The sequence below is a fragment of the Labrys sp. HAY1-8F genome (genome assembly GCF_056754975.1).
In genome coordinates, this window is sequence record NZ_JBPGWZ010000001.1 from 1,743,052 (window position 1) to 1,917,249 (window position 174,198).

Genomic DNA, 174,198 nt, shown 5'->3' on the forward strand with positions numbered 1-174,198 from the left:
GGAAGGTGACATACATCGGATCCTGGCTGACGATGGTGGCGAGGGTTCCGGTGGTCGGCCCGACGATATTGCCGGTGGTGACGGCGTAGCGCCCGATCTTGCCGTCGATCGGCGAGGCGATGGTGGTGTAGTCGAGATTGATCTGCGAGGTGCGCAACTGGGCGTTGGCCCCCAGGATCTGGGCTTCGAGGGCCTGCTGCGAGGCGATCGCCGTGTCGACCGTCGATTGCTGGCCAGCAGGCGTCTTGAGCAGTGCCTGGGCGCGCTCGGTCGTCAGCTTCGCGTTGCGAAGCTGCGCCTCATATTGGGCGATCAGGGCCTTGTTGACGTCGAGGGCGGCCTGGTAGGGCGGCTGTTCCAGCCGGAAGAGAACCTCGCCCTTCTTGACCTCGCGTCCTTCGGTGAAGGGGGTTTCCTCGAGCTGGGCGGTGACGCGCGCCACCACGCTGACGCGATTGATCGCCTCGACGCGGCCGATGAATTGCTGTGTCTGGGTGATCGGCATCTTGGCGGCAACGATGAATCCCACAGCGGGAGGGCCCGCATTGGGCATCTGCGCCGCGGCCGGCGAGACGAGCACAGGCACCATGGCGGTCGAGCCAAGCAAAGCCGCGAGGGCGAATATTGGCAGCTGATGACGCTGGGCGACTCGATTGGAAGGAAGAAAACGCCGAATAATTGCTGCTATCATCACGCGCCCTATCGCAAGATGCCAGCCGCTGCGGCGCTTGGCATCCCCATCCGAGCGATGTGGCGCCACGAGACCAACTGGATCAAAATAAAAAAACAAAAACAATTTAGTAGAATGAACTGCCTTTTTGGAAGCTCCATTATGGCAGATCAATGGCCGCTGCGGCACAAACCGGTCAGCCAGTGCCGCTCCTGCCTGAAATGGGACATTTTTGCAACAGCACAGGCGCGCTTTCGAGGAGAATGCGTCCAAGCCCCAACGCTTCTTCGCTCCAGTTCCTTGGTTCGGGGCGTCTTCGCGATTCTTGAGGCCGACAAAATCGCAAAATGGCGAGAGCCTGGCGTGGCTTTCAAAAAACGGGACAGTGCGGCAGAATCTTCCTACAGACGCTCGACAACAGAAAAGGAAGCGTCAGTCCCGCAGGGGCCGACGACGCAAGGGGGAATGCATGAGTGACTTTGCCGGCAAGTCCGTGATCGTAACCGGTGGCAGTCTCGGCATGGGGCTGGCCTGCGCCACGCGCTTTGCGCAGGGTGGAGCCGACGTGCTCATCGTGGCCAATGACAAGGCATCCATCGAAGCGGCGCTCCCGGACCTCGGTTCAAAGGCCCGTGGCTTCACAGGCGATGTACGCAAGGCGGCGGACATGGAGGCAGCCGCGGCCGAGGCGGCCAGCGCCTTCGGCGGCGTCGACATCCTGGTGTGCTGCGCCGGCATCCAGCGCTACGGTACGGTGGTCGAGACGCCGGAGGAGATCTGGGACGACGTGCTCGATGTCAATCTGAAGGGCATCTATCTGGCAGCCAAATACGCCATTCCCGCAATGCGCCGGCGCGGTGGCGGCGCGATCGTGGCGATTTCTTCTGTACAGGCCTTCGCGTCGCAGACCTCCGTCGCCGCCTACACCGCCAGCAAAGGCGGCATCAACGCCCTGGTGCGGGCGATGGCGCTCGACCATGCTGGCGAGAACATCACCGTCAACAGCGTCTGTCCGGCTTCTGTCGACACGCCGATGCTGCGCTGGGCCGCCGATCTCCACAAGGGCGATTCGACCGCGGAAGCCACGCTTGCCGCCTGGGGCAAGGGTCACCCGATCGGACGCATCGGCCAGCCCTGGGAGATTGCCGAGGCCGTCGCATTCCTGGCCAGCGACAAGGCGCGCTTCATCACAGGCAGCGATTTCAAGATCGATGGCGGCGTGATGGCCAAGCTCGGCATTGTCTTGCCGGAATGAGGCGTGCGAGTGCGCGGGACCGGCGCACTCAACTCGCCGATTTATGGAGGTATCGGGATATTGAGGCCGAGGCCGGGTTATTTCACCACGGTCTCGCCGCCGGCCATCTTGGGCGCTGGTTCGCCGCTGGCGGCGCTCGGCATGGCGGGGCTCACGGCCACCAGGGGCGGAGCGGTCACCGGGGTGAATTTCGAATCCACGAATTCGAGGGCGTCCTCGATGGTCTTGCGCCACAGCGACCAGGTGTGGTCGCCATCGGTGACGCGGAATTCGATGTTGAGCTTGTCGGCCATCAGCGTCTCGTAGAGCGCCATGGATCCGCGCCAGAAATTGAGGCCGTCATGGTCACCGACGGTAAGGTAGATCGCCGGCAGTTCGCTACCGGCCTCGATCTGGCGGGCGAGCAAGGTGAAGACATTGGCGTCATTGAAGCGCCTGGCATCGAAGGGCGTACCGAAAGCGCCGCCGAAATGGGCGCCCTCCGGTGGCAGGTCGGGCCCGCCGACCACGGTCGCCTGATCGATGCGCTTGAAATAGCTGCCGCTCGCTCCCGGCCATGCCGTCATGGTCTGGGAGGTCGGAATGTTCTGCCACAGAGCCCCGGACAGGCTGGCGACCGCGACATAGCGATCCGGCCGCTTGAAGGCGAAGCGTAGCGCGCCGAAGCCGCCCATGGAAATGCCGGCAATGGCACGGGACTTGCGGGTGCAATGGGGCGCGAAGCGCTTCTCGAAAGCGGTCGGCAACTCGTTGAGGAGCGCGGTTTCGTAGTTGCCCGGGCCCTTCACATCGGCGGAATCGACATACCAGCTATTGCCGGCGGACGGCATCACGACCAGCATCGGGTTGATCCGCCCGCTTTTGATCAGGCGATCGAGCGTGGCCTTGATTGTGGCGAGAGAGGACCAGTCGCGATTGTTCGCATCGCGCCCATGGAGGAGATAGAGCACCGGCCAACCCGTTTCCGGGGCCGGCAGGTCCGGCCGATAGACCGACACCGTCAAAGGCCTGCCCAAGGCCTTGCTGGGAAAGGACATTTCCTCGAGCGTGCTGGCCTGTGCACCGTGACTGCCGCCCGCCAGTCCGGCCAGGAGGCCGAGGCAAAGCGCCGCGGCCAAGCGGAGTTTCCCGATACTGCCCATTCGCGGGCAGTATCGGGAAACTCCGCAAGCGTTTGAGATCCTGCGGAGAACAGAAAAAACACGTGCGGATTCCGGCCAAGCCATGCGCATTTCAAGCTCGTATTGTGTCCGTGCGACAAGCGAATTCGTCGAAAGCCGGCAATCGCTGGACACATCCGTTGCATCGTTGCCGTTGAAAGACGGGATCGATGCCGGAACACGCCGCGCGCTGAGGCTGCTTGACGGAGCGCTTATGCCGACAAGCTGTGTCACAAATTGGGAAACAATCACAAAATTCCAATCAAAAGCGGTTTGACGTCAATTTTGTCGACCGGCGTGGCGATGATGCAACACGCCAAGCAGCTTTTCTGGCAATTTTTCTGGCAACTTTTTTGCTCCCAGCTCGTTCATCCCTCGTACAGGATGAGACCGCCACTATGCCCCAAGCTCCAGGACTCAGTTGAGCGAGGCGCTGAAAGAAGGGTACCAAAGTGTTGGTGGCCGGTCGCGGCAATCCGAGCGCGTCGCGGCGAGACGACTTGATGGAAGTGGAAGGCGCGTGTCATGAACATTCAATCCAGCCCCTCCCAACTGGTGAAGACGATCCGCCCCTATCTGCTCACGGCCTTTCTGTTCGTGCCGTGTTATTTCCTGCAGGCCTATCTGGGCTGGCATAGCTATTCATATTTCGTGTTTCTACCTGCGGTTGTACTTGCTGAGATCTTGTTCGGCTTCGGGATCGGCCTGTTCGCCATCCTGCTGACGGCTACCGTCGTCACCTTCCTGTTCATCCAGCCCTTCTATACGTTGTGGCTGGCGCCCGCCCAGCTTCCGGCGCTGGCCTTGTTCGCCCTCACCGCAATCCTGATCTTCGGTGCCTGCGAGGCGGTGCGCCTGCTGATCGACTATGTCGCCGATCGCCGGCAAAACCCGCCGCGCCCGGTCGCTGCCAGCCCGGCGGTGAAGCCCAATCAGCGCGCCATCTCCGTCGATATGTGGCGCGGCTTCGTGCTGTGCACGATCTTCATCAACCACATGCCTGGCAACCTCTTCGAGGTCATCACCTCGCGTAATTTCGGCTTGTCTGATTCGGCTGAGGCCTTTGTCTTCATGTCCGGTGTCGCCATGGCGCTGGCCTATGGCCGCAAGTTCAACGCCGGCAAGGAGGCCGACGTCTCCCTGGCGCTCGGCAAGCGCGCCCTGAAGCTCTATGGCGTCCATGTCCTGATGACGCTGGCCGGCATCGCGATCTTCTCAGCCGGTGCGCTGCATTGGCGGATGCCCGATCTCATGGCGATGCATGGACGTGACCTCTATACCCAGGATGCCAGCACCTTCCTGCTCGGCACGCTCTCGCTTGGCCACCAGATCGGCTATTTCAACATCCTGCCGCTCTATATCGCCCTTATCGCCCTGGTGCCTGCTCTGTTCTATCTGGCGCGGCTGCATATCGGTGTGATGCTGGCCGCCTCGGCTGTGCTCTACGGCCTGGCCCGCTATTATGGCTGGAACCTGCCGTCCTGGCCGATCGCCGGTGGCTGGTTCTTCAATCCTTTCACCTGGCAGTTCATGATGGCGATTGGCATCGCCGTCGGCCTGCTGCTGCAGCAGGGCCGGCTTGCGATCTCCAAGCCGCTGTTCGCCCTTGGCGGCCTGATCGTCTTCGCAGGTGCCTTCGTGGTCACCAACGGCTTCGGCCTGTCTTTCGGCGTGCGTGAGGCTGTTTATGGCTGGCTTGACCTCGACAAGACCAATCTCGGCCTCGGCCGCCTCGTGCACTTCCTGGGCATGGCCAGCTTCATTTACGGATTGGGCATCTCGCCGAAACTCGCTTCATTGCGGGTGATGCAGCCTCTGATCATGCTGGGACGCCATAGCCTGCTGGTGTTCTTCCTGCTCTCGCTATTGGCCGGGGCCGGCCAGGTGGTGCTGATGACGGGCCACGATTCGCTGTGGATCCAGATCGCCCTCGTCTGCGGCGGCATCGCCTTCCTGTGCGCCGCCGCCAAGTTCAGCGAGGCCGAGAAGGCGGCCGGCGGCCCGGTGATGGTGCGGGGCTGAACCAGCCTCCACCTCAGCTCAGCAGGGGCAGGATGGCACGAACCCTGGCATCGCGCAGATAGAGGCCGCCCCACATCAGCACGCCGAGATAGACCCCAAACAGAAGGTGGCTGAAGATCGGCGTGCCCGCCCTGAGATTGGTGGCGATGGCGCCGCCGAGAAGCCCGGTCAGCAGTACCGCTCCCAGGATCGAGGTGCGCGGAATGGCGTAGAGCACCGTGGCGGCGAGGGTGATCACGCCGATGGTGCGGGCATGCTCGGGCGGATAGCCCAGGCCCTGCATGGTGTCGATCACCACCTGCAAGGGCGCCAGCTTGATGGCGCCGTCGAAAATGAGGAAAAGCACCACCAGGGTGCTGAGCACAATGCCCGTCCAATAGGCACCCCTGGAGATGGAGGCAGTCTGGCTCGACATGATCAGTCCTCTGTGTTGGCGGGGGCGGGATATCCGCCCGTTGCCACAAGGACGTCGATCAGAGCGGGGAGCCGACAAGACGGCCAAAAAATTTCAGAACGGGTGTTATGGGGCTTGTCCACGCTGGCCGGCAGGCAGCGGGTGATCGGCCGATTGGAACTCCATGACTTTTCCGTTGCATAAATCGGCTGCGAGAGTATGTGCCTGCGCTGAATTCTTGCGACGATGAGGCTTCGGACCGGCATGCGGTTATGGCGATTGGCGCGGCGCCCTTTCCTGGCTCTCGATGGCAGCGGCGCGGAGCGCCATGGCGCCCGTTGGACCTCCCCGGGCCGGCCCGTGGTCAATTTCGCTTCGGAGGCGGCCCTCGCGGTCCTCATCGTCTTGCGCTATCTGCCGCGTGATCTTGAAGGAATTGATCAGGATTATCTGCTGGGCTGGACCGAGACCGACGAAGAACCGGAGGCGATCCCCTCTACGCCGGATCCAATCGAAAAGCGGGCGAGAGGCGATGACTGGCTGTCCTCCAGCCGCTCCCTGCTTGCCTCGGTGCCATCAGCCGTCCTGCCGGAAGCCAGGCTGATCTTGATGAATCCGAGACATCCCAGGGCGAGTTCGATCGCGCCCTTGACCGTGCGCCCCTTCAGTTTCGAGCAATGCCTCAGCCTGCCTCCCTTGCCTGTGTAGCGCCAGTGGAACCCCCGTGACCGGGCCGCGAACCGTCATCCTCAGCTTTCTGCATCGAACTGCATGGCAGGGCCTGGGCAATGTTTCGGGCCATGTCCTAGAGTGCGCCCGGGCCGAACCAAGCGAGCAACCAGATGCGCCTCGGGCAATGCTGCAATTTTCACGACTTTCGTCGCCTGGCCAAGCAGCGTCTGCCGGGGCCGATCTTCGATTACATCGACGGCGGCGCCGATGACGAAGTGACCTATCGGCGCAATACGGCCGCCTTCGAAGCCTGCGACCTGGTGCCGAACGTGCTGCGCGGGGTGGCCGAGGTGGACATGTCGATCGAGGTCATGGGGCAGAAGCTGGCCATGCCGGTCTATTGTTCGCCGACTGCTCTCCAGCGCCTCTTTCACCACCAGGGCGAGCGGGCGGTCGCGGCCGCGGCGGGAAAATACGGTACGATGTTCGGGGTATCCTCGCTCGGCACGGTCAGCCTGGAAGAAGCGCGGCGGATCAGCGATGGGCCGCAAATCTATCAGTTCTATTTCCACAGGGACCGCGGCCTTAATCGCGATATGATGGCGCGCGCTAAAAGCGCCGGCGTGCAGGCGATGATGCTGACGGTCGACAGCATCACGGGCGGCAATCGGGAGCGCGACAAGCGGACGGGCTTTGCCATTCCCTTCAGGCTCACACTTGCCGGCATGCTGCAATTCGCGATCAAGCCGGCCTGGGCGGTCAACTACCTCACCCATGAACGCTTCCAGCTGCCTCAGCTGCAAGAGCACCTCAAGCTGGACGGCGGAGCGCTGTCGATCAGCCGTTATTTCACCGAGATGCTCGACCCCTCCATGTCCTGGGATGACGTCGCCGAGATGATCACGCATTGGAACGGGCCGTTCTGCCTGAAGGGCATCATGTCGGTCGAAGATGCCCGGCGCGCGGCCGAGATCGGTTGCAGCGCGATCGTGCTGTCCAATCATGGCGGGCGCCAGCTCGATGGCTCGCGCAGCGCCTTCGACCAGCTGGCGGAGATCGTCGATGCGGTGGGCGACCGGATCGACGTCATCATGGATGGCGGCGTGCAACGCGGGACGCATGTCCTCAAGGCCTTGTCTCTGGGAGCGAAGGCCGTCGGGCTGGGCCGCTACTACCTTTTCCCGCTTGCCGCCGGCGGGCAGCCCGCCGTCGAACGCGCCCTGGAGCTGATGCGGATCGAGATCGAGCGCGGCATGAAATTGATGGGCTGTACCTCCGTCGCACAGCTCACGCGCCAGAACATTCGCCTGCGTTCCTGAACCTGCCCCACGCGAAGGACTGCCCGACGCGTGTCGCCGCGGCCAGTTTCTCGCGCAGATCGTCGGGATTTTTCAAACCCACAATACGGTCCGGCAATCGCAACCTATGCCAGTCCGTCTCATAGTTTGAGCGTCACCCTGGTGTTCAGGAGTTGGCTGCGCCTGGCGCTCGAGCCCAGCTTGATCTCGAAGTCGCCGGCTTCCAGAACCGGCTGCAGGTCCTTGCCGGGGAAGGCGAGGTCCCTGGCTGCCAAGGTGATGGTGACGGTGCCGCTCTGGCCGGGATCGAGGCTGATCCTGGCGAAGCCCCTCAGCTCCAGCAACGGCCGGGACAGGCTCGCCACCAGGTCATGCGTGAACAGGAACACGGTCTCCCAGGCGGCGCGTTTGCCGGTGTTCGTAACCGTGGCGCTGACCTCGATGGTATCGTCGGGGCCGAATATCGTTTTGCTCACTTTCAGGCCGGACAGGCTGAAGGCGCCATAGGTGAGGCCATGGCCGAAGGGAAAGGCCGGCGCATTGGGGGCGTCGATATATTTGGAGGTGTAGTGGTCGTTCGGGTTGAAGGGGCGTCCGGTCGGATATTGCTCGTAGTAGAGCGGCGCCTGTCCGACCGTGTCGGGCCAACTTATCGGCAGGCGGCCGGAGGGCGATTCCTGCCCCATCAGGAGGTCGCCGATGGCCGGGCCTGCCTGCTCGCCGGGAAACCAGGCCATCAGCACGGCCGAGGCCTTGGGGAAGAGCCAGGGCAAGGTGAGCGGCCGGCCGGCGAAGAGCACGACGATCACCTTCTTGCCGAGCGCCAGGATGGCCTCGGCGAGTTCGCGCTGCTTGCCCGGAAGCTCCGGATGGGCGCGGCTGGCGGCTTCCCCGCTCATCGGTGCCGCCTCGCCCAGGCATAGCACCACGGTATCGGCGAGGCGCGCCGCCTCCACCGCGGTGGCGATGCCGGAGGTGTCGTCTGAGTTGATCTTCACGCCTTCGGCATGCACCACGACAGTGGCGACCTTGCCGAGGCTGGTGCGCAGGGTGATGCTGTCCTCGGCGACCGATGCGCCGCCCCAGGGGCCGCGCATATCGGCCTGGGCGTCGGTGAGGGGGCCGATCAGTGCGATGCGCTCGGTGCGCGTGAGCGGCAGCGCTTCGTTGTAATTGGTAAGCAGGACGCAGGATTTGCGCGCCGCGTCACGGGCGACTTCATGATGGTCGATCTTGCCGGCCATGGCGGCCAGTGGAGCCGTGCCGCGCCGATAAGGCTGATCGAACAGGCCGAGCCGCTCCTTGAGGCCGAGGACGCGCCGCACGCTGGCGTCGATCTCTTCCATGGTGATGAGGCCCGATGACAGCGCCTCGGGCAGGTGCTTGCGATAGGCGTTGGAGACCATGTCGATGTCGACACCCGCCCGCAGGGAGAGAGCAGCGGCCTCGGCCAGGTTGCCGGCCACACCATGGTTCATCAGTTCGGCCACGGCGTTGTAGTCGCTGATGATGACGCCGTCGAAGCCCAGCTTGTCGCGCAGCCAGCCCTTGAGCAGCGGCTCATGCGCCGTCATCGGCATGCCGGCCAGGCTGTTGAAGGCTGGCATGATTGCCGCAACGCCCGCCTTCACGGCGGCCACGAAGGGCGGCAGATAGATCTCGTGCAAGGCGCGGTCGGAAACATCGACCGAAGCATATTCACGCCCGGCCACCGGTGCGCCGTAGGCGCAGAAATGCTTGGCGGTGGCGGCGATCGAACCGACGGCCGAGAGATCCGAGCCTTGGAAACCCTTGATCTTGGCGATCGCCATTTCGGCGTTGAGCCAGGAATCCTCGCCTGCGCTTTCGACGATGCGGCCCCAGCGCAGGTCCCTGGAGACATCGATCATCGGAGCGAAGGTCAAGGCGAGGCCATCATTCCAGGCCTCCACCGCCGCGATGCGCGCCGTACGGGCCCAGGCGGCCTGATCGAACATGGCGGCCTCAGCCAGCGGCACCGGAAACGCCGTCTTGTGGCCGTGGATGACGTCGAAGCCGAGCAGCAGCGGAATGCCGAGGCGCGATTCCTCCACGGCGATGCGCTGGACCTCGTTGACGTGATCGACGCCGACCATGTTGAGAAGATTGCCGATATCGCCGGAGCGGATGGCATCGGGCGAGTCCCCACCGAGCAACGGGCCGGTCACCGCATAGCCCGAGGCAACCATATTGAGCTGGCCGAGTTTTTCTCGCAGCGTCATCTTGGACAGCAGGGTCTCGATGCGGCTCATCACAACTCCTCGTTCGGCAGGCTTTTGCTGATCGCGGGATCGGCGGGGCCGATGAGCAAATCAGCTTCTGCTCCTTGCTTAACGCCTCGCGGCTTCTGTTCAATCCCTACCTTGGTTAGCATCGCCAGAGATTTTGCGATTTGGCGGAAGCGCCAGGAACCGCAAAGACGATCTGGCCAATCGGTTGGATTGGCGTGGAAACAAAGAGTTGGAGCAAAATGCCGTTTCCGATTAACGCATTTTGCTCCGAGAATCGGAGAGAGCAGATGAGCGTGATCACGGACCTGGATCGCTGGATCGAGCGGCAATATCCCATTGCCGTCAGGAACATGCAGCTTGCAATCTCCGCCACGGCCACCGTGAAGGAACGGCCGGGCTTCGGCCAAAGCATCACGCCGAAAAGAGGGTCGGTGGTGGCATCGCCCGTGCCGGCCTCCTACGATCCGGATCCCGATTATTTCTTCCACTGGTATCGCGACTCGGCCGTGGTGATCGACGCGCTGCGACAGATCGACCCCCGCTGGCTCGACAGCGAGACGGCAGCGGCCCATTTCTGTGACTTCGTGGATTTCAGCCTGGGTCTCGACGATATCCGCACCGATCCGGGCCGGGCGCTGCAACCCGGCTGGCGCGACCGCGTCAGTCCGGATTTCGAGCAGTTCCTGCGCGACGACGCCGATCTCGCCGCGCATACGGTGCGGGGCGAGACGCGGGTCAATCCGGACGGCCGCCTCGACATTTCACGCTGGAACCGTCCGCAATATGACGGCATCGCAGCCCGAGTGCTGACGGTGCTGCGCTGGAGCAACCACCGTGGTTTCGGCGTTCGGCACGATGCGAACATCGCAACCTTGCTGGACGAGGATATCCGCTTCGTCCTCGCCCATTGGCGTGAGCCGAGCTACGACATCTGGGAGGAAGAAAAGGCGCATCACTACTACACGCTGCGCATCGAGGCGGCGGCACTGGAGGAGGGGGCCTCCTGGTTGGCGGCGCAGGGCGATGCCGGGGCCGCGCAGCGCGCCCGGGCGGATGCCGCCGAGATCCAGGGCCGTCTCCACCATTTCTGGCAACCCGAGGAGGGGTTCTACCGTTCGCGCCTGACCGAGGACGGCAAGCCGACACCGAAGGACCTCGATATCGCCGTCATCCTCGCTTCTATCCATGCCGGCGGTGCCCTGCCCACCCATTCGCCGCACGATGCCCGGATGGAAGCGACGCTGGATCGCCTCGATGCGATCTTCGAAGAGGAGTATGCGATCAACCGTGGCCGGCCGGAAGGGCGCGGCATTGCCCTCGGCCGTTACCAGGGCGACGAATATTACTCCGGCGGGGCCTACTATTTCTCGACGCAGGCGGCAGCCGAATTCTGCTATCTGCGCGCGGCCGCCCTGCGGGCGGAGGACCCACAAGCAGCCGATCGCCTGAAGGCGCGGGGAGATGCCTATCTGGAGACCATCCGTGCCTTCACGCCCGATGACGGCGAAATGTCCGAGCAGTTCGACCGGGTGACCGGCGAGCATACCTCGGCCAAGCATCTGGCCTGGAGCTATGCCGGCTTCATCACGGCGGTGGAGGCAAGGCGGAAGGCTGGGTGAGCGCTGGAGCAAATGCGATTTCCCTGAATCACATTTTGCTATAACTATTTGTTTTGACACGTTTTCTTAATCGAAAAGTCTATCAACTTTTCTGGAAAACGCTATATCCCAAATGAGACATGGCGCCGGCCCCGGCAGGGCCCCTACGATATCGGGCAGGCCGTTGAAGCGGCCTCGCATCGGAAGGGAACGCCTTGTCGAAAACGCTCACCACCACGCCCCGCCAGGATGGTTTCCGCGCGCCCGGCGAGTTCGAGCCGAAAGCCGGTTGCTGGTTGATCTGGCCCGAACGGCCCGACACCTGGCGGCTGGGGGCCAAGCCGGCGCAAAAGCTGTTCGTACGTGTCGCCGCGGCGATTGCTGCAAGCGAGCCCGTCACCGTGATCGTCTCGGCGCGGCAATGGCGCCATGCCCGAGCATGCCTGCCCGATGCGGTGCGGCTGGTCGAAATGTCGAGCAATGATTCCTGGCTACGCGACAGCGGCCCCAATTTCGTGGTCAACGACCAGGGCGAGGTGCGCGGTGTCGACTGGACCTTCAATGCCTATGGCGGGCTGAATGGCGGGCTCTATTTCCCCTGGGATCTCGATGACCAGCTCGCCCACAAGGTCCTCGAAATCGAGCGGATGGACCGTTACCGTTCCAGCCTGATCGCTGAGGGCGGGGGCCTGCAATGCGACGGGCAGGGCACGCTGGTCACCACCGCGCAATGCCTGCTCAATGCCAACCGCAACGGCCATCTTGGCCAGGCGGCGGTGGAACAGCAACTCGCCGACTATCTCGGCATCGACACCATCGTCTGGCTGCCGCGGGGTTTCGCCTTCGACGAGACCGACGGCCATGTCGACGACATCTGCTGTTTCGTGCGCCCCGGCGAGGTGGTGTTGAGCTGGACCGACGACAAGGACGATCCGCAATATGAGATCGTGCGCGAGGCCGAGGACGCGCTGCGCTCGGCGCGCGACGCCCGGGGCAGGGCTCTGAAAGTGTACAAGCTGCCCCATCCCTTGCCGATCGAGACCACGGCCGAGGAAAGCGAGGGGGTCGACCAGGTCGAATTGACCTGGGCGCGGCCGGCGGGCAACCGCATCGCGGCGAGCTACATCAACTACTATCCCGGTAACAGCGTGGTGGTCGTTCCCGAATTCGGCTGCGCCCTCGACCGCCCGGCCAAAGCCATCCTGGCCGAGCTTTTCCCCGGCCATGCCATCGTCGGAATCGAGAATTCGCGCGAGATCCTGCTCGGCGGCGGCAATGTCGCCTGCATCACGCTGCCTGTTTATGCCGGTCGTCGCGCCTAGAGAAGTGTATCGCAGCGTCGAACTGGGTCTATTCTGACAATTACCCCATGATTTCAAAGAGGTGAGCGGTTCTTGGTTCCATCGGACCGGAAGCGCTCCAGAGGTTGCAAAGGTGGTTTGCATGCATGCCCTGCTCCGTTCGGTTGCCCTCGCCACAGGTCTCGCCCTTATCGGCCTTGCTCCGGTCCGGGCGGAGGACGAGAAAGTCGTCAACATCTACAACTGGACCGATTACATCGCCCCCGACACAGTGGCGAAGTTCGAGAAGGAGACTGGGATCAAGGTCGTCTACGACAATTACGACGGCAACGAGATGCTGGAGACCAAACTGCTCGCGGGCCGCTCCGGCTATGACGTGGTTTATCCCTCCGCCTTTCCGTTCCTCAGGAACCAGATCAAGGCCGAGACATTGCAGCCTCTACGGCGCGAGGCGATGCCCAACGCCGCCAAGGTGGACCCGAAGGTGCTGGCCCTGATCGCGCAGGCCGATCCCGGCAACCAACATGCCATGCCCTATATGGGTGTGACGGACGGCATCGGCTACAATGTCGAGGCCATCAAGCGCCGGATGCCGGATGCGCCCGTCGACTCCTTCGCCATGATCTTCGACCCGGCGATCGTCCAGCGTTTCGCCGATTGTGGCGTTGCCATGATCGACGCGCCGACGGAGGTGATTCCCATGGCGCTGGCTTATCTCAAGCTCGATCCGCACTCCACCGCACCCGATGACCTCGCCAAGGCCGAGGCTCTGCTGAAGAAAGTGCGGCCCTCCATCCGCTATTTCCATTCCTCGCGCTACATCAATGACCTGGCCAATGGCGACATCTGCCTGGCGCTGGGCTGGTCCGGCGATATTCTGCAGGCCAAGACGCGTGGTACGGCGGCGGCCAAGCCGGTCACGGTGGCCTATGCCATTCCGCGAGAGGGCACGCTGGTGAATTTCGACACCATGGCCGTGCCCAAGGATGCGCCGCATCCCGACAATGCCATGCGCTGGATCGACTTCAATCTGCGGCCCGACATCGCGGCCGCCAATTCCAATTTCATATCCTATGCCAATGCGGTGCCCGAAGCGCGGCCACTGCTCAGCGAGGCGATTGCCAAGGACCCCGGCATCTATCCGCCGGAGGAGGTGAAGGCCCGGCTGTTCGTGGTGACCAATTCCGACGCGGCGGTGCTCCGCCGTCAAACCAGGGCGTGGACGCGGATCCTGACAGGGCAGTGAGCCTGGCCTGAGACGCCGCGTCAAAGCCTGCGTCTGTCGCCCCCGCCGGCGAGCAGTTCGACCTGGGAATGGACGCCCAGCTTGGCATAGACGCTCTTGATGTGATTGCGCACCGTGCCCGGCGATATGGCGAGCGTGCGGGCGATGGTCTTGGCGCAGCCGCCATCCATGAGGAGGTCGAGAATCTGGCCCTCCCGGGGACTGAGTTCGACGCGGTTGGCGGCTCCCCTGATCGAAGCGCCAGACTGCCAGAGCTGCCAAAGCCGCCCCAGCACGAGCCGGACAGCATCGCCGGCGCCTTCAGCGAGGGCAAGGTCGGCAGGGATGAAGCCGGGGCTGCCCATATGGCGGAAGAAGGTCACGTAGCCGGCGACGCCGGGGGAGAGATTGAACACGCCGGTGATCTCGTCGATGGTCTGCGACGGCAGGTAGAAGTCCCGATAATAGGGCGTCCTCTCGAAGTGGAACGCGTCGAAGCTGGACAGCGGCAGCAGGAAGTCGTCCTGCGTGGCGGCGAATTTCTGGAAGAAGGGATCTTCGCGAAAGAGGCCCCTGTCATATTGGCGGTTCCAGCGGTCGGGCCGCTCGCCGTCTATGGTCACGCAGGCGCCTTCCCGCAGATAGAGGCCGACATGGCAGCTGTCCGCAGCCGGCAGATCACGGGCAGTCGGCGCAAAGCGACCCGCAAGTTGCGTCGGGGACGTCGCGACGATCGCCTCGGCGAGGCCGCGGTTCCACTGCGCAAAGCGGGAGAAGGGGAGCCCTGATTCCATGGGATGGCCATCGCATGTTCTTCGAGTCTGCCAAGAACATGGCATAAAGTCCTGCGGGCTCAAATCGGTGCTGATGAGCCGGCTGGCCTCGGCAAGCCCTCACTCCATTGCCATGCTGTGGTCCATCTCCGGCGGCTTTGCTGCCTTTCTCAGGAAGAAAACCAGCGGCATCGCAGCCAGCGTCAGCAGCATCATCAGCTTGAAATCGTCGATATAGGCGATGATGGTCGCCTGATGGGTGACCATCACGTCGAGCATGGTCTGCCCTGCGGCGCTCATCGGATCGATCACCTTCGCCCGGGTCATGTCCTGCAGGGTCTGGTTGTAGGGGGTGATGTGGGCGACGATATCGGCGTGATTGGCCTGGGTTTTTTCGGTCAGCAGGGCGGCGGTCATGGAAATGCCGACGCTGGAGCCGATGTTGCGCGAAAGGTTGTAGAGGCCGGTGCCGTCGCCGCGCAGGCTGGCATCCAGGGTCTGGAAGGTCACTGTGGTGAGCGGCACGAACAGGAAGCCGAGGCCGGCGCCCTGGACGAAGCCGGTGACGATGATCTGCCATTGCGAGATATCGGGGGTCCAGCCGGTCATGTCGTAGAGCGACCAGGCGGTCAGGCCGAAGCCGATCAGCAACAGCACGCGCGTGTCGAGCTTTCCGACCAGGCGGCCGACGATGAACATGCAGACCATGGTGCCGATGCCGCGCGGCCCCATCACCAGGCCGGCGGTCACCACGGGATAGCCCATCAGTGATTGCAGATAGGGCGTCATCAGCGCCATGGCGGCGTAGTAGGTCAGGCCGACCGCCGAGATGAGCACTACCCCGACCGCAAAATTGCGGTCGACGAACAGGCGCGGCTTCACGAAGGGTTCCTTGCCCGTGAAGGTGTGGACCAGGAAGATGTAGAAGGTGCCGATGCAGATCAGGGCCTCGAGCTGAATCTCGCCCGAGGAGAACCAGTCGAGCTGTTCGCTGCGATCGAGCAGCACCTGCAGGGCCCCGATGGCGATGGACAGCATGCCGAAGCCGAGCCAGTCGAGCTTGACGGCCGTGCTGCTGCGGGTCTCGGTGACGAAGGCCATCACGCCGAGCATGGCGACGAGGCCGATCGGCAGGTTGATGTAGAAGATCCACCGCCAGGAAATGTGGTCGGTCAGCCAGCCGCCGATGACGGGGCCGAGTACCGGTCCCACCATCACGGCGACGCCGAACACGGCCATGGCCCCGCCGCGCTCCTCGGGCGTGTAGATGTCGAGCATGATAGCCTGGGCCAGCGGCACCAGGGCGGCGCCGAACACGCCCTGCATCAGGCGGAAACCGACGATCTGTATCAGGGACTGGGCCATGCCGCACAGCATGGAGGCGACCACGAAGCCGATGATGGAGACGAGCAGCAGGCGCTTGCGGCCGAAACGGGCTGCGAGGAAGCCGGAGGGCGGCGTCATGATCGCCGCCGCCACGATATAGGAGGTCAGCACCCAGTTGATCTGGTCCTGGCTGGCGGAAACACTGCCCTGGATATGCGGCAGGGCGATATTGGCGATGGTGGTGTCGAGCGCCTGCATGATCACTGCCAGGATGACGCAGGCGGTGATGGCGCCGCGATTGGCGACCGTGGGAGCCGGGCGGGCAGGGCTGGGTATCGGGCCGGCGCTCGCGGTGGCGGATGCGCTCATGGCGGGCCTCGTTCGCAACGATATGGGACTATGGTGATGAAATAATTAGGTGCTCAAAGGGCGGGCCGGCGCGCAGGAAGGCGCGGCGGCTCTGTCGTCAGCCGGCGCTCGGCTTGGCCTGGCCGAACCAGCTCGTCACGAAGCTGGGCAGTCCGCGGGCGTGGCCGGTGTCGACACCGACCACTACGCTCATGCCCAAACGCAGGCTTGGTTTGTCGGGCGCAGGATCGATGCTGATGCGCATGGGAATGCGCTGGACCACCTTCACCCAATTGCCGGAGCTGTTCTGTGCCGGCAGCAGGGAAAAGCTCGAGGCGGAGGCCGGGCTGATGGTCTCGACCTTGCCGGTCCAGGTCACGCCCGGATAGGTGTCCACCGAAATCTCGACCGGCTGGCCGGGTTTGACATAGGTGAGCTCGGTCTCCTTAGGGGTCGCATCCACCCAGACATTGGTGGTGGAGACCAGGTTGAAGGCGCGCTGGGAGGCGTTGAGATAGGCGCCGCGCTGCAGGGCGTCGACATTGGTGACGATGCCGTCGAAGGGAGCTCGCACCACGCTGTCGCCGAGATCGCGCTTGGCATTGTCGACGGCCGATTGGGCCTGGAGGTAGAAGGGGTTCTTTTCCACCGGCAGGGAAGCGTCGCCGCCGAGCTGGGCCAGCATGGCCTGGGCATTGGCCTCGGCCACGATGACCTTCTGGCGCGCCGCGTCGAGATCGTGCTTAGCCTGGTCGAAGGTCTGCTTGGAGGCAGCGCTTGAAGCCTGCAGATCCTGCTGGCGCTTGAACTGGGCTTCGTAGAAGGGAATGTCGGCCTTGGCCTGGACAATCTGGGCCTCGGCCTGGGCGTAGCTCGCCTGCAGGGTCAGAACCTGGTTGCGCACGGTGCCGAGCTGCGCTTCCGCCCCTTCCAGCGCCGTGCGGTAACTGTCGGGACGGATGCGGTAGAGCAGGTCTCCCTTCTTGACGGCCTGGCTCTCGACGACGTCGATCTCCACCACCGTGCCCGCGACATCGGTCGATATGCCGACCATCGCCGCCTGCACATAGGCATTGTCCGTCTCCATCACCTGCCCGCCGGTGACATAGAAGTAGCCGCCAGCCACGACGGCGATCGGCAGCAAGGCAAACAGCAGGGGACGGGTCAGCGAGCGCTTGCGCATCTTGGCCGGCTGCGGCGTGGATGTGCCCTGATTGGCCTTGTCGCCGGCGAGCCGGTCGATCTCGACAGGGCTTTCGAGTTTCTGGGCCTGGTTACTGCCATCAGCCATGATTTGCCTCCTTATCGTCGACCGGCTGGCGGCAGGCTTCGAGAAGGTTGGCCTTCATCTGCGTCAGGGTGTCGAGTAATTTCACGCGGTCTTCGTCCGGGATGGACGCCAGGGCCTCGGCCCGGGTCCTGTCGCCGACAGCGCGCATCTCGGCGAGAATGGGATGGGCGGCCGGCGTCAGGAAAAGCAGCCAGACCCGGCGGTCGGATGCATGTTGGCGCCGTTCGATCAGCCCGCGCGCTTCCAGCTTGTCGAGAATGCGCACCAGGGTGATCGGCTCGATCTCGAGCAGTTCGGCAAGCCCGCTCTGATGGATACCCTCGCTGCGGGAGAGAAAGGCGAGCGCCTGCCATTGCGAGCGCGTCAAGCCGATATCGCCGGCTTGCTGTTCGAAGCGTTTGCGCATCAGGCGGGCGACGTCATGCAGGATGAAGCCGAGGGTGGGCGGGTTGAGCATATCTAGAGCATGCCGTTCTAATTATAAGCTTGCTTATGTTTGTGTATGATTATAACAAGGATGCCTCAAATGCAATCGGGCAGATGGGTACGAACCGCAAAATGGCTGCTGATCACGCAAGATTTGATCGAAGCCGGGTACTGACAGGGGCTGGCCTGTTTTGCGCGGCCTTGCTTGCCCTGGCGCTTGGCACCGATCCGGCGGTTGCTGCCCCGCGCTTCGTCAGCTGCGGCGGCGCGGCCATGCTGGGAGGAGCGCTGCTCAATTGCTCTCACCTGGCGCCGACCAAGCCGGCGCAACTGTGCAATTTCAGCTGGAGCCTCCTGCAGGTCGGCAACGTCCCGCAGGTGGTGAGCGGATCCTTCCTCCTGCCGCCCGGCGCCAACAACGCCCAGGTCTATCAGGGCGCCGGCTATGTCGCCGCCCTGGCATCGCCGATCATCCTCTGCCAGGACCAAAACTAGCGCTCCCGGTCCGCTTTCGGGCGCTGGCCTCGCTATTGCCTCCACAACGCCCCAAAACAGCCCCCTTTGGTTCACACGCCATACAAGTCAGCCAAGCTATCGCTTAGGTTGTACTCACAGGCCATGAGCCGTTCGAGCTCGGCCCACGCCGGGTGGAAACCAAGAGGGCCAGATCAATGTCCGCGACATTCCGCAGCGCTTTTGCGCTCCTGCTCATTCTGCTTGCAGCGAGTTTGCCGCTGCAACCAGCCCGGGCACAAAGCCAGGGTGAAAAGCGCATTGCCCTGGTCATAGGCAATGCCGACTACAAGGCCGGGCCGTTGGCGACCAGCGCCAATGATGCGGGCCTGATCGCCCAGACCCTGCAGGCTGCCGGGTTCGACGTCACCGGCGCCCGCGATCTCGACCAGGATTCGCTGCGCAAGGCGTTCCGCGAGTTCCTCGACAAAGCCTCCGCATCGGGACCCGACACGGTGGCTTTCGTTTATCTCGCCGGTTATGGCCTGCAGTCGGAAGGGCAGAATTATTTCGTGCCCGTCGACTCCGCCATTCAGACGCCTGCTTCCATACCAGCCGAGGCGGTGCGGCTCTCCGATTTCATTCGGCCGCTTGGTGCCTTGCAGTTGAAGGCCAGTATCGTGGTGGTCGATGGTGCGCGTGCCAACCAATTTGCCCGCGGTGACCAGCCCCTCGCCGGTGGCCTGGCGCTCGTCGATGCCGAGCCCAATGCCCTGATCGCCTTCAACGCGGCCCCCGGCACGGCGGCGCCGCCCGAGCAGGGGCCGTATGGCGCCTATGCGCAGGCTCTCGCCGAAATGATGCGCACGGGGGGGCTGCCGATTAACGACGTATTCGACCGCACCCGGTTGCGGGTGAGCGAGAAGACCAACGGCGCGGTGCTGCCCTGGAGCGCGTCGAAGCTCGGCGCCCCCTTCAGTTTCTTCGACCGTGCGGCCGATGCACCGGCCCCGCAGGTTTCGCTTGAGGAAGACAGGGCGATGCAATCCAAGCGCATCGCCGATTTCGACGCGCGTGATGCCTATGTCGCCGCCGTCGACCGGGATACCATGCAGGGCTACCAGGACTTCCTGACCGCCTTTCCGCGTGATGCCATGACCAAGCGCGTGCGCGCCATCGTGGCGGCCCGGCGCGAAGCCATCACCTGGCATGAGACCTGGAAGCGCGATACGCCGAATGCCTATTGGTCCTATCTCAAGCGCTATCCGCGCGGCCCCCATGCCTGGGATGCCCGCCGCCGGCTGAGATATCTGTCCGCCGCGATCGAGCCGCCGCCGACCTTCGACGTGATCGAATATGACGTGCCGCCGCCGCCCGAGGTCGAGGTGGTCTATGTCGAACGGCCGGTGATCATCTTCTCCGACCCCGAATTCGATCTGCCGCCGCCTCCGCCGCCGCCGGTGATCTTCCTGCCGCCGCCGCCCCGCGATTTCGTGGAATTGCCGCCACCGCCCCCACCGATCGACGACTATGTGCTGCCGTCGCCGCGCTATGTGGCGATGCCCGAATGGGTACGGCCGCCGCGCTATGTCGAGCCACCGCCGCAGAATTTCATCTTCAACAACATCCACAATGCCACCATCATCAACGAGACGCTGGAGGCTCCGCCGGAGCGCATGCGGCCCCAAGAGGGCGAGGGTGGCCTGACGACCGGGGAGAAGGCAGCCGGTGCGGCGATCGCCATCGGTGCAGCGGCCGCCGCCGCTCGCGTTGCCCTGCCGCCCTTCCTGCGCAATCGTGGGGGACGGGGTGGGCAACCTGGGATGACGCAGCCAGTCGTGGCACCACAGCCGGGTGAGGTCGGCGTGCCGCCGGTACCAGGTGCACCGCAACAGCCTGGGCGCCTGCTGCCGGGCCAAGCTCTGCCAGGCCAGGTGCAGCCTGGACAAGTACTTCCCGGAAAGGGCCAGCCCGGCCAGTTCCTGCCAAGTCAGGCTCAGCCAGGTCAGGCTCAGCCAGGGCGGACTCAGCCAGGGCGGACTCAGCCAGGGCAAGCACTCCCAGGTCAGGCTCTCCCCGGAAAAGGCCAGCCTGGACAATTCCTGCCGGGCCAAGCCCAGCCGGGCCAGGCCGCACAGCCTGGAGAACTCAAGCCGGGGCAGACCCAACCTGGCCTCAAACCCGGCCAGGCTCAGCCTGGAAAGGCGCTGCCCGGCATGAACGGCGAGGCCCTGCCGCTCGACAACGGCAAGCCGCCGCTCGCTGGCAAGCCGCTGCCGGGCCGTCTGCAACCTGGCGGCAAGGCGGCCAAACCCGGCCAGTTGGGCCAGCCCTTGCCGGGCACCCAGCCCGAAGGACAGCCTGACCAGGCGCAGCCCGGCCAGCCTCTCCCCGGACAGAAGGGGCGCCTGCGTCCCGGCGGCCGGCAACAGCCTGATGGCACGGCCTTGCCCGCGGGACAGCCACCGGCCACCGATGAGAACCAGCTCGGCAAGCCTTTGCCGAAGGCAGGCAGTCAGCAGCAGCCGGGTCCCGGCCGCAAGAAGCCACAAGGGCGCCAGCCCCAGGATGGAGGCGCACCGGCGCCGCTACCTGGTGCCGCACCCGACGGGCAGGCCTTGCCCAATGCAGGCGGTGCGCCGCCGCAGCCGGCCGGCCGCAAGCGTCGTCCAGCGCAGGACGGTCAGGGTCTCGGCCAGCCGCTACCGCCCGCTGGCCAAGCCTTGCCGGATGGCAGCGGGCAGATGCAGCCGCTGCCGGGGCGTCGGCGTCCGCAGAACCGGCAACCCGATGCTGGTCCCGGCCAGCCGGATGCGCCGGTCCAGCCGGCCGGCCGCCGCCCGCGCCTTCAGGCCCAGCCGGATGGCGGGTCTGGTGACAATGGCGCGCCGCCACCGCGCCAGAAGCGCATGAATCCGGCACCCGCGACTGAAATGGCACCGGCCATGAATGCGCAGCCTCGCATGAACCGGCAGCCGCCTGCACCGCGCGCCCAGCCGGAATTCGGCGGGCAGGCCCCCCGGCCGATGCAACAGATGCGGCCGCCGCCGGGCGAACGCGGCCCGGCTCCCGCCGGCGGCGGGCGCCAGCGTCGGTGCGGCACGCCAGGGGCGCCGCCCTGTGAATGAAGCCTGACAAGCAAAACCGCCCGGCTCGCGCCGGGCGGTTTTGCTTCTGGCCAATGCGTCTTGCGATGCAGCCTTGTCATGCCAAGTCTCGAAGATACTGGTGCGCCCTGGCCTTGGACACCTGATGATTTTCGATACCAAATCAAAGATTTGCGAAAACCATCAGACGGAACCAAGGGTCATCGAACTCTTGGCATCAGAAGCCGCTGACGACATAGCCCCCATCGACCGGCAGCGTAGTAGCGGTCACGAAGATCGAGGCGGGCGAGGCAAAGAACAGGGCGGTGCCAACGAGATCGTCGACGGTGCCCCAGCGCTTGAGCGCCGCCTTATTGGCGATCTTTCCGGCCGGCACCGGGTCGGACCACAGGGGCTTGGTCATGTCGGTGCGGTGATAGCCGGGCGCAATCGCGTTGACTCGGATGCCTTCGGGCCCGAATTTGTGGGCGAGGGCCCGGGTGAGCCCCATGATGCCGGTCTTGCTGGCGCAATAGGCTGGCACGCTGTCATCGGCGAGATAGCTCAGCATCGAGGCGAAGTTGATGATGGACCCTTGTGATTTTACCAGCAGGGGGTGGGCCGCCATGGCGAGGCGCATGGCGCTGTTCATGTTGACGTCGATGACTTCGAGATAGGTTTCCTCGGTCCATTCGGCTTCGGGGCGGGCGATGCCCTGGGCATTGACCAGCACGTCGAGCGCCGGCAGGGCCGCAAAGAAGCGGTCGACCGCCGCCTTGTCGCGGACGTCGAGCTGTTCGAAACGAATGGAGCGGTCGCCATTGGCGGCTTTGGCCGCCGCCAGGCGCGCCTGCGTGGACCCCGTCGCGATGACATTGGCACCGAGGCCGGCAAAGCCCTGGGCGATGGCCAGGCCGATGCCGCTGGAGCCGCCGGAGACCACGACAGTCTTGCCTTCGAATAGGCCGGGACGGAAGGCGGAGAGCACGTCCTGCATGATTGTTTCCTTCAAGCCAGAGAGTTTTCCAGAAAAGTTGATCGACTTTTCGATTAAGAAAACGCGTCAAAACAAAGAGTTAGAGAAAAATGACGATTGGAGAAAAGTCATTTTGCTCTGGGGAGGGGGGGACCAGGCGGCGGTTCAACCTTGCTGCAGCCGGTCGAGATCGTCGTAGAGCGCCTGGGAATGGCGATAGAGGCGGTCGAACATCGGCTGCATGCGGGCATAGGTTTCCGCCCAGGCCGGGTCGGGCAGGACCTCGGCGCCATAGCGTACGAAATGGGCGACGGCGTCCTCGACCTTGCCGAAACGCCCGAGGGCGGTTGCCGCCATCGCGGCACAGCCGACGAGGCCGCATTCGGTTTCCTCGGGTACCAGGATCGGCACGTTATAGGCGCTCGCCTTGATCTTGAGCCAGAGTTCGGTCTTGGCACCGCCGCCGGAAGCGACCACGCGCTCGAGCTTCTGGCCGGTGGAGGCCTCCATCACGCGGATATGGCGGTTGACCGCGAAAGCCACACCTTCGAGCGTGGCGCGATGGAGATGGGCAAGGCCATGCTTGGCGCCGATGCCGAAAAACTGGGCGCGGGCATTGCGATGCGCGCCGAGCCGCTCGCCGGCGAGGAAGGGCAGGAAGAACAAGCCTTCGGCACCGGCCGGGGCCTCGGCTGCCTTGGCGACGATGTCGCTATAGGACAGGTTTTTCTCGTGGAAGGCGCGGCGGGCCCAACGCATGGCATCGCCGCCGGTCTCCAGCAGCGTGAAAGGGCCCCAATGACCCTCGACGGTGCGGACGTTGCAGATCTCTGGATCGAGCAGTGGCTCGCCCGTCACCAGGGTGATGATGGAGGAGGTGCCCATCACGTCCGATGCCGTACCCGGATGGACGACGCCCGAGCCGAGCACCGCCACGGGATAGTCGGCCCCGCCCACCAGGACAGGCGTTCCCTCGGCAAGGCCGGTCTCCAGGGCTGCGCCCGCGGTGACATGGCCGAGAATGTCGAGCGGCGAACGGATCGGCGGCAACTTGGCGGCGTCGAGGCCGAGGCGATCGATCATCGCGGTCGACCAGGTCCCGCTTGTCGGATTCATCAGGAAGCTGCAGGAGGCGTCGCCCTCGTCCATGGCGATTTCGCCAGTGAGCCGCAGATTGATGTAGTCCTTCGGCATCAGCACGGTGGCGGCCGCCCGATAGGCATCCGGATCGTTGTCGCGCAGCCAGGCAAGCTTGAAGCCGGGCCAAGCCGGCGTCGGTGGATTGCCGCTTTCGGAAAGATAGGAGGCGGGCGGGTTATCCCGCTCGAAGGCTGCCACCAGGCCTGCCGTGCGCTTGTCGTTCCACAAGGGCGCGGTGTCGCGGGTGAGGTTGCCGTGGTCGTCGACCAGCACGGTGCCATGCATCTGGCCGCAGGCGGCGACGGCCTGGATCCTGGCGGCGGCGCCAGCATGGCGATCGAGCACGGTGTGGATGGCGGAGACGGTGCCGGCCCACCAATCGGTGGGGCGCTGTTCGGCCCAGCCGAAAGCCGGTACGATCTGGTCATATTCGCTGGCGGCGATCTCCAGGATGGCACCATTGCCGGCCTCGACCAGGGCAGCCCGGGCACTGCCGGTTCCGACATCGATGGCCAGGATGAGATCCTGCGTCATGGGTGTGTCCTCGGCTCGCTTTTTAAAAGGGACGGGCGGGATATGGCGCGGCCATCGCCTGTGCATTTTTGGGAGTGATGCTACACGTTTTTCAGCGGGTCAACCGAAAATTCCGACAAATTCATGCTGCATCGCAGCAAAATGTCCCGAGTATCTTGCCGGGGCGGGATGAAATATGTAGCATTGCTACAAAATTGCCACTTATGCCGATATTGTCGGCAAGCCCTGAGGAGAGCGCAGACATGGCCATCAACCCCATTGAGCAGATCGAGGAGATCGGCGTGGTGCCGGTCATCGCGATCGACGATCCCGCCCATGCGGTTGCCTTGGCCGACGCCTTGACCGCTGGCGGCTTGCCGATCGCCGAGATCACCTTCCGCACCAGCGCCGCTGCAGAAGTGCTGGCCATCCTGCGCGACCAGAGGCCGGATTTCCTGGCCGGCGCCGGAACGGTGCTGGATCTGGAGTCGGTCCAGGCCTGCAAGGACAGTGGCGCGAGTTTCGCCCTGTCCCCCGGCTTCGATGCCGAGATCGTGGCTGCCGCCAAGGCCATCGGCCTGCCTTTCGCCCCCGGCATCATGACGCCGACGGATCTCACGCTGGCGACGCGCGCCGGCCTTCGCCTGTGCAAGTTCTTCCCGGCCGGTGTCGCGGGGGGGCCGAAGGCCTTGGAGGGGATCGCCGCTCCCTTCAATCATCTCGGCGTTCGCTTCATCCCGACTGGCGGCGTCACGCTGGAGACCATGAGCGACTGGCTCAAGCATCGCTTCGTCGCGGCCGTCGGCGGGACCTGGATCGCCAAGCCCGAAGACATCAATGGCGGCAAATTCGCGGAGATCACCGCCAAGGCAAAGGCTGCCGTCGAGCGTGTCAAAGCGATCCGGGCGGGTGCAGCATGAGCGGCTACCAGCCGGCGACGCAGCCGACGCTCTATTTCATTGGCGTGACCACGACCAAAAGCTCGATCATGCGCGTCTTCCCGGCCTGGGCAGAGCACCTGGGCCTGAAGGATGCCGTGATCAAGGGCATCGATTTTCCCCTTCATGCCGACCCGGCCGCCTATCGCGAAGCGGTCGCCTTCATCAAGGCCGATCCCCTCTCACTGGGGGCGCTGGTCACCACCCACAAGATAGACCTCTACAAAGCCTGCCGGGACCTGTTCGACGAAGTCGACGATTTTGCCTTGCGCATGGAGGAGACGAGCTGCCTGTCCAAGCGCAACGGGCGCCTGATCTGCCACGCCAAGGACCCGATCTCTTCCGGGCTTGCCCTCGACAATTTCATTCCCAAGGGACATTTCGAACGCACCGGCGCCGAACTCTTCTCGATGGGGGCGGGTGGCTCCACCATTGCCTTGACCTGGCACATGGTGCGTGAGGAGCGCGGCGCCGACCGGCCGTCGCGCATCGTGGTTTCCAATCGCAGCCAGCCGCGCCTCGACGAGATCCGGCGCATTCATGAAGAGATCGGCATGCCCGTGCCGGTCGACTATGTGCTCGCCCCCGATCCTGCTGACAATGATGCGGTCACCGCCGCGCTCAAGCCGGGCTCGGTGGTGATCAATGCCACCGGCCTTGGCAAGGACGCTCCCGGTTCGCCCCTTACCGATGCGGCGGTCTTTCCGGAGCGCGCCATCGTGTGGGATCTCAACTATCGCGGCGATCTCGTCTTCCTCGACCAGGCCCGGCGCCAGCAGGCGGCGCGGCATCTCCAGATCGAGGATGGCTGGACCTATTTCCTGCATGGCTGGACCCAGGTGATCGCCGAGGTCTTCGACATCGAGATCCCCACCTCCGGTCCCTCCTTCGAGCGGCTGGGCGAGATCGCCATCGCCGCTTCCAAGGGGTAGGGAGAAGAGCTGAAGATATGGAACGCATTCTGGTCACGCCGCGCTCGCTGACGTCGACGGCCCATCCCCTGGTCGAGCGCCTCAGGACCGAGGGCCATGAGATCGTCATGCCGGCGCCCGGCAAATTGCCCGACGAGGAGGATTTGCTCGCTCTGGTGCCCGGCGTGACCGGCTGGCTGGCGGGCGTGGAAAAGATCTCGCCGCGCGTCATCGCCGCGGCGGGCTCGCTCCGGGCGATCAGCCGCAACGGCACCGGAACCGACAATCTGCCGATCGACACGCTGCTCGCGCGCGAGATCGCCGTGCGCATCGCAGCCGGTGCGAATGCAGCCGGGGTGGCCGAGCTTGCCATCGGCCTGATCTTCGCAGCGCTCCGGCAGATCCCGCTTTGCTATGCCGGCATCAAGCAGGGAACCTGGCCGCGCCGGATCGGTGCCGAGATCCGCGGGCGCAGGGTGGGCGTGGTCGGCTGCGGAGCCATCGGTGCCGAGGTTGCGCGCTTGGCTGCCGCGCTCGGGGCCGAGATTCTCGCCTACGATCCGCAGCGCCCTGCCGTGAATGTCGAGGCGAACAGCCTGCGCTGGGTCGAGATATCGGAGATGCTGGCGGAGGCTGATGTCGTCACCCTCCACTGCCCGGCGCCGGCGGATGGCCGCCCGCTCCTCGGCGCCAGCGAATTCGCAGCGATGCGGCGTGGCGCGGTGCTGCTCAACACGGCCCGGTCGTCGCTGGTCGACGAGGCGGGCCTGCGCCAAGCGCTCGAAGACGGGCATATCGGCTGCTACGCCACCGATGTCTTCGAGGAAGAGCCGCCGGCAAACCTCGCTCTCGCCGGCCATCCCCGGGTGATTGCCACCAGCCATATCGGCGGCTTCACCCAGGAAAGCGTCGACAGGGCCACCGAGGTCGCCATCGCCAATTTGATGGACGCCTTGCAGGGGAGGGCATGAGGTGACGCTGGAAGTCCTGCCTTTTGCCGGCCCGCTGGCCGGAAAGCTTGCGAGCCGGCCTGAAACCGGTCTCTCGCTCTATTGGCTCGGGCAGGCCGGTTTCCTCCTCGACAGCGGCCGGCATCGCCTGTTGATCGATCCCTATCTCTCGGATTCCCTGGCCCAGAAATATCGCGATCGCGGCCCTTCACATGAACGCATGATGCCGGTGCCAATCGACATCGACGAGATGCCGCCGCTCGATTTCATCCTCTGCACGCATCATCACACCGATCACCTCGATGCGGCGACATTGGGTCCGCTTGCCCGGCGCTTTGCGCAACTGCGCCTGGTGGTGCCCAGGGCCTCGCTCGAACTGGCGCAGGACAGGACCGGCCTCGACCCGGAGCGTTTCATCGGCATGGACGCCGACGAGACCCTGATCCTCGACGATGCGATCGAAGTGCAGGCCGTGCGGGCCGCTCACGAAGATCTGCAGCGGGATGGGCAGGGGCATCATCTCTTCCTCGGCTATGGTCTTGGAGTGAACGGCATCCGCGTCTTCCACTCCGGTGACACCATCCCCTATGCTGGACAGGTTGAAGAGGTGCGGGCACTGGCCGCCGATCTGGCGCTGCTGCCGGTCAATGGCCGTTCACCAGCCCTGGCTGCGGCCGGCATTGCCGGCAATTTCACCCTGGATGAGGCCGTCGAACTGGCATCGTCCTGCGGTATCTCTGCCGTGCTCGCCCACCACTACGGCCTGTTTGCCTTCAACACGCTCGCACCTGAAACGATTGACGCCAGGGTCGCCGCGATGACGGGGCCGACCCGTCTGCTTCGGGCCGGGAAGGGAATCGAGTATAGGCTGGCAGGTCCGTCCGAGATGACGGTCTGAGCCCTCCGACCCGAAGAGAGAGCCAGAAAAGGGAAGCCGCCCATGACCTTGCCGGATCAGACCGCATCGCAGCCCGCGCCTCGGACCACGATCCAGAACGTGCTCGAGGTGATCCGGCTGACATTGGGCGAATTGCGCAAGTCCGACCGCAAGGTTGCCGACCTCATCCTGGCCGACCCCCAGCGTATCCTGAATGCGACGGTGGCGGAGACGGCGCTGGCCGCCGGCGTGAGTGAACCGACGGTCATCCGCTTTTGTGCCGCCATCGGCTGCACTGGCTTCCAGGATTTCAAGCTGCGCCTGGCCCAGAGCCTGGCGCTGGGCACCCCGGCCACCCATTCGGTGCTGCTCGATACCGATACGCCGGAAACCGTGGTCGAGAAGATCTTCGACTACACCATCACCAGCCTCGACTGGGCGCGCCATCACCTCGACAAGGCGGCCCTGGCCCGGGCGATCGACATTCTGGAAAAGGCGAAGGCCATCGAATTCTTCGGCCTGGGTGCTTCGGGCGTGGTGGCCCGTGACGCCCAGCAGAAATTCCCGCTGTTCGGCGTGCCCTGCGGGGCCCAGCACGACACTCACCAGCAGATCATGGTCGCCTCGATGATGAAGCCGGGCGATGTTGCGGTGGTGATCTCCCACACCGGGCGCAGCCGCTCGATCATCGAGGTGGCGCGTACCGCGCGCGAGAACGGGGCCAAGGTCATCGGCCTGACCGGATTCGAGACTTCCCTTGCCAGCCATTGCGACGTGGCCTTGCTGGTGGAGACGCTCGACAATACCAACATCTACACGCCCACCACCTCGCGCATTGCCGCTCTGGTGGTGATCGACGTGCTGTCGACCGCGGTCGCCCTGCGTCGCGACGAGGCCCATGTCCGGCGTTTCCAGGCGATGAAGCGCAAGCTCGCCGAATATCGCATCGGCGAGTAGTCGCCGTACCTGTGAGGCTGAACGCTCGGATATTCCAAGGCGGCATTACATAGCGGTTCGTCAGGAATGCCGAACGGCGACCGCCAGGTTGGGCACGAACTGGCACCGATGGGTAGAATCTCGGTGGCGGGTGATAAAAGTCACGATGTCACCAGGTTTCACCGCCATGCCGGATGGGACCAGCACAGATGGCGCAAAAGTTCTGCCTCTTGCGAAAACCCGCAGGCCGATACGCTTGAATTCGAAATATTTCGCCTGTGTTTGCAGATGCGAGGTTTCTTCCACGCCATGCAGGATCACGGAAGCAGCGTCTGGCGGCATCACGGCATCCACCAGGCCGGTTGCCCGCTTTCCCTCGACAGGAAGGGCCTCGAAGGATGCCGGGCAAGGGGGCGCGGACCGTTGCCTGTCCTGGGAGGCTGTAGGGGCCTTGTCGTTCGCGCCAACGGCCAAGGGAAGTGGGGTGGATGGCAAACGCTCCATTGCCGGTGCAACGGCATCGGCCCCATGGCGGCCTGCCGTTGCAAAGTACTCGTCGATCGTCAGCCTCTGTGTAGCAAGGCCGGTATCTGCGAGCTCCTTGCCAGTGAGAAAGCGTACCTGGTTGGAAGCCGCTTGATGCATGAGGCTGATCAACTCGTTGCTGATGCCCATCGCAGTCAGGTAGGATTCAGCCTTTACATAGGCGGCGGGCGGTGCAGCCTGCTGAAGGGCGTTGGCGACCGCATGCATTTGCGAACGAAAGCCGATGACCCGCCCGAATGAATCTTTGACGGGGGATCTCTCGATCCATACCGAAGTTCCAGTTTGAACGGTCTCATGTACGCCGATCTGTGCACCGAGAGGAGGCACGATGCGCTGGACTCCCCCCGACAGGACGTAGACGCACGCTGAGGCGCAGATCGCGTCGAAGCCCACGGCTGTGCCGCGACGCGCATCAGCGGATTGGCCGTTGCAGGCCTTGTCTCCTTCCGGACAGGCCTCCTTCACCGTCCTGCCCACTATAACGTCAAGCCCCCTGATGCGGATCATTTGTCCCACTGCAAAGGAAGCGCGAACCGACCCGCCGGGCGAGGAGATCACCACAGGCAGCTTGCGCTTTCCCAGAAGCGCCAAGGTCATACGAAACAGGAGCGGGGTGTCGTCGGTGATCATCCCCTCGGCCGAAATCCATTCGGCGCAATGATCGTCACAATTTGGCGTGCTGCTGTGGACGACCGTGATCTGCATCGGCTCCCTGCTGGGATGCGTGTCGAGCATGGGGGCCGGGTAGTCGATCAGATTGGCAAGGCCGGTCGATGTCCAGAACGAAGGCGGCTCGGCAGGAAGAAACGGAGGATCGGGCAGGGCATTCGGCAGTGTGAATGCCGGAAAGGCGGGTATCTCCGGTTCGAGACGCCAAGGATGGTTCGCGGCGGCGCTTGCCGAATACGGTATGGCAGCCAGAAGGCCGACGATGAGCAACAATGTCTTCATCGCACAAATTTTGTTGGAGAAAGCCCGCCCACGTTCATCCTTCCGTAGAGTGAGGACGAAAGCAAGAGTCACCCGGGCTGTACCGGAACGGATTTCAAACCCCACCGTGCCACGCATGTGGAAATCCCTGCTGAGGGGTGGGTGGGGGTTGTGAGCAGCCCCTCAGGGGCGCTATGGCTGGAGCGAAACCGGAATCACTGCTTGAGATGAAGATCGAAATCGAGATGGGCGTCGCGTCTGCCGCCGGCAGTGCGCCTGCAATGCTCGACATCGAGGAGTTGCTGGCCACGCGCCTGCTCGTGCAGGGCAATTCGGGTTCCGGCAAGTCGCATCTCCTGCGTCGGCTGCTCGAGCAGAGCGCGCCGCATGTGCAACAGGTCATCATCGATCCCGAGGGCGAGTTTGCCAGCCTGTCGGATCGCTACGGCCACGTCGTCATCGACGGCGAACGCAGCCTGGCCGAACTCGAACACATTGCCCAGCGCGTGCGACAGCACCGGGTCTCGGCCGTGCTGGTGCTGGAGAGCCTCGATGCCGAAATGCAGATGAAGGCGGCGGCGGCCTTCCTCAATGCCTTGTTCGATGCCGAGCGCGACCATTGGTTCCCGATGCTGGTGGTGGTCGACGAGGCCCAGCTCTTCGCGCCTGCCGCTTCCGGCGATGTCGGCGAAGAGGCGCGCAAGGTCTCGCTCGGGGCGATGACCAATCTGATGTGCCGCGGCCGCAAGCGCGGCCTCGCCGGCATCATCGCCACCCAGCGCCTGGCCAAGCTCGCCAAGAACGTCGCTGCCGAAGCGTCCAACTTCCTGATGGGGCGCACCTTCCTCGATATCGACATGGCCCGTGCCGCCGATTTACTCGGCCTCGACCGGCGCCAGGCCGAGACCTTCCGGGAATTGCAGCGCGGCCAGTTCGTGGCGCTGGGACCGGCCCTGTCGCGCCGCCCGCTGCCGATCAAGGTCGGCCCGGTGGAGACGCGGCCCAAGGTGGCAACGCCGAAGCTGACGCCGCTGCCGGAAGGGGGCGATGCCGCGCGCGATCTCATCCTGGCACCCGTGCCCGTGGCAGCGCCGCGTGCCCGTCCCGAGCGCCGCGTGGTGACGCCGCCGCCGATGTCGACCACGGAGATCCTCGAACAGCTCGTGCGCGACAGGCCAGCCGAGGCTGCCGGCGAGGAGGCCTTGCCCGCAATAGCGCCAGCCGAACTGCAGCAGGCTCATGCCCGTATCGCCTTTGCGATCATGGAGGAGCCGGATGCCAGTTTCCGCACCGATGCCGTGCTCTATCAGGACTTCATCGTGCGCTGCCGCATCGAGCGGCTGGGCGGTTCGCCGCCGGCCATGGCCGAGTTCAAGTTCCTGCTCAACGCCGCCCGGGCAGGTCTCGATCCCGATAGCGTCGACCAGGAACAGTGGCGGGGCGCGCTCGACCATGCCCGCCTGGTTCCCGCCGATCTCCAGGCCGTGTTCCTGATCCTTGCCGCTGCTGCGATGACGGGGCTGCCATGTCCGCCGGACGCCGAGATCGCCAGGCGCTGCGGCAGTCATTCGGCTGGGCGCGCCCGCAGCCAGATCCGTCATCTGCAGAATGCCGACTTCGTGATGACGCGCGTCGACATGCGCGGCGCCCGCATCGCGGTGATTCCGGACCTCGGCTGGGAAACGGCGCCGGGCGACCCCAATGGCCCGGTGCTGGACAGGGACGGCCTGGCTGCCGCGGAATGAGGATGGGCGCGGCATCAGCCGCAGGAGACCTCGCCCTATCCGGAAGCATTAGCGTTGCGGTGGCGATGCCCCCCTCTAAGAGAAGCGAAATAAACCAAAGCAGGCCTGAAAATCACCTGCCTCTGCCGGTATAATCGTGGCATAGAGCTATTCAGTCGATGGCTCCTCCAATTCAAATATGAGCGGATGATGTCTACCCAGATCGTTCCCCTGATCGTTTGCGGCGGCTCCGGAACGCGGTTGTGGCCGGCCTCGCGTGCCAGCCGGCCCAAGCAGTTCCTGCCTTTGTTCGGCGATCTCTCCACCTTCCAGGAAACGATGCGGCGCGTGAGTGGCGCCGAGCTGTTCGGTCGCCCCGTCATCGTCACCAACCAGGACCATCGCTTCCTGGTTGCCGACCAATTGCTGTCGATCGGCGTCGAGGCCGATATCGTGCTCGAACCCGAGGCGCGCGATTCCGGTCCGGCCATTGCGGCCGGTGCGGCCTTCATTGCCTCGCGGGACGGCGCCAGGACGCCGGTCCTCACCCTCGCTGCCGATCACCGCGTGCGGGATATCGAAGGTTTCCGGGCCGCCTGCGCGGCGGCGCGTCGCGGGGCAGCCAAGAAGAGCATCGTGACTTTCGGCGTGGTGCCCAACCAGCCCGCCACCGGCTATGGCTATATCGAGGCCGGAGAGCCCTTGGTCGAGGGCGTCATGAAGGTGCGCCGCTTCGTCGAAAAACCCGACGCCGAGACCGCCACGCGCTATGTGCGCGAAGGCTATCTGTGGAATTCCGGCAATTTCCTGTTCGAGGCCGGCTTCTTTCTCGCCGAATATGCCCGTTGCGATGCCGGAACGGTCGAGGCTGTGAACGAGGCGGTCGCCAAGGCCAAGCTCGATCTTGGCTTCCTGCGTCTTGATGCCGAAGCCTTTGCCCGTTGCGACAAGCGCTCGGTCGACTATGCCGTGATGGAAAAGACCCAGGCCGCCGCCGTGGTTCCGGCCAGCTTCGACTGGTCGGATGTCGGCTCCTGGGGGGCAGTGCGCGAGCTCTCGCCGCAAGACGAGGCCGGCAATGCCAAGCTCGGCGAGGCCCTGTTCGTCAATGCCCGCAACAATCTGGTGTCCTCGGAACGCCAACTCGTCTGTGTCGTCGGCCTGGACGACCTTGCCGTCATTACCACGGGCGACGCCGTGCTGGTGGCCCGCCGCGACGATGCGGCCGGCATCAAGGCGCTGGTCGAGAAACTCAAGCAGAGCCATAACGGGCTGACGCAGGACCACCTGCAGTCCTACAGGCCCTGGGGGCATTACAAATCGCTGGATCTCGGTGCGCGCCACCAGGTCAAGCGCATCGTGGTCAAGCCCGGCGGGCAGCTTTCGCTGCAAAAGCACCATCACCGCTCCGAGCACTGGATCGTGGTGCGCGGCGTCGCCAATGTCAGCATCAACGGCCAAATCAAGACGCTGCATGAGAACGAGTCGATCTACATTCCGATCGGCTCCACCCACCGGCTGGAGAATCCCGGCAAGATCGAGCTCGAACTGATCGAAGTGCAGACCGGCTCCTATCTCGGCGAGGACGACATCATCCGGATCGAGGACATCTACAACCGCGCCGCGTCTTGAGGCGCGAAAAACCTTCTCCCCTTGCGGGACCTGGCACTTCCAAGGGAAGTGCCTTGGGTGGTGCGCAGCGCCGGATGAGCGGTTGACGGAACCTCACAACTCTTGGTGGCCTCTCAGGAGGTAGCTCTGGGATGGGTCGTAAGACCCCTCATCCGTCCCTTCGGGACACCTTCTCCCGCAAGGGAGAAGGTTAAGGTCCGTCTTTGCGTGCTGCTCCTACCAGCAGGTGTAGCCGCCATCGACGACGACGATCGAGCCGGTCATCAGGCTCGCGGCGTCCGAAGCGAGGAACTGCACGGCGGAGGCGATTTCTTCCGGTTCGCCCATCCGCCCCTGCGGTGTCATCTCGAGCCAGGTCTTGAACATCGCCGTATTGGCCGGGTCCGTCGCGGCATAGGCGGTCAGCGGCGTGTTGATATAGGTGGGAGCGACGGAGTTCACCCGCACGCCGCGCAGGCCCCATTCGGCCGCCAGGGACTTGGTGAGGTGATGCACACCGGCCTTGGAAGCGTTGTAGTAGGACTGTTCCTGCGGCTTGTTGACGATGATGCCGGACATCGAGCCGATATTGATGATCGAGCCCTTCTTGGCCGCCAGCATATGCTTGCCGAAGGCGCGGCAGCACCAGAACACGCCGTTCAGGTTGACGTCGAGCACATTGAGCCAATGCTCGTCGGCGACGTCCTCGGCCGGCGTCATCGAGCGGGCGATGCCGGCATTGTTGACCAGGATCTCGACGGTGCGGCCCTTGGCGGCGAGTTCATCGGCGACCTGGGTCACCTGATCGGATTTGGTGACATCCATCTGCACCGTTTCGGCTTTGTAGCCCTTGGCCGCCAGGGCTGCCTGTCCTTCGGCCGCGACCTTCATGTCGAAATCGGCGATGACGACCTCGGCCCCGAATTCGGCCAATGCTTCGGCGCAGGCCAGGCCTATGCCGCGCCCCCCGCCCGTGACGAGGGCGTGGCGGCCCGTGAGATCGAGTTTCTTCTTGTACATCGCGGATCCTTTCATGCGTCGCTCCCGTTTGCTGCATCGATTTTGCAAACGGAACAAAAGCCCGTGCAGCTACGGTCAATCTAATGCGGCATGCTGATTCGACGAAGTCAATCCTGCATTCGCCCTACAATTGACGGGCATTTTTGCGGGAATTCGGACGCGACCGGCTGCACTGCAGGCGCCGGGCCGCGAGGCGGGTCCGGGGACCCGCCTCGCAGATGGCAGACCCATGCTCAGGCCAGGGACAAGCCCTTGTCGTCGAAGCGATGGAGGCGATCTGGCTGAGGCGTGAGATAGATGGTGTCGCCGGTGCTCAGGCTGAATTCGCCCGGTGCTCGCGCGGTGACCCGAGTGCCTTCGTCGAGATCGATGTAGAAGAAGGTGTCAGAGCCTAGGTGTTCGGAGATCGAGATCTTGCCCTTCCACTGTCCTTCGGTGGGAGACAGGTTGAGATGCTCGGGGCGGATGCCGATGGTGACGGCATTGTAGTTGGCCGCCGCCGCGTCCTTCAGGAAGTTCATCTTGGGCGAGCCGATGAAGCCGGCGACGAACAGGTTCCTGGGCTTGTTGTAGAGCTCGAGCGGCGAGCCGACCTGTTCGACATTGCCGGCATTGAGCACCACGATCTTGTCGGCCATGGTCATGGCCTCGACCTGATCGTGGGTGACGTAGATCATCGTGGTCTTCAGGTCCTTGTGGAGTTGGGAAATCTCGATGCGCATGTTGACGCGGAGCGCCGCGTCGAGGTTCGACAAGGGCTCGTCGAACAGGAAGGCCTTGGGCGAGCGCACGATGGCGCGGCCGATGGCGACGCGCTGGCGCTGGCCGCCCGAGAGCTGGCGCGGCTTGCGGTCGAGGTAATTGGTGAGGTTGAGCGAGGCGGCGGCCTTGGAGACCTTCTGGTCGATGACGTCCTTGCTTTCGCCCGCCATCTTGAGGGCGAAGGCGATATTGCTGCGCACGCTCATATGCGGGTAGAGCGCGTAGGACTGGAACACCATGGCCAGCCCCCGCTTGGAGGGCGGCGCCTGCGCCATGTCGACGCCGTCGATCTTGATCTCGCCGGAGGTGGTGTCCTCCAGGCCGGCGATCAGGCGCAGCAAAGTGGACTTGCCGCAGCCTGAAGGGCCGACGAAGACCACGAACTCGCCATCCTCGATGTCGAGGTCGAGATCGGGAATGATCACGACTTCACCGAAGGCCTTGCGCACATTGCGAAGATTGAAGCGCCCCATTTACGCAGCTCCCCATTCTGAAGTGTTTTGGCTCGTCATTTCACGGCGCCGAAGGTAAGGCCGCGCACGAGTTGCTTTTGCGAGAACCAGCCGAGCACCACGATCGGCAGGATGGCGAGGGTGGAAGCGGCCGACAGTGTCGCCCAGAACAGTCCCATCTTGGCCGAATAGCCCGCGATGAACTGCGGCAGCGGCGCGGCATCGAAAGTGGTCAGGTTCAGGGTCCAGAACGCCTCGTTCCAGGCCAGGATGGTGTTGAGCAAGAGCGTGGAGGCGATGCCGGGAATGGCCATCGGCGTCAGCACATAGACGATCTCGCGCCAGAGCGAAGCCCCGTCCATACGGGCCGCTTCCAGGATCTCGCCGGGGATCTCCTTGAAGTAGGTGTAGAGCATCCACACCACGATCGGGAGGTTGAGCAGGAACAAGACGACCATCACGCTCCAGCGGCTGTCGAGCAGGCCCCAGCGGTTGAAGAGCAGGAAAATCGGCATCAAGGCGCCGACAGCCGGCATCATCTTGGTGGAGAGCATCCACATCAACAGGTCCTTGGTGCGCTTGCCGGGTGCAAAGGCCATGGCCCAGGCTGCGGGAACCGCGAAGATCAGGCCGAGCAGGGTCGAGCCGACCGACAGGAAGATCGAGTTGAGCGCGGCCCTGCCATAATTGGATTGGGTGAAGATGTTGCGGTAATTCTCCAGCGTCCACTCGAAGAAGACGAATTTGGGAGGCAGAATGCCAGCCTCGCCCTCCGTCTTGAAGCTGGTGATCACCATCCACAGGATGGGGAAGAAGATCAGAAAGCCGACGATCCAGGCGGCGGTTGTAACGGCGACCTTGCGCCGGGTGGAAACTGCGCGTGCCATGGCTCAAGCCTCCAGGTTCTTGCCGATCATGCGGACGAGGAAGAAGGCGACGATATTGGCCAGCACCACGGCGACTAGTGCGCCGGCCGAGGCCGCTCCGATATCGTGGTCGCCCGCTTCGGTGAGATAGACCAGGAAGGGCAGGTTGGCGGTATTCAGGCTGCCATTGGTGGTGACCTTGATCTCGGCGAAGATGTTGAGGAGGAAGATGGTCTCGATCAGGATCACCACCGTGATGGCGCGCGAAAGATGCGGCAGCACGATGTAGAAGAAGAAGGAGAGCGGCTTGGCGCCGTCGAGCTGGGACGCTTCCTTCTGCTCCTCGTCCAGGGACTGGATGGCGGTGAGCAGGATCAGGGTGGCGAAGGGCAGCCATTGCCAGGCGACGATGATGATGATCGACAGGAGCGGCCAGTTGGTGAACCAGATGACCACCGGCAGATGCAGCGTCTGCGAGACCCAGGTCAGCAGGCCTGAATCGGCGTTCATGAACAGGTTCTTCCAGATCAGCGCAGCCACGGTCGGCATCACGAAGAAGGGCGCCAGCACCATCAGGCGCACGATGCCCTGGCCGGCGAAGGGCTGATCCATCAGAAGGGCGATCAGGATGCCGCCGACGATAGTGATGGCGAGCACTGAGCCGACGATCAGCAGCGAGACGCCCAGCGATTTGAAGAAGGTGGGGTCCGTCAGGAAATAGGTATAGTTCGCGAAGCTGTTCCAGTAGAAATTCGTCGGGTCGTCGAGCGTGTAGTTGTTCAATGAATAGTAGATCGTCAGGATGAGTGGAACGATCATCCAGATGAAGAGCATGATGACCGAGGGCGCGACAGCCACCCTGGCCAGCACGCGCGTCTGCTGCGTTGCCATCTTGAGGTCCTCCCCACAGACCAAATCTTGAATGTTCCTGAGCAAAGCGCGTTCAAGCCCGAACGCCTATTTGATCGGGTACTTTGCTGCGACGTCCCGGCGATTCTCGGCAATCCCGCAAGATCTTGGCAATCCCGCAAAACCTGGTGATCTCTTCGAATCGCAAGACGCTTCGTTCAAGTCTTGAAGGTGGCTGTCCCGGTGACGAAGAGCCGGGACAGCCAAGTTTCAGGAGGGGCGATGAGCCCCGTCCCGGGAGGAACGGGTCATTTGATATAGCCGGCCTTGGTCATGGTCCGGGTCACCAGTTTCTGGGCAGCGGCCAGGGCGTCGTCGATCGAGGTCGAGCCGGCCAGGGCGGAGGAGAATTGCTGACCCACCGAGGTGCCCATGCCCTGGAACTCGGGAATGGCGACGAACTGTACGCCGACATAGGGCACTGGCTTGACGGTGGGATGGGTCGGATCAGCCGACATGATCGAATCCAGCGTCAGCTTGGCGAAGGGCGCAGCCTTCTGGTAATCGGCATTGTTGTAAAGCGAGGCGCGGGTTCCGGGAGGTGCCGCGGCCCAATTGCCCTCGACCTTGGCGACCAGGGCCGAGTAGTCCTTGCTGGTCGCCCAGGCGATGAACTTCTCGGCGGCTTCCACCTTCTGCGAGCCGGCGGGGACAGCGAGCGACCAGGCCCACAGCCAGTTGGCATTCTTGCCCATGCCCGTATTGGGGGCGAGGGCGAAGGCGACCTTGTCGGACACGGTCGATTGCTTGGGATCGGTCACGAAGCCGGCCGCCACCGTGGCATCGATCCACATGGCGCATTTGCCCTGGTTGAACAGGGTCAGGTTCTCGTTGAAGCCGTTGGAGGAAGCGTCCGGCGGGCCGGCCTCCTTGAGCAGGTTCACATAGAAGGTGAGCGTCGCCTTCCATTCGGGCTGGTCGAACTGGGGTTTCCAGCTTTCATCGAACCAGCGGGCACCGAAGGAGTTGGACATGGCGGTGAGGAAGGCCATGTTCTCGCCCCAGCCGGCCTTGCCGCGGAGGCAGATGCCGTAGGTGTCGGCGGTCTTCAGCTTCTTGGCGGCATCGGCCACGAAGTCCCAGGTCGGGCTGTCGGGCATCTTCAGCCCGGCCTTCTCGAACAGATCCTTGCGATACATGATCATCGAGGATTCGCCGTAGAAGGGAGCGGCGTAGAGCTTGCCTTCATAGGTCAGGCCGTCGCGGATCGGCTTGATCAGGTCATGGGTGTCATAGCCGTCGCCGAGCTTGTCGAGCGCAACCAGCCAGCCCTTCTTGGCCCAGATCGGCACTTCATAGGTACCGATGGTGAGGACGTCGAACTGGCCCGCCTTGGTGGCGATGTCGGTCGTCACCTTCTCGCGCAGGGCATTCTCTTCGAGCGTGACCCAGTTCAGCGTGATGTCCGGATTGGCCTTGGTGAAATCCTCCGAAAGCTTCTGCATCCGAACCATGTCGCCATTGTTCACCGTGGCGATCGTCAACGTCTCGGCGGCCCCGGCCATTGGGGACCAGGCGAGGGAAACGCCGCAGGCCAGCGCGCCTGCAAGCGCAATCAGTGATTTTGCCGTTTGCACCAGAACCTCCCGTAAAAGTTGCGCGCCGCTTGTCACGGCTTGTGGGCGTGGGCAGACGCCCAATACGAGGGCATATTCTCAGCGACGCAGCTTAATGTCAAGCCGCCTCATGCGTCAGGATGGCACCCAGTGGGCAGACAGGTGCCAGCGGGCGCGGAAGCGTTCCGTGCGCTCGTGCTGTCGCTGGTGTTGGGTGGGAGCAGGGGGGCTGGCGATGTGCCGGAGTCGTCAAGAATCGTAAAGACGCTCGAGCCAATCCGTTGGCTTGGAAGCAGGGGTAGCGCGAAGAAGCCTTAAGCCTGAACGCGATTTGCTTTAGGACTGCTCGAGCAGGGCAGCCGCCGTCTGTTCATCGGTGATCAGGCCGGAAAGCAGGTCGCCGTTCAGGGCGGCGCGGATCGGGGCGATCTTGCGCTGGCCGGCGGCGACGCCGACCACCGGCACGAGGCGGGCGAGCCGGTCGGGACGGAAGCCGGGGAGGCGCTCGGTATAATCATTCTGCAAGATGCGGCCGTTACGATCGAAGGGCCAGGCGGCGATTTCGCCGATTGCGCCGTTCTCAAGCAGATAATGCATCTCCGATTCCAGGACGAAACCGTCCTGGTGAATCGGGGAGCCGTAGCTGACGTCGCTGACGCCGACATAGACGGCCCGTGCCGTCTCCACCAGTTCCTGCAGCAGAGTGTGTACCGGCTGGCTTCGCAGGGACTGGCAATGCTCGATGGTGTCGGCGAGCACCGGCATTTGCAGCGGGTAGCATTTGGCGTCGAGCTTGTCGGCTAGGCGCATGGCGATCTCGAAGGGGCTGACACAGCCATCACGGGCGGCGTTGCCGACGATAGACACCATCTTGAGATCGGGGCGCGGCTTGGCCGAGATCTCGCGGACCATGCGCAGCAGAGTACGGCCGGTCGAAAAGCCGAAAACACCCGAACCGCGCTGACCGAACTGGGTCTCGAGGATCTGCGCGGCGGCCAGGCCCACGGCCGCCAGGGGATCATGCAGGCCGTTCGGCACGACCTCGCAGATGGTCAGTCCGTAGCGTTCGCGCAATTGCTTGGCCAGGGCTGTGCATTCGGCGATGGGGCTCTGGATGCGGAACTCGATCACCCGTTCCGAGACCGCGAGCGCGACCAGACGCTGCACGCTCTGGCGCGAAATGTCGAATTGGGTAGCGATCTCGTCCTGGGTCGCTCCGTCGATATAATAGAGCCAGGCGGCGCGGGTGGCGAGGTCGAGCTTGCGGTTTTGCAGGTCTCCCAGGTCGCTCATGATGTCCCATACCTCCGAGTATTTGCCCAGGCTGGTTGCGAACGCCCAGTTTTATAACCTAGAATGCATTCATCGCCCACCAACGCAAGCTTGCTGTCGCTCAGAGGTACGATTTTGATTCCGGCGGCGATGGAAGCGAGCCTTGGCATGGGTGCGGGCAGTGTTGGCGGGCGGGCGGCGGTCTAGCGCAGTTTGCCCAGCAGGCCGAGCAGGGCGTCCCGCTCGGTTTCGCTCAAGGGTGCCAGGGTCTGGTCGGTTACCTTTGCTGCCCGGGCCACCAATTGGGCATAAAGGGCTTGCCCGGAGGCCGACAGGGAGACGACGAGGCGGCGGCGATCCTCGGCGTCGGGCCTCGTTTCAATCAGGCCGCGACGAGACAGCCGCTCCACCACCCCCTTGACGGTGGCGACATCCATGGCGGTGAGCCGGCCCAGGAGATTCTGGGAGGAGGTGCCGAGCTCGGCGAGCTTGGCCAGCACCGCCCATTGCATCGGCGTCAGATCCTCACCCAGACCATCGGAAAACAGAACGGCATGCCTCTGGTAGACTTGCCTCAGAATGAAGCCAATCTGATCGTCCAGTCTGTAATCGGTCATGGCATCCTGGCGGCGAATCGGGTGTCGGACGCCGAGCCTACTTGTCCACGAAGGCCTTTTCGATCACGAAATCGCCTGGCTCGCCATGATTGCCTTCGACAGCGCCGCGCTCCTCCAGCAGGACCTTGAGATCACGCAGCATTTCGGGGCTGCCGCAGATCATCACGCGATCCTGCTCGATGTCGAGCGGCGGCAAGCCGATATCCTCGAACAGCTTTTCGGACTTGATCAGGTCGGTGATGCGGCCGGTGTTGCGGAAGGCCTCGCGTGTCACCGTGGGGTAATAGATCAGTTGTTCGCGGACCGACTCGCCCAGGAATTCATGGGCGGGGAGCTCATGGGTGATGCGTTCGCCATAGGCCAGTTCCTGGACTTGGCGGCAACCATGGATCAGCACGATCTTCTCGAAACGGGAATAGGTCTCCGGATCCTTGATCAGGCTGAGGAAGGGAGCAAGGCCGGTGCCGGTGCCGACGAGATAGAGGTGGCGGCCGGGCTTGAGATTGTCGAGCAGCAGCGTGCCGGTGGCCTTGCGTCCGACGATGATGGCATCGCCTTCCTTGAGATGCTGCAGGCGGGAGGTGAGCGGCCCGTCCTGCACCTTGATGGAAAAGAATTCGAGCGTCTCTTCGTGATTGGCACTGACCAGGCTATAGGCGCGTAGCAGCGGGCGGCCATTGACCGGCAGGCCGATCATGGTGAACTGACCATTCTCGAAGCGGAAGCCCGGATCACGCGTCGTGGTAAAACTGAACAGCTTGTCGGTCCAGTGATGAACGCTCAGAACCCGTTCTTCGTTGAAATTGCTCATCCTGGCTGCCTCGCCGCTAAGCAGCTTCCTCCAGATCGGGCATGGCCGCGATCAGGAGGAGCTGCAAGGTATCAAACATCTGCAGAGTTTCCTGGCGAGGCCCATTCGGGGGCCTCGCCAGGAAACTCTGCCTAGGTCGTCACTCATTCTCACCGTGGAGATATCCGCAAATAATCTGGCAATCAAATAAATAAACAAGGAATTGCGTGAATTAGAACCGATCCACGGTGGAGGTGATAATTTTAGGGAAAATTCGTTAGTGTGCAAACGAATTTTCGACATGGATAAAATGATCGCCTGCAACAAGCTCTTGCCAAAATCTGGGAAGCAAGGCCAAGTATGGCGTTGTTGCAGGCACGCCTTCGAATTGCGGTCAGGCGTTGCCGCTCCTAGAGCAAGGGGCGTTTCGGCGGAAACGCTGGTTTGCCTTAGTTCTTTGCTTGAACGCATCTTTGCGATTCTTGGTGATTCCACCAAATCGCAAAACGCTACGGCCGGACGAGAACAGGAGGGGCAGCCCCGTTCCCGATCCGGGATCCACCAACCCCAGCATGGAGGCTCGGGCAGGCTCGTCTTGCCGGCTCGACCTCACGTCAGACGGCGCCGGGTCGCGGCAGCCGCCGCCATCATGGAGACGATCTTGAAGAAGCTTTCCTTGAAAACCCTTGGAAACCTCGGCGCTGCCATCGCCGTTCCCGGGTATGATCGTTCCGCCGTGCGCCCGGGTATCGTGCATTTCGGCCTCGGCAATTTCCATCGGGTCCACCAGGCCGTCTATGTCGATCGCTGCCTGCATCGGCCCGGCAATGAGGGCTGGGGCATCTGCGGCGTCGAGTTGATCGACGCCCCGGCCACCCGCGCCAAGGCCGAGGCCTATCGTGGCCAGGACTGCCTCTATACCGTCACCGAATATGCACCCGACGGTTCGGCGAACACTCGGGTTGTTGGAGCCATGGTGGATTATCTGCATGCGCCCGACGATCCCGAAGCGGTGCTGACGCGCCTCAGCCATGCCGATACCCGCATCGCCTCGCTGACGATCACGGAGGGCGGCTATAATCTCGACGAGACCACCGGTGTGTTCAAGCTCGATACCCCGGAGGTCGCCCTCGACCTGGCCGGTGGCGCCCCGTGCACGGCTTTCGGTTTCATCGTCGAGGCCTTGCGCCGCCGGCGAGAGCAGGGGACAGGACCTTTCACGGTGATGTCCTGCGACAATCTCCGGCACAATGGCGATACGGCGCGCAAGGCGATCGTTTCCTTCGCCCGCGCCCGTGATGCCGGACTCGCGGCCTGGATCGAGGCCGAGGTCGACTTCCCGAACTCGATGGTCGACCGCATCGCGCCCCAGATCCCGCCCGAGGTGAAGGATCGCCTCAACCAGCGCAGCGGTATCGACGACGCCGTGCCGGCCCTGGGTGAAACCTTCAGCCAATGGGTATTGGAGGACGACTTCCGCGCCGGACGCCCGCCTTTCGAGGAAGTCGGGGTGGAAATGCGCGACGACGTGCCGACCTTCGAATTCATGAAGGGGCGCATGCTCAACGCTTCGCACATCCTGCTCGCCATGCCCGGCATTCTCATGGGCTATCGCATCGTGCATGAGGCGCTGGGCGACAAGCGCCTCCATCGGTTGCTTGAGACTTTCCTCGACCGCGATGCCATTCCACGCATCGAGGGGCCGAAGGGCGTTTCGCTGGAGGACTACAAGAACGCGGTACTCGAGCGCTTCTCGAATCCAGCGATCAACGATCAGTTGCTGCGCATCGCTTTCGACACCACGGCCAAGATCCCGGTCTTCCACTCCAGGACGCTGGAGATGCTGCTGGCCGACGGCGGCGATCTCCGGCGCGAAGCCTTTTTCCTTGCCTGTTTCGGGGCCTATCTGACCGGCAAGGACGACAGGGGCGAGGCGTTCGATGTGGTGGAGCCGCGCCTTAGCGAGCAAGATTGGGAGCTCGTCCGCGGCGGCAATCCGCTCGACCTCCTGCGCACCAGCCCCTTCGCCAAGCTTGGCCTTGCCGAGCATATGGAATTCGCCAAGCTCTATGCCGGCTATGTCGCCTCCATCCAGGCGACGTCCGCCGGCCAGACCCTGGACGCGCTGCTGGTCGAGACGGCTTGAGAGTAAATTATGGCGTTCTCCTTCTCCCCTTGCGGGACCTGGCACTTCCAGCGGAAGTGCCTTGGATCCTGGCAAGGGGATGAGAGGGTGTCAGCTCGTCCTCTGCAAAGTGGTGTATCTCCCCTCATCCGCCCCTTCGGGGCACCCGGTCCACTCCAAGTGGAGTGGACGATACCCACAAGGGGAGAAGGCTGGTCCGCGCTCTATTCTTATAGGGCTCAATCCAGGTTGATCGTTTCGGCGCCCGGCCAGGTGACCTTGTAGCCGAAATTGATATCCTTGGTGGCACCAGCGGCGAGATCCACCGTCCATACCAGCACGCCGCGACGATTGTCGGCATCGCGCTGGGTCGGCGGCGTCGTCTGGGCTGAGGCCTCCACCTTGATGTCCTTGTTTTCGGCCACCGGCAGGGCTTCCTCGATCGAGAGCTTGATGGCGTTGGGGCGGCCATTGCGCAGGCTGATCTTGTAGTCGCGCCTTTCGCTGGTGGTGGGGCGGGTGATGCCGGTATTGCTTTCCACCTTGCGCGTCACGGCCCGTTCCACCTTGATGCGATCGTCGGCACCGAAACCGAGGCGGACGGGTTCTCCCTTGGTGGCGAGCGGCATGGCGGTCTGGCCGGCATAGAGGCCGTCACGATAGATCGAGACGGAACCCGGGAAGAGCGGCGTGTCCTCGCCGTTGCTGAAACTGGCTTCGAGGAAGGCCGTCTGCTGCAGGGAGGGCACGGCTCGCGCCACGATGTCCGGGGTGAGCTTGGCGGAGGCGAGACGCAGCGCCTTGGAGCCGGGGCCCGAGGGCACGCTGGCGCGGGCCGGAAGGGTCCACACGCTCTGGTAGCCGGCCGTGTTCAATTTCGCCTCGGTTTCCCGTCCCGGCCTCGGTTGGGCTTGCTTTGCCACGGCAGCCGGCGGCGCTGGGCGCGCCTCGCTCTCTTCAGCGCGGTTGCGGGCCAGGGCGTCGACCGGCAGTGCAAAATAGTCGGGTTGGAAATTGAGGACATAGCTGGCGAGTTTGGGAGGCGCGGCGCCCGAAGTGGCTCGGGCGGTCGAGATGGTGAGCGCAACGTCGCTCCAATCTTCGCCGGTCGCTTGCGTGACCTTGGCTCGCCTGACGAGTTCGAGCTCACCCTTCTCGCTGTCGAGCCGGGCATCGTAGAGCGGTGACCAGCCGGCATTGCCGATCAGATAGGAGACGGCGATGCGGCCTTTCGCGGCCTGCTCGGCATTGACTGAGAGGCGAAGTTGCGTGCGCTTCTGGCCCTCCGGGCGGCCGTCGCGCTGGCTCTGGAGCTTGGCGATCTCCTCGTCGAGGTCGCGGATCTTGACGGCATTCTGGCGCAGCGCCTCGTTGACCTCCGTCATATCGTCGCCGACCGCATTCCAGGCACCGCGCAGGGCGGTGACATTGCTGCCTTCCTTCGTGGCGTTGAAGGTGGCGCCATTGGCAAAACGCTCGATCAGGCCGCGCTTGGCCAGCAGAGCCTTGCCGATCCCGGCAAGGCCTTCGCGCTTGTCCTTGAGATCGCGCAGGGCCCCGGTGGCAGCGGCATCGGGAACGGGACCGTCAAGCAGAGCGTCGGCGAGATCGGTTCCCGAGAGCGAGACGCCGGCAGCCTCGCGCATGTCGACACGGATCGAGGCGGCATCGAGACCGACGGGCAGGTCCTTGGTAACCAGCACGGTTTCGCCTGCCGGAATGTCGAACTCGATGATGCGCGTCACCGTCGCGCCGTCGGGATAGACAGCCACGGCATCGATCTTCGACTGCACCCCCAGATCTCCCGCGAAGACCGGCGTGGTGCCCAGTAGCAGAAAGGCGGTAAGAGCGAGGCGAGGGACGGCGGACATGACGGATCTCCATTGCGGGACCGCCATGGGAAAGCAGGATTGCGGCGCGATGGCGGCCGCAACGTTAGGCTGTATCGACGGGAACAAGGGCGCCGGAAGCATGGTGTGCCGATCAGGAGATCGGCACACCAAAGTTGCATTGCGATCGGAGACACAGCACCGATCGAATGCGGCAATTTCAGGTCATCCGCGACCGCGCTCGGAAATCACCGGCTTCACGCGCAGCTCGATGAAGTTTTCGATCTCCCTCAGCCGGCGGCGGGCGTCGAGGATGTCGGGGCCGATGCCGTAGCGCCAGGAAATATCGGTGCGGCGCTTGTCGGAGACCAGCGCCTCCAGATCGGCCACCCAGCGATCAACAGCCTCGTCGTCGCGGAAGAAGCCCTCGGCGAGCAAGGTCGGCTTGTAGCGCCGCATGATCACCGTCAACTCGTTGAGCGAGAATTCGGGATGGTACTGAATGCCCCAGAAGCGGCCGCCGTCATGGCTGATGTCAACAGCCTGCACGTCGCTCACCGCATTGCTGGCGAGCACAATGGCGCCCTCGGGCAGGGCTTCGACTTCGTCGCCATGCACGCAGGGGCTGGTGAAAACAGGTGCCTTACCGGTGTAGAGAGGGTGGTCGCGTCCCTCGGCGGTCAGCGTGATGTCGCGCGCGATGCCGACCTCGCGACCCTTGGGATTGGCCCGCACCGAACCGCCGGCGGCGACGGTGGCGACCTGCAGGCCCCAGCAAGAGCCAAAGAAGGGCGTGCCGGATTTGTAGACCTCGCGGGCCAGTTCGACCTGGCGCATCGATTCCGGCTCGGCCTTCCAGATGTTGAGGCCGGAGCCGGTGATGACGACGCCGTCATAGCTTTCCAGGCCTGCCGCATCTGGCAGGTTGGTGCCTTCGTCGGCGGGCATCGCGATGTCGCAGACTGCATCCGGTGCGAGGCTCTTCAGCACTGCCGCATAGGATTCCGACGGCGTAAGGCCGTAGGTCGCGCGGTGACGTTCACGCGCTGCACGGACATTGCCTTCGACGACGAGGAGACGCATCGCTCACCTGTGATCACATTTTGCCGCGACCGGGTTTAGCAGTCCGCGGGCCGGCGGGAAAGAGTAATGATCCATACAAGATGGGGATTGGGGCGGCAAAATGAAGCGTTTGGTATGCGTGCCTCGAACATTTCTCGGCACGAACCCGCCTGAGCCGGGCTTCGCTCAGGGAAAGGAGTCGACGATTTCGATTCCACCGACGATGGCGGCATTGAAGGCGGGAAGATCCTCCGCCGGGATCCAGTATTCCTGATGATCCTTGCCGCCGGCATCCTGGATCGCATAGCGTTCAAGGAAGGTCTGGTCGACTTCAAAACGGGTCACGAAGCCGGACCCGCTGGCCGGCACATTCCAGTCTCGCGCTATTTTCACGGCATAGGCCCGCGCCGTTACCGGATAGAAAATGGGCTGATCGGGCAGGCGCGGAGGAAACGTCTTCATGCCGCTCGCTTGGATCAGCCCCAATTCCGCCGGACCGACGGGACGCCACAATGTTACCCCAGCCATGTCGTCCCCATCCTTGCCGGTGCCCCCGTTCAACACAGTGGGCACCGGCCGATCGTAGATGGCTATCGTAGCCTCAGAAGGTCAGCGCCTTCACCTGCACCACGTTCGGGATGGTGTTGATTTCCTTGAGCAGGGTTTCGCTCACCACCTGGTCGATACCGACCAGGGCGATGGCATTGCCGCCCTCGAAATCGCGCCCGAACTGCATATGGGCGATGTTGATGCCGTTCTCGCCGAGCAGCGTGCCGATGCGGCCGATGAAGCCGGGGCGATCATGGTTGGTGATGTAGAGCATGCGCGGCAGGAGGTCCGCCTCCACATTGATGCCCTTGATCTGCACGATGCGCGGCTTGGTGCCGGCGATGATGGTGCCGGCCACGGCTCGGGTCAGGTTCTCGGTCTCGACCTCGAGCGTGATCAGGCTGTCGTGGTCGCCCGTCTTTTCGCGCGTGGTTTCCTCGATGACGATACCGCGTTCGCGCGCCACGCTGGGAGCTGCCACGATGTTGATGTCGGCCAGAGCCGGACGCAGCAGACCCGCCACCGCGGCGGAGGTGAGCGCCTTGATCTTCATATGGGCGACATCGCCCTCATAGACGATGCGGATGGTCTTGATGTCGGTCTCGGTGAGCTGGCCGGCAAAGGAGCCGAGCTTTTCGGCAAGCGAGATATAGGGCTTCAGGCGCGGGGCCTCTTCCGCCGTGATCGAGGGGAAGTTGACGGCATTGGAGATGGCGCCGCGCAACAGATAGTCCGACATCTGTTCGGCGACCTGCAAGGCGACGTTCTCCTGGGCTTCCGAGGTGGAGGCGCCCAGATGCGGCGTGCAGATCACGTTGGGCAGACCGAACAGCGGGTTCGCCGTGGCCGGCTCCTCGATGAAGACATCGAAGGCAGCGCCACCGACATGACCCGATTTCAGGAGCTCGGCCAGCGCCTCCTCGTCGACCAGGCCGCCGCGGGCGCAATTGATGATGCGCACGCCCTTGCGCGTCTTGGCCAGCGCCTCGCGCGACAGGATGTTCCGGGTCTGCGGCGTCATCGGCGTGTGCAGAGTGATGATTTCAGCACGGGCGAGCAGGTCGTCGAGCTCGACCTTCTCGACGCCGAGCTCCAGCGCACGCTCGGCGCTCAGGAAGGGATCGAAGGCGATCACGCGCATCTTCAGGCCGACGGCGCGATCGGCGACGATCGAGCCGATATTGCCGCAGCCGATGATGCCGAGCACCTTGCCGGTGATCTCGACGCCCATGAAGCGGTTCTTCTCCCACTTGCCGGCCTGGGTGGAGGCGTCGGCGGCGGGAATCTCGCGGGCCAGCGCGAACATCATGGCGATGGCGTGCTCGGCGGTGGTGATGGAATTGCCGAAGGGGGTGTTCATCACGATCACGCCGCGGGCCGTGGCGGCCGGGATGTCGACATTGTCGACGCCGATGCCGGCGCGGCCGATCACCTTGAGATTGGTGGCCTTGGCGAGGATGGCGGCGGTGACCTTGGTGGCCGAGCGGATGGCGAGGCCGTCATAATTGCCGATGATCTCGGCGAGCTTGTCCTTGTCCTTGCCGAGGGCAGGCTGAAAATCGACCTCGATGCCGCGATCCTTGAAGATCTGGACGGCGGCGGGGGACAGGGCGTCGGAGATGAGAACCTTGGGGGCGGTCATGGGGAGGCTCCTGCGGAGCGCGGACATCTCAGCGACATGACCTCATGTCGTGATGTCCGCATTTTGAAACGGAGAGGGTCCAAGGAAGAGCGGATATCACGACATGAGGTCATGTCGCTGAGATGTCCGCGCTCCAGTATCAGCCGAGTGTGGCGATCGCCTTGTGGAACGACCAGTCGAGCCAGGGCATCAGGGCTTCGACGTCGGCGGTCTCCACCGTGGCGCCGCACCAGATGCGCAGGCCCGGAGGGGCGTCGCGATAGGAGCCGATGTCGAGCCCGGCCTTCTCCGCCTCGATGGCCGAAGAAAGCGCCTTGGCGAAGGCAGCCTGTCCGTCCGGAGCGAGCGCCGCCACCCTCTCGTCCACCACCTTCAGGCACACCGAGGTGTTGGAGCGGGTGGCCGGATCCTTGGCCAGGAAGTCGATCCAGGGCGTCTTCTCGACGAAGCGCTCGATGGCGGCGAGGTTGGCGTCGGCGCGGGCGATCAGCCCGTCGAGACTGCCCGTGGCCTTGGCCCAGTTCAGCGCGTCGAGGTAATCCTCAACGCAGAGCATCGACGGCGTGTTGATGGTCTCGCCCTTGAAGATGCCCTCGATCAGCTTGCCGCCCTTGGTCAGGCGGAAGATCTTGGGCAGCGGCCAGGCCGGTGTATAGCTCTCCAGCCGGGCGACGGCACGAGGGGAGAGGACGAGCATGCCATGGGCAGCCTCGCCGCCGAGGGCCTTCTGCCAGGAGAAGGTCGTAACGTCGAGCTTGGCCCAGTCGAGGCGCTGGGCGAAGGCGGCCGAGGTGGCGTCGCAGATGGTGAGGCCTTCACGGTCGGCCGGGATCCAGTCGGCGTTCGGTACGCGCACGCCGGAGGTGGTGCCGTTCCAGGTGAAGACGATGTCGCGATTCCTGGCGTCGATCTCGCCGAAGTCGACGATATCGCCATAACCGGCCTTGAAGATGCGGGCATCTTCAAGCTTCAGCTGCTTGACGACGTCGGTGACCCATTCGGCACCGAAGGACTCCCAGGCCACCACGTCGACGCCGCGTGCGCCGAGCAGCGACCACAGCGCCATCTCGACGGCACCCGTGTCGGAAGCCGGCACGATGCCGATGCGGTAGTCCGCCGGCACGCCGAGCACGTCACGGGTCAGTTCGATCGCCTGTTCGAGCTTGGTCTTGCCAAGCTTCGCACGATGCGAACGGCCGAGGGCGGCGGATTTGAGGGAGTCGGGGGTCCATCCGGGGCGCTTGGCGCAGGGGCCGGACGAAAAGTTAACTACAGCGGGCTTGGCCGCTGGCACTGGTAGTGTCATCGCGATGTCTCCATCCTCGCAGATGGGCGTTCCTCGTTGGGGAGGAATGTCCCGCAGCCCGTATGCGCTGCGGCGAGGATGGCGTCAAGAGACTTTTGATGGTCGGATACAGGAAACTTTGACGTAAGCCTTTCGATGGCGCGGCCGTGGCAGAAACGCCGCGGCCGCGCCTGGTATTGTCAGACCTGCACCACGAAATGCTTCAGCACGGGCTTGGTGATCTCCCACACGCCCTTGAAATCGGCCTCGATGACGAAGGCGTCGCCGGGACGGAGCGTGACCGCCTCGCCGCCGTCGGGCGTGATGATGATCTCGCCCTCGATGAGATGGACGAACTCATAGGCCGAATAGGTGGCGTGATAGGTGCCCGGTGTCGCCGCCCAGGTGCCCGAAATGATCTTTCCGTCCGCCGAGGTGTGCTGCACCCAGGTCTTCATCGTCGGCGAGCCGGCGCGCACGACCCAACCTTCGAGGTCGGTGGTCATCGGGTCGGCGCCGGGAGCGGGAAACTTGAAAACGGTGGGATGGGCCAAATCGATTACTCCTGTTGTGGATGGTCGGAAGCTACCAGACCACCGGTGACGCCCTTATCGCAAAGCGACGGATTTCGGCCGGGCACTGCCCGTCACTTCACCGAGCCGGCCGTTAGGCCCTTGACGATGTAGCGCTCCAGGAAGATGCCGATCAAAGCGAGCGGGGCGATCGCCGTGGTGGCGAGCGCGGCCATCGACCACCAGTTGATGCCCTGCGAGCCGGTCTGGCTCGCCACCATCACCGGCAGGGTCTTGGCATCCGAGGAGGTCAGCAAGGCCGCGAAGAAATATTCGTTCCAGGTCAGCACCAGCGCGAGGATGAAGGCCGCTACCATCCCGGGCAGAGCGATCGGCAGGATGATGTGCCAGAAGGCGCCCCAGAGCGACAGGCCGTCGACCAAAGCGGCTTCGTCGAGTTCGGTGGGAATAGTGTCGAACTGGTCGCGCATGATCCAGATCACGATCGGCAGCACGGTGAGGGTGTAGAGCAGGATCAAGCCGATGCGGGTGTCGAGCAAAGCGAGCTCGCGGTAGAGCACCAGGAAGGGCAGGGCCAGCACCACCGGCGGCAGGATCAGCTGAGACAGGAAGAAGAAGGAGATGTCGCGGTTGCGCATCCAGCCGAATTTGTACTGGAAGCGGCTGAGGCCATAGGCGGCCAAGGAGCCGATCACCACGGCGAGCAGCGAGGCGCCGAGCGAGGTGATCACGCTGTTCAAGAAGCGCGACAGGAATTCCGAGCGCACCGTCGAGGTCGAGCCGAGCGTATCGGGCGAAAGGCCGAGCGAGCGCCAGCCCTTCCAATCAGGCTGGAAGTCGAGCCAGGGAATGAGATGCCCCTGGGTGACATCAACAGCCGATTTCATCGAGGTGGTCAGCGTCCAGTAGATCGGAAACAGGCAGATGAAGGCCCAGGCGATCAGCGCGCCATAGATCAGCACGCGGCTGAGCACGGTGGTCAGGCGGAAGGCGGTGTCGCGGGGCGCTGCGGTCGGGATGGCTGTCGTCGTCATGTCGATCTCTTCCCGGTCAACTGCTGCGCTGTATGAAGCGGTTGGCAACGTTCAAAAGCAGGGTGACGACGACGATGATCGCCACCAGATAGAACATCGCCAGCATGGTGCCGTAGCCGACATTCGAGCGGTCCCGATACTCGCGGTAGATGAAGCTCGATACCGTGTCCGTTGCCCCGCCGGGCCCGCCGGAGGTAGTGTTGATCACGATATCGGCGAGCTTGAGCTTGAAGATGATGCGCAGCACGATCGCCGTGATCGAGACGGGCAGCATCAGGGGGAAGATCATCTCCTTGAACTGCTGCCAGCCGGAGGCGCCATCGATCTTGGAGGCTTCCATCACTTCCTTGGGCAGGGCCTGCAGGCCAGCCAGCAGCAGGATCATCAGGAAAGGAATCGAAACCCAGGCGTCCATCGCCTCGATCGAGAGGCGGGCGATCCAGGGATCGGTGAAGAAGGAGGGGCTCTTCCAGCCCAGTTCCCGCATCAGCTTGGCCACCGGCCCGTAGCGATATTCCATCATCGACTTGCCGACCATCCAGCTCACCGCCACGGGGCTGAGCATGAAAGGCAGGAGGAAGGCGACACGGAAGAATTTGCGGGCCTTGATCTCGGCGTTGAGCAGGAGGGCGAGGCCGAAGGCGATGGCATATTCCACCAGCACCATCAGCACGTAGAACACCATGTTGGCGAGGGCGTTCCAGAAATCGGCGTCGTGGAAGAGCGCGACGAGATTGTCGAGGCCGTTGAAGCGCTGGCCGGCGAAGGAGGAGAGGTTCCAGTCGGTCAGGGCGATGTAGAAGCCGAAAATGGTGGGGAAGATCACCATCGCCACGGTGAACAGCACGGCCGGCAGGATGAACAAAGCGCGCTCGCCCGCTTCCCCTCGCATCAGTACCTGCCCGACGCCGAGCGCCATCGACCACAGCACGAAGGCGTAGAGCACGGGCCGCCAATTGTCGAAGCCGAAAGCCAAGCCTTGTTTTTCATGCAGGAACTGCACCAGGGCGGCAACGATCAGGAGAACGGAGGCCAGGCCGATCAGCAGCCGGCCAAGCAGGATGCGGCTGCCTGAGATGGAGGAGGAGGCGCGCGTGGCGGTTGCAGACGAGGTCGGCGGCATCAGATCCCCAGGACGCGAAACGAGATTGAAAAGCGCGACTCCCACCTTCTACCCTTGTGGGAGAAGGTGGCGCGAAGCGCCGGATAAGGGGTGGCTGCTCCAGGCTCAGCATTGGTCGCAAGACCCCTCATCCCCCTGCCGGAACCCAAGGCACTTTCATGGAAAGTGCCAGGTCCCGCAAGGGGAGAAGGTACCTTATCGGCGTGGGGTGCTTAACCCTGCAGTCCCAGCGAGGCCTTGTAGAGCTTGATCTGCTTCTCGCGGCCGATCTGGTCGGTCAGCTTTTCCCAGGCCGCGGCGATCTGGTCGGCGCCTTCCTGGGCCTTGAGCTGGCCGGCATAGATCTTGGCGAGGATGTCCTCGGCCAGGCTGTAATATTGGAAGATGCCGGGGATGCGCGGCTCGATCGCTCCGTTGGGGTGGTTGTAGGAGTTGAACTGCGAGTCGAGATAGTTGGAGATGAAGGTCTTGTCGTAACCGGCCGCCACCCACTCCTCGATATTGTGCTGGCTGTTGCGGTAGCACTGGAAGCCGGAGGGATAGACCGCCGTCCACAGCGCCAGATCCTTGCCGCCGAGATGGGCGGCGGCGCTCCAGGCGGCCTTGTGCTTCTTTTCGTCCTTGTCGACGCGCGCCATCACATAGACGCCCCAGCCGAGATAGGCGAGGTTGGGTGCGAAGTTCGGGCCGCTTGCCAGCTTGTCCCACTTGCCGGTCTTGGCATTGTAGACATCGTCCGAGCCCGGCAGGATGTCGAAGCCGCATTTGTCGCCGATGACCGATGAATCATTGGTCTTGGCGTTGGAACCGATATCGCCCCACCACACGCACATCGAGCCGGTGCCGCCGAGGAACTGTTGGAAGCCGGTGGTGTTGGGGTCGGCGTTCAGCTGGTCGGCGGGCTCGGAGGGTAGGGCGTCGAGCACGTCCTGGATGGCGCGCACCCAGGCCGGGTTGTTGATGCGCGGCTTCATGGTGTCGATATCGAACAGCCAGGCCTTGTCGTCGGGGTGCTTGGCATAGGCGGTGGCGCGGCTGCCGAGGAAATAGAAGCCGAAGCCGCCCCATGCCTTGCAGGCGTCGAGATAGCCATAGGCATCCTGGCCGTCGACCTGCTTGCCCTTGAGGAATTTGGTCACCGCCTGCACCTGCTGCCAGGTGCGGGGCGCTGCCCATTCGGTGGTGTTGCCGGCTTCCTTCCAGGCTTTGGCCAGGGCCTCGTCCTTGAAGTAGTCGGTGCGGTAGTTGAAATTGTGGGTGTCGCCGTCAATGGTAACGCGATACTGCTTGCCGTCCCAGGTGCCGACGGGCGGCTTGAGGTAGGAGACGAGATCGTCCATGTCGATCTGCTTCTTCACCCAGTCAGGCATTTCCGAAGCAAGGCCCTTGCCGCAGACGTCGCCCTCGAAGGGCGCCCCCATCTCGAGCAGGTCGAAATCGACCGTGCCTGTCGCGATGGCTTGTTGCAGCCGAGGGTTGTAGTCGGCCTGGGCGAGATCGATCCAGTTGATCTTGGCGCCGGTATAGGCCTCCCAGGGCTTGAGGAAACCGCGGAACAGGAGGTTGTGCAGGTTCTGGTTGTTGAGCCCCATGAAGGAGAGCTCGACGCCCTTGAACTCGCCTTCCTTGATGGAGGCCTTGGTGGCGCTGAGGCAAAGTTCGCCGACCTTTTGCCAGTCCGCATCGGTGGGCGACCCCTTGCCGACCCCCGGGATTTGCAGGATCTTGGCGCGCAGGTCGCTGGCTTCGTCCGCCAGGGCCGGCTCGATGGCGGCGGTGACGCCCAGGCTGCCCATCGCAGCCAGAGCGCCGACGCTGGCGGCGCCCTTGAGCAGCCCGCGGCGGCTCGCCTGCAGGGCGAGGAGATTCTTGTAGTCTTCCGTTCTCACGTCGATTCTCCCGTTCTGAATGGCTTGTTTTATTCTTGGCTGTTTCGCAGCAGGGACGTTTCTTCGAACCGCTCCGACAACGGTTGGTTGTGGCGAAGTGTGCGGATGCTAGGAAGGCCTCGTTTGCTCGTCAACAAAAAGGTCAGACCATTCCGGGTGCACGGGCATCTTGCCCGTTCTTTTTCTGCAATGAGCGCGATCGCTCCAAGAACGGACGGGACGTCCGTGCACCCGGAAATCTCAGTTCAGCCTCAAACCGGTCTCGGCATCGAAAAGATGCACGGCGGCAAGATCGGGCTGGAGCGCCAGGATTTCGCCCGAGCCGGCCGTCACCCGCTCGCGGAAGACGCCGAGCACCCGCTGTTCGCCGAGCTGGGCGAAGACCTGGGTTTCGGCACCGGTGGGCTCCACCACGCTGATCCTGGCCTGCAGGCTGCCGCCGAGGGAAAAATGCTCGGGGCGGATGCCGTAGACGACACGCCGGCCCTCGCCCCCCGCCGGAACGGCTGATACGGGCAACTCCATGCCGTCATCGGTGACGAAGCGTGGCGTCGGGCTGGTTTCCAGCCGGCCCTTGATGAAATTCATGGCGGGCGAACCGATGAAGCCTGCGACGAACAGGTTTGCCGGCCGGTCATAGAGCTCGAGGGGTGAGCCGATCTGCTCGATGATGCCGTCATGCAGCACCACGATGCGATCGGCCATGGTCATGGCCTCGATCTGGTCGTGGGTGACATAGATGGTGGTGGTCTTCAAGCGCTGATGCAGTTCCTTGATCTCGGCGCGCATCTGCACGCGCAGTTTGGCGTCGAGATTGGAAAGCGGTTCATCGAACAGGAACACCTGGGGCGCGCGCACGATGGCACGGCCCATGGCAACGCGCTGGCGCTGGCCGCCGGAGAGCTGGCGTGGATAGCGCGCCAGATAGGGGCCGAGATCGAGGATCTCAGCCGCCCGTTTCACCCGTTCGTCGATCTCGGTCTTCGGCGTCTTCCGGATCTTGAGCGCGAAGCCCATGTTTTCGGCCACGGTCTTATGCGGGTAGAGCGCATAGCTCTGGAATACCATGGCGATATCACGATCACGCGGCGGCAGGTCGTTGACGAAGCGATCACCGATCTTGAGGCTTCCCTCGGTGATCGGCTCGAGGCCGGCGATCATGCGCAGCAGCGTGGACTTGCCGCAGCCGGAAGGCCCGACCAGGGTGACGAATTCGCCGTCCTCGATGCTGACAGACACGCCATGAATGACCTTCTGGGTGCCATAGGATTTCTTGACGTCGATGACATCAACGGAGGCCATGCGGCGGGGTTTCCTCTGCCTGGATTTGTCGGACGAAGATTGGTAGCCGAATGCTTCGCCATTCGGCAAGGTCGGTGCCATTCTTTCCCATGTGCGGGAGAGAATGGCACCATTCCCTGCGGGAGTTGCCTGGCTAATCCGCCACGACTGCCCCCTATTTGAACTCCTCTGCCCGATGAACTTCCTTGCCGCCGACCACCGTCAGCAGCACCTTGGTCTTGGAGACCTCCTCCGGCGCGATCTTGAGCGGATTGCGGTCGAGCACGATCAAATCGGCGAACTTGCCCGGCTCCAGCGAGCCTGTGACCTCATCCTGATGCAGCTCATAGGCGGCGTCGATGGTGGCCGCCCTGAGCGCCTGGCCGATGGTCAGGCCGGGATCGGCATTGAGCCGGCCCGGATTGCTGGGGTCGCTGCGGGTGACGGCGATCTGGAAGGCATACCATTCGTTGAGCGGATCGACCGGCCAGTCGCTGCCGAAAGCGACGCGGGCGCCCGCCTTGTAGATTTGCCCATAGGGTTCGACGAAGGGCAGGCGCTTCGGCCCGGCCTGTTCCTTGATCGAGGCCACCTGGTCGGGCGAAGCCGCGCCCCATTGGAAGGAGAGGACGGGAATGGCGCCGAGCTTGGCGAAACGCGGCAGGTCCGCCGGGTCGACCATTTCGTTATGCGCCAGCGCTGGCCGGATGTCCTTGCCGGGCACCTTGGCGCGCATCGCCTCGATCGCATTGAGCGTGACATGGACGGCGCCATCGCCATCGGTATGCAGATGAGGATCGATTCCCGCCTCGGCGAGCCCGATCAGCAAAGGCGAGAGGAGGTCGGGCGCGACATAGAGCGAGCCGCTCACCGTTCCCGGCTGCCAGTCCGGCTTGTCGGCGCTGCCCTTGTTGACGAAATAGGGAGCCAACGTATAGCCCGTCTGCGCCGGCGCCTGGATGACGCCGTCCATGAAGATCTTGGCGTTGCGCAGCGTGATACCCGGTTCTGGCCGCAGCGGTCCTTGATCGAAGCGAGCCGCGTAGTCGCTGACGGTCTTGACCAGGGCTTCGGCCGTCTGGTCGGTATCGGTAGCAATTTTCGGGGCCAGATGGGCACGCGCGGTCAGTTCGCCCCGCTTTTGCAAGGTGGCCCAGGCGTTCATCTCACCCGGCTCGGCCGCCGCTTCGAGGAAGCTGGTGATGCCACCCTTGCGCAGGGCGTCGAGGGCGGTGCGCCCGAAAGCGAGATTCTGCTCCGCCTCCTGTTCGGGCGAGAGCTTGGGCATCGCCGCCATCACCAGTGCGTCGCCGCCATCCTCCAGCATGCCCGTCGGCTCGCCGGCGGCGTCACGGACGATCTTGCCGTCCTTGGGATCCGGCGTGTCCTTGCTAACCTTGGCGAGCGACAGGGCCCGGCTGTTGGCGAGCTTGGAGTGATAGTCGAAATTGATCACCAGGATGGGACGCTTGGTCTTGAGCCTGTCGAGCTCGCCGCGGGCCATGTCGGTGCCTGCGGGCAGCATCTTCTGGCGGAACCAGTTGTTGACGATCAGGAAGTCATCGTCTCCCGCTTTGGTCTCCTGGTCGAGGCAGGCCTGGATGGCCGCCAGGGTCTGGTCCAGCGTGAGGGCGGCATAGGCGAGATTGCAGCCCGTCAGGCTCTTGCCGCCGCCGAGGGGATGCATGTGGCCGTCGATCAGGCCGGGCATGGCCATGCGGCCGCCGAGATCGATCACCTTGGTCTGTGGGCCGATATGGGGCTTGGCATCCCCGCCGCTGCCCACGAAGACGATGCGCCCTTCGCGCACGGCCAGGGCCCCGGCCACGCTGTCCTTGCTGTCCGCCGTATAGATCGTGCCGTTGAGATAAACCGTGTCGGCAGGGGCGCTCCCCTCGGCGCGGGCGCCCGCTGAGCCGAACACTGAAATCGCGGTGAAAGCCGCGCCGAACAAGCCTGCCTTCAGGCCATGGCTAACCATCTTCATTCCCCCTAAGACCCCTCCCACTCCGCACTATCTTTCAAGAAACATGGTTGCGCTTGGTTTGGAAAGGCGCCATTTCCCCGCAGGGAGGCACTCATGAAAGCCAACAATTCACCGTCCGCTGCGGACGTCATCGTCGCAGTGTCCGGCGTCAGCAAGACCTACAAGTCCGGCTTCCAGGCCCTGAAAAGGATCGATCTCGACCTGCGCCGCGGCGAGATCTTCGCTTTGCTCGGCCCGAACGGGGCGGGCAAGACCACGCTGATCTCGATCATCTGCGGCATCGTCAATCCCTCGGGCGGCACGATCCGTGCCGACGGGTACGACATCGTCAGAGATTACAGGGCCGCCCGCACCAAGATCGGCCTGGTGCCGCAGGAACTGTCGACCGATGCCTTCGAGACGGTGTGGGCGACGGTGAATTTCTCGCGCGGCCTGTTCGGCAAGCCACCCAACCCCGCCTTCCTGGAAAAGATCCTGCGCGACCTCTCGTTGTGGGAGAAGAAAGACAGCAAGATCATGGCATTGTCGGGCGGGATGAAGCGCCGCGTGATGATCGCCAAGGCGCTCTCGCACGAGCCGACCATCCTCTTCCTCGACGAGCCGACGGCGGGCGTCGACGTCGAGCTGCGCCGTGACATGTGGGAGATGGTGCGCGGGCTGCGCGAGAACGGCGTGACCATCATCCTCACCACCCACTATATCGAGGAAGCCGAGGAGATGGCCGATCGCATCGGCGTGATCAACAAGGGCGAGATCATCCTGGTGGAGGACAAGGCCGAGCTGATGCGCAAGCTCGGCAAGAAGCAGCTCACCCTCAGCCTGCAGCAGCCTCTCGATGCGGTGCCGGCTGATCTCGCCGCCTATCGCCTCGATATCGCCGACAACGGCAACCAGCTCATCTACACCTTCGATGCCAAGGACGATCCGGAAGTGCTCTCGCGCCTGCTCCACGACGTCGGCGAAGCCGGCATCGGCTTCAAGGACCTGCAGACCAGCCAGTCCTCGCTCGAGGACATCTTCGTCAGCCTGGTGGGGGCGCACTGATGAACATTCACGCCATTCGCGCGATCTACGTCTTCGAGATGTCGCGCACCTTCCGCACGCTTCTGCAGTCGATCGCCTCACCGGTGATCTCGACCTCGCTCTATTTCATCGTGTTCGGCTCGGCCATCGGCAGCCACATGCCCACGGTGGGCGGCGTGAATTACGGCGCCTTCATCGTGCCCGGCCTGGTCATGCTGGCGATCCTGACCGAGAGCATTTCCAACGCCTCCTTCGGCATCTACATGCCGAAATTCATCGGCACCATTTACGAGGTGCTGTCGGCCCCGGTCTCGGTGGTGGAGATCGTCATCGGCTATGTCGGCGCGGCGGCATCCAAATCCATCCTGCTGGGCTGCATCATCCTGATCACCGCCTGGCCCTTTTCGCATTATTCCATCCAGCACCCGTTCTGGATGCTGGCCTTTCTGGTGCTGACTTCGGTGACCTTCAGCCTGTTCGGCTTTCTCATCGGCATCTGGGCGGATGGCTGGGAAAAGCTGCAGATCGTGCCGACCCTGATCATCACGCCTCTGACCTTTCTGGGCGGCAGCTTCTATTCGATCAAGATGCTGCCTGACTTCTGGCAGGGGGTCAGCCATTCCAATCCGGTTCTTTATCTCGTCAGCGGTTTTCGCTGGAGTTTCTACGGTGTCTCGGATGTCGACTTCGGGCTCAGCCTCGGCATGACGCTGGTCTTCATGCTGCTGTGCCTGGTCGCGATCGCGGTGATCTTCCGTACCGGGTGGCGGATCAAGGTCTGATGGGTTTTCGGGCGCCGGTCGGCAGTGGCGTCACAGGGTGATTTCATAGAAGAGCGAGATTTTACGATGATTGAGACGCCGCGCCTGCTCTTGCGCAAGCCCGTTCTCGACGATTTCGAGCCCCATGCCGCCATGTGGGCCGAGCCGGAAGTCTACAGGCATATTTCGGGCAAGAAGCGCAGCCGGGAGGAAATGTGGCAGCGCTTTCTGCAGGCCCATGGCACCTGGCACTTCTTCGGCTTCGGCTATTTCTCGGTGATCGAAAAGGCAGACGGGCGCTATCTCGGCATGACCGGCTTCCAGGACGCCATGCGCGACATCGAGCCGAGCCTGGTGGGCTCGCTGGAGGCGGGCTGGGTGTTCGCCTCCCACGCCCATGGCCGGGGCATCGCCTTGGAGGCCAGCCGGGCGGCCTTCGACTGGGCGCGTAGCGTGCATCCGGGCCGGAGGGTGACGGCGATCATCGCGCCGGAGAACGCTGCTTCTATCAGGATCGCCCGCAGGCTCGGGCTCGAGGCCGGTCCCGACGTCCGCTATCATGATTCCATCGTCACGCTGTTCGAGGGTTGGCTGGGAGAGGTCGATGCGGAAGGCAGCAGCGAGGCAGAATCTGCGGGGTGACGAAGCCCGGGTTGCCGTGAGCTCCTGTCCTCGACATTCCCTCATTGGCGCAGTAGCAGGATGGCCAACCGTCGTAACCATGACGTGGCAAGGAGGTCTCAAATTTGAGACCACTGGGAATACCCACACGGAGCCAAACGATGCACATGATCGGAAGCTGTCGCTGCGAGCAGGTCCAGTTCGAGGTCACCGCGCCGCCCCTAATGACGATGGCGTGTCATTGCCGCGGCTGCCAGAAGATGAGCGGCAGCGCCTTTTCGCTGAGTGCGGCAATTCCCACGGAAGGGTTTCGCGTGACCCGCGGGGAGCCGGTGATCGGCGGACTCCACGGCCCGTCACGACATTATTTCTGTCCGCATTGCAAGAGCTGGCTGTTCACCAGGCCTGAGGACCTGGACTTCTTCGTCAACATCCGCCCGACCATGCTGGCCGAGGCGGTGTGGACCGAGCCCTTTATCGAAACCTGTACGGCCGAGAAGCTCGCATGGGCATCGACATCAGCCCGCCACAGCTATGCTGAATATCCGCCGCCGGAGATGTATCAGCCTCTGATGGCGGAATTTGCCGAGCAGGTTGCATCGTCACACGCGCAGGCAGGACAGCCTGCTTCGGACGGCTGAAACGGGCCAGAGCCGGCTCGCGGAGCCCGCGTCCATTCTCCTCCCGCCTATCGCACCTCAGGGCCCGGCTTTGCACGGGTCCGAATGACGGCCGCCGGCCATCCTGTCCATCCTCCCGGGAATGGTCCGGCGGGTCAGGCCTTAGAATAGGGCGTGCCGTCCTTGTGCAGGAAGCGACCGTCGGAACTCGGGCTCATCATGTCGATGTCGGAGCAATAGATCACGTCGGCAGGCGAGCGTGAGCCGATTTCGAGATAGACCGCCATGGCACCGGATCTGTTGATCATGTGATGGCCGTTGCCGGAGTCCTTGGGAAAGGCGGCGCAATCGCCGGCGCGCAGGATCGTTTCGCCGCCATCCTCGACGAGTATCAACTCGCCTTGCAGCACATAGACAAATTCGTCCTCGGCCGTATGCCAGTGACGTTGGCTCGACCAGTTCCCCGGCGGCAGACGCATGAGATTGATGCCGAAATCCTGGAGGCGGCCGGCATCGCCGAGGCGTTGCCGCACCCGTTCGGCGCAAGGAGCATCGAAGGGCGGCGGGTAGCCCGAGCCCTGGTGCTCGGGGACGGCGACGAGGTCGATCTTGGGCATGGCAGGCTCCCGGTTGTCATGACAGTCTGGGCGGCGGCGGCGGAAGAGCGATGATCATGTCCCTTCCGGCTTGGGAAACAAGGGCGAGCCCGTTTCGACCCGACGCCCCGCCAAGGGCGCCGGGCCGGGCAGTTCGGAGGGGACTAAGGGAATCCAGCTCATCGCCAAGAATCAGTGCAAACGCCTATACAGACTCGCCTCAGAACCTGATCGAAAAGTTGCCACCGGAGCCAAGAAAAGCCTCATTTTGTCATGCCCGGGTTTCGACCCGAGCATTCAGGCACCACTGCGCGTCGAGAGGGCAGCTCTGGATTTACACCGGACAACTTGTTCGGTGTGGGACAAACCCGATGGTGGCAAAAGTCGAGGTCTCCGCGGCTTTTTGATCAATTTCTCAAGCCAGTCGATACCATCGGCGGCGAGACAGGGAGGTCATTGCGGGACATGTCCGGTTCGAGTTCGAAGGATGTCGAGGAGACGCTGCGTTCCTATCTCGATGAAGTCGTCGCCGCGCTGAGGGGCGCGCTGGCAGACAGGCTCTCGGCCATCATCCTGCACGGTTCGCTGGCCATGGGCAGTTTCCGCATGCCCAAGAGCGACGTGGATCTTCTCGTCTTGGTGGAAGATCTGACGGTTGACGAGGCCGGCCTGCTCTATGCCGTTTTCGAACGCCTCCATCGCCGCAGGCCCTATGCCGGCGGCCTCGAGGTCAGCGTGATACGGGCTGATGACGCCAGATCACCGCAACATCCCTTGCCCTATCTGGTGCATTTCAGCGAGACCACCACCGCACCGCAATCGTGGTCCGGCGGCAGGCCGCCGACCGACGAAGATCTGATCGCGCATCTGACCGTCGCTAAATATCGCGGCGTCGGCCTGCATGGCCCACCTCCCTCGGAGGCGATCGGCGACCTCTCATGGGCCGACTATCTGGCCTCGGTATGGGGCGACATCGCCTGGATCCTGGAGGGGGAGAATATCCTCGCCTCGCCCTATTACGGCATTCTCAATCTCTGCCGCTGGGCGATGATGGCTGAGGCCGCGGATCACATCGTGCCGGGGAAGGAGGAAGCTGGCGAATGGGCTCTGACGCATTTGCCGGAGGAGCACAGGGCTGTGGTCGCCCAGGCTCTTGCCGCCTACCGGGCCTCCGATTGGCCGCGGACACAGCGCGAAAGGCAATTGTCGGGCGGCCCCTGGCACCGCGAACCGCTCATCGCTTTTCGCAACTATATGCAGTCCACCCATGTAGCCTGAGCGACAAAGGGAACGTAGGCGGGGGCCGCGGATCGATCACGGGCGGCATGGAGGCCGCCTATTCCAAGGCAGCCGATCCCGGTGGTTACTTGCGGCGAGTTACTTATGGCGCGTTACTTGCGGCTTGACGGACTCCGGCGCTCGGCGCACACTGAAACCGTCGATTTTGGCCGGTGACCTCGATCTTCAGTGGCCAATAAGCCCTTGAATCAAGCCAGCCTTCCACCGACGTGACTTGGCATAGTCCTCCACCTGGAAGGTGCGAAGGGAGTTCAAAAAGGGCACGATATGAGCACAGGTACTGTTAAGTGGTTCAACTCCACCAAGGGATATGGATTTATCCAGCCGGACGACGGAACACCCGACGTTTTCGTGCATGTGAGCGCTGTGGAGCGCGCTGGTCTGCGCGAGCTGGCTGAAGGTCAGAAGATCAGCTTCGAACTGGTTCGTGACCGCAAGACCGGCAAATCATCGGCCGGCGACCTCAGGGTGGGCTGACCCCGAAGCGTTTCGCGATGAGACGGAAACGCCTCCAATCGCAAAGACGCCCAAGCCGATCAAACGGATTGGCTTGGGAACAAGGAGCTAGAGCAACAAGCGTTCAGCCATGAATGTGCATTGCTCTAGGGGACGCCGCGGACGTTCGGTGGCATGGTCGTCTTCAACGACGGCTCATGATGCCGAGACTTCCGTGTGAGGCTTTCGCTCATCGACATTCGCGACGGGGAGTGCCGATCGGGTGAAAATTCTGCAACAAGGGCAGATACGATGCGGCGAGCCTCAAGCTCGTCCGCAAGCCTGCCTCCATCAAAGCTCAAGCATTTTCGTCTTCCAGATCTGCTTCGTTGAACGCTGAAATCCGATCCACGGGAGAATGGCGGCGGCAGTGCCACACCCATTCCAGAACACGATCGAATCATAGGGCAGAGGATGGGCATACATGTTTTTGGGATTGGCGATTTCGTCACCTTGAGGCTTGCTCCTGTCTGCGAGCAGGACAAGGCCTATGAAATCATCCGGCTTCTGCCTGCCGACGGCTTGGAGCCGGTTTATAGGATCAAGAGTCTCGGAGAGCCATTTGAGCGGACGGCTCGGCAGCGCGAACTGAACGCCATGAAGACGGCCGATCAGCTTAGTGTGTTGCCGTCTCACTGACGAGACGGCATGGAAAGGTCTTGTCGGCACTGGGCCTGCACGTGCGGGTTTTCATGCCCGCCTACAAGCCGGGTGCCTCATAAGTGCCGCCTATATCCAGGGGCCTGAGGGGGGCGGCCGCAACGAACGGGCCTGCCGGGACGTGACCCGGCAGCCCTTAATCAGCACCCCAATTTATCGTACACGCAGTTGCATATCTGATAGATGTCCTGCGCTGGTTGCAGGGATTCGCTCTCTCCCGGTGGGAACCGGCCAGGGGCGATGCGAACCACTGAGCCTCTGGTCGGAGCTCCCTTTCGTGCGAGACCAGCGCCTTTGTTGCGTTCCTTCCTTTTACAATGCCAAACGAACATCGGCCTGGATCCTGCGGAGCTCCGGCAACGGGGATCCGTCGTCGCGCCGGCTTGGACCTCGGTCAGCGCAGTCGAAAGAGCCCCGGTTGCCTATCGGCCTCCGAGGTGGCCGCCTGCGCTCAAATCTGTGCGGGTTTGGACGCTCAAGTCTGACCGATGCCATGGGTTACTGTTGCCGCATCGTTTTTTTTCGAAAACCGGTGCCCACTTTTCGGCGCGATGTTCACCCCCTGTGCGGTTGGGTCCTTGCCCGTCTTGGCTTCTTGCTGGATCGTAACGGTTTGACCACGGCGCCTACCTTGGGCTGAGAGGCTTCGCGCGCCAGCCGCAGGGCTTTGAGTCTGGCTATCTGTTCGTCGCGGGTGAGCGCGTCCGTATCAATCCTGAATCGGGCTGCCGTATCTATTGCCTCATGATTGGCAGCCCATTCATTCGGTCGCCCTTTGTCTTCACTCATAGCGTTTGCCTCCTTCCGTGAGGACATCAATTCCCCTCGCGAGGCTTTCGGAGAATGCGATCTTGACCATGTCTGATCCATATATCCGAGAGTCCTGGAGGGCATGGCAGACTCGCTCCCAGCCCTGCAACATGTGAAACGAGAACGGGTGACCGGAGTTCAATGCTCGATCATTGCGTCGCCTGCAACGTCGGGGCTCCCTGCCGATGAGCGAGAGATCCGCGAGGCGGGTGACGGCAATCGCAATCTCGGCATGCTCCACCCGACTTCGGTCGCGGCTTTCACCAAGAGGAGATAGAGCGGCTCAATCTCAGCCTCGCATCGAAGAATCCGCCTGGAAACGCCGACCGTGGCGCCGGGTCCATTCAGCTTTTGATCTCCAAAGGGCCCAGCAGTCATGTGGCGCTCCAGGCCATGTCGACTGCAAGCACGGCATTGGCGTGCATGAGTTTCAACTCGCCGGACACTCTCGCCTTGCCGAGGCGGTCATCGTTTCCATTAGACCAGCCATATCGATAGCTGGCGCTTCGATGTTTCAGTGAACGCGTCGGCTGTTTACCGCCGGCTTGCCATCCGTCCAGATAGCCCTGATTCTGTTCCCGCTCGAACTCCTCGGCATTGAAATGCACATTGTCGTTCGACATTTCGATCCTCCAGCAGTGTGGCGACCGCTCGTCTCGGCCAGCGAGATACAGAACAGGATGTAACGGAGAGAGCCAGCCACTCCTCAAGGGAGAAGGGCATCAATCCATGCTTGCAAGAATAGGGGCTGTCGCTCGAATGTCGCCGAGAGGTCGATCACGTAATAAAGGGTGATCGCTGCATGAATTGAACGGCGAAAATGGCAGCGTACAAAAATATGCAAAATTCAATGTTGATCACAGGCGTAACGATCAGAAGTCACGAGCCGAGAGATCAAATTGTCGAGAGGTATCATTCGCCAAGAACTGTAGCAGCTTTTGGGCGATGGACCTACGATTATATTTATAGACGTGACTTCTTGAGGGGCCGATCGGATCACGGATTTCTCAATCTGAAGTGCAAGATCTCTTAGATGCGTGCAGCCTATGTCATGTAAAATTGACTAGGGGAATGACGCCAAGAAGCGCATTATGTCAGACATCATCGACACAGGGGTACCCAACAGGCGTCGATGGCGGAGCGGCCTCAATCCTCTCGCCTGCAACGGAATCGTTTGAGGCGCGACATGACTATCAAAGGCAATAAAACCATCGATCGGATGGATGACTCCGAGCGAGGGGAAAGCATCATCCATTTTACAGGACTTCCGGCCGCGGATGTGTTGGATGATCATCGCCTGGTTGTTGAAGAAATCCTGTCAAATTTACGGTTTGAGCAAATTAGAGATGCGATGAAAGCCGCACATCAGGCTGGGTCAGCGCCACGGCGGTGAAATTTTTTCGCAAGTGGAAGCGAATGCGAGCATCATATTTCAGCACAACCTGCCCGGCCCAGGATCTGCGCCGCAGGGGGACCTTATCGTGAGCAATATCGACCAGGGCTCGTCGCTGGACGAAGCAGAACGCCAGGCCACGACGATCAATGCCTATTGGGCCGAGCGCGGACAATGCGCAGGAGCCCGGGCAGTGCCTGTCTATGACCACCGAGGTCGCTTTTTGTCTTATGGCGTTACCAGCGACCTGATTGTCTTTCCACGTAACCGCATCGAGGACAAGCGATAGTAGTTTCCAGGAAAGCTGATCGATTTTTGACTTAAGACATTAGGCAAAACAGGAAGTTAACGGAAAAGCGCGATTGGGAGAGATCGCACGGTGCTCCGGAAAGAAGGCAGCGAGGCCGGGCAGGGGGCAGCCGGGGCTTCCACAGGCGCAAATGAGCGCCGAGCGGGGCGACCTAAAGCCAAGCATGACGACAATTCCTTCAATCATTTCTCCAATAGAAATTAAACTCACGGCCACCTTGTTTCGAACATGTTTAAGATATATAGAGAAGTATCGATCTTGCTGATGAATTACCGGGCGATCTTTAAATCGCCTTTGACGATTCCCCCTGACAATTTCGGTAGAAATGTAGCGCCCATTGATATCAATGGGCAGGTTTATCTATGTCGATTGAAAGGAAATCGTCGTGAACACAGGTATCGTCAAGTGGTACAACTCCCAGAAGGGATATGGCTTCATCGCTCTTGAAGATGGCAACCGGGACGTCTTCGTCCACGTGAGCGCTGTCGAGCGAGCCGGCATGTCTGAACTTCGCGAAGGCCAGAAAGTCAGCTTTGACGTCGTCACGGATAGCCGTAGCGGTAAGGCCTCTGCCGAGAATCTGCAGACCGTATAGAATTAAAGCGTTTTGCGATTTGGCGGTGATGCCAAGAATCGCAAAGATGCTCCAGCCAATCCCATGGATTGGCTTGGAAACAAAGAGTTAGAGCAAACAGGCGTTCGATCATGAACGCACTTTGTTGCAGCGCCTGCAGTCTTTGACCACGGATGTACTGGCATAGTCTGCGGAGACGCTCGAAGGAGGTCGGGTTCGCGCCCTAATGCGGTTCACTTAAGGATGGGCTGCACGAAAAAGTAGGATTTACGAGGCAGGGTGGGATTTGTTTCCCACCCTGATTTTGTTTTGGAATGACGCACACGATTGGTCGCTATCCCGAGCTTTCGGCCTTATCGCGATCGCTTGATGTGGACTGGATAGCGCAGGCGCTTGCGCTGACGGGCAAGGCCAGCGTTCGCAAACGCAAGCTGCCGGCCGAGCAGGTTGTCTGGCTGGTTATCGCATTAGCGCTATACCGACATCAGTCCATTGCGGAAGTGGCCGCCCATCTTGATCTGGCGTTGCCGGATGCGATTAATCCGGACATAGCCAAGAGTGCGTTGACCCAGGCGCGCCAACGCTTGGGGCGAGCGCCTCTCGCCCAGTTGTTTGCAATGAGTGCCTCGTGCTGGGATGAGCGTCACCAGCCGGGAAAGGCTTGGCGCGGTCTTGCCCGCTATGCGCTGGATGGGAGCACGTTGCGTGCCAGCGACAGCGTGGAAAACCGCGCGCATTTTGGCGGCCAGGCTCATTCTGAGGGGTTGGTATCAAGCTATCCGCAGGTGCGCCTCCTCATCTTGACGGCCCTTGCCACTCATCTGGTTCGCGATGCGGTATTCGGGGTCTATGGCAAGAACGAAATGCTCTATGCCAAGGATCTGCTTGTCGGAGTACCGGACCGATCCCTGACGGTGTTCGACAAGGGCTTCTTCAGTGCCGGCCTGCTGCTGCAGCTTCAGATGACGGGGGAGCAGCGTCATTGGCTGATCCCGGCCAAGAGATCCCTGGTATGGGAGCGGCTGGATGCAAATCCCAACGATTACCGAGTGCGGATGAGCGTCTCCCCGCAAGCGCGCAAAGCCGCCCCGAGCTTGCCGGCCTTCTGGGAGGCACGGGCTATCGAGACAACCAACCGCCATGGCAAAAAGCGTATCCTCTTAACGTCCCTCATGGATACCAAAGCCTATCCAGCCCATGAGATCGTGCATCAATATGAAGAACGCTGGCGGATCGAAACGAGTTATCGCGAGATCAAGCAGGATATGCTTGGCAGCGAGTTGACCCTGCGCGGCGGTACACCCGAGACCGTCTATCAGGAAATCTGGGGCGCCTTATTGGCCTATAATCTGGTTCGGCTGGAGATGGCCGAAGTGGCGGGCGAGGCTGAGGTCAACCCCACCCAACTCAGCTTCACCACCGCACTCCACTATCTGCGCCATGAATGGGGTTGGATGGCGATCGAGGCCCCAGGCAAAATACCCGCCCACCTCGTTCGCCTACGCAACCGCCTCGGCGACCTGCTCCTGCAGCAAAAACGGGGGCGAACATACCCCCGTGCCGTGAAAAGCCGATCTCAAAAATATGCCACTCGGTTCGTCAAGGCTCTTAAGTGAACCGCATTAGGGTTCGCGCCCGGCCTTTTTTGCGTCCCGCCGGGCAAAATATCCGTCAACGTCCTCGGCGCCTCATTTGCCATCCGCTGCCGTTACTGGTTTGGTCATAGTCGACGCCAAACAGAATGTCGGCGACGGTCGTCTTGAGCTTAGCCGAGAGCCTTACCGCCATCTCGCGCGGTATCGGTTCGTGCCCCTTGATCCAGGCTTCAAGAACGGCCGGATCGACACCGACTCGCTTGGCAAGCCACGGCGGATCCATGCGCGCCCGTGTCATTGCGCGGGCAAGGCCATTAGATCGAGTGGCGATCATCTTTCCTCACCACGAGTCCGTTCGGCAACCAGTCTCCATCCTTCAGCGCCCAGAAGATCGCCATCGCTTCGTCACGATAGGATTCCCATATTGGCTTGCCGTCAAATGACGAGTCTTTCAACTGGCCGTGATGGCGGCAGAGGGCACGGCAAACACGCTCGATAGGGTCAACAGGCTTCGCCATCGCATTCCCTTGAGCGTTTTGCTCGACAGCATCAGACCCGGCTTCGGAAGCGGCATTGATGCGGCGTCTTGTTGTTATCGCATCGTTTTTGCCGAAAACCGGCGTCCGCCTTCCGGCCCAACGCCCCAGAGTGGAACGTGGAATAGCCATCCTTGCTTCGCGCGTCCAGACGATCCGATGAATGCGCAATGTCCCCTTGCGACGACGAAACGGTTCATCGCAAGGGGAGATCTCGAAGATGTCACAAAACCTTGGCGGGGCTCACCGGAAGAGGCGCGCGCCCTGGGCCGTTGCGCTTGGCGGCATTTTCCTGTTGCTTGGGACGCGGGAGAAGACCCTCGCGCTGGGCTTGTTTGCGCGCGAGTTTACGGGCACGGCGCACCGCCTCGGCCTTTTCCCGGGTTTTTCTTTCTGAAGGCTTCTCATAGGCCCTGCGGCGCTTCATCTCGCGGAAGAGACCTTCTCGCTGCAGCTTCTTTTTCAATACGCGTAAGGCCTGTTCGACATTGTTGTCCCGCACGAGCACTTGCAATGAGTCGTCTCCTTTTCGGTTGGTAAAATGGGAGCCATCCCGAACGTGGTCTGTTGCTCCAAAAGGCCGATATTTTTTGGAATCGAACCGATCTCAATCGGCCGACTGGAATCGAGCCGTCACGCGGGCGTTATTTCACGCTCTTTGACAGCACGCACATGCTGGTCGCTTTTGCTCTTGATGCGATAGGCTGGTTCCGCATGTTCGACGGGAAGGACCTTGACGACTTCGTAATAGCCGCTCTGACCCACCAAGCCCGGACGCAAATAGATGACGGTGTCGCCGATGTTGAACTTATGGCTTGTCGCTTGCGGGTTTCGAGAAGCCGAAGGCGCGCCGCCTTTGGCGCCACCTAGGACGGCATACCTTCCCTCGAGCGGATAGTCTTCGTTCTCATACAGAGAGCGAATGGCGGAACCTGTATATTCGCACGTATTCGTATGAATGGAGGTCCCGTTAAGATTGGCTCCATACTCGTCCATAGCAAATTTTACGGCCGAGGCGAGGCTGTCAAACCGTCGATATTTTAGAGAATTTCGAGTCCATCCGGCAGATTTTGATTTTACAAAAAGCTCAGAAGGAACAAAAAAATCTAGTTTTGACATATCTCAAACTATCATCAGGTTTCAGATTTGTCATGATATATTTGAAATTACGACGAAATCTCTGGAGGCTAAGTTTGATGCCGTCTTGGAGACATTGAGTAAGGCCGTATCTTAATACCGGTCATAATCGTTCTCGATGCATGGCCGCTATCCCCACCGGCGGTGGGCCCACATCCATTGTTCGGGATATTCGCGCACCCATTTTTCGAAGAGCCGGTGAGTCTGATGTGTTGCCGCGTCGACATCGGCATTTCGATCGTCGGTGTGGGGCACATCGAGGATCTCGGCCTCGATCCGAAAGCGCACGCCGCGCGTCCGGATGACTCGGGCCGCGACCAGCAGGGCATCGCTGCCTCGGGCAAGCAGGGCAGGAAAGGTGGTGGAGGGAGCTGGCCGGTCGAAAAACGGGACGGAGAGCCCGTTGCGGTCGCGCAAATCAGCCAGCAATGCGATAGCGCCGCCGCTGCGCACGATGCGCAGCAGTTTCTTGCCGACATTCGCACCCTTGACGAAGAGTCCGCGCGGATAGCGGTCTCGGCGCACGAGTGCGACGTAGTCATCGACCTTCGGATTCTTCATGCGCTGGTAGACGCCGGCAACCTTGATGCCGCTCGTCACCGTCGGAATAACGACGAGTTCCCAATTTCCGGTATGGAGCGAGACGAAAACGACGCCCTTGCCGGTGGCTTTCACCGCTTCGATTAGCGGACCGCTCGCGTCCTCGATCCGCCCTGCCTTGACGATGCGATCCACCATCAGGCTTTCGGCAAAAGTCCGCCCCAGATGCATCCACATCGTGCGCGCCAGTGCATCGATTTCGGTGGCATTCTTTGCAGGATAGGCCGCAGCCAGATGCTGCAATGCGCGTTCGTGGCGGCGTAATCGTGGCGCGGCCAGGCGCCACATGGAACCCATGGCCCAGGAGCCGAAGTCGAGCGGCAGGATGTGCAGAAGGCCGACGAGGCCGCGCAACAGGAGATATTCGGCGGCGTGTTTGCTGTTTCGCCAGCTGCGCCCTGTTTCCGACGGGATCACGTTAGATATATCCAACAAGTTGAGCATCATCGCAATGAAGCCACTGGCTCGACCAAATGTCACGGCGATGTACGAGAAGCGCGTACCAGGGCGTTGGGCGTGCGAGATGGAGGGAGTCGCCCGCCGGTCGATACCGGCATTCGCGTCCGACATATGTTTTTGCCAGCATCCGGCGAGATCCATCGCCGCTACCGCCATTGGGGGCACACATCACTGAACCTAACGCTGGGTCTTGGCCCGCTGCACGCGACGAGGCTTGGCGGCAGAGCCAGCCGGCTTATCGTGACTTTGGCCGTCTTCCGTTATTTTTGCTTCTTGCGCGAGTCTGAGCTCTCTCAGATGCGCGGTCTTCTTGTCGCGGTCCGAGACTTCGCGATCGATGATCTCCTGCGCGGCTGCTGTGAGAGCCGCGTATTTTTCCTCCCACGCCAGGTGGGAACTCTTGGTTTTCGTCATAGCCACCTTTCGCGAACCGGCACCGCTACCTCAGTGCAGAACGATCCGTCTGGTTACAACAAGGTCGTCGCTGATCTGATCGCCCTCGCGAAAGGCCCTCAGCATGTGGTGAGCCTGGCCTCGATGGGACTCTCACAGGGGGCTTGCCCTCAAAGGCGGCGGCATTGTCGGGGATCCCGTGATAACGACACCTCGCCCGACAGATCCGTTCCACGGAAGTGACGCCTTTGGGCAAGCTGTCTCTCCTTCTTCATCGAAAGGCGGCCAGATGCCCAATGGTTTGCAGCCGGCAAGGGCAATCACCCGGGGGCCTGCGTCCCCCCGTGTGACTATCTCAAGTCTGCCGGCGCGTCGGTCTGGTACGACTGGGACGCAGAGTACTCTCGGGTGAGTCCGCTACAGGGCTGATGCCTTGCCTGGAAGCGCGCAGTTCGTGTTCCTGAGCCACCCTTTCGCGGGAATCCGCCACACCCTTGAGCCTATAGGCGGGCTCGGGGCCGTCCGAGGGCATTTGTCGGGTTACTTGATATGTTCCTTCTTCGTGTCTTGAGATAGACGAATGAAGGATGACGATATCGCCGACCTGAAACGTATGCTTCGTCAATCACTCCTCCTTGGATGCATTGGAGGTGTCGGGACGGCGCTCGCCGTGTCACAAATTCCGCGAGCCTCGGGCGCACCGAAGGACGCTGGCCAGGCGATAATCACGTCTTGGCGGCAATCGGGGGGGCGCTTCTCGGCAGGGCTCCCCGTCCTCTCGACGGAACCTTGGGCTTGGGCGCGGGCAGCAGGCCCTCGCGCTGAGCTTGCTTGCGAGCGAGCTTACGGGCGCGACGAATAGCTTCCGCTTTCTCGCGCACCTTGCGCTCGGACGGCTTTTCATAAGCTCTGCGCAGCTTCAGTTCACGAAGGACGCCTTCGCGTGCCAATTTGCGCTTGAGAGCCTTGAGCGCCTGCTCAATGTTGTTCTCACGAACGAGTATCAGCATAAAATCTCCAAATACCAAAAACAAAAGGGCCGAACGCGGCGCCGGCCCAAAGATGAATCGTAACCGTCTTGCACCAATCAAATGCGCTGATCGGCCGGAGCTGAAGCGTTTTGTGGTTTCCTGGAAACACCAAGAATCGCAAAAACGCGTCGGAACAAGGTGCTAGAGCAAATAAGCATTCACGTTTGAACGCGCTTTGCTCTGGAGGAGGCAGGCACCTTTCAAATTGCCCACCACGGACTTAACCCGTCCCACGGCGCGCCGTGACAAAGCCGGGAGAAGAGCTGCAGTTTTCTGGAAAAATCGCAGCTTGCAGGCACGATGCCGTAAGAGCTTTGGTCAATCCGCCGATTGTGGAGCATGTCTCAACTAGGGCAGCGTCTCATACGCTGATTTCGCTCCATCTTCCGATGGTTGTACACCATTCACCCCGGGATAGCTAGGATCGGATAGCCGCATGCAGGGTGCCGAATTCGGAACCCGATAGCTGCATGGCCAGGGATACTTGCCGGCCGGCGTTCCTGGATTGATCCGTGCTTTGGAGATGGAGCCGGCCGTTTCGACCTCGTTGAATCGAGCATGGGGCCAGGAGGGAGGCAATCTCGAACGCTCCGAATCCCGCCATGCTTGTAACTCACGCCGCTCACCTGGCCTTCCTACAATCCCGGCATTGAACCAGACAACGGGAGGCAGCCATGACGGATAGCAGCTACACCACCAGTTTCACGGTCGACCAGACGCCGGCCCAGGCTTTCAGCGCCATCAATGATGTACGCGGCTGGTGGTCGGAAGAGATCGAGGGCCGGACAGCGCGGGTCGGCGAGAAGTTCAAATATCACTTCCAAGACCTCCATCGCTGCGAGATCCAGCTGCGCGAGATGATACCGAACCGCAAGGTCGTCTGGCATGTGCTCGACAATTATTTCAGCTTCACGCAGGACAGATCCGAGTGGAAAGGGACCGACATCGTCTTCGAGATTTCCAGGAAGGGGGGCCAGACCGAGGTCACCTTCACCCATCTGGGACTGGTGCCGGACTATGAATGCTACGATGCCTGCTCTGACGGCTGGCACGCCTACATCAATGGCAGCTTGCGGGATCTGATCGCCACCGGCAGGGGGCAGCCCAAGTCGGAGAAGCCATCACCGAAAGCGAACAATTGCTGATGCGCTGAGGTGGGATCTGATCGACCAAGTCCGGAGCAAAGCGCTTTCTCACCGGAATGCGCTTTGCTCCAACACGTTTTGCGGCACTGATGGAGCCGCACGGAATCGCAAAATCGCGTCGAAACAAGATGTTAGGGTGAAAAAGCATTCAGATGTGAACGCTTTTTGTCCTAGATGCGGCCGAGAAATTCGAGCACGCGCCGGGTGAGCAGGCTGGTTGCATCCGCGTCGAAGGATGGCAGCGAGCTGTCCGCGAAATAATGCTGGTCGCCCGAATATAGGAACAGTTCTGCGTCCTCGGCCGTCTCCACGATTTCGCGCGCTGCCTGGAAGTCACCCTCGTCGACGAAGATGGGATCGCGGTCCATGCCGTGGATCTGCACCGGAACGCCGCGCGGCCACGGTCCGAAGGCCCATTCGCCGCTGATCGGCAGGCAGGAATAGAAGAGCAGGGCGCCGCGTGCACCCGGGCGGGTCTGGGCAAGCCTTTGGGCCGGCACCACGCCGAAGGAGAAGCCGGCATAGACGAGGTCCGGCGGCAAGGTGTTTGCTGTGTGCTCGGCCCGCGCCCGCATGGCGTCGAAGCCGGTCTCGTTGATATGAGCGAGGCCTTCCTCGATGCTGGCGAAGATACGCCCGTCAAACAGGTCCGGCGTGTGGACGAGATGACCACCGGTCCGTAACGCCTCGGCAAACGCCTGCACGCCCGAGGTGAGCCCCTGAGCATGATGAAACAGCAAAATCTCAGCCATCATGGATCTCCGGCTGTCAGCGATACCGGCACCTCATACCAGCTTGCATAATGTTTGACCTGTGTATGCAAACTGGCCCCTGGATTCCCTTCCCCTCGCTGCCACTCACAAGCAATGCTTGTGAGGATACGGCCGGGAATGGCAGGTCAAACATTATGCAAGCTGGTATAACCACGCCGATGTTGCAAATTGAGGGTTAGGCTGAAAAACCCTGTCTCCTTGGCATTGAGTACGGCGAAACGGGGTGCCAAGCCAGCGGCAACAAGTCCAGGTGCTTTGTTTCGTCAGTCCAATTCACAGGACTGGTGCCCGCCTGGGTGGCGTTCTCGTCAGCTTCTGCAAGACTGAAGCAAAGTGCGATTTATCCGAATCGCACTTTTCCTCTGACTTCTTGTTCTGACGCATTTTCTCAGCCGAAAAGCCTGCCGACTTTTCTGGAAAATGCCTTAGGACCTCGCATTTGTTGCCCGGAGTGTTGCTCGATGAAATTGTTCTTTTCCGACAGGCAGATGGCGCATCGCCCGACCCAATACATGATCAATGGTCGAATTGGCAGTGCCCTCGAGAATCCCGAGCGCGCGCAAACCCTGGTCGGATCTCTCACGGCGCTCGGCTTGACTCTCGATGAGCCGAGGGATGCGGGCCGGGCGCCGATCGAGGCCGTCCATGCTGGCCATTACATCGACTTTCTGGAGACGGCCTATCGCCGCTTCCAGGAACTGCCCAATGCCGGCCCCGAGGTGCTGCCGGCAGTCAGCCCCTATCAGGGCGCGGATGCCGCCTTCCGCCCGCGTCCCGCCCCGCGCCCAAAGGGCATTCTCGGGCAGACGGGCTGGTACATCAACGGCCTGTCCAACGCGATGACGGAGCATAGCTTCGCCTCCGCCTATCTCTCCGCCCAGAGCGCCGTGGCGGCTGCCGACGATCTCATCGCCGGTGGCTTCGACAGCTTCGCCCTCTGCCGTCCCCCGGGGCATCATGCCTATGTCGATCGTGCCGCCGGCTTCTGCTTCTTCAACAATGCTGCCGTCGTCGCGGAGCGGCTACGCACGCGCTTTCAGCGTGTGGCCGTCATCGACTTCGATACCCACCATGGCGATGGTACGCAGGCGATCTTCTACAGCCGCGGCGATGTCTTCTTCGGTTCCACCCATACGGATCCGTCGAGCTATTATCCCCATTACACCGGCTATGCCGACGAGAAGGGCGAGGGGCCTGGCGAGGGCGCCAACCTTAATTTGCCCTTGGCCGAGGGTAGCGGCGATGAAGCGTTCATCGAGGCCAACCGGGCGCTGGCCGCTGCCGTGGCAGCTTTCGGAGCTGAGGCGCTGGTGGTATCAGCCGGCTGGGACGCGCATCGCGAGGATCCGCTCTCCAAGCTCGCGGTGACCACGGCCGCCTATGAGGCGATCGGCTCTGTCTGGGGTGCTCTGCCCCTTCCCATCGTGATCGTGCAGGAGGGCGGCTATTCGCTCAGCGCCGTGTCCGAAGCCGCGCCGCGCTTCGTCTCGGCCTTCCGCGCATCACGGCCGCCGCGCTGAACCATCGTAATAAGCGAGTGATACCATGACACAGACCGTGACTGCCGAGAGCCAGCAAACGCCTGAACGGCAGCCCATCCGTGCCGCGCTCGGCGCCTTCGTCGGCACCATGATCGAGTGGTATGATTTCTACGTCTACGGCACGGCGGCTGCCCTGGTGTTCGGAGACGTCTTCTTCAAGTCAGAAGACCGCTACATGGGCATCATCGCCTCGCTCGGCACCTTCGCCATCGGCTTCGTGGCTCGCCCGGTCGGGGCCTTGCTGTTCGGGCATTTCGGCGACAAGGTCGGGCGCAAGAACTCGCTGATCATCACATTGTTGCTGATGGGCGGAGCAACCGTGCTGATCGGTCTTCTGCCCGGCTATGATTCGATCGGCATCAGTGCCGCGATCCTGCTCATCCTTTTGCGTCTCATCCAGGGTGTTGCCGTCGGCGGCGAATGGGGCGGGGCGGTGTTGATCGCCGCCGAGCACGCGCCGCCGAAATGGAAGACCTTTCTTGCTTCGGCCCCGCAATATGGCAGTCCGATCGGCCTGATGCTGGCGGCGCTCGCCTTTCGAACGGTCTCGGATCTGCCGCGGGAGGATTTTCTCAACTGGGGCTGGCGCATTCCCTTCCTGGCCAGCGCGGTGCTGATCATCGTGGCCTTCGCCATCCGCGCCGGCATCAAGGAAAGCCCGGAACTGGTCAAGCGGCTACAGGAAGCACCGCAGGACGATATCGTGCCAGCCAGGGAGATCTTCCGCACGCGGCGTTACACACTCCTGCTCGGCATGGGCCTATGCCTGCTCGGCGTTGCCGGCTTCTACTTCCTGACCACGCTGATGACGACCTTCGCCACCGAGTCGCTCGGCATCTCCAGATCCGACATTCTGAACGTGATTTTCTGGGTCGGCGTGCTCGAACTGGTCGCCTTTCCGTTCGGTTCCTGGATCGCCACCCGGTTCAACGAGCGCATCCTGCTGGTGGCGATGTCGGCGGCCGCGTTTGTCTTCGCCATCCCCATGATGATGCTGATCGTGACCGGCGATCTCGGCAATATCCGTATCGGCATCCTGGGCGGTACCTTCTTCGTCGCCGCCCATTATGCCGTGATGGCGCCCTTCCTGACGCGCGCCTTTCCGGTGCATCTGCGCTACACCGGCATTTCCTTGAGCTCGTCGCTGAGCGGAGCCATCTTCAGCGGCCTCACGCCCGTGGTCGGGGTCTGGCTGGTGAAAACCTATGGTGTGCAATGGCTGCCGCTGTCGCTGCTCTTCATGGTGATCGCCGGGCTAACCTTGCTGTCGAGCCTCTTCCTGCCCATCGAAGAGGAGCAGGTCCGATCCTGAGGTCATGATGCGGCGGGCGGATCTCAAGATCCGCCTCCCATTCATGCGGCCTTGGTGATGGCGTCGATCACGTCGTCCACGGCGGTCTCGACACTCACGCGGTCGTCGCCTTCGGCCATGACGCGAATGACCGGCTCGGTGCCGGAGGGACGAATGACGAGGCGGCCGCCATCCCCGAGCTGCTTGCGCGCGCCCTCGATCGCCTTGGCGACCGTGGGATCATCCAGCACCTTGCCGCCACGCGTGCGCACATTCTTGAGGATCTGCGGCAGCGGATCGAAGCGATGGCAGACCTCGCTGACGGGGCGATCTGCCTTCTTTAGCACCGCCAGCACTTGCAGGGCGGCGACCAGACCATCGCCGGTGGTGGCGAAATCCGACAGGATGATGTGGCCCGACTGCTCGCCACCGACATTGTAGCCCCGCGCCCGCATGCGCTCGAGCACGTAGCGATCGCCCACCGCGGTGCGTTCGAGTTGCAGGCCAAGCCCGCCGAGATAGCGTTCCAGGCCGAGATTGGACATCACCGTGGCGACGATGCCGGGCTGGGTGAGCCTGCCCTCTTCCTTCCAATCCGCGGCGACCACCGCCATCAATTGGTCACCGTCGATGACATGACCCTTCTCGTCGACGATCGCAACCCGATCGGCGTCGCCGTCGAGGGCAATGCCGATATCGGCCCGCAACTCGCGGACCTTGTGCGAGAGCGCTTCGGGGGCGGTGGAGCCGACATCCTTGTTGATGTTGTAGCCATCCGGCTCCACGCCGATCGGAATGACGTCGGCCCCGAGCTCCCACAGCGCCTCGGGCGCGACCTTGTAGGCGGCGCCATTGGCGCAGTCGACCACCACCCTGAGGCCATCGAGCCGGAGCTGGCGCGGCAAGGTGCGCTTGGCGAATTCGATGTAGCGGGCGCGCACGTCGTCGATGCGCCGGGCGCGGCCGAGATCGCGCGAACCGGCCAGCCGCGACGACAGGTCGGTGTCGATCAAGGCCTCGATGGCGCGCTCGGTCTCGTCCGACAGCTTGAAGCCGTCGGGGCCGAACAGCTTGATGCCGTTGTCGTCATAGGGATTGTGCGAGGCCGAGATCATTACGCCGATGTCGCAACGCAGTGAATTGGTGAGCATCGCCACGGCGGGCGTCGGCATCGGGCCCAGGAGCATCACGTCGATGCCGACAGCCGTGAAACCGGCCACCAGGGCGTTCTCGATCATATAGCCCGACAGTCGGGTATCCTTGCCGATCACCACACGGTGGCGATGTTCGCCGCGCTGGAAGGCCAGGCCCGCCGCCATGCCGACCTTCATCGCCAGTTCCGGCGTAATGACACTATTGGCCCGGCCGCGAATGCCATCGGTGCCAAAATATTTGCGACTCATGCGACAACCCCAAAACTTTCTGGGGTGATTATGCCTGAATCTTCGGGCAATTTGCTTCAAAAAATGTGTTCAACCGTAACAGCCGGCTGCCTTTTCAGCGCCGCCATTCATAGTCGAAGGTCGGCAGGCCGGAGCCAGGATTGACGCCGCTGCCGCAGCGTTCGAACGCCTCACGCTCATAGAAGCGGATCGCCCTTTCGTTGAAGGCGTTGACGGTGAGGCGCAGGACGGAGCGGGCTTTCTGCTTGGCAAACAGCATCAGCAGATGGGCTATGCCGCTGCCATACTCGGCCGGCGGCAGCGCGATCTGTTCCAGCAGCAGGGCATCGTCCTCCTGCGGCGCCAGAACCAGCATGCCGACGATCGTGTCGTCGTCGGCGTCCTCGTCGCGCATGGCCACGAAGATCTCGGCTTCCAGTGCTTGCCAATGGCGCCACTGCCCCGGCCAGCGTGCCTCGTAGTCGAAGGCCGGATAGGTCGCCTGCCAGGCCCCGCACCACAGGGACCTCAGCGCCGGCTCGTCGGTAGCCTCCGCCGGCCGGAGGGTGACCGCGGCGATGCTCATCGCTCGGTCAGCTTCAGCTCGATGCGGCGGTTCTTCTTGCGCGCCTCGTCGGTGCCAGCCATGTCGATCGGCTGGAATTCGGCAAAACCTGCCGCGACCAGGCGCTGTGCCGGGATACCCTTGGACATCAGATACTGCACCACGGAAATGGCGCGGCTGGATGACAACTCCCAATTGCTCGGAAATTGCGGCGAGTTGATCGGCCGGTCGTCGGTATGGCCGTCGACGCGCAGCACCCAGGGAATATCGTTGGGGATCTTGTCCTGCAGGTCGAGGAGGGCGGCGGCCAGCTTGTCCATCTCGGCTTTGCCCTCGGGCTGGAGGGTGGCCTGGCCGGCCTGGAAGAACACTTCCGACTGGAAGACGAAGCGGTCACCGACGATGCGCACGTCGGGACGGTTGCCGAGCACTTCGCGCAGGCGGCCGAAGAAGTCGGAACGGAAGCGCGAAAGTTCCTGCACCCGCTGGGCCAGGGCCGCATTCAGGCGCGAGCCGAGATCGGCAATCTTGGTCTGGCTCTCTCGGTCCTTGGATTCGGAGGCATCGAGGGCCTGTTCCAACGCGGCGATCTGGCGGCGCAGGGCGGATATCTGCTGGTTGAGCAGTTCGACCTGTGCCATTGCCTGGTCGGAAATGCGCTTCTGGCTGTCGAGTTCACCCTGGATCTGCGCGACTTGGCTACCCTGGGCGCTGGCGGCTGCGGCGTCTTTCTGCGCGTCGTCGAGCAGGCCCTGCAGCCGCGCCTTATCGGTATTGGCCTTGTCGAGACCGCTGGTGAGCACCGAAAGCTGTTCCTGGGCGCTCCGCCCGTTGGTGCGCTCCAGGGCGAGCAGTTGCGACAATTCCGCGATCTGGGCATTGAGCCGGTTGAGTGCTTCGTCCTTGCCGGTGACTTCCTGGGACAGGAAGAACTGGCCGAGCACGAAGATCGACAGGATCATGATGATGGACAGCAGCAGGGTCGACAGGGCGTCGACGAAACCCGGCCAGTAATTAATGCCCTCGCTGCGGCGGCGGCTGCGTCCAAGGGGCATTATTCTGCCTCCGGCATCAGTTCTTCTCGCGCTCTTGCATCAGGCGCTCGAGCACGCTCTTGATGTCGCGCTGCTGCTCGGCCTGGCTTTCGACCCAGTCGCGGATCATCTGCTGCTCGGAGCGCATATGCTGCACCAGGCCCTGGATGCCCTCGGCGAGCTGGGCCATGGCGGCGGTGGCGTTGCGGCCAGAGCCGGCCTCGCGCGAGCCGTCGGCCATACGCTCGATCGCCGACTTGATCGCCGCCATCTCGCCGTCCGAGCCGCCGCGGGCCAGGCCCTCGGCCTCGATGTCGGTCACGGTGGCGGCGAGCCAGTCTTCCAGCTCGGTGTAGAAGCGGTTCTGGGCCTGGCCGGCCTGCAGGTCGAGGAAACCGAGGATGAGCGAACCGGCAAGACCGAACAGCGAGGACGAGAACGAGACGCCCATGCCCTTGAGCGGGGCGGCGAGGCCACTTTTCAGGCTCTCGAACACGGTGCTGGCGTCGCCGCCGCCGACCGACATGGAATTGATGACATTGCCGACCGAGCCCACCGTCTCGATCAGGCCCCAGAACGTGCCGAGCAGGCCGAGGAAGACCAGGAGGCCGGTGAGATAGCGTGAAACCTCGCGCTGCTCGTCGAGGCGCATGCCGATCGATTCGAGAATGGAGCGCAGGGTCGAGAGCGAGATCGAGCGCCGGCCGACCTTGTCGCCGAGCAGTGTGGCCATGGGCGCCAGCATCACCGGCTGGTCGCGAAGCTCGAGGCCGGGATCGCGCAGGCGATAGGCATTGACCCAGCGCACTTCCGGCAGCAGGCGGATCACCTGGCGGAAGCCGAAGACGATGCCGAGCAGCAGCGTGAAGATGATCAGGCCGTTGAGGCCGGGATTGGCCATGAAAGCGATATAGAGCTGGCGATAGAGCACGGCGGTGACGCAGGCTGCCAGCACCAGGAAGATCAACATGCGGATGAAGAAAATCCGGGGGGAAGACAGCTTGTAGGGATCTAGGTCTCTGGCCATCGCACCACGCCGTTGCAGCAATCTATACGCGAACCCTCGAAGGGAGGGCTCTCCTTTTCGACCAGAGCTTAGCTCAAAGCAAGGCCGGAACGCACGCCCTCAATGGTCGGCGAGGCGGTTCAGGCCGCTACCGTCTGGCTGCCATAGGCGAACACGGTCTGCGGCCGCGCACCACGGATGAAGCCGCCACCGAGGACTCGGGCCTGGCCATCGGCATGGTCATAGAACACGGCCGCCTGCCCCGGCGAAACGCCATCTTCAGCCTCGGTGAGTTCGATTGTTGGACCTTCCTGGCCGAAATGCAGCAAAGCCGGCTTGGGTGCGCGGGTCGAGCGCACGCGCACTGCGATCTCCAGACCCTCGGCAGGCAGGGCATCGAGAGCGCCGTCGCCGATCCAATTGACGTCGCGCAGGGCGACCTGCCGGGTCGCCAGCGCTTCGCGCGGGCCGACGATCACACGCGCCGCCTCGGCATCGAGGCGGATGACATGCAACGGCTCGCCGGTGGCAATGCCTAGCCCCTTGCGCTGGCCGATGGTGTAGTGAATGACACCCTGGTGCTGGCCGAGCACCCGGCCGTCGAGATGCACGATCTCGCCGGGGACGGCGGCGCCTGGCTTGAGCTTCTCGATCACCTGGGCGTAACGGCCTGATGGTACGAAGCAGATGTCCTGACTGTCGGGCTTGGCGGCGACCGACAGGCCGAAACGCTCGGCGGCCTGGCGGGTTTCCGGCTTGGTCATGTCGCCAAGTGGGAAGCGCAGGATGTCGAGCTGCTCCTTGGTGGTGGCGAACATGAAATAGCTTTGGTCGCGCTCGGCATCGCGCGGGCGGAACAGGCCGCGCCCGCCGGGCACGGCGCGACTCGCGACGTAATGACCGGTGGCGAGCACGTCAGCGCCGAGGTCACGCGCGGTGCCGAGCAGGTCACGGAACTTGACGCGCTGGTTGCATTCGACACAGGGGATCGGTGTTTCACCAGCCACATAGGAATCGGCGAAACGGTCGATCACCGCTTCCTTGAAGCGGCTTTCATAGTCGAGCACGTAATGAGGAATGCCGATACGGTCGGCGACTTCGCGCGCGTCGTGAATGTCCTGGCCGGCGCAGCAGGCGCCCTTGCGGTGAACGGCGGCACCATGGTCGTAGAGCTGAAGCGTCACCCCGATCACGTCATAGCCCTGCTCCTTGAGAAGAGCGGCACAAACGGACGAGTCGACGCCGCCCGACATGGCAACAACGACACGGGTATCCTGCGGCCGGCGCGGCAGGTCGAGTGAGTTCAACATGGCATCCTTCCGTCCATCAGAGGGTCAAGGTCTCTGCGACGGCGCTCCTTTACGCGATTTCGGCCGCGAGGGGAACGCCGATGTTCGAACGGAGGTTGCAGCACAGGGCATCGTCAACATTAACTCCTATATTACCTTGCGTAATACAGCTACGATGTTGGCGTCATTAACCATACTTGTTAAGTATATCCGTTATGGATTGCTCAATAAAAAAGCCAGTGTTGCATTTATGTCATAGGATTTCATGTAAAGGCGGTGCTATCAGGCGTTCGAGCGTAACAAGTGCCAAGTGCTGGGGTATTAAATGCAAATTCTTAGGAGTGCTCTGCTTGCGGGCGTCGTCGTTCTTGCGCCGGCAGCGGCATTCGCCGCCGACCTGGCGCCGCCGCCCGTCGAGCCTGTCGCGCCGGAAATCGTGCCGTCCTTCACCTGGACCGGATTCTATGCCGGTCTGAACGCTGGCTATGGCCGCGGCAATCTCGACACGGATCTGAAAGCGGTGCCGACCACGGGCGCCAATAACCTGCCCGCCGCGCTCGGTTTCGGCTTGAACGGTGGCCTCGCCCGCGTCAAGGATACCGCCAATGGCTTCATCGGCGGTGGCCAGATCGGCTACAACTACCAGTTCGATCCGCATTGGGTTGTTGGCGTCGAAGCCGACCTGCAATATGCAGGTCTCGATTCCAAGAAGACCTTCATCGGCGACCAGAACATTCCCGTCAGTGTGAAGACGCAACTGGACTGGTTTGGCACTGCCCGCCTGCGCGCCGGCTACGCCTTCGACAACGTGCTGATCTATGGCACTGGCGGTCTGGCCTATGGCCGCGTGAAGTCGACGGTGAGCGCGGGTACCTCGGTTCTGTCCGGATCGGAGACCAAATTCGGCTGGGCCCTGGGCGCCGGTGCCGAATATGCCTTGACGCAGAATTGGACGGTGCGAGCCGAATATCTCTATGTCGATCTCGGCAAAGCCGAGACGATCAAGCAGGCCGTCAGCGACATTGCCCAGGTCACCGCCAAGGCTGATGTCTCCGTACATACGGTGCGCGCCGGCGTGAACTACAAGTTCTGATCGCAATTTCGCTGCCGTTCCAATTCCCAGGGCTCCGCATAGCGGAGCCCTTTGCTTTGGTCGGCCAGTCTTGCGTCTACCCGCCTGTCGTTCTAGTCAGGGTTCCTTTCCTGGGGACCTCGAACCATGCCGGCTACGCCTGACGATCTTTTCGCTTTCCTCGACAAGCTCGGAATCGCCGTGACGACGATCGAGCATCCGCCTCTGTTCACGGTGGAGGATTCGAAGGCGCTGCGGGGCCAGATTGCCGGTGGGCACACCAAGAACCTGTTCCTGAAGGACCGCAAGGGCAGGCTGTTCCTGGTGGTTCTGGAAGAAGATGCCAGCGTCGATCTCAAGCGCATCCACGAAATCATCGGCGCCCAAGGCAAGGTGTCCTTCGGTTCGGCCGATTTGCTGACGCAGATCTGGGGTGTCTTGCCTGGCGCGGTCACGCCCTTCGGCGCCATCAACGATACCGAAGGGCAGGTTGTTGTCGTGCTCGACCAGGCGCTGCTCGAGAACGACAAGCTCAACCATCATCCGCTGGTCAATACGCAGACCACCACGATCGCCCGCGAAGACCTCATTGCCTTTCTACGGGCGACGGGCCACGAGCCCAAAATCCTTGCGGTATCGCAGCCTCAGCAGGCTGACGCCTGAGACCAGGCGCGGTTCCGGCAAAGCGCGCGCGCCCTGGCTCTAAAGTTCCCGATATTAGGAGCAAGTCTCGGAGATGCAGACGCATCCGAGACCCGAACATCTGTCGATATCAGACACCAAATCAAAGATTAGGTGAAAATCGAGAAGGAGAACCAGGAGCCATTTTCAATGCCTCCTGGTATCTGGCTTTATGCGGGGGGCACCGGTCAGGAAGCCTGTCGGATCGCTGACGGGCCCGATCTCGCTCAGTCGAGGCAGCCGCGGAAAATATCATATTTCATGCATTTGCGGCGAGGCGCATAGGCGGTTGGGGCAGCCGTGGCGCCGCCAGCATAACGCTGCGCCGGCTGCTGCACACCGGCTACGCCGGTCGATGGTGCGGCCCTGGGGCCGACCTGGCAGCGAATGCCTTCCGTCGCCAAGGCGCCGGCAACATCGGCGTCATAGCACAGCATCTGGGTGGCGGCCCTGCGATAGCCCATGGATTGTAGCGTGCGGGCAAAAAGGCGGATGTTGCAGCCCTGGTCGAGCTTCGTGGTACCGAAGCTGAAGCCGAAGCCGGCGCCCGAACCGCCAAGGCTGACACTGCCGAGGCAGGCCTCGATGCCTGCTGCCGCAAGGCCGGGGGCAAACGCCGCGGGAGCCTGGCGCCGATCGCGATTATTCAAAGTGGCGCCGCCGACATTGCCGGTGATGTTGCCGTTGCCGTTGCCGTTACCCGATCCGTCGCCTGAATTATTGCCGTTGCCTGTCCCGTTCTGTGCCTGCGCCAGCGAAGCGGCGGCAAGGAAGATGGCGACGGCGAAGAAATAGACAATACTCTTTGTAAGCGATTTCATATGCGTTCCCCCAAGCACAAACACTTTCACAAACTTTCGGCAAGTCTATGAGGTGTGTTGGAGGCTACGCTACAAATGGGATTCTCGCAATGAATACAATATTTTTTCGCTAAGGAACCTGACGGGGAGTAATGCCGCAGCGCTGAAGTTCTTCCATCATGCGCTTGTAGTCCCATCTATACATTGTGTCGTTATGGTTTTCGTTGTTATCGCTGGTGAAGCAGTTTCCGTTGCCATTGCCAGAATTAAAATTGCCGTTGTTGTTTCCCTGGTTGAAGTTTCCATTAAAGTTGCCGGTATTGCCATTACCGTTGTTGTTTCCTTGGCCAACATTGTATTGAACCAAGATAACATCATCTTTCCGTAGTATCTCGATTTGCGGCGTCCCTTGATGCCGCGCCGAAATGTGGCAGCGGGAAAGCGTCGGAACCTGCAGGGACGGCGAGGATTGCCAGCAGCCGATATCGAGGTCTGCGATCATGATTGCATTCCTTTGATCAGGAACAGCGTGGTTCAGTATAAAGCATAAAGGCCGGATCGACCCTTGGTGATCGATCCGGCCGAAGCTGCCTCGACAGCTTCCTATGGCCGCCCGTTCCCGTTGCCGTTGAACGAGCCGATATTGCCGTTGCCGTTGAACATGCCACCATTGTAGTTGCCGTTCGCGGCGCCGATGTTGTTGTTGCCGCTGGTGGAGCTGGTGTTTCCACGGCCGTTGAAGGCGCCGATATTGCCGGTCCCGCCATTGCCGTAACCGATGTTGCCATGGGCGTCCGGCGGGCCGTTGCCGTTGGCGTTGCCGTTCAGTGTGCCGGAATTGGCATTGCCGTTCAAATTACCGCTGCCAAGGCCGTAATTGCCATTGCCGTTGCCATTGCCGTTGGCCAGGCCGCTATTGGCGTTGCCATTGGCGTTGCCGTTGAAGCCGCCCCAATTGCCATTTCCGTTGCCGTTCCCGTTGGCGATGCCGGTATTGGCGTTACCATTGGCGTTGCCGTTACCGATGCCGACATTGCCGTTTCCGTTGCCATTGCCATTGCCGGAGCTGAAGGCATGAGCGGCGGAGATCGAGGTGCAGGCCAGTGCGGCGCACAGCGCCGCATGGAGCAGGGTCATTCTCATGGTTCTACCTTTCCTGGACTGGGTTCGGGAAAGGCAGAGCTTTCCCATTATGGTCTTCCGATCCCTTGACGGGGGCGAGGGCAGATGCACATGCGGCCCGCTCTTTCTGGAGGCGCTTCGCGCCGCGAGATCGATGCCTGGCGATTGCTGGATGATCGTGCGCCCCGAATGGGTGTTCGGTGCGCCTCCAAATCGGGAGGAGGCGCCCTGTTGGCTTTCATCTCAATGCGAGGTGCAGCCATTGTTGAGAATGTTGCAACCGTATCGCTCGGTTACCGCCCTTGCAGGGGGGACGTCGTTGCCGTGACCGATACGCCACCGGGTGTCGGGCCGCCGGGCCCGCCAATGCCGTAATTGCCGTTGCCGTTCATGTTGCCGTTACCGGTCCCGGTGTTGAAATTGCCATTGTAGTTGCCGTTCAACATGCCGGTGTTGCCGTTACCGTTCAGATTGCCGTTGGCGGTCCCGGTATTGCCGTTGCCGTTATAGTTGCCATTGTCGGTGCCGGTATTGCCATTGCCGTTCATATTGCCATTGTCGGTTCCGGTGTTTCCGTTGCCGTTCATGTTGCCATTGCCGGTGCCGGTATTGCCGTTGCCGTTCATATTGCCGTTGCCGGTTCCGGAGTTGTTATTGCCGTTTCCGTTGCCGTTGTTGGTACCGGAATTGCCGTTTCCGTTTCCGTTTCCGTTTCCGGTTCCGGTGTTGCCGTTGCCATTGCCGTTGCCATTGCCGGTTCCCGCATAGGCGCTGAGGACCGGGGTGCAAACCAGTGCCGCACTCAGCAGCAGCCGCGTGAGGAGGGTGCGCATAATACTGTCCTTTCTTGCGACTCGAAAAACAGCCTGACCCGAAGGCGGAGAGGCGTGTTCGATGATCGGGCGGTGCGGTCAGTCGCTGCCGCGGCCCGTCCATGATGCAATGTGACTAGGCCTGCACGCTCGGGCTGTTCGTTCCGTCAGGTCGAGCTACCTGGAGCTCGGCCAAAAGGCCTGGATGCAGGATCCTCTTCCGTCGGCCGTCCGTGGAACGCTACGCCGGAGCAGGGAGGGAAGCGAAATGCCGCATCCAGATTTCAGAATTCCAGGAGCGAATGCTGAACGCCAGGGGAAGTGGGAGCCGACTGGTGGCCGGGAGGAAGGCCAGGCCAGCTCCCTGAGAGCAGGCAAGACTTACTGGTTGCCGTTGCCGTTGCCGTTGCCGCTGAGGGCACCCCAGTTGTGGTTGCCGTTCAGGTTGCCGTTGCCGATGCCATAGTTGGCATTGCCGTTCACGTTGCCGTTGCCGAAGCCGAAGTTGTGGTTGCCGTTGGCATTGCCGTTGCCGAGGCCGGTGTTGCCGTTGCCATTCACGTTGCCGTTGCCGATGCCGGCGTTGCCGTTGCCGTTGCCGTTTCCGTTGACAGCGCCGCTATTCCCGTTGCCGTTCAGGTTGCCGTTGAGGGCGCCCCAGTTGCCGTTTCCGTTGCCGTTGCCATTGAAGGCGCCGGTATTGGCGTTGCCGTTGCCGTTGCCGTTGCCGAAGCCGACATTGCCGTTGCCGTTGCCGTTGCCACTGCCGACGCTGAAGGCCATCGCGGCGCTGGAGACGCTCAGGATCAGGGCGGATGCGATGAGAAGCGATTTCATAATTGTCTCTCCACTCGGTCTGTCTTGTGAGGTGCTTAAGGCTGTAATCAGCAGAAGCGTGTGCTTTAAGCCCGCGGTGATTACAGTTTTAATCTTATTGTTTTTTCAGTGTAGGGAAACTTGTCTATTGGAATTAGTACAAAGGGGTATTAATTCAATGGCGATATACTAAAAATTGATTTGGGAACGACAAATATTGCCGCGTGACGACGCTGATGCGTGCCATGCAGCTCAAAGGCCCCGGATTGTTCAAGAGGGAAGATATTCAAAGTGTGGAACGGCTGGATCAGAGTTCCCCAACACACCCAGCCCGGTCCATCGGACGTCTTACGTCGTGGTCGTCAATAGGCGATGGCTGGAACGGCCATTTGGCTGTCCTCGCAATCGGGCCCGATCATCATGGTGGTGCCGGGCGCTCGCATCTGGCTGCCGCACATCAGGGCCACTTCGGTCCGGTTGCGCAGGTGGAATTTGCGCATGATGTTGCGAATATGAACCTTTGCGGTGCTCTCGGAAATGTTGAGGGCATGCGCAATGATTTTGTTCTGCTTGCCCTTCTGAAGCAGGCTCAGGACATCCATCTCGCGGTCTGTCAGGTTGAGGTGGATATCGGAACGCAGACGACGCTCGGGCTGCGGTTTGGGCGTATTCAATGGCTGCTCCGCCAACAGGGCGGTTGCGTTCGAATAGGCGGTAGGCCGAGCAGGCGTTTCATGGCGCGGTGGCAGCGACAGGACCTGCCGGATCGCGCTTACCATGGCATTGAAGCCCATCGAGGCGGTGATCCAGCTGTGGACGCCGGCCTCGTCCATCAATCTGCCAATCGAAGGATCGCTGTTGTCGGTGACCACCAGCAAAGGCAGCTTGCCGATGCGGGCTTGTAATTGCTGGATGACAAAGGCGATGAAGAGCGGATCGGTGCTGCGCTGTACCAGGCTCAGTATGGCGAGCGAGGCTTGCGGGCCACCTTCTCCGGGAGAGCCCATGATGCGGACGTCGATATCGTCGGCAGCTTCTTTGAGGGCATGTGAAAAGATCTCGCCCAGCAGGGGGCGACTCTCGATCAGCAGGACGACTTTGCGGTCTGCAACAGTCAGAACGCTTGGTTCCGTTTGTCTGTGATCATGGCAGTCCAGCATGTCATTGCAGGTGACGTGATGACTCATGATTTGGCCTCTTGAAAATTCTGGCGTTACTTCCTCTGCAAGTCTTCTTGTGAGTTGGGCTTTCATCCTAATACGTCGTTAGGATGCGAGCCATTACACTTGTATGGCTGTTCTGCGTGACAGGCCTGAACGGCCTGTTGTCTCACACATCCAGCTTCGTCGTCCGCCACGAACTTCTTTGCCGCGGAGTCCGAAAAGTAAAACGATTCACGAATAATAGGATGCCAGAATATTGATCATCGCGATGTGTCATTTATCTCACAGAAACGACTATTCGCGAAAGTCTTTTGGGATTAATCCGAAAGGGACCTTCCCTATCGTCAGCCCAAAAAGGTATCATATTGAGGCATAAGGCGATTTCCGCCTTCCCGGTTCGTGTAGGCAGGTTATATTGAGGGTGGCGTGAATTCGCCGTGATTTGAGTGAAGTTTCCGAATACGATGAAGAAACTTTAATCTTCGAAAATATCCTCTCAGTTCTGTATGTATAGGCGAATATGTTTTCTTTCTATACGAGGCACCAGGCGACGCTCTTCGATATGTCACTCGGTCGTTTTGCTGGTGGTTGACTACCGCTATTACCCCTTTCGAGCCTTGTTGGCGAAAAATAGGTATGGAGTTCCATTCGTTCCATTCTCGCAACAAGCAAGACGAAATCTATTGTTTCGTACGGCAATGACATGCGTGACGGTTGCCTTCGCGGCGATTTGCCCCCATCTAACCGCAGACGAAGCTTTCCAAGCGGGTAGGAATGATGAGCAACGATGCTGCCGGGACCAACGGCCTGATCAAGGATACCACCACTCAGACCTTCATGGCCGACGTGATTCAGGAATCGATGAAGCAGCCGGTGCTGGTCGATTTCTGGGCTGAATGGTGCGGTCCGTGCAAGCAATTGGGGCCCATTCTCGAGAAGACGGTGCTAGCGGCCAAGGGCAAGGTCAAACTGGTGAAGATGGATATCGATAAATATCCGCAAATCGCCGGGCAATTGGGGGTGCAGTCGATTCCCGCCGTCTTCGCCTTCTCCAAGGGCCAGCCCGTCGACGGCTTCATGGGCGCTATTCCAGAAAGCCAGATCAAGGAATTCATCACGAAGATTGCGGGCCCGGGCGGCGATCCGGACACGGAGGCCATGCTGGCCGAGGCCGAGGCCTTGCTGAACGAGGGCGAGGGTGCGGCGGCTGCCCAACTCTTTGCGCAAATTTTCGAACAGGATGCCGAGAATCTAAAGGCAATCGCTGGCCTGGCGCGCTGCGCGCTTGCCGCCGGGGAATTGGAACAGGCCAAAGCCACACTTTCGCTTACCCCCAAGGGCAAGGAGAATGATCCCCTCATCGCCAGCGCCCGGGCTGCGTTGGAGCTCGCCGAACAGGCCAGCGATGTCGGCGATCTGCAAGGGCTGGCCCGCCAGGTGGAAGCCGATCCGAAGAATTTTCAGGCCAGATTCGACTATGCCCTGGCTTTGGTTGCCGCCAATCGGCGTGAGGACGCCGTCGACCAACTGCTCGACATTGCCCGGCGCGACCGCAAGTGGAACGATGACGGCGCGCGCAAACAGCTTGTGCAGTTCTTCGAGGCCTGGGGCCCGACGGATGAGAACACCATCTATGGCCGTCGCCGGCTGTCGTCGATCCTGTTCTCATAAATAGTGACGCGCCCCGCCAGCAGGCCGTAAGATATTGTTGGGGGATCGCAGTCGCGGCCTCTTGAGCAAAAAAGCGTTCAAGCATGAACGCTCGTTTGCTCTAACTTTTTGTCTCGACGCGTTTTTGCGATTCTGGGTAGTCCCGTCAAATCGCAAAATGCTTTTGGTCGTTTGAGGAATGGCAGCCGATGCATCCCTTGTTCAAGACGGAGGCGGATCTGCCTCCCGTCATTCCGGTCTTTCCCCTGGCAGGTGCGCTGTTGCTGCCTCGGGGGCAACTGCCGCTGAACATCTTCGAGCCGCGCTATCTCGCCATGATCGATGATGTGCTGAAGGGGCCGCGCCTGATCGGCATGATTCAGCCCGAGGACGAGGATAACGAGACCATGCCGCGCCTGTTCCAGGTCGGCTGCATCGGACGCCTCACTCAATTTGCCGAGACAGGCGATGGGCGCTACCTCATCCAGCTCACCGGCATCTCGCGCTTCAAGGTCTTGTCGGAAGAGACGGTCCCGACGGCCTATCGGCAATGCCGCGTCACAGCCGAACCTTTCGCCGTCGATTTCACGCCGCGTGCGGGCGAGGAAGAGGTCGATCGCAAGAGCCTGATCGATACGCTGCGCGCCTATCTGGCCGTCAACCGCTTCCAGGTCGACTGGAACGACATCCACGAGGCCTCCAACGAGGCGCTGGTCAATGCCCTGTCGATGATGAGCCCGTTCGGGCGGCGTGAGAAACAGGCGCTGCTCGAAGCCTCGTGCCTGCGCGAGCGCGCCGAGATCCTGATCGCCATCACCCAGATCGAACTGGCCAAGAGCGGCGACGGCTCCGATACGCCGCTGCAGTGAGAGTGAGTGCCGATGGCCACGCCGACGCCGCATCGCCCGCCGCCGCTGACCGACCCGAAGCTTTTGGAGCTTTTGGTCTGTCCTCTGACCAAGACGACGCTGGAATATGATGCGGAAAAGCAGGAGCTGATATCGCGCGCGGCCAAGCTCGCCTATCCCATCCGTGAGGGTTTCCCTATCATGTTGCCCGAGGAGGCAAGAATTATCGAGTAAGGACGGGTTACCGAAAGGATCGGGCCGGTCTCTCGAGCCATCTTGCCCGCTAGAGCAAAGCGCGATTTCTGCGAATCGCACTTTTTCTCTAACTCTTTGTTCCGACGCGTCTTTGCGATTCTAGGTGACTCGGTCAAATCACAAAACGCTTTAGCCGAAAGGAAGACGCAGAGAATGTATGACAGCCGCCTGCCGGAGCTCCAAGAATCGACACAGGAACCGACCCTTCTCGGTGCCGCCTCCATCCCACGTGAGGATTGGGATCGTGCACCATGGAACCGCTGGTCGTTCCAGCATGTGCGGGAGCTGGTGCCGACGGCGCAGGTCTGGCGCGGGACTGGCCCGGCGACTCCGCTGCCGCCTGCCTTGCAGGACATAGACGGGATCGCCTTCGAGAGCGACGGTCAGCCGGCGACGGTCGGAAGCTTCTTCGAAGCGAATTACGCCGACGGTCTCCTGGTGCTGCATCGCGGCAAGGTCGTGGCCGAACGCTATTTCAACGGCATGACCGGCCATAGCCAGCATCTGTCGCAATCGGTCGCCAAATCCGTGGTTGCCACGGTCGCCGGCATTCTGATCGGGCGGGGCCTGCTCGATCCGGCCGCGCCGGTCACCTATTATCTGCCGGAGCTGGAGGCCACGGCCTATCGTGGCGCCACCGTGCAGCAAGTGCTCGACATGACGACCGGCGTCGTATTCGACGAAACCTATACGGCGCTCGATTCTCACATCGCCAAGATGGACGTGGCCAGTGGTTGGAAAGCACGCAAGGACCCGAGCTGGCCTGCTCATGTCTTCGAGCTGATCCTGCAGCTCCAGGCCAGTCAAAACGTTCATGGTGCCATATTCAACTACCGCTCAGTCGAGACGGATGTGCTGGCCTTCATCCTGCAGAGCGCTTCCGGCCTCAAGCTGCCCGAACTGGTGAGCCGAGAGCTATGGGCGCCGATGGGTGCCGAGGAGGACGCCTATTTCACCGTGGATTCCGCCGGCTACGGTCTGGCTGACGGCGGCTTCAACGCCACCTTGCGGGATTATGCGCGCTTTGCACTGCTCCATCTCGGGGGCGGGGAGATCGCTGGCCGGCGTCTTCTGCCTTCCGCCTGGCTTGAGGACACCCGCTTCGGCGCCCGGCCCGATCTGTTCCAGGGCGTCTATCGCGACATCCTTCCGAGCGGTGCTTATCACAACCAGTTCTGGATCGAGGATGTCGAGCGCGGCGCCTATATGGCGCGCGGCGTGTTCGGGCAGTTAATCTATATCGATCCCGTCGGCGAATTCGCGGCCGTGGTGCTGTCGAGCTGGCCGGAATTCCTGCACGCACCGCGGACGCGCGCCAGCCTGGCCGCCGTCCGGGCGATTCGCGAGGCCTTGGCGTAAGCGGCATGGACCATGCGGCTGGAATCACGTTGCGCCCGGCCCGCGCAGGTGACGGGGCCGCACTGTTTGAGGTAACCCGTCGATCGGTGCTGGGATTGGCGGGGAGCCATTATTCGGCGGCGCAGCTTGCCGGGTGGATGGGGGATCGCGACGCGGCTTTCTATGAGGGCGTTATCGCGCAGGGCGGTGCGGTGGTGGCGGAGAAGGCGGGCTCGATCGTCGGCTTCGTCGACGCCGAAGCCGGTGAGGTGACGCGCTTGTTCCTGTTGCCGGAGACGGCGGGAGCCGGGCTGGGCAAGCGCCTGCTCCAGATCGGCATTGTAACGGCCAGGGCAGGCCATAGCGGGCCGATCAAGGTGGAAGCGACCCGCAACGCCGAGAGCTTCTATCGGCACCATGGCTTTGCGACGGTGCGGACCGGGCATTTTTCCCACGGTGTCGGTGGTGATCCGATCGAGATCGTCCTGATGGAGCTGCCTACCAAGCCGGCATGAGCCATTTCGGAGCTGATTGCCGCGACCGGCACAGGCCGCCCCATCATCGTGTCTGAGATCGGCGAATCGTTGTCGTTAGGCAGGCAGCGTTGTCTCCGTCTGGCAGCTTGCCAGGAGCCAGATTCGAAAAGCCAGCATCGCAGGTGAAGGCTGGCGGGATTTGAGGTGGGTCAGCCAGTATGAACCGGCGTGAACCTCGATCTCGAAAGGGCGTACCAGCCGGCCCGTCGCGAGTGCATCGGAGAACATGGCAATCGGCAGCAGGCCGACGCCGATGCCCTGCGCGATCGCTTCGGCCATGGTGACCGAGGAATCGAAGACCACCGCAGAAGTGGTCGGACCGCTCGCGTGCGCCGCAGCGAACCAGAGCTGCCATTCATCCTCGCGATAGGAGCGCAGCAGCACTTCGCCGACGAGATCCGTCGGCTGACGCAGGCGTTTGGCGACCGCCGGCGCGCAAGCGGGCGAAAGTGGAGCAGGCATGAGCAGTATCGCCTCGGTGCCGTGCCACAAGCCGTCGCCGAAGCGGATGGCATAGTCGAGCCCGTCGCCGGCCAGATTGATCCGGTTGTTGTTGGTCAGGACACGCAAATCGATGAAAGGGTGAGCCTCGCGAAAGGAATGCAGGCGCGGCAACAGCCAGCCGGCAGCGAAGGTTCCAACCACGCCGACCGTCACCACCTCGCGAAAATGACCCTTCTCGAAGCGGTCGAGCGTGGCGCCGATGCGCCCGAAGGCCTCGTTGAGGACCGGGACGAGGGCCTGGCCCTCCTCGGTGAGGGCAAGGCCGCGCGGCAGGCGACGAAACAGGCGCACGCCCAGGATCTCCTCCAGATTCTTCACCTGGTGGCTCACGGCGGTCTGGGTCACGCGCAGTTCCAGCCCGGCACCGGTGAAGCTGAGATGGCGCGCCGCGGCTTCGAAGGCGCGCAGGGCATTGAGAGGCAGATGCGAGCGGATCATGTATCTCCAAATTTTTCTCAGGTCTGAGGCGATTTATCATCGTTTGTCGCCCGCTCAAGCTACTGCCATCCTGGCATTGAACATTGTAGGGAGTTGGCATGACCAGACGGAATTTCATGGTTGGGGCGGGTGCGACCTTGTTCCTGCTGCCGTTGGGCGTCACGCTTTCATCGGCCAGTTCCCCAGCCTCGTCGGATTTCGCAGCGGCAATCGGGCGGATCGAAGGCAGGGTGGGAGGACGTCTGGGCGTGGCTGCTCTCGATCTCAAATCGAACACGAGGCTGGCCTATCGGCCCGATGAGCTTTTTCCGCTCTGCAGCACCTTCAAACTGCTGGTCGCCGCCGCGGTGCTCGCCCGGGTCGATCAGGGACGCGAGCAACTCGCCCGTATGGTTTCGATCGAGGCCGCGAGGCTGCTGCCCAATTCGCCGACAACAGCCAGGCATGCCGGCGGACAGCTGACCTTGGCGGAGCTTTGCGAAGCAGCGATCACACGGAGCGATAATCTGGCCGGCAATCTCTTGCTGGAGGCCGTCGACGGCCCGGCCGGGTTGACCCGCTATCTGCGCTCGATCGGTGATTCGGTCAGTCGTCTCGACCGCTGGGAGCTGGAGCTCAACGAATCGCTGCCGGGAGATCCGCGCGATACCACCAGCCCCGCCGCCATGCTGGCGGACCTCAAAGCCCTGCTGGTCGCAGATGCGCTGTCGCCATTCTCGCGCAGCCAGCTCAATGCCTGGCTGAAGGCAAACAGAACCGGCGGTAGCCGGCTGCATGCCGGACTGCCTGCGGGATGGGACGTCGGCGACAAGACGGGAACCGGTGAGCGCGGTTCAACCAATGATGTCGCCATCGCCTGGCCGCCCGCCCGTCCGCCCCTTCTCATTGCCGCCTATCTGACCGATAGTGCTGCTCCGGTCGAGCGCCGCGAGGCCGCCTTGGCGGCCGTGGCCAAGGCGGTGGTGTCGAGCCTGCCGGGCTGAGGGCGGTTTGGGAGCGCGGACATCACAGCGACATGCCTTCATGTCGCGATGTCCGCTGGTGCCACCTTGCGAGCGCAGCATTCCCATGAGCGGACAGGATGTCCGCGCTCCGGGCCGGGTTTCTGCACGATTTCTGCACGAACCGCCCATCACGCCGCCACGAGTGCTGTATCGCGGCTGAACATCGGTGAAGCAAGATGGAGGCCATGGAGGAACCCATGCCGATCGCATCCGCTTCGCCGGACCAGTCCCTGCCGACCCGCAACCGTCAACCTCTTCGATTGAGTTTCGTTCTCAAGGGCCTGGCCGTCATGGTGTTGGCTGCCCTTGCCGATTTTGCGCTGTCGGCCGGGCAGGCGCTGCCGCAGGTCGGCAGCATCATCGGCTTCCTGGCTTTCGCCTGGCTCGGAGCGCTGCTGACCTGCGATACGTTGATGCGTCGAAGCCGGGCCAGCCGCATCGCCGTGGTCGGCGCCAGCCTTGCGGGCTTTGCCCTGATCGTCGAGCCGAGCCTGCTTGCCGGCCTGCTCTTCCTGATGGGATTGGCACTGGCGCTGTTGCTGCCGCGCTATGGGGAATTCGGCAATGCGCTGCTCTGGGTCCTCCGCCTCCCGCTCTACGGCGTTCTCAGCCCGATGGCGGCCCTGATCGACACAGGTCGACTCGCGCGGATCATGCGGCGGCGCGGAGCCCTCGCTCTTCGCGGGGTCGCCGGAGGCCTGCTCGTGGCGGGTCTCGGCTCGATCCTCTTCCTGCTGTTGTTTTCCGACGCCAATCCCTTGATCGGCCTGGGATTCTCTGCCTTGTGGAATGGGCTCGCCCTGCAGAGCGAGGGCACCGGCCTGATCTGGCATGGCCTGTTCGTCCTGGCGAGCGTGGTGGCGCTGTGGGCGAGCTTCAGGCCGCTGCGCCTGCGCCTCTTCGCCAGTGCCTCCGCCTACGCGCCGTTGCCAATCCTGCCCGCCTGGCCCGGGGTGACGCCGGTGGTGATGGCGCTTGCCGCCTTCAATCTGGTGTTCGCCCTCCAGAATGTCTCGGACATTGCCTTTCTGTGGAGCGGTGCCAGGCTTCCTGAAGGCGTGACCTTTTCCCAATATGCCCATCGCGGTACGCAAGCCCTGGTTTTGGCAGCCCTGCTGGCGGCAGGTTTCGTGCTCATCTGTCTGCGTACGGGCTCGCCATTGGCGAGCAGGGCGAGCGTGCGCCTGCTGGTCTATCTGTGGATTGGCCAGAGCATGCTGCTGGTGGCCTCCACCATGCTGCGCGTCATCGCCTATATCGAGGCCTATTCGCTGACCTATCTGCGTATAGCGGCCCTGATCTTCCTGTTCCTGGTGATGACCGGATTAGCGCTGATCTCATGGCGTATCGCCCGCCAGCGCGATGGCGTGTGGCTTGTAAACGCCAATGCTCTCTGCCTTGCCATCGTACTCGGCGTCTGCTGCTTCATCAATTTCGAGGGTGTCATTGCCCGCTGGAATCTCGAGCGACGGGGATCGCCGCAAACCTTCGAATGGCGGCAGGACACGTCCTATGTGGCGAGCCTCGGCGGTACGGGCACACTGCTGGCGCTCAAGGATGCCAGCATGACCGTCGATGCAACGCAGAGCCATGATCTTGCCGAGCTGCGTGGGCTGAGGCAGGCGGTGCAGACCAGGCTGGAAGCGCAGCAGATCGATTGGCGCCGATGGACCCTGGCCGGCGCCTGGCGGTTGCAGCAGGCGGGACCGCTGCCCGGTCAAACACTGCCGAATCCCGCTTTGACACCTTCCCCTTGAAATGACATTCATCGCTCATGTCCCGCACCATTCTCATCGTCGATGACGATCCGCATATCCGCGAATTGCTGGCTTTCGCCCTTGCCAAGGCCGGCATGACCACGCACCAGGCCGGTGACGGCGAGGAAGGGCTGGCGAAGGCCCTGTCCCTCAAGCCGGACCTTGCCATCCTCGACATCAACATGCCGCGCATGGATGGGCTCGAAGTCTGCCGCCGGCTCCGGGCGCAAAGCGAACTGCCGGTGCTGTTCCTATCCTCCCGGGACGATGAGATCGACCGGGTGCTCGGCCTCGAAATGGGCGCCGACGACTATGTGGTGAAGCCCTTCTCGCCCCGCGAAGTGGTGGCGCGTGTCGGGGCCATCCTCAAGCGGGTCGGCGCCAAGCCGGTCCAGGCGGCGCCGGCGTCGGTGCTGGCCCGCGGCCTGCTCAACCTCGATCCCGAAGGCTGGCAGACCCAATGGGACGGAGCGTCGGTGGGCCTCACTGCCAAGGAGTTCCAGCTCCTGCAGATCCTGGCGGCGACGCCGTCAAAGGTCTTTTCCCGCGACGAGATCATCGACCGCCTGCACGGGCCGGGCTTTGCCATCACTGACCGCACGATCGACAGCCATATCCGCCATATCCGCCAGAAGTTTTCGGTCGTGGGTGCCGAGGACGTGATCGAGACCCGGGCAGGCATCGGCTATCGCATAGGCTCCTGCGCGGGCAAGGCGGCGTGATCCTGCTCACCCGGCTGAAGGACGCCGTCAAGGCGCGCTGGCCGGCGCTGCGCCTTCGCTCGATCCTGATCGGCGTGCTGTTGTTCACCGCCTTGATGCCGGGCCTCGGTGCCATCTTCCTGCGGGTCTACGAAAACGTCCTGGTGCGCCAGACCGAGGCGGAGTTGATCGCCCAGGCTGCCGTCTACGACGCCGCCTTCGATCTCGCCTGGCCCGGCCCGAAGCCGCCGCCGGTGCCGCCTCCGACGGACAATGATCCGAACGAATCCTATCGGCGGGACGATGCGACGGCGGAGCCCTATTTCACGCCGGAGGCGCTGACGATCGATCTCAACACCATGCCGATCCTGTCCCAGCGCCCCCTGCCCATCGCTTCGTCGCAGCCGCCGGATGCGGAGGCACTGGTGGCGGCCGGAGCGATAGCGCCGCTGATCGAGCAGAGCCGGCGTACCACGCTGGCGAGCGCGCTGATCCTCGACGCCAGGGGCACGGTGCTGTCGGACGGGCCGCTTCAGGGCCAGAGCTACGCCTTCCTGCCGGAAGTCCAGTCGGCCATCAATGGGCGCTCGCAATCGGTTCTGCGCCGGCGCGGCGACTATGCGCCGCGCTACGCTTTCGAAGTCTTCAGCCGCGCTTCGGCCATCCGCGTGCACTATGCCCGGCCGATCAAGCTGGGCGATCGCACCGTCGGCGTCCTCTTGCTGTCGCGCTCACCCCGCGCCCTGTTCCGCGGCATCTACGACGATCTCGGCAAGATTGCGCTCGGCTTCGGCATCATCCTCGCGGTGATCATCGGTTTGGCCGGCCTGTTGTCCAGGGCCATCGCCAAGCCGATCGAACAGTTGACGCAGGCGAGCGCCGAGGTCGGCCGTCATCTCGGCCGTGGTGGCGCCGAGGTGCCGCCGACCCCGGCAACTGCCACCATCGAGATCCGGGCGCTTTTCGACAATTTCCGGCGCATGGCCGTGGCCATCGATCTGCGCTCGCGCTATCTGCGCGATTTCGCTGCTGCGATGAGCCACGAATTCAAGACGCCGCTCACCGGCATTCGCGGGGTGCTCGAGCTTCTCGACGAGCACGGCGATACCATGCGCGTCGAGGAGCGCCGGCGTTTCATCGCCAATGCCGAGGGCGACGCCGAGCGCCTGTCGCGCCTGGTGGCCCGCCTGCTCGAACTCGCCCGCGCCGACATGGCGGACGAAAGCGAGGCCGTATCCACGCCTCTGGCCGATCCCGTGCGCCGCATCGCCGATGCCGGCTCCGACGACGACTTCAAGGTCGAAGTCGATCTCGATGCCGGCTTGCCCACCGTGCGTGTCCCGGCCGACGTTCTGGAAGCGGTATTGACGACGCTTGTCGAGAACAGCCGCCAGGCCGGGGCATCGAGGGTGACGATCTCGGCGGCGACGGTCGGGGACGGTCATCTCGATCTTCGGGTCGCCGACGACGGCCCGGGCATTTCCCCCCACGATCGAACCCGATTGTTCGAACCCTTCTTCACCACCAAGCGCGCCAATGGCGGCACCGGTCTCGGGCTGCCGATCGCCCGCTCCCTGCTCGCCAACAGCGGTGCCAGCATCGACTATGTCGATGAGGGTCCCGGTGCCTGCTTCCGCCTGCGTTTGCAGCGGAATGGGGTGGGGTGATCTGGGTTGAGTGTCGAGATTTTTCTAGAGCGTTTTGCTCTAGAAATGCGGGCCGATATCCATGCGCTGATGCAATATGCGGATAATGTCGATGGTTTGCTCCATGCGGCGATAGAATACGATATGTGAGCCGACATTATATTTGAGATAGCCTTCCCGGATCTCGACCGGGCGGCCGGTTTTTGCCCCAGCGGCGAGCCCTTCGAAGGCTGCCAAAAGTGTACGAAAATAGCTATTCGGCTTGCTCGCGCGACCATGTTCGGAGCGTATAGAGCCAGATTTCCGCGAGCTCGCTTTCGGCCTGTTGCGTGAGACGATAGTGGCTGATTCTATTCGCCACGCTTATCTTGCAACCGTTTGAGGAAGACTTCACCGTCGAATGGTTTGGGAGGCCCGGACTCCTCACCGGCGATCAGGGCATCGCGCAGTGCTTTAAATCGCACTTCCTGCTCCTCAAGCAGGCGAAGGCCTGCACGTACGACATCACTCGCTGATCCGTAACGTCCAGTGTCGACCTGTTCGTCGATAAAGGTCGCGAAGTGATCTCCCAAGGAGACCGAGATATTGCGGGCCCTGTCTATATCTCCAAATCGATACCAGTATATATTATTTTTTGGTACTAGATCCTACCGATCGCGTTTCTCCGCGAGACGTTGAGACCCAAGGTGAAACCAGTTGCGACCCGGGTTCGTTCAGCACAGGATTGCGCGCACGCTTTCACCTTCAAATCTTGTCTGCATCTATCGTCCTCGGGAGGCCATTGCCCTCGAACAGCCGCTTCTCCGCAGCCAAGCCGGTGCCGACCAGATCGAAGAAGGCGCGGATGCGGGCAGTGTTCTTGAGATCGCCATGGGTGACGATCCACAATTCGCCCATCAGTTCCGGCATCGGTTCGGCGAGGGCGCGAGCGAGGCCGGAATCGCTGTCGCCGAGATAGCAGGGCAGCAGGGCAAAGCCAAGGCCGGCCTTGGCCGCCACCGCCTGGTTGACCAGGCTGTTCGAGCGATAGGCGGTGGCGTCGGCTGGCAGGTGCTGCACCAGCCAATCGGCAGCCCGAATGCCTGCCGTCCCTTCCTGCCAGCCGACAAAGGTCTGGCTGGCGAGGTCCTTGGCGGATGCGGCCGGCCCACCATTCGCCTCCACGAGGGTTGGTGAGCCGTAGAAGGTCCAGGCCATGCCGGCGAGCTTCCTGCCCCACAGATCTCCTTCCCGTGGCCGCACCGGGCGGAAGGCGATATCCGCCTCGCGCCGCGACAGGCTGAGCACGCGATTGTCGATGGCAAGCTCGACCACGATGCCTGGATGGATGCGACGGAAGGCAGCGAGGTGCTGCGTCAGCCGGCTATAGGCCAAGGTCTCCGAGGAGGTGACGCGCAGCCGGCCCGAGAGGCGATGGTCGCGGCCGGTGATGTCACGGTCTAAGGCCAGCGCCTCGTCCTCCATGCGCTCGGCGGCGACGGCCATGCGCTCGCCGGCCGCCGTCGTCTGGTAGACGCCACCGGGAAGGCGCTCGAACAGGCGCAGGTCCAGGCGGGCTTCCAGGGCGTTGAGGCGCCGGAAGGCCGTCGAGTGATCGATCGCCAGGGCCTTGGCCGCTGCGGTGAGGCTGCCGGCGCGCTGAATTGCCAGCACCAGGCGCAATTCGTTCCAGTCGTCCATGGTTTCCATATAGAATTGGGTTTCCACATAGAATTGGGCTTCCACATAGCACTGCAGCGGCTTGCAGTCACGCAAGCACTGCTGGTGTAATCCCAATTGGCCATGCGTGTGTGCATTGCCCTAACCTTTGCGTCGAACAGGCCGCAGGTCCCGCCCGATGCCGGCGGGGCGGCCGCTTCAAGCTGAAAGGAATGGGACATGAAACTCTATTATGCCACCGGCACCTGCTCACTCTCGCCCCATATCGTGGCGAAGGAGGCCGGCATTGGGCTTGAGCTCGAACGCGTCGACCTGCGCAGGACCCCGCACGTCACCGAACAGGGTGTCGACTACACCAGTGTCAATCCCAACCACTACGTGCCGGCGCTGCGTCTCGACGACGGCTCGGTGCTGACCGAAGGCGCTGCGATCAGCCAATATCTCGCTGATCTCAAGCCCGAAAACGGCCTGGCGCCGGCCGCCGGCACGGTCGAGAGGGCCCGCCTGCAATCCTGGCTCAACTTCATCGCCTCGGAACTGCACAAGATGTACAGCCCCTGGCTGTTCCATCCCGAATATGGCACGCAGGCTCAGGACGTCGCCCGTATCAAGATCGCCGAGCGCCTCGCCACCGTCGAGCGTCATCTGGCCGAGGGCGGCCCCTTTCTCTTGGGCGAGACCTTCACCGCTGCCGATGCCTATCTCTTCACCATCGTCGGCTGGTCGCCCTACACCAAGGTCGACCTTGCGGCCTTCCCGGTGATCCGCGCCTTCATGGCACGCGTCGGCGCGCGTCCTGCCGTGCAGGCCGCAATGCAGGCGGAAGGCATGAAGGTGGCGGCATGAGCACGCAGTTCCGGTCCGCCAGGCTGACGCTCGTCAGCCACCATCTCTGCCCCTATGTGCAGCGCGCGGCCGTCGCGCTGATGGAGAAGGGAGCGCCGTTCGAACGGCGCTTCATCGATCTCTCGGCCAAGCCCGATTGGTTCATGGCCCTATCGCCGCTCGGCAAGGTGCCGTTGCTGCTGGTCGAGCGGGCAGGACAGTCACAGGCCGTGCTGTTCGAGAGCAACGTCATCTGCGAATTCGTCGAGGAGACCGTGGAAGGGCCGAGGCTACATCCTGCCGATCCGCTCGAGCGGGCCCGGCATCGGGGATGGATGGAATTCGGCTCCTCCCTTCTCGCCGATCTCTGGGGCCTGGAGACGGCCACCGATGAGGCAGGTTACGAGCGCGCACGTGCCAAGATCGCGGGCAAATTCGCTCGCGTGGAGGATGTGCTCGATAAAAGCCCTTATTTTGCCGGCGAAGCCTTCTGCCTGGTCGATGCCGTCTTTGCACCGATCTTCCGCTATTTCGACCTGTTCGACACGCTTGCCGATACCGCCGTCTTCGCAGGGCTGCCCCGTGTACAAGCTTGGCGCCAGGCCCTGTCGGCACGCCCCAGCGTGCAGGCGGCGGTCGAGCCCGACTATCCCGATCGCCTGCGCGCCTTTCTCGTTCGGCACGATGCCTTCCTGCTGAAACAGGCGGCGTGAAGCGGGCGATAAGAGGCGGGTCTGTCATCCCCGGCCCTCGGCCTTCGGCCTCGCCGGGAATGACAGACCCGTCAGCCTGACGAAATTGGAAAGCACCGCTGCGCCCGGTTCCTCACACCAGCCGGCGGGGGATCACCTCGTGGAAACTGCGGTCGGCGATTTCGACCCAGTCCTGCAGGGCACGGACCCGGGCGCTGATCTCGAAATTCTCGTCATTGGCGATCATGCGGGCTTCGGCCTCGATGCGGAATTCGATGCCATCGCAGGTTAGCGTGCAGTGATGCGTTACCGTCTGGCAGGCGCTGTGCGGTTCGCCGTCGCGGATGGAGAATTCCCGGCGCAGCTTATGGGCGAAATCGGTGGCGATTTCCTCGAACCGCATCGGCGCCGAGCCGAAGGCGTCGCCGTCGACCACGAGATGGGCCGTGCCTTCGATGAGATCGAGGCTGAATCTGCGCTCGGCCTGAGGCGGGCGGCTCGCATGGACCGGGCCGGTCTCGGCCATGCTGACCGGCGGGAAGGCGAGGGCGGCGTCCTCGCGCCGCGGCCGACGCACCGGCAGGATCAGGGCGGCTTCGCCGGTCCGGACCGTCAGCGTCGCCTGGTCGCGTGCGGGCCAGACCGTGGGCCAGGCCGAGGTCGCAATCGACAGGCGAACGCGGTTGCCGGCCACGAAGGCATGGGCGCAGTCGTTGAGCCTGATGCGGACCGTCTCGAAAGTGCCGGGCGTGAGGGGCCTGGGCTCGGCGTGACCATCCCGATGGGTGAGGTTGAGGATGGCGTAGGAGACACGCTCGGAAGAACCATCGGGCGCGACGTCGCATAGCCGCACGCAGATCTGCGCGGCCGGCCGGTCGGAGGCGATTTCCAGCACGAGTTCGGGAGCGCCTAGAATCTCGGTGCGGTCGGCGAGCTCCTTGGAATCGAAGACGAGGGACAGGCCGTCATCGAGGCGCTGGTCGGCGGGCGCTTCGCCCGGCAGGCCGGAACTCATCCATTCGCCGCCGCCTGCGCCGCACCAGAGCGGCGAGCGGATGGTAAGCTCCGCGGCCGGCGCCGGCCGCCACCACAATTGGCCGGGCGAGAGGAACATCGGCCGCCGGGTGATCAGACGCGAGGGCCAGGAGGCCTCACCGATCCAGCGGCCGTTGCGGCCCTCATCCGAGCTGCCGCGTTCCTGCATATAGGCCCGCAGCATCGGCTCGCTCATGATGCCGTTGTCCTGCCCCTTGAGCCAATGATCCCACCAGCGCAGGGCTTCCTCCAGAAAGCCGATGGCGGGGCCGGGCGTGCCTTGATGCGGGTAATGATGGGCCCACGGCCCGATCAGGCCGAGGCGTGGGCCGGGCAGGCGCTCGAGCAGGCGCGGGATTGCGTTGGAATAGGCGTCCGCCCAGCCGCCGACCGCGAAGACCGGCACCGCGATGGCGGACCAATCCTCGCAGACCGAGCCCTGCCGCCAATAGCTCCCGCGATGCTGTTCGTTGGCCCAGATGGCGGGGAAGAAGGGCAGGTGGTCGAGGCGCTGCTCCCAGGCCTCGCGCCAGCCCTCGCCATGGAGCGAGGGTGTGGGTGGCAAGGCCTGCCAGGCCATCATCGCCGAGCCCCACCACAGATTATCCGCCAGCAGGGCGCCGCCCATGAAATGCACGTCGTCGGCATAGCGGTCGTCGGTGGAGCACACGCTGATCACCGCCTGCAGGGCCGGCGGCCTGCGCGCGGCGACCTGAAGGGCGTTGAAACCGCCCCAGCTCTTGCCGATCATGCCGACCTTGCCGTCGCACCAGGATTGCTGCGCGATCCAGGCGATCACGGCGCAGGCGTCCTCCTGCTCCAGCGGCAGGTATTCGTCGTCGAGCAGTCCCTCGCTGTCACCCGACCCGCGCATGTCGACCCGGATGGCGGCGTAGCCCCGTGCCGCGAACCAGCCATGCATGGCCTCGTCGCGCGAACGCGTCCCGTCCCGCTTGCGATAGGGGATATATTCCAGGATGGCGGGGACGGGCCTGGCTTCGGCCCCTTCCGGCAGCCACAGGCGCGCTGCCAGCTTGACGCCGTCGGGCATCGCGATCGTCAGATGTTCGATGGTGCGGACGGGATTGGGCATGGTTCACTCTGAATTGGCTGGACCGTTTCTCATAGCACGGTCGGGGAATGCAGGGCGATCAGGGGTATTTTGTGTCTTTCGTGATTACTAAAGCCATAATGTTCCCGAGATATTTCTAAACCAGACTTGCATTCTGGAGGTGGCGGCGCATCAGTGCGGCGGCGACCTCGAAATCGCCTGCCACCAGCCTCTCCAGGATCTCCATATGCTCGCGGCAGGAGATTTCGACGCGGTCCCTGCCATAGGTCCAGTCATAGTTCGACAGGCGTCGCAGCCGTGACTGGCGCCGAACCGCATGAGCGAGATAGCGGTTGCCGGATGCGGCGCCGATGCCTTCGTGGAAGGCGGCGTTGGTTTCGAAAAAGGCGATGCTGGCCGAGGCGCTCCACTGGCCTGCCCGGGCCGTGGCCAGGGCCGTGGCATGGCGTTCGCGCATGTCTCCAGCCCATCCCGGCCTCAGCTTGAACCCGGGCTCGAGAATGGCAGCCGGCTCCACCAGCATGCGGAAACGATAACTTTCCTGATTGGCGCCGTCGTCCTGTAGAAGATCGGCGAAATGCCAGCCATAGCCGGCCTTGCGCTCGACGATGTCGAGCTCTTCGAGCCGGGCGAGGGCGTCCCGCACGCGCTGGCGGCTGACGCCGTAGCGCTTCATCAGCTCGGCTTCCGAAATGTCGAGAGGCAGGCTCTGACGCTCATGGTCGTGGGCGATGCGCACCAGCAATTCGTCGTCGAGGTCGGTGCTGCGCGAGGGGGGCGGCGCGGGCGGTGGCGGCAGGGCGATGAGCTCGACGCCCCGGTTGGGCCGGCGCCCGACGAAGCCTCCCGCCGCGAGCTGGTCGAGGGCGGCCCGGATCGGTGTGCGGGAGACACCGAGCTCCTGGGCGAGGCGATTCTCGTTCAGCCGCGCGCCCGGCTGCATCGCCTCGTCGTGGATCAGGCGGACGATGCGGTCGAGCAGATCCTGCCGCAAGCGGGTCGACGGCTCCTTGACATCCAACTCAGATTGTTTCATGTAATCACAAAATACAATTCATGGTGCGTGAACCTGTTCAATTCTGATGTATCAGGTCCCGCGTCGACAATGAAGGCTCGGCCTTCATCGCACAGACATACAAAGTGGGAGATGGTGGAAATGAGTTCGCGAAACGGTGATGGCCCGGTCTCCTATCAGCCGCGAGTCCTGCCGCTTCCCCTGATCGAGGTTGCCGGTCCTCCGCGGGAAAGGGGCCGGCAATATGGCGAGCAGGCTGCCGCGCGCATCCGGCACGGCATCGAGCATTACTCGGCGCAGCTGGAGGCGGCCAAACTGCCCTGGAACGAGGTGGAGGGGCTGGTCTCGCGCTTCGAGCCGACCATCCGCGAATTCGCCCCGGCCTATATCGATGAAATGCACGGCATCGCCGAAGGCGCGGAGCTGCCCTATGCGGCCATCGTGCTGCTGAATGCCCGCACCGAAATTCTCAAGCTCGCCGAAATGCGGGAGAACGGCATCGTCGCGCCGCTCGAAGCCGATGGCTGCACCGGTGCCGTCGTGATGCCGCAGGCGACCGCCTCGGGCCGCCTTCTCCACGCCCAGAACTGGGACTGGAAGGCCGAATGCGCCGAAACCGCCATCGTCCTGAAGATCCGCAGCGAGGACGGCCCGGACATCCTTACCTTCACCGAGGCAGGTGGGCTTGCGCGCAGCGGCTTCAATTCGGCCGGCATCTCCATCACCGCCAATTATCTGGAAACGGATCGCGATTATCGCCGCCTCGGCGTGCCGCTGGCCCTGATCCGGCGCAAGGTCCTGGAGCAGAAGCGCCTGGCCCTCGCCATGCACGCCGTCTACGCCACGCCGAAATCGGCTGCCAACAACATGATCGTTGCCCAGGCCAACGGCATTGCCATCGACTTCGAATGCGCCCCCGACGAGACCTTCCAGGTGCTGCCGCAAGCCGGGTTGATCGTGCATGCCAACCATTTCCAGAGCCCGGTCGCCTTGTCCAAACTGGTCGATCGCGGCATTGCCGATACGCCGGACTCGCTCTATCGGGACCTGCGGGTGCGGGCGCTGATCGAGCCCCATCTCGGCGCCGTCACCATGGATCATGTCAAGGCGGCCCTGTTCGACGATTTCGAGACGCCTTGGGCCGTCTGCCGCCCGCCGCACCGGGAGGGCTCCACCAATCTTTCGGCGACCGTCGCCATGATCGCCATGGAGCCTGCGCTCGGCGTGATGGAAGTGGCGATGCTGCCGGCGCTCAACCGCAGCTTCGAAACCTATCGCCTCGACATGAACATCCACGTGCCGGGCAGCGGCGTCCTGCCCCGGCATGCCGCCTGATACGCCGAGGCGGCGCAGACCGTCCGGTTCATCCCACCATCCCGACGACAAATCGCATAGGGAACTGACATGACGAACTTTTGGACCCTCGCCTGCGGCGCGGCTGCTTTCGGGCTGCTGGCCGTAGCGCCGGCTGTGGCCCAGCCGCGGGATGTGCTGCGCATCCAGCTCAATGCCGATATCCGTTCGACCGATCCCGGCATCAATCGCGACGCCAATTCCGACGCGGTGGTGATGAATGTGCTGGAGGGTCTGGTCGCCTTCCGCGAGGATGCCACGGTGGGGCCGATGCTGGCGGAGAGCGTGGAGACGTCGGCGGATGGGCGCAGTTACACCTTCAAGCTGCGCAAGGGCATCACCTTTCATGACGGTACGCCGCTGACCGCGGCGGATGTAGTGTTCGACTGGCAGCGCTACATGGCGCCGCAGAACAATTGGCGCTGCCTGCCGGAATTCGACGGCAGCGGGCGCATGAAGGTCACCGGCGTCGAAGCGCCCGATCCGCTCACCGTGCGCTTCACTTTGGCCGAACCCTCGGCCCTGTTCCTGACCACGCTGGCGCGGGTCGATTGCGGCGGCACCGGCATCTATGCGCGTAGCTCCGTCGGTGCGGACGGCAAATGGATCAAGCCTGTCGGTACCGGCCCGTTCAAGTTCGGGGCCTGGGTGCCCGGCCAATATATCGACCTTTCCCGCAACGATGCCTATGCACCCTTGCCCGGCAAACCCGACGGCTATGCCGGCAACAAGACGCCCAAGGTCGCCGGCGTGCGCTTCATGATCATTCCCGATCCCTCCGCAGCCAAGGCGGCCCTGCTCTCGGGCGGCATCGACGTCATTCCCGACATCGCCGTCTCCGACATGGCCGAGCTGCGCGCGAACGCGGATGTGAAGGTGCAAAGCAAGCCCACCATGGAGCTCAACGCCATCCTGTTCCAGACCAAGGACCCGCTGCTGTCGGATCCGCGCATCCGGCAGGCGCTCGCTTTGTCGCTCGACGTGCCGCAGCTCGTCCAGGCGGTCACCGAAGGCGAGGGCAAGCCGAACCGGTCGCTGATCCCGGTCAGCTCGGCCTATTACGGCGAGCCCGAGGCGAAGATGCCGGAGCGCGACCTCGACGCCGCCCGGAAATTGCTGGCCGAGGCAGGCTACAAGGGCCAGCCGATCCGGATGCTGACCTCCAAGCACTATCAATATCTCTATGACATGGCCGTGCTGGTGCAGGCGATGGCCGAGGAGGCCGGCATCAAGATCGAGCTCGAAGTGCTCGATTGGGCCACCCTCCTCGACCACTACACCAAGGGGGACTACCAGGCCGCGGCCTTCTCCTATTCGGCCCGGCTCGATCCGTCCCTGTCCTTCGACATGGTTAGCGGCGACAAGGCCAAGGCGCCGCGCAAGGTCTGGGACAATCCTGCCGCCCTTGCTTTGCTCAAGCAGAGCACGCAGATCGCCGACAAGGCCCGGAGGCAGGCGCTGATCGACCAGATGGAGACGATGTTCCGCACCGACGTGCCGATGATCGCGGTCTACAATCCCGCGGCCAAGGGGGCAACGCGCGCCAATGTCGAGGGCTTCGAGGTCTGGTCTCTCAGCCAGCCCAGGGGATGGGGCGTGACGCTGAAATAGCATCTCCTCCGACACCCCCGCCTGGCGAGGTAGCTCAGCAATGAAAGCACTGGCTCTCTATGTCGTGCGCCGGATCCTGTGGGCGATACCGACGCTCCTGCTCGTTGCCATCATGGTTTTCGTGCTCGTCCGGTTGATCCCGGGCGATCCGGCCCAGGTCGCGCTCGGCGACAATGCCAGCGAGGCCCAGCTTGAGGCGCTGCGTATCGCCATGGGGCTCGACAAGCCGATCGTCGTGCAGTTCTGGTACTGGCTCCAGCACATGCTGCAGGGCGATCTCGGCCAGTCCATCACCAATGGCCAGGCGGTGCTGCCCTTGATCGTCGATCGCTTCAAGGTCTCGGCCATCATCGTGCTGGCCGCCGTCTTCCTGGCCGCCCTGCTGGCGGTGCCGGGTGGATTGCTGGCGGCCTGGAAGCAAAATCGGGTGGCCGATCTCGCCATCGTCTCCAGCGCCACGCTGCTCTTGTCGATCCCGAGCTTCTGGCTGGGCATGATCTTCCTGCTCGTCTTCGGCGCCAAGCTGCACTGGCTGCCGGTGGTAGGCTATATGCCCTTCTCGCAGGATGCCGGCCAGGCCCTGCTCTATGTGATCCTGCCGATCGCCACGCTGGCCCTGATCGAGACGGGCGTGCTGACCCGAATGTCGCGCGCCAGCGCCATCGAGGTGCTCAGGCTCGAATATGTCATGCATGCCCGGGCGAAGGGACTGAAGGAAAGCCGGGTGCTGCTGCGGCATGTCCTGCCCAATGCCTTCGCGCCGACCTGGACCGTGATCGGCCTCACACTCGGCAATCTGCTCGGCGGCATTGCCGTGCTCGAGACGGTGTTCACCCTGCCGGGACTCGGCCGGCTCATGGTGGATTCGATCTTCTCGCGCGACTACCCCGTCATCCAGGGCTGTCTGCTGATGACGGCGCTGATCTATGTGCTGGTCAACCTGGTGGTGGACCTGTGCTACCCGCTGTTCGATCCGAGGGTCTCGGCGACATGAGCTTCCTTCGCATCCCCCGTTTTCGCTTCAATGCTGCGCTGGGCAGCGTCTTCGTCGGCGTCGTGGTGGCGATGGCATTGCTGTCGCTGGTCTGGACGCCCTATCCGCCGATGAAGGTGCATTTCGCCGCGCTGCTCAAGCCACCCTCGGCCGCGCATTGGCTCGGTACCGACAAATATGGCCACGACGTCCTCTCCGGCGTGATGGCCGGGGCGGCGATCAGCCTGGGCATCGCCTGCCTGTCCGTCGGCTTTGCCGTGGTGGTCGGTACCACGCTCGGTCTCCTCGCCGGCTATCTCAAGGGAACGGCCGACCGTATCCTGATGGTCGTCAGCGACGCCCTGCTGGCCTTTCCCGGCCTGCTGCTGGCGCTCGGCGTCATCGTCATCGTCGGGCGCGACCACAGCGTCGGGGCGATCGTGCTGGCTCTCGGCCTCGCCTATACACCCTCCGTGCTGAGGGTAGTGCGCGGCACGGTGATGTCGGTGCGCGAGCGCGAATACATCGAGGCCTCGCGCGTGATCGGCAATTCCGAATGGAAGACAATGGTCAAGCATGTGCTGCCCAACTGCCTGGCGCCGATCATCGTGCTGGCGACCTCGATGCTGGGCTGGGTGATCCTGTCCGAAAGCTCCCTCAGCTTCCTCGGCCTCGGAGCGCCGCCGGAGATGGCGAGCTGGGGCAACATGCTGGCGGCGGCCCGGCCCTATATCGAGCGGGCGGCCTGGCTCGGCATCGCGCCCGGCCTGTGCCTCGCTTTCACGCTGCTCGGCATCAATCTGATGGGCGATGCCATCCGCGACCGTTTCGATCCGCGCATGGAGGGACAGCGATGAACGAGACGATCGCAAACCCGCTGCTCAGTGTGCGCGGCCTCACCATGGAGGGGCCCGGCGGCCTGCGCATCCTCAACGACGTCGGCTTCGATGTCGGGGCTGGAGAAATCGTGGCGCTGGTCGGCGAATCCGGCAGCGGCAAGACCATGGCGGCGCGCTCCGCCTTGCGGCTGATACCCCCGCAGGTGCGTCGCATCGCTGGCGAGGTCCTGTTCGAAGGACGGGATGTCGATGGCTTGAGCGCGGAGGCGATGCGCCGGTTGCGCGGCGGCTCGATCGGCATGATCTTCCAGGAGCCGATGGTCTCGCTCAATCCGGCCATGACCATCGGAGCCCAGCTTGCCGAAGGCCTGATGCTGCATCGCAAGGTCACGGCGGCCGAGGCCGATCGTCTGGCCTGCGAGATGCTGGCGCGGGTGCAGATCAAGGATCCCAAAGGCTGCCTGACCGCCTATCCGCACCAGTTTTCCGGCGGCATGCGCCAGCGTATCATGCTCGCCTCGGTGATGCTGTTGAAGCCGAAATTGCTGATTGCCGACGAACCGACCACGGCGCTCGACACGCTGTCGCAGCGCGAAGTGCTCCGGCTGATGGTGGAACTCACCCAGACCGAGGGTACGGCGGTGCTGCTGATCACCCACAATCTCGGCCTGGTGGCGCAATATGCCGATAAGGTCGTGGTGCTGCAGCGCGGACGGCTGGTCGAACGGGGCGGCGTGGCCGAGGTGCTGACCCGTCCGCGTCAGGCCTATACGCGAGCCCTGCTCGATGCCTTGCCCAGGCGCGAGGACAACCGCGCGCCGGTTCCCGACGCGCCCGCCCTGATCGAGGCGCGCGAGGTCAGCGTGCGTTTTCCGGGCTCTGGCGGGATGTTCTCGTCGACCCCTCCCAAACTGGCCGTCGACGGCGTGTCTCTGGCCGTGCGCCCCGGCGAAGCGGTAGCGGTGGTCGGCTGCTCCGGTTCCGGCAAGACCACGCTGGGGCGGGCGATGATCGGCCTACTGCCTTTGGCTGGCGGCGAGGTCGCCTTTCGTGGCGAGCCGATGGCCGGGGCCGAGCGGGCGCGCCAGCGCGATTTCCGCCTCAATTGCCAGCTCGTCTTCCAGGATCCCTATTCCTCGCTCGATCCGCGCCAGCGCATCGGCGATATCGTCGCCGAACCCCTGGCCCATGGACCCAGGCTCAGCCGGGCGGAGCGGCGCGAGCGGGTGGACGCCATCCTCGCCGAGGTGGGACTCGCCGGTTTCGCCCAGCGCCTTCCCCATGCCCTGTCGGGCGGCCAGCGCCAGCGCGTCGCCATTGCCCGGGCGGTGGTGCGCAACCCTGCCTTCGTGGTCGCCGATGAGCCGGTGTCGGCGCTTGACATGACCATCCAGAAACAGGTGCTCGAGCTGTTCCGCCGCCTGCAGGACAAGCACGGCTTTGCCTGCCTTTTCATCTCGCACGACATGGCGGCCGTCTCGCAAGTCGCCGACCGCATCGTGGTGATGAAGGACGGCCGGATCGTCGAGCAGGGCAGCGTCGCCGAGATCTTCGACCGGCCGCAGCACGCCTATACGCGCGCCTTGCTTGAAGCGACGCCGTCCCTGGCCGTCCCGCAGGCGATGTCGGCCTGAGGCGCCGTCGCCCCGGGTCTGCCAGGCTGCCGCCGCCATACTTCTCATCGTCAGCAACTGCGATGGGACGGATGGCGCAAATATTTGACCTCGGCGTCGGCGACCTCCGCCTGGTCGCTGCCCGTCGACCAGGCCAGCGGCGAGGCTGGCGGCTCGACGTCGAAAAAGGGTTGGCCAAGCAGAGCATTGGCGATTACCGCGCTGCGCCACGCCATCAAGCTGAGCTGGGGTTCGGCGATGCCATGGCTGATCAGCCCGGCATTCAACGCGAAGATGCGGTTGTCGGCCGGGCCGTCCCATTTCACTGAGAAGTCGGCATCCAGCCGCAGCCGGCCCGTTCCGTCGATCGCGATGCGGTCCTGGATCGGCGCGATGCAGTCGGGCAGGCGATAGCTATAGCCCGTGGCCAGCACGATCACGTCGGCCTGGCTGAATTCGATGCCGCCGTCGAAGCCATTGCGCATCACCAGCCGGAAGCCGCCGGCGTTCTGCTCGACATCCAGCACTTCGCGATGCGGCATCAGGCGGGCCTGGGGGCCGCCGCGCTCGATATGGCGCAACGTGTAGAGGCGTTGGTAGATCTGCGACAGCGTGGAGGCCGAAACGCCGTCGCCCGCCAGTTTCTCGCGCTCCACGGTGGACAGGCGCCGCCCCTCGGCGAGGTTGTGGAAGTTGCGCACATAATGCGGCGTGAACAATTCGTTGGTGAAGGGCGTGGCATCGAGCGGCTGGAAGTTCGGGCGCAGGCTGATCCAGTCGACCGAGGCCGCGGCGGCTTCGCCCGCTCCGAGCAGATGGAGCAGGATCTCCGCGCCGCTCTGGCCACCGCCGATCACCGCCACGCGCTTGCCCGCGGCACGGGCGAGTTCGAAGGCGGCGCGCGAGGAGTGGAAATGGTTCTGGCCGGTCAGCTTGCGTACGAAATCGGGCTGGTAGGGCTGCAGGCCGATGCCGAGTGCGACATTGCGGGCTTCGACCGTGCCGTTGCCCGTCTGCAGGATGAAGTGGCGGCCATCGAAATCGAGGCCCTGGACGTCTTCGCCAAAGCGCAGGCTGTCCAGACCCTTGGCGACCCAGGCCAGGTAATTGGCGAATTCCTGGCGCGGAACATCGGCGAATTCGGCATTGATGAAGTCATAGAAGCGCCGATGCGCGACAAGATAGGCAATGAAGCTCCACGGACTGGTCGGATTGGTGGCCGTGACCAGATCCTTCAGGAACGAGGTCTGCAGCGTCACGTCGGGCAGCATCATGCCCGGATGCCAGTTGAAGCGCTCGCGCTTCTCGAAGAAGGCGGCTTCGACGCCGTCGATGGCATCGAGCTGCGCGGCCAGGCTGAGGTTGAATGGGCCGATTCCGATGCCGGCGAGGTCGAGCGGATTGCGCTGTGTCATGCCTGAACTCCTGCGGATTTGTCGGCGAAACTGCGGTCCCGCAGGGGGCGGGATTCGCGTTCGGCGAGGTGAAGGGGGTTGTCGAGTTCGCTGCCCAGGCTGGGTACCGGGCGGCGGTTGGCGTCGCCATAACCGATGGCGAGCCGGACGCGGTTGATGCAGATGCGCGGCACCTTCGGCGTGAAGAGATCGAACAGCTCGAAGCGGTCCGCCAGATCGGGATGGCGCGCCTGATAGAGGCGCAGGCGCCGCGCCAGCACGCCGTAGAACTCGATTTCCGGGAAACGATCGTGGCTTGCGAGCGTATCGGAAAGGAAACGCAGCACGCTGGCGAAATGACCGGTCTGCAGGTGCTGCAGGAGATGCGCCGCCGGCCGCTTCAGCAGGGTGTCGCGGATGGCGGGCTCGAGGTCGGCGGCCTCCGCGAAGGCCTGGTCGACGAGGTCGACGTCGCCCTGCAGGTCCTTCAATGCGACACCGCAGGGCACGCTACCTTCGAGCAGCAAGGTGATGTTCTGGCCATGCGCGATGAAGCCCACGCCATAGCGGCAGAGGAAGTGGTAGAGCGGCAGGACCACGGCATCGAACAGGCGCGCCAGCCATTCCGCATGCGACAGGCCCGATGCCGCGATCAGGGCAGCCGCGAGCGGCACGCCGGCAAAGTCGCTCTTGATGAGGGCGCCGAGCATCAGCGGGCGTCGGCCGGCGGCGAGGCCTGCTTCCGGGCTCTCGCGCCAGATCACACCCAGCATTTCGCGGAACTGGTAGGGAGCGTCGGCGATGCGTTCGTAGAGGGGGTGAGGATAGAAGGCGCCCGCGCATTCGCGCAGCACCAGCGCGTTGGCAAGCTCGGGATCCTGCCTGGTCTTGTCGGCGAGCCAGTTCGAGAAGGCCGGCCCGATCGTCATGTATTTGCCGGGCACGCCGCGCCAGGCCGAGGTGTTGAGGATGGTAAGGGAGAGCTTGAGGTGGAGCTTGGCTGGCGAGGTCGCATTGGCGAGGGTGCGCAGGGACTGCAGGGGACGATAGGCATCGCCGAAGAGCCCGAGCGGCATGATACGTCCGGCCGCCATTTCGCCAGCGAATTGCGCCAAGATCATGTTGTCCCACTGCCAGGGATGCACGGGCAGGAGCATGAAACCGGTCGGATCGAGGCCCGCTGCCTTGCAGGCGGCCTGCAGCCTCTCGCGCTCCTCCTCGCCAAGGGAGGCAGCGAGCAGCGCCTCTTCGTCGATGTCCTCGGCCAGGCTGAGGCGGCAGCGGCTGCGATCCGCGGCCAGCCAGAACAGCTGGAAGGTCGGCTGGAACTCGGGCGCGTAACGGGCGAAGTCCTCCAGGCCCCAACCGATCCGGCCCTTGCTGGCCGGCGCCTTGGGATGGCCGTCGAGATAGGCCTGGATCTGATCATCCGGCAGGGTGAGCAGGTGTTCGCTCTCGCCGGAGCCGGCCATGGTCGCGATCCGGGCATCCGCCAGCAAGGTGCTGAACAGCTCCTTGGCGTAGATGCACAGCGTGTCCGGCTCGATGTCCAGGGTTTCGCGGGCATCGAGCATGAAGCCGGCGGCATCGTCGGCGGGGCACAGGGCGGCGCCGTCCTGCCGCATCAGGCTGGCTGTATCGATCGACAGGTTGCCCCAGATGCGGCGCACAGCCTTGAAGCGGTAGGCGACCCCACCGCCCAGCCGCAGGATCCACTGGGTGGCCTCGGCATTGGTTGGCTCGGGTGCGAGGCCTTCCTCGAAGGCGAGTTCGCTGATCGCCTTGGCGATGACGGCCCGGTTCAGTGCCAGCCAGAGCCCGGCATCGATCGCGCTGCCGTCGGGCAAGGGGCCAAGGTGTGTAGCGCCCTGGGTCATAGCGCCACCTCCCGGAAGAAGCGCTCGCGCTGGCAGCACACCAGCGCTGCGCGCTTATGCGGGAAGTCGAATTCCTTCACCTTGTCATAGGCGGTCTGCGCGCAATAGCTCAGCATCTTCTGGTGCGAGGCGCGCGGCTCGCCGACCACCCGGCGCGTGCGCGGCTCGTCGAGGAACAGGCTATGGGTCACCGAGCGGAACCAGGTGCCGGTCTTGGCGCGGCCGAGGTGGCGGGAATTGCCGATCAGGCCGTGCCAGCCGCGATCGTAATCCTCCGCGTCGTAGAAGGGGCCGAGCCGGTCTTCCTTGGCCCAGTAGAATTCAAAATAGCCGGAGGGCTCGTCGCCCAGGCTGCCGACCGCGCCGAAGATATGCGGATCGGCTTCCTGCTCGGCGAGATAGCGATCGAGCTCGGCCTCGCTCTGGGCCAGCTCCCAGAAGAAGGCGACGCGCGGCTGGTTCATCCAGCCATGAAAAAGCTTGAGATCGCGGCGTCGGTCGATGGCCCGTATCGACAGCGTGGTTCCCAGCTCCGGAATCCAGCGCCGGTAGAAGGTGCCGGTCGGCTGCGGCGGCCGCAAGGGCGGCAGGCGGTCCTGCGGGCCGATGGCAGAGCGGATCTCGGGAAAGGCGCGCAGCCCCTCCGGACGATGCCAGAGCAGGGGCAATTGGTAGAAATGCTCGCGGGCGATGCGCACGGCACTTGCGCCGGCGGCCTCGTCCGTCACCGTCTGCGCGGCAAGGGCAAGCAGCCCCGGCTTGAAGGCGAGGTCGGGCAGATGCAGGGCGGCCATGGCGGGGAAGGCCTGAAAGGCCGCCTCTACTAGGATGGCGATGACATGGACATCGCCGGGATAAGTGGCATCGGGTTGGTGGATGGCAAGGATGCCTGGCCCGCCCCCTTCGGGCGCCCGCAACCCGGCCCACCCGATCGTCGCCGGGCCGGCCTGGGCAACCAGCGCCAGGGTACCGTCTGGCTGCAAGCGGCTCTCGATAACAGCCTCGCCGTCGAGGCCGATGGGCCAGTGCCGGCTCGGTGCCGGGGAAGCGGCAATGTCGGTGGGATCGATCTTCATCTGCAGGGTCATGCTGCGACCTCCGCAATGGGGTTGCGTAAGGGCACATAGCCGGCAAGAGGATCGGTCACCTCGGTGTTTTCATTGATGTTGCGGAAGCAGATCATGAAGTTTCCTTTGCTGCCGAGCGTCGGCCCGGTGAGGAGGTAGGTGAGACAGGTCTTGTCGGCGAGCGGGAGGGCGGCGAGTTCCTGGAGGAAGGCGCGCAGATCGCCGATCAGGACGTCCTCGGCGATGAGACGCGAGGTGCCGAGCGCCCCGATCACCGCGAAGACCGAATTGACGAGGAGGTAATAGCCCACGAGCTGGGCCGCTTCGTCCGAGTTGAAGACATGGCCTGCCTTCATCGGACTGCCGGGAGCCTTCCTGGCGAGCTCGGGCAGGAATTCGCGGATATATCCGGTGCCCTGGCAGTCACGGAAATGCACGGCCACCGGCCAACCTTCGGCAAGTTCCACCACGATGTTCTGTTGGTGCGCGCCGAAGAGCAGGCCGATATCGGCCTGGATCAACAAGAAGGGCGCGACGACCTTGTCGAGGAACTGGCGGAACCAGCGGCGCGCCACCGCGGCGGGATCGGCCGGTTCCTGCCCGGCAATGCGCCGGATGATGGCGGCAAGGGCGCTGTCATGCCCGTCGGGATAGATCTCGCAAAGAGCAGCCAGCACGGCGGCCGGTGGCTGGCCTGCCCCCTTGAAGGGGTTTTCGCGCAAGATCACCGTGGTCTGTGGCAGGGCCTGGCCACCGGCATCCCGCAGCAGCAGATAGGCGGGTTCGCCCATCACCTTGAAGCTCGGGAAACGCCGGGCGATGGCTTGGCCGACTTCGCCAGCCAGAAGGCGGTCGATCTCGATGCCCCGCTCGCATTCGCGGGTTTCGATCACCCGGCGCGAATTGGTGAGGCGCAGGCTGAGCGAGAATTTCAGCATCCAGTCGGCATGGGAGGCATGGATGGCGCGCAGCGAGGAGGTTGCCTGCCAAAGCGAGCCGGCGTGGCCGAGATCCTTCAACAGGCCCCGGCGGAACAACCCGTCAATGGCCGGGTCGAGCGCCAACTGGGCCGCCTGCCAGGGATGCATCGGCAGAAGAACGCAGCCCTTGGCGGCCTGCACGATTTCGGGATCCGTCGCGGGGTTGCCGGCGGCCAGGCTCTGACAGAGCTCGGCTGCGGTCTGGGAGCGCGAACTGTCCTGGAGCACCAGAGCGGAATCGGCGGCCCACCAGCGCAAGGTGAATCCGCGCCGGTATTCGGGGGCGAAGCGCCTGGAATCCTCCAAGGTGAACTGGTCCCGGCTGCGCGGGGTCGGATGCACGGCATGGCCGAAGCGCAGCGAGCCCTCCGCCTCGGCGAAGCTGGGGTCGCGCTGCGCGAAATAGGCATCGGGGGACGGGACGCTCGCTGCCACATCCTCGATGTTCCGGATGCTGTCGAGCACTCGCGACAGGAAGGTCAGGCTCCTGTCCTTGTCGCCGCTGCCGACGATGTCCGGTTCACTGGCGAGGATGAAGACGAACTCCTGGAAGCTGATCGGGCGCGGCGGCGCCGTCCCTGAGAATTCCAGGAAGGGCGGACGGAAGCCGTGATAGGCCACCCGCGATCGATGCGTCATCTCGATGGCGACGTGGCCCCCCCGGCGCGGCAGGGGAAAGCGGGCAAGAAGGCGACCGCCGCCGGCGCTGTTCTCTTCATCTTCCACTGTCCAGCCCTGCCATTCGCGCATCAGGCTGTTCAGGAAGGCGCGCGTGGAGACGTCATGGGCGGTATCGATGGAACGTCTGATTAGGTCGATGGCGTTCATGGTGTTCCTCTTCAGCAGAACTCCAAATTGTAAAGCAGTTATATAAATTACTACTTGTACAATTTATAATATTTCTATGAGTTTTCTAAAATTACTATTGAATTACCTAGAGTTTGTTCCTAGTTGGATCAAGGAAATTGTTTGGAGAAAAGCATGGCCGCCGATGCCGCCCCCTCTGTTTCGCGTGCGGACAGCCTTCGCCTGTCGCTGATCGCCGCCTCGTCGGGCTTCGGCCAGTCGGCCCTGCTGGCGCTGGTACCGATCGTCACGGAAAGGACGGGCCTGGCGTCGCCACAGATCGGCGCCGTTGCCTTCCTGGGCGCGGCGGTTTTCCTGGTGGCGGCCCCGCTCTGGGGGCATCATGGCGCGGCGTGGCGGATCAGGCCGTTTTTCGCCGGGCTCGCCTGCCTGATGGTTGCAGGCCAGGGTCTGTTCGCGGGCGCGCTTTATGTCGGTGTGCCCGCAGCCGCGCTCGCGCTGCTCCTGGTCTCGCGCCTGCTCTACAGTGTCGGTGCTGCCGGGGTGATGCCACACGCCCAGGCCGCCATCGTGCAGCGTAGCGCTGCCGAGCGCCGGCCGGCCGCGCTTGCCAATCTCAGCGCGGGCCTGAATGTCGGCCGCATCGCCGGTTCCCTGGTGACGCTGGGCGCAGGAGCCGGCGTCATAGTGCCTGTCGTCATGATGGTCGCCAGCCCGCTGCTGCTGCTCTGGGCGCCGAACCTGCCGGTCTCTCCCACGACCGGGAAGAAGAATGAAACCTCGAGCAGGCGCGCCAACATCCGGCGCATCCTGCCGCTGCTCGCCGTCGGTTTTGCGCTGACCTTCGGCTTCGGCCAGATCCAGCTCGTCCTCGGCCTTTTCCTGCAGCATCGCTTCGGCCTCGATGCCGTTGCCGCTGCGGGCCTGGGAGGTGCCACCTATGCCGCGGTTGCGGTCGCCATGATCGCGACGCAGATCCTGCTCGTGCCGCGCCTTGCCTTCCAACTGGGGCGCAACATGCGCTGGGGCGTTGCGGGCTTCGCACTGGGGTGCCTGGCCATCATCCTGGCGCCGCTCCCCTGGCTGGTGCCGGTCGGCGCGGTGTGGGCCGGCATCGGGCTGGCGGTGGCGACGCCCGCTTATACCGCCTGCCTTAGCCAGCGTGTTACGGCGCATCGCCAGGCGGGAGCCGCCGGCTGGCTCGCCAGCACCCACGCTGCCGGACAGGGGTTGGGCGCACTCTGCGGCGGCGCGGCCTTCGCCGTGTCGCCGGAACTGCCCTTCGCCGTGGCCGTCGGCATCGCGGTGATAACCTGCCTCGCCTTGCTGCGCCTGGATGACCGCGCCCAGGATGAGGTGTTCCGGGATGATGCTTCCCGGGATCATGGCGTGGCTCCCTGAGGGCGAGCCACGTTCGCCAGCAGCCGGATGGTGGCGAGAACGGCGATGGCCGAGAGGGCGGTGGCCAGGCCGAAGAGCGCGCCATAGCCCATGAGATCGGCGAGCTTGCCCGAGATCAGCGAGCCCACGAGATAGACCACCATCTGAGCGCAGGCCAGGATGGTGAAGTCGGTGCCGGGCTGGTCCGACGAAGTCACCGTCATGAACAGGCTGTAGAGCGCGACGATCTCCATGTAGCGGATGAATGTCTGGAAGCCGGCGGCGCCGAACAGGGGCCAGGAGCCGGTGACCAGGCCGAGGGCGTGGGCGGCGAAGAGGGCGAAGCACAAGGTGCGCAAGCCGCCGAGCAGGCCGAGTGTGGCGGCGGTGCCGCAGCGCTTGACCAGGAGTGCGGCGATCGCCGATCCGGCGAGGCCCGCCGTCGCCGCCGATATGCCGGAAAGATAGCCGATGCGGTCGAGCGGCACGCCGGCATCGACGAGGTAGGGGCCTTCCATCGCCTTCACCAGGCCCTCGCTCATCCGATAGATCAGCGCGATCCACAGCACGGTGCGGATTTCCGGGCGCCGCAGGAAGGCCATGATGGAGGGCCGCGTCAGCCGGTCGGACGGCGTGGCGGGTGCCTCCCACATGGCGAAGGCGGCGATCAGCGGCAGGGCCGAGAAGGCGGCGATGACCAGGAGCATGCCGGTCCAGCCGACATGGTGGTAGAGCACCAGGCCGAGCGTCCCGCCGATCACCACGCCGAAGGCCACCGAGCCGCCCTGGATGGCATTGCCGATGGGACGGTCCTCCGGTGCCAGATATTTGGCGGCATAGCCGTCGGTGGCGATGTCCTGGGTTGACACCAGCAGCGCGGTGACGAGGCCGATCCCCAGAATGCCGCCGACATGGGTGGGGCCGAGCGGCAGCAGCGCCAGGATGGAGGCGATCACCCCGAACTGGGTGATCACAACCCATCCCGCCCGATGCGCCCGGGCGAAGGGCCTGATGCGGTCGACCAGGGGCGCCCACAGGAATTTCAGCACTAGCGGCAGGAAGAGCAGGCTGAGATAGCCGATCGCCGTGCGCGAGACGCCTGCCTCGCGCATGATGGGGGGCAGGGCGGCGGCGATCAGGTAGGAGGGGATGGCCTGGGCCAAATAGAGGCCGCCCAGCACCGCGAACAGACGCAGCCGGCCGGGCTTGGAGGCTGGGATATCCTGGACGAGCGCGCTCATGCCGTCTCCATATGCTGCGTGATGAAGCGCCTGGCCGCCTGTTCGTCGGAAGTCGCCGTCAGCGGTATCGACCACAGGCGCTGGAAGGTCTCGATCATGCGCGGGTTCGCGTCCGGCCGGACGATGGCGAGGGCGCGGCATTGCCGTTCGAAGCGTTCGCGCGTCGCCTTGAACCAGAGGGCCTGCTCGCGTTCGCCGGCCTGGGAGAGGCCGCCACCGCCGGCGAAGACAGCCAGCAGGGCAAAGGCGCTCTCGTTGCGGCCGATCTCGATCAGGGCGTCGAGATAGGCCCGCTCGTCCCGCTCCTCGTAAGGAGGCAGATAGCGCAGGATCATGAGCGGGCCGTGTTTGTCGAGCTTCACCATGATCAGAATGTCTTGCGATAGCCGAGCGTCACCGTGCGGCCCCAGGAATAAACAGGGAGGTTGCGCACGGAGGTGGCCGTGGGGTTCTGGAAGCGGGTATCGAACAAATTGTCGACGGACACATAGGCTTCGCCGCCCTTCACCGGTGCCGACAGGGCGACGTTCATGGTGGCGCCCGGCTTGATTTTGTAGCGGGTGCCCTTGAGGTCGATCGCCTTGTCGCGGCCGGAGAAGCCCTCGCCCTCCACGCGCACCGACACGCCATTGTCGAAGACGTAGCTGGCATAGAGCGTGCCGCGGAAGGGTGTGGCGATGCGATTGTTCGGCAGCCAGCTGTCGAGCTTGCCGTCCTTGTTGGAATCGTAGCGCCCCTCGCGATAGCCGAGCACGGTGCCGATGGTCAGCTGGTCGGTCCAGGCATATTCGCCGGTGAACTCGCCGCCATAGATGAATTCCTTCTGCTGCGAGATGCTGTTGGAAATGGGGTCGAAGGTCACGCCCTTGCTGGAGGTGGAGATGAAGCCCGTCAGGCTGCCCTTGAAGCGGTCATGGCTGCCGCGGATGCCGAGTTCGTAATTGTTGACGATCTGGGCCTCGGGACTGATGGAGGCGTAGGAAATGCTCGTGCCTGCCGGTAGGCAGTTTGGCCGGGTGAGAGGGCAGGCATAGGCGAGCGACAGGCCGGCACGGCGGGTATAGGCGCCGACATCGGGCAGAGCGAAGCCTTGCGAGAAGCCGCCGAAGATTTCGCTGGTGTCGGTCAGCTTGAAGGTGCCGCCGATGTTGAAGGTCGGCTTCGAATAGCTGAACTTTCCACCGGTGACGCGCAGGGCCGGCAGCACGAAGTCCTGATAGCCACGCGGATCGCGGCTGGAGGCGACGGCGGCATAGGCGGCCGGACGGGTGAAGTCGTCGACGTCGAGGGCGAAATGCTCAAAACGCACGCCGCCGCGTACGGTGAGGCGATCGGTCAGCGGCACCTGCAACTGGCCGAAGGCCGCGGAGGTCACCTGCTGCAGGGGCGTGAAGACATCCTGGCCGTTGGTCAGCGTCTGATGGGTCTTCTCGAGGATGAGATCGCTGCCCCAGGTGAGCTTGGCACCTTCCCAGATGGCATCGAGCGGGGTGTCGATGGTCAGGTTGATGCCGCCGCGATCCGAATAGAGTGTGGTCTGGTTGTCAGGGCTGGTTGGATTAGCGGGGTCGAAGGAGTAATAGACCTGCGAATTGTAGGGGAACGAAAAGGTCGAATAATTGAAGCGCTTCTTGATGTTGTTGTAGAAGCCGACGATGTTGAGGCTGCCGAGGGCGAAGTCCTTGTCGGTGTAGCGAAGCGACAGGGACTTGGTGTCTTCGAGAACGCTTTGCCCCGTATAAGGCTGGAGATAGCTCGGCCGGGCATAGGGACCGGAATAGTCGGTCATGTAGCGTGGCGTCTGGTTGAAATAGTACCAGCCTGCCGAGAATTCGAGCCGCTTGGCGGCGTCGAAGTCATAGCCGAGCTTGGCGAGAAGGTTGACCCGGCCGAAGCGGTCGCCGCCACCCTGGCCCAGCATGGCATCGGACGGCAATTCCCGTCCCGAACCGTCATAGGTGCGCCGACCGAGATAGCCACTGCCGCTCAGGACATAGTCGAGCCCATTCTCGGCCTTGCCGTAGATGCTGGCTGACAGCTCCGGAGCGACCGAATCCACCGCATTCGCCGTGAAGGCACGCAGCGCCGTGTTCACGGTGATGCGGGGCTTGCCGGGCTCGGCCTTCCTGGTGATGAAGTTGACGGTGCCGCCCGTGGCGCCGGCGCCATAGAGGCTGGAGGCGCCGGCCACCATTTCGATGCGTTCGATCGAGTTGAGGTCGATCAGGGACAGGATGCGCGAAACGTCCCGCAGCGGCGTGCCGAGGGGAACGCCGTCGACCAGCACGAGCAGGTCACGGCCGCGATAGCTCTCGGAGGCTCCCGACACCGTCTGGTTGGAAACCGAGAATCCCGGCACCAGCTTGGCCAGAGCCGCCGAGGCGCTGGAGCTTTGCTGGAGCTGCTTGTCGATCTCCTGCCTGTCGATCACCTGCACCGATTGCGGAATATCCGAGACCGATCTTTCGGCGCGGGCGGCGGTAACGGTGACCGGATCGAGCTCAATCGGCTCCTGCTGCGACTGCTGTGCCAGTGCAGGCGAAACAACCGATAGAAACATGGCCGCCGATACGGATATCTTGCGCATGATGAATTTTTTGACCTCCAGCCACTCTCGATCCAAATCTAAGTTATATTTGGCGGTATCAGGCGAATTCCTGTTGTATATTCGTAGTATCTTCCCAGTTTATAACGATTATAATCTGGGAAGAGAAATCATATACTTCTGGATATCCGGCCTTCCGCATTCTATATTGACGAGCGGTCTTACTTGTCGCGTTACATGATTTCTTGGACTTGGGCGCATTGATTGATGGACTGAAGCGAACTGCCGGCGCAGACCACGCCGTTTTGCCGCCCCAGCAGGCCTATGCGGGAAGGCTCAGGCCTGTCTGGCTGCTTGGCCATGGGCTGACGGGCGAGGAACTGGCTCTGGTTGCATTGCGGACCAGCGGCCGCATGGCCTCGCAACGCAGGCTCGGCCCGTCGGACCCGGTCTTGCTCGGCGCCCGGGCATTTCTGCGCCTCGAGCCAGACATCGGCCCCGTCTCCTGCTTTTCCCCTTTCCAAGACCGAGAGCTCGTCCTGGATGCTACCGAACTCGGGGCGGGCGGGGTGCTGTTGCGCCCCTCCAACGGCCGCATGGAGGTGGAGCGGGGCGGGCAGCGCACGGTCGTCTCTGCCAGGGAGGCCATATTCCTGGCGGGCGGCGGGCCAGCCAGTCTGTGGCTACGGCATGTCGACCGTGTCGATTGTCTGGTCCTGGCGCGCGAGCGCATCACCGCGAGCATGCTCGAATGCTCGGCCAGTCTGCGAGTCTTCCCGCAAAACAATGACACGCTGGTCCTGCTCGGCAATTATGGCGCGGCGCTGATGCGGGGCCTGTTGCCGATGAGCGGGCCGGTGCTACTCCAACATGCCTGTGCCTATATGGGCGATCTCGTCGACATTCTGTGCGGCGAGGCCGAAGCTCAGGTGCTCCATACCGTGCAGGATCGTGCAGCCTCGCGGCTGAATGCCATCAAGTCGGATATCGAGGCCCATCTCGACGACCAGGCGCTCAACGCAAGCCAGGTCGCCCTGCGGCACGGCATCAGCACGCGCTATCTCCAGAAGCTGTTCGAAGGAGAAGGCGAGACTTTCTCGGAATTCGTGCTGCAGCGCCGGCTGGACAGGGCAATGCGTCGGTTGCAATCGCCCGACGAGGGCAAGCGTTCGATCAGTGAGATCGCCTTCGATGTCGGCTTCGGCGACCTGTCCTATTTCAACCGCACCTTCCGCAGGCGTTTCGATACCTCACCGCGCCTGGTGCGCGCCAAGCACCGGTCGGTGCTTGCCGAGCCTTTGAGGCCGGAATTGCCGGAGGCGGGCAGCCCCTGATCGCGAACCGTATCGGGGCCGCATCGATATCGGCGGCCCTGCTTCTCGGCACCTTGCTTCAGTGGGCGATGGCCGAGGGCGGCTTCATCCGGGTCATGGTATCGAGGGCGCAGGGGCTGACGGGAGCGATGAACAGCCCGACCCGCGCGAGGGCCTTGGCAAGGGCGGTGGTGGCGTCGAGCGCCCGGTGCAAACCTTCGCTCTTCAGCAGATACGAAGCGGCATGAAGGAGCTGCACCCTGTCGTCGCGTTGCGCTGCATCGACCATGGCGAGTACCAGGCATTCGTCGCGGCACAGGGCACGGCAAGCCGCCGGCCGCCAACCGATCTCGGTATCGGCGGTCGCCCTGAGCGTGCGCACGAAATGATGGAACTCGCCGAACAGCGGCTTGGCGTTTTCCTCAGGCATTTCGCGTGCCAGCCCTTCCCAGGCGATGTCCCAACAGGCGGCATCGCCAGTGGCGTAGCCGGCCATCCAGCAGCGATAGACGGAAAAGAGCAGGTTCTCGGCCGGCGCATCGATGTGATAGCCGACGGGGCGTGCGGCAGCGGGGCTGGGCAGGGTCATGATATCAGTCCTTCAATCCGCGGGGTTCAAGGTCCCGGCATTGGCAACGGCGCGCATAGGAGCATGCCGAACTGATTTGTTCAAGAAAATCTCTTGTTATTTCAATAGTTTATAGGAATTCCAGGGTGGGCAGAGACTCGCCCCACCTTGTGCTGTCCTGAGGGGCAGAGGTTAGCCATTCAGGGTTGCGCCGGCGGACCTCAACTCGCGTTTCTCACGGTTGCGGACCTCGGCCGTCTGCGCGAGGATCCAGTCTCGGAAGACTCTGATCTTGGGCGTCGTGCGCCGCGCTTCGGCATGCACCAGCCAGTAGCCATCGCCATCCGACCCGGTGACGCCGAAGGGCTGGATGAGCTGGCCCTTGTCGAGGAAGGCCGTGTAGAGGTTGCACGTGAGCATCGCCGCGCCCTGGTCGGTGATCGCTGCAGTCGCCTCATAGGCCTGTGTGCCAAAGGTCGGGCCGGGGATCACGCGATCCGGCTCGAATCTGGCTCCTGCTGCCTTGAACCAGACCCCCCACCAGGGATCCTGCGGGCAGCACAGGGGAACCTTGTAGAGGTCCTCGGGTGCGCGGATGCCGCCGACCTTCTCCGCCAGTGCGGGGCTGAGCATCGGCGAATAGTCGGCCTTGAACAGGTAGTGCGCCGACAATCCGGGCCATTTTCCGGCACCGACACGGATGCCGACATCCACGTTTTCGCGAGCGATATCGAGGGAGCGCGATGCAATGTCCATCTTCACGGCCAGATCGGGATACATCAACTGGAATGTTCCAAGCCGGACGGCAAGCCAGTTCGATGCGAAGGTATCGATCGTCGTGACGGAGAGCACTCCAGATGCGCCGCCCTTGGTTGCGAACCAGGCGTCCGACAGCGCCGAGAACGCGTTGGAGACGAGAGGGGCAAGTTGTTCACCGGCCTCGGTCAACGCGATCTGCCTTGTTTTTCTGATAAAAAGCGGTGTTCCAGCGCGTTCTTCGAGAACCTTGATCTGATAGCTAGCGGCTGATTGCGTCATGCCGAGCTCCTCGGCGGCCTTGGTGAAGCTGCCAAGTCGCGCGGCGGCTTCAAAGACTCGAATGGCGCCCAGAGGCGGCAGATCCCAACGCATGATGCATCAATCCAGTTGATGCATACTACGTGACGTTCGATTGGAATCCAAGGCTCGGCGGCGGCAGGATGTTTCCATCGCTCCAACCCGAAAGGACCACGAACATGACGAAACACATCAAGCGCTACAGGCTTTCGATCCTCGACTTTTTCGCCGCACCGTTCCGGTCGCGCGCCCACCGCCTGCTCGATCCCCGCGACCTCTGCGATGACCTGAAGCGCGACCTGGGCCTGGTCGACGGAAACCGGGTTGTCCGGGGTGTCCGCTGGCGCTGACCCGCGCTGCCGACGCGATGTGACAGGATGGGGGAAGGCCCATCCGGAAGAAGAGGGAGGCCATTGTCATGAACAGGACGACCGAGGCGCTCGAACAGTGCCGCCAGACCATCCAATCCTATGAGGGCTGCGCGGATCGCTACTATGCCCGCATTCCCGAAATGCCGAATCTGCGCGACCAGGCGGCATTGCGGCGCACCGCTGAAATGGCAGGACGAGGCAGGTTGATCCTGGAGGTCGGATCGGGGCCCGGCCGCGAGGCGGATTTCCTGGAGACGCTCGGAGTCACGGTGCGCCGAACCGATGCGACCCGCCGGTTCCTCGAGTTGCAGGCCGCTCGCGGCAAGCATGGCGAATTGCTCAACATCGTCACGGACGATCTCGGTGGTCCCTATGATGCCGTCGTCGGCCTATGTGTGCTGATTCACGTTCCCCGCGATCGGATCGATCACGTGCTGGCCAAGGTCGCCGCATCGCTGCGTCCCCGTGCGCCTTTTCTCGTCTCGATGCGCGACGGCGACGGGGAGACCGTCGGGAACTTTCATACGGTCTATTGGCGACGTGATGCGTTTGCCTTGCGGCTCGAACAAGCCGGACTGACCTTGCTGTGGGACGAGTTTTCCATCGACCCGGATGGCGATCTCTGGAACACCTTCCTGGCCGTCAAGTCATGAATCGGGCGCTGCCGGGGTGTCGCAGGGGCTTCGCGGCGTTGACTTTCCCCACGCCCGGGCGCAGACGCGGAGGTTCCCGCGTTTTTTCTCGGTTTGCCTGTGATGCCCAGCCATAAAGTCATCTATGATACCGATCCTGGCGTCGACGACGCCATGGCGCTGTTCTTCCTGCATTACCATCCGGACATCGAGCTCGTTGGCATCACCACCTGCCATGGCAATGCACCGGTCGAGACGACCACCCGCAACGCCCTCTATCTCAAGGAGCGCTTCGGCATCGCAGCGCCGGTGGCGCGCGGGGCGGCGGGGCCGGTGACCGGTGATGACGCCCACCATGCTGCCGTCGTCCACGGTCATAACGGCCTGGGCGAAGTCGAAATTCCCGCGGATATCAAGGCCGAGGCGATCGATACGCCAGCCCATCGCTTCATCATCGAGACCGTGCGCAAGCACCCCGGCGAGATCACGCTGCTGGCGGTCGGACGCATGACCAATCTGGCGCTGGCCCTGCGCGAGGATCCGGAGATCGCCGGCCTGGTTCGCCAGGTGGTGGTGATGGGCGGCGCCTTCGGCTATCGCGGGCACCTGGGCAATGTCACGCCGGCCGCGGAAGCCAATATCCATGGCGATCCGCATGCCGCCGATGAAATGTTCGCCGCGCCCTGGCCTATAGCCGTCATCGGCCTCGACGTCACCCACGAGGTGCTGATGCCGCAGGATTACCTGCGCCGGCTCAGCGAGGAGGCCGGCGAAGTCGGCCGCTTCATCTGGGACATCACGCGCTTCTACGAGAATTTCTATCTCGAGAAGGGCCTCACCGGCATTTCGGTACATGATGCCTCGGCGGCGATCTATCTGGTGGCGCCGGAATTGTTCGAGACCCGCTCGGGGCCGGTCCGAGTGGTATGCGAGGGTCTTGCCTTCGGGCAGACCATCCAGCGGCCTGCCGAGATCGGCTTTCCGCCCAACGACTGGGATGGCCGCCCCAGCCACGCGGTTTGCGTTGAGGTCCAGGCGCAACCCTTGCTTGATCTCTACCGTCAGACCATCTTGCGCGCTGTGTAGGAAGGACCGCGGACATCCTGTCCGCTCAAATCCTTGCTCAGCCAGGCCTCGATACCCTTCGCTGCGGCCACTCCGGTGGCGAAGCAGGCCTGCAGCAAATAGCCGCCGGTCGGCGCTTCCCAATCCAGCATCTCGCCGGCGACGAAGACGCCGGGAGCCTTGCGCAGCATGAGATGGGTATCGACCTCGCCAAGCGCGATACCGCCGGCAGTGGAGATGGCGCGTTCGAGGCCGCGCTGGGCCGTCACCTGCAGGGGAACATGCTTGATCAGGCGGGCCAGGGTAGCAGGATCACGAGGCAAGGCATTGTTCGTGGCTTCGCGCAGGAGGCCGATGGCTGGCGGCGCCAGCTTGGCGGCCTTGCGCAGATAGGTCGAGAGAGACTGGCTGCCCTGTGGCCGGTCGAGCAAGCGAGCCAGCGCCGCTTCGTCGAGATCGGGACGCAGGTCGATGCCGATCTCGGCATGTCCATGCTTGGCGATCGCCGTGCGGACGAAAGGGGAGAGCGCGTAGATCACGCCGCCTTCCAGCCCCTGTTCCGTAATGACGGCCTCGCCGCGGCGCGTAGTGTCGGCAATGGAGACGGCGATGCGCTTGAGCGGTTCGCCGGCCGACTTTTCCATAAAGGCGCGGCTCCAGGCGATCTCGACGCCGCTGTTCGCTGCTGCAAGCTCGGTGACGGCGATACCGCGTCCGCGCAGCAGAGGAGTCCAGCCGCCATCCGAACCAAGCCGCGGCCAGGAGGCGCCCCCGAGAGCGAGCAGGGTCGCGCGGGGCTTGCGGCTGACGGCATCGCCGTCCGGCCCGCGAAAAATGAGCGCTCCTTCATCGTCCCACCCCGTCCAGCAGTGACGGGTGTGCAAGGTCACGCCGAGGTGAGCGAGCCGGGCGAGCCAGGCCCGCAGCAGCGGCGAGGCCTTGAAGCTTTCCGGAAAGATCCGCCCGCTCGAGCCGACGAAGGTCTTCTCGCCCAGCCCCTCCGCCCAGGCGACGAGATCGCTGGGCGCAAAGGCGCGCAGGGTGGACTCGAGGAAGCTTCGTGCGGGACCGTAGCGGGCGAGGAAACGATCGAGATCCTCGCCATGGGTAAGGTTCAGCCCACCTCGGCCAGCCATCAGGAATTTGCGGGCAGGCGAGGGCATACGCTCATAGATGGCCACGCCATGCCCGGCCTCGGCCAGCTTTTCGGCGGCGATTAGGCCCGCTGGCCCGGCGCCAATGATGACGATGTCGCTCAAGTCGGCCACGTCCGTCTTTATTTCCCGTTCGCGTTGTGCTCACTGCCCTCATGGCATTCTCCTTCCGGCAAATCCAATATTTCGTGGCGGTCGCCGAGAACGGGGCGGTGTCCCGCGCCTCGCATGAGCTCTCCATTTCGCAATCGACGGTGACGGAGGCCATCCGCGAACTGGAGGGCAATCTCGGCTTTTCCCTGTTCGACAGGCGTGCCCATGGCGTCGAGCTCACGCTGAAGGGGCACCAGTTCCTGCGCCATGCCCGCAAGATCCTCTCCGAGATCGCCGACGCCCGCCGCGCCTTGCGCTCGGAGACGGCGCCGATCGAGGGGCGCCTCGCCGTCGGGGTGACGCCTCTGGTCGCCGCTTATGTGCTGCCTGACTTGCTCGCCCGTTTCCGCCGGGCATTCCCGCATGTCGCCGTCGAGATCATCGAGGATGGGCGTGATTATCTCGATCATCTGCTGGTCGGTGGGGAACTCGACGTCGCGGTGATGGTAGCGGGCACCGAACGCAGTTCGGCGGCTCTGCATGTCGAGACGATGGAGGCTTCGCCCTATCGCCTCTGGCTGCCGATCGGCCATCGCCTGGCCGAGGCCGAGAGCATCGGCATCGCCGATCTCGCCGAGGAGCCCTTCGTGCTGCTGATGTTGGACGAGATCGCGGAGGCGGCCGAATATGCCTGGCGGCGGGCCGGCGTGCGGCCGCCGGTGGCGATCCGCACCCGTTCGGTGGAGGCCGCCCGCAGCTTGGTGGCGACGGGAGCGGGGGTCGCCATCCTGCCCGATCTCACCTATCGGCCCTGGTCGCTCGAAGGCGACAAGATCGAGGCGCGCGACCTCGCCGAGGAGCTTTTGCCGGTAGAAGTGGTGATCGGCTGGCGGCGCGGTTCGCCGCTGGATGCCATCGCCACGCAATTCGTCGCCGTGGCGCGTACCTATCGGGCCGGACGCGGGCGCTGATTTCTTAGAAAAAGACGCGGCAGCAATGGCTTAAAGCAATGGTCCGCCATCACCCACGCGTGAATTTCAACCGCCTCCACAGCGACGCAAAGCGTCCGACCTCCATGGGATATAGCGAAACGATCCCTTGGTACTGGTATCGATTTTTCCGATATCACCGATCTCCCGAATGGTGTGGCGTGTGTGGCTTTTCCAAGGCATGCTCGCCGCAATCAACAACGCGTCCTGCATCCAAACGGCAACCGGAGGAACGATCAGCATGTCCAAATCTGGCGTGAAAAAGTCTCGATGGCTCAAGTCTCTATCGTTTCTGGCGCTGGCTGGCGTGGCGGCTCTGGCGCTGCCAGCCTTCGCTGCCGAAGTCGGCAAGGGGGAGGGCGAGGTCAATATCGTCGCCTGGGCCGGCTATATCGAGCGCGGTGAAACCGACAAGAATTATGACTGGGTCACCGAGTTCGAAAAGAAGACCAGCTGCAAGGTCAAGGTGAAGGTTGCCGGCACTTCGGACGAGATGGTCACGCTGATGAACCAAGGCGGCTACGACCTCGTCACGGCCTCCGGTGATGCTTCTCTGCGCCTGGTTGCCGGCAAGAAGGTACAGCCCGTCGACACCTCACTCGTTCCAAGCTGGAAGACGGTCGACGAACGCCTCCAGAATGCGCCCTGGTTCACCGTCGAGGGTCAGCATTATGGCGTTCCCTATCAGTGGGGGCCCAATGTGCTGATGTACAACACCGAGGTGTTCAAGGAAGCGCCCAAGAGCTGGAGCGTGGTGTTCGAGCCGCAGAATTTCCCGGACGGCAAGCCCAACAAGGGCCGTATCCAGGCTTATGACGGGCCGATCTACATCGCCGATGCCGCGCTCTATCTCAAGGCCAAGAAGCCGGAACTCGGCATCAAGGATCCCTATGAACTGAACGAGGAGCAATACAAGGCGGTCCTCGATTTGCTGCGCCAGCAGCACCCCCTGGTGCAGCGCTACTGGCACGATGCCAATGTGCAGTCCGACGACTTCAAGAACGAGGGCGTGGTCGCCTCCTCGTCCTGGCCCTTCATGGTGAACCTGCTGCAGGCGGACAAGAAGCCGATCGCCTCCGTTTTCCCCGAGGAAGGAGCGACGGGCTGGGCCGATACCACCATGCTGGCGGCCAACGCCGCCCACCCCAACTGCGCCTATATGTGGCTGGAGCATTCGCTCGAGCCCAAGGTGCAGGGTGACGTCGCCGCCTGGTTCGGTTCGCTTCCGGCGGTGCCCGCGGGTTGCAAGGCCAGCACGCTGCTTGGTGAGAATGGCTGCAAGGCCAATGGCTTCGAGAATTTCGAAAAGATCAGCTTCTGGAAGACGCCAGTCTCCAAATGCGAAAGCCAGGGGACCTGCGTGCCTTATCATCGCTGGGCCAGCGACTACATCGCTATCATTGGTGGACAATAAGGGGTGGCGGGTTTTATCCGCTCCATCGGCTAGGGCGCGCGCGTCCGGCGCTTTCAAGACAGGGCGCGGAAATCCTTCCCCGGTTTCGGGGAAGTCGCACGCACAACTTGTGTACGCTGGGACCGGTGGAGCTGGGCCGGATGGAGGCGGGTGGCGCGACTTCGCCGCTCTGTCGTCCGCCGGACGCGACTCTACCCTACCCCTTCCGCCGCCGCTGCACGGCGCCATCTTCCCCGAAACCGGGGAAGGATAGTCGTGCCCTTTTCGGTACGGCTGGGGTGCTCGTCACATTCTGCGACGCATCCAGGATCCACTTTGCAAGAACCCACTTTGCAAGCATCGGGACGCCCCATGGCTGAGCCAAGCACCATACCCGCCGTTTCCTTCCGAGGCGTCGAGCGTCATTTCGGCGCCGTCAAGGCCGTCGACGGTGTCAATCTCGACATTGCGCCGGGTGAGTTCTTCGCCATGCTCGGCCCTTCGGGGTCCGGCAAGACGACGTGTCTGAGGCTTATCGCTGGTTTCGAACAGCCTACGGCCGGCCATATCGAGATCTTCGGCGAGCATGTGGAAGGCATGCCGGCCTATCGCCGGCCAGTGAACACCGTCTTCCAGGATTATGCCCTGTTTCCCCATCTCAACATTCTCGACAATGTCTGTTACGGCCTGATGATCCGCGGCATCGGCAGGCAGGAACGCTATCGACAGGGGCGCGAGGCCCTCGCCATGGTCAAGCTCGCCGGCAAGGAGGATCGCAAGCCCGGACAGCTGTCGGGCGGCCAGCGTCAGCGGGTCGCGCTGGCTCGCGCGCTGGTGGTTCGTCCGAAGGTGCTGTTGCTCGACGAGCCGCTCGGCGCGCTCGACCTCAAGCTGCGCGAAGAGATGCAAAGCGAGCTCAAATCGCTGCAGCGTTCGCTCGGCCTCAGCTTCGTGTTCGTCACCCATGACCAAAGCGAGGCGCTGTCCATGGCCGACCGGGTCGCCGTCTTCAACGATGGCCGCATCGCCCAGGTCGGCAGCCCGCAGGAAATCTATGAGCGGCCGAGCAACCGCTTCGTCGCCGATTTCGTCGGCAGCTCCAATGTGATCGAACCGGCGCAAACCAAGGCCTGGCTCGGTATCGACAAGCCCGCCAGCCTGAGGCCGGAGAAGATCGGTCTGCTTGTCGACGGGACAAGTCCAGCGGCCGACACCGTCACCATCACCGGCACGATCACCCAGATCCTCTATCATGGTGCCGTCAACCGCGTGGAACTGGCGGCCGAGACCGGTGGCCGGCTGATCGCAGCCATTCCGGCTTCAGCGACGGCCGGGATGCCGGCCCAAGGAGCGACCGTCCGGCTGAATTTCTCCGCTCAAGCCCTGCATGTGATGGAGGGCGCATGAGCACGCCAGTCACCATCGCGGCCCCTGCCGACGGACTGTTGCGACGTTTTTCCGACCTGCTGGTCAGGCGGCGCGGGCTCTATCTCATGCTGTTGCTGGTGCCACCCCTGCTGTGGCTCGGCGTCGTCTATCTCGGCTCGCTCTTCATGCTCTTGATGGAGAGCTTCTATTCCATCGACGATTTCTCCGGCGTGGTGGTGCGCGAGCCGACCCTGAGCACCTATGGCCAGCTGTTCTCGCCAGCCAATTTCAGCATCATCATGCGCACGCTTTCCGTCTCGGCGGTGGTGACGGTGCTGTCGGCGATAATTGCCTTTCCGATCGCCTATTATGCTGCCCGCTACGCCAGGGGGCGGATGAAGGCCGCCTTCTATCTGGCGGTGATGATGCCGCTGTGGTCGAGCTATCTCGTCAAGGTCTATGCCTGGAAATTGCTGCTCGCCAAGGAAGGCATCGTCGGCTGGGCCATGAACGGGATCGGCCTCGGCCGTTTGCTCGAAGCCTGGCTGGCACTGCCCGTGGTCGGCGGCCCCTCCCTGTCGGTAAGCTATACCGGCATGATCCTGGTGTTCCTCTATCTGTGGACGCCTTTCATGATCCTGCCGCTGCAGGCGGCGCTGGAGCGGGTGCCAGCCACGCTGATCGAGGCCTCCGGTGATCTCGGTGCCAGCCCGGGGCAGACATTCCGCAAGGTGATCTGGCCGCTGGCCTTTCCGGGCTTGGTGGCGGGCGCGATCTTCACCTTCTCCCTGACGCTGGGCGATTACATCGTGCCGCAGATCGTCGGGCCCTCATCGCTCATCCTCGGGCAGGTCGTCTATGTCCAGCAGGGCACGGCCGGCAACATTCCGCTCGCCGCAGCTTTTTCCGTGGTCCCGGTGGTGATCATGGCGGTGTTCCTGACCGTCGCCAAGCGATTGGGAGCCTTCGATGCGCTGTGATCTCCGACAAGTCCGCGAGGCAGGCTGCCATGACTGAGAATCGTGCTTCCTTCGGCCTGCGCGTTGCCGCCGGCGCTTCGCTCGCCTTCCTCATCGTCCCGCTGGTCTTCATCATCCTCTATGCCTTCACCACGGAAGAAAACAGCTATCAGTTTCCCCCGCCGGGCCTGACGCTGAAATGGTTCGGTGTGGCCTGGGAGCGCCCGGATGTCTGGGCGGCGTTGTCGCTCTCCGTCCGGGTGGGGCTGCTTTCCACCCTGCTGGCGATCATTCTCGGCACGCTGGCGGCGGCGGCGCTCTCGCGCACCCGCTTCTTCGGCCGGGAGTCGATCTCCCTGCTGCTGATCCTGCCGATCGCCTTGCCGGGCATCATCACCGGCATGGCCCTGCGCACGGCCTTTCACGAAGGTGGCATTCCTTTTTCCTATTGGACCATCGTGCTCGGCCACGCCACCTTCTGTATCGTGGTTGTCTACAACAATGCGGTCGCCCGTTTCCGCCGGCTGTCGCCCTCGCTGATGGAGGCGTCCATGGATCTGGGAGCCGACGGTTTCCAGACCTTCCGCCATGTGGTGCTGCCCTCGATCGGCACCGCCTTGCTGGCGGGCGGCATGCTTGCCTTCGCTCTGTCCTTTGACGAAGTGATCGTCACCACCTTCACCTCCGGCCAGCAGCAGACCCTGCCGATCTGGATGTTCGAGCAATTGATCCGGCCGCGCCAGCGACCGGTCACCAATGTCGTCGCCGTCATCGTCATCCTGGTCACCGCCATACCCATTCTCGCGGCCTATTACCTGACCCGCGAGGGCGAGAACGTCGCCGGTTCGGGGAAATAGGTACAGGCCCCGATTGCAAGCGATGGGGCGCCGCGGCAGCCATGCGCCCCATCAGGATCACTTCCCGTAGGAGGGCGAGGCATGGTGCATGCCGCCCTCAGCCCTGCCTTCACATCCGCCCTGACCCAAGGAGATTGCCATGCTCGACACCAAAATGCTGATCGGGTCGAAATTCGTGCCCGGCACCGAGGCACCGGAGAAAGTGCTCAATCCCAAGACGGAGGAGACGCTGATCGATCTTCCCGAGGCCTCCGTCGAGCAGGTCGACGAGGCGGTGGAGGCGGCGGCCACGGCCTTCGCCGGCTGGTCGCGCACCACGCCGGCCGAGCGGTCGGCTCTCCTGCTCAAGCTTGCCGATGCGATCGAGAAGGATGCGGAGGCCTATGCCACGCTCGAGGCGCTCAATTGCGGCAAGCCGCGCATCCGCGTGCTGCAGGACGAGATACCCGGCGTCGTCGATTGCTTCCGCTTCTTCGCCGGCGCCGTGCGCAACATGCACGGGCTGGTGGCCGGCGAATATCTGGCTGGACACACCTCGATGATCCGGCGCGATGCCGTCGGCGTGGTCGGCTCGATCGCGCCCTGGAACTATCCCCTGATGATGGCGGCCTGGAAGCTGGCACCGGCGCTGGCGGGCGGCAATACCATCGTGATCAAGCCCTCCGAGCAGACGCCGTTGACGCTGCTCAAGCTCGCTGCCAGCATTGCCGAGATCTTCCCGGAAGGCGTGGTGAATGTGGTGGTTGGACGCGGCGAGAGTGTCGGCAATGCCCTGATCCATCATCCCAAGGTCTCGATGGTTTCGCTGACCGGCGACATCGCCACAGGCAAGAAGGTGCTGCAGGCCGCCGCCAAGACGGTCAAGCGTACCCATCTCGAACTCGGCGGCAAGGCGCCGGTGATCGTGTTCGACGATGCCGATCTCGAGGCCGTGGTCGAGGGCGTCAAGCTGTTCGGCTACTACAACGCCGGCCAGGACTGCACCGCCGCCTGCCGCATCTATGCCGGCAGCAAGATCTACGACAATCTGGTCGCTGATCTTGCCGGCGCGGTGAAGAGCCTCAAATACAACCAGGCCAATGACGATGAGAACGACATCGGCCCGCTGATTTCCGCGCGCCAGCGTTCGCGCGTCGCCTCCTTCGTCGAGCGGGCTACCGAGCACAAGCATATCGAGATCGCCACCGGCGGCCATCAAGCGGCCGGCAAGGGCTTCTTCTACGAACCCACCGTGGTCGCCGGGGCCCTGCAGAGCGACGAGATCGTGCGTCGCGAGGTGTTCGGGCCGGTGGTCTCGGTGACACGCTTCGACGATGTCGAGGAAGCCCTGGGCTGGGCCAATGATTCCGACTACGGCCTGGCGTCCTCGGTCTGGACGCGCGACCTTTCCAGGGGCATGCAGATGGCCTCGCGCCTGCAATATGGCTGCACCTGGGTGAACTGCCACTTCATGCTGGTGAGCGAGATGCCGCATGGCGGCGTCAAGTCCTCCGGCTATGGCAAGGACCTGTCGATGTATGCCCTGGAGGACTACACTGTGGCACGCCACGTCATGGTCAAGATGGGCTGATTCCGGACGCGAGACCGTCGGGCGCTAGACCGTTTCGCAAGCAAAGCAAGGATGGGTCTTGCATTCCGCCAAGGCCCATCCTTTCGTTTTGGACAGCAATGCCGAGTTCGGGCATGGTCTGGTGTTGTGCGTGGAACAGCCCGCGCAAGCCATTGATTTCATCATGTCATTTCATGAACGAGGTGATTGCCATGAAGCTTGCGAAGAAGCTTGCCTCGGCCGCGCTGTTGGTCTGCGCTCTGCTGGCGGCGCCGGCAATGACCAAGGCCAACGCGGCCGCTGTCGAGCCGATCTGGCAGGTCTGCCGGGCTATCGGGAAGGATCCAGCCGCTAGCGTCAAGGCCTGTACCCGATTCCTCGATTTGCCCGAGGGAAAGCTCAAGCAGTTTCGCACCTATGCCTTTTCCAATCGTGGCAACGCCTATGTCAGCCTGCAGCGTTATGATGAGGCGCTGGCCGATCTGAACGAGGCGCTGCGTCTCGATGCCGGGAACGAGACCGCCTATGTCGGTCGCGGCAACGTCCATTTCTGGCGCGGCGAAAACGATCTCGCCCTCAAGGATTTCGCGCTGGCCATCAAGCTCGATCCGCGCGATGCCAATCCCCAACACGGCCGCGGCAATGTCTATTTCAACCAGGGCCGCTACGAGGAGGCGATCAAGAGCTACAGCGAGGCGATCCGCATCAATCCGAAATTCTTCAACGCCTATAGCGGCCGCGCGAACGTCTATGCCGAACTCAAGCAGACCGATAGGGCGATCTCGGATCTCTCCCAGGCGCTCAAGCTCAATCCGAGCTATGTCAATGCGCTCGTCAATCGCGGCAACAACTATATGAGCGGCAAGCGTTTCGACGAAGCGATTGCCGACTACGACAGGGCCCTGGCCCTCAAGCCGGAGACCATCCTTGCCTTGAGCGGGCGGGCCGGCGCCTATGGCTTGAAGAAGGATTATGAGCGCTCGGTCGCCGATTTCACCAAGGCGCTGGAGCTCGATCCGTCCTATCTGAACGCGCGCTATGGCAGGGGGCAGGCCTATAAGGAGTTGGGCAAGCTCGATCTGGCCGCGGCGGATTTCCGCAACATTCTTGCCCAGAAATCTGATTTCCTGAATACGCGCGACCTGTTGGCCGACGTCGAAAAGGCCGGTGCTGCGGCGTCCGTTCCCTCACCGGGCACCAATGCGGCACCTGCGGCCGGCGCGCTCGCCGCCATCAAGGCACAGCGCCGCGTCGCTTTGGTGATCGGCAACGGCGCCTATCCGCAGGCGGCTCTTGCCAATCCCCACAATGATGCCGCCGATGTCAGTGCCCGCTTGCAGCAGCTCGGCTTCGACGTGGTGACGGGCTATGATCTCACCCTGTCGGGCTTTTCCGACACGGTGAACCGGTTCGTCGCCAAGGCGCAGGGCGCCGATGTCGCCGTCTTCTATTATTCTGGCCATGCCATGCAGGTGGATGGCGAGAATTGGCTGCTGCCCGTCGATACCAGGGTGCGCAGCCTGTTCGACGTCCAGCAGTTCAACGTGTCGTTGCAGCGTCTGCTGCACACCGTGGATTCGCAGGCCAAGACCACGCTGGTCTTCCTGGATGGCTGCCGCAACAATCCGTTCGCCGACGCCCTCAAGGCCCAGCTCAAGGCGCAGAATCGTGCCTATGCCGAGACGCGCGGCCTTGCCCGCCTCACCGTCGATTCGCCCGATACGCTCGTGGTGTTCGCCACCCAGCCCAATGACGTGGCCGCCGACGGCACTGGGCGAAACAGCCCCTTTACGCAGGCCTTCCTTGCCAATGTCGGTGCGCCGGGCGTCGAGGTCGAGACGCTGATGAAAAGAGTGACGGCCGATGTGAAGGCAGCGACGGGAGACAAGCAGCGTCCCGAACGTCTGTCGGGCCTGACCACGGAATTCTACTTCGTCCCGCCAAATTAATGTGCGTTGCCGTCGTACAACTTGCCCACCGCGACAATTCCGTCATGATATCGCCAACCATAAACGGGTTGGGAGGAATCATGACGGCGGTTTCGTCTGCGCAAAGGCCATGGTTGGCAGCTTATGACGGAGACATGAAACCGCATGTCGGGGAGGTGCCCTACAGATTGCTGGGGGACATGATCGTCCAGAGCGCACGCGAAACCCCGCGCAAGACGGCCTACAGCTGCGTCATGCCCAACGGTATGCACGGTTCGCTCAGCTATAGCGAGGCCGATCGATTGTCGGATCAGTTCGCCGCCTATCTGCATGGCGAGCTGAAACTGCCGCCCGGCTCGCGCGTGGCCATCCAGGCCCCCAACGGGCTCGCCTATCCTGTGGTCGCTTTCGGCGTGTTCAAGGCAGGCTGCGTGCTGGTCAATGTAAACCCGCTCTACCTGGCCGAGGAGGCCGGTGCGGTCTTCGCAGATGGTGGCATTTCCGTGCTGGTGGTGATCGACATGTTCGCCGACCGCACGGCCAAGACCCTCGCGACGGTGAAGGTGCCGCATGTGGTCATGATCAGCGCGGCCGAATTTTTCCCGGTCTTGCCGCGCACCGTGATCGGCCTGGTGCAAAAATACGTGCGCAAGGAGATCCCGGCCGCGACCTTCCCGCATGTCCGCCTCAAGCAGGCCCTGGCGCTTGGCCAGGCCAAGCTCGCACGCGGCCTGAAGATTGCCGACATCACCGCCGGCATGGACTCTTCGGCGACTGCCTGCCTGCAATATACGGGCGGCACCACCGGCGTGAGCAAGGGCGCCATGCTCACCCATCGCAACCTGGTCATGAACGTCATGCAGGTGCTGGCCTTCGGGGGCGGTGCCTTCACGCGGGACGACGTGATCATGACGGCGCTGCCGCTCTATCACATCTTCGCTTTCACGGTGAATTTCCTCACCTTCACGGCGCGGGGCGCTCATGTGCTGCTGGTGCCCAATCCGCGTCCCCTGAGCAATCTGCGCAAGGCTTTCGAAAACTATCCGGTCAGCTACATCACCGGCGTCAACACACTCTATAACGGCCTGCTCAACGAGGCCTGGTTCACGTCCATGCCCAAGCCCCATCTCAGGGTCTGCATTGCTGGCGGCACGGCGCTGCAGGCTGCGGTGGCCGAGCGCTGGCACAAGAGCGTCGGCGTGCCGGTCGGGGAGGGCTACGGCCTGACCGAGACGTCACCGGTCGTCTGCTTCAACCCGTTCGGCTCGGGGCACAACGGCGCGGTCGGCGTTCCCTTGCCGGACACCGATGTCAAATGCGTCGACGATGATTTCAACGAGGTGGCGCTCGGCATGCCAGGCGAACTGGCCGTGCGCGGGCCGCAGGTGATGGCCGGCTATTGGCGCCGGCCGGACGAAACGGCCAAGGTGATGCGCGGTGAGTGGATCCTCACCGGCGACATCGCCGTGATGGATGCTTCCGGCTATTTCCGTATCGTCGACCGGCGCAAGGACATGATCCTGGTTTCGGGCTTTAACGTCTTCCCCAACGAGGTCGAGGACGTGCTGGCCAAGATGCCGGGAATCAAGGAAGCGGCGGTGATCGGTGTCTCCGACGGCGCGGCCGGCGAGGCGCCCAAGGCCTTCGTGGTCAGGAGCGATCCCACTTTGACGGTCGAGGCCGTGCGTGCCTATGCCAAGCAGCATCTCACCGGCTACAAGGTGCCGAAATTCGTGGAATTCAGGGATGATTTGCCGAAGTCCAATGTCGGCAAGATCTTGCGCAAGGATTTGCGGAGCTAGAGCGTTGCGATTTGGCGGAATCGCCAGGAATCGCAAAGACGTGTCGAACCAGAGAGTTAGAGCAAACAAGCGTTTCCGTCCAAACGCGCTTTGCTCTAGCTGGGGAAACTCGACTGCTTCCTACTTAGCAGCCCGGCGACATCATTATCCTCAGCGAATGATCTCCGGCCTCGTCGTACGGAATGTCGGGCGACCGCGCTTCCAGCCACGTATCACGCGGCTGTTCTCGCGTATCGCCTGTTCGGGCGTCACGCAGTCGATCAGTACGATGTCGGCTGCCGCTCCGACCGATAGGCCGGATGCGCGCCGCATTCCGCGCGCTGCAAGGGGACCGATCATGTCGAAGATGAGCCGTAGATGCTCGGTGCGCGAAAGTTGAACGACATTGGCATAGAGGTTCGCCATGCGAAGGAGTGAGGCATCACCAAATGGCGTGAAGGGGTTGAGAATATTGTTGGTGGCGATCGAGGCATTCACACCCCTCAAAGCGAGAATATGGGTCGGAGCGACCCCACGCGGCACCAGTCGCTCATACTCGCGGCCATTTAGGAACAAGTCGGTGGCTGGCAGGGCCACCACTGCAATACCGGCCTCCCGGAGCCCTGTCGCGATCGCTTCAACTTCATGCGACGGCCGCGCCGAAAGGCTCGTCATGTGTCCGAGCGAGACGCGCCCCTGCCAACCGCGTCGTATCGTTTCCTTCAGGACGACGGGCAGATTGCTCTTTTCGGGTGCGAGATCGAAATCGAGATGGAAGTCGACAGCGACGCCGTGCGCTTGCGCGAGGTCGAAGATCAGGCTGATTTGTCCAGCCGGATCGGGATCGGTGTAGGGAGCACCACCCACCAGATCCGCTCCGTCCGCCAGGGCCTCATTCAACAAACCTAGCGTTTCCGGCTCGTTGGTGAGCCCTTCCTGCACGAAAGCGCAGATCTCGATATCGATGGCGAACGCGTAATCCCGGCGAACGCGTTTGACGGCTTCAAAGGAGCGCAACCCGGCCCGCGGATCGACTTCGACGAAGCTGCGCATCGCCATGGTGCCTTGTATGATGGCCTGCTCGACGACGCGAGCGGCCCGTGCATAGACATCCGCCTCGGTGAAGGACGCCTTGGCTCTTGCCGTCTCGCGCACCGCCTCCGCCAAGGTACCCTCGCAGATGCGGCAGCGATCGAGGATACAAGCTTTGTCCAGATGGATGTGGCTGTCGACGAAGCCGCCGCAAGCCAGCGCACCTTCGGCGTCTACGATTTCAACCGCTTCACAACGAAGCTCTCGACCGATCGCGGCGATCGACTTGTCGCGTATCGCCAAGTCTACCGGCTCCTCACTGGTCGGCAGGCGGGCATTGCGGATAAACAGGTCAGCTGGGGGAATGTCCATCGTCAAAGGCCAATCGCCCCGCCATCGCTGCGCGGATCATGCGCGGCTATGATCGTCCCGTCAGGTCCGAGGCGAATGATGCCGGCATGTCCGCCGAGTTGGCTGAAGGGTTCGATCCGACCCACCTGATGTCCCTTGTCCGCAAGCTCGGCAATGAGCGAACCTCCGGCATGGGCCTCTATCTTCAGGCTGTCGCGACTGTCCGAGAAGGTGCGCCCCAGAAGGAAACGCGGCCGGGATAGGGCCGCAAGCGGATCGAGCCCGTGGTCGATCAGCAGTGACAGCAGCAGAGCGAGGGTCTGCGGCTGTCCGTCGGCGCCTTGAGTGCCGTAAAGCAGGCAGGGGCGCCCGTCCTTCAAGCCGATGCCGGGGTTCAACGTGTAGAAGGGACGCTTGCCGGCCCTGATGCAGTTCGGGCTCGCTGGATCGAGGCTGAAGGCCGCGCCGCGGTTCTGCCATAGGATGCCCGTGTCGCCGGCGACGACGCCGCTGCCCCAGTCGAAATAGAGGCTCTGCAGCATGGCAACGCTCCTGCCCGCGCTGTCCGTCGCCGCCAGGAAGGCCGTGTCGGCGGTCTGGAAGGGGTGCGGCCAAGGCAACGCCCTGTCGAGATCGATAGAGCGTGCCTTCGCAGCCAGTCGGCGCCCATCGAGCAACTGCGCGACATTCACGTCTGTGAAGGCGGGGTCGACGATCGACGGGCGATCGAGGAAGGCCTGTTTCACAGCTTCCACGAGGAGGTGGTAGAATTCGGCCGAGGCAGGGTCGAGCCGGCCCAAATCGAAGGAAGACAAGACAGCCATGATGGCGAGCGTCGTCGCGCCTTGCGTCGGCGGCGGCGGCGCAAGAAGGGTCACGTCGCGATAGCTTTGCGCCAGTGGCTGCTCACGGAGTGTGCGGGTGCTGGCGAGATCCGCAGCAGTCAGGGGTGAACCGGCGGTTCGGAGGCCCGACGCGATGCGCGCGCCGAGCTCGCCTTCGTAGAACTCACGCACGCCGTGATCGGCTATGGCGCGCAGCGAACTCGCTAAAGTCGGCTGGCGCTGTATGCCGTTCCGGAAGAAGACCCCTTGGAAGCCATGCCATTGCGTGACCTCGCTTCCGCGGAAACGATGCCAGAATTCTTGAGAAGGACTGACGTCGAAGCCGTTTTGTGCCAGCGCGACGGCGTCGTCGAGCAGGCCGGCGATGGACAATCGGCCCTGCCAGTGGCTGTGGGAGTAATCAAGGACTTGTCCCCAACTGTCGACGAGGCATGCCGTCGTTATGGCCGAAAGCGGCCCGCGAAGCGGGATGACAGACAGATCGGGGATGAACCTCGCTGCCTGGCCAATGCCCAGGAAGACGGTGGCAGTACCCGTGCGATCGGCAACCAGCCAAACCGCGTCTCCGCCGAGACCACAAAAATGTGGATAGAGGACCGAGAGTGACGCGCTTGCGGCAACCAGCGCCTCGATGGCATTGCCCCCCCGCTTGAGGACCTTTGCTCCGGCCTCTGTGGCGAGCCAGTGCGGCGCGACGACCATGCCTGCGCTCGACGTCGCGTTCTCGCTGGGCCTTTGCCGTGGGACGGTCTTCATGCAATCGCCGCCGATTGGGTGAACAGGCCTCCAGTCAAGCAAGTTCCGGGCCATTTCCGGCGTAAGCGCGTTCGAATTCTTCCGGCCCCCGACGTCGGTGCACCCAGCGGAAATCCCGGCGATGGGCAGACGACAGCGAAGCGTTCACAGTGCTGGACAGGCCAACCCCAAGGCGTCCAGACGTTGTCTATTCGTGGCGTCGCTGGCGTCCTCGTCTGCTCCTCCGATTCGCCAGGCGGAGCGCTTTAAAGAGCGGGCGAGGACGCCTGCGTTTCCAGGAAGGTCATGCTTCGACCGGGCAGCATCTTCGAGACGTGGTATGACGCCAAGACCCCTTGTGTGGGGTGCATGAACCCGATCTCGCAGACCAACTGGCTATTATAGACCGTGGATGGGTGGCTCGCCGTCCGACAAAAAAAGAGCAGGTTGCGACTTTTGGTCATCGCAATCTGCTCTTGGACTGTCGTATCCGCTGCAAGCGGAAAGAGCAGGCCGGACGGCCTGATCCCAGATCTATTGCCGGTAATGCTGAATGCGCGTGGTGCGCAGGCCCGCCAGGCCATGGCGGTCGATCGAGGCCTGCCAGGACAGGAATTCCTCGGTAGTCAGCACATAGCGGTTGCAGGCCTCCTCGAGGCTGAGAAGTCCGCCACGTACGGCGGCAACCACTTCCGCCTTGCGCCGGATCACCCATCGCTGGGTACCGGGCGGCGGTAGGTCCGCAACGGTCAGGGGGCTGCCGTCGGGGCCAATGACATATTTCACCCGAGGGCGAAGAGTTTCGGTCATGGGTACGCTCACACAATTCGAATGACCATGTAAGCTGCAGGCTAGGGGGGCTCGCTTAAAAATTGTTGAAGGAAATTCAGAAAAGCCATTGATCTCGCTTCGATCATTACAATTCGGCAACAAGCTGAATCAGGCCTTAACTTCGTCGCCATCTATTCGTTTGCCTGGCGGCAGAAAGGGTTTGGCCAGAGCGTGGTAGAGCTTTTCCCGGCAGATGAGAGCCGAGATGCCGTCGGCGATGATGGCGGTGGCCAGCAGCGGTAGTACCATGGCGCGGCTGTCCGACATTTCCGAAATGATGATGACGGCTGTGAGCGGTGCCCGCACCACGCCGACGAAATAGCCGATCATGCCGAGCAGCACGATGGCACCGAGCGGCTGGCCGGGAAAGGCAAGGGCGATCAGATTGCCGACGCCGGCACCGGTGGCGAGCGAGGGCGCGAAAATGCCGCCCGGCACGCCCGACAGCACGGTGATCAGGCTCGAGAAGAATTTGGCCGGTCCGAACCACAAGGGTTCGGCATGGGATTCCACCAAGCGGCGGGCGACCTCATAGCCGGTGCCCCAGGTTGCGCCCTGGCTGAGAACACCAAGGATCGCGACAAGGAGGCCACAAATCAGGGCAAGCCAGATGGGCCGGCGGCGCAGGGCCGCAATGGGGGAGAGGGCGGTGGCGCCGAAGGCCAGAATCAGCCGCGAGAACAGGCCACCGGTGATACCGCCGATCACGCCGGCCAGCGGCGCGATGAGCAGGGCGGCGCCGAGCGGCAGCGCCTCGTGCACGGAGCCGAAATAGATGTAGTCACCGGCGATGCCGAGACTGACGAGGCCCGAGATCATCACGGCCGCCATGGCCAGCAGGGCGAGGCGCTGGTGATAGGAAGCGGCGAGTTCCTCGATGGCGAAGGCGATACCGGCGAGCGGCGTGTTGAAGGCGGCTGAGACCCCCGCCGCCCCACCGGCGATGATCACGGCGGGCGAAAGATCGATCTTCAGGAGGCGATGCATGAAAGCCATGAGGGCGGCACTGATCTGCACCGTCGGTCCCTCGCGGCCGACCGAGGCGCCGACCAGGATGGCGCCGATCGTCGCCACGAATTTGAAGGCGGCGACCTTCATGGAAATCAGGCCCGCCACGATGGCATGCTGGGGATCGCGGGCGCCGGCGCTCACCTGGGGGATGCCGGAGCCGCGGGCCGCGGGCGCAAAACGCCGTGTGAGCCAGGCCAGGAGAGCGAGCCCCAAGGGCGTCACCAACAGCGGTGCGTAGGGGGCCTTGTCCACCATCAATTCGAACAGTTTCGCGGCCTGGTCCGCCGTCCAGGTGAAGGCGAGGGCGACGAGGCCGAGAATGACGGCACCGATGGTCGTTGCGGTGCGGCGGCGCAGTAATATCGGCAATTCGCGAGGGGTCATCGGGGGAATAAAGTCCTTTGCTTCCCCTTCTAAACCGCCAAAGCCTTGCGACGGCAAGGAGGAATGCCTGATCGCGATCTACGAGCACCCAGTCAGCCCCGCCTAATCAGCCGCCCGCTCGGCACGGATGATCCATGCACGCGAATCGAAAAGCACACCGTCGGCCGTCATATGGGCGTCCAGCAAGTCACGCAGCCGCTGCAGCGGCTGATCCGGTGATTCATCCGTGCGCGCAAGCGTGTCCTTCACCAGATAGAGGCCGGTGAGGGCATCGAACGCGGCGTCGACATTCGGCCCATAGAAGACCGGCTCGTTCACCTCGGCAAAGTCGATCGAGATGAAGCCCGCAGTGCTCAGAAGCGCTGTCGCCACGGCGGGATCCCCGAGCGAAAACGGCTTGCCGGCGTCGACGGACAGCACGCCCCCCGGGGCCAGTGCCTGCCTGATGGCACCAGACCATCTGTTGGCCTCCTGGCTCTGCCACACCATCCACACAAGGCGCGCGCCCGGACGCAGCGCGCGGGCAATATTGGCAAAGGCCACCGCTGGATCGGCAAAGAACATCACGCCGAATCGGCTGATGCACAAATCGAAGCCGGAGGCCGGGAAGGCGTGGTGCTGCGCGTCGCCCCGTTCAAACACGACGTTTCCCAGCCCAGCTTCCAGGCAACGCCGCCGCGCGATTTCCAGCATCTCGGCAGACGTATCGACGCCGACCACTTTCGCCTCCACCGCGATGCTGGCGGCCTCGCGCGTGGTCTGGCCGGCACCACAACCGATATCGAGCACTCGGTCGCGTTTGCCGACCCTGGCGGCGGCCCGCAAGTGCCGGTTGTGCCGCGATAATTCCGCGTCGTAAAAATCAGCACATTGCAACGCCATCAGACCCACCCACTTTTGTCTTCGCTACGAAAGTTCGTCTCTCTGCTGAGTCCCTCGGTCGCTGGCGGGGGCAGCACCCCCTGCCTGGGCGCGTATCCAGACATTCCGCTACAAACTGATTGCATAATAGGATCAGATGTGCAATCTGAAATCCAGTTGTAATTTGCAATCAGAAGGATCGCATTCATGGAACGGGCCACATGCCTGGTTACCGAGAAGGTCGTCGAAGTCAAAGGGGCTGATCTTCAGACCCAGGCTTTCGGTGTCGCCTCCAGCCCACCCATCGTGCTGATCATGGGGATGATGTCTTCGATGCTGTGGTGGCCGGACCGGTTGTGTGAAGAACTTGCGGCTCGTGAGCGCTATGTGATCCGCTACGACCAGCGTGACACTGGGCTTTCCACTCACTATCCACAAGGCGAGCCCGGCTACTCGCCCAGCGATCTGGCAGACGATACGATAGCCATTTTCGACAGTTACGGCTTGGAAACGGCGCATCTGGTCGGCATGTCGATGGGCGGCTTCGTCGCGCAGGAGGCCGCATTGCGCCATCGCCGGCGTGTGCGGACGCTCACCCTGATCAGCACATCGCCGTTCGCGGTCGAGGGATTGCCGTCCTCGACCACAGCCTATCAGGAGCATTCCGCAGCAGCCGAGGGGGTTGACTGGTCCGACCTCGAGGCCATCGCCGATTTCTTGCGCCGCGATGCGGCCATGCTTGCTGGCACCCGGCATCCGCATGATGCCGGGGCCGCAAGCGCGCTGATCGCCCGCGACATGGCCAGGGCGCCGTCCTTTGCCAGCGCCACCAACCATTTCGCGCTGGTGCGTGAGGAGGGATCTGCAGGGCTGCGGGCTTCCGATCTCGATATGCCGGTTCTTGCGATCCACGGCACGGCCGATCCTCTGTTTCCCATCGCGCACGGGGAGGCCTTCACAAAGGTCGTGCCACATGCGCGATTGCACCGGATTGAAGGGGGAGGGCATGAAATCCACGATCATGACATTGACGAGATGGTCCAGGCCATCGCCCATCATGCGGTGTAATGCATGCCCGGAAAGCTAGGCATGCGGATCCTGGCCATCGTTTGACCGGCTCCGTACAAGGCTCTGATTGAGGCTGCTGCCTCATGGTTTTTGAAAGTCGTCGTGCCGGCAATCAGGCGCGTCTTTCATGCTGAATTCGTAGTATTTTTCGTACAGCGCGCGATGCTGATTGAATACAGGCTGGCAGGCTATTTCGCGCTGGCAAAAATAAACTGGAAGGGGCAGGGTAGTCGGAGTCTTTCCAAGGCAATCGAAAGAATTCGGCTATGCTGATGTGTCACCAGGGTAGTAAAGCGGCCTCTCGGTTTCGGCGCTCGCTGGCGGCAACCATCGTCGCCAGCTCGATGACGTTGTCGGCAATGGCGGTCGCGCAATCGCTCAAGCCCGATCTCGGCCCTTCGCCGCCGCAGGATGCCATGCCGCTCTACAAGGGCGGCATCGACAAGGCGGTCGGCCGGCTGCCGGACATCGTTCGCGATATCAGGGCAAAGTCGCATGTCCCCGGCATTGCCGTGGCCGTCGTGCATGGCGGGAAGACAGTGTTCGCAAGAGGGTATGGCGAACGTGTCAAGGGTGATGCCACCCGGCCGGTCGATGAATTTACGGTGTTCCAGGCCGCCTCGGTTTCCAAATCCATTTCCGCCACCGTGGCCGCGATCGCGATGACCAAGAGCGCGCAAGCTGGCAAGCCCATCAACTGGGACGATCGCGTCCGCGCCTATCTGCCCGATTTCAGGCTGGGGAACGACTATGTCTCGAACCAGGCCACCATCGGGGATTTCTTCGCCCATCGCTCGGGCCTGCCGGAAGCGGCCGGGGATGATCTGGAGGATCTCGGCTTCGAACGCCGGGACATCATCCCTCGGCTCAGGCTGATGCCGCTCGATGCCTTCCGAACCTCCTATCACTACGCCAATTTCGGCACGACGATCGGGGCCGAAGCGGTTGCCGCCGCCATGGGCGAGCGTTGGGAAGTCCTGGCCGATCGCCTGCTCTTCCAGCCCCTGGGCATGCGGTCGACCAGCTACCTCCACAAGGCCTTCCTGGCGCAGCCGAACCGCGCCGTCCTGCATGCTTTCGTGGGCGGCGAGTTCAAGCCCCTTTATGACCGCAATCCCGACGAGCAGGCCCCGGCGGGCGGGGTTTCCTCCAATGTCACGGAACTGGCAAAGTGGTTGCAATTGCTGCTTGCCGGCGGCAAGCACGGCGGCGAAACGCTGATGACGCCCGAGGCCATCCTGCCAGCACTCATGCCCCAGGCGGTGAATGGGCGCGGCGATGCGCTCGACGCACGCACCGGCTTCTACGGCTACGGCTTCAACGTGAACGTCAATGCCAACGGCCGAACCTCCATGAGCCATTCGGGCGCCTTCCTCCTGGGGGCGGGCACCACCTTCCAGATTCTGCCCTCGGCCGATGTGGGCATCGTGGTCCTGACCAATGGTGCACCGGTCGGCGCCGCCGAGGCCGTTGCGGCGCGCTTCATGGACATCGTGCAATATGGCGAGGAAACGCGGGACTGGTATGGCCTTGCGCATCAGCGCATGATGGGCTTCTTCAAACCGATCGGGGATCTTGCGGGTGCCGCGCCGCCGGCGCGTCCCAAGCCCGCACGAAATCTCGCGAACTATGCCGGCCAATACACCAATTTATATCTCGAAGCCGCCGCGGTCGAGGTGGAGGGCGATCATCTGGTGTTGGTGCTCGGGCCGCGTTTGATGAGATTCCCGCTCCGCCATTGGGACGGAGACATGTTTGCGATGAGCCCTGGCGGCGAGAACGCCCCGGAAGGCTCCTTGTCTTCCGTCAAATTCTCGGGGCAGGAGGCCAATCCGAAGGTGATGACGGTCGACTATTTGAACGCCGACGGCCTGGGAACCTTGAGCCGATAGACCGGCTATTCATGGCCGTGCCGTATTGCTCTCCGCTGCCGTGGAGACTGGTCGTTGCAGCACATGCCTCACGCTCTTGTCGATGAGGACAAAAAAAGCCCGCTTGAAAGAGCGGGCCTAGTTGCGGAAATCACGCTTCCCGGGGGCGCTCCGCCGCAGGGGAAGCGGCGGGATTCTTCTGGATCGACGTCACGCATGGAGGCGGGCGTTGGTGTCAGGGTCAGATCAGGCATAGCGCTTGGCGCCGGCGACGCAGACCACCACGCCTCCTGCGACGGCCCACACCGCCAGCCCGACCTGCTCGTGCAGCAGCAACGCGGCCAGGGCCAGCGACATGAAGGGCTGCAGCAGCTGCAACTGGCCGACGGCGGCGATGCCCCCTTGGGCGAGGCCGCGATACCAGAACACGAAGCCGATCAGCATCGAGAACAGCGAGACATAGACGAGAGCCGAAAGCGCCGGCCAGCCGATGGTCCTGGGATCGGCTGGTTGCCACCACAGGGCGAGCGGCAACATCACCGGCAGGGACAGGACGAGAGCATAGGAAATCACCTGCCAGCCGCCGAGATCGCGCGACAGCCGGGCGCCTTCGGCATAGCCGAGGCCGCAGACCAGGACGGAGGCCACCATCAAGCCATCGCCGAGCGCATTGCCGGCCGTGCTTTGACTGAGGGCGTAGGCCGCAACCATGGCGGCACCGGCAATCGAGAAGAGCCAAAAGCCGAACCGAGGGCGCTCGCCCCCGCGCAATACGCCGAAGATGGCGGTCGCGAGCGGCAGCAACCCGATGAAGACAGTGGCACGCGAGGAGGTGATGCTCTGCAGGGCAAGTGCCGTCAGCAGGGGAAAGCCGACCACGCAACCTATGGAGACCAGGCTCAACGAGCCGATCTGTGAAGCGCGTGGCCATTTCTGCCTGAGGACGAGCAGCAGGACGATGCCGAGCAGGCCGGCGATGGCGGCACGGGCTGTGGTCAGGAAGAGGGGGGTGAGATCGTGCACCGCGATGCGGGTCGCTGGCAGCGATCCCGAAAAGATCGCCACGCCCAGGAACCCGTTGAGCCAGCCTGCCGACTTGTCGTCCATTTCCGCATCTTTCCGTATTTTGTTCGTTCTGCCGGCGAACGGCCCTGGGTCGATTGCCTCCTTCGGGAGGAAGTCCTCGACTGTCCTGCTTCTTGTCTCAGAAAGGGGCTGGTGAAGACAGGGACGGGCCAGTACAATTGATCTAAACTGTACTGGGTCATGGAGGGATACGGATGCTGAACCAAGTCGGCGGTTCAACCCTGATCGATGCGACGATGGCGGAGATCCGCCGTCTGATTGCCACGGCGCCCGGCGCGCGCCTGCCGTCCATCCGTCGGCTGGCCGAACGGCAGAGCGTGTCGAAATCGACCGTCGTCGAGGCCTATGACCGGCTTGTGGCGCAAGGCGCCGTTGAAGCGCGGCCCGGCTCGGGATTCTTTGCGGCAGGCCGTATTCGTCCCTTCGCCCTGGTGGAGAGCGGGCCGAGCCTCGATCGCGCCATCGATCCCCTTTGGATCTACCGTCAGTCCCTGACCCAGCAGATGAGCGCGCTGCATCCCGGCTGCGGCTGGTTGCCCGATTCCTGGTTGCCCGAGGATATGGTCCGACGCGGGCTTCGCGCGGTGGCACGCGACGAGACCGCCAATATCTCGACCTATAGCGTGCCCCAGGGCCTATGGCCGCTACGCGAGCATCTGGCCCGCCGCTTCACGGAGCGGGGCTTGGAAGTGGAACCTGCTGCGATCCTCTTGACCGATTCAGGGTCGCGCGCCATCGATCTCGTCTGCCGTTTCCTGATCGAGCCGGGCGATGCCGTGCTGGTCGACGATCCCTGCTATTTCAACTTCCAGTCCCTGCTGCAGGCTCAGCGGGCGCGCATCATCGGCGTGCCCTATACGCGCCAGGGGCCGGACCTCGAGCGCTTCGCCAGCCTGTGCGCCGAGCATCGCCCAAAGCTCTATCTGACCAATGCGGTGCTGCATAATCCCACCGGCGCAACGGTGAGCGTGGGTACGGCGCATCGCCTGCTGAAACTGGCCGAGCAGCACGATTTCATTCTGGTCGAGGACAATATCTTCGCCGATTTCGAAGCCCGGCCTTCGTCGGGGCTGGCGGCGCTCGATGGTTTCGAGCGGGTGATTCATCTCGGCAGCTTTTCCAAGACGCTGACGGCCGCCTTGCGCTGCGGTTATATCGTGGCACGTGCCGATTGGATCGAAGGGCTGACGGATCTGGCGCTTGCCACCGGTATCGGCTGCAGCGATGTCGCGGCCCAGACCACGCTGCGCCTGCTCACCGATGGCAGTTATCGTCGCCATCTCGAAGGGCTGCGACCGCGCCTCGCCAAGGCGATGGCCGTGACCGCGGAAAGGCTGCAGGCCTGCGGCCTGCGCCTGTGGCTGGAGCCCCAGGCCGGCATGTTCCTGTGGGCCGAACTGCCCGAGGGCCTGGATTCGGCGATGATCGCCCGCAAGGCCCTGGAACGGGACGTGGTGATGGCGCCAGGCAACGTCTTCAGCGTCTCGCACAACGCTACCAGTTTCATGCGCTTCAACGTGGCGCAATCGGCCGACAAGCGTATTTTCGAGGTCCTCGCCGACGTCATGGAGAAGGCAGCGATACCCTCCGGGGGACGATGACGTCTGGTCAGCGCCAGCGCTTGCGGGTCAGCAGCCCAGCGGCAAGATAGGCGAGCGCCCCCAATGCCGTGATCCAGAAGCTGGTGGGCCAATCGGTATAGAAGGCCAGGATCAGGCCCATCCAGGCGATGGCGACCGCCAGAGCGATCGAGATGATCAACCCCTGATGGACACGGTTGCTGATCTGCATGGCGGCAGCGGCAGGAGCGACCATCAACGCAAAGACCAGGAGAACGCCGACGATCTGCATCGCTTCGGCCGTGGCCAGGGCGACGATCACCATGAACAGCGCCGAGATGCGCGCGGTCGATACGCCCTTTGCCTCGGCAAGCTCGGGCTGCAGGCTGGCGAACAGGAGGGGCCGTCCGATGACGGCAAGGCCGATCAGGCAGGCGAGGCCGAGCCCGGCCAGCACCCAGACCGTGCCCAGGCTGACCCCAAGCACATTGCCGAAAAGGAGATTGGTCACGGCGCCGGCATAGGCCTTGTAGAAATACAAGAAGAGCAGGCCGATGCCGAGCGAGAGGGTTAGCACGATGCCGATGGCGACGTCGCGATGGGCGCGCTCGCCCAGAAGGCCGATGCCGATGCCGGCCAGAACGGTAAAGACGGTGAAGCCCACAAAGGGCGACAGGCCGATCAGAGCCGCCCCGGTGGCACCGGGAAAGCCGACATGCGCCAAGGCATGGCCGGCGAAGGTTTCGCCGCGCAGCACCAGGAAATAGCCCACGGCCCCGGCGACGATCCCTACGATCGTGCAGGCCATGAAGGCGTTGCGCATGAACTCATACTCGAACATTACCGGGTTTCACTCATCATGCACATGGCTTTCCAGCTCGCCTTCCTCGGCCATCACGAAGATGCGGCCATTCACGCGGGCGACATGGATGGGGGTACGGTAGAGATCGGACAGGACATGGCGGTTGACGACCTCGTCGATGGTGCCGATCGCGGCGCGGCCATGGCCCAGATAGAGCACCTGGTCGACGGCGTTGAGCAGCGGGTTGATCTCATGGGCGCAGAACAGCACGGCGATGCCGCGCTCTGAAGCGACCTCCTTGATCAGTTCGACGATGCCGCGCTGGTGGGCGGGGTCGAGGCTGGCCAGCGGCTCGTCCATCAGCAGGAGCCTGGGCTCGCCGATCAGGGCCTGGGCGATCAGCAGGCGCTGGCGCTCGCCGCCGGAAAGCTGGGAGATCGGCCGGCGGGCGAGATCGGCGGCGCCGACACGCTCGATTGCGGCCCAGGCCGCTTCCTTGTCGGCCGCGGAGGCAAACGGCCACCCCCAGCGGGTGCCTTCGATGGCGCCGAGCACGAGTTCGTAGCCGCTGAGGCCGAGCTGGGCTGCGCTGCGCCGCATCTGCGGCATATAGCCGATCTTGGGATTGCCGCGCCGCGGTGCTTCGCCGAGCACACTGATCCGTCCGGCCTGCGGGCTGACCAGGCCGAGCACGGCGCGCATCAGCGTGGTCTTGCCGGCGCCATTGGGACCGAGCAGGCCGACGAACCGGCCTTCGGCAATGGAAAAGGAGACGCTGGACAGGATCCGGCGCCTCCCGAGGGTCAGGCTGACTTTTTCGAAACCGACAGCACTCACTGCGTCAAACCGGAAAGGGCCAGATCCACCTGGCCGAGCTGTCCGTCGAACCAGGCCTGGATCGCCGTTCCTGCCGGCATGGTTTCGGTGACGCCGACCACCGCAACCTTGTGATCCCGGGCGATCTGCAGGAGCCGCTTCGTGGTCTCGTCGGTGACCTGATTGTTATAGAACAGGATCTTGGCCGAACCATCCTTGAGACTGTTCTCGAAGGCGGCGACCTGGCTGGGACTCGGCTCGCTGTCATTCATGATCGCGGTCTGGAAATCCTGGTTGAGCATCTTGAGGCCAAGGGCATCCGCCATATAGCCGAAAACCGGCTCGGTGGCGGTCACTTGCGTGTCCTTATACTTGGTCTTGATCGCATCGACCTGTTTCGTCAACTCGGAGAAGGAAGCTTCGAACTTGGCGAGATTGGCCTTGTAATCGGCGGCATGGGTGGCGTCGCGCTTTTCGAGCTCGGCCGCGAGTGCCGTGGCCACGGCAGGGAACGTCTTCAGGTCGTACCAGAGATGGGGATTATCACCTGCCTTATGCCCGGTCAGCTCTGCGGCGACGATCGCCTTGCGATCAGGTTTGGCAGAGGCGGAAAGCAGCTTGTCCATCCACGGATCGTAGTCGGCGCCATTATAGACGACGATCGCAGCGGTCGAGAGGGCGCGTGCGGTGGAAGGACTCGATTCGAACAGATGCGGGTCGTCCTCGGGATTGGAAAGAATGGAGGTGATCTCGATATGGTCGCCCCCGATCTGGCTGGCGAGGTCGCCGTAAAAATTCTCCGCGGCGACGACCTTGATCTTCTCGGCGGCTGCGGCCGGGTGGGGCATGATCGCTGCTGCAGCCAGCAGAACGGCGGCAAACATCATCGAACGCATCGTGATCTCCGTAGGGGCAAAGAGGCGGACTGTCCGTCCGTCCTGATCATGAAATGTTATAATATAACAGTTCATATGAAGCGAGGCGGAAGATGTCAACCACGGCGAACGGACTTGGTGGGTCGATCTCCAGATCGACCACCTTCATCCTCCTTCACACGCTGCGTTTCCAAGATGGTCGATCTGGAGATCGACGCACCCCGGTTGCACTCGTCTGTAACCCCCGATACACCTCGGATAAGCCGTAAAGCTGCTACAACGGCACCGAGACCCGTCGCCGATCTCTTAGAGCAAAGCGCGTTCAGGGCTGGACGCTTGTTTGCTCTCACTCCTTGTTTCCAAGCCAATCAATGGATTGGCTAGCGCGTCTTTGCGATACCTGATGGTTCAGTCCTGTTGCAAAACGCTTTAGAGGGCTTTTCATGCGTTCCCCCCTTCTTCTTGTCCTGATGGCCACCACCATGCTCACCGGTACTGCCGAAGCCGCCGAACTCGTCCTCAAGCGTGCCGTGCTCGGCACGGGGGGCGTGGGCTATTTCGAATATGCCGCCGAAGTCACCGGCAAGGAGACGCTGACCCTGCGCGCCCGGCTCGACCAGGTCGACGACATTCTCAAGAGCGTGCTGATTCTCGATCCGGCCGGCACCGGCTCGGCCACTCTGCCTGGCAAGGCCGGTGCAGACGAGACCTTCGCCTCCCTGCCTTTCGCCAAATCCGACCTCGACAGCATGCCGGCCTTGATCGGGGCGCTGAAGGGAGCCGAGATCAAGCTTTCCGGCCCACGCAAGCTCGAAGGGCGCATCGCCAGCGTGCAGACGGAGACGGTGACCGGCAAGGACGGCGCTAGCATGACGCGCACCCGCGTCTCCGTGTTCTCGGGCGTGGCGATCGAGCAGTTCATCCTGGAAGAGGCCGAAGGGCTGGAGTTCAAGGATGCGCGGTTGGGCGAACAGGTCGAGACGGCGCTGAAGGCCCTGCGCACGGCACAAGACCGTTCCGGCCGCGACATTTCCATTCAGCTCGCCGAGGGCGGCAAGCGCACCGTGCGCATCGGCTATGTCGCGGAAGCCCCGGTATGGAAGGCGGCCTATCGCCTGACGCTGCCCAAGGCCAGCGAGGACAAGGCGCGCCTGCAAGGCTGGGTCGTGCTGGAGAACATGACGGGCAATCCCTGGAAGGATGTCGAGGTGACCTTGTCCTCGGCCTCGCCGGTTACCTTCCGCCAGGCGCTCTACGATCCCTATTACGTCACGCGCCAGACCATCGCGCCGCCGGTGAGCCGGACGGCATTGCCGCGCACCGATGCCGGGCAGCAGGCCCTGGAACTAAAGGCATCGGGCGGCGCAGGCATCGACCAGCCCATGTATGATTTGGCACCGGCCCCTGCTGCTGCACCCGCCCCGATCGCACCGTCCGCGCGGCTCCGCAAGAACCAGGCTTTTCTTGGCCAGGGAGGCGGTGCGCAGGAATTCAGGATGGCTGAGCCGCAGGAAGCCGGCAGCGCCGCCGAGGAGAACGCAGCCGGTGCCAGCTTCACCCTGTCGAAGCTGGTCAGCGTTGGCTCGGGCGAAAGCCTCACCATTCCCTTCGTCGATCTCAAAATGCCCTCGCAGGCCGTGGCCTGGTATCAGGGCGGCAGCCGCAATCCCTGGCAGGCGCTGACCTTGAAGAATGACGCCACCACCTCGCTGCCGGCGGGGTCCGCCACCATTTACGAAGCTGCCGATGCGGGGCCGCTGTTTTCGGGCGAGGCGCAATTCCCGCTGCTGCCCACCGGCGATTTCCGTCTGATCGGTTTTGGCGCCGACCAGAAGGTGCTGGTCGACTCGGAGTCGAGTTCGGCCAAGGCGATCACCAAGATCAAGGTGGTCGACGGCACGCTCAGTGTCGAGAGCCGCCTGCGCCAGACCACGACCTATCGCGTCAAGAATGGCGCCGGTGAACTGCGCCATATGGTGGTGGAGCAGCCGCGGGTCGCCGATTGGACCCTGATGGAGCCCAAGGCCGAGGAGGCGACCATCGCCGGGCAGGCCTATCGTATCCGCTTCGATGTCGAGGCGGGCAAGTCCAAGCAATACAAGGTCACGCTTGAGCGGCCGGTGGTCGAGGCGATGGCGATTGCCGATGTCACGGGCGAGCGCGTCCAGGCCCTGATGGCCGCGCCCGATCTCGACGCCGAGACCAAGGCCCGGCTTGCCACGGTTGCCGAGGCTGCCAAGGCGAGCGACGAGGCGCAGGCTGCCACGGCCCGCCTCGAGGAGCAGCGCGACGGCATTACCCAGGATCAGGAACGCATCCGCGAAAACCTGAAATCGGCGCCGCAGGGGTCCGACCTCGCCCGGCTCTATTCGCAGAAGATGCTGGAACAGGAAAAGGCCCTCGACAAGCTCGATGTGGCGATCAAGGAGGCGCGGGCCAAATATGAGGCGGCCCGCAAGGTCCTGGGCGATCGCGTGAGGGCCCTGTAGCGGCGAGGGCCAAGGCCGGCCCGACAGGCTCGGCCTCGATCAGCGGATAAACTCCCTTTTTTGGCAGCCGTCGAACGGTTGCAATGCTGGCTCAATGCAGCCGGGCAAAATGGTCGTGCCTGCCGGCGAAGGTTGAGTCGCGTTTCGCGTCCCGACTTTGCGACAGGCCCGGCGGTGCATGCGCGATCGAGGCTGTATCCGTTTCGGTGGATGCGTGGAGCGTGCTTCAGCCGCGGTCTTCCATGTGGTCTCGATCATGTGCGGACGATGGCATGACCCTACGCGACGTGTTGCCCTTCTTGCGGGCCTTGAGTTCAGATCCCCTCAGTGTGGGTGCCGTCGCGCCTTCGGGGCCCGCCCTTGCCGAACTGATCACCCGCGAGATCACGCCCTCCTCGGGACCCGTCGTAGAACTGGGACCGGGGACAGGCGTCTTCACCCGGGCGCTGCTGGCCCGGGGCGTCAAGGAGGACGATCTTACGCTGCTGGAGCTTGGCACCGATTTCGTCGAACTGCTGCGTTCGCGCTTTCCCCTGGCGCGCGTGCTGCGAGAGGATGCCGCCAGCCTCGGTACGCTCGGCCTCTTCAGCGGGCCGATGGTCGGCGCAGTGGTTAGCGGGCTGCCACTCCTCAATCTGCCCAAGGACAAGGTTCAGGCCATACTGGCTGGCGCCTTCGAGACGCTGCGTCCCGGTGGAGTCTTCTATCAATTCACCTATGGCGCCCGGTGCCCCGTGTCGGGGCCGATGCTCGAAAGCCTCGGCTTGCGCGCGATTCGGATCGGCCGGGCCTTCGCCAACATACCGCCGGCAACGGTATATCGGATCGGCCGGCGGGGGGCCTCTTTGCTCCGCTGATCTCGCGGCCGGGCGTCGTCAGGGCGAGGCCCTGCGGGACAAGAGCCTTGCCTCAGCGACCAACCAGCTTCTTGACCTGGCGGACGCAGCCGATAGTGGCGGCCTTCGAGCGGTCGACGATCGCCGAGTGGCCGGGCGAACGGGGCTTCAGGCCCATGCGGCGCAAATAATAATTGGCCCGGTAGACGTCCTTGTACTTCCAATTCGGAAATTCGAGATTGAGCGACAGGCTGACCGAAATATTGTCATGGTTCTGCAGCCAATGCGCGCCATGCGTGGGAATATGCACAGCGTCGCCGGGCTGAAGGGTGATCTTGCGGGCCTTCCGCTCGGCTTCCGGCTTGAAGGTGCCCGCCGTGGTCGTCACCGCGTAATAACGCTCGAGTTCATCCTCGGTGGTGATGCTCCGATCCATCGGATCGCAGACCCAGATGTCCTTGGTGCCATGAATCTGGGTGAGGACGTTGACCTCGGCATCGAAGTGATAAGGGGTCTTGCGCCGCGGTGAGGTGATGAATATCAGCATTTCGGTGTTGCTGAGCAGCTTGGAACCTTCGGGGCCGGCAATCTGGCGGATGAAGTCGTCGAACTCGTCCAGCAGCTTCTTATAGCGGGGATCGATTTCGATATGCTTCAGCACCATCCAGGCGCCGGCCGTCTCGATCCGGTCGATGACCTGGCGCACCGTCATGTCCGGCTTGGGGACCGAGCCCCATTTGTCGGTGATCGAAAGGTCGCCCGCATCCCAGTAGAGGTCGCCCGGCCGCTCGGCCGCTTCCTCCGCCACACTCGCCAAGGCGTCGATCGAAAACAGTGGATGGCTGGCCAGAGGGTGCTGCATCGAGAAGGCGGCTTTGTGAAGCAGGCGCCGGCATTCCTCGAACGGCTCCACGGTCGACCACTGACCTGAATGCTGAACAATAGATGGCTTCGTCAGCATGCCTTGCTTCCTCTGAATTGGACGGAGTGTTTCAGTAGTGGGGTTATGATTTATTGATTTATTGATTTATCGCAGAATTTTACTTTGCGGGCGAGGAGGGCGAAGGAGTCTTTCGGAGGCGTTCAAATCAATCTTTAGTAGGGGGAGTTGTTCTCTCGCTCGATCAGAAGCCGTATGACTTAAGGGAAGTCGACGCGGCGCGAATGGCAAGATGAGCGCCTAGGACGAGCGCCTGCATCCCCTGCAGTCGCAGTGCGGACGGCGGTTGAAGTGCGCAAAGGCACGGTTCGGCTTGCAAACATCGTGCCTTCTACCGCCAAGCGAATTATAAGGGCGCGGCCGGCGACGCCTGACTGATCCTGCCGGTTTCGAGGGTATCATGCGGCGCTCGGCACGCTTCTTCACTGGTCTGGTTCTATCGCTCGCGCTCGGCTTGTGCGCAGCCGAGGCTGCCATGGCGCGTAATCTCGCGCTGGTCATCGGCAATAATTCCTACGCCAATGTCACGTCTCTCCAGAAGGCGGTCTCGGACGCCCGCGCCATCGCGGACCAGCTCGAAAAGCTCGGTTATGTGGTGAGGCGGGTCGAAAATGCCGATCAGCGCGGCATGAGCCGGGCTCTCGTCGCCTTCAACGCCGATATCCAGCCCGGCGACCGGGCGCTGTTCTACTATGCCGGCCATGGCTTCGAGATCGGCGGTACCAATTATCTGCTGCCCACCGACGTGCCTTCCGTCCAGGCCAACCAGCAAGACCTCATCCGCGACGCTTCCTTTTCGGTGGAGCGCGTGGTCGACGGGATCCGGGACAGGGGAGCCGGCGTTGCCGTGCTGGTGCTGGATGCCTGCCGCAACAATCCCTTCGCCAATGACCGCTCGCGTTCGGCATCGGCGACCCGTGGCCTTGCCCGTGTCGACGCGCCGGAGGGCGTCTTTGTCTTGATGTCGGCGGGAGCCAAGCAGGAGGCGCTCGATCGGCTGTCGGACCAGGATGGCAACCCCAATTCCGTGTTCACTCGCAGTTTCCTCGGCGAATTGTCGAAGCCCGGCCAGACCCTGGTCGAGATTGCCAAGAAAACGCAGGTCGATGTGCGCGCTCTGGCGGCCAGTGTCGGCCATGACCAGACGCCTGCCTATTACGATCAGGTCATCGGTGACGTCGTGCTGTCGGATGCGGCCGGTACCGCAGCGGAGCCCGGCCAGCAGGTCGCGATGGCCAGCCAGGCCGGACGGGCGGGCCCGAATATTCCCACCGAGATCAACACGGTCGGACGGACCGAGGCCGGCAAGGGCGTCTCCATCGGGCCCGGCGTGAAGCTCGGCCCGGGCGTCACCATCGGCGGCAAGGACGCCAAGATCGCCCTGCAGCACCCGGCCAATCCGCCCACGACCGATCCGGCCAAGGCCCTGAACGTCCAGCAAGGCGGCGCAGCGACGGGCCAGCAACTGGCCTTGGTCAGTCCGGATATCAAGCCGAGCCAACTGATGCAGCCCATCGGCCGCGCACCCATCGCCAGCTTCTCGCGCTCCAATGCCGGCTGGACTGTGACATTGTCCCTGCCCGAGCCGGCGACAGCCCTGTCGTACCGCATCGGCGAGGCTGGCGAATTCAAGGAGACCGGCCTGCTCGACGTTCTCGACCAGCGCACGGGTGGCCGCATGCCCAATCCGTCCTTCTCGATGTCGCCACGCGCCCAGGCTGGTATCGTCCAGGTGCGCTATCGCAGCATCGACGGAGCCGATGTCGGTCCCTTCTCGATTCGATTCGACCCGGATATCGCGCTCTACGAAGACCAGCGCCGCAATCTCACCTCGATCCAGGGCAGCTGGGTGGAGTTTCGCGACTTCAACGGCGTGCTGGTCTATTTCACCACGATGGTAAGCTATCGCTGCGCCGTCACCGAGGTGCGCTATGGCCTCAATGGCGCGCCGCCCCTGACCCGCTTCGACCTGCCAGTCTGCAATATGAAGGATCCCTATTCGATCCCCAACAATGCCAAGACCTATCTGAAGGTGCCCGGCAATACCAAGTCGATCAGCGTGCAGGTCACCTGGCGTGACGGCTCGCAGTCCGAGGTCAACACGGTGGAGAAGGATTGAAGCCGGAAGATTCGGGGAGCAAAGCGCAACTTGGTGGAATGGCCTCCTTATTCCAGCTCTTTGCTTCGACGTATCTTTGTGATTTGAAGTGATTCATTGAGATCACAAAACACGTCAGCATTGTTCGGTTCCATGACCTCCTCCACTCCCGTTCTTCCCGCCGGCTATTCCAGCGTGCCGCCCGGCATGCTTGCCAATGTGGTCACCTGTCTCGAGATGCGGCAAAGGCCCAGGCCGAAGCCGGCAAAGCCGCTCGAACGACCGCTGACCCTGGAGCGGATCGAGAAGCCTGAACTGGCCGACTACCGTGCCCTCTATCGGGCCGTCGGCGAGGATTGGCTGTGGTTTTCGCGCCTGGCCATGCCGGACGCCGAACTCAGGGCGATTCTGGAGCACCCCGATGTCGAAGTCTACGTGCTCGGCGGGCGCAAGCAGCAACTTGGCTTGCTCGAATTGGATTTCCGTCAACAGGGACAGTGCGAACTGGCCTTTTTCGGCCTGGTGCAGCAAGCCATCGGGCAGGGGGCCGGCCGTTTCCTGATGGACCAGGCCCTGGACAGGGCCTGGGCGAGGCCGATCGAGCGACTGTGGGTCCATACCTGCACTTTCGATCATCCTGGAGCGCTTGGCTTCTACCGCCGTTCGGGCTTCGTGCCCTTCGCCTTCGAGGTGGAGGTCTGCGCCGATCCGCGCCTGAGCGGATGCCTGCCGCGCGAGGCGGCGGCGCATGTGCCGCTGGCAGACTTCACCGGCTGATCATTCGTTATTTTGCCGGCGTCAGGCGCAGCAGACGTCCGTCCGAATCGTCCTCGATCAGCCAGAGCGCGCCATCGCGATCGACGGCGACGTCGCGGATGCGGGCGCCCATGTCCCAGCGATCTGCCTGGCGCGCGCCGTTCTTGCCATCGAAGGCGATGCGCACCAGCGCTTCGCCTCCGAGTGCGCCGATGAAGGCCGAACCCCGCCATTGCGGAAACAGCTTGCCCGAATGGAAGGCCAGGCCTGCCGGAGCAATGATCGGGGTCCAGTAGACAACCGGGGCTTCGAATTCCGGCCTGGTCCGGTGGCGGGGGATGGGAACGCCGCTGTAATTGTCGCCGTTGGAGACGATGGGCCAGCCATAATTCAGCCCCCGGCGGATCAGATTGAGCTCGTCGCCGCCGCGCGGCCCCATCTCGTTTTCCCACAGGCTGCCATCGGGGGCGAAGGCCAGGCCATAGGGATTGCGATGGCCGAGGCTCCAGATCTGCGCCCTGACGCCGCCCTGGGCGGCCATCGGATTGTCGGCGGGCGCGGAACCATCGAGATTGAGCCGGAGGATCTTGCCGAGATTGGTGTCGGCGTTCTGAGCCGTTTCCGGCTCCATGCGGTCGCCGGAACTGAGGAAGAGGTGGCGCCCATCGGGAGCGAAGGCGATGATGCCGCCGGGCTGGCCGCCGCCGCCCTTCGGCGAAGCACGCCAGATCACGTCAAGATCGCTCAGGCGCGCCTTTCCGTCTGCTTCGGTCAGCTTGGCCCGCGCCAAAGCGAGAGTGCCGCCGCCCGAGCTAGGCTCGACATAGCTGAGATAGACCAGCCCGTCTCGCGCAAAGCCGGGCGAAGCGGCAATGTCGAGCAGGCCGTTCTGGCCTCCGACCTGCGCACGTGGAACGCCGGCGATCTCGGTCTTGGCGCCCGCCGGCGTCACCAGGAATAGCCGCCCGCCCTTTTCCGTGACCAGCATGCGCCCGTCGGGCAGGAAAGCGATAGCCCAGGGCGTATCGAAACGTGCGATGGTCGTGGCCTTGAAAGGGCGGCTTGCCGAGGCGGGGCTGGTCGCTGCGTTCACTTCGGCGCGGGCCAGGCTCGGAAGGGCGGCTGCGCTTCCGATGATTGTGGCGGCCAGAGTGATTCGGACGGCATTGCGCATCGATGATTCCCCCTCAGGCTTGCGCATCCTGCCGGCGCGAACCCGGATTCATCAATCTCAGCCGATTGCGTCCTTCCAATGACCGGACGAGGTCGTCCGTCGACGGCGCCACGGACAGATGTCACCCTTGCGCAGGATGGCCTCGGCGCAGCGCAGGTTGAGCCAGGTCGCGGTCAGGAAGATCACGGCAAAGATCAGGCTCTGGGGCGACAGATCGATCATGGCCATGCCGCGCCGCGCCAATTGGATGGTGAAGGTTGCCGCGACCAGGGCCGAGAAGCCGGCGCCGATCGCGCTGAAGGCGAGGCGCAGCAACGGCCAGACGCTCGACGAGCGCCGACGCTCCCACAGAAGGAGCCCGAAATTGGTGAGCGGTGCCACCAGAAACACCGCCACGATCGGGCCGAAGAAGAGCAGAATCCATTCGAAATTGCACAGGAGTTCGCGGCAGGGCAGGCTGTCGATGTAGAGATAGACGCCCCAGTAGAACAAGGCGAGCACGATGCTCGCGAGCGCATAGGCCAGCAATCCGGTGGAGAAAGCCTTGGTCTGCGACGGCGTAGGAGAGGTCATGGTCCTGTCCTGCTGGCTTGCTCGAGATCATTTAAGTTAGTGAACGAACGCTAACTTAAATGATCTCGCGATCATCGTCAACCGCATTTGCTCTCCGCGCGAGGCGGAGAGAGGGCGGTGTGCGATCAGACACCAAGAGGCCTAAAGGATGAAAAGATCGCCGTCGCGGATCTCCGCCGCGGCATCTCACGCCGGGGCCGCCAGTTGCAGCAGGTCCCAGAGATTGCCGTACAGGTCCTCGAAAACAGCAACGGTGCCATAGGCCTCCACCCGCGGCTCCTCGTGAAATCGCACGCCACGCCCAAGATAGAGGCGATGATCGCGCCAGAAATCGTCGGTGTTGAGGAACAGGAAGACGCGGCCGCCCGTCTGATTGCCGATAGCCTCCGTCTGCGTGGGAGAGGCGGCCTTGGCGAGCAGCAGGCGGGTTTGGCCGGCGCCCGGCGGGGCAACAAGCAGCCAGCGCTTGCCGTCGCCGAGATCGCTGTCCTCGACCACGTCGAAGCCAAGCTTGCCGACATACCAATCCCTGGCCTCGTCATAGTCGCGGACGACCAGTGTGATTGCACCCAGATGCTGCGGCATCGTCTCTCCCTGTTTTGAAACGCCGGCCAGATCAGGCAGCCGGTACTGCAATTCTGCACATGTTTGGAATCTTGCTGGGCCGGACGGCCGCGACAATACGGCATCCCGATGTGGCGGTGAGAAAATTCACGTCGCTCTCGCGCTGTGGCACAACCCGTCCTGCGTGCCACATGCGGCCGCAGGCCCTCATCGGATCGCCCCTTTATGATCGTTCGCAAAAACCCGCAGGCATGGGAACTCTTTTTCATCATGCGCGGCTCCATCGTGCCGCAGATTTGGCCGCAAATGCTGGTGGTGGTGCTGATTTCGGTCGCGGTGACGCTGCTGGAAACCCGCGGCTTCATCCATGTGCCGCCGATCGCCGCCTTGCCCTTCTCCCTGATCGGCGTGGCGCTCTCGATCTTCTCGGCATTTCGCAACACTGCGAGCTATGACCGCTGGTGGGAGGCGCGCAAGATCCTGGGGGCGCTGGTGATCGATGCCAGGGGCCTTTCACGCCAGGCCCTTGCCTATCTTGCCGCCGAGCCGGCGGCGGCGCGGCGGCTGGCGCTTCTCGCCATCGCCTTTTGCGATCTGGTGCGCTGCCATTTGCGGGACGAGGCACCGGACGAGGCGGCGCTGCGCCATCTCGCTGCGGCCGATCGCGCAACCATCACCGCGAGCCGGCATGGGCCGAATCGCCTATTGCTACAGATGAGCCGCCTGGTTGGTGAAGTCCTCGACAAGGCACGGATCTCGGCGCAGATGGGGCAAATCCTCGAGGAACGAATCTCGGCGCTCTCAGCCGATCTCACCGCAGCCGAGCGCATCAAGCAGACGCCGCTGCCCTTCGCCTATTCCCTGCTGCTGCACCGCACCGCCTATCTGTTCTGTTTCCTGCTGCCCTTCGGGCTGGCTGACAGCATGGGGTTGTGGACGCCGGTGATCGCGGCCATCGTGTCCTATACCTTCTTCGGTCTCGACGTGCTCGGTGACGAACTGGTGGCACCTTTCGGCTCCACGCCGAACAGCCTGCCGGTGATGGCGATCTGCCGGACCATCGAAATCAACATTCTGGAAGATCTCGGCGAGACCGATCTGCCCGAGGCCCCCAAGCCCGTCGATTTCGTGTTGAGCTGAAAGGCTGTCCGGCAAGCTGCGATCCGCAGCTTGCCGCGCAAGGCTCACGAATGCTGGGGCGGATCCTGGTGCACGGTTTCGAGCTTGATTGCCGGCGGAGCTTCCTTGCTCTCTACCGCCTTGCCGCCGACGACCGAGCCGAGAAGACCCCCAAGGGACTGGCGCTCAGTGTAAAGCACGATGACGCAGGAGATTGCCAGCGGGATGAGCAGATAGAGCAGGCGGAACATCAGCAGAGCCGCAATGATCTCGGCCTTGGACTGGATCACTGCCGGATCGCTCGGATTGGCGCCAGCCGGCAGCATGATCAGCAGGAAGACGGCCTCGAACACGCCGACACCGCCCGGGGCGTTCGAGATCAGCCCGGCGCAGAACGAGGCCAGGAACATGCCCAGCACCATGAAGAAGCCGGGATTGAGCGAGTTGGGCAGGGCGAAATAGATGATGCCGGCGGCGCCGATGATTTCGATCGGCGCGGCGAAGAGCTGCCGGAAGGCGATGGTGGGCTTGGGATAGGCGATCTGCAGCGAGCGGATGCGCAGGGGCTTGAGATGCAGGATCGAGCCGGCCTGATAGAGCAGCACGAAGCCGAGCATGGCCAGACCCAGCATGAAGGCGGCGCTGGTGGGGAAGTGGAACAGGCGCGAGAGCAGCTCGGGCTCGCCCACCAGCACGATGCCGCCGAGGAACACGGCGCCATAGGCGAAGGTGAAGGCGCAGAATGCTGTGACGACGGCGACCTCGGCCGCGTTCAACCCCATCTTGGAATAGGCTCGGTAGCGCACCAGGCCGGAAGAGAGAACGGACACACCGATATTGTGCCCCAGGGCATAGGCGACGAAGGAGACGATCGAGACCACCGGCCAGGACAGTTTCTTGCCGACATGCATCAGGGCGATGCGGTCGTACCAAGCCAGGGCGGCGTAGGCCAAAGTGGTCGAGACGAAAGCCAGCAGGATCATCCACGGCCCACGATCGACCACGGCCTGCCAGACCTGGCCGACTTCGACGCCCTTGAGTTCCTTGGACAGGAGGTAGACCGAGAAAATGACGGCGGCGAGCCCGATGACCGGCCAAACATATTCGAGCTTGTTCTTCATCACATCCGTCTGGGTAAGGTTTCGAACCGGTTGCCGAAGCGTGTCGTTGCGCCATGTCCCGCCAAGCAAATCCCTTTTGATGGTGCCACGGGCGCCATCAAAAGGGATTTGCTTGTTATCGGGCATTTGCAGAGTTATGCGAAGAAGCCCATCCGAGGGCCTCTTCGCATAACTCTGCTGGTGCCATAAACAACGGGATCGTGTCGAAGACAAGACAACCGGATGATAACTGACGCAGAACAGTCACGCCGGAGACAGTCCTACTTTTAACGCAACTAACATGTATTTCCTTTTGAGGCGCGTTAACTCGCTGTAATTCATGCGTTGTCGGCAAAGCGCCACGAAGCTAGCATTCGATCAAATCGTTTTTCACTCGGACTGTTCCATGCTTGCACCACCGCCTTTCATGCTGACGACCGGGCCGGTTACGGCCTATCCGGCTGTGCTCAGCGCCATGGCGCGGCCCGCCGTCTATGACGGGCACCACGCTTTCCAGCAATTCTACCGCTCGGTGGTCGGCAAGCTGCAGGCTGCCTTGCGCCTTTCGAATCTGCCTTTGATCCTGCAGGGGGACGCACTGCTGGGGCTCGAGGCTGCCGCCGCCTCGCTGATCGGCCGCAAGGACGTCGTGCTCAACCTCGTTTCGGGCGTCTATGGCAAGGGCTATGCAGGGTGGGCGCGCCATTATGCCGGCGAGGTGATCGAGCTCGCGGTGCCGTTCGACGAGGCGATCGACCCGGATCGGGTGCGCGAGGCGCTGGCGGCGCGCCCCGATATTTCGATCATCACCGTCTGCCATCACGACACACCCTCGGGCACGCTCAATCCCCTGGCGGAAATCGGGCGCCTTGGCCGCGAGCACGGTGCCTATGTCATCGCCGATGCCGTTTCCTCTTTCGGCAGCCTGGACGTGCACCCGGAAGAGGCGGCGATCGACATTTTCGTCACCTCCGCCGCCAAATGCCTGGGGGCCACACCGGGCCTGAGCCTGCTCGCCGTCAGCGACCGGGCCTGGGAGAAAATCAAGGCCAATCCGGATGCCCCGCGCGCTTCTTTCCTGTCCTTGCTCGATTGGGAACTGGCGGCCGAAGTGGGGCGGGCGTTCCCGGTCACGCCGTCGCTGGCCGAGATTCATGGCCTCGACGCGGCGCTCGATCTCTATCTCCAGGAAGGACCCGAACGGGTCTGGGCCCGCCATGCCCGCACGGCGGCAGCAGCGCGGGCTGGACTGGAGGCCCTGGGCCTGAAGCTATGGCCGGCGCGCGAAGCGATCGCTGCGCCCTCCGCCACGGTCTTCCACGTGCCGGAAGGCATGGCAGACATCCGCTTGCGCGATACGCTGCTGGAGCGCTACGGCGTAATGCTGTCGCTCGGCCGTGGCGAGACGGCGGGCAAGGTGCTGCGCATTGGTCACATGGGGCCGGCAGCCGAGCCGATGCTGGCCGTGACAGCCATAGCCGCGCTCGGTGGTGCCCTTAATCATCTCTGCTGGCCGGCCGATGCGGGCACCGGGGTCAATGCCGCGCTTGCCATTCTCGAGCGGGCGTCATCCAATCACGCTGATTCGAAGGGCTCCTCCCGGGAGGTTGCACATGCCGATCCTGCTTAATCGCCGCTCCTTCCTGCTTGCCAGTGCCGGGATGGCCCTGGCGCTCGGATTGCCGCATCGCCTGCGAGCCGGCGAGGTGCCGGCCGGTCGCCTGACCGTTGCCGCCGATTCCGAGCCGACCAATCTCAATCCTGCCATCGTTGCTTCGAACGGCGTATTTTTCGTCGCCAGCAAGGTGATCGAGCCCTTGGCCGAGGCCGATTTCAACGGTCCGGACGGTCTGGCACCGAAGCTCGCCTTGTCTTGGGAGGGGGCGGCGGACGGCAAGGCCGTCACCTTCAAGCTGCGTCCGGATGTCAAATGGCATGACGGCAAGCCCTTCACGTCCGCCGATGTCGCTTTCTCCGCCCTGGAGGTGTGGAAGAAGCTGCAGAATCTCGGCCGCGTGGTGTTCAAGGATCTCGACAGCGTCGATACGCCCGATCCCCTGACGGCGATCCTGCGTTTTTCGGCGCCGACGCCCTTCCAGCTTATTCGCAACTGCCTGCCGGCCCTGACCTCGGTACTGCCCAAGCATGTCTTTGCCGGTAGCGACATCATGAAGAACCCGGCCAATGAGAAGCTCATCGGCACCGGGCCGTTCAAATTCGCCGAGCACAAGCCGGGCGAATATTATCTGCTCAAGCGCAACGAGGCCTATTGGGCCCAGGGCGAGCCGCACTTCAACGAGATCCTGTTCAAGGTGCTGTCTGATCGGCAGTCGGCCGGCGCGGCGCTCGAAGCCGGCGAGATCCAGCTTGCTGCTTTCTCGGCCGTGCCGCTGGCCGATCTCGACCGCATCTCCAAGGTGCCGGGCCTCAAGGTCTATGCCAATGGCTACGAGGCCCTGACCTATCAGATGATCGTCGAGATCAACCATACCCGCAAGGAACTGGCGGATCTGCGCGTACGCCAGGCCATCGCCCATGCGATCGACAAGGGCTTCGTGGTGCAGGCGATCTTCCGCGGCTATGCCACCGCAGCCACGGGTCCCGTGCCGCAGACCGACAAGACCTTCTACAACCCCGATGTCGAGCGCTATGAATTCGACCCGGCCAAGGCCGAGACCCTGCTCGACGAAGCCGGCTACAAGAAGGGCGCGGACGGTGTCCGTTTCCATCTCAAGCTGCTGCCGGCGCCCTTCTTCAACGAGACCGTGCAGTTCGGTGCCTATCTGCGACAGGCCTTGGCCAAGATCGGTATCGATGCCGAGATTGTCTCCAACGATTCGCCGGCCCATTTGAAGGCCGTCTATACCGACCACGCCTTCGATCTGGCTGTCGGAACGCCGGTCTACCGCCAGGACCCGGCGATCTCGACTACCATCCTGTTCCAGAGCGGCATCCCGGCTGGAGTGCCCTTCTCGAACCAGTATGGCTACGCCAATCCCAAGACCGATGCGCTGATCGCCTCGGCAGCGATCGAGATCGATCCCGAAAAGCGAGCGGAGCTCTATAAGCAGTTCCAGAAATTGGTGGTGGATGATCTCGCGCTCATCAATGTGGCTGAATTCTCCTTCATCACCGTGGCCAGCGAGAATTTGCAGAACGTCTCCAACAATCCGCGCTGGGCGGTGTCGTCCTGGGCGGATACCGCCTTGCCGGAGATGGCGCCGTGAATAGCCGCCCGTGATCTCGCGCTTACTTCGACGCCTGGGTGGGGCCGTCGTGGTTCTGCTCTTGGTCGTCATCGGCGCCTTCTTCATGCTCGAATCCGCGTCGGGCGATGCCGTCGATGCCTATGTCGCCGGTATCGGTGGTGCCGATGCGGCGAGGATCGCTGAACTGCGGAGCGAGTGGGGGCTGGACCAGGGGCCGGCCTTTCGGCTCAGGGCCTATTTGTCGGCCCTGGCGCAGGGCGATTTCGGCTGGTCGACCGCCTTTCAAAGGCCTGTGCTCGGCATTTTGCTCGAACGCTTGCCGGTGACCCTGATCACCATGGGTTCGGCGCTGGCGCTGGCTTTCCTGCTCGGCATCGTGCTCGGCTTCCTGGCGGGTACACGCCCGAATGGCTGGCTGGATCGCATTCTGTCGCTGAGCTCGCTCGCCCTCTACGCCATGCCCGGCTTCTGGCTCAGCCTGGTGCTGATCCTGGTATTTTCCGTGATGCTGCGCTGGCTCCCGGCCAGCGGCTTCGAGACGATGGCTTCCGGCAAGGCGGGCCTGGAACGGGCCAGGGACATCGCCTGGCATCTGGTGCTGCCCGTCAGTGCGCTCGGCCTGCTCTACATGACCCTGTTCCTGCGCCTGTTGCGGGATGGCATGGAGGAGGTCTGGCATGCCGATTTCATCCGGGCCGCAAGGGCTCGCGGCGTTTCCGGCTGGCGGCTGGCGCTGAACCATGTCGCCCGCAATGCTCTGGCGCCGGTGGTTACCATGCTCGGCTTGCAGTCCGCCTCCCTGCTGGGCGGCAGCGTGGTGGTGGAAAGCGTCTTCGCCATTCCCGGTTTCGGCCGCCTGGCGGCCGAGGCGGTCTCCCGCCGCGATACCCCGCTGCTGCTCGGCGTGGTGCTGTTCAGCGCCGTCGTCGTCATCGTCATGAATCTGCTGGCCGATCTCGTGCAGGCCTGGCTCGATCCGCGCATCGGCGCCAGCGAGCAGGTCGCATGACCATGCTGATGGCCATGCTGCGCAGGGGGAGGGGCGTGTCGGCCTGTTGTTACTCGCCGTGTTCGGCGTGCTGGCATTGACGGCGCCGGTGATCTTTCCGGGCGATCCGCTTGCCATCACCGCGCCGCCGCTGCTCCCGCCCTTCGCCGATGCAGCCCATCCCCTGGGAGCCGATCGCCTGGGTCGCGACATTGCCGCCGAGCTTGCCTGGGGCAGCCGCACCACGCTTCTCGTGGCACTTGCTTCGGCGCTGGCCTCCCTTCTGCTCGGCTGTCTCGTCGGCACGCTGGCCGGTTTTCTCGGCGGCTGGACCGATGACATATTGATGCGCCTGAGCGATGCCTTCCAGACGGTACCGGCCTTCCTGCTGGCCATGGCGCTGATCAGCGTGACCGGGCCGAGCCTGCCGGCCATCGTGCTGGCCGTCGCCGCCGGTGCCTGGCCTCAGCCAGCCCGCATCGCAAGGGCGGAAATTCGTTCCCTGCGTGAACGCGATTTCGTTGCTTCGGCCCGGGTTGCCGGCATGCATCCGCTCGCCATCGGCTTTCGGGAGATCCTGCCCAATGCCCTGCCGCCGGTGATCTCGCTCGCGGCGATCATCGCGGCAGCGGCGGTGCTGATCGAGGCCGCCCTGGCGTTCCTCGGTTTCGGCGACCCCAACAGGCCGAGCTGGGGCAGCATGGTGGCCGAGGGGCGTTCCCTGCTGCGTAGCGCACCATCGCTGTCGCTGGTGCCGGGCCTCGCTCTCGTTGTGATGGTGCTGGCGATCCATCTTACGGGGCGAGGTTATGCCAAGGCGCTGCGCGTGAGGGAGCCGGCGGCATGAAGCTTTTCTCCCTCCGCGGCTTCGGCGTCTCCTATCGCGATCGCGCCGGCATGCAGCCGGCCTTGCAGGGCATCGACCTCGACATCGAGGCCGGACGGCATCTGGCCCTGCTGGGGGAAAGCGGATCTGGCAAGTCGACCTTGGCATCCGCCCTCGCGGGACTGCTGCCGGCCAATGCGGTGAGCACCGGCAGGTTGACCCGGCCGGGCTTTGCGTCTGAACCGCGTCCCGGACGCGATATCGGCATGGTCTTCCAGGATCCCGGTGGGAGCCTCGATCCGCTGATCCGGGTGGGCAACCAGATTGCCGAGGCGCGCCGAGCCTGCCGGGGAGGAAGCCGCGCGGACGCGCTGGCGTTGGCGAGGGACTGGCTCGAACGGGTGGCTTTGCCCGAGCCTGACACCGCATCCCGTAAATACCCCCACCAGTTTTCCGGTGGTCAGAAGCAGCGCATCGCCCTCGCCGCGGCGCTGGTCAGCGAGCCCATCGTGCTGATCGCGGACGAACCGACCAGCGCACTCGATTCGATCACCCAGCACGCCATCGTCGAGCTGCTTCGCACACTGATGGCGGCAAGCGGGCTCACCCTGGTCTTCGTCACCCATGACATCGCTTTGGCCTCCCAATTGGCCGATGATGTCGCCGTGCTCTACCAGGGCCGCCTGGTCGAAGCCGGTCCGGCGGAACGGTTGTTCCGGGCGCCAGCCCACCCTTATCTCAAGGCCTTGTTGCAGACCCGCCGGGAACTTGGGTATCAGGAACTTGGGCATCGGGAAGCCGGAGTTTCCCGCTCGCGCCGTTTTGCCGAAATCGATCCCTCGAATTTTGCCGTGAGGATCCCGCAGGCGACGGGAGATGCCGGCCATGGCTGATACCCTGCTTGAAGTCGAGGCGCTGCACAGCAGCGTCCACGGACCGGGCGGCCGGCACGTCATCTTGAATGGCGTGGACCTGGCCATCGCGCCGGGCGAGATCGTCGGCCTGGCGGGAGGCTCCGGGGCTGGCAAGACCAGCCTGGCCCGGGCGATTCTGAGGCTGAAGCCGGTCGATTCCGGTTCCATCCGTTTCGAAGGACACGAGATCACGCATCTTGCCGGCGCGGCACTGCGCCGTATCAGGCCGCGGCTGCAGATGGTGTTCCAGGAATCGCTGGCCGCCTTCAATCCGCGCGCCCGGGTCGGGCGCGTCATCGGCGATCCCCTGCGGATCTGGCACGCGCTGTCACGCGAACAGGAGAGGCGACGTATCCTGGCGTTGATGGATCGGGTCGGTTTGTCGGAACGGCTGCTTGGCCGTTTCCCTCATGAGCTGTCCGGCGGCCAGCGCCAACGTGTTGCCATCGCCCGGGCCCTGGCGACGGATCCGGCCCTGATCATTCTGGATGAACCGGTCTCGGCGCTCGACGTGGCTGTAAGGGCGCAGATCCTCAATTTGTTGCTCGACATACGGGAGGGTGGCGGCACGGCGCTTTTGTTCATCGCTCATGATCTGGCGGTGATGGCGGCCTTGTGCGACCGGCTCTGCGTGATGGATGCCGGGCGGATCGTCGAGGCCGGTCCGCCCGGCCAGCTTGTTGCGGCGCCGCAGAGCGAAACGACCCGTTTGCTGGTCGCTGCGGCGCCCAAAATGAGATTCTGAAAATTTTTCTGCCGAAGCTGAGCCGATTCTGATCTGAATTTGGCGCGCCGGGCTGGCTTCGACTGGAATTTATCCACAGAGCGCAGGAAATCTTTGATGCGCCGCAATATGGTAAATTATTCCTGATTGGGCCTCCAGATGCAGAAAATCGGGTGTTTCAATGAGGTTTCGATAGGGATGCGGGTCAGCTCCTGTCCTGTCCCGATTTGGTCACATGACGATTTTGCAAAAATCCGCAAAAGGGGGCGTTGACATAGGCGTCTTGTGGCCTCTATACAGCGGCCATCGACGGACGGCGTTGCCGCGGATTGAGCGGCGGCGCTGGCGTGTCGCTTCACGGACAAGGAGCTCTGGCTTAACCGGCCGATTGGCGGGGGTAGCGGAGTGTTCGCTGAAGGTTGGGGGACGTAGGGTTTCCCATT

The 174,198-nt window shown here is 63.2% G+C and carries 159 protein-coding genes (1 of these 159 only partly in view); 77 read left to right on the plus strand and 82 right to left on the minus strand.

The window, feature by feature from the left end; genetic code table 11:
- On the minus strand, positions 1-589 hold the 5' portion of the coding sequence (locus ACR9ZN_RS08020) for an efflux RND transporter periplasmic adaptor subunit (protein ID WP_434959912.1). Its footprint begins 536 nt before the window's first position; 589 of the gene's 1,125 nt are visible here — the first part of the coding sequence; its start codon is at positions 587-589; its stop codon lies off the left edge, out of view.
- A gap of 45 nt (positions 590-634) precedes the next feature.
- Here ACR9ZN_RS08020 and ACR9ZN_RS08025 point away from each other — a divergent pair, with 45 nt between their 5' ends.
- The gene (locus ACR9ZN_RS08025; protein WP_481271850.1) at positions 635-1,147 is read left to right on the plus strand and encodes a hypothetical protein; all 513 of its coding nucleotides are present in this window, start codon (positions 635-637) and stop codon (positions 1,145-1,147) included.
- Positions 1,140-1,925: an SDR family NAD(P)-dependent oxidoreductase gene (locus tag ACR9ZN_RS08030; RefSeq protein ID WP_481271851.1), complete on the plus strand. Its 786-nt coding sequence runs from the start codon at positions 1,140-1,142 to the stop codon at positions 1,923-1,925. Before ACR9ZN_RS08025 ends, ACR9ZN_RS08030 begins: the two co-directional genes overlap by 8 nt.
- Positions 1,926-2,002: 77 nt before the next feature.
- On the opposite strand, the gene ACR9ZN_RS08035 is transcribed toward ACR9ZN_RS08030, so the two are convergent.
- The gene (locus ACR9ZN_RS08035; protein ID WP_434959909.1) at positions 2,003-3,043 is read right to left on the minus strand and encodes an alpha/beta hydrolase-fold protein; all 1,041 of its coding nucleotides are present in this window, start codon (positions 3,041-3,043) and stop codon (positions 2,003-2,005) included.
- A gap of 567 nt (positions 3,044-3,610) precedes the next feature.
- On the opposite strand from ACR9ZN_RS08035, the gene opgC reads away from it, so the two are divergent.
- Positions 3,611-5,107 (plus strand): OpgC domain-containing protein, encoded by a 1,497-nt coding sequence (gene opgC, locus ACR9ZN_RS08040; protein ID WP_481271852.1) that lies wholly within the window; start codon positions 3,611-3,613, stop codon positions 5,105-5,107.
- Between the two features lie 13 nt (positions 5,108-5,120).
- Here the strand turns inward: opgC and ACR9ZN_RS08045 are convergent, their stop codons facing one another.
- Positions 5,121-5,522, minus strand: a complete 402-nt coding sequence (locus ACR9ZN_RS08045) for a DoxX family protein (protein ID WP_441771563.1) — start codon at positions 5,520-5,522, stop codon at positions 5,121-5,123.
- 258 nt (positions 5,523-5,780) lie between these two features.
- Between ACR9ZN_RS08045 and ACR9ZN_RS08050 the strand changes: the two genes are divergently transcribed.
- Together ACR9ZN_RS08050 and ACR9ZN_RS08055 are read left to right on the plus strand one after the other, a co-directional pair.
- Positions 5,781-6,209 carry an RES family NAD+ phosphorylase gene (locus ACR9ZN_RS08050; RefSeq protein WP_481271853.1) on the plus strand — a complete coding sequence of 143 codons (429 nt, stop codon included), beginning with the start codon at positions 5,781-5,783 and terminating at the stop codon, positions 6,207-6,209.
- Between the two features lie 134 nt (positions 6,210-6,343).
- Positions 6,344-7,492 carry an alpha-hydroxy acid oxidase gene (locus tag ACR9ZN_RS08055; RefSeq protein ID WP_481271854.1) on the plus strand — a complete coding sequence of 383 codons (1,149 nt, stop codon included), beginning with the start codon at positions 6,344-6,346 and terminating at the stop codon, positions 7,490-7,492.
- Between the two features lie 119 nt (positions 7,493-7,611).
- Here ACR9ZN_RS08055 and ACR9ZN_RS08060 read toward each other — a convergent pair whose 3' ends face one another.
- Positions 7,612-9,741, minus strand: coding sequence for a glycoside hydrolase family 3 N-terminal domain-containing protein (locus tag ACR9ZN_RS08060; RefSeq protein WP_441771560.1), 2,130 nt, complete (start codon positions 9,739-9,741; stop codon positions 7,612-7,614).
- A 266-nt stretch (positions 9,742-10,007) separates the two neighbouring features.
- On the opposite strand from ACR9ZN_RS08060, the gene ACR9ZN_RS08065 reads away from it, so the two are divergent.
- The 3 genes from ACR9ZN_RS08065 to ACR9ZN_RS08075 all read left to right on the plus strand — a co-directional run bounded on the left by ACR9ZN_RS08065 (position 10,008) and on the right by ACR9ZN_RS08075 (position 13,865).
- Positions 10,008-11,339 carry a glycoside hydrolase family 15 protein gene (locus ACR9ZN_RS08065; RefSeq protein WP_481271855.1) on the plus strand — a complete coding sequence of 444 codons (1,332 nt, stop codon included), beginning with the start codon at positions 10,008-10,010 and terminating at the stop codon, positions 11,337-11,339.
- A gap of 194 nt (positions 11,340-11,533) precedes the next feature.
- Complete coding sequence (gene aguA / locus ACR9ZN_RS08070) at positions 11,534-12,640, plus strand: agmatine deiminase (RefSeq protein WP_481271856.1); 1,107 nt, start codon at positions 11,534-11,536, stop codon at positions 12,638-12,640.
- Positions 12,641-12,761: 121 nt separating this feature from the next.
- Positions 12,762-13,865 (plus strand): polyamine ABC transporter substrate-binding protein, encoded by a 1,104-nt coding sequence (locus ACR9ZN_RS08075; protein ID WP_481271857.1) that lies wholly within the window; start codon positions 12,762-12,764, stop codon positions 13,863-13,865.
- 20 nt (positions 13,866-13,885) lie between these two features.
- Here the strand turns inward: ACR9ZN_RS08075 and ACR9ZN_RS08080 are convergent, their stop codons facing one another.
- The 4 genes from ACR9ZN_RS08080 to ACR9ZN_RS08095 all read right to left on the minus strand — a co-directional run bounded on the left by ACR9ZN_RS08080 (position 13,886) and on the right by ACR9ZN_RS08095 (position 18,039).
- A complete protein-coding gene (locus ACR9ZN_RS08080; RefSeq protein ID WP_481271858.1) occupies positions 13,886-14,638 on the minus strand; it encodes a helix-turn-helix transcriptional regulator in 753 nt (250 codons plus the stop codon).
- 99 nt (positions 14,639-14,737) lie between these two features.
- Positions 14,738-16,312: a DHA2 family efflux MFS transporter permease subunit gene (locus tag ACR9ZN_RS08085; protein ID WP_481271859.1), complete on the minus strand. Its 1,575-nt coding sequence runs from the start codon at positions 16,310-16,312 to the stop codon at positions 14,738-14,740.
- A gap of 97 nt (positions 16,313-16,409) precedes the next feature.
- Positions 16,410-17,582: an HlyD family secretion protein gene (locus ACR9ZN_RS08090; protein ID WP_481271860.1), complete on the minus strand. Its 1,173-nt coding sequence runs from the start codon at positions 17,580-17,582 to the stop codon at positions 16,410-16,412.
- Positions 17,575-18,039, minus strand: a complete 465-nt coding sequence (locus tag ACR9ZN_RS08095; protein ID WP_441771554.1) for a MarR family winged helix-turn-helix transcriptional regulator — start codon at positions 18,037-18,039, stop codon at positions 17,575-17,577. Before ACR9ZN_RS08095 ends, ACR9ZN_RS08090 begins: the two co-directional genes overlap by 8 nt.
- A 101-nt stretch (positions 18,040-18,140) precedes the next feature.
- Here ACR9ZN_RS08095 and ACR9ZN_RS08100 point away from each other — a divergent pair, with 101 nt between their 5' ends.
- The gene (locus tag ACR9ZN_RS08100) at positions 18,141-18,503 is read left to right on the plus strand and encodes a hypothetical protein (RefSeq protein ID WP_454819178.1); all 363 of its coding nucleotides are present in this window, start codon (positions 18,141-18,143) and stop codon (positions 18,501-18,503) included.
- A 176-nt stretch (positions 18,504-18,679) separates the two neighbouring features.
- Positions 18,680-21,589, plus strand: a complete 2,910-nt coding sequence (locus ACR9ZN_RS08105) for a caspase family protein (RefSeq protein WP_481271861.1) — start codon at positions 18,680-18,682, stop codon at positions 21,587-21,589.
- A gap of 196 nt (positions 21,590-21,785) precedes the next feature.
- Here ACR9ZN_RS08105 and ACR9ZN_RS08110 read toward each other — a convergent pair whose 3' ends face one another.
- Both ACR9ZN_RS08110 and ACR9ZN_RS08115 read right to left on the minus strand, forming a co-directional pair.
- On the minus strand, positions 21,786-22,544 hold the full coding sequence (locus ACR9ZN_RS08110; RefSeq protein ID WP_434959894.1) for an SDR family NAD(P)-dependent oxidoreductase: 759 nt from the start codon (positions 22,542-22,544) through the stop codon (positions 21,786-21,788).
- A gap of 144 nt (positions 22,545-22,688) precedes the next feature.
- A complete protein-coding gene (locus ACR9ZN_RS08115) occupies positions 22,689-24,197 on the minus strand; it encodes a xylulokinase (RefSeq protein WP_454819172.1) in 1,509 nt (502 codons plus the stop codon).
- A 242-nt stretch (positions 24,198-24,439) separates the two neighbouring features.
- On the opposite strand from ACR9ZN_RS08115, the gene ACR9ZN_RS08120 reads away from it, so the two are divergent.
- From ACR9ZN_RS08120 to hexR, 5 genes are read left to right on the plus strand one after another with little or no spacing between them, the layout of a single operon-like run.
- Positions 24,440-25,096 carry a bifunctional 4-hydroxy-2-oxoglutarate aldolase/2-dehydro-3-deoxy-phosphogluconate aldolase gene (locus ACR9ZN_RS08120; protein ID WP_454819170.1) on the plus strand — a complete coding sequence of 219 codons (657 nt, stop codon included), beginning with the start codon at positions 24,440-24,442 and terminating at the stop codon, positions 25,094-25,096.
- Positions 25,093-26,046 (plus strand): shikimate dehydrogenase family protein, encoded by a 954-nt coding sequence (locus tag ACR9ZN_RS08125; RefSeq protein WP_481271862.1) that lies wholly within the window; start codon positions 25,093-25,095, stop codon positions 26,044-26,046. The genes ACR9ZN_RS08120 and ACR9ZN_RS08125 overlap by 4 nt, the downstream gene beginning before the upstream one ends.
- 17 nt (positions 26,047-26,063) lie before the next feature.
- Positions 26,064-26,996, plus strand: a complete 933-nt coding sequence (locus ACR9ZN_RS08130; RefSeq protein WP_481271863.1) for a phosphoglycerate dehydrogenase — start codon at positions 26,064-26,066, stop codon at positions 26,994-26,996.
- A gap of 1 nt (position 26,997) precedes the next feature.
- Positions 26,998-27,873, plus strand: a complete 876-nt coding sequence (locus ACR9ZN_RS08135) for an MBL fold metallo-hydrolase (protein ID WP_481271864.1) — start codon at positions 26,998-27,000, stop codon at positions 27,871-27,873.
- Positions 27,874-27,915: 42 nt separating this feature from the next.
- Positions 27,916-28,809, plus strand: coding sequence for a transcriptional regulator HexR (hexR, locus tag ACR9ZN_RS08140; RefSeq protein ID WP_454819162.1), 894 nt, complete (start codon positions 27,916-27,918; stop codon positions 28,807-28,809).
- A 60-nt stretch (positions 28,810-28,869) separates the two neighbouring features.
- Here the strand turns inward: hexR and ACR9ZN_RS08145 are convergent, their stop codons facing one another.
- Positions 28,870-30,402 (minus strand): COG3904 family protein, encoded by a 1,533-nt coding sequence (locus ACR9ZN_RS08145; RefSeq protein ID WP_481271865.1) that lies wholly within the window; start codon positions 30,400-30,402, stop codon positions 28,870-28,872.
- Between the two features lie 89 nt (positions 30,403-30,491).
- On the opposite strand from ACR9ZN_RS08145, the gene ACR9ZN_RS08150 reads away from it, so the two are divergent.
- Together ACR9ZN_RS08150 and ACR9ZN_RS08155 are read left to right on the plus strand one after the other, a co-directional pair.
- Positions 30,492-32,009 (plus strand): helicase HerA domain-containing protein, encoded by a 1,518-nt coding sequence (locus ACR9ZN_RS08150; RefSeq protein WP_434959886.1) that lies wholly within the window; start codon positions 30,492-30,494, stop codon positions 32,007-32,009.
- A gap of 189 nt (positions 32,010-32,198) precedes the next feature.
- On the plus strand, positions 32,199-33,620 hold the full coding sequence (locus ACR9ZN_RS08155; protein WP_434961308.1) for a mannose-1-phosphate guanylyltransferase/mannose-6-phosphate isomerase: 1,422 nt from the start codon (positions 32,199-32,201) through the stop codon (positions 33,618-33,620).
- A gap of 216 nt (positions 33,621-33,836) precedes the next feature.
- Here the strand turns inward: ACR9ZN_RS08155 and ACR9ZN_RS08160 are convergent, their stop codons facing one another.
- The 8 genes from ACR9ZN_RS08160 to ACR9ZN_RS08195 form a co-directional block, all read right to left on the minus strand.
- Positions 33,837-34,619, minus strand: coding sequence for an SDR family NAD(P)-dependent oxidoreductase (locus ACR9ZN_RS08160; protein WP_434961307.1), 783 nt, complete (start codon positions 34,617-34,619; stop codon positions 33,837-33,839).
- A gap of 233 nt (positions 34,620-34,852) precedes the next feature.
- The gene (locus ACR9ZN_RS08165) at positions 34,853-35,854 is read right to left on the minus strand and encodes an ABC transporter ATP-binding protein (protein ID WP_454819158.1); all 1,002 of its coding nucleotides are present in this window, start codon (positions 35,852-35,854) and stop codon (positions 34,853-34,855) included.
- A 35-nt stretch (positions 35,855-35,889) separates the two neighbouring features.
- Complete coding sequence (locus ACR9ZN_RS08170; protein ID WP_441771544.1) at positions 35,890-36,720, minus strand: carbohydrate ABC transporter permease; 831 nt, start codon at positions 36,718-36,720, stop codon at positions 35,890-35,892.
- Between the two features lie 3 nt (positions 36,721-36,723).
- On the minus strand, positions 36,724-37,590 hold the full coding sequence (locus tag ACR9ZN_RS08175; protein ID WP_434959884.1) for a carbohydrate ABC transporter permease: 867 nt from the start codon (positions 37,588-37,590) through the stop codon (positions 36,724-36,726).
- 266 nt (positions 37,591-37,856) lie between these two features.
- Positions 37,857-39,113, minus strand: a complete 1,257-nt coding sequence (locus ACR9ZN_RS08180; protein ID WP_481271980.1) for an ABC transporter substrate-binding protein — start codon at positions 39,111-39,113, stop codon at positions 37,857-37,859.
- A gap of 387 nt (positions 39,114-39,500) precedes the next feature.
- Positions 39,501-40,457, minus strand: coding sequence for a sugar-binding transcriptional regulator (locus tag ACR9ZN_RS08185; protein ID WP_434959883.1), 957 nt, complete (start codon positions 40,455-40,457; stop codon positions 39,501-39,503).
- Between the two features lie 182 nt (positions 40,458-40,639).
- Positions 40,640-41,053: a MarR family winged helix-turn-helix transcriptional regulator gene (locus ACR9ZN_RS08190; protein WP_434959882.1), complete on the minus strand. Its 414-nt coding sequence runs from the start codon at positions 41,051-41,053 to the stop codon at positions 40,640-40,642.
- Positions 41,054-41,090: 37 nt separating this feature from the next.
- A complete protein-coding gene (locus ACR9ZN_RS08195) occupies positions 41,091-41,864 on the minus strand; it encodes a ferredoxin--NADP reductase (RefSeq protein WP_434959881.1) in 774 nt (257 codons plus the stop codon).
- Positions 41,865-42,504: 640 nt separating this feature from the next.
- Between ACR9ZN_RS08195 and ACR9ZN_RS08200 the strand changes: the two genes are divergently transcribed.
- A complete protein-coding gene (locus tag ACR9ZN_RS08200; RefSeq protein ID WP_481271866.1) occupies positions 42,505-43,989 on the plus strand; it encodes a mannitol dehydrogenase family protein in 1,485 nt (494 codons plus the stop codon).
- Positions 43,990-44,207: 218 nt separating this feature from the next.
- Here ACR9ZN_RS08200 and ACR9ZN_RS08205 read toward each other — a convergent pair whose 3' ends face one another.
- The 11 genes from ACR9ZN_RS08205 to ACR9ZN_RS08255 form a co-directional block, all read right to left on the minus strand.
- Positions 44,208-45,839, minus strand: coding sequence for a mucoidy inhibitor MuiA family protein (locus ACR9ZN_RS08205; protein ID WP_454819153.1), 1,632 nt, complete (start codon positions 45,837-45,839; stop codon positions 44,208-44,210).
- A gap of 183 nt (positions 45,840-46,022) precedes the next feature.
- Complete coding sequence (locus ACR9ZN_RS08210) at positions 46,023-46,880, minus strand: type 1 glutamine amidotransferase (protein WP_434959878.1); 858 nt, start codon at positions 46,878-46,880, stop codon at positions 46,023-46,025.
- 165 nt (positions 46,881-47,045) lie between these two features.
- Positions 47,046-47,387, minus strand: a complete 342-nt coding sequence (locus ACR9ZN_RS08215) for an ADP-ribosylation/crystallin J1 (RefSeq protein WP_454819377.1) — start codon at positions 47,385-47,387, stop codon at positions 47,046-47,048.
- Between the two features lie 73 nt (positions 47,388-47,460).
- Complete coding sequence (gene serA / locus ACR9ZN_RS08220; protein WP_434959876.1) at positions 47,461-49,050, minus strand: phosphoglycerate dehydrogenase; 1,590 nt, start codon at positions 49,048-49,050, stop codon at positions 47,461-47,463.
- A gap of 139 nt (positions 49,051-49,189) precedes the next feature.
- Positions 49,190-50,356: a phosphoserine transaminase gene (locus ACR9ZN_RS08225; protein WP_454819150.1), complete on the minus strand. Its 1,167-nt coding sequence runs from the start codon at positions 50,354-50,356 to the stop codon at positions 49,190-49,192.
- Positions 50,357-50,535: 179 nt separating this feature from the next.
- Positions 50,536-50,841, minus strand: coding sequence for a cupin domain-containing protein (locus tag ACR9ZN_RS08230; protein ID WP_434961305.1), 306 nt, complete (start codon positions 50,839-50,841; stop codon positions 50,536-50,538).
- 140 nt (positions 50,842-50,981) lie between these two features.
- Positions 50,982-51,902, minus strand: a complete 921-nt coding sequence (locus ACR9ZN_RS08235) for a carbohydrate ABC transporter permease (protein WP_434959874.1) — start codon at positions 51,900-51,902, stop codon at positions 50,982-50,984.
- A gap of 16 nt (positions 51,903-51,918) precedes the next feature.
- Positions 51,919-53,025: a carbohydrate ABC transporter permease gene (locus ACR9ZN_RS08240; protein ID WP_481271867.1), complete on the minus strand. Its 1,107-nt coding sequence runs from the start codon at positions 53,023-53,025 to the stop codon at positions 51,919-51,921.
- Between the two features lie 212 nt (positions 53,026-53,237).
- On the minus strand, positions 53,238-54,914 hold the full coding sequence (locus ACR9ZN_RS08245; RefSeq protein WP_481271868.1) for a substrate-binding domain-containing protein: 1,677 nt from the start codon (positions 54,912-54,914) through the stop codon (positions 53,238-53,240).
- A gap of 240 nt (positions 54,915-55,154) precedes the next feature.
- Positions 55,155-56,216 carry an ABC transporter ATP-binding protein gene (locus ACR9ZN_RS08250; RefSeq protein WP_434959871.1) on the minus strand — a complete coding sequence of 354 codons (1,062 nt, stop codon included), beginning with the start codon at positions 56,214-56,216 and terminating at the stop codon, positions 55,155-55,157.
- Between the two features lie 154 nt (positions 56,217-56,370).
- Complete coding sequence (locus ACR9ZN_RS08255; RefSeq protein WP_481271869.1) at positions 56,371-58,182, minus strand: amidohydrolase; 1,812 nt, start codon at positions 58,180-58,182, stop codon at positions 56,371-56,373.
- A 93-nt stretch (positions 58,183-58,275) separates the two neighbouring features.
- Here ACR9ZN_RS08255 and ACR9ZN_RS08260 point away from each other — a divergent pair, with 93 nt between their 5' ends.
- The 4 genes from ACR9ZN_RS08260 to ACR9ZN_RS08275 all read left to right on the plus strand — a co-directional run bounded on the left by ACR9ZN_RS08260 (position 58,276) and on the right by ACR9ZN_RS08275 (position 61,228).
- Complete coding sequence (locus tag ACR9ZN_RS08260) at positions 58,276-59,226, plus strand: ABC transporter ATP-binding protein (protein WP_441771537.1); 951 nt, start codon at positions 58,276-58,278, stop codon at positions 59,224-59,226.
- Positions 59,226-59,987, plus strand: a complete 762-nt coding sequence (locus ACR9ZN_RS08265; protein WP_434959868.1) for an ABC transporter permease — start codon at positions 59,226-59,228, stop codon at positions 59,985-59,987. Before ACR9ZN_RS08260 ends, ACR9ZN_RS08265 begins: the two co-directional genes overlap by 1 nt.
- A 66-nt stretch (positions 59,988-60,053) precedes the next feature.
- Entirely contained in the window at positions 60,054-60,608 is a 555-nt protein-coding gene (locus tag ACR9ZN_RS08270; protein ID WP_481271870.1) for a GNAT family N-acetyltransferase, read from the plus strand.
- Positions 60,609-60,748: 140 nt separating this feature from the next.
- A complete protein-coding gene (locus ACR9ZN_RS08275; protein WP_454819141.1) occupies positions 60,749-61,228 on the plus strand; it encodes a GFA family protein in 480 nt (159 codons plus the stop codon).
- Between the two features lie 134 nt (positions 61,229-61,362).
- Here the strand turns inward: ACR9ZN_RS08275 and ACR9ZN_RS08280 are convergent, their stop codons facing one another.
- The gene (locus ACR9ZN_RS08280) at positions 61,363-61,824 is read right to left on the minus strand and encodes a cupin domain-containing protein (RefSeq protein ID WP_434959865.1); all 462 of its coding nucleotides are present in this window, start codon (positions 61,822-61,824) and stop codon (positions 61,363-61,365) included.
- A 444-nt stretch (positions 61,825-62,268) separates the two neighbouring features.
- On the opposite strand from ACR9ZN_RS08280, the gene ACR9ZN_RS08285 reads away from it, so the two are divergent.
- Positions 62,269-63,081 (plus strand): aminoglycoside adenylyltransferase domain-containing protein, encoded by an 813-nt coding sequence (locus ACR9ZN_RS08285; RefSeq protein ID WP_454819139.1) that lies wholly within the window; start codon positions 62,269-62,271, stop codon positions 63,079-63,081.
- 288 nt (positions 63,082-63,369) lie between these two features.
- The gene (locus ACR9ZN_RS08290; protein WP_149250444.1) at positions 63,370-63,579 is read left to right on the plus strand and encodes a cold-shock protein; all 210 of its coding nucleotides are present in this window, start codon (positions 63,370-63,372) and stop codon (positions 63,577-63,579) included.
- A gap of 309 nt (positions 63,580-63,888) precedes the next feature.
- Here ACR9ZN_RS08290 and ACR9ZN_RS08295 read toward each other — a convergent pair whose 3' ends face one another.
- Together ACR9ZN_RS08295 and ACR9ZN_RS08300 are read right to left on the minus strand one after the other, a co-directional pair.
- On the minus strand, positions 63,889-64,266 hold the full coding sequence (locus ACR9ZN_RS08295; protein ID WP_434959863.1) for a hypothetical protein: 378 nt from the start codon (positions 64,264-64,266) through the stop codon (positions 63,889-63,891).
- A 1,175-nt stretch (positions 64,267-65,441) separates the two neighbouring features.
- The gene (locus ACR9ZN_RS08300) at positions 65,442-65,690 is read right to left on the minus strand and encodes a hypothetical protein (protein ID WP_434959862.1); all 249 of its coding nucleotides are present in this window, start codon (positions 65,688-65,690) and stop codon (positions 65,442-65,444) included.
- Between the two features lie 563 nt (positions 65,691-66,253).
- On the opposite strand from ACR9ZN_RS08300, the gene ACR9ZN_RS08305 reads away from it, so the two are divergent.
- The 4 genes from ACR9ZN_RS08305 to ACR9ZN_RS08320 all read left to right on the plus strand — a co-directional run bounded on the left by ACR9ZN_RS08305 (position 66,254) and on the right by ACR9ZN_RS08320 (position 68,960).
- Positions 66,254-66,460, plus strand: a complete 207-nt coding sequence (locus ACR9ZN_RS08305; RefSeq protein ID WP_434959861.1) for a hypothetical protein — start codon at positions 66,254-66,256, stop codon at positions 66,458-66,460.
- 88 nt (positions 66,461-66,548) lie between these two features.
- Positions 66,549-66,749 carry a hypothetical protein gene (locus ACR9ZN_RS08310; RefSeq protein ID WP_434959860.1) on the plus strand — a complete coding sequence of 67 codons (201 nt, stop codon included), beginning with the start codon at positions 66,549-66,551 and terminating at the stop codon, positions 66,747-66,749.
- Between the two features lie 406 nt (positions 66,750-67,155).
- A complete protein-coding gene (locus ACR9ZN_RS08315; RefSeq protein WP_434959859.1) occupies positions 67,156-67,365 on the plus strand; it encodes a cold-shock protein in 210 nt (69 codons plus the stop codon).
- Positions 67,366-67,658: 293 nt separating this feature from the next.
- The gene (locus ACR9ZN_RS08320) at positions 67,659-68,960 is read left to right on the plus strand and encodes an IS4 family transposase (RefSeq protein WP_481271871.1); all 1,302 of its coding nucleotides are present in this window, start codon (positions 67,659-67,661) and stop codon (positions 68,958-68,960) included.
- 55 nt (positions 68,961-69,015) lie between these two features.
- Here the strand turns inward: ACR9ZN_RS08320 and ACR9ZN_RS08325 are convergent, their stop codons facing one another.
- The 7 genes from ACR9ZN_RS08325 to rpsU (ACR9ZN_RS08355) all read right to left on the minus strand — a co-directional run bounded on the left by ACR9ZN_RS08325 (position 69,016) and on the right by rpsU (ACR9ZN_RS08355) (position 73,074).
- Complete coding sequence (locus tag ACR9ZN_RS08325; RefSeq protein WP_441771532.1) at positions 69,016-69,273, minus strand: hypothetical protein; 258 nt, start codon at positions 69,271-69,273, stop codon at positions 69,016-69,018.
- The gene (locus ACR9ZN_RS08330) at positions 69,254-69,607 is read right to left on the minus strand and encodes a hypothetical protein (protein WP_454819135.1); all 354 of its coding nucleotides are present in this window, start codon (positions 69,605-69,607) and stop codon (positions 69,254-69,256) included. Before ACR9ZN_RS08330 ends, ACR9ZN_RS08325 begins: the two co-directional genes overlap by 20 nt.
- Before the next feature lie 91 nt (positions 69,608-69,698).
- Positions 69,699-69,989 (minus strand): 30S ribosomal protein S21, encoded by a 291-nt coding sequence (rpsU, locus tag ACR9ZN_RS08335; protein ID WP_434959856.1) that lies wholly within the window; start codon positions 69,987-69,989, stop codon positions 69,699-69,701.
- 119 nt (positions 69,990-70,108) lie between these two features.
- Complete coding sequence (locus ACR9ZN_RS08340; RefSeq protein ID WP_441771530.1) at positions 70,109-70,594, minus strand: hypothetical protein; 486 nt, start codon at positions 70,592-70,594, stop codon at positions 70,109-70,111.
- Positions 70,595-70,741: 147 nt separating this feature from the next.
- Positions 70,742-71,812, minus strand: a complete 1,071-nt coding sequence (locus ACR9ZN_RS08345) for a lysophospholipid acyltransferase family protein (RefSeq protein WP_481271872.1) — start codon at positions 71,810-71,812, stop codon at positions 70,742-70,744.
- A 36-nt stretch (positions 71,813-71,848) separates the two neighbouring features.
- Positions 71,849-72,085 carry a hypothetical protein gene (locus tag ACR9ZN_RS08350; RefSeq protein ID WP_441771528.1) on the minus strand — a complete coding sequence of 79 codons (237 nt, stop codon included), beginning with the start codon at positions 72,083-72,085 and terminating at the stop codon, positions 71,849-71,851.
- Positions 72,086-72,789: 704 nt separating this feature from the next.
- The gene (rpsU, locus tag ACR9ZN_RS08355; protein WP_434959852.1) at positions 72,790-73,074 is read right to left on the minus strand and encodes a 30S ribosomal protein S21; all 285 of its coding nucleotides are present in this window, start codon (positions 73,072-73,074) and stop codon (positions 72,790-72,792) included.
- Between the two features lie 695 nt (positions 73,075-73,769).
- Here rpsU (ACR9ZN_RS08355) and ACR9ZN_RS08360 point away from each other — a divergent pair.
- Complete coding sequence (locus ACR9ZN_RS08360) at positions 73,770-74,240, plus strand: SRPBCC family protein (RefSeq protein ID WP_481271873.1); 471 nt, start codon at positions 73,770-73,772, stop codon at positions 74,238-74,240.
- 170 nt (positions 74,241-74,410) lie between these two features.
- Here ACR9ZN_RS08360 and ACR9ZN_RS08365 read toward each other — a convergent pair whose 3' ends face one another.
- Complete coding sequence (locus ACR9ZN_RS08365) at positions 74,411-74,992, minus strand: dienelactone hydrolase family protein (RefSeq protein WP_481271874.1); 582 nt, start codon at positions 74,990-74,992, stop codon at positions 74,411-74,413.
- Positions 74,993-75,474: 482 nt separating this feature from the next.
- On the opposite strand from ACR9ZN_RS08365, the gene ACR9ZN_RS08370 reads away from it, so the two are divergent.
- Both ACR9ZN_RS08370 and ACR9ZN_RS08375 read left to right on the plus strand, forming a co-directional pair.
- Positions 75,475-76,533 (plus strand): histone deacetylase family protein, encoded by a 1,059-nt coding sequence (locus ACR9ZN_RS08370; RefSeq protein WP_481271875.1) that lies wholly within the window; start codon positions 75,475-75,477, stop codon positions 76,531-76,533.
- A gap of 25 nt (positions 76,534-76,558) precedes the next feature.
- On the plus strand, positions 76,559-77,866 hold the full coding sequence (locus ACR9ZN_RS08375) for an MFS transporter (RefSeq protein WP_454819126.1): 1,308 nt from the start codon (positions 76,559-76,561) through the stop codon (positions 77,864-77,866).
- 41 nt (positions 77,867-77,907) lie between these two features.
- Here ACR9ZN_RS08375 and glmM read toward each other — a convergent pair whose 3' ends face one another.
- The 5 genes from glmM to mnmA form a co-directional block, all read right to left on the minus strand.
- A complete protein-coding gene (gene glmM / locus ACR9ZN_RS08380; protein ID WP_434959848.1) occupies positions 77,908-79,248 on the minus strand; it encodes a phosphoglucosamine mutase in 1,341 nt (446 codons plus the stop codon).
- Between the two features lie 94 nt (positions 79,249-79,342).
- Positions 79,343-79,813 (minus strand): GNAT family N-acetyltransferase, encoded by a 471-nt coding sequence (locus ACR9ZN_RS08385; RefSeq protein WP_454819124.1) that lies wholly within the window; start codon positions 79,811-79,813, stop codon positions 79,343-79,345.
- Complete coding sequence (locus tag ACR9ZN_RS08390) at positions 79,810-80,847, minus strand: peptidoglycan -binding protein (protein WP_481271876.1); 1,038 nt, start codon at positions 80,845-80,847, stop codon at positions 79,810-79,812. Before ACR9ZN_RS08390 ends, ACR9ZN_RS08385 begins: the two co-directional genes overlap by 4 nt.
- 16 nt (positions 80,848-80,863) lie before the next feature.
- A complete protein-coding gene (locus ACR9ZN_RS08395; RefSeq protein ID WP_105863874.1) occupies positions 80,864-81,853 on the minus strand; it encodes a flagellar motor protein MotA in 990 nt (329 codons plus the stop codon).
- A gap of 119 nt (positions 81,854-81,972) precedes the next feature.
- On the minus strand, positions 81,973-83,142 hold the full coding sequence (mnmA, locus tag ACR9ZN_RS08400; protein ID WP_481271877.1) for a tRNA 2-thiouridine(34) synthase MnmA: 1,170 nt from the start codon (positions 83,140-83,142) through the stop codon (positions 81,973-81,975).
- Here mnmA and ACR9ZN_RS08405 point away from each other — a divergent pair.
- The 3 genes from ACR9ZN_RS08405 to ACR9ZN_RS08415 all read left to right on the plus strand — a co-directional run bounded on the left by ACR9ZN_RS08405 (position 83,141) and on the right by ACR9ZN_RS08415 (position 84,856).
- On the plus strand, positions 83,141-83,380 hold the full coding sequence (locus ACR9ZN_RS08405) for a hypothetical protein (protein WP_481271878.1): 240 nt from the start codon (positions 83,141-83,143) through the stop codon (positions 83,378-83,380). The genes mnmA and ACR9ZN_RS08405 overlap by 2 nt on opposite strands.
- A gap of 66 nt (positions 83,381-83,446) precedes the next feature.
- Positions 83,447-84,214: an outer membrane protein gene (locus ACR9ZN_RS08410; RefSeq protein ID WP_481271879.1), complete on the plus strand. Its 768-nt coding sequence runs from the start codon at positions 83,447-83,449 to the stop codon at positions 84,212-84,214.
- A gap of 126 nt (positions 84,215-84,340) precedes the next feature.
- Positions 84,341-84,856, plus strand: a complete 516-nt coding sequence (locus tag ACR9ZN_RS08415) for a prolyl-tRNA synthetase associated domain-containing protein (RefSeq protein ID WP_454819114.1) — start codon at positions 84,341-84,343, stop codon at positions 84,854-84,856.
- Positions 84,857-85,101: 245 nt separating this feature from the next.
- Here the strand turns inward: ACR9ZN_RS08415 and ACR9ZN_RS08420 are convergent, their stop codons facing one another.
- From ACR9ZN_RS08420 to ACR9ZN_RS08445, 6 genes are all read right to left on the minus strand, one after another.
- The gene (locus ACR9ZN_RS08420) at positions 85,102-85,695 is read right to left on the minus strand and encodes a hypothetical protein (protein ID WP_441771521.1); all 594 of its coding nucleotides are present in this window, start codon (positions 85,693-85,695) and stop codon (positions 85,102-85,104) included.
- Between the two features lie 109 nt (positions 85,696-85,804).
- The gene (locus tag ACR9ZN_RS08425; RefSeq protein WP_481271880.1) at positions 85,805-86,176 is read right to left on the minus strand and encodes a hypothetical protein; all 372 of its coding nucleotides are present in this window, start codon (positions 86,174-86,176) and stop codon (positions 85,805-85,807) included.
- 101 nt (positions 86,177-86,277) lie between these two features.
- Complete coding sequence (locus ACR9ZN_RS08430) at positions 86,278-86,817, minus strand: hypothetical protein (RefSeq protein ID WP_434959839.1); 540 nt, start codon at positions 86,815-86,817, stop codon at positions 86,278-86,280.
- Between the two features lie 272 nt (positions 86,818-87,089).
- Positions 87,090-87,629 carry a hypothetical protein gene (locus ACR9ZN_RS08435; protein ID WP_481271881.1) on the minus strand — a complete coding sequence of 180 codons (540 nt, stop codon included), beginning with the start codon at positions 87,627-87,629 and terminating at the stop codon, positions 87,090-87,092.
- Positions 87,630-87,989: 360 nt separating this feature from the next.
- Positions 87,990-88,445, minus strand: a complete 456-nt coding sequence (locus ACR9ZN_RS08440; RefSeq protein ID WP_434959837.1) for a hypothetical protein — start codon at positions 88,443-88,445, stop codon at positions 87,990-87,992.
- 341 nt (positions 88,446-88,786) lie between these two features.
- Positions 88,787-89,677 (minus strand): helix-turn-helix transcriptional regulator, encoded by an 891-nt coding sequence (locus ACR9ZN_RS08445; RefSeq protein ID WP_481271882.1) that lies wholly within the window; start codon positions 89,675-89,677, stop codon positions 88,787-88,789.
- A 684-nt stretch (positions 89,678-90,361) separates the two neighbouring features.
- On the opposite strand from ACR9ZN_RS08445, the gene trxA reads away from it, so the two are divergent.
- The 5 genes from trxA (at position 90,362) to ACR9ZN_RS08470 (ending at position 94,193) form a co-directional block, all read left to right on the plus strand.
- Complete coding sequence (trxA, locus tag ACR9ZN_RS08450; RefSeq protein ID WP_454819108.1) at positions 90,362-91,258, plus strand: thioredoxin; 897 nt, start codon at positions 90,362-90,364, stop codon at positions 91,256-91,258.
- A gap of 188 nt (positions 91,259-91,446) precedes the next feature.
- On the plus strand, positions 91,447-92,106 hold the full coding sequence (locus ACR9ZN_RS08455; RefSeq protein ID WP_434959834.1) for an LON peptidase substrate-binding domain-containing protein: 660 nt from the start codon (positions 91,447-91,449) through the stop codon (positions 92,104-92,106).
- Between the two features lie 12 nt (positions 92,107-92,118).
- Entirely contained in the window at positions 92,119-92,319 is a 201-nt protein-coding gene (locus tag ACR9ZN_RS08460) for a Trm112 family protein (RefSeq protein WP_434959833.1), read from the plus strand.
- A gap of 174 nt (positions 92,320-92,493) precedes the next feature.
- Positions 92,494-93,699, plus strand: coding sequence for a serine hydrolase domain-containing protein (locus tag ACR9ZN_RS08465; protein WP_434959832.1), 1,206 nt, complete (start codon positions 92,494-92,496; stop codon positions 93,697-93,699).
- Between the two features lie 5 nt (positions 93,700-93,704).
- Positions 93,705-94,193, plus strand: a complete 489-nt coding sequence (locus tag ACR9ZN_RS08470) for a GNAT family N-acetyltransferase (RefSeq protein WP_454819105.1) — start codon at positions 93,705-93,707, stop codon at positions 94,191-94,193.
- Between the two features lie 75 nt (positions 94,194-94,268).
- On the opposite strand, the gene ACR9ZN_RS08475 is transcribed toward ACR9ZN_RS08470, so the two are convergent.
- Positions 94,269-95,156: a LysR family transcriptional regulator gene (locus tag ACR9ZN_RS08475; RefSeq protein WP_434959830.1), complete on the minus strand. Its 888-nt coding sequence runs from the start codon at positions 95,154-95,156 to the stop codon at positions 94,269-94,271.
- A gap of 98 nt (positions 95,157-95,254) precedes the next feature.
- On the opposite strand from ACR9ZN_RS08475, the gene bla reads away from it, so the two are divergent.
- The 4 genes from bla to ACR9ZN_RS08495 all read left to right on the plus strand — a co-directional run bounded on the left by bla (position 95,255) and on the right by ACR9ZN_RS08495 (position 100,285).
- Positions 95,255-96,139 (plus strand): class A beta-lactamase, encoded by an 885-nt coding sequence (gene bla, locus ACR9ZN_RS08480; protein ID WP_481271883.1) that lies wholly within the window; start codon positions 95,255-95,257, stop codon positions 96,137-96,139.
- A 218-nt stretch (positions 96,140-96,357) separates the two neighbouring features.
- Positions 96,358-97,917: a DUF4153 domain-containing protein gene (locus ACR9ZN_RS08485; RefSeq protein WP_481271884.1), complete on the plus strand. Its 1,560-nt coding sequence runs from the start codon at positions 96,358-96,360 to the stop codon at positions 97,915-97,917.
- Between the two features lie 17 nt (positions 97,918-97,934).
- Positions 97,935-98,639, plus strand: a complete 705-nt coding sequence (locus ACR9ZN_RS08490) for a response regulator transcription factor (RefSeq protein WP_434959827.1) — start codon at positions 97,935-97,937, stop codon at positions 98,637-98,639.
- The gene (locus ACR9ZN_RS08495) at positions 98,636-100,285 is read left to right on the plus strand and encodes a sensor histidine kinase (protein WP_481271885.1); all 1,650 of its coding nucleotides are present in this window, start codon (positions 98,636-98,638) and stop codon (positions 100,283-100,285) included. The genes ACR9ZN_RS08490 and ACR9ZN_RS08495 overlap by 4 nt, the downstream gene beginning before the upstream one ends.
- A 39-nt stretch (positions 100,286-100,324) precedes the next feature.
- Here the strand turns inward: ACR9ZN_RS08495 and ACR9ZN_RS08500 are convergent, their stop codons facing one another.
- From ACR9ZN_RS08500 to ACR9ZN_RS08510, 3 genes are all read right to left on the minus strand, one after another.
- A complete protein-coding gene (locus tag ACR9ZN_RS08500) occupies positions 100,325-100,501 on the minus strand; it encodes a type II toxin-antitoxin system RelE/ParE family toxin (RefSeq protein WP_481271886.1) in 177 nt (58 codons plus the stop codon).
- Positions 100,502-100,614: 113 nt separating this feature from the next.
- A complete protein-coding gene (locus tag ACR9ZN_RS08505) occupies positions 100,615-100,866 on the minus strand; it encodes a type II toxin-antitoxin system ParD family antitoxin (RefSeq protein ID WP_441771697.1) in 252 nt (83 codons plus the stop codon).
- A gap of 142 nt (positions 100,867-101,008) precedes the next feature.
- Positions 101,009-102,019 (minus strand): LysR family transcriptional regulator, encoded by a 1,011-nt coding sequence (locus ACR9ZN_RS08510; protein ID WP_481271887.1) that lies wholly within the window; start codon positions 102,017-102,019, stop codon positions 101,009-101,011.
- A gap of 123 nt (positions 102,020-102,142) precedes the next feature.
- Between ACR9ZN_RS08510 and gstA the strand changes: the two genes are divergently transcribed.
- Both gstA and ACR9ZN_RS08520 read left to right on the plus strand, forming a co-directional pair.
- The gene (gstA, locus tag ACR9ZN_RS08515) at positions 102,143-102,769 is read left to right on the plus strand and encodes a glutathione transferase GstA (RefSeq protein WP_481271888.1); all 627 of its coding nucleotides are present in this window, start codon (positions 102,143-102,145) and stop codon (positions 102,767-102,769) included.
- On the plus strand, positions 102,766-103,461 hold the full coding sequence (locus ACR9ZN_RS08520) for a glutathione S-transferase family protein (protein WP_481271889.1): 696 nt from the start codon (positions 102,766-102,768) through the stop codon (positions 103,459-103,461). Before gstA ends, ACR9ZN_RS08520 begins: the two co-directional genes overlap by 4 nt.
- Before the next feature lie 112 nt (positions 103,462-103,573).
- Here ACR9ZN_RS08520 and ACR9ZN_RS08525 read toward each other — a convergent pair whose 3' ends face one another.
- Together ACR9ZN_RS08525 and ACR9ZN_RS08530 are read right to left on the minus strand one after the other, a co-directional pair.
- Positions 103,574-105,568: a CocE/NonD family hydrolase gene (locus tag ACR9ZN_RS08525; RefSeq protein ID WP_481271890.1), complete on the minus strand. Its 1,995-nt coding sequence runs from the start codon at positions 105,566-105,568 to the stop codon at positions 103,574-103,576.
- A 115-nt stretch (positions 105,569-105,683) separates the two neighbouring features.
- Complete coding sequence (locus ACR9ZN_RS08530) at positions 105,684-106,583, minus strand: GntR family transcriptional regulator (RefSeq protein ID WP_322434297.1); 900 nt, start codon at positions 106,581-106,583, stop codon at positions 105,684-105,686.
- 120 nt (positions 106,584-106,703) lie between these two features.
- Here ACR9ZN_RS08530 and ACR9ZN_RS08535 point away from each other — a divergent pair, with 120 nt between their 5' ends.
- From ACR9ZN_RS08535 to ACR9ZN_RS08555, 5 genes are all read left to right on the plus strand, one after another.
- On the plus strand, positions 106,704-107,897 hold the full coding sequence (locus ACR9ZN_RS08535) for a C45 family autoproteolytic acyltransferase/hydolase (protein ID WP_481271891.1): 1,194 nt from the start codon (positions 106,704-106,706) through the stop codon (positions 107,895-107,897).
- Between the two features lie 69 nt (positions 107,898-107,966).
- Positions 107,967-109,526, plus strand: coding sequence for an ABC transporter substrate-binding protein (locus tag ACR9ZN_RS08540; RefSeq protein ID WP_481271892.1), 1,560 nt, complete (start codon positions 107,967-107,969; stop codon positions 109,524-109,526).
- 49 nt (positions 109,527-109,575) lie between these two features.
- On the plus strand, positions 109,576-110,520 hold the full coding sequence (locus ACR9ZN_RS08545) for an ABC transporter permease (protein ID WP_481271981.1): 945 nt from the start codon (positions 109,576-109,578) through the stop codon (positions 110,518-110,520).
- Positions 110,517-111,356, plus strand: coding sequence for an ABC transporter permease (locus ACR9ZN_RS08550; RefSeq protein WP_434959818.1), 840 nt, complete (start codon positions 110,517-110,519; stop codon positions 111,354-111,356). The genes ACR9ZN_RS08545 and ACR9ZN_RS08550 overlap by 4 nt, the downstream gene beginning before the upstream one ends.
- Entirely contained in the window at positions 111,353-112,972 is a 1,620-nt protein-coding gene (locus ACR9ZN_RS08555; RefSeq protein WP_481271893.1) for an ABC transporter ATP-binding protein, read from the plus strand. The genes ACR9ZN_RS08550 and ACR9ZN_RS08555 overlap by 4 nt, the downstream gene beginning before the upstream one ends.
- Before the next feature lie 50 nt (positions 112,973-113,022).
- On the opposite strand, the gene ACR9ZN_RS08560 is transcribed toward ACR9ZN_RS08555, so the two are convergent.
- Genes ACR9ZN_RS08560 through ACR9ZN_RS08575 form a run of 4 tightly spaced genes read right to left on the minus strand, consistent with a single transcriptional unit; the run spans position 113,023 to position 119,097 of the window.
- Entirely contained in the window at positions 113,023-114,366 is a 1,344-nt protein-coding gene (locus tag ACR9ZN_RS08560; RefSeq protein WP_481271894.1) for a lysine N(6)-hydroxylase/L-ornithine N(5)-oxygenase family protein, read from the minus strand.
- Positions 114,363-116,222 (minus strand): IucA/IucC family protein, encoded by a 1,860-nt coding sequence (locus tag ACR9ZN_RS08565; protein ID WP_481271895.1) that lies wholly within the window; start codon positions 116,220-116,222, stop codon positions 114,363-114,365. Before ACR9ZN_RS08565 ends, ACR9ZN_RS08560 begins: the two co-directional genes overlap by 4 nt.
- Positions 116,219-117,310 carry a GNAT family N-acetyltransferase gene (locus tag ACR9ZN_RS08570; protein WP_481271896.1) on the minus strand — a complete coding sequence of 364 codons (1,092 nt, stop codon included), beginning with the start codon at positions 117,308-117,310 and terminating at the stop codon, positions 116,219-116,221. The genes ACR9ZN_RS08565 and ACR9ZN_RS08570 overlap by 4 nt, the downstream gene beginning before the upstream one ends.
- Positions 117,307-119,097, minus strand: a complete 1,791-nt coding sequence (locus ACR9ZN_RS08575) for an IucA/IucC family protein (protein ID WP_481271897.1) — start codon at positions 119,095-119,097, stop codon at positions 117,307-117,309. The genes ACR9ZN_RS08570 and ACR9ZN_RS08575 overlap by 4 nt, the downstream gene beginning before the upstream one ends.
- Positions 119,098-119,250: 153 nt before the next feature.
- Between ACR9ZN_RS08575 and ACR9ZN_RS08580 the strand changes: the two genes are divergently transcribed.
- Complete coding sequence (locus tag ACR9ZN_RS08580; protein WP_481271898.1) at positions 119,251-120,477, plus strand: MFS transporter; 1,227 nt, start codon at positions 119,251-119,253, stop codon at positions 120,475-120,477.
- On the opposite strand, the gene ACR9ZN_RS08585 is transcribed toward ACR9ZN_RS08580, so the two are convergent.
- Genes ACR9ZN_RS08585 through ACR9ZN_RS08595 form a run of 3 tightly spaced genes read right to left on the minus strand, consistent with a single transcriptional unit; the run spans position 120,459 to position 124,284 of the window.
- Entirely contained in the window at positions 120,459-121,697 is a 1,239-nt protein-coding gene (locus tag ACR9ZN_RS08585) for an MFS transporter (RefSeq protein ID WP_454819070.1), read from the minus strand. The two genes, ACR9ZN_RS08580 and ACR9ZN_RS08585, sit on opposite strands and share 19 nt — an antisense overlap.
- Positions 121,694-122,062 (minus strand): hypothetical protein, encoded by a 369-nt coding sequence (locus tag ACR9ZN_RS08590; protein ID WP_434959810.1) that lies wholly within the window; start codon positions 122,060-122,062, stop codon positions 121,694-121,696. Before ACR9ZN_RS08590 ends, ACR9ZN_RS08585 begins: the two co-directional genes overlap by 4 nt.
- 2 nt (positions 122,063-122,064) lie before the next feature.
- Entirely contained in the window at positions 122,065-124,284 is a 2,220-nt protein-coding gene (locus ACR9ZN_RS08595) for a TonB-dependent receptor (protein WP_481271899.1), read from the minus strand.
- A gap of 209 nt (positions 124,285-124,493) precedes the next feature.
- On the opposite strand from ACR9ZN_RS08595, the gene ACR9ZN_RS08600 reads away from it, so the two are divergent.
- On the plus strand, positions 124,494-125,576 hold the full coding sequence (locus tag ACR9ZN_RS08600; protein WP_454819064.1) for a helix-turn-helix transcriptional regulator: 1,083 nt from the start codon (positions 124,494-124,496) through the stop codon (positions 125,574-125,576).
- Positions 125,577-125,634: 58 nt separating this feature from the next.
- Here the strand turns inward: ACR9ZN_RS08600 and ACR9ZN_RS08605 are convergent, their stop codons facing one another.
- Both ACR9ZN_RS08605 and ACR9ZN_RS08610 read right to left on the minus strand, forming a co-directional pair.
- Entirely contained in the window at positions 125,635-126,144 is a 510-nt protein-coding gene (locus ACR9ZN_RS08605; RefSeq protein ID WP_434959807.1) for a hypothetical protein, read from the minus strand.
- 171 nt (positions 126,145-126,315) lie between these two features.
- Positions 126,316-127,254 carry a LysR family transcriptional regulator gene (locus ACR9ZN_RS08610; RefSeq protein WP_481271900.1) on the minus strand — a complete coding sequence of 313 codons (939 nt, stop codon included), beginning with the start codon at positions 127,252-127,254 and terminating at the stop codon, positions 126,316-126,318.
- A gap of 104 nt (positions 127,255-127,358) precedes the next feature.
- On the opposite strand from ACR9ZN_RS08610, the gene ACR9ZN_RS08615 reads away from it, so the two are divergent.
- From ACR9ZN_RS08615 to ACR9ZN_RS08625, 3 genes are all read left to right on the plus strand, one after another.
- Positions 127,359-127,529: a hypothetical protein gene (locus ACR9ZN_RS08615; protein WP_481271901.1), complete on the plus strand. Its 171-nt coding sequence runs from the start codon at positions 127,359-127,361 to the stop codon at positions 127,527-127,529.
- A gap of 68 nt (positions 127,530-127,597) precedes the next feature.
- Positions 127,598-128,203: a methyltransferase gene (locus tag ACR9ZN_RS08620; RefSeq protein WP_481271902.1), complete on the plus strand. Its 606-nt coding sequence runs from the start codon at positions 127,598-127,600 to the stop codon at positions 128,201-128,203.
- Positions 128,204-128,305: 102 nt separating this feature from the next.
- Complete coding sequence (locus tag ACR9ZN_RS08625; protein WP_481271903.1) at positions 128,306-129,268, plus strand: nucleoside hydrolase; 963 nt, start codon at positions 128,306-128,308, stop codon at positions 129,266-129,268.
- On the opposite strand, the gene ACR9ZN_RS08630 is transcribed toward ACR9ZN_RS08625, so the two are convergent.
- On the minus strand, positions 129,244-130,515 hold the full coding sequence (locus ACR9ZN_RS08630) for a BaiN/RdsA family NAD(P)/FAD-dependent oxidoreductase (RefSeq protein ID WP_481271904.1): 1,272 nt from the start codon (positions 130,513-130,515) through the stop codon (positions 129,244-129,246). The genes ACR9ZN_RS08625 and ACR9ZN_RS08630 overlap by 25 nt on opposite strands.
- Positions 130,516-130,556: 41 nt before the next feature.
- On the opposite strand from ACR9ZN_RS08630, the gene ACR9ZN_RS08635 reads away from it, so the two are divergent.
- From ACR9ZN_RS08635 to ACR9ZN_RS08670, 8 genes are all read left to right on the plus strand, one after another.
- Complete coding sequence (locus tag ACR9ZN_RS08635) at positions 130,557-131,465, plus strand: LysR substrate-binding domain-containing protein (RefSeq protein WP_481271905.1); 909 nt, start codon at positions 130,557-130,559, stop codon at positions 131,463-131,465.
- A gap of 259 nt (positions 131,466-131,724) precedes the next feature.
- A complete protein-coding gene (locus ACR9ZN_RS08640; RefSeq protein WP_481271906.1) occupies positions 131,725-132,897 on the plus strand; it encodes an ABC transporter substrate-binding protein in 1,173 nt (390 codons plus the stop codon).
- A gap of 351 nt (positions 132,898-133,248) precedes the next feature.
- Positions 133,249-134,283 carry an ABC transporter ATP-binding protein gene (locus ACR9ZN_RS08645; RefSeq protein ID WP_481271907.1) on the plus strand — a complete coding sequence of 345 codons (1,035 nt, stop codon included), beginning with the start codon at positions 133,249-133,251 and terminating at the stop codon, positions 134,281-134,283.
- Positions 134,280-135,224 carry an ABC transporter permease gene (locus ACR9ZN_RS08650; protein ID WP_434959798.1) on the plus strand — a complete coding sequence of 315 codons (945 nt, stop codon included), beginning with the start codon at positions 134,280-134,282 and terminating at the stop codon, positions 135,222-135,224. Before ACR9ZN_RS08645 ends, ACR9ZN_RS08650 begins: the two co-directional genes overlap by 4 nt.
- Before the next feature lie 29 nt (positions 135,225-135,253).
- Entirely contained in the window at positions 135,254-136,060 is an 807-nt protein-coding gene (locus tag ACR9ZN_RS08655) for an ABC transporter permease (protein WP_434959797.1), read from the plus strand.
- 139 nt (positions 136,061-136,199) lie between these two features.
- Positions 136,200-137,630, plus strand: coding sequence for a gamma-aminobutyraldehyde dehydrogenase (locus ACR9ZN_RS08660; protein WP_434959796.1), 1,431 nt, complete (start codon positions 136,200-136,202; stop codon positions 137,628-137,630).
- A gap of 191 nt (positions 137,631-137,821) precedes the next feature.
- Positions 137,822-139,558, plus strand: coding sequence for a tetratricopeptide repeat protein (locus ACR9ZN_RS08665; RefSeq protein ID WP_481271908.1), 1,737 nt, complete (start codon positions 137,822-137,824; stop codon positions 139,556-139,558).
- A gap of 134 nt (positions 139,559-139,692) precedes the next feature.
- Positions 139,693-141,339: an AMP-binding protein gene (locus tag ACR9ZN_RS08670; protein WP_481271909.1), complete on the plus strand. Its 1,647-nt coding sequence runs from the start codon at positions 139,693-139,695 to the stop codon at positions 141,337-141,339.
- Between the two features lie 150 nt (positions 141,340-141,489).
- Here the strand turns inward: ACR9ZN_RS08670 and ACR9ZN_RS08675 are convergent, their stop codons facing one another.
- From ACR9ZN_RS08675 to ACR9ZN_RS08695, 5 genes are all read right to left on the minus strand, one after another.
- Positions 141,490-142,722, minus strand: a complete 1,233-nt coding sequence (locus tag ACR9ZN_RS08675) for an amidohydrolase family protein (RefSeq protein WP_454819043.1) — start codon at positions 142,720-142,722, stop codon at positions 141,490-141,492.
- A 2-nt stretch (positions 142,723-142,724) separates the two neighbouring features.
- Positions 142,725-144,302, minus strand: coding sequence for a gamma-glutamyltransferase family protein (locus ACR9ZN_RS08680; protein ID WP_481271910.1), 1,578 nt, complete (start codon positions 144,300-144,302; stop codon positions 142,725-142,727).
- Between the two features lie 513 nt (positions 144,303-144,815).
- On the minus strand, positions 144,816-145,091 hold the full coding sequence (gene sciP, locus ACR9ZN_RS08685) for a CtrA inhibitor SciP (protein ID WP_068297942.1): 276 nt from the start codon (positions 145,089-145,091) through the stop codon (positions 144,816-144,818).
- Between the two features lie 129 nt (positions 145,092-145,220).
- Positions 145,221-146,507, minus strand: a complete 1,287-nt coding sequence (locus ACR9ZN_RS08690) for a chloride channel protein (protein WP_454819038.1) — start codon at positions 146,505-146,507, stop codon at positions 145,221-145,223.
- Positions 146,508-146,609: 102 nt separating this feature from the next.
- Positions 146,610-147,389, minus strand: coding sequence for a class I SAM-dependent methyltransferase (locus ACR9ZN_RS08695; RefSeq protein ID WP_481271911.1), 780 nt, complete (start codon positions 147,387-147,389; stop codon positions 146,610-146,612).
- 186 nt (positions 147,390-147,575) lie between these two features.
- Between ACR9ZN_RS08695 and ACR9ZN_RS08700 the strand changes: the two genes are divergently transcribed.
- Both ACR9ZN_RS08700 and ACR9ZN_RS08705 read left to right on the plus strand, forming a co-directional pair.
- A complete protein-coding gene (locus ACR9ZN_RS08700) occupies positions 147,576-148,436 on the plus strand; it encodes an alpha/beta fold hydrolase (protein ID WP_454819034.1) in 861 nt (286 codons plus the stop codon).
- A 266-nt stretch (positions 148,437-148,702) separates the two neighbouring features.
- Positions 148,703-150,328: a serine hydrolase domain-containing protein gene (locus ACR9ZN_RS08705; RefSeq protein ID WP_481271912.1), complete on the plus strand. Its 1,626-nt coding sequence runs from the start codon at positions 148,703-148,705 to the stop codon at positions 150,326-150,328.
- Between the two features lie 225 nt (positions 150,329-150,553).
- On the opposite strand, the gene ACR9ZN_RS08710 is transcribed toward ACR9ZN_RS08705, so the two are convergent.
- A complete protein-coding gene (locus ACR9ZN_RS08710; protein WP_454819030.1) occupies positions 150,554-151,414 on the minus strand; it encodes a DMT family transporter in 861 nt (286 codons plus the stop codon).
- Between the two features lie 173 nt (positions 151,415-151,587).
- Here ACR9ZN_RS08710 and ACR9ZN_RS08715 point away from each other — a divergent pair, with 173 nt between their 5' ends.
- Positions 151,588-152,994, plus strand: a complete 1,407-nt coding sequence (locus ACR9ZN_RS08715) for an aminotransferase-like domain-containing protein (RefSeq protein ID WP_454819028.1) — start codon at positions 151,588-151,590, stop codon at positions 152,992-152,994.
- 7 nt (positions 152,995-153,001) lie between these two features.
- On the opposite strand, the gene ACR9ZN_RS08720 is transcribed toward ACR9ZN_RS08715, so the two are convergent.
- From ACR9ZN_RS08720 to ACR9ZN_RS08730, 3 genes are read right to left on the minus strand one after another with little or no spacing between them, the layout of a single operon-like run.
- Complete coding sequence (locus ACR9ZN_RS08720) at positions 153,002-153,793, minus strand: metal ABC transporter permease (RefSeq protein ID WP_434959785.1); 792 nt, start codon at positions 153,791-153,793, stop codon at positions 153,002-153,004.
- Between the two features lie 9 nt (positions 153,794-153,802).
- Complete coding sequence (locus ACR9ZN_RS08725) at positions 153,803-154,591, minus strand: metal ABC transporter ATP-binding protein (RefSeq protein ID WP_481271913.1); 789 nt, start codon at positions 154,589-154,591, stop codon at positions 153,803-153,805.
- On the minus strand, positions 154,588-155,466 hold the full coding sequence (locus tag ACR9ZN_RS08730; protein ID WP_441771480.1) for a metal ABC transporter solute-binding protein, Zn/Mn family: 879 nt from the start codon (positions 155,464-155,466) through the stop codon (positions 154,588-154,590). Before ACR9ZN_RS08730 ends, ACR9ZN_RS08725 begins: the two co-directional genes overlap by 4 nt.
- A gap of 422 nt (positions 155,467-155,888) precedes the next feature.
- Here ACR9ZN_RS08730 and ACR9ZN_RS08735 point away from each other — a divergent pair, with 422 nt between their 5' ends.
- Positions 155,889-157,934, plus strand: a complete 2,046-nt coding sequence (locus tag ACR9ZN_RS08735) for a DUF4139 domain-containing protein (RefSeq protein WP_454819026.1) — start codon at positions 155,889-155,891, stop codon at positions 157,932-157,934.
- A gap of 272 nt (positions 157,935-158,206) precedes the next feature.
- Positions 158,207-158,791 (plus strand): class I SAM-dependent methyltransferase, encoded by a 585-nt coding sequence (locus ACR9ZN_RS08740; protein WP_434959781.1) that lies wholly within the window; start codon positions 158,207-158,209, stop codon positions 158,789-158,791.
- A gap of 52 nt (positions 158,792-158,843) precedes the next feature.
- On the opposite strand, the gene ACR9ZN_RS08745 is transcribed toward ACR9ZN_RS08740, so the two are convergent.
- Complete coding sequence (locus tag ACR9ZN_RS08745; protein ID WP_434959780.1) at positions 158,844-159,731, minus strand: cupin-like domain-containing protein; 888 nt, start codon at positions 159,729-159,731, stop codon at positions 158,844-158,846.
- A 379-nt stretch (positions 159,732-160,110) separates the two neighbouring features.
- Here ACR9ZN_RS08745 and ACR9ZN_RS08750 point away from each other — a divergent pair, with 379 nt between their 5' ends.
- Together ACR9ZN_RS08750 and ACR9ZN_RS08755 are read left to right on the plus strand one after the other, a co-directional pair.
- On the plus strand, positions 160,111-161,829 hold the full coding sequence (locus ACR9ZN_RS08750) for a caspase family protein (protein WP_434959779.1): 1,719 nt from the start codon (positions 160,111-160,113) through the stop codon (positions 161,827-161,829).
- A 132-nt stretch (positions 161,830-161,961) separates the two neighbouring features.
- Complete coding sequence (locus tag ACR9ZN_RS08755; RefSeq protein WP_481271914.1) at positions 161,962-162,585, plus strand: GNAT family N-acetyltransferase; 624 nt, start codon at positions 161,962-161,964, stop codon at positions 162,583-162,585.
- 7 nt (positions 162,586-162,592) lie between these two features.
- On the opposite strand, the gene ACR9ZN_RS08760 is transcribed toward ACR9ZN_RS08755, so the two are convergent.
- The 3 genes from ACR9ZN_RS08760 to ACR9ZN_RS08770 all read right to left on the minus strand — a co-directional run bounded on the left by ACR9ZN_RS08760 (position 162,593) and on the right by ACR9ZN_RS08770 (position 164,896).
- A complete protein-coding gene (locus tag ACR9ZN_RS08760; RefSeq protein ID WP_481271915.1) occupies positions 162,593-163,738 on the minus strand; it encodes a PQQ-dependent sugar dehydrogenase in 1,146 nt (381 codons plus the stop codon).
- 57 nt (positions 163,739-163,795) lie between these two features.
- Positions 163,796-164,311 (minus strand): hypothetical protein, encoded by a 516-nt coding sequence (locus ACR9ZN_RS08765; protein WP_481271916.1) that lies wholly within the window; start codon positions 164,309-164,311, stop codon positions 163,796-163,798.
- A gap of 186 nt (positions 164,312-164,497) precedes the next feature.
- Complete coding sequence (locus ACR9ZN_RS08770) at positions 164,498-164,896, minus strand: VOC family protein (protein WP_481271917.1); 399 nt, start codon at positions 164,894-164,896, stop codon at positions 164,498-164,500.
- A 204-nt stretch (positions 164,897-165,100) separates the two neighbouring features.
- Between ACR9ZN_RS08770 and ACR9ZN_RS08775 the strand changes: the two genes are divergently transcribed.
- Positions 165,101-166,015, plus strand: coding sequence for a bestrophin family protein (locus ACR9ZN_RS08775; protein WP_481271918.1), 915 nt, complete (start codon positions 165,101-165,103; stop codon positions 166,013-166,015).
- Positions 166,016-166,059: 44 nt separating this feature from the next.
- On the opposite strand, the gene ACR9ZN_RS08780 is transcribed toward ACR9ZN_RS08775, so the two are convergent.
- Positions 166,060-167,115: a lysylphosphatidylglycerol synthase domain-containing protein gene (locus ACR9ZN_RS08780; protein ID WP_481271919.1), complete on the minus strand. Its 1,056-nt coding sequence runs from the start codon at positions 167,113-167,115 to the stop codon at positions 166,060-166,062.
- Positions 167,116-167,500: 385 nt separating this feature from the next.
- Between ACR9ZN_RS08780 and ppaT the strand changes: the two genes are divergently transcribed.
- The 6 genes from ppaT to ACR9ZN_RS08810 are packed head-to-tail and all read left to right on the plus strand — an operon-like array spanning position 167,501 to position 173,776.
- Positions 167,501-168,724, plus strand: coding sequence for a pyridoxamine--pyruvate transaminase (ppaT, locus tag ACR9ZN_RS08785; protein ID WP_454819013.1), 1,224 nt, complete (start codon positions 167,501-167,503; stop codon positions 168,722-168,724).
- Positions 168,708-170,321, plus strand: a complete 1,614-nt coding sequence (locus ACR9ZN_RS08790; protein WP_481271920.1) for an ABC transporter substrate-binding protein — start codon at positions 168,708-168,710, stop codon at positions 170,319-170,321. The genes ppaT and ACR9ZN_RS08790 overlap by 17 nt, the downstream gene beginning before the upstream one ends.
- 10 nt (positions 170,322-170,331) lie before the next feature.
- Positions 170,332-171,312, plus strand: coding sequence for an ABC transporter permease (locus ACR9ZN_RS08795; RefSeq protein ID WP_481271921.1), 981 nt, complete (start codon positions 170,332-170,334; stop codon positions 171,310-171,312).
- Positions 171,313-171,358: 46 nt separating this feature from the next.
- Entirely contained in the window at positions 171,359-172,138 is a 780-nt protein-coding gene (locus tag ACR9ZN_RS08800; protein ID WP_481271922.1) for an ABC transporter permease, read from the plus strand.
- Entirely contained in the window at positions 172,135-173,010 is an 876-nt protein-coding gene (locus ACR9ZN_RS08805) for an ABC transporter ATP-binding protein (protein WP_481271923.1), read from the plus strand. The genes ACR9ZN_RS08800 and ACR9ZN_RS08805 overlap by 4 nt, the downstream gene beginning before the upstream one ends.
- The gene (locus ACR9ZN_RS08810) at positions 173,003-173,776 is read left to right on the plus strand and encodes an ABC transporter ATP-binding protein (RefSeq protein ID WP_454819003.1); all 774 of its coding nucleotides are present in this window, start codon (positions 173,003-173,005) and stop codon (positions 173,774-173,776) included. Before ACR9ZN_RS08805 ends, ACR9ZN_RS08810 begins: the two co-directional genes overlap by 8 nt.
- The last annotated feature ends 422 nt before the right edge of the window (positions 173,777-174,198 follow it).

What these genes read in the sequence shown, in the direction of transcription:
- ACR9ZN_RS08550 (WP_434959818.1), top strand. Translation starts at nt 110,517, where the DNA reads ATGAGCTTCCTTCGCATCCCCCGTTTTCGCTTCAATGCTGCGCTGGGC.
- ACR9ZN_RS08325 (WP_441771532.1), bottom strand. Translation starts at nt 69,273, where the DNA reads ATGATCGCCACTCGATCTAATGGCCTTGCCCGCGCAATGACACGGGCG.
- ACR9ZN_RS08260 (WP_441771537.1), top strand. Translation starts at nt 58,276, where the DNA reads ATGAAAGCCAACAATTCACCGTCCGCTGCGGACGTCATCGTCGCAGTG.
- ACR9ZN_RS08075 (WP_481271857.1), top strand. Translation starts at nt 12,762, where the DNA reads ATGCATGCCCTGCTCCGTTCGGTTGCCCTCGCCACAGGTCTCGCCCTT.
- ACR9ZN_RS08395 (WP_105863874.1), bottom strand. Translation starts at nt 81,853, where the DNA reads ATGGCCAGAGACCTAGATCCCTACAAGCTGTCTTCCCCCCGGATTTTC.
- ACR9ZN_RS08330 (WP_454819135.1), bottom strand. Translation starts at nt 69,607, where the DNA reads ATGGCTATTCCACGTTCCACTCTGGGGCGTTGGGCCGGAAGGCGGACG.
- ACR9ZN_RS08160 (WP_434961307.1), bottom strand. Translation starts at nt 34,619, where the DNA reads ATGTACAAGAAGAAACTCGATCTCACGGGCCGCCACGCCCTCGTCACG.
- ACR9ZN_RS08085 (WP_481271859.1), bottom strand. Translation starts at nt 16,312, where the DNA reads ATGAGCGCATCCGCCACCGCGAGCGCCGGCCCGATACCCAGCCCTGCC.
- ACR9ZN_RS08520 (WP_481271889.1), top strand. Translation starts at nt 102,766, where the DNA reads ATGAGCACGCAGTTCCGGTCCGCCAGGCTGACGCTCGTCAGCCACCAT.
- ACR9ZN_RS08810 (WP_454819003.1), top strand. Translation starts at nt 173,003, where the DNA reads ATGGCTGATACCCTGCTTGAAGTCGAGGCGCTGCACAGCAGCGTCCAC.
- ACR9ZN_RS08555 (WP_481271893.1), top strand. Translation starts at nt 111,353, where the DNA reads ATGAACGAGACGATCGCAAACCCGCTGCTCAGTGTGCGCGGCCTCACC.
- ACR9ZN_RS08060 (WP_441771560.1), bottom strand. Translation starts at nt 9,741, where the DNA reads ATGAGCCGCATCGAGACCCTGCTGTCCAAGATGACGCTGCGAGAAAAA.
- ACR9ZN_RS08390 (WP_481271876.1), bottom strand. Translation starts at nt 80,847, where the DNA reads ATGCCCCTTGGACGCAGCCGCCGCCGCAGCGAGGGCATTAATTACTGG.
- ACR9ZN_RS08120 (WP_454819170.1), top strand. Translation starts at nt 24,440, where the DNA reads ATGGCCATCAACCCCATTGAGCAGATCGAGGAGATCGGCGTGGTGCCG.
- ACR9ZN_RS08660 (WP_434959796.1), top strand. Translation starts at nt 136,200, where the DNA reads ATGCTCGACACCAAAATGCTGATCGGGTCGAAATTCGTGCCCGGCACC.
- ACR9ZN_RS08610 (WP_481271900.1), bottom strand. Translation starts at nt 127,254, where the DNA reads ATGCGTTGGGATCTGCCGCCTCTGGGCGCCATTCGAGTCTTTGAAGCC.
- ACR9ZN_RS08425 (WP_481271880.1), bottom strand. Translation starts at nt 86,176, where the DNA reads ATGATCGCAGACCTCGATATCGGCTGCTGGCAATCCTCGCCGTCCCTG.
- ACR9ZN_RS08655 (WP_434959797.1), top strand. Translation starts at nt 135,254, where the DNA reads ATGACTGAGAATCGTGCTTCCTTCGGCCTGCGCGTTGCCGCCGGCGCT.
- ACR9ZN_RS08465 (WP_434959832.1), top strand. Translation starts at nt 92,494, where the DNA reads ATGTATGACAGCCGCCTGCCGGAGCTCCAAGAATCGACACAGGAACCG.
- ACR9ZN_RS08460 (WP_434959833.1), top strand. Translation starts at nt 92,119, where the DNA reads ATGGCCACGCCGACGCCGCATCGCCCGCCGCCGCTGACCGACCCGAAG.
- ACR9ZN_RS08580 (WP_481271898.1), top strand. Translation starts at nt 119,251, where the DNA reads ATGGCCGCCGATGCCGCCCCCTCTGTTTCGCGTGCGGACAGCCTTCGC.
- gstA (WP_481271888.1), top strand. Translation starts at nt 102,143, where the DNA reads ATGAAACTCTATTATGCCACCGGCACCTGCTCACTCTCGCCCCATATC.
- ACR9ZN_RS08575 (WP_481271897.1), bottom strand. Translation starts at nt 119,097, where the DNA reads ATGAACGCCATCGACCTAATCAGACGTTCCATCGATACCGCCCATGAC.
- bla (WP_481271883.1), top strand. Translation starts at nt 95,255, where the DNA reads ATGACCAGACGGAATTTCATGGTTGGGGCGGGTGCGACCTTGTTCCTG.
- ACR9ZN_RS08190 (WP_434959882.1), bottom strand. Translation starts at nt 41,053, where the DNA reads ATGACCGATTACAGACTGGACGATCAGATTGGCTTCATTCTGAGGCAA.
- ACR9ZN_RS08215 (WP_454819377.1), bottom strand. Translation starts at nt 47,387, where the DNA reads ATGGCTGGGGTAACATTGTGGCGTCCCGTCGGTCCGGCGGAATTGGGG.
- ACR9ZN_RS08635 (WP_481271905.1), top strand. Translation starts at nt 130,557, where the DNA reads ATGGCATTCTCCTTCCGGCAAATCCAATATTTCGTGGCGGTCGCCGAG.
- ACR9ZN_RS08440 (WP_434959837.1), bottom strand. Translation starts at nt 88,445, where the DNA reads ATGAAATCGCTTCTCATCGCATCCGCCCTGATCCTGAGCGTCTCCAGC.
- ACR9ZN_RS08360 (WP_481271873.1), top strand. Translation starts at nt 73,770, where the DNA reads ATGACGGATAGCAGCTACACCACCAGTTTCACGGTCGACCAGACGCCG.
- ACR9ZN_RS08595 (WP_481271899.1), bottom strand. Translation starts at nt 124,284, where the DNA reads ATGCGCAAGATATCCGTATCGGCGGCCATGTTTCTATCGGTTGTTTCG.
- ACR9ZN_RS08670 (WP_481271909.1), top strand. Translation starts at nt 139,693, where the DNA reads ATGAAACCGCATGTCGGGGAGGTGCCCTACAGATTGCTGGGGGACATG.
- ACR9ZN_RS08045 (WP_441771563.1), bottom strand. Translation starts at nt 5,522, where the DNA reads ATGTCGAGCCAGACTGCCTCCATCTCCAGGGGTGCCTATTGGACGGGC.
- ACR9ZN_RS08475 (WP_434959830.1), bottom strand. Translation starts at nt 95,156, where the DNA reads ATGATCCGCTCGCATCTGCCTCTCAATGCCCTGCGCGCCTTCGAAGCC.
- ACR9ZN_RS08730 (WP_441771480.1), bottom strand. Translation starts at nt 155,466, where the DNA reads ATGCGTTCGATGATGTTTGCCGCCGTTCTGCTGGCTGCAGCAGCGATC.
- ACR9ZN_RS08265 (WP_434959868.1), top strand. Translation starts at nt 59,226, where the DNA reads ATGAACATTCACGCCATTCGCGCGATCTACGTCTTCGAGATGTCGCGC.
- ACR9ZN_RS08375 (WP_454819126.1), top strand. Translation starts at nt 76,559, where the DNA reads ATGACACAGACCGTGACTGCCGAGAGCCAGCAAACGCCTGAACGGCAG.
- ACR9ZN_RS08370 (WP_481271875.1), top strand. Translation starts at nt 75,475, where the DNA reads ATGAAATTGTTCTTTTCCGACAGGCAGATGGCGCATCGCCCGACCCAA.
- ACR9ZN_RS08270 (WP_481271870.1), top strand. Translation starts at nt 60,054, where the DNA reads ATGATTGAGACGCCGCGCCTGCTCTTGCGCAAGCCCGTTCTCGACGAT.
- ACR9ZN_RS08715 (WP_454819028.1), top strand. Translation starts at nt 151,588, where the DNA reads ATGCTGAACCAAGTCGGCGGTTCAACCCTGATCGATGCGACGATGGCG.
- ACR9ZN_RS08625 (WP_481271903.1), top strand. Translation starts at nt 128,306, where the DNA reads ATGCCCAGCCATAAAGTCATCTATGATACCGATCCTGGCGTCGACGAC.
- ACR9ZN_RS08710 (WP_454819030.1), bottom strand. Translation starts at nt 151,414, where the DNA reads ATGGACGACAAGTCGGCAGGCTGGCTCAACGGGTTCCTGGGCGTGGCG.
- glmM (WP_434959848.1), bottom strand. Translation starts at nt 79,248, where the DNA reads ATGAGTCGCAAATATTTTGGCACCGATGGCATTCGCGGCCGGGCCAAT.
- ACR9ZN_RS08765 (WP_481271916.1), bottom strand. Translation starts at nt 164,311, where the DNA reads ATGACCTCTCCTACGCCGTCGCAGACCAAGGCTTTCTCCACCGGATTG.
- ACR9ZN_RS08650 (WP_434959798.1), top strand. Translation starts at nt 134,280, where the DNA reads ATGAGCACGCCAGTCACCATCGCGGCCCCTGCCGACGGACTGTTGCGA.
- ACR9ZN_RS08745 (WP_434959780.1), bottom strand. Translation starts at nt 159,731, where the DNA reads ATGCTGACGAAGCCATCTATTGTTCAGCATTCAGGTCAGTGGTCGACC.
- sciP (WP_068297942.1), bottom strand. Translation starts at nt 145,091, where the DNA reads ATGACCGAAACTCTTCGCCCTCGGGTGAAATATGTCATTGGCCCCGAC.
- ACR9ZN_RS08435 (WP_481271881.1), bottom strand. Translation starts at nt 87,629, where the DNA reads ATGCGCACCCTCCTCACGCGGCTGCTGCTGAGTGCGGCACTGGTTTGC.
- ACR9ZN_RS08420 (WP_441771521.1), bottom strand. Translation starts at nt 85,695, where the DNA reads ATGAAATCGCTTACAAAGAGTATTGTCTATTTCTTCGCCGTCGCCATC.
- ACR9ZN_RS08205 (WP_454819153.1), bottom strand. Translation starts at nt 45,839, where the DNA reads ATGTCCGCCGTCCCTCGCCTCGCTCTTACCGCCTTTCTGCTACTGGGC.
- ACR9ZN_RS08740 (WP_434959781.1), top strand. Translation starts at nt 158,207, where the DNA reads ATGACCCTACGCGACGTGTTGCCCTTCTTGCGGGCCTTGAGTTCAGAT.
- ACR9ZN_RS08410 (WP_481271879.1), top strand. Translation starts at nt 83,447, where the DNA reads ATGCAAATTCTTAGGAGTGCTCTGCTTGCGGGCGTCGTCGTTCTTGCG.
- ACR9ZN_RS08210 (WP_434959878.1), bottom strand. Translation starts at nt 46,880, where the DNA reads ATGCGTCTCCTCGTCGTCGAAGGCAATGTCCGTGCAGCGCGTGAACGT.
- trxA (WP_454819108.1), top strand. Translation starts at nt 90,362, where the DNA reads ATGATGAGCAACGATGCTGCCGGGACCAACGGCCTGATCAAGGATACC.
- ACR9ZN_RS08720 (WP_434959785.1), bottom strand. Translation starts at nt 153,793, where the DNA reads ATGTTCGAGTATGAGTTCATGCGCAACGCCTTCATGGCCTGCACGATC.
- ACR9ZN_RS08665 (WP_481271908.1), top strand. Translation starts at nt 137,822, where the DNA reads ATGAAGCTTGCGAAGAAGCTTGCCTCGGCCGCGCTGTTGGTCTGCGCT.
- ACR9ZN_RS08675 (WP_454819043.1), bottom strand. Translation starts at nt 142,722, where the DNA reads ATGGACATTCCCCCAGCTGACCTGTTTATCCGCAATGCCCGCCTGCCG.
- ACR9ZN_RS08150 (WP_434959886.1), top strand. Translation starts at nt 30,492, where the DNA reads ATGAAGATCGAAATCGAGATGGGCGTCGCGTCTGCCGCCGGCAGTGCG.
- ACR9ZN_RS08275 (WP_454819141.1), top strand. Translation starts at nt 60,749, where the DNA reads ATGCACATGATCGGAAGCTGTCGCTGCGAGCAGGTCCAGTTCGAGGTC.
- ACR9ZN_RS08025 (WP_481271850.1), top strand. Translation starts at nt 635, where the DNA reads ATGACGCTGGGCGACTCGATTGGAAGGAAGAAAACGCCGAATAATTGC.
- ACR9ZN_RS08155 (WP_434961308.1), top strand. Translation starts at nt 32,199, where the DNA reads ATGTCTACCCAGATCGTTCCCCTGATCGTTTGCGGCGGCTCCGGAACG.
- ACR9ZN_RS08560 (WP_481271894.1), bottom strand. Translation starts at nt 114,366, where the DNA reads ATGACACAGCGCAATCCGCTCGACCTCGCCGGCATCGGAATCGGCCCA.
- ACR9ZN_RS08280 (WP_434959865.1), bottom strand. Translation starts at nt 61,824, where the DNA reads ATGCCCAAGATCGACCTCGTCGCCGTCCCCGAGCACCAGGGCTCGGGC.
- ACR9ZN_RS08170 (WP_441771544.1), bottom strand. Translation starts at nt 36,720, where the DNA reads ATGGCACGCGCAGTTTCCACCCGGCGCAAGGTCGCCGTTACAACCGCC.
- ACR9ZN_RS08185 (WP_434959883.1), bottom strand. Translation starts at nt 40,457, where the DNA reads ATGAGCGACCTGGGAGACCTGCAAAACCGCAAGCTCGACCTCGCCACC.
- ppaT (WP_454819013.1), top strand. Translation starts at nt 167,501, where the DNA reads ATGCTTGCACCACCGCCTTTCATGCTGACGACCGGGCCGGTTACGGCC.
- ACR9ZN_RS08340 (WP_441771530.1), bottom strand. Translation starts at nt 70,594, where the DNA reads ATGTCAAAACTAGATTTTTTTGTTCCTTCTGAGCTTTTTGTAAAATCA.
- ACR9ZN_RS08700 (WP_454819034.1), top strand. Translation starts at nt 147,576, where the DNA reads ATGGAACGGGCCACATGCCTGGTTACCGAGAAGGTCGTCGAAGTCAAA.
- ACR9ZN_RS08565 (WP_481271895.1), bottom strand. Translation starts at nt 116,222, where the DNA reads ATGACCCAGGGCGCTACACACCTTGGCCCCTTGCCCGACGGCAGCGCG.
- hexR (WP_454819162.1), top strand. Translation starts at nt 27,916, where the DNA reads ATGACCTTGCCGGATCAGACCGCATCGCAGCCCGCGCCTCGGACCACG.
- ACR9ZN_RS08240 (WP_481271867.1), bottom strand. Translation starts at nt 53,025, where the DNA reads ATGCCGCCGACCTCGTCTGCAACCGCCACGCGCGCCTCCTCCTCCATC.
- ACR9ZN_RS08350 (WP_441771528.1), bottom strand. Translation starts at nt 72,085, where the DNA reads ATGACGAAAACCAAGAGTTCCCACCTGGCGTGGGAGGAAAAATACGCG.
- ACR9ZN_RS08470 (WP_454819105.1), top strand. Translation starts at nt 93,705, where the DNA reads ATGGACCATGCGGCTGGAATCACGTTGCGCCCGGCCCGCGCAGGTGAC.
- ACR9ZN_RS08690 (WP_454819038.1), bottom strand. Translation starts at nt 146,507, where the DNA reads ATGACCCCTCGCGAATTGCCGATATTACTGCGCCGCCGCACCGCAACG.
- ACR9ZN_RS08105 (WP_481271861.1), top strand. Translation starts at nt 18,680, where the DNA reads ATGTCCGCGACATTCCGCAGCGCTTTTGCGCTCCTGCTCATTCTGCTT.
- ACR9ZN_RS08430 (WP_434959839.1), bottom strand. Translation starts at nt 86,817, where the DNA reads ATGAGAATGACCCTGCTCCATGCGGCGCTGTGCGCCGCACTGGCCTGC.
- ACR9ZN_RS08775 (WP_481271918.1), top strand. Translation starts at nt 165,101, where the DNA reads ATGATCGTTCGCAAAAACCCGCAGGCATGGGAACTCTTTTTCATCATG.
- ACR9ZN_RS08385 (WP_454819124.1), bottom strand. Translation starts at nt 79,813, where the DNA reads ATGAGCATCGCCGCGGTCACCCTCCGGCCGGCGGAGGCTACCGACGAG.
- ACR9ZN_RS08225 (WP_454819150.1), bottom strand. Translation starts at nt 50,356, where the DNA reads ATGACACTACCAGTGCCAGCGGCCAAGCCCGCTGTAGTTAACTTTTCG.
- ACR9ZN_RS08305 (WP_434959861.1), top strand. Translation starts at nt 66,254, where the DNA reads ATGACTATCAAAGGCAATAAAACCATCGATCGGATGGATGACTCCGAG.
- ACR9ZN_RS08030 (WP_481271851.1), top strand. Translation starts at nt 1,140, where the DNA reads ATGAGTGACTTTGCCGGCAAGTCCGTGATCGTAACCGGTGGCAGTCTC.
- ACR9ZN_RS08490 (WP_434959827.1), top strand. Translation starts at nt 97,935, where the DNA reads ATGTCCCGCACCATTCTCATCGTCGATGACGATCCGCATATCCGCGAA.
- ACR9ZN_RS08250 (WP_434959871.1), bottom strand. Translation starts at nt 56,216, where the DNA reads ATGGCCTCCGTTGATGTCATCGACGTCAAGAAATCCTATGGCACCCAG.
- ACR9ZN_RS08525 (WP_481271890.1), bottom strand. Translation starts at nt 105,568, where the DNA reads ATGCCCAATCCCGTCCGCACCATCGAACATCTGACGATCGCGATGCCC.
- ACR9ZN_RS08175 (WP_434959884.1), bottom strand. Translation starts at nt 37,590, where the DNA reads ATGGCAACGCAGCAGACGCGCGTGCTGGCCAGGGTGGCTGTCGCGCCC.
- ACR9ZN_RS08590 (WP_434959810.1), bottom strand. Translation starts at nt 122,062, where the DNA reads ATGGTGAAGCTCGACAAACACGGCCCGCTCATGATCCTGCGCTATCTG.
- ACR9ZN_RS08065 (WP_481271855.1), top strand. Translation starts at nt 10,008, where the DNA reads ATGAGCGTGATCACGGACCTGGATCGCTGGATCGAGCGGCAATATCCC.
- ACR9ZN_RS08640 (WP_481271906.1), top strand. Translation starts at nt 131,725, where the DNA reads ATGTCCAAATCTGGCGTGAAAAAGTCTCGATGGCTCAAGTCTCTATCG.
- ACR9ZN_RS08485 (WP_481271884.1), top strand. Translation starts at nt 96,358, where the DNA reads ATGCCGATCGCATCCGCTTCGCCGGACCAGTCCCTGCCGACCCGCAAC.
- ACR9ZN_RS08100 (WP_454819178.1), top strand. Translation starts at nt 18,141, where the DNA reads ATGGCTGCTGATCACGCAAGATTTGATCGAAGCCGGGTACTGACAGGG.
- ACR9ZN_RS08345 (WP_481271872.1), bottom strand. Translation starts at nt 71,812, where the DNA reads ATGGATCTCGCCGGATGCTGGCAAAAACATATGTCGGACGCGAATGCC.
- ACR9ZN_RS08540 (WP_481271892.1), top strand. Translation starts at nt 107,967, where the DNA reads ATGACGAACTTTTGGACCCTCGCCTGCGGCGCGGCTGCTTTCGGGCTG.
- ACR9ZN_RS08780 (WP_481271919.1), bottom strand. Translation starts at nt 167,115, where the DNA reads ATGAAGAACAAGCTCGAATATGTTTGGCCGGTCATCGGGCTCGCCGCC.
- ACR9ZN_RS08645 (WP_481271907.1), top strand. Translation starts at nt 133,249, where the DNA reads ATGGCTGAGCCAAGCACCATACCCGCCGTTTCCTTCCGAGGCGTCGAG.
- ACR9ZN_RS08405 (WP_481271878.1), top strand. Translation starts at nt 83,141, where the DNA reads ATGGCATCCTTCCGTCCATCAGAGGGTCAAGGTCTCTGCGACGGCGCT.
- ACR9ZN_RS08615 (WP_481271901.1), top strand. Translation starts at nt 127,359, where the DNA reads ATGACGAAACACATCAAGCGCTACAGGCTTTCGATCCTCGACTTTTTC.
- ACR9ZN_RS08695 (WP_481271911.1), bottom strand. Translation starts at nt 147,389, where the DNA reads ATGGCGTTGCAATGTGCTGATTTTTACGACGCGGAATTATCGCGGCAC.
- ACR9ZN_RS08535 (WP_481271891.1), top strand. Translation starts at nt 106,704, where the DNA reads ATGAGTTCGCGAAACGGTGATGGCCCGGTCTCCTATCAGCCGCGAGTC.
- ACR9ZN_RS08790 (WP_481271920.1), top strand. Translation starts at nt 168,708, where the DNA reads ATGCCGATCCTGCTTAATCGCCGCTCCTTCCTGCTTGCCAGTGCCGGG.
- ACR9ZN_RS08145 (WP_481271865.1), bottom strand. Translation starts at nt 30,402, where the DNA reads ATGCGTGGCACGGTGGGGTTTGAAATCCGTTCCGGTACAGCCCGGGTG.
- ACR9ZN_RS08180 (WP_481271980.1), bottom strand. Translation starts at nt 39,113, where the DNA reads ATGGCCGGGGCCGCCGAGACGTTGACGATCGCCACGGTGAACAATGGC.
- ACR9ZN_RS08080 (WP_481271858.1), bottom strand. Translation starts at nt 14,638, where the DNA reads ATGGAATCAGGGCTCCCCTTCTCCCGCTTTGCGCAGTGGAACCGCGGC.
- ACR9ZN_RS08455 (WP_434959834.1), top strand. Translation starts at nt 91,447, where the DNA reads ATGCATCCCTTGTTCAAGACGGAGGCGGATCTGCCTCCCGTCATTCCG.
- ACR9ZN_RS08285 (WP_454819139.1), top strand. Translation starts at nt 62,269, where the DNA reads ATGTCCGGTTCGAGTTCGAAGGATGTCGAGGAGACGCTGCGTTCCTAT.
- ACR9ZN_RS08585 (WP_454819070.1), bottom strand. Translation starts at nt 121,697, where the DNA reads ATGAGCGCGCTCGTCCAGGATATCCCAGCCTCCAAGCCCGGCCGGCTG.
- ACR9ZN_RS08130 (WP_481271863.1), top strand. Translation starts at nt 26,064, where the DNA reads ATGGAACGCATTCTGGTCACGCCGCGCTCGCTGACGTCGACGGCCCAT.
- ACR9ZN_RS08230 (WP_434961305.1), bottom strand. Translation starts at nt 50,841, where the DNA reads ATGACCACCGACCTCGAAGGTTGGGTCGTGCGCGCCGGCTCGCCGACG.
- ACR9ZN_RS08530 (WP_322434297.1), bottom strand. Translation starts at nt 106,583, where the DNA reads ATGAAACAATCTGAGTTGGATGTCAAGGAGCCGTCGACCCGCTTGCGG.
- ACR9ZN_RS08290 (WP_149250444.1), top strand. Translation starts at nt 63,370, where the DNA reads ATGAGCACAGGTACTGTTAAGTGGTTCAACTCCACCAAGGGATATGGA.
- ACR9ZN_RS08165 (WP_454819158.1), bottom strand. Translation starts at nt 35,854, where the DNA reads ATGGGGCGCTTCAATCTTCGCAATGTGCGCAAGGCCTTCGGTGAAGTC.
- rpsU (WP_434959852.1), bottom strand. Translation starts at nt 73,074, where the DNA reads ATGCTGATACTCGTTCGTGAGAACAACATTGAGCAGGCGCTCAAGGCT.
- ACR9ZN_RS08115 (WP_454819172.1), bottom strand. Translation starts at nt 24,197, where the DNA reads ATGACGCAGGATCTCATCCTGGCCATCGATGTCGGAACCGGCAGTGCC.
- ACR9ZN_RS08750 (WP_434959779.1), top strand. Translation starts at nt 160,111, where the DNA reads ATGCGGCGCTCGGCACGCTTCTTCACTGGTCTGGTTCTATCGCTCGCG.
- ACR9ZN_RS08095 (WP_441771554.1), bottom strand. Translation starts at nt 18,039, where the DNA reads ATGCTCAACCCGCCCACCCTCGGCTTCATCCTGCATGACGTCGCCCGC.
- ACR9ZN_RS08415 (WP_454819114.1), top strand. Translation starts at nt 84,341, where the DNA reads ATGCCGGCTACGCCTGACGATCTTTTCGCTTTCCTCGACAAGCTCGGA.
- ACR9ZN_RS08760 (WP_481271915.1), bottom strand. Translation starts at nt 163,738, where the DNA reads ATGCGCAATGCCGTCCGAATCACTCTGGCCGCCACAATCATCGGAAGC.
- ACR9ZN_RS08705 (WP_481271912.1), top strand. Translation starts at nt 148,703, where the DNA reads ATGCTGATGTGTCACCAGGGTAGTAAAGCGGCCTCTCGGTTTCGGCGC.
- ACR9ZN_RS08255 (WP_481271869.1), bottom strand. Translation starts at nt 58,182, where the DNA reads ATGAAGATGGTTAGCCATGGCCTGAAGGCAGGCTTGTTCGGCGCGGCT.
- opgC (WP_481271852.1), top strand. Translation starts at nt 3,611, where the DNA reads ATGAACATTCAATCCAGCCCCTCCCAACTGGTGAAGACGATCCGCCCC.
- ACR9ZN_RS08300 (WP_434959862.1), bottom strand. Translation starts at nt 65,690, where the DNA reads ATGTCGAACGACAATGTGCATTTCAATGCCGAGGAGTTCGAGCGGGAA.
- serA (WP_434959876.1), bottom strand. Translation starts at nt 49,050, where the DNA reads ATGACCGCCCCCAAGGTTCTCATCTCCGACGCCCTGTCCCCCGCCGCC.
- ACR9ZN_RS08605 (WP_434959807.1), bottom strand. Translation starts at nt 126,144, where the DNA reads ATGACCCTGCCCAGCCCCGCTGCCGCACGCCCCGTCGGCTATCACATC.
- ACR9ZN_RS08570 (WP_481271896.1), bottom strand. Translation starts at nt 117,310, where the DNA reads ATGACCCTGCAGATGAAGATCGATCCCACCGACATTGCCGCTTCCCCG.
- ACR9ZN_RS08320 (WP_481271871.1), top strand. Translation starts at nt 67,659, where the DNA reads ATGACGCACACGATTGGTCGCTATCCCGAGCTTTCGGCCTTATCGCGA.
- ACR9ZN_RS08125 (WP_481271862.1), top strand. Translation starts at nt 25,093, where the DNA reads ATGAGCGGCTACCAGCCGGCGACGCAGCCGACGCTCTATTTCATTGGC.
- ACR9ZN_RS08680 (WP_481271910.1), bottom strand. Translation starts at nt 144,302, where the DNA reads ATGAAGACCGTCCCACGGCAAAGGCCCAGCGAGAACGCGACGTCGAGC.
- ACR9ZN_RS08770 (WP_481271917.1), bottom strand. Translation starts at nt 164,896, where the DNA reads ATGCCGCAGCATCTGGGTGCAATCACACTGGTCGTCCGCGACTATGAC.
- mnmA (WP_481271877.1), bottom strand. Translation starts at nt 83,142, where the DNA reads ATGTTGAACTCACTCGACCTGCCGCGCCGGCCGCAGGATACCCGTGTC.
- ACR9ZN_RS08620 (WP_481271902.1), top strand. Translation starts at nt 127,598, where the DNA reads ATGAACAGGACGACCGAGGCGCTCGAACAGTGCCGCCAGACCATCCAA.
- ACR9ZN_RS08445 (WP_481271882.1), bottom strand. Translation starts at nt 89,677, where the DNA reads ATGAAAGCCCAACTCACAAGAAGACTTGCAGAGGAAGTAACGCCAGAA.
- ACR9ZN_RS08755 (WP_481271914.1), top strand. Translation starts at nt 161,962, where the DNA reads ATGACCTCCTCCACTCCCGTTCTTCCCGCCGGCTATTCCAGCGTGCCG.
- ACR9ZN_RS08055 (WP_481271854.1), top strand. Translation starts at nt 6,344, where the DNA reads ATGCGCCTCGGGCAATGCTGCAATTTTCACGACTTTCGTCGCCTGGCC.
- ACR9ZN_RS08805 (WP_481271923.1), top strand. Translation starts at nt 172,135, where the DNA reads ATGAAGCTTTTCTCCCTCCGCGGCTTCGGCGTCTCCTATCGCGATCGC.
- ACR9ZN_RS08195 (WP_434959881.1), bottom strand. Translation starts at nt 41,864, where the DNA reads ATGAGCAATTTCAACGAAGAACGGGTTCTGAGCGTTCATCACTGGACC.
- ACR9ZN_RS08235 (WP_434959874.1), bottom strand. Translation starts at nt 51,902, where the DNA reads ATGACGACGACAGCCATCCCGACCGCAGCGCCCCGCGACACCGCCTTC.
- ACR9ZN_RS08090 (WP_481271860.1), bottom strand. Translation starts at nt 17,582, where the DNA reads ATGGCTGATGGCAGTAACCAGGCCCAGAAACTCGAAAGCCCTGTCGAG.
- ACR9ZN_RS08365 (WP_481271874.1), bottom strand. Translation starts at nt 74,992, where the DNA reads ATGGCTGAGATTTTGCTGTTTCATCATGCTCAGGGGCTCACCTCGGGC.
- ACR9ZN_RS08735 (WP_454819026.1), top strand. Translation starts at nt 155,889, where the DNA reads ATGCGTTCCCCCCTTCTTCTTGTCCTGATGGCCACCACCATGCTCACC.
- ACR9ZN_RS08110 (WP_434959894.1), bottom strand. Translation starts at nt 22,544, where the DNA reads ATGCAGGACGTGCTCTCCGCCTTCCGTCCCGGCCTATTCGAAGGCAAG.